The sequence below is a fragment of the Listeria tempestatis genome (genome assembly GCF_963575625.1).
GTDB lineage: Bacteria > Bacillota > Bacilli > Lactobacillales > Listeriaceae > Listeria > Listeria tempestatis.
This window is the reverse complement of the sequence record NZ_CAUYTK010000004.1, coordinates 115,343-304,230: the sequence shown is the minus strand read 5'-3', so window position 1 is coordinate 304,230 and position 188,888 is coordinate 115,343. Positions and strand designations below refer to the sequence as shown.

General features: G+C 38.3%; 202 protein-coding genes, 1 other RNA gene, 1 pseudogene and 2 riboswitches (1 of these 206 cut by a window edge). Of the genes and pseudogenes, 134 read left to right on the top strand and 70 right to left on the bottom strand.

Annotated elements, in window-relative coordinates:
- Positions 1-186 precede the first annotated feature (186 nt).
- From uvrC to R8923_RS08210, 3 genes are read left to right on the top strand one after another with little or no spacing between them, the layout of a single operon-like run.
- Positions 187-1,269, top strand: a complete 1,083-nt coding sequence (gene uvrC / locus R8923_RS08220; RefSeq protein WP_485872284.1) for an excinuclease ABC subunit UvrC — start codon at positions 187-189, stop codon at positions 1,267-1,269.
- 44 nt (positions 1,270-1,313) lie between these two features.
- Positions 1,314-1,763 (top strand): DMT family transporter, encoded by a 450-nt coding sequence (locus R8923_RS08215; RefSeq protein WP_485872283.1) that lies wholly within the window; start codon positions 1,314-1,316, stop codon positions 1,761-1,763.
- Positions 1,764-1,812: 49 nt separating this feature from the next.
- Entirely contained in the window at positions 1,813-2,244 is a 432-nt protein-coding gene (locus R8923_RS08210; protein ID WP_485872300.1) for a DMT family transporter, read from the top strand.
- A gap of 98 nt (positions 2,245-2,342) precedes the next feature.
- On the opposite strand, the gene R8923_RS08205 is transcribed toward R8923_RS08210, so the two are convergent.
- A complete protein-coding gene (locus R8923_RS08205; RefSeq protein WP_485872282.1) occupies positions 2,343-3,017 on the bottom strand; it encodes a cyclic nucleotide-binding domain-containing protein in 675 nt (224 codons plus the stop codon).
- 334 nt (positions 3,018-3,351) lie between these two features.
- Here R8923_RS08205 and R8923_RS08200 point away from each other — a divergent pair, with 334 nt between their 5' ends.
- From R8923_RS08200 to R8923_RS08155, 10 genes are all read left to right on the top strand, one after another.
- On the top strand, positions 3,352-3,705 hold the full coding sequence (locus tag R8923_RS08200; RefSeq protein WP_485872281.1) for an iron chaperone: 354 nt from the start codon (positions 3,352-3,354) through the stop codon (positions 3,703-3,705).
- A 65-nt stretch (positions 3,706-3,770) separates the two neighbouring features.
- On the top strand, positions 3,771-4,202 hold the full coding sequence (locus tag R8923_RS08195; RefSeq protein WP_485872280.1) for a universal stress protein: 432 nt from the start codon (positions 3,771-3,773) through the stop codon (positions 4,200-4,202).
- A gap of 131 nt (positions 4,203-4,333) precedes the next feature.
- Entirely contained in the window at positions 4,334-4,750 is a 417-nt protein-coding gene (locus R8923_RS08190) for a DUF4064 domain-containing protein (protein WP_485872279.1), read from the top strand.
- Positions 4,741-5,139, top strand: a complete 399-nt coding sequence (locus tag R8923_RS08185) for a peptidase (RefSeq protein ID WP_485872278.1) — start codon at positions 4,741-4,743, stop codon at positions 5,137-5,139. Before R8923_RS08190 ends, R8923_RS08185 begins: the two co-directional genes overlap by 10 nt.
- Before the next feature lie 75 nt (positions 5,140-5,214).
- Positions 5,215-6,219, top strand: coding sequence for an anion permease (locus R8923_RS08180; protein WP_485872277.1), 1,005 nt, complete (start codon positions 5,215-5,217; stop codon positions 6,217-6,219).
- A 45-nt stretch (positions 6,220-6,264) separates the two neighbouring features.
- Positions 6,265-7,464, top strand: coding sequence for a multidrug effflux MFS transporter (locus R8923_RS08175; protein ID WP_485872276.1), 1,200 nt, complete (start codon positions 6,265-6,267; stop codon positions 7,462-7,464).
- A complete protein-coding gene (locus R8923_RS08170) occupies positions 7,454-7,834 on the top strand; it encodes a VOC family protein (protein WP_485872275.1) in 381 nt (126 codons plus the stop codon). The genes R8923_RS08175 and R8923_RS08170 overlap by 11 nt, the downstream gene beginning before the upstream one ends.
- A 17-nt stretch (positions 7,835-7,851) precedes the next feature.
- Positions 7,852-8,235 (top strand): DUF1149 family protein, encoded by a 384-nt coding sequence (locus R8923_RS08165; protein ID WP_485872274.1) that lies wholly within the window; start codon positions 7,852-7,854, stop codon positions 8,233-8,235.
- A gap of 94 nt (positions 8,236-8,329) precedes the next feature.
- Positions 8,330-8,557 (top strand): hypothetical protein, encoded by a 228-nt coding sequence (locus R8923_RS08160; RefSeq protein WP_485872273.1) that lies wholly within the window; start codon positions 8,330-8,332, stop codon positions 8,555-8,557.
- A 69-nt stretch (positions 8,558-8,626) separates the two neighbouring features.
- Entirely contained in the window at positions 8,627-9,436 is an 810-nt protein-coding gene (locus tag R8923_RS08155; RefSeq protein ID WP_485872272.1) for a ZIP family metal transporter, read from the top strand.
- 145 nt (positions 9,437-9,581) lie between these two features.
- Here the strand turns inward: R8923_RS08155 and R8923_RS08150 are convergent, their stop codons facing one another.
- Positions 9,582-10,832: a condensation domain-containing protein gene (locus R8923_RS08150; protein WP_485872271.1), complete on the bottom strand. Its 1,251-nt coding sequence runs from the start codon at positions 10,830-10,832 to the stop codon at positions 9,582-9,584.
- Positions 10,833-10,962: 130 nt separating this feature from the next.
- Between R8923_RS08150 and R8923_RS08145 the strand changes: the two genes are divergently transcribed.
- The 4 genes from R8923_RS08145 (at position 10,963) to R8923_RS08130 (ending at position 13,182) form a co-directional block, all read left to right on the top strand.
- Positions 10,963-11,325 (top strand): PadR family transcriptional regulator, encoded by a 363-nt coding sequence (locus R8923_RS08145; RefSeq protein WP_485872270.1) that lies wholly within the window; start codon positions 10,963-10,965, stop codon positions 11,323-11,325.
- Positions 11,322-11,732: a permease prefix domain 1-containing protein gene (locus tag R8923_RS08140; protein WP_485872269.1), complete on the top strand. Its 411-nt coding sequence runs from the start codon at positions 11,322-11,324 to the stop codon at positions 11,730-11,732. Before R8923_RS08145 ends, R8923_RS08140 begins: the two co-directional genes overlap by 4 nt.
- Entirely contained in the window at positions 11,732-12,520 is a 789-nt protein-coding gene (locus R8923_RS08135; protein ID WP_485872268.1) for a hypothetical protein, read from the top strand. The genes R8923_RS08140 and R8923_RS08135 overlap by 1 nt, the downstream gene beginning before the upstream one ends.
- Before the next feature lie 137 nt (positions 12,521-12,657).
- The gene (locus R8923_RS08130; protein WP_485872267.1) at positions 12,658-13,182 is read left to right on the top strand and encodes a VanZ family protein; all 525 of its coding nucleotides are present in this window, start codon (positions 12,658-12,660) and stop codon (positions 13,180-13,182) included.
- 12 nt (positions 13,183-13,194) lie between these two features.
- On the opposite strand, the gene pbp4 is transcribed toward R8923_RS08130, so the two are convergent.
- Positions 13,195-15,207: a penicillin-binding protein PBP4(5) gene (gene pbp4 / locus R8923_RS08125; protein ID WP_485872266.1), complete on the bottom strand. Its 2,013-nt coding sequence runs from the start codon at positions 15,205-15,207 to the stop codon at positions 13,195-13,197.
- 104 nt (positions 15,208-15,311) lie between these two features.
- Here pbp4 and R8923_RS08120 point away from each other — a divergent pair, with 104 nt between their 5' ends.
- From R8923_RS08120 to R8923_RS08110, 3 genes are all read left to right on the top strand, one after another.
- Entirely contained in the window at positions 15,312-15,635 is a 324-nt protein-coding gene (locus R8923_RS08120; RefSeq protein ID WP_485872265.1) for a hypothetical protein, read from the top strand.
- A 149-nt stretch (positions 15,636-15,784) separates the two neighbouring features.
- Positions 15,785-16,711: an LCP family protein gene (locus R8923_RS08115; protein WP_485872264.1), complete on the top strand. Its 927-nt coding sequence runs from the start codon at positions 15,785-15,787 to the stop codon at positions 16,709-16,711.
- Positions 16,712-16,721: 10 nt separating this feature from the next.
- Entirely contained in the window at positions 16,722-17,204 is a 483-nt protein-coding gene (locus R8923_RS08110) for an SRPBCC family protein (protein ID WP_485872263.1), read from the top strand.
- Positions 17,205-17,220: 16 nt separating this feature from the next.
- Here R8923_RS08110 and R8923_RS08105 read toward each other — a convergent pair whose 3' ends face one another.
- Genes R8923_RS08105 through R8923_RS08095 form a run of 3 tightly spaced genes read right to left on the bottom strand, consistent with a single transcriptional unit; the run spans position 17,221 to position 18,673 of the window.
- Entirely contained in the window at positions 17,221-17,700 is a 480-nt protein-coding gene (locus R8923_RS08105; RefSeq protein WP_485872262.1) for a hypothetical protein, read from the bottom strand.
- Complete coding sequence (locus R8923_RS08100) at positions 17,697-18,134, bottom strand: anti-sigma factor family protein (protein WP_485872261.1); 438 nt, start codon at positions 18,132-18,134, stop codon at positions 17,697-17,699. The genes R8923_RS08105 and R8923_RS08100 overlap by 4 nt, the downstream gene beginning before the upstream one ends.
- Entirely contained in the window at positions 18,131-18,673 is a 543-nt protein-coding gene (locus R8923_RS08095) for an RNA polymerase sigma factor (RefSeq protein ID WP_485872260.1), read from the bottom strand. The genes R8923_RS08100 and R8923_RS08095 overlap by 4 nt, the downstream gene beginning before the upstream one ends.
- Before the next feature lie 113 nt (positions 18,674-18,786).
- Between R8923_RS08095 and R8923_RS08090 the strand changes: the two genes are divergently transcribed.
- From R8923_RS08090 to mscL, 4 genes are all read left to right on the top strand, one after another.
- On the top strand, positions 18,787-19,500 hold the full coding sequence (locus R8923_RS08090) for a DUF2238 domain-containing protein (protein WP_485872259.1): 714 nt from the start codon (positions 18,787-18,789) through the stop codon (positions 19,498-19,500).
- A gap of 175 nt (positions 19,501-19,675) precedes the next feature.
- Positions 19,676-20,671, top strand: coding sequence for an NADP-dependent oxidoreductase (locus R8923_RS08085; RefSeq protein ID WP_485872258.1), 996 nt, complete (start codon positions 19,676-19,678; stop codon positions 20,669-20,671).
- A 20-nt stretch (positions 20,672-20,691) separates the two neighbouring features.
- Positions 20,692-21,303, top strand: a complete 612-nt coding sequence (locus tag R8923_RS08080) for a cyclase family protein (RefSeq protein WP_485872257.1) — start codon at positions 20,692-20,694, stop codon at positions 21,301-21,303.
- 128 nt (positions 21,304-21,431) lie between these two features.
- Positions 21,432-21,827 carry a large-conductance mechanosensitive channel protein MscL gene (gene mscL, locus R8923_RS08075; protein ID WP_485872256.1) on the top strand — a complete coding sequence of 132 codons (396 nt, stop codon included), beginning with the start codon at positions 21,432-21,434 and terminating at the stop codon, positions 21,825-21,827.
- 533 nt (positions 21,828-22,360) lie between these two features.
- Here mscL and R8923_RS08070 read toward each other — a convergent pair.
- From R8923_RS08070 to R8923_RS08060, 3 genes are read right to left on the bottom strand one after another with little or no spacing between them, the layout of a single operon-like run.
- Positions 22,361-24,514, bottom strand: coding sequence for a DUF4129 domain-containing transglutaminase family protein (locus R8923_RS08070; RefSeq protein ID WP_485872255.1), 2,154 nt, complete (start codon positions 24,512-24,514; stop codon positions 22,361-22,363).
- Positions 24,514-25,641: a DUF58 domain-containing protein gene (locus R8923_RS08065; RefSeq protein ID WP_485872254.1), complete on the bottom strand. Its 1,128-nt coding sequence runs from the start codon at positions 25,639-25,641 to the stop codon at positions 24,514-24,516. Before R8923_RS08065 ends, R8923_RS08070 begins: the two co-directional genes overlap by 1 nt.
- The gene (locus R8923_RS08060; RefSeq protein WP_485872253.1) at positions 25,634-26,590 is read right to left on the bottom strand and encodes an AAA family ATPase; all 957 of its coding nucleotides are present in this window, start codon (positions 26,588-26,590) and stop codon (positions 25,634-25,636) included. The genes R8923_RS08065 and R8923_RS08060 overlap by 8 nt, the downstream gene beginning before the upstream one ends.
- A 169-nt stretch (positions 26,591-26,759) precedes the next feature.
- On the opposite strand from R8923_RS08060, the gene rlmN reads away from it, so the two are divergent.
- From rlmN to R8923_RS08030, 6 genes are all read left to right on the top strand, one after another.
- Positions 26,760-27,866, top strand: coding sequence for a dual-specificity RNA methyltransferase RlmN (gene rlmN / locus R8923_RS08055; RefSeq protein ID WP_485872252.1), 1,107 nt, complete (start codon positions 26,760-26,762; stop codon positions 27,864-27,866).
- Positions 27,867-28,056: 190 nt separating this feature from the next.
- Positions 28,057-28,365 (top strand): TIGR04197 family type VII secretion effector, encoded by a 309-nt coding sequence (locus tag R8923_RS08050; protein ID WP_485872251.1) that lies wholly within the window; start codon positions 28,057-28,059, stop codon positions 28,363-28,365.
- The gene (locus R8923_RS08045; protein WP_485872250.1) at positions 28,343-28,693 is read left to right on the top strand and encodes a DUF3958 family protein; all 351 of its coding nucleotides are present in this window, start codon (positions 28,343-28,345) and stop codon (positions 28,691-28,693) included. Before R8923_RS08050 ends, R8923_RS08045 begins: the two co-directional genes overlap by 23 nt.
- 1 nt (position 28,694) lies before the next feature.
- The gene (locus tag R8923_RS08040; protein WP_485872249.1) at positions 28,695-29,903 is read left to right on the top strand and encodes a T7SS effector LXG polymorphic toxin; all 1,209 of its coding nucleotides are present in this window, start codon (positions 28,695-28,697) and stop codon (positions 29,901-29,903) included.
- Positions 29,904-29,936: 33 nt separating this feature from the next.
- Positions 29,937-30,566 carry a hypothetical protein gene (locus R8923_RS08035; protein ID WP_485872248.1) on the top strand — a complete coding sequence of 210 codons (630 nt, stop codon included), beginning with the start codon at positions 29,937-29,939 and terminating at the stop codon, positions 30,564-30,566.
- A gap of 5 nt (positions 30,567-30,571) precedes the next feature.
- A complete protein-coding gene (locus tag R8923_RS08030; RefSeq protein ID WP_485872247.1) occupies positions 30,572-30,874 on the top strand; it encodes a DUF4176 domain-containing protein in 303 nt (100 codons plus the stop codon).
- A gap of 141 nt (positions 30,875-31,015) precedes the next feature.
- On the opposite strand, the gene R8923_RS08025 is transcribed toward R8923_RS08030, so the two are convergent.
- The 4 genes from R8923_RS08025 to R8923_RS08010 all read right to left on the bottom strand — a co-directional run bounded on the left by R8923_RS08025 (position 31,016) and on the right by R8923_RS08010 (position 38,567).
- Entirely contained in the window at positions 31,016-32,167 is a 1,152-nt protein-coding gene (locus R8923_RS08025) for a glycerate kinase family protein (protein ID WP_485872246.1), read from the bottom strand.
- Positions 32,167-33,846 carry an alpha-amylase family glycosyl hydrolase gene (locus R8923_RS08020; RefSeq protein ID WP_485872245.1) on the bottom strand — a complete coding sequence of 560 codons (1,680 nt, stop codon included), beginning with the start codon at positions 33,844-33,846 and terminating at the stop codon, positions 32,167-32,169. The genes R8923_RS08025 and R8923_RS08020 overlap by 1 nt, the downstream gene beginning before the upstream one ends.
- A gap of 1 nt (position 33,847) precedes the next feature.
- Entirely contained in the window at positions 33,848-36,502 is a 2,655-nt protein-coding gene (locus R8923_RS08015; protein ID WP_485872299.1) for a glycoside hydrolase family 38 N-terminal domain-containing protein, read from the bottom strand.
- 109 nt (positions 36,503-36,611) lie between these two features.
- Entirely contained in the window at positions 36,612-38,567 is a 1,956-nt protein-coding gene (locus tag R8923_RS08010) for a fructose-specific PTS transporter subunit EIIC (protein WP_485872244.1), read from the bottom strand.
- Positions 38,568-38,734: 167 nt separating this feature from the next.
- Here R8923_RS08010 and R8923_RS08005 point away from each other — a divergent pair, with 167 nt between their 5' ends.
- From R8923_RS08005 to ssrA, 13 genes are all read left to right on the top strand, one after another.
- Positions 38,735-39,478 (top strand): MurR/RpiR family transcriptional regulator, encoded by a 744-nt coding sequence (locus R8923_RS08005; RefSeq protein WP_485872243.1) that lies wholly within the window; start codon positions 38,735-38,737, stop codon positions 39,476-39,478.
- Positions 39,479-39,549: 71 nt separating this feature from the next.
- Entirely contained in the window at positions 39,550-39,969 is a 420-nt protein-coding gene (imm48, locus tag R8923_RS08000) for an Imm48 family immunity protein (RefSeq protein ID WP_485872242.1), read from the top strand.
- A gap of 41 nt (positions 39,970-40,010) precedes the next feature.
- Positions 40,011-40,367 (top strand): DUF488 domain-containing protein, encoded by a 357-nt coding sequence (locus tag R8923_RS07995; protein WP_485872241.1) that lies wholly within the window; start codon positions 40,011-40,013, stop codon positions 40,365-40,367.
- 66 nt (positions 40,368-40,433) lie between these two features.
- The gene (isdG, locus tag R8923_RS07990) at positions 40,434-40,799 is read left to right on the top strand and encodes a heme oxygenase IsdG (protein ID WP_485872240.1); all 366 of its coding nucleotides are present in this window, start codon (positions 40,434-40,436) and stop codon (positions 40,797-40,799) included.
- A gap of 11 nt (positions 40,800-40,810) precedes the next feature.
- Positions 40,811-41,365 carry a nitroreductase family protein gene (locus R8923_RS07985; RefSeq protein ID WP_485872239.1) on the top strand — a complete coding sequence of 185 codons (555 nt, stop codon included), beginning with the start codon at positions 40,811-40,813 and terminating at the stop codon, positions 41,363-41,365.
- 17 nt (positions 41,366-41,382) lie between these two features.
- Positions 41,383-41,547 (top strand): 50S ribosomal protein L32, encoded by a 165-nt coding sequence (rpmF, locus tag R8923_RS07980; RefSeq protein ID WP_485872238.1) that lies wholly within the window; start codon positions 41,383-41,385, stop codon positions 41,545-41,547.
- A gap of 127 nt (positions 41,548-41,674) precedes the next feature.
- Positions 41,675-42,394: an NUDIX domain-containing protein gene (locus R8923_RS07975; protein WP_485872237.1), complete on the top strand. Its 720-nt coding sequence runs from the start codon at positions 41,675-41,677 to the stop codon at positions 42,392-42,394.
- Between the two features lie 11 nt (positions 42,395-42,405).
- Entirely contained in the window at positions 42,406-43,185 is a 780-nt protein-coding gene (gene aroD, locus R8923_RS07970; RefSeq protein ID WP_485872236.1) for a type I 3-dehydroquinate dehydratase, read from the top strand.
- A 91-nt stretch (positions 43,186-43,276) separates the two neighbouring features.
- Positions 43,277-43,510: a preprotein translocase subunit SecG gene (secG, locus tag R8923_RS07965; RefSeq protein WP_485872235.1), complete on the top strand. Its 234-nt coding sequence runs from the start codon at positions 43,277-43,279 to the stop codon at positions 43,508-43,510.
- A 383-nt stretch (positions 43,511-43,893) separates the two neighbouring features.
- On the top strand, positions 43,894-44,640 hold the full coding sequence (locus R8923_RS07960) for an alpha/beta hydrolase (RefSeq protein ID WP_485872234.1): 747 nt from the start codon (positions 43,894-43,896) through the stop codon (positions 44,638-44,640).
- A gap of 20 nt (positions 44,641-44,660) precedes the next feature.
- The gene (rnr, locus tag R8923_RS07955; RefSeq protein WP_485872298.1) at positions 44,661-47,030 is read left to right on the top strand and encodes a ribonuclease R; all 2,370 of its coding nucleotides are present in this window, start codon (positions 44,661-44,663) and stop codon (positions 47,028-47,030) included.
- A gap of 15 nt (positions 47,031-47,045) precedes the next feature.
- Positions 47,046-47,510 (top strand): SsrA-binding protein SmpB, encoded by a 465-nt coding sequence (gene smpB, locus R8923_RS07950; RefSeq protein ID WP_485872233.1) that lies wholly within the window; start codon positions 47,046-47,048, stop codon positions 47,508-47,510.
- A 131-nt stretch (positions 47,511-47,641) separates the two neighbouring features.
- Positions 47,642-48,006: a transfer-messenger RNA gene (gene ssrA / locus R8923_RS07945) on the top strand.
- Between the two features lie 125 nt (positions 48,007-48,131).
- On the opposite strand, the gene R8923_RS07940 is transcribed toward ssrA, so the two are convergent.
- The 4 genes from R8923_RS07940 to R8923_RS07925 all read right to left on the bottom strand — a co-directional run bounded on the left by R8923_RS07940 (position 48,132) and on the right by R8923_RS07925 (position 49,634).
- Positions 48,132-48,689, bottom strand: a complete 558-nt coding sequence (locus R8923_RS07940) for a site-specific integrase (RefSeq protein WP_485872297.1) — start codon at positions 48,687-48,689, stop codon at positions 48,132-48,134.
- A 28-nt stretch (positions 48,690-48,717) separates the two neighbouring features.
- Positions 48,718-48,918 carry a hypothetical protein gene (locus R8923_RS07935; protein WP_485872232.1) on the bottom strand — a complete coding sequence of 67 codons (201 nt, stop codon included), beginning with the start codon at positions 48,916-48,918 and terminating at the stop codon, positions 48,718-48,720.
- 98 nt (positions 48,919-49,016) lie between these two features.
- On the bottom strand, positions 49,017-49,250 hold the full coding sequence (locus tag R8923_RS07930) for a hypothetical protein (RefSeq protein ID WP_485872231.1): 234 nt from the start codon (positions 49,248-49,250) through the stop codon (positions 49,017-49,019).
- A 114-nt stretch (positions 49,251-49,364) separates the two neighbouring features.
- The gene (locus R8923_RS07925) at positions 49,365-49,634 is read right to left on the bottom strand and encodes a hypothetical protein (RefSeq protein WP_485872230.1); all 270 of its coding nucleotides are present in this window, start codon (positions 49,632-49,634) and stop codon (positions 49,365-49,367) included.
- Between the two features lie 446 nt (positions 49,635-50,080).
- Between R8923_RS07925 and R8923_RS07920 the strand changes: the two genes are divergently transcribed.
- Positions 50,081-50,506 carry a hypothetical protein gene (locus R8923_RS07920; protein WP_485872229.1) on the top strand — a complete coding sequence of 142 codons (426 nt, stop codon included), beginning with the start codon at positions 50,081-50,083 and terminating at the stop codon, positions 50,504-50,506.
- Positions 50,507-50,717: 211 nt separating this feature from the next.
- Here R8923_RS07920 and R8923_RS07915 read toward each other — a convergent pair whose 3' ends face one another.
- From R8923_RS07915 to R8923_RS07890, 6 genes are all read right to left on the bottom strand, one after another.
- The gene (locus R8923_RS07915) at positions 50,718-51,467 is read right to left on the bottom strand and encodes a hypothetical protein (RefSeq protein WP_485872228.1); all 750 of its coding nucleotides are present in this window, start codon (positions 51,465-51,467) and stop codon (positions 50,718-50,720) included.
- A gap of 111 nt (positions 51,468-51,578) precedes the next feature.
- On the bottom strand, positions 51,579-51,773 hold the full coding sequence (locus tag R8923_RS07910; RefSeq protein WP_485872227.1) for a hypothetical protein: 195 nt from the start codon (positions 51,771-51,773) through the stop codon (positions 51,579-51,581).
- 253 nt (positions 51,774-52,026) lie between these two features.
- A complete protein-coding gene (locus tag R8923_RS07905) occupies positions 52,027-53,352 on the bottom strand; it encodes an APC family permease (RefSeq protein ID WP_485872226.1) in 1,326 nt (441 codons plus the stop codon).
- 86 nt (positions 53,353-53,438) lie between these two features.
- Positions 53,439-54,404, bottom strand: coding sequence for an L-threonine 3-dehydrogenase (locus R8923_RS07900; RefSeq protein ID WP_485872225.1), 966 nt, complete (start codon positions 54,402-54,404; stop codon positions 53,439-53,441).
- A 143-nt stretch (positions 54,405-54,547) separates the two neighbouring features.
- Positions 54,548-55,738 carry a glycine C-acetyltransferase gene (locus R8923_RS07895; protein WP_485872224.1) on the bottom strand — a complete coding sequence of 397 codons (1,191 nt, stop codon included), beginning with the start codon at positions 55,736-55,738 and terminating at the stop codon, positions 54,548-54,550.
- 85 nt (positions 55,739-55,823) lie between these two features.
- Positions 55,824-57,932, bottom strand: coding sequence for a BglG family transcription antiterminator (locus R8923_RS07890; protein WP_485872223.1), 2,109 nt, complete (start codon positions 57,930-57,932; stop codon positions 55,824-55,826).
- 423 nt (positions 57,933-58,355) lie between these two features.
- Here R8923_RS07890 and ald point away from each other — a divergent pair, with 423 nt between their 5' ends.
- Together ald and tdcB are read left to right on the top strand one after the other, a co-directional pair.
- Positions 58,356-59,465 (top strand): alanine dehydrogenase, encoded by a 1,110-nt coding sequence (ald, locus tag R8923_RS07885; protein WP_485872222.1) that lies wholly within the window; start codon positions 58,356-58,358, stop codon positions 59,463-59,465.
- Positions 59,466-60,464 (top strand): bifunctional threonine ammonia-lyase/L-serine ammonia-lyase TdcB, encoded by a 999-nt coding sequence (gene tdcB, locus R8923_RS07880; protein WP_485872221.1) that lies wholly within the window; start codon positions 59,466-59,468, stop codon positions 60,462-60,464.
- Between the two features lie 39 nt (positions 60,465-60,503).
- On the opposite strand, the gene R8923_RS07875 is transcribed toward tdcB, so the two are convergent.
- Together R8923_RS07875 and R8923_RS07870 are read right to left on the bottom strand one after the other, a co-directional pair.
- Positions 60,504-60,905 carry a VOC family protein gene (locus R8923_RS07875; protein WP_485872220.1) on the bottom strand — a complete coding sequence of 134 codons (402 nt, stop codon included), beginning with the start codon at positions 60,903-60,905 and terminating at the stop codon, positions 60,504-60,506.
- A gap of 57 nt (positions 60,906-60,962) precedes the next feature.
- On the bottom strand, positions 60,963-61,130 hold the full coding sequence (locus R8923_RS07870) for a hypothetical protein (protein ID WP_485872219.1): 168 nt from the start codon (positions 61,128-61,130) through the stop codon (positions 60,963-60,965).
- A gap of 298 nt (positions 61,131-61,428) precedes the next feature.
- Between R8923_RS07870 and licT the strand changes: the two genes are divergently transcribed.
- The 10 genes from licT to R8923_RS07820 all read left to right on the top strand — a co-directional run bounded on the left by licT (position 61,429) and on the right by R8923_RS07820 (position 70,509).
- Positions 61,429-62,271 carry a BglG family transcription antiterminator LicT gene (licT, locus tag R8923_RS07865; RefSeq protein WP_485872218.1) on the top strand — a complete coding sequence of 281 codons (843 nt, stop codon included), beginning with the start codon at positions 61,429-61,431 and terminating at the stop codon, positions 62,269-62,271.
- A 906-nt stretch (positions 62,272-63,177) separates the two neighbouring features.
- Positions 63,178-63,900, top strand: coding sequence for a Crp/Fnr family transcriptional regulator (locus R8923_RS07860; protein WP_485872217.1), 723 nt, complete (start codon positions 63,178-63,180; stop codon positions 63,898-63,900).
- 200 nt (positions 63,901-64,100) lie between these two features.
- Positions 64,101-64,598 carry a DUF4352 domain-containing protein gene (locus tag R8923_RS07855; protein WP_485872216.1) on the top strand — a complete coding sequence of 166 codons (498 nt, stop codon included), beginning with the start codon at positions 64,101-64,103 and terminating at the stop codon, positions 64,596-64,598.
- A gap of 26 nt (positions 64,599-64,624) precedes the next feature.
- Positions 64,625-65,911, top strand: a complete 1,287-nt coding sequence (locus R8923_RS07850; RefSeq protein WP_485872215.1) for a nucleotide sugar dehydrogenase — start codon at positions 64,625-64,627, stop codon at positions 65,909-65,911.
- 15 nt (positions 65,912-65,926) lie between these two features.
- Positions 65,927-66,655, top strand: a complete 729-nt coding sequence (locus R8923_RS07845; RefSeq protein ID WP_485872214.1) for a YveK family protein — start codon at positions 65,927-65,929, stop codon at positions 66,653-66,655.
- A gap of 6 nt (positions 66,656-66,661) precedes the next feature.
- Positions 66,662-67,339 (top strand): CpsD/CapB family tyrosine-protein kinase, encoded by a 678-nt coding sequence (locus R8923_RS07840; protein ID WP_485872213.1) that lies wholly within the window; start codon positions 66,662-66,664, stop codon positions 67,337-67,339.
- Between the two features lie 14 nt (positions 67,340-67,353).
- Entirely contained in the window at positions 67,354-68,007 is a 654-nt protein-coding gene (locus R8923_RS07835) for a sugar transferase (RefSeq protein ID WP_485872212.1), read from the top strand.
- Positions 68,008-68,030: 23 nt separating this feature from the next.
- Positions 68,031-68,765 carry a WecB/TagA/CpsF family glycosyltransferase gene (locus tag R8923_RS07830; RefSeq protein WP_485872211.1) on the top strand — a complete coding sequence of 245 codons (735 nt, stop codon included), beginning with the start codon at positions 68,031-68,033 and terminating at the stop codon, positions 68,763-68,765.
- Positions 68,765-69,274 (top strand): acyltransferase, encoded by a 510-nt coding sequence (locus R8923_RS07825; RefSeq protein WP_485872210.1) that lies wholly within the window; start codon positions 68,765-68,767, stop codon positions 69,272-69,274. The genes R8923_RS07830 and R8923_RS07825 overlap by 1 nt, the downstream gene beginning before the upstream one ends.
- Before the next feature lie 158 nt (positions 69,275-69,432).
- Positions 69,433-70,509 carry a glycosyltransferase family 4 protein gene (locus tag R8923_RS07820; RefSeq protein WP_485872209.1) on the top strand — a complete coding sequence of 359 codons (1,077 nt, stop codon included), beginning with the start codon at positions 69,433-69,435 and terminating at the stop codon, positions 70,507-70,509.
- A 43-nt stretch (positions 70,510-70,552) separates the two neighbouring features.
- Here the strand turns inward: R8923_RS07820 and R8923_RS07815 are convergent, their stop codons facing one another.
- The 3 genes from R8923_RS07815 to R8923_RS07805 all read right to left on the bottom strand — a co-directional run bounded on the left by R8923_RS07815 (position 70,553) and on the right by R8923_RS07805 (position 71,641).
- Positions 70,553-70,771 (bottom strand): helix-turn-helix domain-containing protein, encoded by a 219-nt coding sequence (locus tag R8923_RS07815; protein WP_485872208.1) that lies wholly within the window; start codon positions 70,769-70,771, stop codon positions 70,553-70,555.
- Positions 70,772-70,780: 9 nt separating this feature from the next.
- Positions 70,781-71,260, bottom strand: coding sequence for a DUF2975 domain-containing protein (locus tag R8923_RS07810; RefSeq protein ID WP_485872207.1), 480 nt, complete (start codon positions 71,258-71,260; stop codon positions 70,781-70,783).
- 69 nt (positions 71,261-71,329) lie between these two features.
- Positions 71,330-71,641: an SdpI family protein gene (locus tag R8923_RS07805; RefSeq protein WP_485872206.1), complete on the bottom strand. Its 312-nt coding sequence runs from the start codon at positions 71,639-71,641 to the stop codon at positions 71,330-71,332.
- A 101-nt stretch (positions 71,642-71,742) separates the two neighbouring features.
- Here R8923_RS07805 and R8923_RS07800 point away from each other — a divergent pair, with 101 nt between their 5' ends.
- The 21 genes from R8923_RS07800 (at position 71,743) to R8923_RS07700 (ending at position 89,326) form a co-directional block, all read left to right on the top strand.
- Entirely contained in the window at positions 71,743-72,711 is a 969-nt protein-coding gene (locus R8923_RS07800; RefSeq protein ID WP_485872205.1) for an ABC transporter substrate-binding protein, read from the top strand.
- A complete protein-coding gene (locus R8923_RS07795; protein ID WP_485872204.1) occupies positions 72,708-73,712 on the top strand; it encodes a FecCD family ABC transporter permease in 1,005 nt (334 codons plus the stop codon). The genes R8923_RS07800 and R8923_RS07795 overlap by 4 nt, the downstream gene beginning before the upstream one ends.
- Positions 73,709-74,497, top strand: coding sequence for an ABC transporter ATP-binding protein (locus tag R8923_RS07790; protein WP_485872203.1), 789 nt, complete (start codon positions 73,709-73,711; stop codon positions 74,495-74,497). Before R8923_RS07795 ends, R8923_RS07790 begins: the two co-directional genes overlap by 4 nt.
- A gap of 163 nt (positions 74,498-74,660) precedes the next feature.
- Positions 74,661-75,833 (top strand): rod shape-determining protein RodA, encoded by a 1,173-nt coding sequence (gene rodA, locus R8923_RS07785; protein WP_485872202.1) that lies wholly within the window; start codon positions 74,661-74,663, stop codon positions 75,831-75,833.
- 264 nt (positions 75,834-76,097) lie between these two features.
- Positions 76,098-76,454, top strand: a complete 357-nt coding sequence (locus R8923_RS07780) for an arsenate reductase family protein (RefSeq protein ID WP_485872296.1) — start codon at positions 76,098-76,100, stop codon at positions 76,452-76,454.
- Between the two features lie 36 nt (positions 76,455-76,490).
- The gene (gene gcvH / locus R8923_RS07775; RefSeq protein WP_485872201.1) at positions 76,491-76,871 is read left to right on the top strand and encodes a glycine cleavage system protein GcvH; all 381 of its coding nucleotides are present in this window, start codon (positions 76,491-76,493) and stop codon (positions 76,869-76,871) included.
- Positions 76,872-76,918: 47 nt separating this feature from the next.
- Positions 76,919-77,227 (top strand): thioredoxin family protein, encoded by a 309-nt coding sequence (locus R8923_RS07770; protein ID WP_485872200.1) that lies wholly within the window; start codon positions 76,919-76,921, stop codon positions 77,225-77,227.
- Positions 77,228-77,347: 120 nt separating this feature from the next.
- Positions 77,348-78,226 carry a cation diffusion facilitator family transporter gene (locus R8923_RS07765; RefSeq protein WP_485872199.1) on the top strand — a complete coding sequence of 293 codons (879 nt, stop codon included), beginning with the start codon at positions 77,348-77,350 and terminating at the stop codon, positions 78,224-78,226.
- 88 nt (positions 78,227-78,314) lie between these two features.
- Entirely contained in the window at positions 78,315-79,007 is a 693-nt protein-coding gene (locus tag R8923_RS07760; RefSeq protein WP_485872198.1) for a response regulator transcription factor, read from the top strand.
- The gene (locus R8923_RS07755) at positions 78,991-80,133 is read left to right on the top strand and encodes a sensor histidine kinase (protein ID WP_485872295.1); all 1,143 of its coding nucleotides are present in this window, start codon (positions 78,991-78,993) and stop codon (positions 80,131-80,133) included. The genes R8923_RS07760 and R8923_RS07755 overlap by 17 nt, the downstream gene beginning before the upstream one ends.
- Positions 80,134-80,209: 76 nt before the next feature.
- Positions 80,210-80,344 carry a hypothetical protein gene (locus R8923_RS07750; protein ID WP_485872197.1) on the top strand — a complete coding sequence of 45 codons (135 nt, stop codon included), beginning with the start codon at positions 80,210-80,212 and terminating at the stop codon, positions 80,342-80,344.
- A 51-nt stretch (positions 80,345-80,395) separates the two neighbouring features.
- Positions 80,396-80,502, top strand: a riboswitch (SAM riboswitch).
- Between the two features lie 79 nt (positions 80,503-80,581).
- On the top strand, positions 80,582-81,604 hold the full coding sequence (locus R8923_RS07745) for a methionine ABC transporter ATP-binding protein (protein ID WP_485872196.1): 1,023 nt from the start codon (positions 80,582-80,584) through the stop codon (positions 81,602-81,604).
- Positions 81,601-82,266: a methionine ABC transporter permease gene (locus R8923_RS07740; protein ID WP_485872195.1), complete on the top strand. Its 666-nt coding sequence runs from the start codon at positions 81,601-81,603 to the stop codon at positions 82,264-82,266. The genes R8923_RS07745 and R8923_RS07740 overlap by 4 nt, the downstream gene beginning before the upstream one ends.
- Before the next feature lie 17 nt (positions 82,267-82,283).
- The gene (locus R8923_RS07735) at positions 82,284-83,117 is read left to right on the top strand and encodes a MetQ/NlpA family ABC transporter substrate-binding protein (RefSeq protein WP_485872194.1); all 834 of its coding nucleotides are present in this window, start codon (positions 82,284-82,286) and stop codon (positions 83,115-83,117) included.
- A gap of 207 nt (positions 83,118-83,324) precedes the next feature.
- Positions 83,325-84,035 carry an N-acetylmannosamine-6-phosphate 2-epimerase gene (locus R8923_RS07730; protein ID WP_485872193.1) on the top strand — a complete coding sequence of 237 codons (711 nt, stop codon included), beginning with the start codon at positions 83,325-83,327 and terminating at the stop codon, positions 84,033-84,035.
- A 1-nt stretch (position 84,036) separates the two neighbouring features.
- Positions 84,037-85,038: a Gfo/Idh/MocA family protein gene (locus tag R8923_RS07725; RefSeq protein WP_485872192.1), complete on the top strand. Its 1,002-nt coding sequence runs from the start codon at positions 84,037-84,039 to the stop codon at positions 85,036-85,038.
- 29 nt (positions 85,039-85,067) lie between these two features.
- Entirely contained in the window at positions 85,068-86,474 is a 1,407-nt protein-coding gene (locus R8923_RS07720; protein ID WP_485872191.1) for a PTS mannitol transporter subunit IIBC, read from the top strand.
- A 60-nt stretch (positions 86,475-86,534) separates the two neighbouring features.
- A complete protein-coding gene (locus tag R8923_RS07715; protein ID WP_485872190.1) occupies positions 86,535-87,203 on the top strand; it encodes an HAD family hydrolase in 669 nt (222 codons plus the stop codon).
- Positions 87,190-87,633 (top strand): PTS sugar transporter subunit IIA, encoded by a 444-nt coding sequence (locus R8923_RS07710; protein WP_485872189.1) that lies wholly within the window; start codon positions 87,190-87,192, stop codon positions 87,631-87,633. Before R8923_RS07715 ends, R8923_RS07710 begins: the two co-directional genes overlap by 14 nt.
- Positions 87,634-87,638: 5 nt before the next feature.
- Positions 87,639-88,520: an ROK family protein gene (locus tag R8923_RS07705; RefSeq protein ID WP_485872188.1), complete on the top strand. Its 882-nt coding sequence runs from the start codon at positions 87,639-87,641 to the stop codon at positions 88,518-88,520.
- Positions 88,520-89,326, top strand: coding sequence for a MurR/RpiR family transcriptional regulator (locus R8923_RS07700; RefSeq protein ID WP_485872294.1), 807 nt, complete (start codon positions 88,520-88,522; stop codon positions 89,324-89,326). Before R8923_RS07705 ends, R8923_RS07700 begins: the two co-directional genes overlap by 1 nt.
- Before the next feature lie 398 nt (positions 89,327-89,724).
- Here the strand turns inward: R8923_RS07700 and R8923_RS07695 are convergent, their stop codons facing one another.
- The 3 genes from R8923_RS07695 to R8923_RS07685 all read right to left on the bottom strand — a co-directional run bounded on the left by R8923_RS07695 (position 89,725) and on the right by R8923_RS07685 (position 92,910).
- Positions 89,725-90,549, bottom strand: coding sequence for a carbohydrate ABC transporter permease (locus tag R8923_RS07695; protein WP_485872187.1), 825 nt, complete (start codon positions 90,547-90,549; stop codon positions 89,725-89,727).
- The gene (locus tag R8923_RS07690) at positions 90,546-91,469 is read right to left on the bottom strand and encodes a carbohydrate ABC transporter permease (protein WP_485872186.1); all 924 of its coding nucleotides are present in this window, start codon (positions 91,467-91,469) and stop codon (positions 90,546-90,548) included. The genes R8923_RS07695 and R8923_RS07690 overlap by 4 nt, the downstream gene beginning before the upstream one ends.
- 163 nt (positions 91,470-91,632) lie before the next feature.
- Positions 91,633-92,910, bottom strand: coding sequence for an ABC transporter substrate-binding protein (locus tag R8923_RS07685; RefSeq protein WP_485872185.1), 1,278 nt, complete (start codon positions 92,908-92,910; stop codon positions 91,633-91,635).
- Positions 92,911-93,087: 177 nt separating this feature from the next.
- Between R8923_RS07685 and R8923_RS07680 the strand changes: the two genes are divergently transcribed.
- Positions 93,088-94,104, top strand: coding sequence for a LacI family DNA-binding transcriptional regulator (locus R8923_RS07680; RefSeq protein WP_485872184.1), 1,017 nt, complete (start codon positions 93,088-93,090; stop codon positions 94,102-94,104).
- 216 nt (positions 94,105-94,320) lie between these two features.
- Here the strand turns inward: R8923_RS07680 and R8923_RS07675 are convergent, their stop codons facing one another.
- Complete coding sequence (locus R8923_RS07675) at positions 94,321-95,079, bottom strand: DUF1189 family protein (protein ID WP_485872183.1); 759 nt, start codon at positions 95,077-95,079, stop codon at positions 94,321-94,323.
- 176 nt (positions 95,080-95,255) lie between these two features.
- On the opposite strand from R8923_RS07675, the gene R8923_RS07670 reads away from it, so the two are divergent.
- Positions 95,256-97,586: a glycoside hydrolase family 65 protein gene (locus R8923_RS07670; RefSeq protein ID WP_485872182.1), complete on the top strand. Its 2,331-nt coding sequence runs from the start codon at positions 95,256-95,258 to the stop codon at positions 97,584-97,586.
- Between the two features lie 788 nt (positions 97,587-98,374).
- Here the strand turns inward: R8923_RS07670 and R8923_RS07665 are convergent.
- On the bottom strand, positions 98,375-99,829 hold the full coding sequence (locus R8923_RS07665) for a MucBP domain-containing protein (RefSeq protein ID WP_485872181.1): 1,455 nt from the start codon (positions 99,827-99,829) through the stop codon (positions 98,375-98,377).
- A 474-nt stretch (positions 99,830-100,303) separates the two neighbouring features.
- Positions 100,304-101,362 carry an Lmo2079 family surface lipoprotein gene (locus R8923_RS07660; RefSeq protein WP_485872180.1) on the bottom strand — a complete coding sequence of 353 codons (1,059 nt, stop codon included), beginning with the start codon at positions 101,360-101,362 and terminating at the stop codon, positions 100,304-100,306.
- Positions 101,363-101,731: 369 nt separating this feature from the next.
- Here R8923_RS07660 and sufC point away from each other — a divergent pair, with 369 nt between their 5' ends.
- From sufC to R8923_RS07600, 12 genes are all read left to right on the top strand, one after another.
- Positions 101,732-102,517 carry a Fe-S cluster assembly ATPase SufC gene (gene sufC, locus R8923_RS07655; RefSeq protein WP_485872179.1) on the top strand — a complete coding sequence of 262 codons (786 nt, stop codon included), beginning with the start codon at positions 101,732-101,734 and terminating at the stop codon, positions 102,515-102,517.
- Between the two features lie 19 nt (positions 102,518-102,536).
- Positions 102,537-103,838 (top strand): Fe-S cluster assembly protein SufD, encoded by a 1,302-nt coding sequence (sufD, locus tag R8923_RS07650; protein ID WP_485872178.1) that lies wholly within the window; start codon positions 102,537-102,539, stop codon positions 103,836-103,838.
- Positions 103,839-105,065, top strand: a complete 1,227-nt coding sequence (locus R8923_RS07645; protein WP_485872177.1) for a cysteine desulfurase — start codon at positions 103,839-103,841, stop codon at positions 105,063-105,065.
- Complete coding sequence (gene sufU / locus R8923_RS07640; protein WP_485872176.1) at positions 105,062-105,502, top strand: Fe-S cluster assembly sulfur transfer protein SufU; 441 nt, start codon at positions 105,062-105,064, stop codon at positions 105,500-105,502. The genes R8923_RS07645 and sufU overlap by 4 nt, the downstream gene beginning before the upstream one ends.
- A 14-nt stretch (positions 105,503-105,516) precedes the next feature.
- Positions 105,517-106,911 (top strand): Fe-S cluster assembly protein SufB, encoded by a 1,395-nt coding sequence (gene sufB / locus R8923_RS07635; protein WP_485872175.1) that lies wholly within the window; start codon positions 105,517-105,519, stop codon positions 106,909-106,911.
- A 203-nt stretch (positions 106,912-107,114) separates the two neighbouring features.
- Complete coding sequence (locus R8923_RS07630; protein ID WP_485872174.1) at positions 107,115-108,713, top strand: type I restriction-modification system subunit M; 1,599 nt, start codon at positions 107,115-107,117, stop codon at positions 108,711-108,713.
- The gene (locus R8923_RS07625) at positions 108,703-109,875 is read left to right on the top strand and encodes a restriction endonuclease subunit S (RefSeq protein ID WP_485872173.1); all 1,173 of its coding nucleotides are present in this window, start codon (positions 108,703-108,705) and stop codon (positions 109,873-109,875) included. The genes R8923_RS07630 and R8923_RS07625 overlap by 11 nt, the downstream gene beginning before the upstream one ends.
- Before the next feature lie 11 nt (positions 109,876-109,886).
- Positions 109,887-113,039: a type I restriction endonuclease subunit R, EcoR124 family gene (locus R8923_RS07620; RefSeq protein ID WP_485872172.1), complete on the top strand. Its 3,153-nt coding sequence runs from the start codon at positions 109,887-109,889 to the stop codon at positions 113,037-113,039.
- A gap of 41 nt (positions 113,040-113,080) precedes the next feature.
- Complete coding sequence (locus R8923_RS07615; protein WP_485872171.1) at positions 113,081-115,192, top strand: DUF262 domain-containing protein; 2,112 nt, start codon at positions 113,081-113,083, stop codon at positions 115,190-115,192.
- Positions 115,193-115,300: 108 nt separating this feature from the next.
- The gene (locus R8923_RS07610) at positions 115,301-116,059 is read left to right on the top strand and encodes a polysaccharide deacetylase family protein (protein WP_485872170.1); all 759 of its coding nucleotides are present in this window, start codon (positions 115,301-115,303) and stop codon (positions 116,057-116,059) included.
- Positions 116,056-117,009 (top strand): ABC transporter substrate-binding protein, encoded by a 954-nt coding sequence (locus R8923_RS07605; RefSeq protein WP_485872169.1) that lies wholly within the window; start codon positions 116,056-116,058, stop codon positions 117,007-117,009. The genes R8923_RS07610 and R8923_RS07605 overlap by 4 nt, the downstream gene beginning before the upstream one ends.
- Positions 117,010-117,078: 69 nt before the next feature.
- The gene (locus tag R8923_RS07600; RefSeq protein ID WP_485872168.1) at positions 117,079-117,897 is read left to right on the top strand and encodes an HAD family hydrolase; all 819 of its coding nucleotides are present in this window, start codon (positions 117,079-117,081) and stop codon (positions 117,895-117,897) included.
- 99 nt (positions 117,898-117,996) lie between these two features.
- Here R8923_RS07600 and R8923_RS07595 read toward each other — a convergent pair whose 3' ends face one another.
- Together R8923_RS07595 and R8923_RS07590 are read right to left on the bottom strand one after the other, a co-directional pair.
- Positions 117,997-118,722 carry an ABC transporter permease gene (locus R8923_RS07595; protein WP_485872167.1) on the bottom strand — a complete coding sequence of 242 codons (726 nt, stop codon included), beginning with the start codon at positions 118,720-118,722 and terminating at the stop codon, positions 117,997-117,999.
- Complete coding sequence (locus R8923_RS07590; protein ID WP_485872166.1) at positions 118,719-119,459, bottom strand: ABC transporter ATP-binding protein; 741 nt, start codon at positions 119,457-119,459, stop codon at positions 118,719-118,721. The genes R8923_RS07595 and R8923_RS07590 overlap by 4 nt, the downstream gene beginning before the upstream one ends.
- A 195-nt stretch (positions 119,460-119,654) precedes the next feature.
- On the opposite strand from R8923_RS07590, the gene R8923_RS07585 reads away from it, so the two are divergent.
- Positions 119,655-120,206, top strand: a complete 552-nt coding sequence (locus R8923_RS07585) for a bifunctional transcriptional activator/DNA repair enzyme AdaA (RefSeq protein ID WP_485872165.1) — start codon at positions 119,655-119,657, stop codon at positions 120,204-120,206.
- Entirely contained in the window at positions 120,203-120,682 is a 480-nt protein-coding gene (locus R8923_RS07580) for a methylated-DNA--[protein]-cysteine S-methyltransferase (RefSeq protein ID WP_485872164.1), read from the top strand. The genes R8923_RS07585 and R8923_RS07580 overlap by 4 nt, the downstream gene beginning before the upstream one ends.
- 103 nt (positions 120,683-120,785) lie before the next feature.
- On the opposite strand, the gene R8923_RS07575 is transcribed toward R8923_RS07580, so the two are convergent.
- Positions 120,786-123,776 (bottom strand): Ig-like domain-containing protein, encoded by a 2,991-nt coding sequence (locus tag R8923_RS07575; protein ID WP_485872163.1) that lies wholly within the window; start codon positions 123,774-123,776, stop codon positions 120,786-120,788.
- 220 nt (positions 123,777-123,996) lie between these two features.
- On the opposite strand from R8923_RS07575, the gene R8923_RS07570 reads away from it, so the two are divergent.
- Positions 123,997-124,377 (top strand): VOC family protein, encoded by a 381-nt coding sequence (locus R8923_RS07570; protein WP_485872162.1) that lies wholly within the window; start codon positions 123,997-123,999, stop codon positions 124,375-124,377.
- A gap of 79 nt (positions 124,378-124,456) precedes the next feature.
- Here R8923_RS07570 and R8923_RS07565 read toward each other — a convergent pair whose 3' ends face one another.
- On the bottom strand, positions 124,457-124,816 hold the full coding sequence (locus R8923_RS07565) for a Lin0512 family protein (RefSeq protein WP_485872161.1): 360 nt from the start codon (positions 124,814-124,816) through the stop codon (positions 124,457-124,459).
- 10 nt (positions 124,817-124,826) lie between these two features.
- The gene (locus tag R8923_RS07560) at positions 124,827-125,279 is read right to left on the bottom strand and encodes a MarR family winged helix-turn-helix transcriptional regulator (protein ID WP_485872160.1); all 453 of its coding nucleotides are present in this window, start codon (positions 125,277-125,279) and stop codon (positions 124,827-124,829) included.
- Positions 125,280-125,428: 149 nt separating this feature from the next.
- On the opposite strand from R8923_RS07560, the gene R8923_RS07555 reads away from it, so the two are divergent.
- Together R8923_RS07555 and pgmB are read left to right on the top strand one after the other, a co-directional pair.
- Positions 125,429-125,860: a universal stress protein gene (locus R8923_RS07555; protein WP_485872159.1), complete on the top strand. Its 432-nt coding sequence runs from the start codon at positions 125,429-125,431 to the stop codon at positions 125,858-125,860.
- 129 nt (positions 125,861-125,989) lie between these two features.
- Positions 125,990-126,631 carry a beta-phosphoglucomutase gene (gene pgmB / locus R8923_RS07550; RefSeq protein WP_485872158.1) on the top strand — a complete coding sequence of 214 codons (642 nt, stop codon included), beginning with the start codon at positions 125,990-125,992 and terminating at the stop codon, positions 126,629-126,631.
- An 82-nt stretch (positions 126,632-126,713) separates the two neighbouring features.
- Here pgmB and R8923_RS07545 read toward each other — a convergent pair whose 3' ends face one another.
- The gene (locus R8923_RS07545) at positions 126,714-128,030 is read right to left on the bottom strand and encodes a 6-phospho-beta-glucosidase (RefSeq protein WP_485872157.1); all 1,317 of its coding nucleotides are present in this window, start codon (positions 128,028-128,030) and stop codon (positions 126,714-126,716) included.
- Positions 128,031-128,221: 191 nt separating this feature from the next.
- Between R8923_RS07545 and R8923_RS07540 the strand changes: the two genes are divergently transcribed.
- From R8923_RS07540 to R8923_RS07505, 8 genes are all read left to right on the top strand, one after another.
- On the top strand, positions 128,222-128,980 hold the full coding sequence (locus tag R8923_RS07540) for a MurR/RpiR family transcriptional regulator (protein WP_485872156.1): 759 nt from the start codon (positions 128,222-128,224) through the stop codon (positions 128,978-128,980).
- A 166-nt stretch (positions 128,981-129,146) separates the two neighbouring features.
- Complete coding sequence (locus R8923_RS07535) at positions 129,147-129,542, top strand: chorismate synthase (RefSeq protein WP_485872155.1); 396 nt, start codon at positions 129,147-129,149, stop codon at positions 129,540-129,542.
- Positions 129,535-129,834 (top strand): WXG100 family type VII secretion target, encoded by a 300-nt coding sequence (locus R8923_RS07530; protein WP_485872154.1) that lies wholly within the window; start codon positions 129,535-129,537, stop codon positions 129,832-129,834. Before R8923_RS07535 ends, R8923_RS07530 begins: the two co-directional genes overlap by 8 nt.
- Complete coding sequence (locus R8923_RS07525) at positions 129,831-130,523, top strand: DUF5081 family protein (protein ID WP_485872153.1); 693 nt, start codon at positions 129,831-129,833, stop codon at positions 130,521-130,523. Before R8923_RS07530 ends, R8923_RS07525 begins: the two co-directional genes overlap by 4 nt.
- Positions 130,524-130,871 (top strand): hypothetical protein, encoded by a 348-nt coding sequence (locus R8923_RS07520; protein WP_485872152.1) that lies wholly within the window; start codon positions 130,524-130,526, stop codon positions 130,869-130,871.
- Positions 130,868-132,685 carry a TNT domain-containing protein gene (locus R8923_RS07515; protein ID WP_485872151.1) on the top strand — a complete coding sequence of 606 codons (1,818 nt, stop codon included), beginning with the start codon at positions 130,868-130,870 and terminating at the stop codon, positions 132,683-132,685. The genes R8923_RS07520 and R8923_RS07515 overlap by 4 nt, the downstream gene beginning before the upstream one ends.
- A 1-nt stretch (position 132,686) precedes the next feature.
- Entirely contained in the window at positions 132,687-133,022 is a 336-nt protein-coding gene (locus R8923_RS07510; RefSeq protein ID WP_485872150.1) for an Imm59 family immunity protein, read from the top strand.
- A gap of 67 nt (positions 133,023-133,089) precedes the next feature.
- Positions 133,090-133,479: a hypothetical protein gene (locus tag R8923_RS07505; RefSeq protein WP_485872149.1), complete on the top strand. Its 390-nt coding sequence runs from the start codon at positions 133,090-133,092 to the stop codon at positions 133,477-133,479.
- Here R8923_RS07505 and R8923_RS07500 read toward each other — a convergent pair.
- A pseudogene (locus R8923_RS07500) lies at positions 133,477-133,707 on the bottom strand (transposase); the annotation flags it as partial. The gene R8923_RS07505 and the pseudogene R8923_RS07500 overlap by 3 nt on opposite strands.
- 117 nt (positions 133,708-133,824) lie before the next feature.
- On the opposite strand from R8923_RS07500, the gene R8923_RS07495 reads away from it, so the two are divergent.
- The 7 genes from R8923_RS07495 (at position 133,825) to R8923_RS07465 (ending at position 141,934) form a co-directional block, all read left to right on the top strand.
- On the top strand, positions 133,825-134,055 hold the full coding sequence (locus R8923_RS07495; protein ID WP_485872148.1) for a hypothetical protein: 231 nt from the start codon (positions 133,825-133,827) through the stop codon (positions 134,053-134,055).
- A 5-nt stretch (positions 134,056-134,060) separates the two neighbouring features.
- On the top strand, positions 134,061-134,417 hold the full coding sequence (locus tag R8923_RS07490; RefSeq protein ID WP_485872147.1) for a hypothetical protein: 357 nt from the start codon (positions 134,061-134,063) through the stop codon (positions 134,415-134,417).
- A 325-nt stretch (positions 134,418-134,742) separates the two neighbouring features.
- On the top strand, positions 134,743-136,254 hold the full coding sequence (gene wsfD, locus R8923_RS07485) for a glycan biosynthesis hexose transferase WsfD (protein WP_485872146.1): 1,512 nt from the start codon (positions 134,743-134,745) through the stop codon (positions 136,252-136,254).
- Positions 136,247-137,746, top strand: coding sequence for a DUF2334 domain-containing protein (locus R8923_RS07480; protein ID WP_485872145.1), 1,500 nt, complete (start codon positions 136,247-136,249; stop codon positions 137,744-137,746). Before wsfD ends, R8923_RS07480 begins: the two co-directional genes overlap by 8 nt.
- Before the next feature lie 10 nt (positions 137,747-137,756).
- Positions 137,757-139,007 (top strand): glycosyltransferase family 2 protein, encoded by a 1,251-nt coding sequence (locus tag R8923_RS07475; RefSeq protein WP_485872144.1) that lies wholly within the window; start codon positions 137,757-137,759, stop codon positions 139,005-139,007.
- Between the two features lie 10 nt (positions 139,008-139,017).
- Positions 139,018-141,069 (top strand): cellulose biosynthesis cyclic di-GMP-binding regulatory protein BcsB, encoded by a 2,052-nt coding sequence (locus R8923_RS07470; protein ID WP_485872143.1) that lies wholly within the window; start codon positions 139,018-139,020, stop codon positions 141,067-141,069.
- Positions 141,070-141,079: 10 nt separating this feature from the next.
- Positions 141,080-141,934, top strand: coding sequence for a diguanylate cyclase domain-containing protein (locus tag R8923_RS07465; protein ID WP_485872142.1), 855 nt, complete (start codon positions 141,080-141,082; stop codon positions 141,932-141,934).
- Positions 141,935-141,981: 47 nt separating this feature from the next.
- Here the strand turns inward: R8923_RS07465 and fosX are convergent, their stop codons facing one another.
- Together fosX and R8923_RS07455 are read right to left on the bottom strand one after the other, a co-directional pair.
- Positions 141,982-142,389, bottom strand: a complete 408-nt coding sequence (fosX, locus tag R8923_RS07460) for a FosX/FosE/FosI family fosfomycin resistance hydrolase (RefSeq protein ID WP_485872141.1) — start codon at positions 142,387-142,389, stop codon at positions 141,982-141,984.
- Between the two features lie 10 nt (positions 142,390-142,399).
- Positions 142,400-143,368, bottom strand: a complete 969-nt coding sequence (locus tag R8923_RS07455; RefSeq protein ID WP_485872140.1) for a LacI family DNA-binding transcriptional regulator — start codon at positions 143,366-143,368, stop codon at positions 142,400-142,402.
- A 146-nt stretch (positions 143,369-143,514) separates the two neighbouring features.
- Here R8923_RS07455 and R8923_RS07450 point away from each other — a divergent pair, with 146 nt between their 5' ends.
- The 3 genes from R8923_RS07450 (at position 143,515) to R8923_RS07440 (ending at position 146,916) form a co-directional block, all read left to right on the top strand.
- On the top strand, positions 143,515-144,855 hold the full coding sequence (locus R8923_RS07450) for a 6-phospho-beta-glucosidase (protein ID WP_485872139.1): 1,341 nt from the start codon (positions 143,515-143,517) through the stop codon (positions 144,853-144,855).
- Between the two features lie 109 nt (positions 144,856-144,964).
- Positions 144,965-145,663: a CPBP family intramembrane glutamic endopeptidase gene (locus R8923_RS07445; RefSeq protein WP_485872138.1), complete on the top strand. Its 699-nt coding sequence runs from the start codon at positions 144,965-144,967 to the stop codon at positions 145,661-145,663.
- Between the two features lie 32 nt (positions 145,664-145,695).
- Positions 145,696-146,916, top strand: coding sequence for a chloride channel protein (locus R8923_RS07440; protein ID WP_485872137.1), 1,221 nt, complete (start codon positions 145,696-145,698; stop codon positions 146,914-146,916).
- A gap of 41 nt (positions 146,917-146,957) precedes the next feature.
- On the opposite strand, the gene R8923_RS07435 is transcribed toward R8923_RS07440, so the two are convergent.
- Positions 146,958-147,971 carry a tagatose 1,6-diphosphate aldolase gene (locus R8923_RS07435; RefSeq protein WP_485872136.1) on the bottom strand — a complete coding sequence of 338 codons (1,014 nt, stop codon included), beginning with the start codon at positions 147,969-147,971 and terminating at the stop codon, positions 146,958-146,960.
- Positions 147,972-148,139: 168 nt separating this feature from the next.
- Between R8923_RS07435 and R8923_RS07430 the strand changes: the two genes are divergently transcribed.
- A complete protein-coding gene (locus tag R8923_RS07430) occupies positions 148,140-149,297 on the top strand; it encodes a serine hydrolase domain-containing protein (RefSeq protein ID WP_485872293.1) in 1,158 nt (385 codons plus the stop codon).
- A 239-nt stretch (positions 149,298-149,536) separates the two neighbouring features.
- Here the strand turns inward: R8923_RS07430 and cbpA are convergent, their stop codons facing one another.
- The gene (gene cbpA / locus R8923_RS07425) at positions 149,537-150,172 is read right to left on the bottom strand and encodes a cyclic di-AMP binding protein CbpA (RefSeq protein ID WP_485872135.1); all 636 of its coding nucleotides are present in this window, start codon (positions 150,170-150,172) and stop codon (positions 149,537-149,539) included.
- Between the two features lie 290 nt (positions 150,173-150,462).
- On the opposite strand from cbpA, the gene helD reads away from it, so the two are divergent.
- From helD to R8923_RS07360, 13 genes are all read left to right on the top strand, one after another.
- Positions 150,463-152,781, top strand: a complete 2,319-nt coding sequence (helD, locus tag R8923_RS07420; RefSeq protein WP_485872134.1) for an RNA polymerase recycling motor HelD — start codon at positions 150,463-150,465, stop codon at positions 152,779-152,781.
- 264 nt (positions 152,782-153,045) lie between these two features.
- Positions 153,046-154,236 (top strand): iron-containing alcohol dehydrogenase, encoded by a 1,191-nt coding sequence (locus tag R8923_RS07415; RefSeq protein WP_485872133.1) that lies wholly within the window; start codon positions 153,046-153,048, stop codon positions 154,234-154,236.
- Between the two features lie 44 nt (positions 154,237-154,280).
- Positions 154,281-155,759: a peptide MFS transporter gene (locus R8923_RS07410; RefSeq protein WP_485872132.1), complete on the top strand. Its 1,479-nt coding sequence runs from the start codon at positions 154,281-154,283 to the stop codon at positions 155,757-155,759.
- Between the two features lie 116 nt (positions 155,760-155,875).
- Positions 155,876-156,169, top strand: coding sequence for a DUF3130 family protein (locus R8923_RS07405; protein WP_485872131.1), 294 nt, complete (start codon positions 155,876-155,878; stop codon positions 156,167-156,169).
- Positions 156,169-156,537: a DNA double-strand break repair Rad50 ATPase gene (locus tag R8923_RS07400; RefSeq protein ID WP_485872130.1), complete on the top strand. Its 369-nt coding sequence runs from the start codon at positions 156,169-156,171 to the stop codon at positions 156,535-156,537. Before R8923_RS07405 ends, R8923_RS07400 begins: the two co-directional genes overlap by 1 nt.
- Positions 156,534-157,958 carry a T7SS effector LXG polymorphic toxin gene (locus tag R8923_RS07395; RefSeq protein ID WP_485872129.1) on the top strand — a complete coding sequence of 475 codons (1,425 nt, stop codon included), beginning with the start codon at positions 156,534-156,536 and terminating at the stop codon, positions 157,956-157,958. The genes R8923_RS07400 and R8923_RS07395 overlap by 4 nt, the downstream gene beginning before the upstream one ends.
- Before the next feature lie 21 nt (positions 157,959-157,979).
- The gene (locus tag R8923_RS07390; protein ID WP_485872128.1) at positions 157,980-158,315 is read left to right on the top strand and encodes a hypothetical protein; all 336 of its coding nucleotides are present in this window, start codon (positions 157,980-157,982) and stop codon (positions 158,313-158,315) included.
- Between the two features lie 117 nt (positions 158,316-158,432).
- The gene (locus R8923_RS07385) at positions 158,433-158,570 is read left to right on the top strand and encodes a hypothetical protein (protein ID WP_485872127.1); all 138 of its coding nucleotides are present in this window, start codon (positions 158,433-158,435) and stop codon (positions 158,568-158,570) included.
- Positions 158,571-158,798: 228 nt separating this feature from the next.
- Complete coding sequence (locus R8923_RS07380; RefSeq protein WP_485872126.1) at positions 158,799-159,263, top strand: HNH/ENDO VII family nuclease; 465 nt, start codon at positions 158,799-158,801, stop codon at positions 159,261-159,263.
- 14 nt (positions 159,264-159,277) lie between these two features.
- On the top strand, positions 159,278-159,748 hold the full coding sequence (locus tag R8923_RS07375) for an SMI1/KNR4 family protein (RefSeq protein ID WP_485872125.1): 471 nt from the start codon (positions 159,278-159,280) through the stop codon (positions 159,746-159,748).
- Positions 159,749-160,115: 367 nt separating this feature from the next.
- Positions 160,116-160,475, top strand: a complete 360-nt coding sequence (locus R8923_RS07370; RefSeq protein WP_485872124.1) for a hypothetical protein — start codon at positions 160,116-160,118, stop codon at positions 160,473-160,475.
- Positions 160,476-160,490: 15 nt separating this feature from the next.
- Entirely contained in the window at positions 160,491-161,003 is a 513-nt protein-coding gene (locus R8923_RS07365; protein WP_485872123.1) for a hypothetical protein, read from the top strand.
- Positions 161,004-161,129: 126 nt separating this feature from the next.
- Positions 161,130-161,801 carry a histidine phosphatase family protein gene (locus R8923_RS07360; RefSeq protein WP_485872292.1) on the top strand — a complete coding sequence of 224 codons (672 nt, stop codon included), beginning with the start codon at positions 161,130-161,132 and terminating at the stop codon, positions 161,799-161,801.
- 58 nt (positions 161,802-161,859) lie between these two features.
- Here the strand turns inward: R8923_RS07360 and R8923_RS07355 are convergent, their stop codons facing one another.
- The 13 genes from R8923_RS07355 to R8923_RS07295 all read right to left on the bottom strand — a co-directional run bounded on the left by R8923_RS07355 (position 161,860) and on the right by R8923_RS07295 (position 173,656).
- Positions 161,860-162,900 (bottom strand): lactonase family protein, encoded by a 1,041-nt coding sequence (locus tag R8923_RS07355; RefSeq protein ID WP_485872122.1) that lies wholly within the window; start codon positions 162,898-162,900, stop codon positions 161,860-161,862.
- A 129-nt stretch (positions 162,901-163,029) separates the two neighbouring features.
- The gene (locus R8923_RS07350; RefSeq protein WP_485872121.1) at positions 163,030-164,301 is read right to left on the bottom strand and encodes a PTS galactitol transporter subunit IIC; all 1,272 of its coding nucleotides are present in this window, start codon (positions 164,299-164,301) and stop codon (positions 163,030-163,032) included.
- Positions 164,302-164,315: 14 nt separating this feature from the next.
- Positions 164,316-164,609, bottom strand: coding sequence for a PTS sugar transporter subunit IIB (locus tag R8923_RS07345; protein ID WP_485872120.1), 294 nt, complete (start codon positions 164,607-164,609; stop codon positions 164,316-164,318).
- 13 nt (positions 164,610-164,622) lie between these two features.
- Positions 164,623-165,672, bottom strand: coding sequence for a galactitol-1-phosphate 5-dehydrogenase (locus tag R8923_RS07340; protein WP_485872291.1), 1,050 nt, complete (start codon positions 165,670-165,672; stop codon positions 164,623-164,625).
- Positions 165,672-166,331, bottom strand: coding sequence for a ribulose-phosphate 3-epimerase (gene rpe, locus R8923_RS07335; protein ID WP_485872119.1), 660 nt, complete (start codon positions 166,329-166,331; stop codon positions 165,672-165,674). Before rpe ends, R8923_RS07340 begins: the two co-directional genes overlap by 1 nt.
- 11 nt (positions 166,332-166,342) lie before the next feature.
- Positions 166,343-166,738: a hypothetical protein gene (locus R8923_RS07330; protein ID WP_485872118.1), complete on the bottom strand. Its 396-nt coding sequence runs from the start codon at positions 166,736-166,738 to the stop codon at positions 166,343-166,345.
- Complete coding sequence (locus R8923_RS07325) at positions 166,738-167,214, bottom strand: PTS sugar transporter subunit IIA (RefSeq protein ID WP_485872290.1); 477 nt, start codon at positions 167,212-167,214, stop codon at positions 166,738-166,740. Before R8923_RS07325 ends, R8923_RS07330 begins: the two co-directional genes overlap by 1 nt.
- Positions 167,215-167,243: 29 nt before the next feature.
- Positions 167,244-167,846, bottom strand: a complete 603-nt coding sequence (locus R8923_RS07320; RefSeq protein ID WP_485872289.1) for an SIS domain-containing protein — start codon at positions 167,844-167,846, stop codon at positions 167,244-167,246.
- Positions 167,847-167,852: 6 nt separating this feature from the next.
- Positions 167,853-169,901 carry a BglG family transcription antiterminator gene (locus R8923_RS07315; protein WP_485872117.1) on the bottom strand — a complete coding sequence of 683 codons (2,049 nt, stop codon included), beginning with the start codon at positions 169,899-169,901 and terminating at the stop codon, positions 167,853-167,855.
- A 78-nt stretch (positions 169,902-169,979) separates the two neighbouring features.
- A complete protein-coding gene (locus tag R8923_RS07310; protein ID WP_485872116.1) occupies positions 169,980-170,678 on the bottom strand; it encodes a ribulose-phosphate 3-epimerase in 699 nt (232 codons plus the stop codon).
- Positions 170,679-170,693: 15 nt separating this feature from the next.
- Entirely contained in the window at positions 170,694-171,116 is a 423-nt protein-coding gene (gene rpiB / locus R8923_RS07305) for a ribose 5-phosphate isomerase B (protein ID WP_485872115.1), read from the bottom strand.
- Positions 171,117-171,272: 156 nt separating this feature from the next.
- On the bottom strand, positions 171,273-172,649 hold the full coding sequence (gene gdhA / locus R8923_RS07300; protein ID WP_485872114.1) for an NADP-specific glutamate dehydrogenase: 1,377 nt from the start codon (positions 172,647-172,649) through the stop codon (positions 171,273-171,275).
- 407 nt (positions 172,650-173,056) lie between these two features.
- Positions 173,057-173,656, bottom strand: coding sequence for a flavin reductase family protein (locus R8923_RS07295; RefSeq protein WP_485872113.1), 600 nt, complete (start codon positions 173,654-173,656; stop codon positions 173,057-173,059).
- A gap of 75 nt (positions 173,657-173,731) precedes the next feature.
- Between R8923_RS07295 and R8923_RS07290 the strand changes: the two genes are divergently transcribed.
- Entirely contained in the window at positions 173,732-174,409 is a 678-nt protein-coding gene (locus tag R8923_RS07290) for an ArsR/SmtB family transcription factor (protein ID WP_485872112.1), read from the top strand.
- A 61-nt stretch (positions 174,410-174,470) separates the two neighbouring features.
- On the opposite strand, the gene R8923_RS07285 is transcribed toward R8923_RS07290, so the two are convergent.
- The 10 genes from R8923_RS07285 to hisZ form a co-directional block, all read right to left on the bottom strand.
- Positions 174,471-174,887, bottom strand: a complete 417-nt coding sequence (locus R8923_RS07285) for a hypothetical protein (protein ID WP_485872111.1) — start codon at positions 174,885-174,887, stop codon at positions 174,471-174,473.
- Between the two features lie 293 nt (positions 174,888-175,180).
- Positions 175,181-175,492: a phosphoribosyl-ATP diphosphatase gene (hisE, locus tag R8923_RS07280; RefSeq protein ID WP_485872110.1), complete on the bottom strand. Its 312-nt coding sequence runs from the start codon at positions 175,490-175,492 to the stop codon at positions 175,181-175,183.
- Positions 175,486-175,806, bottom strand: a complete 321-nt coding sequence (gene hisI / locus R8923_RS07275; protein ID WP_485872109.1) for a phosphoribosyl-AMP cyclohydrolase — start codon at positions 175,804-175,806, stop codon at positions 175,486-175,488. The genes hisE and hisI overlap by 7 nt, the downstream gene beginning before the upstream one ends.
- The gene (gene hisF / locus R8923_RS07270; RefSeq protein ID WP_485872108.1) at positions 175,803-176,558 is read right to left on the bottom strand and encodes an imidazole glycerol phosphate synthase subunit HisF; all 756 of its coding nucleotides are present in this window, start codon (positions 176,556-176,558) and stop codon (positions 175,803-175,805) included. The genes hisI and hisF overlap by 4 nt, the downstream gene beginning before the upstream one ends.
- A complete protein-coding gene (hisA, locus tag R8923_RS07265; protein WP_485872107.1) occupies positions 176,558-177,271 on the bottom strand; it encodes a 1-(5-phosphoribosyl)-5-[(5-phosphoribosylamino)methylideneamino]imidazole-4-carboxamide isomerase in 714 nt (237 codons plus the stop codon). The genes hisF and hisA overlap by 1 nt, the downstream gene beginning before the upstream one ends.
- A complete protein-coding gene (gene hisH, locus R8923_RS07260) occupies positions 177,244-177,873 on the bottom strand; it encodes an imidazole glycerol phosphate synthase subunit HisH (RefSeq protein WP_485872106.1) in 630 nt (209 codons plus the stop codon). Before hisH ends, hisA begins: the two co-directional genes overlap by 28 nt.
- Positions 177,874-178,458: an imidazoleglycerol-phosphate dehydratase HisB gene (hisB, locus tag R8923_RS07255; protein ID WP_485872105.1), complete on the bottom strand. Its 585-nt coding sequence runs from the start codon at positions 178,456-178,458 to the stop codon at positions 177,874-177,876. It abuts the gene before it with no gap.
- A complete protein-coding gene (gene hisD / locus R8923_RS07250; protein ID WP_485872104.1) occupies positions 178,445-179,728 on the bottom strand; it encodes a histidinol dehydrogenase in 1,284 nt (427 codons plus the stop codon). The genes hisB and hisD overlap by 14 nt, the downstream gene beginning before the upstream one ends.
- Entirely contained in the window at positions 179,709-180,362 is a 654-nt protein-coding gene (hisG, locus tag R8923_RS07245) for an ATP phosphoribosyltransferase (RefSeq protein WP_485872103.1), read from the bottom strand. The genes hisD and hisG overlap by 20 nt, the downstream gene beginning before the upstream one ends.
- Positions 180,359-181,543, bottom strand: coding sequence for an ATP phosphoribosyltransferase regulatory subunit (gene hisZ, locus R8923_RS07240; protein ID WP_485872102.1), 1,185 nt, complete (start codon positions 181,541-181,543; stop codon positions 180,359-180,361). The genes hisG and hisZ overlap by 4 nt, the downstream gene beginning before the upstream one ends.
- A gap of 106 nt (positions 181,544-181,649) precedes the next feature.
- On the opposite strand from hisZ, the gene hisJ reads away from it, so the two are divergent.
- Positions 181,650-182,471 (top strand): histidinol-phosphatase HisJ, encoded by an 822-nt coding sequence (gene hisJ, locus R8923_RS07235; protein ID WP_485872101.1) that lies wholly within the window; start codon positions 181,650-181,652, stop codon positions 182,469-182,471.
- Here hisJ and R8923_RS07230 read toward each other — a convergent pair.
- Positions 182,441-183,430, bottom strand: coding sequence for a winged helix DNA-binding domain-containing protein (locus tag R8923_RS07230; protein ID WP_485872100.1), 990 nt, complete (start codon positions 183,428-183,430; stop codon positions 182,441-182,443). The two genes, hisJ and R8923_RS07230, sit on opposite strands and share 31 nt — an antisense overlap.
- Positions 183,431-183,498: 68 nt before the next feature.
- Here R8923_RS07230 and R8923_RS07225 point away from each other — a divergent pair, with 68 nt between their 5' ends.
- On the top strand, positions 183,499-183,684 hold the full coding sequence (locus tag R8923_RS07225) for a hypothetical protein (protein WP_485872099.1): 186 nt from the start codon (positions 183,499-183,501) through the stop codon (positions 183,682-183,684).
- Positions 183,685-183,725: 41 nt separating this feature from the next.
- On the opposite strand, the gene R8923_RS07220 is transcribed toward R8923_RS07225, so the two are convergent.
- Positions 183,726-185,021: an NCS2 family permease gene (locus R8923_RS07220; protein WP_485872098.1), complete on the bottom strand. Its 1,296-nt coding sequence runs from the start codon at positions 185,019-185,021 to the stop codon at positions 183,726-183,728.
- A gap of 67 nt (positions 185,022-185,088) precedes the next feature.
- Positions 185,089-185,190, bottom strand: a riboswitch (purine riboswitch).
- Positions 185,191-185,589: 399 nt separating this feature from the next.
- Here R8923_RS07220 and R8923_RS07215 point away from each other — a divergent pair.
- From R8923_RS07215 to R8923_RS07205, 3 genes are all read left to right on the top strand, one after another.
- Positions 185,590-185,898 (top strand): hypothetical protein, encoded by a 309-nt coding sequence (locus tag R8923_RS07215; RefSeq protein WP_485872097.1) that lies wholly within the window; start codon positions 185,590-185,592, stop codon positions 185,896-185,898.
- A 1,302-nt stretch (positions 185,899-187,200) separates the two neighbouring features.
- Entirely contained in the window at positions 187,201-188,592 is a 1,392-nt protein-coding gene (locus R8923_RS07210) for a glycoside hydrolase family 1 protein (RefSeq protein ID WP_485872288.1), read from the top strand.
- 51 nt (positions 188,593-188,643) lie between these two features.
- Positions 188,644-188,888, top strand: the start of a protein-coding gene (locus R8923_RS07205; RefSeq protein WP_485872096.1) for a GntR family transcriptional regulator. Its footprint extends 484 nt past the window's final position; only the first 245 of its 729 coding nucleotides appear in the window; it begins with the start codon at positions 188,644-188,646; its stop codon lies off the right edge, out of view.

Here is a 188,888-nt window from a genome sequence, read left to right as displayed (position 1 = left end):
AATCTAAAATTGTATATACTGATTCTATTTCACGACACCTATACATATTGACTTTATCACCAAACAAGAAACGGAGAAGCTTATCATTATAATACCATCATTCCATATAAATATGTCTCCATCTTTACAAAATTATCTGAAAGGGCTAAAATAGAAGCGCGAACGTACGTTTTTGGAGGTCGTCGGATGAATAGCGAGTTGCAGCAAAAACTTAAAACATTGCCAGAGTCACCAGGTTGCTATATGTATCGTGACAAAAAAGGTGAGATTTTATATATTGGAAAATCAAAAAACTTAAAAAAACGTGTTAAATCCTATTTTACAAAAACACAAATTGGGAAAACCAAACGTTTAGTTCACCACATTCATGATTTTGAGCTCATTCTAACAGACACCGAACAAGAGGCGCTTCTTCTCGAAATGACGCTCATCATGAAGTATCAGCCACCTTATAACGTGATGCTAAAAGAAGAAATTCGCTACCTCTACATTAAAATCACAAACGAAAAAAATCCGCATCTGGTGCTTACGAAAGATATTGAAAAAGATGGCGCCTATTATTTTGGACCATACGCGAGCCGTTATATGGCAACCGAAACCCTAGAACTACTCCAAAAACTCTACCCCCTCTGTCATTGTTCAGGAAAACGTGGGCGACCATGCTTTTACTATCATTTAGGCATGTGTATGGGCCCTTGTGCAAGAAATGTGAGTCAAGAAGAGTATACGAGGCAAATCAAAAAGATTAGGCACTTTTTAAACGGCGGAGATATAGAGGTCAAACGGGAAATGAAAAAGCGAATGACGGAGCAAATGGAGGCACTCGAATTTGAACGGGCCAAAGAAACAAATGAACTTTTAAACGTGTTAGAACGCCTTACCGAAAAACAAAAAGTTATCAGCCGCGATTTTGGTCATCGTGATGTCGCCCATTTTGTCGCCGGAGAAGCGGCTTGCGCTGTCCAAATTTTCTTTGTTCGAAATGGCGCCATTGTTGGCCGAACAGCAAAAGTGTTTGAATATACAACAGATCTTGAAGAAATGGTCGAAAGCTACCTAGTCACGTTTTATTCCCATAAAAACCATTTAAAACCAAAAGAATTGCTCGTCCCAGAACAATTAAACGCAAAATTATTGACAGAGACACTTGAAATTAAAGTTCGCATACCAAAAAAAGGCGAAAAAAAGGCCCTTTTAAATCTTGTCTATGAGAATGCCAAAAGTGCGTTAGATGCGCATTATAAAATGCTCGAATATGACGAACAGTAAGACACATAAATAAAGTCAGTAAACTAGAAGGGGAGAAGAAAAAATTGATTGCTTTTTATTTATTAGCTGGTATTTTAGCAGGGATGATGCTGCCAGTTCAAACATCTGTGAATTCGCGACTAAAAGGGTATACAAAATCACCATTCATCGCGTCTTTCGTTTCATTTGCAGTCGGCAGCACGGTTTTACTAATTATTTCATTACTTACGTTTCATGATTATAGTGTTTTTGGCGAAGCGATTGCCACAAGTCCGTGGTGGATTTGGTTTGGCGGTGGTGTTCTAGGCATTATTTTCTTAACAAATAACATTTTACTTTTACCAAAATTAGGCGCGGCATTAACTGTTATGGTCACCGTGTGTGGCCAAATGATTATGGCCATCTTAATTGACCAATTCGGCTGGTTCAATTTACCAGTTCATGAGCTAAATCCAGAAAGACTCATTGGGGTTTTACTCATGTTTTTTGGCGTCTTTTTGATGCAAAGGTTTTAGGGAGGGAATTCATTTGGTTAAACAAGCTCCAAAAACAATATTTTTATTCATGATGATGGGCTTTTTCGCTGGGATGATGTCGCCCGTTCAAACGTCCATCAACGGCAAACTTCGTGAGGCTGTCGGATCGCCATTTGTGGCTTCGCTAATCTCCTTTTCTGTCGGAACCGTCCTACTTTTTGTTATCTGTCTTATTGTCGAAAAAAGAGTAACGTTCAAGCTTCGCGGCGTGGGGAAAGTACCGTGGTGGATTTTTACAGGCGGCATAATGGGTGTTTTCTTCGTCACGTCTAATATTCTGCTTTTGCCAGTCCTCGGTTCGGCGATGGTTGTCGTGCTCGCCATTTGTGGACAAATGCTCATTGCGCTACTGATTGACCATTTCGGCTGGTTTGGTGTTATCCGCCACCCAATTAATCGTTATCGTGTTATCGGGGTCATCCTTATGCTTGTTGGCGTTATCCTTATTCAAAAATTTTAAACTCGCCTTAAATGCTTTCAGACTGGTGATAAACAGCAATCTTCATTGTTTATCACCAGTCTGATTTTGTATGGTATATTTTATTTTTCGTAACCTTCTTAATAAGATGGAATGGTTGAAGGATACAGTTCACGTATTTTGTCTATGTCCACAACAATATTTGATCCATCTTTAAAAATAACTTCTTCATTGTAAAGTAAATCAAGATGTTTATAAAAACCGCCCTGTGAAAGGGTAGAATATTCCATAAGCCGAGTATGCGTATACTCTTTTGGGAATCTAACATAATTTACTTTTTCCAAATTTGGATATAACAAGTAGCAAAGATTGAAAATACTTTGAATTAAAATATTTTCTTTGCTCCGAATGCTCAGTAAAGATTTGATGTAGTAGTGGGTGCTGAAACGTTTCATGATGTAATAAATAAAAGGTGAATTTTCTGGGAAAGAAAGAAGATATTCCAAATCTACCTTCTTTATTGCATAAACTCGTGTTGCTGTCAGAGTTTCAAAAACCATACCTTTAAAATCATCAAAAATTTGCCCAAAACCAACAATGTCACCTTCTGTGAAAAACGAGTATATTTGGTCGCTCTTTGTTTCCATTGTTCTTTTAATGTATCCTTCAACAGTTCCAGAGATAATAATATAGCAAACATCGAGTTCATCAAAAGAAATCATCGTTCTTGCCTGGATTTCAACTTCTTTAACGGCATTTGGGATTTCTTTTTTTACTGCTCGTACAAATTCATTTGCATTAAAAAGATTATTCATAAAGTTCACACCTTTCGCATACAAAGATAATAACACTTGTGTGTTTTTTTTTGTACACCAGTTTGATGATTATCGCGAAAAAAATATGTCCATTTTGTGAATCATTTTACAGTTTAATACTAAAATAGGAAGAATACGTAAATAAAATTAATATTATCTCATAACTTAGCTGTCTAGGCGGCAAGTTGGATACAACAGTATGGAATACTTCTACAAAAGGGTAGTACAAAATGAAATAGTTATCTTGCGAAATTAGGAATTGTTAGCATGACTTTGCTTTTCTTTTGTTTAGTCACATGGTATTCTAAACTAAAAGTATAGAAGAGGTGTGGAGATGGAACCTTATCAAAATATTGACGAGTATATTACGCAATTTCCGGATGAAATTAAAGAACGACTAGAAATTATCCGAGCGCTAGTCCATAAAATTGCACCGGAAGCAACAGAGCGAATCAGTTACGGGATTCCAACTTTCTACTTGAATGGAAATTTGGTCCACTTTGCAGGATACAAAACGCATATAGGCTTTTATCCAGGAGCAAAAGGGGTGGCTACTTTTTTAGATGATGTTGAAGGGAAATACAAGTATTCGAAAGGCACCATTCAATTTTCGTTAAAAGAAGAATTGCCTATCGATTTAATTGAAAAAATAGTTAAATTTCGAACAGAGGAAAATCGTGAAAAGTAAGGTTTGAAAAATCTATTTTTAGGTATAGAAGAATAAAGGCCAAGTTTGAAAATGGAGGAATGAACATGACAAATTATAAACGTATTTTAGTTGCTGTTGACGGGTCGGAGCAATCGGAAAAAGCGTTTTATGAAGCTGTTCACTTAGCCAAATCCCTAAACGCAGCACTTGCCCTGGCAAGTGTGATTGACATGAGGTCGTTTCCAACTTTTACAGCGGAAGGCGGAACTTGGGAAGCAGAACTAAGAGCCGATGTGGAAGAAATTCTTGCCAAGTTTGTTCAAATCGCTGAAAAAGAGGGACTTACATCAGTCGGGACTTTTTTAGAAGTCGGTAACCCTAAAAAACTTCTTACAGAAGAAATCCCTGATTTGTTCGGCGCTGACCTAATTGTTTGCGGAGCAACAGGACTAAATCGCCTTGAAAAAGTGCTAATGGGAAGTATCTCATCTTATATCGTCAAACATGCAAAATGCAATGTTTTAGTCGCAAGGTGATGTAGGAAAAAAGGAAATTGGCATGTAAAAATAGGCTAATTTTCTTTTTTTGTATTTTTTTTATAGAAATTAAAGCAATTTCTAATGAAGCATGCTAAACTAAAGAGAGCAGTTAAATAACGGGAGGCATTATGAATCGACAAGCAGAATATATTTTAATCATCATTGGTGCGGTTTTTAGCATTTTATCAGCCATTTTTTACACGATTTATGCAATATTTTTAGGGTCCGGCATAGAGATTATTATATCGGCATCCCAAAATAGTGATGGCTTTTTATTTAAGAGTAGTATTATTATTATTTTTAGTGTGATTTTTTTAATTTTAGTTGCAATAGCGGTATTTGGTTTTATTGCCGCATCTAAAATAAAAAAAGATGCATCAAATGTAAACACTTATGCCGTTATTTTAATTGTAATGGGTGGTTTGCAAATTGTAAGTATTCAAGGAATTTTATTTTTAACAGCAGGTATTTTACTTGTAACTAAAAAAACACCACAGGTTCCTTTAACAAAAAACGAGAGCGAGGATAAGACAAAATGGGAATGATGTTAATTATTGTTGGATTATTGGTTGTAAGTCTATTATCAATTGCAGCAAGGGCGATTATAGCGGTTTGGATTTACAAAGATGCGGAAAGGCGTGGGATGAATTCATTGCTTTGGTGTTTACTTATCGTATTCACGAGCGTGATTATCGTCTTACTGGTTTACTTATTTGTGAAGAAACCTAGCTTTGAACCAAAAAAAGGTTTGGGTCTTTTGATTTCAGGGTGTGTTATGACAGGAATTAGCTTTGTGCTTGGTATTTTTGTCATGATTGGATTTTTCGGTGTCGTGATTAATGAGCTGGATAACGGCTATTATTATGATAACTATGACATGCATGACGATATGCATGACGATATGTATGATTATGACGATGAATATGATTTTTAAAAAATGCCTTCACCAAAGACTCCTACTAGATTGTAGGGGTTTTTGTTTTTATTAAGTGCTGTTAGGAGAGATGATATGGACACGGTCATCATCATTACCATTTTAATTGTTTTTGTGGGGTTGGCTTTTGATTTTATCAATGGCTTCCATGATATAGCGAATGCTGTAGCAACTTGTATTTCAACGCGTGCATTAAAACCGCGTGTCGCTATTTCGATGGCTGCGGTTATGAACTTCCTTGGGGCAATTTCATTTACTGGTGTGGCAGAAAACTTGACGAAAAGTATTGTAGATCCATTTTCACTGCAGCACGGCGAGTTTGTCGTGTTATGCGGGTTAGTTGCGGCTGTCATTTGGAATTTGCTTACTTGGGTGATTGGCATGCCAAGCAGTTCCTCACATGCCCTAATTGGTGCAATTGCAGGAGCTTCAATTGCATCAGCGGGTTTTAGTGTAATTAATTTTGGCGGCTTTACAACTATTATTCTGGCACTCATTATTTCACCGATTATTGGATTTTCTGTTGGGTATTTGATTTATTCGGCGTTTAAATGGATTTTTAGGAACCGAAAACGTGCGAAAACCAATCAGCATTTTAAAGTTGCACAAATTTTCACTGCGGCTATCCAAGCGTACGCCCACGGAACAAATGATGCGCAAAAAACGATGGGCGTCATAACGCTCGCTTTAATTGCGGGTGGACTTCTAAAAGAAACGGCGGGAGTTCCGTTTTGGGTTCAACTATCCTGTGCGCTAGCGATGGCAATCGGCTCGTCAGTTGGTGGCTTTCGGATTATCAAAACCGTCGGCACGAAAATCATGCGTATCGAGCCTGTAACAGGCGTGGCAGCTGATGTGAGCTCGCTTTCTGTCATCATGACTGCAACACTCACGCATCTTCCCGTTAGTACGACACAAGTTATTGATAGCTCGATTATGGGCGTTGGCACCGCGAATCATAAAAAAGAAGTGAACTGGCGAACAGGCAAAAATATGCTCGTCACATGGGTTATTACACTTCCAATTGCAGCCGTACTTGCAGCGCTCGTTTACTGGGTGGCCGCCTTTCTTTTCTTATAAAAGGGAGTGCCCGCAATATTTTTTGATGGACTTAAAGGAGAATTTATGCAGAGAAAAGATAAAATTGTGATTTCGTTGGTAATTATTTTAGGTTTGCTTTCCGCATTTGGTCCGCTATCGCTAGATATGTATCTCCCAGCGCTACCGGAGCTTGCAACTGATATGAATGTGGCTGCATCTATGGCGCAGCTTAGCTTAACCGCCTGCATGATTGGACTGGCAACTGGGCAACTCGTGATTGGCGCACTTAGTGACGCTTTTGGCCGCCGAAAGCCACTACTTATTGGTGTATTTACATACTTTATCATTTCCTTTATTTGTATTTTTACTAGTAACATCATTTTATTTATCCTCCTCCGTTTTATCCAAGGATTTGCTGGTGGAGCAGGAAGCGTGTTATCCCGGGCAATTGCGCGCGATTATTACGAAGGAAAAAATTTAACAAGATTTTTCAGCTTTTTAATGCTTATTAATGGGCTTGGCCCGATTTTAGCTCCGATTATTGGGAGTGGAATGCTTCTTGTGACAGATTGGCATGGGATTTTTATCTTATTAACCGCCACCGGGCTTATTCTTTTTATCTTATCGTTTTTTATGATCAAAGAATCCCTTCCGCAAGCAGAACGTGAAACGGGTGGATTAAAAGGAACGCTCGTGATATTTGGCAAATTAATTCGTAGTGCAGATTTCATGCAGTTTGCCTTACCGCAAGGACTTTTAACGGGTATGATGTTTGCTTATATTGCGGCCTCGCCATTTGTTTTGCAAAACATTTATGGTTTATCACCGCAGCTGTTTAGTCTCTGCTTTGCTTTGAACGGATTTGGTTTAGTTATTGCTTCACAATTAGCGGGATTCTTTAGCATGCGGTATACTGAAGTTAGTGTTTATAAATTCGGTATCTCACTCGCTGTTTTAGCTAGTCTAACCTTACTGTTCTTACTTCTTTTTTTAGCCCCAGTAATGGTTGTAATTGTCGTGTTATTCCTTGCCATCTCTAGTGTGGGGATTATTAACACCGTTGGAACCTCGCTCGCCATGCAAAGTCAAACAAAAAATGCAGGCAGTGCATCTGCGCTAATCGGGCTGATGGGTTTTCTTTTTGGTGGAGTTGTTTCACCACTTGTTGGGCTCGGTAGTGGGAAAACGGGCCTTCCAATGGGACTTGTTATGTTAGGATCCGCGCTCGCAGCCGTTTTAGTTTTCCTATATTATGAGAAGGGACGAATGAAAAATGAGAATTGAACATATCGCAATTTGGGTAAAAGATTTAGAGAGCATGCGCCAATTTTACGAAAAATATTTTGATGCCGCTTCATCTGAAAAATATGTTAACGAAAAGAAGGGCTTCGCTTCTTATTTTTTAACCATGGCATCTGATTGCCGAATTGAATTAATGACGCGCTCTGATATTAGCTTAGAAAAAGAAACAGAACAATTTGGTTACGCGCATTTAGCAATCTCACTAGGCGCGGAGGAAAAGGTTGATGAATATACGGAAATTTTCCGAAACAACGGGTTTAAAATTGCTGGCGAAGCACGAACAACTGGAGATGGCTACTATGAAAGTGTTATTTTAGATCCAGAAGGCAATACGATTGAACTAACCATATAAATGTGGAGGTAGAAAAAATGGAAATTAAAACAAATCCAATTGTTGTCGAAAAATATAATTTTGAAACGAAAGCAACTAATCTTGCAGCGGGAGAAAACAAAGTTAATGTGCAATTAAACGAAGTCGAACCAGCCGGTGATGACAAATCCATTTTAGAAACAGGGAAAATGTTCAAAATTGATGTTCCTTTTGTATTGACGCTTGAGCGTTTCAAAATTGATGGACATATTAGTCGGGTTATTCAAATTGTTGATTTTTTTGGTGCAGCAGAGGAGCTTGAAAAGAATTTAATAGCGGAACTTTCAGCGCCATTAGTTGATTATATTAAACGTCTGACTTACGAAGTTACCGAGATTGCATTTGATGAACCTGGTTTCGAGCTTAATTTTGAATCGAACTGACCCCCTCTTTTAGGTCCGTCTTTTTTTGAAATGGTACTTGAATATTAAACGTATTTTCGCTATGATGAAGGAAAGACACGAACGGAGGAATAGTATGGCAGAGAATGAAGAACAAAAATTATTCGATAAAGAAAAAGTCAAAGAAATTTCTGAAAAAGTTGGCGAAACAGCAACAGATGCTGCAGGAAAAGCTGGCGAAGTTCTTGGAGATGCCGCTAAAATTGCGGTTTACGGGTCGCTTGAAGCGGCAAAAGTAATCGGCAAAACGAGTGGTTCCTTTTTAAAAGGCGTGAAACGTGGTTTTCAAAAAGGAAACGAATAAACAAGTACACATGAGGTTTGGGACTTAAGATTCCTAAACCTCATCAATTTTATTTAGGGAGTTTTTTGTGTGATAGCTTATTTTTCAAATTTAAATCCAGTGTTGCTAGCTCTTCTAGCAGGCTTATTTACATGGGGATGTACAGCGCTCGGTGCCGCGCTAGTTTTTTTCTTCAAGGATCTGAATCAGAAAATGACAAATGTCATGCTCGGTTTTGCTGCTGGAGTCATGCTCGCCGCTAGTTTTTGGTCTCTTCTAAGCCCTGCGATTGAACAGAGTGCTAGTATGGGTAGATTCTCATTTGTCCCAGCCCTTGTCGGTTTCGTTTTAGGTGGCGTATTTTTGCGATTAGTCGACCGTATCATTCCGCATCTTCATTTAGGCTTTCCTGAAACAAGTAAAGAAGGACCGAAAACAAAATTGCATAAGAGCATTTTGCTCGTTTTATCTATAACGATACACAATATCCCAGAAGGGGCAGCAGTTGGAGTTGCTTTTGGTGCCGTTTTAGTCGGTGACACGGAAACTTTTGTGACGGCAGCGGTGTTAGCTTTAGGGATAGGGATTCAAAATTTCCCAGAAGGAGCAGCAGTTTCTATTCCGCTACGCGGCGAAGGTTTGAGCCGTGCTAAAAGTTTCTGGTATGGACAACTTTCTGCTATTGTGGAGCCGATTTTTGCTGTTATCGGCGCACTCTTAGTCGTTTTTGTCACACCTGTTTTGCCGTACGCATTAGCTTTCGCTGCTGGAGCGATGATTTTTGTTGTGGTGGAAGAATTAATTCCTGAGTCGCAAGTAGAAGGTTCAACGGATTTAGCGACTGCGGCTACAATGGCAGGTTTTGCAGTCATGATGGTTTTAGACGTTGCATTAGGCTAAAATAGCATATTGTGATACATTTTCAGGAAAATATGATATACTTATCAATAGTGAACTAGTTCACAAACTATACTGATAGTTCTTTGGAGACTTTGCTTTCCAATAGCTATAAAAACACGAAAAAGCTCCCACTTTTCGTGTTTTTTTATTTATGTGGCAAAATAGCAACTATCTCCTCTAAAAGAGCCAGTTGAAACTCAAAATCTTTTTCAGTACCATGCAAGTTTGTCGAAAGCGTTAGCTCGCCGCGAAAAGTTGTAGCCGCAACTTGAAAATAAGGTGCAAATTTGAGTGAACCCGATATAAAAACGTCTAAAACAGTATGTCCCGCAAAATCAAGTAACGCATCATCAATAACCCCCATATTTGTCAGGCTCGTTCGAGGAATATTATACCGCTTCAGCACTTGTTTTTTATACATTTGGTAAGGAAAAAACTTATAAATAAGTTCGAGTAAATAAAATTTATGGAGCGGCTGCAAATCGTTTTTTTTCGCTTTGAAAACTTCTTTTTTTTGAAGTAATGTAGCTTCCAAATTGTCAAAATCGCTACCGCTAAATGAAAAAGTTAAGTTGGCGGTTAAATTTGTAATATCGGGTGTTTCTTTAATAAATTTGCGCAAATCAATTGGGCAGTCAATCTCTAATTCAGACACATGTAATTTGTTGTGTAGGGCGATGCTAAGCGCGGTAATGAGACAATCGTTTATTGTAGCCTCACGGGTTTTGGCGTAGGCTTTTAAATATGAAAATTGTGCGCTTGAAATTTTAACACGTAAAATATAGGGGCGGGAATCATCGCCTTTTAACGGGTAATTGGGATTTTTGGTTGGGCTTGAAACGGTTTTATCGGTTAAAAAAAGCCATTTTTGAGTGAGTGAAAAGTGTTTAAAAAGTTGATTTAAGCCTCTAGAGGGATTTTCTTTTTTTACCGTGAAATTGGGATTTTGGCTGAGTTTCGTATAAAATTCGGCAAGTAAATATAATAGCTGTTTAAAACCGGCACCATCAGCCAGCATATGATTTAAAATGACCACGATGTCATCTTTTTTTGAAGAACGAATGACCGATAGACGAATTTGTGGGCCAGTCCAAATATTTAATTTTTTAGTAAGTGATTGCTGAATGACGGAACTTGGGTTTTCTGTTTCAACTAGGGAGATAAAATCTTCAGTGATAAAATCTATCTCAATCCATTTCGCGTCAGTTTTTGTCTGTTGAAATTTACAAAATAAGTGTGGCAATTTATGCCCAATTAAACGAGTGGCTTTTTCTAAAAGAGAAAAATCTAAGTGATCCTCAAGTTCTAGATGTGCATGCAAATGATGGTCATTTTTATGATTTTCACTTGAAATTAGATGTTTAATATCAGAACTTTCTGCTTTGTAATAGGTCATAAAAGTTTCCTCCTTGTTTGCCAGTGTTCCCATTATATCGGGTCTTTAAACGTTTTTAAATAATTACTTTGACACGTAGAGTAATTCGTGTTAAACTAAGTTTATCAAATTAACTCTATGTGATAGAGTAATGCGTGGTAGAGTAATTTTGGAGGTGTTCAAAATACGAAGCGACATTTTGCGAGGCCACGTGGATTCGATTATTTTACGTATATTAATGGATGGTGATTCTTACGGTTATGAAATTTCAAAAGAAATTAGTGACCGAACGCGTGAAAAATTTCAAATAAAAGAAGCCACCTTGTATGCAGTTTTTCAAAGACTGGAGAAAAAGGGGTTCATCAAAAGTTACTACGGCGATCGAAGTCACGGTGGGAAAAGAAAGTACTACACAATTACAGCTCGTGGAAAAATGTATTTAGACGAAATGGTAGTAGAATGGCAAGAAATTAAAGAAATTATGGCGGTATTTTTGGAGGAGAGTGTAAATTGAGAAGAATTTATGAGTTTGTAGAGAAGATTTTTGATGATGTACCAAACAGCGACCGAGCTTCACAAGTAAAAGAAGAAATTTTACTAGATATGGAAGAAAAAGTCTATGATTTAATGGATCAAGGAAAGTCACAAGAAGATGCAATTAACAAAGTATTAGTAGATTTTGGAGATATTGATGAAATCAAAGCAGAACTTAAAATTGGCGGTAGTAAAAAACTTGCTTATGCAAAATTAAATTTAGATTTTGCTATTTGGGGAAGTATTTTATTCATCGCATTATTCATCTTTATCAATTTTTATTATACGCCAAATACAATTTGGTTCGTATACCCAACATTTGGCATTTTATGGTGGCCACTATCTATGTTCTATTACTGGCACCGTAAAAAGGAGGAAGTAAAATAATGGATAAAAGTACAAGAGGCTTCTTATTTATAAGTTGCTGCTTTATCATCGGTTTTCTGATTTTACTAAATTTTCTGGTTTTCCCAGGTGAAAACTGGTCAATTTATACAGCAGTTTTACTCGTTTCACCAGCATACTTCTTTTTATTCAATGGAAGCAAACATTTAAAAAGCTACACGCTCATCACGAGCCTGCTTATTATCGCAGTTTTAGCACTTACAAACTACTTTGAGTCACCCGAATATGCTTGGATTTTATTCGCGATTCCAGCTGTTCTTGCATGGCCAATCGTTATTTTTGGAGGAAAATATAGCGCCAAATCTGGTTACTCCTTCCTAATTTCGACGTTGCTCGTTTTATGCTACATTGGTCTAAACATTTATTTCGAGCCGCGGTTCCCGTTTAGTATTTTCACAACCTTTGCTATTTACTGGTGGCCGCTATCCGTCACATTTGCCAAGTTTCCACGAACCTTCTCAGTTGTTGGGACAATTTGGTTAACGCTATTTTTTGTTGTGACAAACTTTGTGACAACAGAAGTGGTTTGGTGGATTTATCCTGTTTTTGCAGTGCTATTTTGGCCACTATCGTTGTTTTTTGCGCGTCATGTTTTTACCTTTTCAGTTTTATGCACGATGCTAGTTAGCGCGTTCTTTATTACTGTTAATTGGATCACTACGCCAGATGTGATTTGGGCAATCTATCCCATTTTTGCAGTGATTTGGTGGCCATTATCCATGTACTTCTTTGTATATCGTCGCCGAAATGTAAAACAAAAGTTTTCATAAAAAAGATAAAAACCGTCCTTTTGGATGGTTTTTGCTTTGAAAATGTTACGATAAATAGAAGAATTCTTTTTTTCATTTTTTTCTAATCTTTGGGTGGTATAATCAAATAGCAACTATCTTGAGAAAGTGAGAAAATTATGTTTAAACAGAAAAAAATTTGGATTGGGTTTAGTTTTTTATGTGCGTTGATAATTATGGCTGTTTTATTTAAATCGTCATCAGAAACCTACGAACAACAAACGCTTATTCCTTTGCTAGATAAGCTTCTAGCAAGTCAACCTTTTGAAAATATTTTATCGCATATTTCATTTACGTATGCGGGATCAGAAGTAAGTATTGCGGCGAAAGGCTATAGTGGATTCATTGAGTTTTTCCTCCGAAAAGGCGCTCACTTCTTTACTTATTTTATTATGGGAGGAGCTTTATTTATTGGCGTTCGTGGCGTGACGAAGCAAAATAAATGGGCTTTCCCGGCCGGAATTCTTATTCCGCTTATTTTTGCTTCAACAGATGAATACCACCAATATTTAACAGGCGGGCGAACGCCACTTGTTCAAGATGTTATGCTTGATGTTGTAGGAGCAACAGTGGGTGTTTTGATTGCTTCTCTTGTATTAAACCAAGTCAATAGAAGACGGAATCTAAAAAAAGAGGCCAACTAGCTGGCCTCTTTTTTAGTACATTGACTCGATGACAGGTTTTAATTTATCGATGACTAAGCTACTGCCACCGCGCCCTTTGACGTCTTCAATCATGCCTAATATTAAATAGTTTGGATTATCTGCATCAAAGGCATATAAAAAGCCGTTTTCAAGGCCATCTTCACCTTGCTTTTGTTTTAATTCGGCTGTGCCCGTCTTAGCAGCAATTTTATGATTGGAATTTAATTTATGTGCTGTACCATTTGGATCTGATACCGTTTTGATTAATGCTTCTTTTACACGATTTGCGAACGATGCTTTTATCGCTTGTTTAGAAGCAGTTTGTTTTTCTCCGTCAGCTAATTTTGGATAGACCATTTTGCCACCGTTTGCAATGGCCGTGTAGGCAACAGCTTGTTGAACAGGACTCATTAGCAACTCGCCTTGTCCGTATGATGTGTCAGCTAATAAAATATCTGTGTTCAGTCCATCATTTGAAATTTGTGCTGGTTCCATCGAAAATGGCAAATTAAATTCTTGATCAAAATCAAACTTTTTAAGTCCGGCTGTTAAGCGTTCCTTACCAATTTCAAGACCTTCTTGTGCAAAATAAATGTTATCTGAATAAACAAGCGCATCTGTCATATTAACTGATGGTTTCTCGTGTACACGTGTGACAAAATAGTTGCCCCATGAAGTGTCTTTTTGCCATTTTAGGCCATCAATTTGGCGTGTTTTATCTGGTGTTGTGACTCCTAAGTCTAAGCCGATTCCCGCCGTAATCGTTTTAAATGTAGAACCAGGGGCGTAACGGGTTGCGTAGCGGGCTAGAAACGGCGTGCGCTTATCTTCGCTGTATTGTTTGTAGTCGCTAGCAGAAATGCCAGCCGCCATTTTATTCGCATCAAAGGATGGGGTGCTAACGAGTGCTAGCAAATCGCCGTTTTGCGGGTTAATCATCGTAACTGAACCAGCTTCATTTCCAAGGCTATCAAACGCTTTTTTCTGAACGTCAGCGTTGATTGTAAGTTGAATGGTTTCGCCGTCTTTACGTGCCACTTTTTGTAGTGTGGAAGCTTGCTTGGTGCGGTCGTTAATAATTTTTATTTCCCCACCGTTTTGACCGCGGAGTTTTTTATCAAAATAACGTTCAAGACCAGTTTTGCCAATAACATCACCAACATTTAACTTTGAATTTTTCTGAATATCCTCGGCGCTCACTTCGCCGACATAACCAATTAGGTGGGCAGTGGCTTGGTTTAGTGGATATGTTCGCAATTCTTTTTGGGCGTAGGTAAGTCCAGTTGATTCAGGGAGATTCCCGCTCAAAATGGTTTTCACGGGAACAAAACTATCAGCTTGAACCCACTTTTGTTCCAAAGCGTGGTTAATATCTTCTGCAGGAATGTTAAGTTTTTGACTAATGGCCATGATGTTTTGCGTCTTCTCATCGCCTTCCCCGAGTTTTTCAGGAACGATACCAGCTTCATTAAAATTGCCAATGGTCGCTAATTTTTTTTGGTTACGATCAACAATATCCCCGCGTTTTGCTTCATCTGTCACGAGTCTAACTTTATCATCTTTAACCATGTCAGGAAAAACAAGAGCTGGAATCCAGTCGACTTTCCATTCATCATTTTCCTTAGAAATGGTTGATTTATAGCTTTGGGTTTTAAGTTTTCCAAGACTTGTTTGCATGTTTAAATCATAGGTTAAGTCATAAGTACGACTGTTTTCGCCTGGTGTAACGTGCAAGTTATCCACTTGAACATTTTTGATACCTAGACCTCCAAAAACCGTCGTGTACTTTGCTTCTAAATCTTTTTTTGTGAAGTCTACAGCTTTCAGTGATTTGGAGGTAACGTATGTACTAAGCTTGGCATACTTTTCCTGCGCAATTTGATTGGTAAAGGCTACTGCCGCATCTTCCGCTTTTTTATCTGCCGATTTATTTAGTACGACAAAAAATGTAATTGCTCCAGCAATAAGTAAGATAGCAAGGGCAGAAATGCCAATTATCCACCATTTCTTTTTGTTATTATTCATTTTTATCACCTCTATAAAATCATTTTACAGTTTTTTCTTAAACATGTCATATTTTTTTCTTATTTTACTGTTAACTTAAGACTATAAGAAAGGATGATGACTTTATGGAAGAACAAAACCAAATTACATTTTCTTCAAAAACACCACAAAATAAGTGGAAGATAGCGACTATTATTGTGAGTGTATGTTCCATTATTGTAATCGCTACTTTAAGTTATATGCTCATTTCAACAAATATAAATAGTAATGATACGAACGGGATGAGTTGGCAACAAAATAGCGGTCCGGGTAACTTTGGACAAGGGCAACAAGGCGGGACGAGCCAAGAAGGAGTGACGCCGCCTGATGCAAATTCTGGTGCGACGCAAAACGGCGGGAGTTCAGACTCTGGAAATTCAAGTGATAGTAGTGACTCATCTACATTTTAATAATTTTAATATAGCAGAATTGTGCATGAAATTGTGGTTTTTTCCTAATCTTTAACAATTCTTATATGTTTTCAGTCTCTTTTTTTGAGAATTTATTGTAAGATAAGGGTATCAATGGATACTTGGAGTTAAAATTAGAGGTGAAAAATATGGCAAGACATGCAAAGCATAAGAAAGTTAGGAAGGGCCGAGTTTTTGGTACAATTCTGCTTTTGCTCGTTATCATACTACTTGTTTTTGGCGTTGTAGGCTTTTTCCAATATAAATCTAGCCTAAAAGAAGCAGAAGCGGACAATCAATTAAAAGAATTTACATTTAATGGTGAAAAACCTTCTGGCAATAGTGTAAATATTCTTTTCATTGGAAGCGACTCGCGTGGTGAGGACCAAGGACGTTCGGATTCACTCATGATTGCGCATTATGATAAGAAGAAAAAAGAGCCGAAAATTGTTTCACTCATGCGCGATACCTATGTAGATATTCCAGGGTATGGTAAAAATAAAATTAATGCAGCCTATTCATACGGTGGTCCGGAACTCGTGCGTCAAACGGTTAAGGAAAACTTTGGTATTGATTGCAATTATTATGTTGTTACAAGTTTTGAAAGTTTCCCGAAAGTCATTGATACACTGGCACCAGATGGGATTGAAATTGATGCGGAAAAAGATATGTCACAAAATATTGATGCCAATATAAAAGCCGGCAAGCAAAAAATGGACGGGCAGACGCTCCTTCAATACGCTCGCTTTAGAAAAGATGAAGAGGGTGATTTTGGTCGGGTTAGGCGCCAACAACAAGTGCTTGCTGCTGTGAAAGATCAGGCGATTACTGCATCAAGCGTGTTTAAATTACCAAGCGTGCTTGGTACAGTGCAGGGATACACGACAACCGATTTACCAACTTCTCTCGTGCTTAAAACGGGGCTCGACTTCGCACTTGGCAGAACATCTGATTTGGAGACACTCACAGTTCCTGTGAAGGGCACTTGGGAGAACCAACGCATTTCGGGTGCCGGTGCGGTGTTACGAATTGATATTCAAAAAAATGCAGCAGCAATTCAAGATTTCATTAAATAGGAGGGAAATCATGAAACCTGAAATTATCAAACAAGATGGCAAATTGATTTTTCGTGCGGTGCAAACAATTGATGCGGCAGTAACTTCTTGTTTTAAACTTGTATCGACAACGGAAGGTTTAAAAAAATGGTTTGCCGAACTTGAAATTGGGCGGCTTTCTGCAGATGGCTATTTGTTGTTTAACATGACGGATACTGAGAAAATTGAAATGCCCATTTTGGAATTTAAGGAAAATGTGGCGCTTGGTTTTTCTTGGGATAACGATGCTGTCTACTTTCGTTTTGTTCCTTTAAGTGAAAATGAAACGCAGCTTATTTTTACTGAAGAAATTAACCAAGTAACAGATCACACGCCGCGCGATTTGGCAGGCTGGACGATTTGTTTGGATGCCTTTAAAAAGGCTTTAGAGGGCGAAGAATTTATATTTGATAAAGCTTATTCAGATGTTTTATATGAAGAATATCGGAAAAAAATAATGGATGCGGCTAATTAAAGCCGCTCCGTTTTTTTTATTCCCAATTGGTAGGCTTTTTGTCTTTTCGAATGAGTAAGATGCCAATAATCAGCATCAAAATAACAGTAAGACCTTTTGGAAAGTTGAAGTACATAAAGTCACTGATAGGGGTAGGGAGAAGATACATGAGTTGGTCCAGTAGCGTGTTCAAGAGAATTATTCCAGAAATGATAAGGAGCCCAGTGCCGATAATTCGTTTATGCTGGAATAGTTTGTACCATTCAATAAACGGCTTGTCTTCTTTAAAACCGGTATCTAAAATCCAGTGGTACTGCTTTATGGCATCAAAAAATCCGTAAAAATAAATGACAGGTAGAAAAATAATAAATATTTCGTTATTAAGTTGAACTGTCATAAAAATTGTTCCATAAAAGAGGAGCATAAACTGTAATCCACGATTCATATATTGTAAATACAAGTGTCCTAGCCCTGGGAAAAGGCTCCAAAAGTAAACCCATTTTTTTGGTTGTCTCATTGATTTTTACCTCCATTTTCTTTTCTTTTTTCGCGTAAATAATTAGTTACACTGCCTTTTTCACTTTTAATAAATTGCTCTGCTTTATTCGTGTAGTTTACGGCATTCAGTGTGAAATTAATTAAATTTGTCGCAACATTAAACTGTAAAAATAAGATTGCAGCAACTAAAGCACAGGCGAATTGTAAATAGATTTTTTGTTTTTTTCTATGTGGTACTTTACGCGGGCAAGTTTTCTTCATGATGTTGCTTGCTAAATGAGCTTTCGGAAAAACGGAAGGGGAGACCCACTCAGCCTGCAAGCTTTCAAAAAAACGCGCACGTTCTGCGCAAGCAGGGCAAGCATTTAGATGAGCCTCAATTTTTTTATTTGTCGCGTCATCAAATTCAAAGTTGTGATACGCAATTAAAATATTGTCAGATAAACAAATCATTCTATTTCACCTCTCCTCATTTTTTTCATCATTTTTTTTGCCCGGTAGAGCCTAGACTCCACGGTTTTAATAGAAATATTAAGTAAACATGCAATTTCTTGGTAGCTCTTTCCTTCAAAATAAAATAGTTCTAAAACAAATTTATATTTTGGCGAAAGTTTTGCGACATACTCGTTTGTTAGTTGACGTTCTTCTCGTTCTAAAATGAGTTTTTCAGGTGTCGCTGTCATAGCAGTATTTTGGATGGCAACATCATTTGTTACTTCATGAATTCGATTTTGCTTCCGTATGTAATCGAGTGCTTTATTTACAGAAAGCCGGTACAACCAAGTCGAAAACTTCGCCTGGTTATCAAACTGATCAAGTGAGCGGAAGACTTGAAGAAGTATCTCTTGCGCAATATCTTCTGCTTCTCTGTGCTTTTTGCAAATTTTATAGGCTACAGCATAAATATTTGCTTCATAGCGCGTTAAAAGTATTTCAAAGTAATCTGTTTCCCCGTGCCTTATTCGCGCAATTAATTCTTCATCGCTTTCCACCACTTCACCACCTTTCTATTACATTAGACGTTCTTATTTAAAAAAACCCTGCAAAAAAAATTTAAAAAAGTATTTAAGTTCATGTATAATGGGTAAAGACAACTTGAAAGGGAGTGGAAAATTTGAAAAAATGGAACTGGACTAAAATTTTAGCCATTTTCGTACTTGTCACTTTATTAGTGTCAATTGTGTATGCTACGGTCAATTTAATTTTGACACCGGCTGATGCATATCTTGGCGAGGGGGAGAAAACACGCGGAGATTACACACTAATGATTTTACAATGTATTTTAGGTGTTGTCGTGCTCTTTTTACCATCCATGTTAAGTAAGAGAATGAAGTTCGAAATACCTGATGCTATGTATATCGTCTTTATTATTTTTCTTTATTGTGCAATTTATTTAGGTGAGGTACAAAGTTTCTATTACTTAATTCCAAATTGGGACACGATTTTACACACATTTAGTGGGGCGATGCTCGGAGGACTTGGTTTTTCGATTGTCAATTTACTAAACAACAATGAAAATGTTTCCTTAAATATGAGTCCGTTTTTTGTAGCGCTTTTTGCACTAAGCTTTGCAGTATTCCTTGGCGTTCTATGGGAATTCTATGAGTTTGGAGCTGATTCTTTAGGGATGAACATGCAAAAAACCATGCTTGAAGACGGGACACCGCTTGAAGGTCATGCAGCTGTCGCCGATACGATGGGTGATCTTTTTGTAGACTTTTTAGGCGCTTTTGTTATTGCGATAATTGGCTATATTTCGATACGTAAGAAAAAGGGCTGGATGTCGAAATTTGAATTTAAAAAAGTAGTTAAAAAATAATATTTAAAAAAATGGCAAATAGCGCACTTCAAATTTTTGGAGTAAACTGTTTGCTGTTTTTTTTCTTATAAATATTCCCAAAAAATGGGCGCTTTTTTATCGGCTTTGCGAAGGATTTTGTTTAGAAATCTTGTTCACGTGGTAGTGATGCAAATAACGAGGGAAGGTGACCAAAATGAAACAAATTGTGTTAAAAGATAGACCTACTGGTAAAGTAAGCTTGGATTTATTTGAAACAAAAGAAGTTCGTTTAACGGGTCTTCATGAAGGGGAGTTACACCTGCAACTTGTTTATCTTTCGGTTGATCCATATTTGCGCGGCAGAATGAATGCGGACTCAACAAGTATGCCGCCGTTTAAAATTGGGCAGCCTTTGAGAAGTAGCGGTGTTTTACGCGTGGTACGCTCTGCTAGTCGCGATTTTGCAGAAGGTGATTTTGTGGTCGGGCAAGTTCCGTGGCAAGAGGAAGTCATTCTTTCTGAGCGGAAAGTGCGCAAAATTGATACGAGTGTAATTTCGGCGAAAGCGTATTTGGGCGTAATCGGAATGACTGGATTAACGGCCTATTTTGGCTTACTAGATATTGGACGCCCTGAGAAAGATGAAACGGTTGTTGTGAGCGCGGCGGCGGGGGCTGTTGGGTCAACGGTCGGTCAAATCGCACAAATTAGAGGCGCTCGTGTAATTGGTATTACTGGTACGGATGATAAAGCGCGCTATTTAGTCAAAGAGATTGGTTTTAATGCGGCGGTGAATTATCGTGATTCGAATTTTGCTGAAAACTTGAAGCGTGCTTGCCCGAACGGAATTGATGTTTATTTTGAGAATGTTGGCGGTGAAATTAGTGATGCCGTCTGGCCACTTCTTAATAATTTTGCGCGCATTCCAGTGTGCGGAACGATTTCCAATTACAATTTGCCGGTGGAAGATGATGTTGGTCCTCGCATTCAGCGCTATTTGATTCAAGCGAATGCGCGTATGCAAGGTTTTTCTGTGACGAACTATAAGGCGGATTATAAAGAGGCGACAAAACAGCTTGTAAAATGGCTTGAAGAAGGGAAACTAACGCATAAGGAAACCGTTTTAAATGGCTTTGACCAAATTGTTCCAGCTTTTCTTTCATTATTTGAAGGACGAAATATCGGAAAGATTATTGTGGAAATGGACTAGTGCTTTTTAAGGAGGAAATGATGACTTACGTAGATTTATCGCAGACAATTGGGGGGAGCTCGCCTGTTTATCCGGGTGACTGCGCGACAAACATTGCGCAAACTCGTTTTTTTGAAAAAGATGGTTATGTGATACATGAAGTGGAAACGAATTTACATGTCGGGACGCATGTTGATATGCCGATGCACCTTGTGCGGGATTCGCGTTTTGCTTCGGCTTTTCCGGTGGACGCTTTTACTGGGAGAGCCGTCTTATTTGATGTGCGTGGGCTTTCAGAAATTGACTGGCAGACGCAATTTGAACGAGTGGCACCTAGCGACATTGTTTTGTTTTACACAGGCTTTGACGCTTACTACGGGGAAGAAAAATATTACACTTGTCATCCGGTTTTAACTGAAAATTTGGCAAAGATGCTTGTGAGAAAGCAAGTTAAGATGGTTGGAATTGATACCCCATCGCCTGATTTTGCTCCGTTTTCTGTACATCAAACGTTGCTTACAGCAGGCATTTTCATCTTGGAGAACTTAACGAATTTACACGCCTTACTCCTAGCTCCCGAAGTTGAATTGCATGCGGTTCCGCTCAAAATTGAGGCTGAAGCAAGCATTGTTCGCGCGTATGCAAAAATCTAGTTTTCTTCCCAAAATATGTAGAAAATAGTTTAGCCTGTAGATGCATACAAATTGCTAGATTGAGAGTGAAGATTGCTGTTTTCTAGTAGTCTATGGTAGTATGGTCTTTATGAAAGGAGGATGTCAACATGAAGAAATTTGCACAGGAATTCAAGGAATTTGCGCTAAAAGGAAATGTGCTCGATTTGGCAATTGGTGTTGTAATTGGGGCTGCTTTTGGTAAAATTGTGGCTTCGCTTGTTGATAATATTATCATGCCACTTGTCGGAATGATTTTAGGCGGTGTAAGTTTTGCAGATTTACATGTTGTCGTAGGCTCTGCGGACTTAAAATATGGGTTATTTATTCAATCTATTGTTGATTTTGTCATCATTGCCCTTTCACTATTTATTTTTATCAAAGTCCTTATTGGCTTGTCAAAGCGGCGAAACGAAGAAGAGGAAGAAGCACCAGTAGAAATTACCAAATCGGAAGAATATTTAAAAGAAATTCGCGATTTGTTGCAGAATAAGAAAGAGGTTTGATATACATAAAACCTAGTAGGATGAGTAAATTTCAACTTAGTAGAAAACGCAAAGTTTATGCAAAAAATACAGTAATCAAAACCAAGTGAATCTTGTTTTTAGAAAATGGTAAGATTTGCTTGGTTTTTTTGTATGAATCGATAGTCTAAGCGCCTTTTATAGTCAGCCTAGCAATTTTGAAGGCTTTCATTGTATTCTTTGGGCTGTTTCAATATATAATATGTATTTCCAAAAAGTTGGGGGTTCATTTTATGTTTGTTTAGGATTGGTGTTAAAAATTTCATTTTCAATGGCTTTAACATCGGCTTCAATTTCTGTGACATTTTTTAATTTGTATTTAAACTCTTCTTTTTTGTAATTTTCGTCTATAAAGAACATACATAATCATTTTAAGGCATTCCGATATCACGTTACTAGCTACTAACTGGGAATTAATCAGACCGAATATATAGGATAATTGATATAAGGGGTAAAAAAACCGGGTAGAAAATCTTTTTTGATTTTTCTACCTGGTTTTTACCTCATGCTAAGATTTATATCCTAGTCTCTTTTTGGTTAGTTTGAATGAAATGAATCACGCGTTCAAAATCCTGTTTAGCTAGCGAGGTGTTTTGGTCGCCGTAAAGCCAATTCTGATAGATTGTAGTGAGCTCTAGGAAGCCATCAATTTCTGTGCGCTGGGCGAAGGCGAACAGTGTTTCGCTTGGATAACGGATGTAACCATAGTTTTTAAGCAAGCGTAACAGTTTGAGGTAGCTCGTTTCAAAGTTCCATTTTTCTTTTTGAATGGCACGTTTGAACCAGAAAAGCTGTATGTGTTTACGGAAGATGAAAATCATGAGGGCAGAAAGAATGATGACGCCAAAAATACTCCAAAGAATCAGACGCGGGTTGATTGCTGTTTCTTCAGCGGAAGTCGCTTCTTTTTTTGTTTGAGTTTTCCCAGTATCTGTTCCTTGTTCGGCATTACTGCGCTGTTTAGCTGTTTCTTCTTGCGCGGGTTTTTTTATGTCTTCTGAGCTACTTGGCGCATCGCTAGTCACTTCTCGTTCTGCGCTTGAATCAATGAATTCTTCTGGGTTTTGGAAAGTGGCGGTTGGTTCAAATGGAACCCAACCTGTTCCTGGGAAATAAACTTCAGGCCAGGAATGCGCGTTATTATTTTTGACGGAATAGAGCGTTTTATCATTTTCACTTCGAATTTTATCGCCTGAAGTAAATCCTTTTGAAAAACGCGCAGGAATACCGAGTGTCCGCAACATAACGACCATTGATGAGGAAAAATTATCACAATAGCCAACTTTTGTTTCAAATAAAAATTGATCGACATAATCTTCATCTTGTGGTGTTGTTTTGGCATCTTCCGTACTATACTTAAATCCGCCCGTAAAACTTAAATAGTTTTCAATTGCTTTAACTTGATCATAGGTTGTTTCTGCGTTTTTTGTTAGCTTTTCCGCTAAATCGCCCACGCGTTTTGGTAAGTTACTTGGGAGCTGTGTATAGGTTGCTAGGAATCGGTCAGAAATATCGTGAAACTCTGCTACTTTCATTTGCTTTATGTCATAAACGGGCTCAGCTTCGCTTATCGAATAGTTCCTAATTTTCGCAACAGGTGTCACTTTTTCCGTACTATTAGAAAGGGCAAAATTCACTTCTTTATCATTAGAAAAAGACTCTGTTCCATATGTGTAGACAAGGTAATCATTCGCGTTATCAAATTGGATATCGAGAGTACTTTTCTTTGGTGCATAATTATCAGCGAGCGACAACGGAAATGCTTCTTTGTTTTTGAAATTTTCTACATCCGTACGATTCGATGTTGCCCAGCCACGTCCAGTGTAAGTACGTTTTGTTTCCACACGGTAATAATGTTCCTTTTCGGACCAAACTTGGAAAACTTGCGAATGATCAGGCTTTAACGCGCCACCAAGTTCTGAGTCATCTTCGCTATAGCCAACTGTCCGTGTTGTGCTCATGCCAAGCGATTCACGAATGTAAGGAACGGGATCATTAAAAACAGGTTTTTGTTGTGGAAATAGCAAGGCGCTTCCTAAAAATACACCTAAAAGCAAAACAAGCGTCGCATGATAAAGTAACGGACGCTTTTTATCCGTCAGACCGCTAAGTCGGTTAGGAGTCTCAAGTCGTTTGGAAAGCGCAAAATGAAGTAGCAAGAAGCCTATAATGACGGTTCGCACTAAAGCCATTTGACCGGCGTATTCAGTAAATGTATTAACAACGGCGATGTAGGACACGGTTAACGCAAGCACGCTCATAATCCGCTGTTTTCTCAAAAGTGTAAAGCTTGTAATGTAGTTAAGAAGCCAAATTGCGACGAAAAAAATAAGTGTGATAAATGCCATGCTAATATCATAGGCGTTGAAAGTGAGTAAGTTATGCGAGCCAGCCCGAATGATTTGTACAAATTCGCTTAGAAAGCGGGGGTCAAAAGGATGTCCGCCGTTGTAGTAAACGCCCATCAACAAGTAAATAAGGAGTAGATGAAGCGGCAACGTCACATAAAACCGCCAGCCGAGGAAAAACATGCCAAGAGAAAGCGCAACGTAAATAATCATATACAGCGGGTTAGTTAAATCGGTAAGAAAAATAAACGGGTAGACCCATTCTGAAATCAAAAAAACAGACAACAAATAAAGAACAAATGTTAAAAGTCGCGCACGCATCACACACCACCTCCGGATTCAAGCGAATCTTTCCGCAAGTAAATGGCATTTTTAGAGAGCTCTTGTTTGTCTAAAATGGAGATAAGCGTCATTCGCCAATTGGACTTACTTGCCACCTGAAGAAGCGCATTTGAAATGACTGGCGCAAAAATAAACGTGTCCTTCTGCCATTTTAGTAGCGCCTGCAATTCTTGCATCAAAACCGCTTCATCAAGCGGCGCTAGTTCCGCAAAAATACGTGAGATCTCAGTAATGCGATTCTTATCGCGACTAAAATCAAAGACATGGCCATTTTCACCTAAGATAGTCATTCGTACTAGAGCGCCATCTTCAAGCATCTTGCGCGAAAAAGAGTACGCTGCGCGCAGTGCATATTCAAAATTTTTATGTGCGCTACCGAAAAAAACAATGTGCATTCTACGTGCGCTACTGTTTTCAAATTCGCGTGTCATCATGGTATTTGTTTTGGCAGTGCTCTTCCAGTCAATCCAAGTCATTCTATCCCCTGGAATGAATTCGCGCAAACTATGAAGCGAGTCGTTCTTATGCAAAGTCCAGTGTGGTGCATTTGCATCTCGGTCGGGATTTGCCGCACCAAGTTGTAATAAAATATTTGGAAAGTAGGAAGGATAAACCGTCAAATATTCTTCCTCACCAATTTTCTGGCTCCGTTCAATTAATCCGAAAGCATCACTTGTTTCCGCTGTTATAGAGGGGAAAGTATGGCGGCCACGTGTTGTGCGAAAAGGCTTAATAGCGACCTCAACATTCTTTTTAAAAAAAGGATAAATTGTTTGTTGCCGCGCGAAATGAGCACCAAAAGAAGTTGGGATTTCTTGTTCAATGAGCAAATAGCCAACTGGAAAGCGACTTTTACGACTAAAATGAAGCTTCATTTGCACAAAATCTCCATCAAAATATTCCTTTTTCGAAAAAACACGCTGAACGCGCCAGTTTTTAAGACGATAAACCGCCGAAAAAACTAAAAACAGCAAAATAATGGAAAAAAAGTATGTTAAAAACCAGCTTGCTGTATCACCTTGAAATAATGTATAGATAATAAGCGCCGCATAGAGGAGGAACAGCGTGAACCACCTAGAAAAAAGCAGCAGCCTAGTTTTAAGCATGGAAAGACCCCTTTTCAACGGGAACAGGAACAGCGTTTAAGACATCGGAAATGACATCGGCCTGCTTTACAGCTTGGTAGGTTGCCTCAGGCGTAAGAAGTAAACGATGCTCAAAAACATATGGCGCCAAATATTGAATATCATCAGGCATAACAAATTCGCGCCCCTTTATAAAGGCATAACTTTTAGCTGCCATCATCATCGCAATCGTTCCACGCGGGCTAACGCCAAGTGAAACCGCAAAGTGGGTACGAGTCGCATGGACCAAATCCACAATATACTGCTTCAACTCCGCACTAATTTGTGTCGCTTGACTTGCTTTTTTTAAATTTAAAAGATCGGTTAAATGAATCACTGCTTCCGCTTCCAGTAGCGTATCCTCGCTTTGTTTCTCAGCAAGAAGGGCAAGTTCTTCCGCAGCGCTTGGATAGCCCATTTCAATTTTTAAAAGAAAACGGTCGAGCTGCGCCTCTGGTAGTGTATACGTTCCTTCATATTCAATGGGATTTTGTGTAGCCATAACAAAAAATGGGTCAGCAAGCGGTCTTGTAACCCCGTCAACCGTAACGCTTTTTTCAGCCATTCCTTCAAGTAGAGCGGCTTGTGTTCTAGGTGCGGTACGGTTGATTTCATCAGCTAAAATGATGTTCCCTGTAATTGGTCCCGGACGAAATTCAAATTCGCGTGTCTCAGGATTAAAAACAGAAATGCCCGTTACATCAGAAGGCAATAAGTCAGGTGTAAACTGAATACGTTTGAAATTCACATCTACTGATTTCGCAAGCGAGCGTACGAGCATTGTCTTCCCGACACCTGGAACATCTTCAATTAAAACGTGTCCACTAGCAAAAAGTGCTGTCAAACTTAATTCAATAACGTGGCGTTTTCCCACGATAACTTTTTCAACTTCGGAAATAATTTGTTCGATTTGATTAAATGGTGAAGTCATTAAAAAGGCCCCCATTTCATTTTTTATAGATAAAATAAGTATATGCTACTATGATATTGATGTAAAAGAATTTTAATTTAATTTTTTCTAAAGATTTAATAGGTGTTGCTTGTCAGCTTAAAAACCTTTAAAATAGGATAGAAGAAAACGAATGAGAAGAGGCTGAGTAATGACGAAGAAATCCATTTACGGATTAACGTTTAATGATTTAACGGAATGGTTTTTAGATAAAGGACAAAAGAAATTTAGAGCGACACAAGTTTGGGAATGGCTTTACCGTAAACGCGTTGCCTCTTTTGATGAGATGACAAACGTCCCAAAAGAAAGTATTGAAATTTTAAAAGAAAACTTTGTCCTAAATAACTTAGAAGAACAAATTATACAAAAATCAAGTGATGGTACAATCAAATATTTATTTAAACTTGAAGATGGTAATTTAATTGAAACCGTGCTTATGAGCCACGAATACGGCTTATCTGTTTGTGTTACTACACAAGTAGGCTGCAACATTGGCTGTACGTTTTGCGCAAGTGGACTTTTAAAGAAACAACGCGACTTAGACGCAGGGGAAATCGTATCACAAATTATGAATGTGCAGCGCTATTTAGACGAGCGTGATAATGACGCCCGCGTAAGTCATATTGTCGTGATGGGAATCGGCGAGCCGTTCGATAACTACGACAATGTCATGAGCTTCTTGCGCGTTGTAAATCATGATAAAGGGCTTGCAATTGGTGCACGCCACATCACCGTTTCAACCAGTGGACTTGCTCCGCGCATTAAAGATTTCGCGAACGAGGACTTCCAAGTAAACCTGGCCGTTTCCTTGCATGCACCTAATAACGATATTCGGACGAAAATCATGCGAATTAATCGGACGTTCTCGATTGAAACACTCATGGAAGCAATCGAATATTATATTGAGAAAACCAATCGCCGTGTAACCTATGAGTACATTATGTTGCAAGGTGTCAATGATTCCAAACAAGAAGCGCAAGAACTTGCCAATTTACTCAAAAATCATAAAAAGCTCGCTTATGTCAATTTAATCCCGTACAACCCAGTCGATGAGCATAATCAATACGAGCGGAGTAAAAAAGAAGACGTCCTAGCCTTTTATGACGTCCTGAAAAAGAACGGCATTAACTGTGTTATCCGCCGTGAACACGGCACTGATATTGACGCGGCATGTGGGCAACTTCGAAGTAAACAAATTAAACGCGTCGGCATTCGCGAACGGATGCGCGAGAAAAAGGCGCTTATGAATAAATCATAAAGACGAACTCCCCCTCAAAAGCTGAATTTTGAGAGGGAGTTTTGTTTTGGACAAAGAAGTGACGAACAATCTGAATATTATTGTACACCATTCTTAAAAATTCACAAAAAAGACACATCTAGCATGAGGATATCATGATATACTGACAATATCTTAAAAAAAGGAAAGTTTTTTGAGGGAGATGGAGCAATTGACCACTATTCAGAGTAATTTAACAGAAGCTGAACAAAAATCTGCAGCTTTAAAGACAGCTTCGGACGTACTGAAGCAAGGATATGAAGTCATACAAGATACACAGACTACTATTGTAGGGAACAAAAATGCTCAAGAGGCAATTCAAGCGGCGAAAGATTTAGCAACGCAGATTGCTGAAGCTACTAAGCTAGCTGCTATACAATTGGATAGTGTAGCCGAAAGACTTGAAGCGGCGGACAAAGCTGCAAGTCAACAGTTTCAAGTAACAGGAGGGGAAACTAGTGACAACATGGCAAGAACTTGATGACTTAGAAAAAGAATGGTTGGTGAGAGAAGAGCAAAATCACGATTCTAAACAGCGGATAGCACAAATTCGCAATGCTTATGATGAACACTGTAGTCAGAGTTTGCGCTTTGTTCAAGGTCTTCAGGAACGCTTTCATGGATACGAGAATTCTCATGCATATGGATATGCCATGGACGATATTCTTCGTATCTCCCGGTTAGTTCAAGATGATTTAGAGGAGATAGAAGACGATTTAAAACGAAAAGACTATGTTATTTCAAGGCATTTAGATGAAATAGGAATTGAAAAGCGGATAGCTAACAGTGTTGAAGAAGGGAGCCATTAGGATGAGTATTGAAATGTATTTATCTAATTCAGATAATCAGGCCATAAGTACGAGCAAAATGTGCCAGGAACAGATTCAATGCTATGAAGAACTTCAACAAGCGATACATAATTTTACAGAAAATAGTACATCCTTAACGGGAAAAGCTTATGAGTCAGCAAAAACATATTTTGAGGCAGTAATATATCCATTAGCTCAAGGCGGATTGCTTTTGTCAGAAGCGGTAGAGCGTGCCGTTAAAAAATTTCCTGACGATTATCGTGCTCAAGTGGATAGTGGCGATTTAAAACAAATAGAATTAGAAGAACAAATTCGTCAAGCAAATCAGTTGCTGAATCAAGCAGAAAGTATCCAAACTACTTTATTAACAACAGAAGTACAGGGAATAATGAAAGATTTTCAATTGCATCAGAATCAATTATTGATAGGTGTATATCAAGGTGTAAAGCGAGAATTGGAGAGAAAACTGGAAAAACTTTTAGCTTTCAATGCTAGCTCGCCTCAAATTTTTTCTGAAATTGATACCTTGGAAAATGCGATTAAGCAAGGATTAGCACAGACTAAAACTGCTTGGGACGCGAAAAGTAAAGTATTTGTAATTCCAACTAAAAATGATTTGTTATGGGCAGATATGATACAAAAGAAAGAAAAAAGTAGTATTTTAGAAACATCTAATAACTTAATTAAAGGAGTAGGAGCTGCATCTACAACAAATGTATTAATTGCAGAAGCTAATGCAAGTAAGAAAAAGATTAAGGGTGGTACTTGGCACAAATCAAAAGTAAAGAGTACAAAAACTGGTGAAAAAACATGGAAGCAAGTTAACGGAGATGTGAATAGATTTAAATCTGTAAAAAGTGCGAAAAAAGTTGATGGGGTCTTAAATGGTACTGGAGACTTGAGTAAAGGATTTACAAAAGGAGTGGGTGCTTTAGGAGTTGTAGGTTCACTAGCAGATGGAGTGATTACATATAATGATAGAAAAGACGAATACGGGGAAACCAGTGCGGTGGTTGATGGTGTAGTACACACCGGAACTGCTGTAGGATCTATTTATACTGGAGCGGCAATTGGTACCTTGATACCGATTCCTGTTGTAGGAACCGTAGTAGGAGCCGTAGGCGGATATGTGGTGAATGGAGTTGCTAATACACTATATGATGGATTTGCACACGGTAAGTGGAATTTTGATAATTTTAAGTTATGGTAAGGGGGAATTGACATTCTAAAAAGAATTATTTACATGGGTGAGATAGACGGAAATGCGATTTATTTTGATACTAAACAAAATCAGCCATTAAAAGCAAGAAAGAGCATGCTATTAGATAGTGAGAAAACCAAAAATAATGCCCGTTATATCATTTATATCATTCTTATATTACTTATGATAGGAGGTACAGTGGACTTATTTATGAGTAGTAGCGGTTTCTATGGCGAATATACAATGACCACGTTGTTAAAGTTAAGCCTAATGTGGTTTTTCGAATTTATTTGTTGTGTAGTGTTCGTCCATCGAATTTTATATAGAAATGTTAAACATGCGATACCAGCTTCAAAAAAAGAATTTGGACTAGCTATAAGAAATAATAATATCTGGAATATGTTTTCAAACAAAAAAGTTACCACGTTGAAAAAAATATTTGCTTGGATACTAACAGGAACAATTCTATTTACTAATATAGGATTTATATACATATTAGATCGAGTTAATCAAGATGGGCATTTATTGGGTTATATGATTGGAAATGAAATTTTTATGTTAAGTTTGTTTGGCTTTTTACTGTTTATCTTGTATTATCTAATCTGGGAGAATAACTTGATAAGATGGTTTGGTGTTGTAGATAAATATCAAAAACGAAAGTTGGGTGAATAATAGTTATGGGAGAAAAAGTTTTGCCACTAGGGACAGTTGTTACTTTAAAAGATGGCGATGGTTCGCAACTAATGATTATTGCTAGAGCGAGTGTTGTTGCGGAAGGGCGTAAAGAAGTATACTATGATTATGGTTCGGTTCTAATACCACAAGGGATGCTAGCCCCAGAAGCTGTCTATTTTTTTAATCGAGAAAATGTTAATGAAATTATATTTTATGGCTATGAAAATGAAGAAGAGAAGCAATTTGCTTATCAATATGATTCCATGATTGAAAATTCCCCGTATATCAAAGGAAAAGTAGATTAAACAATAAATAGTCCTAAAAAAGAACCAAAAACCAAGCGAAATTCATTTATTAAAATGCCTCTATCGCCTGATTTTGGTTCTTTTATTTTGAAGCTTCTTTTTCAGTTCGCAATTATGCAGCTAAGCTTAAATATGATTTGGCTATCGTTCATGGATGGAGCTTTCATTAAACGAAATCAGATTGGCAATATTTAGAGCCGTGCTCTCTAAACGATTCGCCGTATTGGCAAAAAGCTTTTCAAGAGTCGTAATTTCTGAAATGATTGGAAAGAGGGCATCGATACCATTCTCTCTTGCAAGAGCATTTGTTAACTTGATACTTCCAGAAATGGCAATCACAAAGGCACCAGCTTTTTTGGCTTCTTGCGCCACACGAACTGGAATTTTCCCCATCATGGATTGTTCATCCAAACGTCCTTCGCCAATAATCACGATATCCGCATCATTCAATTTTTCGCTCAGCTTTGAAAATTTTAGAACAAAATCCGCACCGCTCTGTGCTTCCGCATTTAAAAAGGCCATCAAACTCGCCGAGATGCCGCCAGCTGCGCCGGCTCCTTTTTCGTCAGTAATTTTCTTTTTGGAAAAAAGGTTGATTTTCTGCCCGTAATTGGACATTGCTTGCTCGAGTTTCGGTAGCTGATTGGCTGCCAGCCCTTTTTGCGGGCCAAATACATAGGTGGCGCCGTTTTCGCCTAGTAGCGGATTCGCGACATCACACGCCATTTTGATAGTCACATTTTGAAGACGTGGATCTAAGCGGGAGGCATCGATATGTTCGAGCTCCTCCAAATGAAGTCCCCCTGGTTGTAAAACGGTCTTATTTTTATCCAAAAGAGCAACACCTAGAGCTTGCATGAGCCCGGCACCGCCGTCATTTGTGCCACTACCGCCAAGACCAATAATAATCGTTTCAACATCATGTTCAAGAGCGGCTAAAATCAGCTCACCGACACCAAAGGAAGTCGCGTATTCAGGCTGTCTTTCTGAGATGGGGACTAAATCTAAGCCAATTGCGCTAGCGGACTCAATAATTGCCGTTTTCCCATCTGCCAAAATGCCGTACGTGGCACTTATTTTCTGCCCGTTTAAATTCGTAACCAAAGTTGTATAAATGTGCATATCGCAGACGCTTTTTAAAACATCAAGTAAACCCTCGCCGCCGTCAGAAACAGGAGATAATACGAGCTCATCATTTGGGCGCACTTTTTCCCAGCCTTTTTTGATAGCAGTAGCTACTTCTAAGGCCGTTGCGCTCTCCTTGTAAGCATCTGGTGCAATGACAACTTTCATTACTGCACCTCTTTTAGCCAAATAGTTTCATAAGGTGAAAGCGTCACCGCACCAGACATACATTCCTCTGTCAGTAAATTGACACCGCCGCACGGTAATGTTACGCGCGTCTTTTCGCAAGTTACATTCACGACCCCGTAAATACATTCGCCCTGACAACCCCGTTTTAGTGCAAAAACGTTTTTGCCTAAATCTAGGATTTCCTGCCAAGCGAACGGGGAGAAGGCCGCATGAGCGCGGCGTATTAGAAGTAGCTGCCTAATTGAAGTGAAAATCATGCGGCGATAAGAATCATTTTGAAGCTCGTCTTCCAGTTGATTTATTTCTAATTTCTCCCGGTTAATCCGCCGATTAATTCCTGATTTCTCTAAGCCAACAAGATCATTTTTTGAACCAATGAAGGAGTGATAATAAATGGCTGGTACACCTTGAAGCATGAGTAAGATGGCGTGTGCAGCAACTATTTTTTGTGTTACGAGTGCTTGAGTAGTATCTTCTTCATTGTTTCGTAAAGCCTCGCCGTAATTAATATTAAGTTCATAAACCGATTTTGACCCATCTGGATTATCTTTATAAGAAACTTTTCCGCCATTTTCTTTTGTTTTCGCAATTAGGCGTTCAATTTCAGCTTCAGATAACAAGCCTGTAGCAGGGCGCATCCCGATACCGTCGTGACTCGCCAAAAAGTTAAAGTATGTGGCAGTTTCTGAAATAGGTGTAATCGTCTTCGCCCATTCTGAAAGCTTACTAGAATCATGTGCAGTCATCGTATGGAGTACTAGTGGTGGGAGTGGGAACTGGTAGACCATGTTCGCCTCATTCATGCCATCACCAAAGTAACTAATATTTTCCGCATGTGGCACATTGGTTTCGGTGATTAACTGCAAATTTGGGTGGAACTCATCCATAATATACCGCCAAAGCGAAATAATTTCGTGCGTTTCTGGTAAATGCATACAAGATGTGCCAGATGTCTTCCATAAAAATCCGATGGCATCAAGTCGAATACTTGTAGAGCCTTTTTCTGCGTAGAAAAGTAGAACATCTGTCAAGGCGACAAGGCAGTCGATATCCCGAACATTTAAATCAAGTTGGTCCTCACTAAAAGTTGTCCAAAGAGTCTTCCCGTTTTCATAGGTGTGGAAAAGTGGAGATGTTCTAGGGCGAACAACATTTGTGTAATCAAAATTCGCTTCTTTTTCTATAAAAAAGTGATTGTACGGAGCTTCGTTTTTTTGGTAGCGTTTGAACCAATCGCTCGATTTTGAAATATGATTTGCAACAAAATCGAGCATGATGCGGAAATTTTTGGCTAAGTTTTGAATATCACTCCAGCCACCAAGTGATGGATTAATTGCCTTGTAGTCTGTAACAGAAAAGCCATCATCTGATGTATACGGAAAAGTGGGTAACAAATGAACATCTGTTATTACATCAGCAGCATGTTTATTTAAAAATGCATGAAGTGTTGCAAGCGGTGCTTTTCCTTTTTCATAAAAACTATCGCCATATGTGATGAAATACGTGTTTTTCTCGGAGAGAGGGCGAATTTGTTCGTGTTTTTGTTCCGAATAAGCGCTGATGCATTGGAGCATTTTTTCTAAATAAATTGCTTTGTAATTTTCTTGATAGATGGCTTTTAATTTTGTTTCAATTTCAGCGACAAATGGGGTGTGCATATTATTCCTCCTCAAGTAAGATGGTTACAAATCCTTTTTTTGGAATGGTTACTTGACCATTTGTAATTTGTGCTATTTTTTCTTCTGCAAGTGAGACTAGCCAATTGCTTGTTTGTAACGATGTATCAAGTTTTGCGGTTTCATCTGTATCGGTAGGGTTGAATAAGCGTATAACGACGCCTTCTCCGTCCCAATTGCGTTTACAACTGCTCATAAAGATTGCTGGATTATCAATTGCAAAAAGTGAAACGCGATTTTCTAATTTGGTAACGGGATAATCAATTTCAAAGCGTTCGATGCGTTCTTCAAATGTGTTGAGTGCTTGTAAATGATATGTCTCAGTATGCCCTTCAAAAAGGTTGGCATTTCTAAATAACGCTGCAGGATTTAGTTCCGCTTCATCTGCATAGATGGCATATTCAAACGTCATTTCAGTGAGCATTTGCCCGTCTGGCGTTGGAACCATTTTATTGTTAATACCTGACGCACGACCAGGTCGCCACATCAAATCATCTTTTCCAAGTAAGCCGTTACTTCTAAAAAGGGAAAGGGCTAGTTCATTTGTTTCAGAGAGGACCTCATATTCCTTCATACCGCCAGCAAATAAGGCGAAAGTTTTTTCTCTTTCTGAGACAGCCACAATATTTTCAAGGGGATAAATCGGAACAGGAGCCTCAACAAAGCCCGTTTCGCGCCAATTTTCAAGATAAGGGTTTGTAACACCACGTTTCATTAAACTAAAACCTTGATCCGCATAGGAGTGTTTCGGATTCTTAACATGTGTTTGAATAAGCGCACGAATGCGGTGATCACGCACATGATTATCGATTTGATGACGAATTCTAGCAAACTTTTCATTTTTAATCAGTTCAATTTCTGTATAAAAAGCAAAGTTTTCCGTACAGTTTTTTGTTTTCCGTGCCTCTAAATCACGAGGAATGACAGCAGAATGCTTCACAACCATCTTGCTCATTAAATCATTTTTTTCAACGGAAATCAGTTCGCTATTTTCAAAATAAATGGCGGTGTCACCCTCAAGAGGGGAGAAGTCAAATGAATCGCCCGCATCTGCCACATTTTCAAAGCGAATAAAATCCGGAATACTCGTACCTGTTATTTTATTTAAAAAATGTAGTTTCCCGTCTTCAAATTGAATGGCTAGTTGTTCATTTTCAATTTTCTCGACCGAAACGGCTGTTAAAACATCTAGTTTTTCCTCAGCAGATTCAATTTGTACGGTTAAATACCCAAGCGCTGGTACCATTTGATTTTCTAGGAGAAGTTCCGTCCGGTAATAATTTGGTACAGCGACTTCCTTTTCACCGTTCGCAGTCACAATGATTTTCCGACCACCAAGAAGTTCCTCTTGCTTTAAAATACTAAAGGCAAGTTTTTCGCCATCAGCAGAAAGCCTAAATGACTTTTCTTCCGTAAAGATAACAAGTTTCGCCACTTTATCCTCAGCAGTTGGATTTGTATTAAAAACAAGGGCAATATTCGCTTGACCTAATTGCTCGCTAACAGCATGTGCCATCTGTTTTTTCAACAGATTAATTAAATCATCCGTCATTCTTAGTGCACTCGTCAGTCTTACAACAATATCATGGTTGGCGTCATCCGAATTAGAGGCGCCAATACCGTTATGCGCATGACTATCAAACAATTTTTTCCAAATGATATCAAGCCAAGGCGCTGGATACTCGAGACCAGCATTTTGAGCAATAACAGCAAGTGGTTCAAGAATATTCACAAGCCGGTTCTCCACCAAGTAATTAAGACGTTTAATATCATACCGCTCAGACCGACACGTATTATGAATGCGCGATTTCTGGCAAGCAAGCAACTCACCGCTAATTTCCCCAGAAAAGTCACTTTGCCAAGCATCCTCCATAAACGATTCATAATCAGAAAGAACAAAGGTATAGCCTAAATCCATATCGTTTAATCTGGCGATAATTTCAGGGAAGTTTTGGCGCACTAGCACCTGATCCCCACCAGCTGGCAAAAGAAGTACGTCTGTATGTGTATTCATGGCAGCCAATTTATCTAAAATGGGTAGTAACCTCGTTTTAACATACTCTTTCTCGCTGCTTAAAAACTTGCCTGGTCCGTATCCAAAGAAAATATTGTTCGTCGGAATGGACACATTGTCAGGTGAAACCCAGTTAAAGTTTAAATCATTTTGAACTTGCTCATTATAAACACCACGCTGGAAAATACTATGTTTCATATTAAATGATTTATAAAAAGCCGGTAAATAGGCATGCTGTCCGAAAATATCAGGCGAATAACCGATGCTCATACTATGTCCAAATGCTTCGCCCATCTTATAACCATAAAGTAAATTACGAATAACAGATTCAGTTTTAACTAAAAGAGAATCTGTTTGTGTATACCAAGGGCCAACAAATAGTTTGCGCTCCTCAATTAATTTTTTTATACGCGCCTCGTTTTCCGGACGAATATCCAAATAACGCTCAATAACAGACATCTGCCCATCAAATGAATAGCTTGTAAACGAATCCTTCTTTTCTAAAAGATCGATTAGATAGTCTAAATTTTGAACTAGCAAAATGTTGGAATCTTCAATCGTGAAATACCATTCGTGATCCCAGTGTGAATGTGCTACAACGTGCACCGTTTTGTTTTTCTTCATCATACTCAAACCCTCTCAATTTAAGTGGCAGGCACTTCACCGAGAAGTGCCTGCCAGCTTCTCTAATTCATCAAAACGATATTCTCGCTCTGATTTTGTACAATCATGCTTAGTTGGCTTTCTTCTCTTTTCGTTTTAATAAAGCGTAGCGAACGAAAATATTTCCAAATGCGATAAAGGCAATCCCAACTATGAGACCTATCGCATAAGCCCAAAAGTTTTCAACGAGAGGCCAGCCCCAAATTGCAGGTAGTGGAAGCCACTGAACGGCACCAAGTGATACAGCAGTTACAGCACCAAGAGAAGCCCCAATCATATTAATCGGAATCGTTATAAGTGGATTTTGCAACATAAATGGTATCGCACCTTCACCAATAGCGATAAAACCAAGGAAAATAGAAGTCGTACCAGCAACACGTAAGTTTTCATCAAATACACGACGTTTTACAACATATTTGTCTAAAACGGTTGCCAACCCAATTCCGATAGGAGGAATAACAATCGCTAACACGCGTGCTGTAAGCGGGAAAATTCCGTCAGCAGCGAGCCCAATTGCGATAGCTCCAGCAGCCTTGTTCACAGGACCACCTAAATCGAATGCAGTGAGGCAAGCGATAATGGTTGAAAGAACAACAGCACTTGCATCTTGATTTTGGATAATTAGATTTTGAAGCCATGCATTTAGTCCACCAAACACTGGATCTACAATATAATAGTTGATAAAGAAGAGCACGAGAACCGTAACACCAGGAATGATGAACATCGGTTTCATCGCCTGTAAATTTTTATGCAATTTAATTTTTTCATTCAAGAATTTCGCTACAAATCCGGCTACAGTACCTAGAATTAATACGCCAAAGAAACCAGAAGGAATCCCGCCATCAACACTCCAGAAGGTATAATGTAAGCCAGCCGCAAAAGCTCCGCCAATAAAACCAGGTGCAAGTCCAGGACGGTCAGCGATGGAGTAGGCTAAAAAGGCACCAAAAACAGGATACATGAATTTCATAATCATATTTCCATATAGACCGAGATAATGTAAAATGACAATAAGCTCATTGGAATTCGTTGCATATTCTGGGTTGCCAATTACTTTTTGTAAACCAAATGCTGTTGCGCCAAGTTGTGCAATACCAATCATTAACCCACCGGCTACAATAACCGGAAGCATATAAGAAATACCAGTTAAAATACCTCGATAGATTTGAGAGAAAAAGCCTGTTTTATTACTCTCCGTTTGAATAGAGACACCTTCTTCATTTTTTACATAACCATCTGGCTTAGAAAGAACCGTTTGAATCATTTCTTTTGCATTTCGAAGCGGCTCTGCTACTCTGCGCTGAATAAATGGCATGCCGTCAAAACGATGCTGATCTTTTGCCGAAATATCTGTTGCAAATATGACAGCTTCCGCTCCTTTAAGCGTTTCAGCAGTAATGCGGTTTTCAACGCCATTTGCACCTTGTTTTTCTACGATGACTTCAATTCCTAACTCTTTACCAGCTTTTTCAAGAGCCTCTGCCGCCATATACGTATGGGCAATTCCCGCAGCACAAGCAGTAATAGCTACAATTTTTCTTGAAAATTCTGTAGTTTCAACTGTGTCTTCTTCTGTATCTAACGCCGTTAAAAAGTCAGTCACAGTATTTGAATGCGTAATATTTTGGATAAAATCCGGGTTTAGTAAACGCTTACTTAATTCTGCTAAAAGTTCTAAGTGAGTCGAGCCAGCTTCATTTTCTGGAATGGCAAGTAAGAAAACATATTTGACTTGGTTATTAGGGTCAATACTCTTCCAATCGGCAATCGGGTGATTCAAACGCGCAAAAGCAAATGCAGCTTTTTTTACAGCCTTAGATTTTCCGTGTGGAATTGCAAAGCCTTGTTCAAGACCAGTTTCAGAAATCATTTCACGCTCTAAAACGGCTTTTTTAAATTCTGTCGTACTTGTAATAGCACCTTGCTTATTTAAAGCATCAATCAAGGCATCGAAAACTTCTTCTTTTGTACGCCAATCTTGATTTAAAAATATAAGTTGTTCGGATGTAATCGTGCTTAATTTCAACGTTTTCAGCTCCTTTATTAACAGTCATTTACCTAGGTTACCTTAGTTATACCATAATTGATTTTTAAAAAAAGTACGAAAAGCGTATATTTGTACGGATACAGTATCGAATTTATGTTGTTTCGTGTATACTTAGTTTATCAAATGTATACATTGGAGGTACTTACATGTCTTCAAATTCTCTCTATCACTTATTTGCTCATAAAATTGAGTTCTTAAGTTCTGCTGAAAAACAGGTTTTCTTTTATATTGATAATCATATATCTAATCTTGAAAAACTTACACTTGTTTCACTTGCAGAGGAAACCAATGTTAGTACAACGACTGTCATTCGAATGTGTCATAAATTAAAATTATCTGGTTTTTCGGAATTGAAATTTTTACTCCAATCTACTAAAAAAGAAACGAAGAACCATTCAGAAGATTACACGCTCACTTTTATAGATACTGTTCAATCAGGTATTAAACAACTTCCAGTAAAGGAAATTGAACAGCTTGCTGCGCGGATTTTATATGCATCAAAAATATACATTGCTTGCCTTGGAATGACGAAGACACTTGGCGAATATTTTTCCAAAAACCTTGTTACTTCAAAGAAAAATGTTGTATTCACTTACGATTCATTTATCATCGATATTTTGCCACAAATTGTAGAGCGAGATGATTTAATCATCATCATTTCAGAAAGTGGTAATACGGCAAATACACTGTCACTTGCTGAACATCTTAAGTACAATCTGTCGAATGTGGTCGCAATCGTTAACAATCCTAACGCACTCATTTCACAATATGTAGAAACGGTTATTTATGCGTCAAGTGAAGTTTTTGACGATGATTTGTTCAAACATCACCACGCGCCGCTCATGATTGTGATTGACTTAATTTTAAATGTTTTCGATCACTTAAAATAACTCTTGAAAGCTACTGTTAAAGTGTTATAATAGATGTATTTCAAAAGGAAATATAAAAGGAGTGCCATAAAGTGGAAGTAACTTTTTTTGAAGCCGCAAGAAATTGTGCAACTAAGGTTGCTGAGGTGATTAAGTTTGATAAAAATGATGCATTTGAGGCGAAAGTGGTCACATCATATTTATTTGGAATGTTAACCATGCTTGGTTCGGAAATGGATGCAGATGGAAATGAAATTAAGGCGAGCTTAGTGGCGGCTTTAGTTCATAATTTTCATTTTAGCGAACATGAGGCGGCAAAGTTGTCGAGTCATGCGATTCATTGCACGGAAAAAGCAAAACATCCTACACAGTTTACAGTGATTGGACGCGGTTTAGAAGCTTATGTTGACTATTATAAAACGGGTGAATATAAAGAAATTAGGGAAGATGTTTCAAGCATCTTTGACATCGTGCGAGAATGTCAACGAGAAAATATGCAACAAGCTAGGTGAGGCAATCATCTAGCTTTTTTTAATTAAAAGGAGCGGATTTTATGCTGAAACTAAAACGTATTTATGAGGCGGTGGAAACAAGCGATGGCTACCGCATTTTAGTTGATCGACTCTGGCCGAGAGGAATTTCAAAGGAGACAGCGAAACTAGATGACTGGGCAAAAAATATAGCGCCCTCAAGTGAACTCCGAACCGACTTTCACCACCAGAAGGTTGATTTTCAGACGTTTAAGGCATTTTATTTAGCGGAGCTTGAAGGAAACCAATTCCGGATGGCATTTTTAGACAAAGTGAGAAAAGAACTTAAAGAGGGTAATGTGACGTTTTTATTTGCGGCAAAAAATGAAGATGAGAACCATGCTCACGTCCTTTTGGAGTGGGTTTCTGAAAAACTGTAATTGACAATGAGAATCATTATCAATATAATTGGGATAATGACTTGGCAATGAATAGGAGGGAAATGGATGATTATTGTTACCAATACAATTAGAGTGGAAAAAGGTTACGGTGACCATGTGATTAGACAATTTACTGGGGATGATGGTTCTGGACATCCAACAAAAGATATTGCAGAAGTAGAAGGTTTTTTAGGTTTCGAACTGTGGAAAACGGTTCTATCTGAAAGCGATTTTGAAGAAGTAGTGGTGACAAGTAAATGGGTGAATGAAGCGGCTCAAAAGGCGTGGGTTAAAAGTGACTCTTTCAAAAAAGCGCATGGCCGAACGAAGAGCTCGCGCGAACAAAAACGCGATCGTAAAGGCATTATAGGAAACGAGGTAGTCCAATATGAAGTTGTGCACAGCGAAGAACCTGCATCTACGGGCGAATAGGGGGCTTTGGTATGGGGAAAGTGGCAGAAATCATTCGTGCGCGCCGTTCCATTAAGCATGCCATGCATGAACCAATTTCAAAACAACTTGTGAGTAGCCTAATTGAAACGGCTTCTTTCGCGCCGTTCCATAGTAAACTTGAACCATGGGAAGTTTATATGGTGGAGAGTCAAGCGCAAAAGGAAAAATATGTGAATGCGGTTGTGCGTGCAACTAGCGAAAGCATGGAAGATGAACATAAAATTCGCGAAAGTACGATGAAAAAAGTGGGAACGGCACCTATAACGCTCGTCATTACAGCAAAAGTTTTTAACGATGAGAAGAAGGATTTTGAAGCGATTGCGGCTACGAGTGCATTTATTCAAAATTTACAACTACTCGGTTGGGAAGAAAATATTGGTATGGTTTGGCGAACAAACAAGTACATTTTTAACCCGAAATTTAAAGAGCTGTTAGGGATAAAATTAGACGAAAGAATTATTGGCACGTTACATTTAACTCAATTTTTTGAGGTTCCGCAGGCAAAACAAAGGCGAGAAATAGCGGCCTACATGCATGAATTATAATATAGGAGGTGATGAAAGTGGCGGTACCTGCTAGAAGAACGTCGAAAGCAAAGAAAAATAAACGTCGGACGCATAAAGGCTTGAGCGTGCCGGGCTTAACGAAAAATCCTACAACGGGTGAATATCAAATGTCCCACCGAATTGCGCCAGATGGTACGTACAAAGGCAAACAAATTTTATAACGGAACACCCATTTTTGCGAAAAGAACGTTTTTTTCTTTGTAAAGATGGGTATTTTTTTTATGTATGTCATGCTAAAATGGATTTTATAAGAACGGGATAATTCATGTAGAAATGAGGCAAGTTGGAATGACTGATAATTTTGTGAAACAAGAAGATGCACTGGAATCCTACGATGCAAAAAAATTTCGGACACCAGACGGCTATACGAGCGATATTTTACTTTTTACGGTACAAGATAACAAATTGCATGTGCTTTTAATTGAAAGAAGCCGTTTGAATGCAGAAGGAAACCCCAATATTGAAGGCGGGAAATGGGCATTTCCAGGCGGATTTGTAGATCCAAATGAAGATGCGCATCAAGCAGCTATTCGTGAATTGGAAGAGGAAACTGGATTGACGGATATTCCGCTTACGGCGTTTGGTGTTTATGATAAACCAGGACGCGACCCTAGGGGCTGGATTATTACGCGTGCGCATTACGCTTTTGTTCCGAAAGAAGCGCTTTTAAAACGTGTTGCCGGGGATGATGCGGCAAACGTGGCGCTCGTTTCGGCGGAGGATGCATTCAATTTACCGCTAGCGTTTGATCATTTGGATATTTTGCGCGATGCTACTCACAAAATCAATCAGGAAATGCTTCTTTCTACGAAGGTAAGCGATTTTTTACCTGAATTTTTTACAGCAGAGGAGTTATTTGAAGCTCTTCGTGGGTGTACGTTAAAAGATGCGTTGCCGTCTTTTGAAGAATTTAATCATTATATGGAGCTTTTGCCTTTTATTGAGTTAAATGAAGACGGGAAATATTTCTTTAGTTCGGAAGCAAACGCACATAGTATTTTCTTTTAGGGGGATACAAAATGAAACTTGTAACTATAAATGATGTTGTGATTGGCGACGGAATGCCTAAAATTTGTGTGTCACTTATGGGAAAGACAATTGCAGATTTAAAACGTGAAGTGGCGCTAATCAATGAATTTGATGTGGATATCATTGAATGGCGTGCGGACTACTTTGGCAAGGTACATGATCTTGAAACTGTCAAATGGGCTCTCCGCGAAATTCGACCTTTTATCAAAACAAAACCGCTTCTTTTTACTTTTAGAACAAAAAAAGAGGGTGGTGAACTGGAAATTAAGGACGATTTCTATTTTGAGCTAAATCGTGTGATGGTGCGTACAGGTGAAGTGGACTTGCTCGATGTGGAACTATTTCATGATGAAACCGCTGTAAGAGAATTGGTGAAGCTAGCCCACGAATCAAATGTGAAAGTATTAATGAGTAGCCATGACTTTGAAAAAACGCCCTCAAAATCAGTTCTCCTAGCTCGTTTTGCACGCATGGAAGCATTACAAGCGGACATCACAAAAATTGCTGTCATGCCTGAAAGTGGAGCAGATACACTTGTTTTACTCGATACAATGAACGTGCTGAAAGAAGAAGCCAAAAAGCCTTTTGTTGCCATTTCAATGGGGACGTTAGGTGTCATTTCGCGCTTATCTGGTAGCCTTTTCGGTTCAGCGATTACGTATGGTACTGTTGGAGAAGCTTCTGCGCCTGGTCAAGTACCTGTTCAAAATTTACGGCTAATTTTAGATGCATTAGAAGCGAAAACAGGCGAACCATTCACAGAATTGTAACAAACAAATTTAGCTACATCTATTGTACGCCACGCAGTAATATGGTAAGATTATCTTTAGTCAAAACGGACGGTTTTTAGGAGGAAAAAGAATGAATACATTTTTAACAGTCACGCTAGTTGTCGTGTCGATATTGCTCGTTATTGTGATTATCCTTCAACCAGGTAAAAGTAATGGCCTTTCAGGCGCCATTTCTGGTGGAGCAGAGCAATTATTCGGGAAACAAAAAGCGCGTGGCCTTGAATTATATTTGCACCGCGCAACAATTGTATTAGCTATCATTTTCTTTGCAATACTCATTGCATTAGGCTTTTTCATTAATTAAGCCCTTAATGATAAACCACCTACAACCGTGGGTGGTTTTTGTTTGGGTTCTTAGTGCTTTAGCACTTAGAACCCAAATATAAATACGAGCAAAGCGAGAATTTAATCCATGTCTTAGTGCTTTAGCACTTAGAACCCAAATATAAATACGAGCAAAGCGAGAATTTAATCCTTAATGGGTTCGTACAAAGTGCTAGCAATTGCTTTTTACAACCCGTCTCTTTTTCTTTAGCGACTTTTCTCTTCACTTCGCATAACTACTTCTCCGCGCATAGCCTTTATATACTCAAAACCCCTACCTGTCACAAATTTTTTTAATTGCTTGAAAGCATAATTTCACGTACACTATAGTAGAATCAAAAGTTGCGTGAGGAGCGTTTTAAAATGAAATTTACACCACCAAAACCTTTTTTATTTGAAACAGGAAAAAGAGCGGTTTTGTTACTTCATGGGTTTACGGGAAGTTCGGCGGATGTGCGAATGTTAGGGCGATTTTTGCAAGACCATCAATATACGTGCTATGCGCCGCAATATAAGGGGCACGGTGTATCACCGGATTTGCTACTTCAGACGGAACCAAGTGATTGGTGGCAAGATGTATTAGAGGCTTATGCATATTTAGAGGAGCTAGGCTATAAGGAAATTGCGGTTGCTGGACTGTCACTAGGCGCATTATTTTCTTTAAAACTTGGGTTTACTAAGCCTGTGAAAGGCATTGTCTCGATGAGTGCGCCAACGAAAATGGATAGTTCATCGCCGATTATTTCGGGGTATATGGATTATGTACGGAATTATAAGCGTCTTGAAGGGAAGTCTCCGGAAGAAATTGATTTAGAAATGCTGCATTATGAAGGGGAGTCTATGGGGCAAATTGCAAAATTAAAAGATGAAATTAATGAAGTGGCGAGTGAAGTGGATATGATTTATGCGCCAATTTTCGTTGTGCAAGGGAAACTGGATGATATGGTGGATGTGGACGGTGCTAAATGGATTTATGATACTGTAGAATCTGCGAATAAATCGCTTAAGTGGTATGAAAACTCCGGTCATGTTATTACGATAGATAAGGAACGAAAAGAGTTACAAGACGATATTTTAGACTTTTTAGACCGTTTAGATTGGCAAGAATAAATAGCAAGGAGGGATGAATGATGGAAGAACAGCAAATGGAAACACGCATATTAGATGTTTTGCGCGGACAAAAGGATCAAACTTTTTCATTAGATGATTTAGAAGCTGCAACTGACTTAGCTGATGCGGATGCTTTTAAAGAAATGGTGAAAGCGCTCGTCCGCTTGGAAGATAAAGGAGACATCATTCGGACGAAAAAAAATCGGTATGCGCTACCTGAAAAGATGGATTATATTAAGGGGACTTTTCGAGCGCATGAACGCGGATTTGGTTTCGTTTTACCGGAAGAAAAAGACTTGGATGATATTTTTATCCCGCCGACAGAAGTCAATGACGCAATGAATGGCGACTTAGTGCTTGCGAATATTACGAAACGAAAAGGCGACAACTTAGCCGAAGGTACCATTAGTAAAATTGTTGAGCGAAAAACAACACAATTAGTTGGTACATATATGGAGGACTTAGTTGGCGATGGGATTGTTATTCCAGATGATAAACGTGTATTTGGTGAAGTGCATGTTGACTTGGCGGATGGCTTAAAGCCAGTTGATGGACATAAAGTCATTGTGGAGCTTACAGAATATGCGCATTCGCATAACCGGGCGCGCGGTATTGTAAAAATGATTATTGGGCATAAAAATGATCCAGGTGTTGATATTTTATCAATTATTCATAAACACGGGATTGAAACGACATTTTCAGATGCCGTGATGAAAGAAGCGAATGCGGCAGATGATGTTGTGAACCCTGAGGAAATTGGTTCGCGCCGTGATTTGCGTGATGAAGTTATCATTACGATTGACGGAGCAGATGCCAAGGATTTAGATGACGCGGTCACCGTTTCAAAACTTGAAAATGGGAACTTTAAACTGGGTGTGTACATTGCGGACGTCACGCATTATGTGAAGGAAGGTTCTGAACTCGATAAGGAAGCAGCTCTTAGGGCCACAAGTGTTTACTTGGTAGACCGTGTGATTCCAATGTTGCCCCACCGCTTATCAAACGGGATTTGTTCTTTAAACCCGAAAGTGGACCGATTCACGATGAGCTGTGAAATGGAAATTGATGAAACGGGTCATGTGGTCAGCCACGAGATTTTTGAAAGTATCATTAAAACGACGGAGCGAATGACATATACGGACGTGAATGCGATTTTAGTGGACAAAGATACTAGGCTACGCGAAAAATATGCGCCTATTGTGCCAATGCTTGAAGACATGTTTACACTCTCGAAACATCTAAAGGAAAAGCGAGAAGCACGAGGAGCAATCGATTTTGATGCGAAAGAAGCGCGGGTTTTTGTGGACGAAAAGGGGCACCCAGAGAAGGTTGTCTTGCGAGAGAGGTCGGCAGGTGAACGCCTGATTGAAGAATTTATGCTAGCGGCAAACGAAACGGTCGCAGAACATTTCCACTGGATGGACGTGCCGTTCATTTATCGTATCCATGAAGATCCAAAAGAGGATAAGCTTGCGCGTTTCTTCGAGTTTATTACGAATTTTGGCTTAGTCGTAAAGGGTACCTCTAACCAAGTGCATCCAGCAGCACTACAACAAGTTTTGGATGAAGTGAAAGGCAAGCCAGAAGAAATGGTCATTTCAACGGTGATGTTACGCTCCATGCAGCAAGCAAAATATGATACCGTTTCAGCAGGTCACTTTGGTCTGGCTACTGATTTTTATACACACTTTACCTCCCCCATTCGCCGTTATCCGGACTTAATGGTCCACCGCCTGATTCGCGAGTACTTCATAAATGGGGATGTGTCCGCCAAAACACTTGAAAAACGTGCGGAAGAACTGCCTGAAATTGCGGAGCATTCTTCTAAAATGGAGCGCCGCGCAGTTGAAGCCGAACGTGAAACGGACGAGCTAAAGAAAACGGAATTTATGGTTGATAAAGTAGGCGAGAAATTTACTGGTATTATTAGTTCGGTCACGAATTTTGGTTTATTTGTTGAACTGGAAAATACAATTGAAGGTTTAGTTCATGTGAGCGCAATGAAAGGCGATTACTACCAGTTCCATCAAAATATTTTAGCCATGATTGGCGAACGTACAGGTCGGGTTTACCGAATTGGTGACGAGGTCGAAGTCGAAGTAACGAAAGTAGATGTAGATGCACGTGAAATTGACTTCACTTTAATTAGTGAGGGCAAAGAGGGTGGCAGAGCAAAATTCCAAAAACAAAAGCCGATAAATAAAACGCGCGCTTTTAAAGAAAAAGGAAACCGCAATCAGAAGCGTCGTAAGCCTCATTCAAATAAAGAGGAGAAGCAATCTGATGGCGATTGGTATACAAAACCAAAGAAGAAAAAGAAAAAAGCATTTTATGAAAGTGTAGCCAAAAAAGGGCAGCCTAAAAATAGCAAGAAGAAAAAACGCCGTTAGAAAGGAGGATAAAAAATGCCAAAAGGTGAAGGTAAGCTTATCGCGCAAAACAAAAAGGCGCGTCACGATTTTGCAATCGAAGAAACTTTTGAAGCGGGTATTGTCCTCCAAGGTACGGAAATTAAATCTGTGCGAGGTGCTCGTGTGAACTTGAAGGACGCGTATGCGCGCGTGGATAAAGGCGAAGTTTTTTTACACAATATGCATATTAGTCCTTATGAGCAAGGAAATCGTTATAACCACGATCCGCTTAGAACGCGAAAGCTTTTGTTGCATAAAAAACAAATTAGTCGTTTGATTGGGGAAACTAAGGAAGCCGGCTACTCCATTGTCCCACTTAAAATGTATTTGAAAGACGGTTACGCGAAGGTTCTAATTGGTGTCGCGAAGGGGAAGAAGAAGTACGATAAACGCGAAGACTTAAAACGAAAAGAAGCCAAACGAGATATTGAACGCGCATTTAAGGAGCGCCAGCATTAGGAGAATTTCAATCTGCTGAGCGGATTGGAATTCTGTCTCGTTTTTTAATCGATTTAGTCAGTAGAAAGTCGCTCTAAGCTTGTGTCTGCGCTGTTTTTTTAGTATAATGAAAAAGCTAGAGTTTTTCATTCGGGGCTGTTACGGATTCGACAGGGATAGTTCGAGCTCGGATTGCGCGTCGAGGGTCGTCCTCGTTAACAACGCAAAAGCCAATAATAACTGGCAAAGAAAAACAAAACCTAGCTTTCGCTGCGTAATAGTAGCTTAAGCTGATCCTCCGTGCATCGCCCATGTGCTACGGTCAGGGTCTTACTCTAAGTGGGATACGTTTAAAGGCTTCCGTTTGTAGTCTTTAAAAAGAGATTAATCAAACTAGCTGAAAGGAAGCCAGTTTCGAGGCCGAGATTCAAGCGAAATTCTAATATCGAGACTACACGCGTAGAAGTTCGAGTGCCGATATTTCTGGACGCGGGTTCGACTCCCGCCAGCTCCATTTTTGGTGAAAATATGTGAATGAAAAAACCTTTAAAAATGTTTATTATCAACGTTTTAAAGGTTTTTTATTTGTGAGAAAATGAAAGTGAAGGATTGGAATGCAAAATATTTTGCACTGATTTTGCATTATCCTTTGCTTCTCATTAAATTCATAATATCATTTACATGGGTTGATTCCCTTTGCTCCAATTCATCAATTATATGTGAATAGGTTTGTAGAGTAATTATAATATCTGTATGACCAAGTCGTCTTGATAAATATTTTATGTTAACTCCTTGATATAACAATATTGATGCGTGGGTATGTCGTAATGAATAGCATGTGATGGGCGTAATGTTTAATTTTTTGCAAGAAGCTCGTAAATATTTATTTACTGCGTTGTTCGAAATTATTTCTAAACGGTGATTTACAAATACATTTGGGATTTTCTCGTATTCATTAATCAAACCTGCTTTGAAAAAGAACGCTTTTTGATCTTTGTGTAGCTGTCTCAACATCGATAAAGTATTGTCATCTATTGTTATTGTGCGTTTCGATGCGTAGTTTTTAGTATTTGAAAAGTTGTGAGTATATTTATAATCCCACGTCTTGTCTATCCAAATAGTTTTATTTTCAAAATCAATCGCATCCCAAGTGAGACCAATAATTTCAGAAAAGCGGCAACCAGTTGCAAGTCCAAAGATAACAATTCATAACGCTAACGTTATATTATCAAGGGTTTTTTAAAAGTTTTTTTCGCTCTTCAATTATACCCACTAATTCGTCTAATTCTGCCAACGTAGCATGATTCCTGATGAAATATACACTAGCCCTTTTGGACGATTGTATACTTGCTTTTTGCTTATTTTTTTCTCTCCAACGTTTAGAAGCTTCGCGTTGTGCCTGTGTTGTTTTATATTTTTTTTCCGTCATAATATATACCTTCTTTCAAAAAAATGATATAATGAAAGTAATCATCATTTCGATGGTTACTTTCTATATTGGGCGCGGGAGTGATTACCCGCGCTTTTTTATTTATATAATACTTTAAATAACTGAGGAGCTGGCAAGCGTTCAAGATGCACATTTTCGTCAATCTCGTCATTTTTTATCTCATTTTCTTCAACAATAAAGTCATAATTGACATAAACCTTTTGCTCACCTATAACTTTATAGAAGCCCCAAAGTTCCTCATCTCTCCCAAATTCCTCAATATCCTTCTCCAACTCTGCAATTAATTCATCAGACTCATAACTAATTTTCATTTTTTCTCTTTCCTTTTTTATTTGATAATTTTTAGAACGGTCGCAATCTGTTCAACATTTTCATTTGTGACTAAATCAGTTTGCATTTTGTTCCAAAAATGAATACCCGTTTCATTACTTAACTCTTCTAATAATTTTTCGTTTTTTTTTAGACCTTTTATTCTTAATTGTCTTGTAAAGTACTTCTTTTGTCAATTTAACCAGTCTATCTAAACTATTAGTACTTTGCTCTTTATTTTTGCAATTTAAGAGGCAATTAATTAATTTACTAGCATCTTTCGTGCTCAATTCCATTCCTGATTTAAAGGCTTGAACTAAACTGTCGCTTGGGGCATATTTTTTTGTTAATAGGCTCTCAATAAAATTTTCTTGCGTGATTGTCATGTCTCATCATTCCTTTTCGTCAATTTGATTACTTTCTATATTTATATTACCAAGAGGTTTTATAAATATTTTTATGATATTAGATAGAATTTTGCGATTATTTATTTTTTGGATTCAGTGGAATATCCTATATTTTTGAAAACTACGCTTATATTTGTTATTTAGGACTAAAAATAGACTTTTCAGGGTGTTTTTCGTTTCGCTATTTACTTATGTGCTATATTTGGTTTAGGAGGTGATTAAATGTTTACCAAAAACAGAATACTTTATACAATTTGTTTTTTATTTGTAGTGCTTATTCTTAATTATGTACTGAATATATCCACTGGAGTAAATATTTTATTATTTGCGTTATTTGTGATTGGTATTTTTATTTTTGATGTAAAAAAAATAAATAGTAACACAAAAAAGTAGACAGAAGCAACATAAAAAAGGAGACGAGTGAGATGAAAGCAAAAAAAATAATAATTAAAATTTTGGTTGCAATAATGATAATTACGCCTGTGTCATTGACTATTTCAACAATGCAGGTGGAAGCTGCAGCGCCAGCGAAAAAGTATAGATCTGACTACACAAAATATAGGGCTAATGTAGTTTTTAGCAAAAGTTACATAAATAAAGTAATCTCGAATGAAAAAAAATGGAACAACAAAAGTAGTTTATTGTTTAAATACTTAGCTGGTTTTGCTCATTTTGGGGTTGGTTATGCAATTCTAGCAATGGATGCTGGATATGCAAATATAATAGGTAAATTTAAAACAGCGAAGAAAAAAGGAAAGCGTTTAAAAATGAGTTACGATATATATGTTCCTAAATTTTCAGGGACGAGCGGGACATGTACTGGACCAGTTACTTGGTCTTATGTTAAATAAAAAAACATAGCGAATTAAAAAAGCCATCTAATTCAGATGGCTTTTTTAATTCGTCATGTTGTCTTCTACCATTAAACGTTTACCATGAACTAAAATACTCCTAACGCCACTTAATTTCTGCATCCTCTTTGTTAATTATACCCCTATCTATAACAGCATCAACTCATATTTATCAATGCTAAATATGAGTTGAAATTGTTCGTATCAATGATTAATCTTCCCAACCACAAAGCGAATATCCGCTTGCGATTGCTTCACTTTTGCCCATAGATTTCACAGAATTAGCGTGATTTAATCCACGGCATGTTGATGAGTAATGATATTTTTTTCCTGATTGAGGTGCAACAAAAACTGTAGAAACGGTTTCGCTTGCTTTTGGAGTCGGCTCTGCTTGTTTTGGCTGTGCTCCAGAGTTTGGAGTTTGTTTCGTAGGTGGAGATTCAGCTACCTTCTGGTCGTCATCTGGGACTTCACTTTCAGCTGCCTTCTTTTTAGCTTCAGCCGCTTGTTCAGCCTTTTTCTTTAGATCTGCTTCTTTTTTGTCAATTTTCTCTTGGATAGAGTCAATCTGATCTGAGAATAGAGCTGTTGTTAGAAATTCATTTTGTTCAATATAATCCTTTGCCTTATCAAAATCAGCAGTATTTAATGTTTTCTCTGCAGAATCGAGCAATTTTGTTGCTTCTTTTTTTGCGATTTCTGTTTCTTTTTCCTCGTAAACATCGAGTTTGCTCTGAATAGAATCTTTTTCATCTCTCAGCCTATCTAAACTGTTTTCAGAGTCACTCAGTTCCCCTTTTAATTCAGAGATTTCTTTGTTTTTTAATTTAATTTTTGCTTCAAGCTTTTGATACTCCTCTTTTTCAACCATATCACTATTGGAACAGCTGCCAATTAGACCAAGTCCAACAACGACAATGATGACCCAAAACCACCATCTTTTATGAATCGGCTTTTTCAATAAGATTCTCCCCTTTAGTTTATTGTTCTCTCTATTTAAAAAGTAAAAAACTTTCAACTCCAAATAAAATATACAATTTTACATCGCAGTATAAATCATAAGTGCCAAAATTTAACGGCTATACTTTCCGCGCTTAATTCGCCCATACTTACTTTTAGCAGGTTTCATTTTTCGAGACTTTACTCTTCTGTTACGTCTGCCAAAGGTAATTTTATTAAATAACCAGTCAAAAAATTCTGTTATCGCTTCTCGGATAATATCGAAAAACAGCCAAACTAAAAAATCAATAAGCCATTCAAAAATCATTAGTGTACTCTCCTTAAGTTGTCTTTCTCTTTCATTATAAATGGAATAGCAAAATAAGCCAACATGAATATACAAAAAATGAGGTGTTATTAAAAAACGACTAGGTAAAGGAGCCTAGTCGTTTTTTTGTGATAGCGAATGTCATTATTTCTTATTTTTTCGTTCATCAAGCTCAGAAATGACTATAACGATAATAATAAGGGCACTGAGGGTTACCCAAATAATCATAGACATTTTTACTCACTCCTAAAACTCAATCTTCACTCATGTGGCCCTTGCTTTTTTTGTAGAAGTAGATAGGTAGTCCAATTGCTGTTAGGAGTAGCCCAACACCCGCATTCACAGGTTGTGTGAATAAAGTATTGAGTACGATGAATAGTCCGCCGACTATCGCGATAATCGGGATGACAGGATAAAATGGTACTTTATAAGGACGTACCATGTCCGGTTCTCGTTTCCGCAAAATAAAGACAGCGACAAAAACAAGCGTATAGAAAATCCAAATAACAAAAATTAACATATCTGTTAATTGATTGAACTGTCCTGAGAAAATCATAATGATGGAAATGATTAAAACAACGATTCCGCTGTTATAAGGAACAGCAGTTTTACCTAATCTAGCAAACCAACCGCTGAATGGAAGTTGATTGCGGATAGCCATTGCGTAAGGGATACGAATACCAGTCATCGTATAGCCATTAATTGTGCCAAAAACGGAAATTAAAATCCCAATTGTAATCAGTTTTCCACCGATTGATCCGAAAATGATATTAGCTACGTCAGCCGCCGGAGTTGCAGTTGATGCTAAAGCTGCTGCTGGCATAACCATCAAGTAAGCAATGTTAATCAACAAGTATACAGCCATAACTACTGTTAAGCCTATAACAATTGCTTTTGGTAAATCTTTTTTTGGATTTTTCATTTCGCCAGCTATATTACCAACGTGAATCCAACCATCATAGGCAAACATTGTAGCGACTAAGCCAGAACCTAAACTTGTTAGGAAAGGATGGTCTTCAATACTCATTGGAAATAGTCTAAAAGCAACGTCACCTTGATGGAATAAACCAAAAATAATAATAAGTGCTAAAGGTAAGAGTTTACATACCGTTGTAATCGCTTGAAGTGAACCAGCTGCTTTAGCACCTAAAAAGTTCATAAACATAACAAACACAGCGGCAGCAATGGCAACAGGAATAATAATCGCGTCACTTGTGCCAAATAGGTTGGCTACTTGTGTTCCGAAAATAATAGAAAGAGCTGCAATATTTGCTGGGAAATAAATGACAGTTTGCGCCCAGCCGAGCATATAGGAGGCAAGTTTTCCATACGTTTTTCTTAGGTAAACAATCATACCTCCTGTTTCAGGAATTGCTGCGGACAATTCAGCGGCAGTTAAACCACCGCAAATGGTAATAACCCCGCCAAGAACCCAGGCAAGTAATCCTAGACCAGCTGTTCCTGTAGCAGAGAATACGGCTTCTGGTTTGAAAAATACACCAGAACCTATAACCGTACCGATAACGACAGTAAGAGCTGTGAAAAAGCCAATTTCTTTTTTTAATTTCTGATTCTCCATTTTTTTCTCCCTACTATTTGTGAGGTCATTTTTCGACCTCACAAATATTTTTTGTTATTCTAAAAAGTTGACTAGGACGGAATATCTCACTTTGTTACACTATCATTTTCTAGTTTTTCTGCAAGCTTTCTAAGCATATCATTTGTCATACGGTCTAAATCGAACACCGGATTAAAATCCCATTCATTTTTTGCACAACTCGCATCTAGCGAATCAGGCCAAGAATCAGCAATCTTTTGGCGGACAGGATCCACATCATAGTCCATTTTAAATTCAGGAATTACTTTGCGAATTGACGCAGCAATTTGCTCAGGTTCAAAGCTCATTGCGGTAATATTAAAAGCGTTACGATGAACAAGACGAGACGGATCAGCTTCAAGTAATTTTACAATCGCGTCAATCGCATCAGGCATGTACATCATATCCATATACGTACCTTGTTTAATAAACGAGGTATAGCTTTTTTTCTTAAGCGCTTCGTAATAAATATCGACCGCATAATCCGTGGTTCCACCACCTGGGAGGGTAGTATAGGAAATTAATCCAGGGAAACGAACGCCGCGAGTGTCGACACCGAACTTGGAGAAGTAGTAGTCGCAAAGTAATTCGCCGGCTACTTTTGTTACGCCGTACATGGTAGTCGGGCGTTGTAATGTGTCTTGTGGTGTATTCACAGCAGGCGTCCCAGGACCAAATGAGCCGATAGAGCTAGGTGTGAAGAATTTTAAATTTAATTCACGTGCCACTTCTAGCGCATTGACAAGGCCGCCCATGTTTAAATCCCAAGCAAGTTGCGGTTTTGCTTCTGCTACAGCAGATAAAAGCGCCGCCAAATGAATGAGCGTATCCACATTATGTTTTTTTGCAAGGGTAAGCATATTTTCTTGATTTGTAACATCTAAAATTTCAAAGATGCCTTCATTACAAACAGGACTATCAATGCGACGGATGTCCGTTGCAATAACATTTTCCTCGCCGTAGTCACGACGCAAACGCATTGTAAGTTCAGAACCAATTTGACCTAAGCAACCTGTAATTAGAATTTTTTTCATTATAAAAAACCTCCAGACAATATATTTTGAAAGCTAAATCCTTTTGATGGTATAATAAACAAGTTAATAATTTTTTATGGGCGGGACTAAGCGCATTTTGGACGATGTATTGCTTAGCCTCGCTCTTTTTATTTTAAGAAAAATTATGAAATGACGTTTAATTCCTTGCCAACTTTTTCATAAACTTTTAATACTTCATCTAGCATTTCTTTTGTGTGTGCGGCTGTCGGCATATTGCGAACGCGACCAGTACCTTTTGGAACGGTAGGGAAGACTATGGATTTTGCATAAACGCCTTCTTCCAGTAAACGACGAGAAAATTTCTGCGTTAAGTTTTCATCTCCGATAATGCAGGGCGTAATGGGCGTTTCAGAATGCCCGATGTCAAAGCCTAGGTCTTTTAAGCCAGCTTTTAAATATTTACCATTATCCCAAAGTTTTTCAATGGTTTCAGGCTCATTTTCCATAATGTTGATGGCTTCAATGCAGGCGGCAGCCGATGAAGGGGTAAGAGACGTCGAAAACAAGAATGGTCTTGCACGAACTTTGAGCCAGTCAATTAGTTTCTGCGAACCTGCAACGTATCCGCCTACAACCCCAATCGCTTTGGACAGTGTCCCGATTTGGAAATCAATTTTATCCGAAAGACCGAAATGTTTTACAGTTCCTGCACCGTTTCCCATCACACCAGAACCGTGAGCATCATCCACATAAGTGATTAAGCCGAATTCTTCAGCAATTTCAACGATTTCAGGAAGTTTTGCCACATCGCCGTCCATTGAGAATACTCCGTCGCAAATGTACATCACTTTCTCGTATTGACCACTTTCGGTTGCTTCTTTGGCAAGTTTGCGAAGGTGATCCATATCTTGATGGCGCGCGCGAATTACTTTAGCACCGGATAGACGGCAACCATCGATGATTGACGCATGATTGAGTTCATCTGAAATGATGGCATCTTTTTTGGTCATAACCGCAGAAATAGCCCCCATATTACAGTTGAAACCAGATTGAAAAGCAATAGCCGCTTCGGTATGTTTGAACTCTGCGATGCGCTTTTCAAGTTCGTCGTGAATCGTCATTGTACCGTTAATTGTACGGACAGCGCCAGCACCGACACCATATTCTTTTGTGGCTTCGATTGCTTTTTCCTTTAAGCGCGCATCATTTGAAAAGCCTAGATAGTTATTGGAAGATAAATTAATTAATTCCTTATCATGGATTTTCACTTTCGCGCCATTTGGTCCTTGAATGGAATCAATTTCATTGTATAAACCTTGTTCACGTAACGCAGCAAGCTGTGGTGTTAGAAAATCATTTAAAACTTTGGACATTTTCATGATTCCTCCTCAATGTTTTTTATATTAACATGCCTATTTGCCGAATAAATTGACACGTATAAACATGATAATGACAATTTTATAATGGAAAACCTAAATTTTCCGTTCGGTACGTATTTTTATGTTCTAAAAATTCTTCTAAATACGTTATGAATAAAGATGTGATTTTTTCCTCATCACCTGATTCCGCAAGCAAAATGGCGGCATCATCTTCTGTCAAAACAGTTAGCAAGTAAGTAGTAATTTCAAGTAGTTCAGCATTAAGTTCGTAAGGCAACATAAAAATCATCACAGTAGATATGGCAGACTTTAAGCCGTCCTCAATTTGAAAATCAAGCGAATGTTTTAGCGTGAAAACATGTGTTGATGCTGTTTTCACGTTATCATTTACAAGAAAGTAGGCAGAATTTGTACCACTTGAAATAATTTTTTGCTTCGCTTCAAGGGCACTCAATTTCTTAAAGATTTTTTCGGGTGAAAGGTCAGGTTCTTTGTCTGCAATAGACTGACTAAACAAGCGCAAGTTATCCTCTTTATTTCGCGTCATGTCACTACCTTGCTCGATATAGAGAGATTCCAAGAAGGAAATAATTAATCCATAAAACTGGTGCATATTTTTTAAGCTCATAAGTGTTTCTCTGAGCTTTTTTGAGTTATCCTGAAAATGAGGAAAGCCAATATAATCCCCTTTTATACTTACAATTTTTTCAAGTTTATGCTTGATTTCTTTTATTTCAGCATCTGAGATAAATATACTAATTAGTTCGTAATCAATATTAAAATCGGTTAAATCTGTTGTGGAAAGAATAATATCATATTTATGTAAATCCGTTTCCTTCACGAGTTCAAGCGGCGTGACAAACTTGATTTTTTGTAGTTTTGGAAGCCGCTTGCGAAATCTGGCACGTAGCCACGTACTTACACCGTTACTTCTGGAAGTGACGAATAAAGCACTGTAAGGTCGTAGGTTCTCAGATTGGATGATGGCCGCTTCAAAATGTAGTACGATGAAACCTGTTTCTTCTTCAGGTAGCTTTTTGAACGGGTAAAGTTCAGATGCAATTTGCTGTACGATATGAAATAAGTCACCAAACTCACTTTTAATCAAAGGTAAAAGCGGATTACTTAGCGGCATTTTTTTCTTTAAGCGGATGATCGAATATTGAATGTGTTCGGTTAAGCCTTTTAGAAGTGACATTTGTGAAAGAGGTAGCTCGGTCTCCTTGATTACACGGGAAATAAGTTTTTTTGCGATTCGGATGGCTTGCACTTTTTCATTGCGATAAAAAACATCTTCCCCGTGGCGAATTTCCACTTCAAGGATTTGCATGGTAAACTCTGTAATCTCCGCTTCTGGAATGGTTTCCTCAGGCAAGCAATCTTTTAAAATGCGCTCTGCGATATCATATTCCGGATAGTCATGCAAAAATATCGGATTATCACTTTTTTTCGAAATGATATTTCCTTTTGAAATTTGTTTCACTGTAATTAGAAGGTAGATGAGTAGTTCAACAAGTGAATCATTATCCACTTCATAAGAAAGCTTTTTCATCCAGCGTGTTAAGGTTCTGTCGGTTAGTTCAAGCAAGTTTAAGTCGATAAAGTGGCTCAAAAAATCATCATTATTTTGAGTGGGCACACCGTCTAATAAATCCACAAAATATTGATACAGTTTGAGTTTCGGGATGCTCATTAGCAAGAGTTCACGTAATAGTTCACGCTTTTCAATGACGGAAGCATCTAAACGAACGCCAATACCACGCCTGCGCTCGATACGAATTTTACCGTCCCATTCCTCTTCAATTTTTGTAAGATCACTACCAACTGTTGCCACAGTGACTGAAAGTTCATTGGCAAGCGCGATAAGTTTGACAGGCTCATTCGTCGTTAAAAGCACGCGCAAAATAAACTGCTGTCTTTCAAGCGGCGTGAATTCATTTCCGATTAAATCGAGCAAAGTAGATTGAATATGTTCGCGGTCACGAAACGAGCCGCCAACGGATAATTTACTACCTTTCCGAATAAGCGAAAGCCCGAAATTTTCAAGAGTTTGCTTGACTTCATCTAAATCACGACGCACCGTTCGCTCACTCACATCAAGATCGTTTGCAAGTTGCGAAATAGTAACATCACTTTTTTCAGGAAGTATTTTTTCTAAAATAATGCGAGATCTAGCAGACAGGTACATAAATTTTCTTCCTTTCGCAGAACTTCATTCGCAGTTTCTTTCAAAGGGTAAATAAATGTAACCCTATAAAGCGCTTTTGATTAAAGCAGAAATTTTATTTGCGCTTCTGGAGTAATTTACCTTACACCTTAATCCTATGACTCCGCTTACAGATAAGCAATATAAACAAATCTCTAATTTGTCCAGTTTTTTTCGCCTAAGCTTGGACAAAGTTTTATCAAACGTGAAAAATGAAGTTCAAAAAAATTTGAAACCCGTTCCAAGAGAATTGATTTCCGGATTGTTCATGTTTAAAAGTTTGTGATTTTATTATCAAAGTTGAATTGACAGCTTTTAAAACGGGGTGTTATTCTGTAGTCGCAAATGACGAAAACAAGTAATAGGCCTACGGTGTTTTCAAACTATCACAAAGGACGTGTCAAAATGATTATTTCAGTTGTAAAAGAAGTCAAAAAAGGTGAAGCCCGTGTTGGAATGACACCTGAAAATGCCAAAAAACTAGTTGAAAATGGTCAAATTGTTTTAGTAGAAAAAGACGCTGGTCTAGGTTCTGGTTTTTCTAACGAAGAGTATTCAAATGCCGGCGCCAAACTTGTAACAAAAGAAGAAGCATGGGCTGCGGAGCTTGTTGTGAAAGTGAAAGAGCCACAACCAGAAGAATATGCTTTCTTCAAAAAGAATCAAATTATTTGGGGTTTTCTTCATCTTGCGGCCTCAAAATCGTGTGTTGAAGCTATGATGCAAGCTGGCACAACAGCAATTGCTGGTGAAACCATTTTAGAAGATGGCATTTTGACGCTTCTCAAACCGATGAGTGCGATTGCCGGACGTCGTGCTATCTTCATGGGTGCCTACTATTTAGAAAAACAGCACGGCGGAGAGGGCATCTTGCTACCTGGTATCGACGGCATTAAAGCAGGCGAAGTGGTCATCTTAGGTGGCGGTAATGCAGCAGAAAATTCGGCAGACCTCGCAGTTGGCATGGGATGTAACGTGACCATTCTCGAACTAAACCCTGAGCGTATTCGCTATCTAGAAACACGTTACGACGGAAAATCAGTTCAAGTTTTCCCTTCCACAACAGAGAATTTAGAGATGACAATCAAAAAGGCCGATATATTTATCTCAACCATTTTAATTCCCGGGGCGAAACCGCCTAAAATTGTGAAAGAATACATGGTGAAAACAATGAAGCCTGGAAGTGTCATTGTTGATATTGCAATTGACCAAGGTGGCACAGTTGAAACGATTAATCAGTATACGACGCACGATAATCCAGTCTTTTTGAAACATAATGTCTTGCATTACGCAGTTCCAAATATGCCAGGTGCAACTCCTCGGACAGCGACGATGGCACTTGCAAAAGGAAACATTACCTATTTACTTGATATTGCGACAAAAGGTATCAAACTGGCAATGTCAGAAAGCGACTCACTTGTAACAGGAATTAACCTCTATCAAGGTGAAATTACTTTTGAAAGTTTAGGCGAAACACTTGATTTACCATTTAAAAGTGTAGAGAAGGTGCTTTAAATGAACATAAATCAGCATGTAAGCATTCAGGATATTCAAAAAGCAAAAGATACCCTACACAATAATGCCCGAGTAACACCGCTTGTAAAATCTTTCTATTTAACTAGCATAACAGGTGCGGACGCATATTTAAAGCTTGAAAACATGCAACTCACAGGTTCGTTCAAATTTCGCGGAGCGTTCAATAAAATCAACACGTTAACGAAAGAAGAACGCGAGCGGGGTGTAATCGCTTGCTCAGCCGGAAATCATGCGCAGGGAGTTGCACTCTCATCGAGACTCCAAAAGATTAAAAGCACAATCGTTATGCCAGAAACAGCTCCGCAAGCAAAAATTGATGCGACACGCGGTTACGGATCCGAAGTCATTTTATTTGGTGATACGTTCGATGATGCAAAAGCAAAATGCGAAGAGATTGTGAAGACAACCGGCCAAACTTTCCTTCATCCATACGATGATCCAGCCGTAATTGCAGGCCAAGGAACCATTGGACTTGAGATTTTAGATAATATGTGGAACGTTGATACGGTCATCGCACCAATTGGTGGAGGTGGACTTATTTCGGGTCTTGCGGTTGCACTAAAATCATTTAACCAAAATATCCGCATCATCGGTGTTCAAGCAGAAAATGTTCATGGTATGAAAGCTTCCTTTGACGCAGGAAAAATAACTTCCCATTATATGGCGCAAACGATGGCAGATGGCTGCGCCGTTAAAGTACCAGGAGAAATTACATTTGAAATTGTCCGCTCGCTTGTAGATGATATTGTGACAATTACAGAAGATGAACTTGAAAGTGCAATGAAAGATCTACTTCAACGAGGTAAAGCTGTTGTAGAAGGTGCTGGAGCGCTAAGTACGGCCGCACTCGTATCTGAAAAGACTAAACGCTATGTAGAAGGGAAAAAAGTGGTTTCATTAATTTCTGGTGGGAATGTGGACTTAAAAAGAATTTCTCAAATTTGTGAGCACTTTTATTCTGAAGAATATATACTTTGAAATTAAAAAGCATTCGAGTTAGCTCGAATGCTTTTTTAATTAGCCATTCATATTCATGTGAAAAAGTTCGAAAATATGACCATTTATATCATAAAAGCTTCGCGAATACATGCCATTTTCATCCATGATATATCCTTTTTTTGCCCCAGCATTAACAGCTTTCTCGTAAAGATCATCCACTTCAGCACGAGTTTCAAACGAAAGTGCATTGATGACAGCCGTTGTTTTTTTGTAGTCAGGGAGTTCTGAAGAAGGTAGGAACTGTTTGAAAAATGGCTCCACAAGTAACATAACAAAAGTAGTTTCATTGATAATCATGCAAGTTGCGTTTTCATCGGTAAAATCTGGGTTGAATTCAAACCCTAGCTCGGTGTAAAAAGCAATCGATTCATTTAAATCCTTTACAGGTAAATTAATAAAAGTCATTTTTACATTTGGCATCTTTTTTCCTCCTAAAAAAGCACTTAGCATACTGCTGAGCGCTCTAATTTTACCTACTCAATCTAGAATTCTCCGGTGGAATTGTTGTTTTTGTTCCGTGACTGGCTTATTATTCACATGAGTCTTTTCAGCAAACTGATAGTGGGAATTTTCTTTTGGCAAAGCATCACTCATTTTGGGTGCTTTCTTCGTTGTACGAACTGAATTTGTTTTAATATCTGCCATGTTAGAAATCCTCCTTTTTAAATGCTTTCTATGTTCATTTTCCCGATTTGCCTGTTTCAAAACGTTACTTTTTAAAGTATAATGGATTACAATGACAACAAAAATTAAAAAGACTTCATATAATGTTGACAAATTGAAAATAGGTATTGCAAACGTTTTCTTTATATACTATAATAAAACAAGAATTGTAGGATTGTTACTGTTTGGCAGGCAAAACCTAAATTAATTCGAAGACTATTGTTTTTTGTAGTTTTGGAATTAGTTTGGGTTTTTTCTTTTGAAAGGATGGTTAAGACAAATGGAGATCATAAAAATCTTAAACAATAATGTTGTCGTTGCCGAAGACGGAGAGGCCAGGGAAATTGTTGTTATGGGACGTGGATTAGCTTTTCAAAAGAAGGTCGGAGACAAAGTCGACGAAACAAAAATTGAAAAGACCTTTGTAATGGAATCACATGAGCTTTCCGAAAAGCTCTCTGAATTATTAAGCGAAATATCCGCCAAACATTTACGTGTTGCTGATGACATCGTGCAATATGCCAAGGAAAAACTAAGCGCCGAGCTTAGTGCGAACATTTATTTGACACTTACAGATCATATTAATTTTGCGCTTTCTCGCTACAAACAAGGGATTAACCTGAAAAATGCATTACTTTGGGAAATCAAACGTTTCTATCAACCTGAATACCAAGTTGGTTTAAAAGCACTTGGCATTATTCAAGAAGAGTTCGGTTATTTGCTTGATGAAGATGAAGCAGGCTTCATCGCACTGCATATTGTGAACGCACGCCAAGATGGCCAACAAATGACCACCACAGTTACAATGACGCAAATTGTTCAAGATATTTTAAACATCGTGACCTATCATTATGGAATGGTCTTAGATGAAACCTCGCTCAATTACACACGTTTTGTGACACATCTTCAATATTTTGCGCAAAGAATGCTGATGGATGAAGTTGTAGATTCTGGTGATGATTTTCTATTTGAACAAGTCCAAATTAAATATCCAGAAGCATTTAAATGTACTCAAAAAATCGACGCCTATTTAAAAAATACCCACCATGCTTCATTAACACGTGATGAACAAGTGTATTTAACCATTCATATTTACCGTGTTACAGAACGAAATTTACTTTAATTCATATGTAATGCATTACATATGAAGAACGAATATTTAAACACCATACTGCATTTAAATATTAGGGAAAAAAACAGATTAGTTTGTGTTCTAACGAAATAATCCATATGTTATCAAAAATTTTTTAGTTTGAAGATGCCTTTTTGAATTAGCTTTAATAACAGAAAAACTCCACCACAAAAGTATATACTGTACTGACCCCAAAAAGAGTGGGGTTTTTATTTTGTTTTTTTTCATAAAACGAATTGCAAAAAGTTACAAAATTAATTATTTTTTTGATTGCAATCTAATATCATATTAAGTGAGAGTAGCCTTCCTTCTTGTTTTTATACAATTATATGATTAAGAAACTAGACGATAGGATTATGGATATTTGTAACTAATTTATGAAATGAGAAATCTAGGGTGGTTTGAGATTGATTTAAAGCTAGGTAGGTTAACAAGAATCTCATTGTAAAATATAAATTTATTAATAATTTTATAAAAATACGTTTAAAATATAAACTTTTAAAAGATGAGAGGAAAATTATTAGGCATGGTTTTTAATTGTAAAATACATGCGTAAACGTTATTTTAAGCAACACTTTATAAATAAAAGAGGAGAAAATTGTAACAGAAAATACACAAAAAACAAGGATTAAACGACAAAAATAGCTTTTTTTCTAATTTCAAACTGATATGATATTAATGAATTAAGGATTGCTAAATATACTACTCAATTTTATTAAAGTATCAGTTAATTTTGAGTATATTTATTCAGGAAGGATTTGAGTTGTATTATTTTCAGTTGGTAGCTTTGTTTAGATAATAACATATAAATTAGAACACCTTCACTAATAAAAAATAGCATTGTTACTGAAAAAATACGAAAATTCTGAAAAGCGTTCTGGTTAGGAGGGTGAAAAAATGCTTACTGAGATTAAAGAACTGTACTCCAAAGATGCTGTAGAATCAAATTTTAATCAACAAAATTTGATGAAATTGCTCATTCAATCTCCACAAGTAAAACATGAATATCGAAAAATGAAGAAAAACCACGTAATTAATCCTATAAAGAGCAATGAAATCTACTTCTTAACTTCAGGGATTATAGTTTCTCAACATCAGGATTTCCCCATCAGTTTACAACAAACAAATGAGTTTATTGGGCTAGATACTATCATCTTGCAAGGGGATTACGTCGATAATTATCGGCCAATTATAGACTGTGAGGTAATTGTTTTTCAAAAGTCTGAAGTGCTACTCGAATTGTTAAGTCATCAAGAAGGTTGGCTTTTTCTGGCATTAGAGATGCAAAAGCAAAATAATGTTTTAACGAATCGATATTTGTTAATGAATGAAAATAGTTTCTCAAGGCTTTTGGCTACTTTTTTTGAACTTGCTTCAAAATTTGGCGTTAAACAAGATGATACTTATATTCTTCCAAAATACTTTAGCAAAAAATTCATTTCTGAATATGCAGGTTTAAGTCCGAGTTCTTTAAAGAAAATGGAAAGCCTGTTAAGAGAAGAAGGGATAGTAGATTTTGTAGATAAGATTTATATTGTCTACCTGGAAAAATATGCTAACTCTGAAAAAGCCATTTATAATCCAAAGGTTTTACAAAAGTGGCTAGAAAAAGGAGAATAAAATGCAATTTGGTAAGTCGATTTTTTTATTTAGTCATATGTTTTAATTAAGCTGTACAAGTTGGCTAATTGCAAAAAGATTGCCGGTTAAAAAATTCTATCAAAACTTTTGATGGACTCTACCAAGCATATAAATATTCAAGGAGAAAGTTTTATCTTCTATTAGAAAAGAAATTAGAATCGAAGGAGTTAATTGAAAACATGAAAAAAGTTTTACTAGCAGTTGTATCTAGCCTATGTGCTTTATCTTTAGTAGCTTGCAGTTCACCCACAAAAGAAGAAGGTGAGGCAACTAAAACACAAGAATCGGTTGGAAAGAATACTTCTGTAACCTATCCTGTGAAGACAGTTGATAATGTAGAAATGAAAATTGAAAGTATCGAGACAACAGAGAATGGCAAAGGCGATAAAAATGTTGTTCAAGTAAATATGAATTTTAAAAATGAAAATACGACGTCATGGGGTGTTGGCGGTAGTGAATTTATTATAAAAGATGGTGATAAAACTTATACGGTTATTCCAGAGGCAAATAATATTGGAACAGATATTGAAGCAAACAAACAGGTCAGTGGTGCATTGAATTTTGAACTGCCAAAAGATGTGAAATCAGGCGATTTATCCTATAAACCAGTTACTTTTGGCAAAGAAAAACCTAAAGTACTTGCAACTTGGGAAATTTCCATTCCAGACAACAAATGAGATTAAATCTATGAGGAGATGATCGTTTGAAAATCGCAGTAATCGGTCTTGGCTACATTGGTTTGCCTACAGCTATTATGTTTGCTAATCACGGACAAGTTGTGGTTGGAGTGGATGTGAAAAAAGAAACTGTTGATATGTTAAATGAAGGTCGTATTCATGTTGAAGAACCAGGACTTCAGAAAGAACTAGATGAGGCACTTTTATCTAAACGTTTTAAGGCTCAGTTAGATTTAGAGGCAGCAGACGCTTTCATTATTTCGGTGCCAACTCCGAACAAGGGTGATGAATATCTTTCTTGTGATTTAACCCATGTGAAAGATGCAGTAAATAGCATCTTGCCCCTTCTAGAAAAGGGGAATGTGGTTATTTTAGAATCCACAATTGCACCGCGTACAACTGAAGACGTTGTGAAGCCTATGATAGAAGGAGCTGGATTTGTAGTTGGAGAAGATGTATTTTTAGTTCACTGCCCAGAACGTGTGCTACCTGGAAAAATTATTCATGAGTTAGTATTTAACAATCGAATCATTGGTGGGCTTACGCCTGCTTGTGTTAAAGCGGGGAAAGAAGTTTACAATGTATTTGTTAAAGGCGAACTAATTGAAGCTACAGCAGGTGCCGCAGAGCTTTCAAAACTTATGGAAAATACGTATCGTGATGTAAATATTGCACTCGCTAATGAGCTTGCAAAAATTGGAGATGCACTTCAAATAGATGCTCTTGAAGTTATTCAAATGGCGAATAAACATCCGCGTGTTAATCTTCATTATCCGGGACCGGGCGTTGGAGGACACTGTTTGGCGGTAGATCCATATTTTATTGTAGCAGCAACACCTGAAAATACATCACTTATTCAAATGGCACGTGGAATTAATAATCAGATGCCACATTTTATTTTAGAAAAAGTTAAAGCGTTTATGAACTCAATTGGTGGTAGAAAAATAGCTGTTTGCGGTGTCACTTATAAAGGCAATGTGGATGACATTCGTGAAAGTCCAGCAATTGAGATTGTTAATTTATTAAAAAATAAAACCAATTTTGAAATGACTATTTTTGATCCACATGTACAGAAGCCTTGGGTTGAAACAAACTTTGAAAAAGCTGTTTTTGATGCCGATTTAATACTTGTTTTAGCTGATCATAATGAATTTAAAGAGATTACGGCAGAACAGCTTGGTGGAATGAAGCAAAAAAATATTTTTGATACAAAAAATATTATTTCAAGAATGGCTGAGGTAAAAATTTACAACATGGGAAGCTTATATGAGATGAAAAGGGATAATAAAAAGTTAGTTTCAATTGTTGAATAAAGTCAGGAGGAAACAATGGAAGACACTTTGAGCCTAAAACAACTATGGGATCTTTTGAAAAAAAACAAGTGGCAGATTTTTATTAGTACTTGCATATGTACACTTTTGATGACAGGCTACCTTTACTTTTTAGCTATCCCAGTTTATAAGAGCGAAACAGAAATATTAATCAATCAGGCAGTTCCAGAAAACTCGCTTGTAGAATCTAAAGACGTCCAAGCGAACCTACAACTTGTCAATACGTATGCTTCAATTATAACGAGTCCGCGCATTTTATCAGAGGTTTCTAAAAAAATGGACGGAGAATATTCGGAAAAAGAATTAGAAAAAATGATTACAGTTAATAGCACCGCAGAGTCACAGGTGATTCAAATTAACGTTGAGGGAGAAGATGCAAAAGATAACGTTAAAATTGCAAATGCAACAGTTAAAATTGTTAATAAAGAAATTCCAGAAATAATGAATATTGACAATACCTATATTTTGTCACCCGCTGTTTATGATTCAGATGCGCCTCCTATAAAACCCCATAAGAGCCTATTAATTGCTATTTCAGCAGCTGTTGGAATGATTATCGGCGTCATTATTATGTTTATCCGCAATCTCTTTGATCGTTCAATTAAATCAACTGAAGATGTAGAGGAAATTTTAGGGATTTCAGTTTTAACTGTTATTACTGAAATGAAGGATGAAGATTTACGAGGACGAAATAATACTAGAAGAAAACGCAATAGGAAAGGATGATGTCTAATGAGCAATAATCAAACAAACAGAAGAAAGTTGATTGTTGAAACAAATCCTAACTCACCAATTACAGAACAATTTAAAACGCTACGTACAGGTATTCATTTTTCTTCAGTGGACAAAGAATATAAATCGATTTTAGTGACCTCTCCGGAACCAGAAAGTGGAAAATCCACCATATCTGCAAACCTTGCCATTTGCTACGCGAAGCAAGGAAGTAAGACACTTTTAATCGATGCAGATATGCGGAAACCAACAGGACACAAAACGTTTAGAATTAGATTTAACATTGGTTTGTCAGATCTGCTTACAGATAACGCAATCCAGCCAGAAAATGTTTTTCATGAAACAGGAATCGAAAATTTAATGATCTTAACGAGCGGGACTATACCTGTGAATCCGAATGAATTATTGTCTTCTAAAAAAATGGGGCGACTATTAGCGAAATTAGCTAAGGAGTTTGATCAAATTATTATTGATACGCCACCACTTTTGGCTTCGTCTGACGCACTCGTTCTAACCCCCCATGTGGACGGTGCAATCATTGTTCTTCGTAGCGATAAGACAAATAAAGAACATGCAAAAATGGCAGTGCAACAGCTAAAAAATACGAAAGTTTCAATTATTGGATCGGTTTTAAATTATGTAAAGCACAACAAGAATACCTACTATTATTATAGTTAATGAAAGGAATCGAGATGGAGTCAATTAAAACAGTGGCAAAGCCCACTACAAAAACCACTATAAGATTTTATCCTATTATCAAGCGAGTTATTGATTTTCTTGGTGCGAGTTGCGGTCTGTTTCTGTTAACGCCACTCTTTATTTTATTATTTATTCTCATTAGACTAAGTGATTTAAAAGCACCAGTAATTTTTAAACAGGAACGTATTGGTAAAGATGGCAAACGATTTATGATGTATAAGTTTCGTACGATGATTCCAAATGCGGAAGAAAAATTGGCAGATTTACTTGAACAAAACGAAGTTGAAGGCGCAATGTTCAAAATAAAATATGATCCGCGAATTACTAAATTGGGAAAGTTTTTACGGAAAACGAGCATTGATGAATTACCACAATTAGCTAATGTGTTGAAAGGGGACATGTCTTTAGTTGGACCTCGTCCGCCACTTGAGCGAGAAGTTTTGAAGTATTCAAAAAAGGATTTGGGGCGTTTAGCAATTACACCGGGCTGTACGGGATTATGGCAGGTTAGTGGGCGAAGTGATGTTAGCTTTTCTGAAATGGTAAATTTGGATTTGCACTATATTCAGCATGTTAGCTTTTCGATGGACATGAAGATTTTACTGAAAACGGTATGCGTTATTTTTGTACCAAATAGTGCTTATTAATTTAAGAGGAGAAACAAAAACTTATGACTCGTATGTTTTTATTAGGCAGCTATGTGGATGCCCTAACAATGCAAGAAACTTTGATTAAAATTGAAGAAATAATTCGTGCGAAAAAACCAGTTCAGCATGTTGCAATTAACGCTAGCAAAATTAATTTAATGGCTAAAAATGAGGAACTTAGAAAGATTGTAAATGATTCGCCTCTTATTAATGCAGATGGGCAGTCAATTGTTTGGGCAGCAAACTTTTTAGATAAGCAAATACCTGAACGTGTGACAGGTATCGATTTATTTGAAAAATTAGTTGAGAAAAGTGCAGAAAAAGGATATCGAATTTTTTATTTTGGTGCTGCTGAAGAAGTCGTACAAAAAGTTGTGCGTATTCATAAAGAGAAGTTTCCAAGATTACAAATAGCGGGTTGTCGAAATGGTTACTTTGATAACTGTGAGTCAGAACAAATTGCGCTTGATATTCAAATGGCACAAGCAGATATTGTATTTGTTGCTTTTTCCAGTCCAAAAAAAGAATTTTGGATTCGAGAGCATTTGAACACTATGAATGCTTCTTTTGTGATGGGGGTAGGAGGAAGTTTTGATGTTATTTCAGGTTTAACAAAACGTTCACCTAAATGGATGCAGGAAATAGGGTTAGAATGGTTTTATCGATTTCTTCAGGAACCACGCCGCATGTTTAAACGTTATTTTGTAGGAAATCTAAGTTTTATGAAGAAAGTGCTAAAAGAAAGGCGGCGTAAGTAATGCTTGCAATTTTATTTTCATTGCTCAACAATCTTCCGATGCCTAATCGCTTTTTAACTGGACGTTTACTACGTAAATTAAAGAATCGAGTTGCAAAATCTCTTTTTGGAAGTTGCGCGGACAACAGTAACTTGCGACCCAATTTAAAACTACGTTATATGAAAAACATTCATATTGGGACGCGTTCATCAATTGGTGATTATTCGCGGATTATTGCTGCAGCACCAGTTCATATCGGTGATGATGTTTTAATGGCGCCAGAAGTAGTTATTTTGACGGAGACACATTGTATTGATGGGACAACAAAAATTTTAGACAGTGGAACAGAAAAAAAACCAGTTTTTATTGGCAATGATGTTTGGATTGGAACGCGTGTTACGATTTTAGCGGGTGCAGAAATTTCAGACGGGTGTGTTGTAGCAGCGGGTGCTGTTGTTCCAGCAAAAAAATATCCGCCGTATAGTATTATTGGCGGAGTCCCAGCAAAAGTAATTCGTGAAGTGAGATAAGAGGAGATAAACTATATTGAAAATAATTTGGAAAATGGGTGTGTCTAATTGTAGTATGCTGTTTTCTAAAATTTTAAATAAAAAAGGATAGGCAGGTTTTATGTAGACCTTGAGTTTATCAAGTTGTGGCAAAAAATATTTTGAAAAGGAATTTTGACATGAAAATACTTGTTATTGCCAACATGTTTCCATCTAAAGAATACCCGTCATATGGTATTTTTGTGAAAAATCATGTATGCATACTTGAAAAAGCATCAAGCAAAGTTGATACGGTTACCATGTGTAAAGCACTAAATAAGCGAAAAAAGTTATGGAATTATATTGTTTTTTATTTTCGTATATTCTTTACTTTACTATTTAAACAATATGATGTTGTTTATTTGCACTATGCATCCCATGGTGCGATTCCCATTTTATGTGCGAAAGTCTTAAATCGCAAAATTAATCTCACTGTCAATGTGCATGGTAGTGACGTGTTCCCTGAAACACGTATTCAAGAAAGGCTACAATTATGGGTGGCAAGGGTATTACGACAGGCAAATCATATTGTTGTGCCGTCTAGTTATTTTAAACAAGTCGTTATAAAACGCTATCAAATTGCATCTAGTGATATTTTAATATCGCCATCTGGTGGAGTAGATCGGATGCTTTTTACACCTCAAGAAACAGATAAAGATTTAGGTGTTTGTTGTGTTGGCTACGTGGGACGAATTGATATTGATAAAGGTTGGGATGATGCTCTTCACGGGTTTGCTCAATTTAAGCGCATGTCAAATCGGCCTGTTCGGCTTATTATGGTGGGGAATGGTAAGGAAAATGAGCAAAAAGAGGCGCTTATTCAAAAGCTTGGGATTCAAGAAGATGTGCGTTGCTACAATTTATTGCCGCAAAAGGAATTGGCCGCACTTTATAACGAAATGGATGTTTTTGTTTTTCCTAGCCGAAGAAAAGGAGAGAGCTTGGGTCTTGTCGGTATCGAAGCAATGGCATGTGGGGTTCCAGTGATTGGTAGTCGCATTGCGGGAATTCAAGGCTATTTGATTGAGGGAGAAAACGGCTATTTTACAGAAGTGGGCAACGCTAGCTCGATTGCTGAAAAATTGTTTCAATTTAGTTCAAGTAGTGAGGCTGAAAAGCAGCTGTTAAAGCGTAATGCCTTTCATTCGGCGATAGCATATGACCAGCAACTAGTTCAAGATGAAATGGTAAAATTATTACCAATCCTAGCGAATTAACACTCAGCCAGATTTTACGTATAAGTAGACACCCTAGCACATGCTAGGGTGTTTTGTCGTCTTTTTGATATTCTAAAATATCGCCAGGTTGGCAATCGAGTGCTTTGCAAATACCTTCTAGTGTTGAAAAGCGGACGGCTTTTGCTTTACCGTTTTTTAGAATGGATAAGTTTGCCATTGTAATGCCGACTTTTTCGGATAGTTCCGTAACGGACATTTTTCGTTTGGCGAGCATAACATCTACATTTATAATAATGGCCATATCATCACCTCATATCGTTAAGTCATTTTCAGATTTGATGGAAATTGCGTTTTGTAGAAGCTTCTCAAGAACAGCTGAAAAGATAGCAATAATAAATGCGGCGAAAATAATGATGCCTCCGATAAAAATAATTCCAGGCGCATCTGAAATATCAGCTGACAAATAAAAAAGCGGTAACGCGAGTAAATAAAGGCCACTAATTAGGAAGGCAGAAAATTTTATTTTGGTTAAATTTTTAACTGCAACGTGTGAAAAAGCCTTATTTTTGTCAATTAAAAGTAATAGTTTGAACGCTTGTACGACGGCAATAAAAAATGGAATGGCGCTCAAATAAATGCTAGCAAACGCGATATATACAAAGGCTTGCTGATTTGGAAAAATTTCAAGAGCTGCGATAAACAAGGGGGGAAGAGCGATAAATGCAAGCGCCACTACGGGAATGCAAAGCACAATAATGACGATTTTTAAAAATAAAGTTTCTTTTTTCATACTAAACACCTCACTACTTTTAGGAATAGTATTAGTATAAAATAAAGTTTATTGTTTTTCAATAATAAATTATTGTTTTATTTTATGTTCGGTTAATAAAATGGATAGGAAGAATAAAATTAAAAGGATGACAAAAAACAGACTACTGCGTATGAAAAATGGGATGGGAACAAAACTTAGTGCAACGTACAGGATAAATGTGGCGATACCGATTATGAGCCAAAGTTTACCTAAATAGCGATGTGCGAATTGAAAAGTCTCAGGTGATTTTAAACTCGCTTTTGTTCGGTAGCTAAGGGTTTGATTTTGGTTTGTTGGCGTGAAAAAATAAAAATAGGTGCCTAAACCGATGAGCAAGAAAGGGACTAAAAAGTCTAGCATATGATCGCTCCGTTCGTAATGAAAATGATTCTCAATCAACCTTTGAATTAAAAGGGTTTTTCTAGTACAATAAATATACCAGAAAATACGGGGAGGAAACTATGAAAAAGGCATATTTTGGACTGGTTTTTATCGCGATTTTATTTCTTGCTGCTTGTTCAGGGGCACCTGAGTCGGTAGAAAAAGAAGCTTCTAGCGGAGAGAAAGCGGAAAAAGCAGTTTTAACGATACATGATATGGCGGGGCGCACGGTCACGTTTGATAAATTACCGAAGCGGATTATTACGCTTACAAATTCAGATATGAACATTGTTTATGCACTCGGTGGAAAAGTAGTTGGACGGCAAACGCAAGATGCGAGCGGCGTAAAGCCAGAGGAAGCGAAAAGCGCTACGGAAGTTGGTAATACGCATGATTTGAATTTGGAAAAAATTGCGGCACTTGCGCCAGATGTGATTGTGGCGAGTTCGGAGCAAAATTTGAAGGATGTACCAGCGCTTGAGGCAATTGGGGCGAAGGTGGTTTTGACGGGCGCAAATTCGGTGGATGATATTAAGACGCAAACGGAAGTGCTGGGGAAATTACTTGGTGCGGAGGCGAAAGCGAAGGAACTAAATCAAACGCTAACCGAGCGGGAAGAGGCTATTCAAACGGCGCAAGCAGGTAAGCATGTCCGGGCGCTAATGATTTTAGGGGCTCCGGGAAGCAATTATGCGGCTTTACCTACATCGCTTAGTGGGGATACTTTGCGAATTGCTGGCGGAATGAATGTTGCTGAGAATTTAAAAGGTGTGGAAAACTTTCCGCAATATGCGGCGTTAAATATTGAAAAAATTGTTGCAGAAGATCCTGAAGTGATTTTTTTAATGATTCACGGCGGCGATGAAAAAGAAACGGAAGAGGCTTTTCGGAAAGAAATGGAACAAAATGATGCTTGGAATTCGACTACGGCGGTAAAAAATGGCGATGTCATGGTGCTTCCAGCCGATTTATTTGGAACAAATCCAGGTGTTAGAATTGAAGAGGCACTTGATTATATGACGCAGAAATTAAATCAGGTGGCGAAATGAATAAGGCGCATGATCCAAGACGTCGTCGCCGTTTAATTTCGCTTGCTGTCGTTTTAGTTTTACTTGTTATTGTATTTTTTTACGGCTTGACAACTGGTTCGGTGGGACTTTCTTATTCGCAAGTCTGGCACGTGCTAACTGGGGATGGCGACACACTTTCAAACCAACTTGTATGGAATTTGCGCTTGCCGCGAATGCTAATTGCCTTTTTAGTTGGGGCGGCGCTCGCAATTTCAGGTTGCCTACTTCAAGGCGTTATGCGAAATCCGCTCGCAGACCCAGGCGTTATTGGTGTATCGGCGGGCGGCGGCCTTGTTGCCATCATTTTAACAATTGTTTTCCCTACCTTATCGGGTTTCGTCCCGCTTGGCGCATTTTTAGGCGCATTTGGAACAGCCCTTTTAATTTATATCGTGGCTTGGGATAAAGGCGTTTCACCGCTGCGCGTCATTTTATCAGGTGTAGCGATTAATGCCTTTATTACGGCGATGACTTCTGGCATTATGGTGCTTTACTCGAATCGTGTACAGAGCGTGATTTCGTGGATGACGGGCACACTTTCGGGGAAAAGTTGGTATCACTTGGAGATGATTTTCCCGTACATGGTGGTTGGATTTTTCCTTAGCATTTTTGCCATCCGCTCCTCTAATGTATTAATGCTCGGGGACGATGCGGCGAAACTATTAGGATATGCGGTTGAGAAACATAGATTCTTTATTATTATGCTAGCGGCATTTTTAAGCGGTGTCGCGGTCAGTGTGGCGGGGCTAATTGGCTTTGTTGGACTTGTTGTCCCGCATATTTTTAGACTCATTATCGGGAATGATTATAAATATTTGCTACCCATGTCGGCGCTAGGCGGTGCAGTTTTGGTAGGCTTTGCGGATACGGCAGCACGAAGTTGGTTTGGTTCTATTGAACTGCCAGTTGGGATTTTGCTTGCGATGATTGGCGCACCGTTCTTCCTCATTTTATTACAGAGAGGGCGTGTTACTTCATGAAAATAAACATTGAAAACCTTTCTTTTTCGAGAAAAAAGGATTTTGCGATTCACGATTTATCACTCAAAATTGAAGAAGGAAAAATAACAACGCTTGTGGGGCCAAATGGTTCGGGAAAATCAACAATCCTCCGGCTAATGATGCGCCTTCTTGAACCAAAAGACGGCATTATTATGCTTGATGGAACTGATTTAGCGGAGATTAGTGCGAAAAAGTTGGCGAAGGAAATGACGATGTTATCACAGGCACCAGACGGACTTTTAGATGTGGTGGTGCACGATTTAATTGCTTACGGAAGAATGCCGTATAAAGCGTGGCTTAGTAGTGGGCTTACGACAGAAGATGAAACGGTAATTCGTTGGGCGCTTGATGTTTGCAATTTGGAGCATCTCGCTTATCGACCGCTACATACATTATCAGGCGGCGAGCGGCAGCGAGCGTGGCTTGGTATGGCTTTGGCGCAAAAAACGCCGATTTTATTATTAGATGAACCGACGACATATCTCGATATTGCGCATCAATTGGAGCTTTTAGACTTGCTAACTAAATTAAATCGCGAATACGGGATGACGATTGTCCTTGTTTTACATGATTTGAATCAAGCTGCACTTTATAGTGATTATATTTTTGCTTGCGCTGATGGTGCGATTGCGAAAACGGGTACGCCGCATGAGGTGTTTACGACGACACTTTTGGAAGAAGTTTTTCATATAAAAGCTGAGGTTTCAGAAGTTGGCGATAAGTTATCGATTCGGCCGGTTGCGTCTACGCGTTTCTCATCATAATTTTAGATTAGAATTTCGTGAAAAAGCTTCCCATCCAGTAAAAACTTGATATAATGGAGAGAGAATTTTTATGTTATAATGTATAGATTGGGTTTTACGGGAGTGTTTGGGGGGCAAAAGAATGAAATTTTATTTGTTAACCAACGAGTTAGGAGCGTAAAGAATGAATCAGCAAAATAAAATGGCGGGGCGAATTGATTACGGTATTGTTTTAACTTTAATGCTGCTCTGCTTAATTAGTTTAATATCGATTTATAGTGCCCAAATTACAAATGAGCAGTATGATACGAACTTTGTGATGAAACAAATCGTTTGGTATATGGTGACGACATTTGCGATTATTGTCATGATGCAGCTTGATTACGACAGGCTGACAAAATGGGCGTACTATTATTATGCGCTTGGAATCTTCTTGCTTGTTTTTGTACTTGTTTTTGGTAAAGAAGTAAAAGGCGCTAAAAGTTGGATTGTTATTCCGTTTTTAGGAAACTTACAACCGTCTGAAGTTGTTAAAGTCATCATTATAATTGTTTTAGCGAAGGTCATTATGGACCATAACAACAAGTATAAAATACATACGATTAAGTATGATTTTTGGTTGATTGTGAAAATTGGGCTTTTTGCTGCAGTGCCACTTGTACTTATTATGATGCAGCCTGATTTAGGGACAACACTTGTGTTCATAGCAATTATTGCGGGAATGATTCTTGTATCTGGGATTACATGGAAGATTATTGTGCCCTTATACGGCGGAATTATTGCACTTGGCACGGCGGCGATTTGGATGGTTATAAATCATCAAAGTTGGCTCATTAAAATTGGTTTTAAACCGTATCAGTTTGATCGTATTACAACATGGATTAATCCAGAAACAGATCCTCAAGGCGGAGGATATCAAGTTTTACGCGCGATGACAGCAATTGGGTCAGGTCAGATTACCGGAAACGGTGCTGGATATGATGCGATTGCAATTCCAGAAAATCACAATGACTTTATTTTTACGATTATTGGTGGCGATTATGGTTTTGTAGGAGCTAGTATTTTACTTGCACTGTATTTCCTTCTTATTTACCAAATTATTCGTGTGGCGCTTGATATTAATATTCCATATTATTCATATATTTGTACGGGTGTTGTCATGATGATCATGTTCCACGTTCTTGAAAATGTTGGAATGAACATTGGATTACTACCTATTACGGGGATTCCGTTACCATTTATCAGTTACGGTGGTAGTGCCTTGCTTGGAAATATGATGGCAATAGGTCTCATTTTATCTATTCGCTTTAATTATCAAAAATCGATGTTTGAAATGGAGAGTAAAATGGTCAATTAAAGCTGAATCTAAATGATTCAGCTTTTTTATTGGATTAAAACTTGTACGTGAAATTTGTGTGCTACTTACTCAATTTTTTGTTTTAGTAGTGACACGAAAAAGTGGAGGAAAGAAGAAATACTAAAAAATTAATGGCAATTATGTATGCGCTTTCTTATCTTGTGCTTCTTTTAGTCAAAAGTTGGGTTTTGCTTGCTTTTTTATTTGTACTTTTTGGGGAAATGGACTATGATAGAAGTAGATTTAGGTGGGAAGGGAGTAGCGATGGTGATAGATTTTTATTGGTACCCGAAATGTTCAACATGCAGAAAAGCAAAAGCTTGGATTGAGGAAAACGAGGTGGAGGTTAACCAAATTGATTTAATCGAAAATCCGCCAACTAAAAGCGAACTAAAGGCACTGTTTGAGAAAAGTGGCTTGCCGCTTCGCCGTTTCTTTAATACAAGTGGGATTAAATATCGCGAGCTTGGTTTAAAAGACAAGCTAGATGAGATGCCTATAGAGGAAGCTTTCGAATTGCTTGCTTCTGATGGGAAATTAATTAAGCGTCCGCTTACAACGGATGGAAATAAGGTAACACTCGGCTTTAAAGAAGAAGAATTTGAAGCTGCTTGGAAATAAAATTGCGCTGTTTTATTAAAAGGAGGAGTTTTTAAAATGAGTTTGCCAAAAGATTTATTGTATACGGAAGAACATGAATGGGTAAAAAAAGATGGTGATACTTATATCATCGGCATTACAGACTTCGCACAAGATCAATTGGGGGATATTGTTTTTGTTGAATTGCCAGAAGTTGGCGATAACATTCAGCAAGGTGACTCAATTGGAAGTATTGAATCTGTTAAAACGGTTTCTGATTTCTACGCGCCAGTAACTGGGGAAGTAGTAGAAATTAACGAAGGTTTAGAAGATGAACCGGAACTTTTAAACAGCGATACATATGAAAAAGGTTGGATTTTAAAAGTAAAAAATGTGTCTGCTGAACAAATTGATGCCCTATTATCAAGTGAAGATTATGAAAAAGTAATTGAAGATTAATTTCTGAGCCAGCCTTTGTAAGGTTGGCTCTTTTAAAGGAGGAAAGTATGATTCAATTTGAAAAACAAGATTTGGTGCGCTTTTTGAAAGAGGGGAAAAGTGGCTTTTTTTATTTTTATACGCCGTTATGTGGCTCTTGCATGCTTTCTCGGCAAATGATTGAGCTGGCAGAAAAAAGTTCGGGTATTGAGGCGTATGCGCTAGATTTAAATTTCTCCAAGGAATTTGCCCCGCTATTTGAAATTGAGGCAGTTCCTGTTTTAGTACGGATCGAACATGGTGAATTTGTGAATAAAACGTATACTTTGCATAGTGTAGTACCAATTTTTAACTTTCTAGAAAGTTTACCAGAGTAAAAAAAGTTTCGCTTCCGATATAGAACTGGCTTATGTTAAAAAGGTTGCTGTAGACCCATTTGACTTTGATATGATACACTTATTCAGGTGTTTGATAAGTGCGATTTGGGGGCAAATAAGATGAGTCATAGTAATTTAACAATTTTATCCGTAATCAGTAATTTTATAATTGTTGTTTTAAAATTAATTGTTGGTTTTTTGACGGGTTCAGTAGCGGTTATTTCCGAGGCAGTGCATTCCTCGATGGATCTTTTCGCTTCTGTTATTACTTTTTTTTCGATTCGGATTGCAGGGCGGCCTGCTGATGATGATCATCCGTACGGCCACGGTAAGGCGGAAAATATTGCGGGTACAATTGAAACGTTGCTCATTTTTGTTGCGGGCATTTGGATTATTGTGGAGTCGATTAATAAGTTTACGAACCCACATGAAATTCGCCTCCCAGCACTTGGTATTTTTGTCATGCTCTTTGGGGCAGCTGTCAATATCATTATTTCTCGGGTGATTAAACGCGCGGCTGATAAGGCAAACTCGGTCGCCATGAAATCAAACGCGCTACATCTTTATACGGATGTTTTCACTTCACTTGGTATTGCGGGAAGTTTGTTACTAGTGTATTTGACGGGGTGGACTTGGCTTGATCCGGTGATTGCAATTTTAACGGCAATTTACATTATGTTTGAGGCTTGGAAACTTTTGAAAGAATCATTTCCGCCACTTATGGATCAACGTTTGAATAAAAAAGAGGAAGAGGAAATCAAACGAATTATTTTAGCCCATAAAGAAGATTTTATTGAGTTTCATGATTTTCGTTCGCGAAGAGCGGGGACGGAGGAATATATTGATTTTCATCTTGTTGTGTCGAGTGAGATGACGGTTACAGAGGCGCATTCACTTTGTGATACGATTGAGCGGGAGATTGGTGAGTTCTATTCGAAGGCGCAGGTGTTGATTCATTTAGAGCCTGAGGAGGAACGCGTCTATTCACAAAATGTTTAATATTTATTAAAGAAATCTAAACGGATTTCTTTTTTTTTCGTTGTGATGGTACAATGAGGGTAATAAAAATGAGAAGAGGTAAGGAACAATGACATCCATTTTAATAGCAGATGATGATAAGGAAATTGTCGATTTGGTCAAGCTTTACCTTCAAAATGAAGGGTATGACATCCATCAAGCTTATGACGGGGCTGAAGTATGGAAGCTCGTAAATAAAATTGATTTTTCACTAATTATTTTAGATATTATGATGCCAGAAATGGACGGCTTAGAAGTTTGTCGCATGATGCGCAGTGAAGGGATTTTAACCCCCATTTTAATGTTGAGCGCAAAAGCGGAAGATAACGATAAAATTATGGGGCTATTAACTGGGGCGGACGATTATATGATTAAACCTTTTAATCCGCTAGAGCTTTCTGTTCGTGTTAAGGCCATTTTAAGACGCATTCAAAATATGCAGTCGGTTGTGGCTAGTGAGACGAATGATTTAATTATTGGTCCGATTGAAATTAACCGGGATCAACACATTGTGACGGTTAACCAGAAAGAGCTTCATTTAACAACGTCCGAGTTTGATATTTTACATCTACTTGCGAGTGAACCAGGCCGAGTTTTTAGTTCAGAATATATTTTTGAAAAAATTTGGCAGGAGCAGGCATTTGGCGCGAGTAAAACAGTGATGGTGCATATTAGTAATTTACGTGATAAATTACGGGAAGCGCTAGATGGTGAGAATGTGATTAAAACAATTTGGGGAGTAGGGTATAAAATTGAAATTTAAACGAATGATTGAGCGACTCGCGCATGTGATGAGTCCTTGGCAAGTTGCTTTTTTTGCGATAATTTCGTGGTTACTCGCAGGTATTGCACTCCAGACCATTTTTCTATGGGTGCAGTCGATTCGTGATGAATCCGTAGTACTTCGTGGTTTAAGCGATTCATTTATGGATTTGTTTGGACGTGGAAAATATAACAACGTAGTAGAGTCGCCAGTGGTACTTCTTGCAAAATATATTATTACACTCCTCATTGCGCTACTTATTTTCTATATTTTTTACCGACTGATGCGCCAGAGGAAACTAAAAAAGCAACTGCGCACGATTAACTACGCGCTAGGTCTTGACCGCCCAGTCGACACGATGAGTCTTGTTCCAGAAATTCGCGAACTAGAAATGAATATTGAGAAGATGCGTTCACGCCAAGAAAATTTAATGAAGCAGGAACAAGAAGCGCAACAGGCGAAAAATGATTTAATCACAAATGTATCACATGATTTAAGAACGCCGCTCACTTCCATTTTAGGCTATTTGAGTTACATTCATGATGATCGTTACCGAGATGAAGTCGAACTCAAATATTACACCGAGCTTGTTTATGACAAGGCAAAGCATTTGCATAAGCTCATTGATGATTTATTTTCTTATACAAGATTAGAAAGTGCAGAATATACGCTGGAAAATGATCGGTTAGATATGGTCGAGCTGCTCCGCCAACTTGTCGCAGAATTTGATGGACTTGCACGTGATAAGGGCATGGAAATCATTGAAACTTATGAGGCGGACAATTTGGTAGTAAGTGGTGATGGCAATCAAATTATGCGTCTTTTTGAAAACCTATTTTCAAATGCACTGAGATATGGCGAGGGAAATCAACATATCGATTTAATTGCCCGAAAAGAAGAAGACTTTGCGGTAATTGATGTTATTAATTATGGTGAGGAAATTCCTGCGCTTGATTTGCCGCACTTATTCGATCGTTTTTACAAAGTAGATAAAAATCGTACAACGACAGGAACGGGTCTAGGTCTTGCGATTGCAAAATCAATTGTGGAGCGCCACGGCGGTCTTGTGATGGCAACAAGTAAGCATCATAAAACAACATTTACTGTGAAACTGCCACTCATCTAATCTTTAGCTTTTCTTTCTTTTTTCTTTCTCGTGTTTTTAGCTTGGCGAAGTAAAATTTAAGCTAGGAGGGGAAGAAATGACAAAGAAAAGCTTTTTTATTATGTCGATTGCAATTTTAACTGTCATCGCTGTCTTTTATTTTACATACCAAACGAACTCCGTACTATCATCCATAAATCCAAAATTTACTGTTGACAAAAGAGCATTCTAAATGTAATATGAAAAAACAGGACGCGTTTCATACGCGCCACTAAAAATTTAATTCTTATCAAGAGTGGCGGAGGGATATGCCCGACGAAGCCCAGCAACCTAAGTACACACTTAAGGTGCTAATTCATACAGGACAAAATTGGTTCTGAAAGATGAGAAGAAAGTCGTACAACGTTAAATTCGTGCCTTTCTGCTCATGCAGAAAGGCTTTTTATATTGAGAGAAAAAGGTGAAGCGAATGATAACACTCCAAAATGTAGTAAAAGACTACACGACAAGAAGGAATAAGGTACGAGCCGTTGATGATGTTAGTTTGGAAATCGCAGAAGGTGAAATTTTCGGTGTCATTGGTTATTCTGGCGCAGGGAAAAGTAGTCTAATCAGGCTGTTCAACGGTTTGGAACTTCCGACAGCGGGACAAGTTGATGTAAACGGTAAGGTAGTAAGTCAAATTCGCGGGCGAGAACTTCGGAAGGCTCGGCAAAAAATTGGGATGATTTTTCAACATTTTAATTTGTTGTGGTCGCGAACGGTTTTTGATAATATCGCGTTCCCACTAGAAATTGCAGGTGTACGCGGACAAAAACGCAAAGAACGTGTAAACGAACTCATCCGCTTAGTCGGACTTGAAGGGAAAGAAAAAGCATACCCCTCGGAACTTAGTGGCGGTCAAAAACAGCGTGTTGGTATTGCACGGGCGCTCGCAAATGATCCAACCGTTCTACTTTGCGATGAAGCTACAAGTGCGCTCGATCCGCAAACAACGGATGAAGTTTTAGAACTGCTATTAGATATTAACAAGCGTTTAAATTTGACGATTATCGTCATTACGCATGAAATGCATGTTATCCGTAAAATTTGTAACCGCGTTGCCGTTATGGAAGCTGGGAAGGTCGTTGAGCTAGGGGACGTGTTAGAAGTTTTCAAACATCCGAAACAAGCTGTCACGAAACGATTTATTGAACAAGTCACAGAATCAGATGAAACGGAAGAATTAATTCGCCTCCTGCTTGAAAATTACTCGGAGGGCAAACTCGTTAAACTTCTTTTCATGAGTGAAAATGCGACAAGACCAGTCATTTCGGAAGTAGCGAAACAACATGATGTATCACTAAACGTGCTTCACGGCAGTTTAACACAAACACAAAATGGTGCTTACGGGACGCTTTATGTGCAAATTGAAGGTAGCGATATTGAAATTGAAAATACCATTCAACATTTACGTGATTTGAAGATTGAAACAGAGGTGATTGAAGGATGAAGGAACTCTTCCCAGATGTTGACTGGCAACTTATGTGGGGCTACACGCAAGAAACGCTCTACATGACCATTTATTCTTTAGTCGCTGTTTTCATACTTGGCATTTTACTCGGCTTACTACTCTTTTTAACAAACAGAAATGAGGGAGTGCCAGCTAAAATTTTATATTGGATTACTGCGATACTTGTAAATGTATTTCGCTCGATTCCTTTTATTATTTTAATCGTTTTACTTCTACCCATGACCAAAACGCTCGTTGGAACGATTATTGGACCAAAAGCCGCACTACCCGCTTTAATTATTTCCGCAGCGCCATTTTATGCCCGCATGGTAGAAATTGCTTTTAGAGAAGTTGATAAAGGCGTCATTGAGGCAGCTAAAGCGATGGGCGCAAATCTTTTTACCATCATCGGTAAAGTTTTAATTCCGGAAGCTTTGCCAGCTATCGTTTCAGGTATTACCGTCACAGCAATTTCGCTTGTTGGTTTTACGGCGATGGCAGGTGTAATCGGAGCAGGCGGACTTGGAAACGCCGCCTACTTAGAAGGTTTCCAGCGAAATCAACCTGATGTCACAATCGTTGCGACAATCATAATTTTAATTATTGTCTTCATCTTCCAAATCATCGGCGATTTACTCACAAAGGCAGTCGATAAAAGATAAAAAAAGGAGAGTTTAACATGAAAAAAATTTTTGGTGCAATTTTAGTTTTTAGCTTAGTATTAGTTTTAGCCGCGTGCGGCAGTGGTTCTTCGGACAAAAAGTCATCCAGTTCTAGCGACAAGGAGTTAATTGTTGGTGCTTCCAACACGCCTCACGCGCAAATTTTAGAACAGGCAAAACCGATTTTGAAGAAAGAAGGTATTAACCTTAAAATCGTCAAGTATACCGACTATGTAATGCCAAATAAAGCACTAGATGAAGGCGAATTAGATGCCAATTATTTCCAACATAAGCCGTATTTAGAACTTGAAGAAAAAGAAAAAGGCTATAAATTTGCTGATGTAGGTGCAATTCACATTGAACCAATGGGAATTTATTCCAAAAAAGTGAAAGACTTAAAAGATTTAAAAGATGGTGCGCAAATTTTACTTTCAAATAGTCAATCTGACTGGCCACGTGTTATTGGTATTTTCGTTGATGAAGGTTTGCTAACTTTAAAAGATGGTGTGAAAGCGGAGGACGCTACGTTTGATGACATTCAAGATAATCCGAAGAATTTGAAGTTCAAATATGATTTAGATCCAGCTTACTTGATGACTGCATACAATAATGAAGAGGGCGATGCAGTTGCCATCAACTCCAATTTTGTAGTAGACCAAGGCTTGAATCCAACAAAAGATGCCATTGCGATTGAAAGTAAAGATTCGCCTTATGCGAATATCGTCGTTACAAAAGAAGAAGATAAAGATAATAAAGACGTGAAGAAACTTGTTGAAGTGTTACACTCAAAAGAAATCCAAGATTGGATTACAAAAGAATGGGACGGCGCTGTAGTTCCAGTTGATAAATAAAATCTAAAAAAAGCATTGTCCAGTGGACAGTGCTTTTTTATAAAAAATAAATTTTTTTCAGCCTAAGATGGGCCTTTCTTTTTGAAGTGAAATGAAAATTATTTTCGTTTTGTTGTATTGATAAAATTATTTTTCTATAGTATATTTTATTTGAAAGCGCATACTTTATATAAAAAGAAGCAGAAGTACGAGAAGGAGGAGAAAACCATGATGAAAGATTTTTTACAACAAGTTAAAGGAGGATTGATTGTTTCCTGCCAGGCTTTAAAAGGAGAGCCACTTTATAGCTCGTTTATTATGGCGAAAATGGCGCAAGCCGCTTTTGAAGGCGGAGCGGTGGGGATTCGAGCGAATACAGTATCAGATATTAAAGCCATTCAGGCGGAAGTAGATTTACCAATTATCGGTATTTTTAAACAGGATTATCCAAATTCTGAAGTTTTTATTACACCAACTTTAAAAGAAGCCCGCGCAATTTGCGAACTCGGCGTGGAAGTCCTTGCGCTTGATGCAACAACGCGTAAACGTCCGCAAGATGAGAACCTTGAAAACATTATTCGGGTGATTAAAAGGGAGTTTAAAGAGGTGCTTATTATGGGCGATACCGCAAGCTTACAAGATGTTGCATTTGCCGAACAAGCTGGCGTAGACATCATTGGGACTACATTACATGGTTACACGAAGGAAACAGAAGGCTGTAACATTAGCCATAATGAATTTGCCTATTTAAAAAGTGTGCTTTCGAGTACACAATTGCCAGTTATCGCAGAAGGAAAAATTGATACACCAGAAAAAGCAAAAAAAGTGCTCGAACTCGGCGTGAAATCTGTCGTTGTTGGCGGAGCCATCACACGACCAAAAGAAATCACAGAACGATTTATTGCATCAATTAAAGAAGTAAAAGGAGAGGAAACTTAAAATGGAGAAAAAAGTAAAAGTTGCTGTAATCGGAATTGGTCAAATGGGAAGTTATCACGCAGAAATTTATCAGAAGTTGCCACAAGTTGAATTGGTTGCCATATGCGAGTACAACGATGAGAAACGGGCAGAAGCTGAAAAGAAATTCAACTGTAAAGGTTATAAGGAATATCGAGATTTGCTTGAAAACCCGGAAATTGATGCGGTAAGTATCGTACTACCAGATAATATGCACCGGGAATGTGTGGAATTAGCGGTTAAAAACAACAAACATATTTTACTTGAGAAGCCAATTGCAAAAGAATTGGAAGACGGGGAAGCCATTTATGAAATCACGAAAGATTACGATAAAGTATTTACAGTCGGCTTCCTATTAAGGTTTGATCCGCGCTTTAATATGGTCAAGCAGCGTCTTGATAGTGGTGAATTAGGCGATATTATCCATCTATATTGTCGTCGTAATAGTCCGGTGACTGGACCTAAACGTTATGTAGGTGCATCTGACCTTAGTATGCACGTTATGATTCATGATATCGACTATATCAATTGGTATATGAATGCGAATCCGGTCAAAGTTTTTGCCAAAAGTCGCAGTGTGATTTTAAAAGAAAATGGCATGAATGATGTGATTTATGCGATTGTCACATACGAAAATGGCGCGATTGCATGCCTAGAAGCTTGTTGGGTGCTACCGGAAAACTCACCGACAATTATTGATGACAAACTAGAGCTAGTGGGAACAAAAGGAGTTGCCTATATTGATTCTTGTGACCAAGGTGTGAAATTTGTAAGCGGAGAAGGTGTAACTTATCCTGATTCAAGACACTGGTACTATGTGAACGGAGAAGTTAGTGGTGATTTAGCAGAGGAAGTCATGGCTTTTGTAAATAATGTTGTTAGCGGAACAAAGTCAATTATCACGCCAAAAGAAGCGCTTGATTCTTTGCGCGTTGTAGATGCAATTGAAAGGTCCATTAAAGAAGGAAAAGAAGTAGAACTTTAAGGAAGGCACGTTTAGAAAGGGGGATTTAAATGTCCATTCATATGAAGGTTCAAAAATTTGGTAGTAAACTTAGCGGCATGGTAATTCCAAATCTCGGAGCATTTATGGCTTGGGGGATTTTAACTGCTATCGGAGTTGCAACTGGAAGCGAGATGCTAAAAAGCTTCATTGCACCCATGCTTAATTTCTTATTACCGCTGCTTATTGCTTTTGCCGGTGGTCGCGCCGTTCATGGCTACCGTGGTGGGGTTATCGCAACTGTTGCCACGATGGGTGCGATCATTAGTTCAGATATTACAATGTTCATTGGCGCCATGATTATGGGACCACTTTCTGCTTGGATTCTCAAAAAATTTGATGAAAAAATCGATGGGAAAATACCAACAGGTTTTGAATTACTAATTAATAATTTTTCAATTGGAATAATTGGAGCTATTCTAGCATTATTTGCTTATGTGGCTGTCGCACCTGCTGTAGCAAGCGTGACAACAGTTTTAGCAGAAGGTGTTGACTATCTCATTAATTATCATCTCTTGCCACTGACAGCACTCATTATTGAGCCAGCTAAAATACTGTTCCTAAACAATGCCATTGGTCAAGGAATATTAAGCCCGCTTGCCACGTTACAATTAGCAGAAACAGGGAAATCTGTCTTATATCTACTAGAATCAAATCCAGGTCCTGGTTTAGGAATTCTACTTGGCTATATGTTTTTTGGAAAAGGGAGTTCGAAAGCATCGTCTTACGGGGCGAGTGTCATCCACTTCTTCGGCGGGATTCACGAAATTTATTTCCCATTCGTCCTAATGAATCCCGTTCTTATTTTGCCACTTATTTTAGGTGGCATGACAGGGACTTTCATTTTAACGATGACAAACGCTGGTCTTGTCGGTGTCGCTTCACCAGGAAGTATCATCACCATCATGATGATGGCAGCGCCTGGCGACCACATTAAAATCATTATTGCGGTTCTAGCGGCTGCGCTCGTAACATTCTTAACCGCTATTCCGTTCATCAAACGCGCGAAAAACAGCGAAGAAGCTTTACAAGAAGCAGCTGTACAAATGGAAAGTTTAAAAGGTAAGAAAAGTAGCATTTCATCCGTTTTTGCTGAAAAAGAACCAGCAAGTTTTGACTTCAGTTCAGTCAAAAGAATTGCCTATGCTTGTGATGCAGGTCTCGGCTCTAGCGCGATGGGTGCCTCTGTTCTACAGAAAAAAGTGAAGAATGCGGGATTAGAAGATATTAAAGTATTCCATATCGCGGTAAATGAGCTACCAACAGAATGCGATATTATCGTAACGCATAAATCACTAATGGAGCGAGTGCGCGAAAAACAACCAGGAGTTCACTATGTGGAAATAGTAGATTACTTAAATGCTCCAGAATATGCGGAACTTATTCAAAACTTAGTGGATAGTCGCAAAGAAAAATAATAGATTTGGGAGGAAAGTATGTTTTCCTTCCAAATTTTATCTGTTTCTAGGAGGGAAATTATGCTAAAAGCAATTATAATGGATTTTGACGGCGTAATCGTTGATACAGAAGTTATTTGGTACGAAATTTTTCAAGAATGGTTTGAAAAAGAGCTCAGTTATCATGTGAGCGTTGAGGAATTCCTAACGTGTGTAGGCGCAAATGATCAAGCATTCTTTCAAAAATTAGCGAGTGAAAAAAACATTACGGTAAACCAAGAAGCATTTTCTAAAGAAACAAGTGAGCACTTTATCGAAAGAAGCAAAGACTTGCCGCCTAAAGAAGGGGTAGTTTCCTTTATTGAAGCGGTGAAGCAAGCGGGATTAAAACTAGCATTAGCTACGTCGTCCAAACGGGCAAAACCAGTTGCGCATTTAACTCGATTAGGTCTGATAGACTATTTTGATGTCATTGTTACGGCGGAGGATGTGGAGCAAATTAAGCCGGCGCCAGATTTGTTTTTAGAGGCGGCTAGGCAGCTGTTAGTTAAACCACATGAGGCGGTTATCATTGAGGATTCAAAAAATGGACTTGTTGCGGGGAACAAGGCGGGTATACCTGTCATTGTTGTCCCAAATGAGGTTACTAAATACAGTGATTTAACACCAAATTATCAAATAGTTGATTCTTTAGCAGAATTAAATGTAGGTCAATTGAAAAAAGAGGTGGATGAAATTGTTAATGGATAATGTAAAGCTTGAGGATATTGAAATTGGTGTTTCAGCAGAAAACTTTGAAGAGGCTATTCGAAAATCTGCTAAGAAACTTTTAGATAGGGGCGCGATTGAAGCAACGTATGTTGACGCCATGATTCGCTCTCTGCACGAAAATGGACCATATATTGTTATCGCAAAAAATATTGCACTCGCGCATGCTCGGCCAGAGTTTGGGGTGAATGAAGCAGGACTCACTTTTTCAACAATGAAAGAAGGGGTTCTGTTTGGTAGTGAGCTTTTTGATCCAGTAAAACTTGTGATTACACTTGCGGCAACGAGTGCGGACGACCATTTGGAGTTGCTCGGGGAACTTGCGGAGGTGCTCATGGAGGAGGAGCGAGTTAGGCAATTAATTGATGCGAAAACGGAAGAGGCCTTTTATGAGGTGCTCACAAAGGGGTGAGGATTGTGGCGGAATATTTATGTATCGATATTGGCGGCACAACGATAAAGTTTGCTAAGTTTAACGAGTCTTACGAACGTCTTACGCCGGTCCAGGCGGTGCAAACGAAACTAACGAAAACGAAAAATTTTATTATGGAAGATGTGCTACGCATTGTAGGGGAAAATAAGGACGGGATTTCAGGCGTTGCGGTTTCATCTGCTGGGGTTGTAAATACGGAGCGTGGTGAAATTAGTTATGCGGGATACACGATTCCAGGTTACACGGGGACGAAAATAAAGCAACGAATTGAAGAGGCGTACCAGTTGCCGTGCCAAGTCGAAAATGATGTTAATTGTGCAGCGCTTGGAGAGTTTTATTTGGGTAGCGCTAAAAATTACAACTCTGTTTTGTGTTTGACGGTTGGAACGGGTATTGGGGGCGCCTTTTTAACTGGCGGAAAATTGCTTCACGGTGCCACAAATCGCGCTCTTGAAATTGGCTATATGAGCATTAATGGTAAGCATTTTCAGGAGCTTGCAGCAACGAGTGAACTTGTTCATCAAGTGAGTCTTGAAACGGGTGAGGCAAATTTGACGGGAAAATCAATTATGGAGCGCGCACTGAAGGACGATAATGAAATTCAGAAGGTTCTAGATGTTTGGATTTGCAATCTAGCAGCAGGTCTTGTAAATTTAATTTATGTTTTAAATCCTGAAGTGATCATCCTAGGCGGTGGCATTATGGAACAAAAAACATATTTTAAACCTCGAATTGAGAAAGCCGTTTTAGACCAACTCGTGTCTCAGTCGTTTAATACGGCAAAAATTGAGTTTGCAACGCTTGGGAATGAAGCAGGCATGGTCGGGGCGCTGTACCATTTTTTAAGTAAAGAAGGTCATAAATGATGAACATCCTACAAAAAATCCAACAAATGTATAATGTCTTACCTTTGAAAGAGCGAAAAATTGCTAAATATATTTTAGAGGAAAGTAACGCCATTAAAAATATTACGATTACGAACTTGTCGAAAAAAACGGGAGCATCGAGCGCAACGATTACACGTTTTTGTAAGCGGCTAGGTTGTGACAGTTTTGTTGATTTGAAAATGAAAATTAACACGGCGACAACGGATTTGCCGAAAGCAGGTTATGAAGATATTTTTGAAGATGTATATTCGTTCTATCATAAAGTAATTGATAATACCGTGAAAATGATTGATAAAGCAGAGATTCGTAAAGTAGTCAACTTAATTCGTGGAGCTGGGCGCGTCTATATTTGCGGCTTGGGAAGTTCTGGTTTGACGGCCATCGAAATGTCGCAGCGCTTTATTCGCATGGGGTTAAATGCGACAGGTCTAAACGAGTCACATATGATGATCATTACAGGTGCGATTACGAAACCTTCTGATATTGTGATAGGAATTTCAAACTCTGGCAATACAATTGAACTCATTAGCACACTAAAAAAAGCAAAGGAAAACGGCAGCCAAATCATTACGTTCACAAGTTTTGAAAAAAATGAAATGGTCGAACTTAGCGACATTAATATTCCAGTCTACAATAGTCTTTTTGTAAGCAATCAATATTTTGTCAATAGTCAGTTCTCGCTCATGTATGTGATGGACATCATTTCCCTCATGCTACTTGAAGACCATAAAATGCATGAAAATATGGAAAAAACGATTCATACAGTGAATAAAGATTTCTATTAAAAACGGGCTTTTGGTATAGTAAGAGAAATAATTGATTTGCAGTCGTCGATTCGTTTAATAAGTAAGTTGTCAACGGGGGCCAAAATATGCTTATTTTGGCTCTTTTTTCATTGATTATGAAAATTAATGAAGTGTCTCCGTATTACAAATTTTTTTAAGGAGACCTCTCCAATGGATTAGATAATTAATGAAAGATATAACAATCATTTAATGGCTTATTTAAAAGTTAAGCAAATATTTACTTGGGTTTGATGAAGCTTGGAATTTTTTTAAAAAAAGACGGGTGGATAATGTTTAAACGCTAAAAGACGAGACCAATTTTAACTAGGTCACGTCTCTTTATCATATCTTGGTGGATTTAAATTATCTATAAAAATTGCTAGAAGTTCTTTCCAATTCTATTTATCCCCACCAATACGTACTCCTTTCATAAAGTATTTATTTAGAAGAATGTATAATATCAATATGGGAATGATTGAAACAACTGAGGCCGCCATAATATAATTCCATTGCGTTGCATTTTGTGTTTGGAATGATTGTAAACCAAGAGTTAGGGTATATTTCTCTGGGGATGTAATATAAAGTAATGGTTTCATAAATTCGTTCCATAAACCTAAAAATACGAATACTCCTTGTGTCGCAATGCTTGCCTGTGCCATCGGAAATACAATTCTAAAAAAAGTTTGAGTTTTACTAAGTCCATCCATTTGTGCGGCCTCTTCCACTTCTTTAGGAAAATTCACAAAAAATTGCCTCATCATGAAAATATATGCGAAGTTAATAGCACCAGGCAAGATTAATGCATTATATGTGTCTAAAATTCCAATCGATTTCATAATTAAATAGTTTGGGATTAACAGAATTTGAGCAGGCACCATAATAACAACCAAAATAATTAAGAAAAGTGATTTTCTGCCTGGAAAATGCAAGCGTGCAAGTGCATAACCTGCCATGCTATTAAAAATAATGTTTAGAATAGTTCCTGAAATCGCTACAATAAATGAATTCAAAATCCATCTTGGAAATAGTGGATCGCGTGTGAAGATATAACTATAATTTTCTATAGTTGGATTTTTAGGTAATAAACTTAATCCGCCACCAATAATTTCGCTGTAGGGCTTGAAAGATGCCATTACTGCCCATAAGAAAGGGTATAATGTCACTAACCCATAACTGATTAATAATGTATAGGTGGCGATTTTCCAAAAGCTTTTTATTTTCATGACATTTCCTCTCTTTCTTCGTTGACATCTTCTTTATTTAATTTTCTAGTCAGCATAGATACAAGGAAAATAATGAGTGTCAAAAGAATTGCGATGGCCGAAGCATACCCCATTGTATCGAAGGATTTGAATGCATATTGATAAATAATCAAAGATAAAGTGAGGGTGGCGTTATTAGGGCCGCCACTCCCACCTGAAATAATATAGGCTTGGTCAAACAATTGAAAGCATCCTATAATTCCCATCAAGAGAACATAGTTGGTGATGGGTGCGATTTGAGGAATTGTAATCCTTGTCAACCGTTTCCATGCATTGGCTCCATCAACTTGAGCGGCTTCATACATAGTTTTGGGTATATCTTGTAGCCCTGCTAAGTATATTGTCATAAAAAATGGAACAGTAGACCAAATATTCATCACCATAATTGTTCCTAGTGCAAACCTTGTTTCGTTAATAAAATTAATTGGTTCTGCAATAATGCCGAAGTCAACTAATATATTATTGATGGGACCAGTTAAACTAAATAAAAACATAAAAATCATAGTTAATGCTGAACTAGATGTGAGTGTTGGCAGGAAAAAAATAGTTCTGAAAGTATTTTGAAATTTTATTCCTGAATTTAACAAAGATGCCATTAGTAGTGCTAATATGGTCTGACACGGAACAACAATAATAACGTATTGAATAGTGTTTTTAAGAGCAATCCAAACTCGTTCATCTTGAAAAGCATTTGCATAATTTTTCAACCCAACAAATTGATAGCTGGTCTCTCCAATCAAACTAACTTTGTTTAAAGAAAGAAAAAAGGCATAAATAATAGGCAAAAGCGTAAATACCGTCATGAGAATGATGGTTGGAAGCATAAAAGAAATCCCTTGTGTAGCCTCTTTTGTTTTGTGTTTAGATTTGTATGAATTCATTATCTCACCCTTTTCAGATATATTACTGTATGGGGCATATCGTAGATAGTACAGAAGAAATTAATGATATAAGACTATCAATTCACTACACAGTAATTATTAAATTTAGCAATCCCTATAAAAGTTACTGATATATAATTTTTATAGGGACTACATTTATCATTTAGTTTTTCAGTTGTACTTTAATATCTTTATTTGCTGTTTCAGTTGCTTTAGTCATTGCTTTATTCAATGTTAGTTCGCCTTTTAAAGCAGAGGGTATCATGTTTTTATATTGATCTGATACGATAGATAATGTTGTGCCATCCTGCCAAGGGGTTGCGTAGTTAGCCCCATTGACAAAGGGTTTTAAAATAGCATCTGACTCAATATCCATCTCTTTAGCAACAGACACTCGAGAGGGAAGTACCGATGCTCCTTCCGCCCATGTTTTCATCCCCTGTTTTCCCGTTAAGTAATCAATTAATTGCCAGGAGGCTTCTTTATCTTTTGAAGCGCTGTTCATTGCATAACTTACGGTAAATACCATAGTCCCTTTTTTACCATCTATTGTTGGAATCTCTTTTGTTCCGAATTCGACATCAGGGAAATTTTGTTTCAGATGTGCTATAGCCCAATTTCCTTCTACCATCATTGCTACCTTCGATGCTCCAAATGAATCGCCAGACCAATCTTGACCTAAATCTGCTGGACGCTTAATCAATCCGTTTTGATACCAATCAACTAGTGGTTGAAGAGCATCAATTGTTTTTTGATTATCTAAGTTGGAATAGCCATTTTTATCTATAATAGGTTCTCCAGAAGATTGCGCTATGTACATTTGTCGTGATAATTCTGCTGTAAATGCGCTAGGAACAACACCTTTTGGTAATTTAGTTTTTAATAGCTCTAAAAAATCCCCCATTTTATCAGCAGTAGTTGGAATCATATTTGGATCGATTCCCGCATCTGCAAACATTTTTTTGTTATAGAAAATACTTAGGGTCGAATAGTCTTTTGGTACACCATACTGTATTTTATCTTTACCAGTAAATGCATGATATACTGGACTATAAAAATCATTTGCATTAAAATTATCTGTTTTGTCAATAAAGTTATCAAGTGGCTCCAGAACTTTCTTATCAATTAAATTTGGGGCAAGGTAGGCATCTACATAAAAAACATCAGGTGCAGTTCCACCAAGTAAATCAGTTTGAAGTTGAGTTTCATAATCATTGTATATCTTCTCTTTCACTTGAATCCCTGTAGATTTTTCGAAATTTGCAATCAGTTTTTTTCGTGTCTTATTTTCGGCCTCAGTTCCTTTCCAAACTCCGAGTGTTAAAGTTTTATTGTTATTCTCATTCTTTTTTGTAGATTCAGTCCCATTCCCACAAGCAGAAGTAACTAGCAGAATGATAATAGTCAGTATCATTCCTGTCCATCGGATTATTTTTTTCATAGATAATTCTCCTTCCGTTTATTAAAGAAAGCGTATTCATTAATAAGTATTTTAAACCAAAACGTTTCGGAAATCAAGAGGATATTTAAAAAGGGAATAAAAATTAATAGTTGTAACTTTGATTAATATCAAATAAAATATATATATATAGTAAATTAGAAGTGGAGGTATAACGTTTTGGTAACAATTAAAGATATAGCAAAAGATACAGGATTTTCAGTAACAACAGTTTCCCGCGCCCTTAATGGCTATCATGACGTAAATGAGAACACGAGAGCGATAATCCATGCTTCTGCTCAAAAATTGCAGTACATCCCAAATATGTTTGCCCAAAGTTTAGTAACAAAAAAGTCAAAAACTATAGGTCTTTTAATTACAGATTTAAAAAGAGAAAGTGTAAAAGATAACTTTGTGTTTGAAGTGCTTTGTGGTGTGAATGAATATGTTTCTCAAATGGATTATGAAATGGTTCTGATTAGCACAACTACAGCCAGACAACGAAATAAGACATTTACGCAAGTTGTGGGGGAGCGTAATCTAGATGGCGTCATCATTCAAGGATTAAAAAAAGATGACCCGTATTTAACAGAAGCAGTTACTAGCGAGTTACCAACAGTTTTAATTGATATTCCAATTGAAAATAGCTCGACTGGTTATGTGACTTCTAATCAAGAAGAAAGTGTCAAAACAGCGATAAAATATTTATTTAGATTGGGCCATGAAAAAATTGGCTTTATGAACGGGCATAAACATGCTTATGTCAGCGAAACTCGCTTTAAGGCCTATCGTGATACACTTTCGGAATTAAATCTAGAATTTGATGAAAACCTTGTTTGTTATGGCGATTTTGAAGAAGAAAAAGCATATCAAGCGGCGCTTAATTTTTTACTAACCACATCCAATGTGTCTGCATTTTTTTGCGTCAGTGATATCATGGCTCTAGGTGTGTTAAAAGCAGCCCGAGAACTTCAGATTGAAGTACCAGAAGAACTTTCAATTGTCGGTTTTGATAATATTTTACTTTCGCGATATGTTAGCCCGCCGCTCACTACTATTGCTCAGAATCCGTTTGAACTTGGTGGAGCTGCGGCGAATTTGGTTCTAGATATTATTAACAATACAAGTTCAAAACATTATTTTGTTCTGTCAAATGAATTAATAGTTCGGCATTCGAGTGGCCCAAAACAGAAATAAAAGCTCTATCTAAGAGTTTTCAGACGGCTGACAAACGGTATTCTTCGTCGTTAAAGTCTCTGTTCCGATGCGCTCCGCATAACTTCTCACATGGTCAAGCAAACTACGCCTTTCCTGTTTTCGGTCATCTTATACTCGACTTTGCCTAGAATCTCACCATTTGTCAGTAGTCTGGTTTTTCGTATATTTTGAGTTTTTCTACAAGCTGAGCTCTATCTAAGAGCTTTTTTTTATTTCAATAATAGTTAAGAAAACAAAAATAATGGCAGAAAACCAATAAATAAATGTGAAGTAGGGAATGAAGAAACCAATAGCTTTTAAAACTGTCATCACTGCTAATGGTAATGTTAAACTGTATGCCGCAAACATCCAAAGGCTTTGGAATTTGGTCTCTGTATTTCGAGCAAATGGTATCGAAATGAGTGCTATAAGACTTACCATAAATATAGTAATAATAACTTGGAGAAGTGCTTTTACGTATTGATAAACAAAACCCAACTGTTTCCACGTGGAATTATTTTTTTTAAGAATCAAAAGTACATCTTTATTAGTGTAGCTGTTTTTTTCTCCCCAAATTGGAATATTGGCGTATGGCGTTAGGTTCTCAGATATAGCACCGTTCTTGCTAAATATAAAACCTTTCTTTTTTAACAATAGAACATATTTTGTTTCCACATACTGTTTTTTTTCGCTGATTAGTAAGGTTGTATCAAAAATTGGGACTGGTATAAGGAGAGGTTCTCCGTTGTAATCTAGACCATTTTTGGTGAGCGTAAATATATCCATTTCTTTTAACAGCGATTCATAATTTAAATGGGTAGTTTTTGAAAAACTAGACAGGCTGACAATAGATGACGAGAGAAATAATAGACAAAGTAAATAAAATAATGATCTCCAAATACTTTGAGGCTGCCATTTTGCTACTAATTTCCATTTGAAAAATAAACTTTGTTGAAACTGCTCTACTATTCGCATTTTTTATCACTTCCAAAACGTTATTTGTGTTCATTGATTATATTAAAATATTATATATTTTAAATCAATTTATATTTAACATTTGACTTACCAAAACGTTTTGGATAAAATGTAAAACATAAAGAAAGCGCTCACTATTCATTAAAATTGTTTTGAAGAAAGGATATTACAAAGTTATGCATGGACAGGAAAACAAATTATCTTTAGACTACGGAAAAGGTTCTGGAGATACAAAAAGTTGGCTTATCACAGAAATGTATTTTAATGATGAAGTATTAGGAAAAGCAGAAAGTATTTTTAGCCTCGGAAATGGATATATGGGGGTTCGATCTGCTACAGAAGAAAGATACTCAAAAGAAACACGTGGTCATTTTATTGCTGGGACATTTAATAAATTTTCAGGTGATAAAGAAGTGACAGAACTTCCAAATGCTGCTGATATGATTGAAATGGAACTTTTGCTGAACAACCAACACTTCCAACTTACACAAGGGGATATTATTTTTTATCAACGAACACTTAATCTAAAAGATGCGGAACTTGTTCGAGAGATTATTTGGCGCTCTCAATCTGGTGAAAAATATAAAATTATTTTTACCCGATTTGTGTCACTAGAAAATTTGCATATTGTAGGTCAAAAAATTTCTATAACACCATTATCTGGGAATTTGGAATTAAAGTTAGATTCCGGCATCGATGGACAGATGACAAATACGGGAACGCAACATTTTAAAGAAGGGACAATGCGCTTATATAACTCAAATATAATGAAATTTGAGGCGGAAACAACTGACTCTGATGTAAAATTTGCACATTTTTCACGTCATAGATTTATGCTAGAAAATGAAGTGCTCGAACCAAAAAGTACTATTTTTATGGAACGTAGGAAAATCTTTGCCACATATGAAATACCTTCTATCCAGAAGAATCAAACTCTAACAATTGAAAAAATATCCGGTGTGTATACAAGTCGCGATAAAAATTGGAAGTCTTCTGGCAGTGCGCTTGCCGATTTTTCTGAAACTGGAGATTACAATACTCTTTTTACTGCTCATAAGTTAGCTTGGGAAAATAATGTCTGGAAAAAATACCCTATACAAATCGAAGGGGATGACTTTGATCAGTTAGCAGTTCGGTTTGCGCTATATCATTTGACTATTATGACACCTGCGCACGATAATCGAATGAATATTGGAGCGAAAGGGCTTTCTGGAGAGGGCTACAAAGGGCATACGTTCTGGGACACAGAAATTTTTATATTACCCTTTTTTATTGCATCAAATCCAAAGGTTGCTAGACAACTTTTGGAATATCGTTCACTTTCATTGCCAGGAGCAATTCAAAAAGCAAAAGAAAATAAGTACGAAGGTGCTATGTTCCCGTGGGAATCAGCATGGTTAGAAGATGGTGAAGTGACGCCTGTTTGGGGCGCTGCAGATATCATCACTGGAGAGTCAACTAAAATATGGTCAGGCTTTATTGAACAGCATATTACGGCTGATATTGCATTCGCAGTTTGGCAGTATTACCAATTCACGGATGATGAAAAATTTATGAAAGAACATGGATATGAGTTGATTTTTACTACTGCTATTTTCTGGCAATCGCGACTTGAAAAAAAAGATGAGTATTATGAAATTACCGATGTTGTAGGCCCAGATGAATATAAGGAGCATGTGAATAACAATGCCTTTACGAACTATATGGCACACTGGAATTTGAAAAAAGCGATATATTATTATGAAAAACTGAAACAAGAAAATGCGGAACTCTATAAAATGCTTGATGATAAATGGAATATAGATTACTATTACCCGTTTTGGAAAGAAAAAGCTAAGACTCTTTTACTTCCAAAACCGAATAAAAAGTTAATTATTCCGCAAGATGATTCTTATCTATCAAAAAAAAATATTGACCTAAGTCGATATAAAGAGGAAGAACAGGTAGGCTCCCTTTTTCTGGACTATAGTCTGGAACAAGTGAATGAGATGCAAGTTACTAAACAAGCAGATGTAATGATTTTATTATATTTACTAGAAAATGAATTTTCGCCTGAAGTAAAACAAGCTAACTGGGATTATTATGAACCAAAGACATTACACGATTCATCGCTAAGTTATGCGATACACAGTATTTTGGCATCAGATTTAAATATGCCTCGCCTGGCTTATAAAATGTTCGAAAGAGCAAGTCGAATTGATCTTGGGCAAAATATGAAATCTAGTAACGCAGGAATTCATGCAGCTTCAATGGGTGGCATTTGGCAAGCGGTGATAAATGGATTTGGGGGCGTTCGCATGCTAGACGGTAGACTTTATCTAAATCCGCATCTTCCAGAGAAATGGACTAAACTAGAATTTCCTATTTTTTGGAAGTCTGTACAATTGATTATTAGTATTACTCAAACGGTTGTTAAAATTACAAATAAATCTAATCAGGATGTTCATCTAGTATTTGACGGAGATAACATTATCATTCCTGGTAATACAATATTTCATAGCAAATGATACTATAATTGCGAGATTTTAAATTAATATAAATGAAGTGGTTTTAAGGATACGTGCTATTTGAACCACCCATGCTGATAAAGTTTATGGGTGGTTTTTTGATTAAAACATTAATGTAGTGGATAAAAGCATAAGTATTAACTTCTTGAAAACATAAATATAGGGATAACTCGTTTGAAAAAGAGTGAGAAAGTATGATGAAAAATTAAGTTACAGGAGCATCTGTCATTGTGGTGGCTTTTGTCGTAGAAAATCCCTTGAAAATTAGGAACAACGTGTCGCTACTGAAATGGATATCAAAAACTTAAAAGGGATGTTTAAATAGGGGGGGAATATTGTTCATTTTAATTTCACAAAATAAAAATACGGATCAATGAAGCGTTTAAAATTCAGATAAAGTCTTTTTAACGAAAGCGTCTCTTATTGGGATACCTATGTTTTATATTCATTTAAGGATAAAGGCTTTTAAAATAGCTACAGAAGATTTTCTGATATTGTCCGGAAGAGTCAACATTCTTTCGAAGAGTTTACAAGAGAAATATCGTGTGTTAATAGGCAACACGAAAAGTTAATAGAGTCTACGTATTGATTTTTGTTTAATTTAGGGCGTATTATGATTTGTGAGTAAAGGATTAAGATTTTTTTAGTATATTAAAAGTGGTGGGAGCAACATAAGGAAATGGTAATATGGAGTGAACTTTCCTTCCTCATATTAATCAAAAGAATAGAGACCGTGAACTAAAAAGTGTTCACGGTCTCGTATTTTCCTAGACTTTACCATAAAAGGCTCAATCATGCCGTTTAAAGAACAGTGTTCCCGTTGCTAATGCTACGAGAAAGCTACCGATTGCAAAAAGAACATGATTATTGGTGTCACCTGTGCTTGGAAGTGTGTGATTACTTTCTTTTACTGAAGTAGAGACGACCTTTTGCGTGTCTGTTGCATGACTTGTTTGTCCGCCATGCTTATTTGAATTCGTTCCATCATTACTTATTTTTTCATATATATAAGTAACGGTTTCTGGGTCAGTTGTATATACTCCAGATTCGTGACCGTCTACTTTTTTTAGTGTATAGCCAGGAATATCTTTACTTTCCGTTTGATAAGTTGTTCCAACTACTCCAGTTAAGATAGTGTCTTTTGCGAGTGAAGTGCCAAATTCATCCTGATACTTCACAATTACAGTCCCATTTTGAACAGGTGTTTTTTCATAAATATAATTAATCGTTTGAGTTGTATTAGTAAATTGACCAGTAGGGTTTCCGCTAGTTTCTTTTAATGTATATCCGTCTATTATTTTTGGAGTGGATGAATAACTCTCTCCAATACTTCCATCGATTCTGGTAGAAGTAGCAAGCTCTAGTCCAGACGAATCTTTATAATTTACAATAATTGGTTTAGTATATTCAAAAAAAATGATGGGTATACCAGAAGGGCCGTACTCAGAAATATCGTAATAAGAATCATAACGATTTGTTCCAGTATATAGCGAGAAAGTTGATGATGATGGTTCGGCAGAAAAGATTAAAGCATTCTTTGTGGAATCATAACTAATACCGCTGGATAAATCAGTAACTGTTAAGTTATCCATAGTTAATTGTGATGAGGCATCATTGAAATGAATGTAGTTGTCTAGTGGAAGTATATTATCACTTCGGACGACTAGATTACCTAAAACAGTTTGAGCCGCAAAAGCCATGTAGTCTAGCTGAATATTAGGGTTTTGTATGGTTATATCTGTAATATAGTTATTTTCAAATGCCTGTTCATCGATATTTGCTATGTTTGTAGGAAGGTTAACACTCTTTAATTTATTTGCAAAAAAAGCAAACCTAGGGATATTAGTTAGAGAAGTGGAAAAAGTAATTTGTTCCAGTTGGTTGACGCTGAAAGAATTTATCCCAATTGATTGTACCGAATTAGGTAATACAAGTTGTTTCAATTTATTTTTTGTAAATGCTCCGTTAGAGATAGTGGTCACAGAATTTGGAATAGTAACAGAAGTTAGTCCCTTAGAGCTAAATGCTCCGTTGCCGATAGAGGTAACAGCATATTCATTGTTATTACCAATGTTCGCAGGAATAGCGACATCGGTTTTTGTTCCTGTATAATCTATAATTGTAGCTTCATTTCCACTTACAGTATATTCGAAATCTCCTGAAGTTTCAGCTAAGCTCACAACTGGAAACAAAAACAAAAGGAGTCCAAAAGAAAGAAAAACAAAGAAAAATTTTTTAAACATATTATTCCCTCCATCTTATGATTACTATCTATCTTGCTCATAAGTGTTTATTATAATATGTCAAATAATAACTAGGCTGTTTTTTTGCAAGATATATAATTATTATATACGAATGAGGAGTGATATATCTAGTAATACACACACAGCAAGAAACTTCAGAATGAAAAATGCAGTAGCTGCAACAGTTAACATTTGGAAATTTTCTGTTTAACTAGAGATGAAGAAATTAAGATAGGATAATCTAGCAATAGAATGATAAAAATATCAAGCTAAATCATAACGCTAACCTGGAGAAAAAATGTTACAAGAAGCAAAGCGACCATTTTTTGATATGTACCAATAATGTATAACTATTTTGAAGAAAATAAATCTGCGCAAAAAATGAAGGAAACAGTATTTTAGCATAGAAAAACACCTCAAATGTTAGAAAGTCGACCTAACTTTTGAGGCGAGTATAAGAACGTGTTTTTAATGTTATCTACTGTTTTCAATTTGCAAATATGATTTTAGTCCATCCGAAATGACTTTGTCGAACTCTTTTTTTGTCACAATCTCGCCTTTTGAAGGGATGGTAGGTACTTTTTCGTACGGTAACCAATTTAATTCAGTGGTGATATTGAAATGGTCATGATTTGCCTTGTCTTCATAATCAGTATCTAATGTTAGCTTACCAATTCCATAAGTTGAGTCGGGTATAAGTTTCATATGAATATCTAATTTGCGATTTTTGTCTTTTTGTAACTTTTTAAAATACGTGCGTATGTTATTTTGGTAGTTTTGCCATTCTTTTTTTGCATTCGTAGTCGACTCGTTTTTTTGTTCTAAAAGAAAGTTTGTAATGGCATCGTTTTTATCCCAGGCGGTAAGAAGTTTGTCTGCTAAAACAACAAGGTCTTCTTTATGAATAGCAATTTCAACTGTACCGTCTTTATTTGTTTTAAAACGATTATCATCTAGTTGGTTCATAAATTCATATAGAACAATACTCGTTTCTTTTTCTAGCTCATTTATTTGTTTAGCTTGCTTTTGCACTGTTTTTTTATCAATTGGTTGGTCAGAAATGTTTTGAAGCGCAGAATAAAAATCAAAATATTTTCCTTTTAAATCTTCATTTTCAGATAAAACAGTCTGATAAACTTGTTTAGAAGTTTCACTAAGAGCATCCGCTATATTTGGATCGAGGGTATAAAACAGATTAACTGGAACATAAATAAGCCCGTCTTGATTATTTTGAAGCGACTGAACATGTAAGGAATATTTATTCCAATGAATTTTTGCGTCCATGGTAGATGTTTGAATCATTGTGTCAGCAGAAATTTTAAAATCTGCTTCAGCCGTATTTAGGTTGTTAATCCCAAGCAATTCTTCATATTTAGAAGATGCATCATTAACTTTAATTTTGCTATCTATCGTAAATTGTTTCTTTGTACTTAGTTTTCTCATTGCATTTGTAAAGTCTGATTTGGGAGAGCTGCAACCTTGTAGTGAGAGAAAGAGCAATAGTAGGCTGATACCTATTATTACTTTTTTCATATAAAATCTCCTCCGATGAGTTAAAATACTTAAATTTGAGTAATGTTACAGAAAGCGATAATTGTTTCAATAGCATTACGCAGCATTAACAATAACATATCACGTAGTATTAAACAACCACATTTTTCTATTAAATGCTGAACTTTGTTTAAGCCGAATAAATTTTTTGCTTAAAATTAAGATATAAATTCTCAAATAAGAAGTAAAAGATGATAATTTAAACAGGAGTGGAAAAATTGTCTTATTCATAGTAAAATGAGGGACAGAAGATAAATCGTGCAGTTTTTTATAGTTGTAATCAAATTAGAATTATACTAAACTAGGACTATGCGAGCTTGCACGCAAAACAAACTAGGGAGGGTATTTTGAATGTCAACACTTAAGATTGAAGATTTACACGTTGAGATAGAAGGAAAAGAAATTTTAAAAGGTGTAAACCTTGAAATTTCAACTGGAGAAATTCATGCCATAATGGGACCAAACGGCACAGGGAAATCGACACTTTCGGCAGCCATTATGGGGCATCCTAAATATGAAGTAACAAAAGGACGTATTACGCTTGACGGAGAAGATGTGCTTGAAATGGAAGTTGATGAGCGCGCAAGAGCAGGTCTATTTTTAGCGATGCAATATCCAAGTGAAATTAGTGGTGTTACAAACGCTGAATTCATTCGTGCGGCGATTAATAGTAGACGTGAAGAAGGAAAAGAAATTCCACTCATGCAATTTATTCGTAAATTAGATGAGAAAATGGAACTTTTAGATATGGACGAAGAAATGGCTGAACGCTATTTAAATGAAGGATTTTCTGGCGGGGAAAAGAAACGCAATGAAATCTTGCAGCTGTTAATGATTGAGCCAGCAATTGCTATTTTAGATGAGATTGACTCGGGGCTTGATATTGACGCGCTTAAAGTCGTCTCAAAAGGTGTTAATGCGATGCGTGGTGAAGGTTTTGGTTGCCTCATTATTACGCATTATCAGCGCTTACTAAACTATATCGAGCCTGATTTTGTACACGTGATGATGCAAGGAAAAGTCGTTAAAGAAGGCGGCGCAGAACTGGCTAAACGTTTAGAAGCGGAAGGATATGATTGGATCAAGCAAGAGCTTGGCATTGAATTTGAAGAGGAAGAAGACGTAGTCGAAAAATAAGGAAAGTGGGGTTAAAATCATGACAGAAAATGTAATTGTAAAGGATGATTTTATCCGCGCTTTTTCTGAACATGCCAGCGAACCAGCTTTTTTAACCGAAAGTCGCTTGGCAGCTTGGAAATTAGCAAGTGAACTTGACTTGCCGTTTGTGGATAAAACGAAGATTGATCGCTGGAATTTCACGGGATTTGATACGTATGAAGGCATTAGTATGGGGATTTCAAATGAAGCTTTAGCCGACAAGGTCACCAATCTAGTGGATTTAAATAAAGCGGATGCGAACTATTATGTGCAAGTCGACACGCGTCCGGCAAGATTACAACTGAGTGAGGAGCTGCAAGAACAAGGCGTGATTTTAACGGACATTGTGACGGCGGCAAAAAATCACCCAGATCTTTTTAAACAATATTTTATGAAAGATGCGGTACAGGTAGACGAACATAAGTTGACTGCGTTTCATGCGGCACTTGTAAATGGCGGCGTATTTTTATATGTACCGAAGAACGTGGAAATCAGTGAGCCGATTCAAACGGTTTTTGTACAGCAAGATGCGAAAAAACCACTTGTGAATCACGTGTTAGTTGTGGCTGACGACAATAGTTCTGTGACCTACGTGGAAAACTATGTGTCGCTTGACGAAGAGGGCACTGGTATCGCGAATATTGTGGAAGAAGTTATTGCGAACCGGAATGCGCGGATTACATTTGGCGCGGTAGACAACTTGTCAAAAGGCGTTACAACCTATGTTAATCGTAGAGGCCATATTGGCGCTGATTCTACAATTGAGTGGGCGCTTGGTCTAATGAATGACGGTGACACCATCAATGAAAACATCACGAATTTGATGGGTGACGGCTCAACTGGTGATGTGAAGACGGTGACTGTTGGGCGTTTCAAGCAGATACAAAACGTGACGACAAGAGTGACTCATTACGGAAAAGCCTCCACTGGGACTATTTTATCCCACGGTGTGATGAAAGATAAAGCAACAACGATATTTAACGGTATTGGGCATATTAAGCACGGGGCATCGAAGTCTGATGCGCAGCAGGAATCGCGTGTGTTAATGCTTAGTAAAGGTGCGCGTGGTGATGCGAATCCGATTCTATTAATTGATGAAAATGACGTTGTCGCAGGGCATGCTGCTTCTGTTGGACGTGTTGACCCAGTTCAACTCTTTTATTTGATGAGTCGAGGGATTTCAAAACAGGAGGCGGAGCGTCTAGTCATTCACGGGTTCCTTGATCCTGTCGTGAAACAGCTACCAATTGAAGGCGTGAAAGTGATGTTAAAGGAAGTTATCGAAGGGAAAGTGCGCTAAATGAAAGATTTCGCCAAAATTCGTTCTGACTTTAAAATTCTTGAGCAAGAAGTAAACGGAAAACCGCTTGTTTATTTAGATAATGCAGCGACTGCGCAAAAGCCGAAACAGGTGATTGACGTATTGACTCATTATTATGAAACGGATAATGCAAATGTTCATCGCGGTGTACACACGCTTTCCGGGCGCGCAACGGATGCTTATGAAGGTGCGCGTGAGAAGATGCGGGCATTCATTGGGGCGAAATTCGTGCAGGAAATTATTTTTACACGTGGTACGACGACGGCACTCAATTTGGTAGCGGATAGCTACGGAGCGGCGAACATTACGAGCGGGGACGAGATTGTCATCTCGCACCTTGAACATCACAGCAACTTCATTCCGTGGCAGCAGCTCGCAAAACGCACGGGCGCAACGCTTAAGTTTATCGAACTCGAACAAGATGGGACGATTTCTGTTCGTAAAGCGGCTTCCGTTATTAGCGCTAAAACGAAAATTGTGGCATTGGCGCATGTTTCAAATGTGCTCGGGACGGTGACACCAATTGCTGAAATCGCAGAAATCGCGCATCAAAATGGTGCTGTCATCGTGGTTGACGGGGCGCAAGCTGTTCCGCATATGGCCGTTGATGTAACTAAGCTTGACGTCGATTTTTATGCGTTCTCAGGCCATAAAATGCTTGGACCAACTGGAACGGGCGTTTTATACGGAAAAAAAGCACTTTTAGAAAAAATGGAACCGACCGAATTTGGTGGCGAAATGATTGATTTCGTTGATTTATACGACTCAACGTGGAAGGAACTCCCGTGGAAATTTGAAGCGGGGACACCAATTATTGGGGAACAAATTGCGCTTGGCGCGGCGGTAGACTATTTAACGGAAATTGGCATGGAAGCCGTTCATACGTATGAGCAGGAGCTCGTTCACTATGCCCTTTCTGAAATGCAAAAAATATCTGGCATTACAATTTATGGTCCGCTAGATGCGAGTAAACGCGCTGGTCTTGTGACATTTAATTTAGAGGGCGTTCATCCGCACGATCTTGCCACTGTTCTTGACGAAGAAGGAATCGCCATTCGGGCCGGGCACCACTGTGCTCAACCACTCATGAAATGGCTTGGCGAAAATTCAACGGCTCGCGCAAGTTTCTATATTTATAACACAAAAGAAGAAGTTGATAAATTCATCAAAGGATTAAAGTTAACGAAGGAGTATTTTGGCCTATGACAAGTCGTAAATTAGACGCACTTTACAGGCAAGTGATTATGGATCATTACAAGAATCCTCGGAATAAAGGGGAGCTCGCGGACTCTAACGTCACAATTGACTTAAACAACCCGACTTGTGGTGATGAAATTCATTTGCACTTGAAAATAGAGGACAATAAAATTACTGCTGCAAGCTTTACGGGAAGTGGATGTTCCATTTCGATGGCAAGCGCTTCTATGATGACAGAAAGCGTTATTGGTCATACGGAAGATGAGGCGCTCGAAATGTCCCACCAGTTTTCCGAAATGGTGCAAGGGCACGATCATGATACTATTGACGAATACGGGGATGTGGAAGCTTTAGCTGGCGTCGCAAAATTCCCAGCACGAATTAAATGTGCGACGCTTGCATGGAAAGCAATGGAGCGTGCCATTCGCGAAGAAAAAATGCGTTAAAGGAGGAATAAAATATGACTGAAATTCCAGATATTGGCGAATACCAATACGGATTCCATGATAAAGATACTTCTGTTTTTCGTACAGAACGTGGGTTAACGGAAGATGTTGTACGTGAAATTTCGAAAATTAAAGAAGAGCCTGAATGGATGCTCGACTTCCGTTTGAAATCGCTCAAACAGTTTTATAAAATGCCTATGCCAACTTGGGGCGGTGACCTTTCAGAACTAGATTTTGAGGATATCACATATTACGTAAAACCTTCTGAGCAGACCGTTCAATCTTGGGACGAGGTTCCGGAAGAAATTAAACGTACATTCGATAAACTTGGAATTCCAGAAGCCGAACAAAAATATTTAGCAGGTGCATCTGCTCAGTATGAGTCCGAAGTGGTCTATCATAACATGAAAAAAGATTTGGAAGAACTTGGCATCGTCTTTAAAGATACCGATACCGCACTAAAAGAAAACGAGGACATCTTTAAGGAACATTTTGCGAAAGTCATTCCACCATCTGACAATAAATTTGCTGCATTAAACTCCGCTGTTTGGTCGGGAGGCTCGTTCATCTATGTACCTCCTGGCGTTAAAATCGACACGCCACTACAAGCCTACTTCCGAATTAATTCTCCGAACATGGGGCAATTCGAGCGGACGCTTATTATCGTCGATGAAAACGCGAGTGTCAATTATGTGGAAGGCTGTACAGCCCCCGTTTATACGACAAACTCGCTTCACTCAGCCGTCGTTGAAATCGTCGTAAAACCTGGCGCTTACTGCCGTTACACAACGATTCAAAACTGGGCGAATAATGTTTATAATCTCGTAACGAAACGAACATTTGTTGAAGAAAATGGTACGATGGAATGGATTGATGGCAACATCGGTTCTAAATTAACGATGAAATACCCATCTTGCTACCTTAGAGGAGAAGGCGCGCGTGGCATGACCCTTTCAATCGCCATCGCAGGGCGCGGACAACGCCAAGATGCTGGTGCGAAAATGATGCACATGGCACCAAACACATCAAGCACCATCGTTTCTAAATCCATCTCCAAGCACGGTGGTAACGTCACGTATCGCGGCATCGTCCATTTCGGTCGTAATGCAGACGGCGCTCGTTCCAATATCGAATGTGACACGCTTATTATGGATAACGCATCAACATCCGATACAATCCCTTACAATGAAATTTTAAACAATAATATTTCCCTTGAACACGAAGCAAAAGTATCTAAAGTGTCCGAGGAACAACTTTTCTATCTTATGAGCCGCGGTGTTTCAGAAGTCGAAGCCACTGAAATGATCGTCATGGGCTTCATCGAACCGTTCACGAAAGAATTGCCAATGGAATACGCCGTTGAAATGAATCGGTTGATTAAATTTGAGATGGAAGGGTCGATTGGATAAGCATCATTTAAAAACTTGTATAATGCCAACTATATCTGGCGTTATACGAGTTTTTTGTTGTATAATTGAATGTGGAACGTGTTTTTCGCAACCAATTGGGGGAACTTGTATGGGCTGGTTGCGCGGGAGCGCTTAGGTGACAAGACTTAACTTTCTGAACACGGCTATACTTAAATTTTAAAAAAGAAAAGTGAGGTATTAACATGGGGGATGGATTAAATCAGCGTCTTTTTAGTGCAGCGGATAGCCTCCGTAGCAAAATGGATGCATCCGAATATAAGAACTATTTATTAGGGCTTATTTTCTACAAATATTTATCTGATAAACTGCTTCAAAAAGTAGTGGAACTAGGGGCAGAATCACTTGAGGAATATGATACGGTAGAAAAACAAACGGAATATTATATTAAACAATTAGAAGATGAATCGATAAAGCAGGATGTGATTGATGCTCTTCTTGACACGATTCGTTACGCGATAGAACCTGATCATCTTTTTAATGTTTTAGCTAAAAAAGCCCACAACAATACATTCCAATTAAATGATTTGAAAAAAGGATTTCTAGAAATTTCGGCTAATTTTAGTCAGTTTAAAGGTTTATTTGATGATGTTGATTTGGAATCAAACAAGCTAGGCCTAGATGCCCAACAGCGCAATCTGACCATCACAGAAGTCCTTAAAAAGCTTAGTGATATTGATATTCTTGGGTACGGTGGGGATATTATTGGTGATGCGTATGAATATTTAATTGGTCAGTTTGCTTCTGATGCTGGAAAAAAAGCGGGTGAATTTTATACTCCGCATATGGTATCTGACATGATGGCACGCATCGTAACACTTGGTCAAGAAGAGAAAAGTTTATTTAGTGTGTATGACCCAACGATGGGGTCAGGGTCGTTAATGCTGAATGTAAGAAATTATTTAAAATATCCAGATAAAGTGAAATATCACGGACAAGAACTCAATACGACAACGTTTAACCTAGCGAAAATGAACTTAATTTTGCACGGTGTTGAAGCCGAAGCGCTCAACAACTTAAAAAATGCGGATACGCTTAACAAAGACTGGCCACGGGAGGAGCCGTATACATTTGATTCCGTCATTATGAACCCGCCTTACTCAGCTCACTGGTCTTCAGATGAGAAGTTTTTAAAGGAGTCTCGTTTTGATCGTTACGGCAAACTAGCACCAAAATCAAAAGCCGATTTTGCTTTTCTGCTTCACGGACTTTATCATTTAAAAGAAACAGGGACGATGGCAATCGTTCTCCCGCATGGTGTTCTTTTCCGCGGTGCTGCTGAAGGGGTCATTCGCAAAAACTTGCTCGAAAATGGCGAGATTGACACTGTAATTGGCATGCCCGCAAACTTGTTTTATGGCACCCCTATCCCGACTACCGTGATTGTTCTTCGCAAAAACCGCACAAAACAAGATGTTTTATTCATCGATGCAAGTAAGGGCTTTATTAAAGGCAAAAATCAAAACATGCTTTCGGAGGAAAATATCGATAAAGTGATTGCCGCCTACAAAAACCGAAAAGACGTGGAAAAATTCGCTCACCTTGCGAGTTTTGAAGAAATCAAAGAGAATGATTATAATTTGAATATCCCACGTTACGTGGATACGTTTGAAGAAGAGCCGCCTGTTGATATGGCAAAAATCGGTAAAGAAATGAAGGTGATTCGCGCTGAGAAAGCGGAGTTAGACAAAAGTCTATACGAAGCGATTTCAAGTTTGCAGTACAACCCCGAGGACGAAGAGTGGATTAAAGGGGCATTAGAGGTGTTTGACGATGGCAAGTAAACGAGTACCTGAGATTCGATTTGAAGGGTTTAGTGAGGATTGGGAAGAGCGGAAGTTGGGGAGTTTGGTTGAACAAGTGATTAGAGAAGTTCCTAAACCAAGTGAACCCTATTTTAGAATGTCAGTAAGATCTCATGCAAAAGGTACATTTAGGCAGTTTGTAGATAATCCTGAAAAAGTAGCAATGGATAAACTTTTTGTTGTAAGAAAAAATGATTTAGTTATCAATATTACTTTTGCTTGGGAACATGCAATAGCTGTTGTTCCTGATAGAGATGATGGATTACTTGTTTCTCATAGATTTCCAACATACAGAGCTGATGGGAAGTCTGATATAGAATTCTTGCACTATATGGTTTCAAAAGAAGAGTTTAGACAACAGCTAGAGCTAATATCACCAGGTGGAGCAGGTCGTAACAGAGTATTAAACAAGAATGATTTTTTAAAACTAAAAGTTATTGTCCCAAATTTAAATGAAGAACAAGAACAAATTGGGAACTTTTTTAAACAGCTAGACTACACTATATCTCTTCACCAACGCAACCTTGAAAATCTCAAGACAAAGAAAAAAGGGCTACTACAAAAAATGTTCCCGAAAGAAGGCGAGAAAGTTCCTGAACTTCGGTTTCCTGGATATAATGATAATTGGAATGGCACGGCTTTAAGCAACATAGTTAATAAATATGATAATTTACGTGTTCCAATTACAGCGGCAAAAAGAATCAAAGGAGAAGTTCCATATTATGGGGCAAATGGCATTCAAGACTATGTCAGTGGTTATACCCATGATGGGGAATATGTATTAATTGCTGAAGACGGGGCGAATGATCTAGAGGATTATCCTGTTCACCATGTTAAGGGGAAAATTTGGGTCAATAATCATGCGCATGTTTTACAAGCAAAAATAGATAAGGCTGATAATAAATTTGTTAAAAATGCCATTAAGAATACGAATATTAGACCATTATTAGTTGGTGGAGGAAGAGCAAAATTGAATGCTGAAGTAATGATGAAATTGGAAATTGACGTACCCACTTTAGAAGAACAACAAAAAATCGGTCAATTTTTCAAACAACTCGACGACAAAATTGCGCTTGAAGAACGAGAATTAAAATTACTACAAGAAACTAAGAAAGCTTTCTTACAAAAAATGTTTGTTTAGGAGGTACATGAATGAAACAACTAACTCACTTTGATGAGGCTACGATTGAAAAACAACTAATTCAACTACTCGGAGAAGGTCATAACCAGTGGACTTATCGCCCAGATTTGAAATCAGAAGAAGATTTATGGCAAAATCTAAAGCAAAAAATCATCCAAAATAACACGGCGGAAATCGGTGAACATCCGTTAACCGACGAAGAATTTGAGGGAATTAAAACGGAATTTTTATTAAAAACCCAAACCCCCGTTGATGCTGCAAAATGGCTCAGGGGGGAAAACGGGGTGGCGCGAATTAAAATTGACCGTGAAGACGCTGCGCTCGGTTCCATGTCGCTTGTTCTTTACCGCGGGCTCGATGTGAATGGTGGTCAGTCTTCCTATGAAGTCGTCAACCAAATTGCTAAAAAAAGAGAGCACATAGAGGCGCGAGATCGCCGTTTTGATGTTACCTTGCTCATGAACGGCTTACCCATCATACAAATTGAACTGAAAACGGTTACTGCTAAAGATGGCGTTTTTCAGGCATTTGAACAAATTAAAAAATATGCTGAAGAAGGATTATTCCACAATAATATTTTTGCAACACTTCAATTGTTTGTTATTTCAAATGAAAAAACAACGCGTTATTTTGCGAATGCATTGCCTGAGCATATGCAACGTAAGTACATCTTTAGTTGGCGAACAACAGATAATAAAAAGATAGATAGCCTAAATGAGTTTAGTAGACAGGTGTTAAGCATCCCAGCTGCACACCGCATGATTACAGATTATACCGTTATTAGTGAAGTTCAAGACACTAGACATTTACTCGTCTTACATTCTTACCAAATCCATGCCATAGAAGCCATACATGCAGCGGCAATAAAAAGACAATCTGGCTATATTTGGCATGCAACAGGTTCAGGAAAAACATTAACGAGCTTTGTGGTTACGAAATTACTAACACGAGCAACGAATGTAGGCCGAACTATCATGCTTGTTGACCGAACAGATTTAGATAACCAAACAAACGATGAATTCACTAAATTTGCTTCTGAATATAATACAGGAATCTCCTCAGGCAAAGGAAAAGCTAATACGCTTATTGTGGGTACTGGAAATTCAACAGAATTAAGTCGGGTGCTCCTTTCTGAAGCGAATTCAAGCGTGATTATTATCACAACACGTCAGAAATTAGAAGCCGCGCTGAAAAAAGCAGAAAAGCTAGAGAAGGAAAAAGGGACAAATCGCTTTGAAAAATTAATGAATGAGCACATTGTTTTTATCGTGGATGAATGTCACCGTGCAGTAAGTGCAGAAAATATGAAACGAATTAAAGAAGTTTTTCCAAAATCAACGTGGTTCGGCTTTACGGGCACCCCTATTTTTGAGGTTAATAAAAAACAGGCAAAAGGGGAATTAGCGCGTACAACAGAGGATCAGTACGGAGAAGAGCTACATACGTACACGATTAAAAATGCGTTAGATGACGGGGCAGTTTTAGCATTTCAACTTGAACATGAAAATACTCTAAATACCACTACTTTAGACAACAAAATCTTAAATGACCTTAGGCAAAATGAAAAGTACGCGAATAAGTCTGTAGATAATTTAAATAAAATGATTGATCAGATGGATGGCATCACAAAAGAGACGTATCTTGATGCCGCAATATACGAAAATGATGAGCATATTCAAACGGTAATCCGTAAAATTTTCAAACCGGATAATGCCTATACAAAATTTGATTTCGCAGGTGGAAGACCAACCAAATCGGCTATTTTAACCACAAGTTCGATTGCAATGGCAAAACGCTATTATAAAGCCATCAAGGAAATGACAAAAGACCCAAATTGGATGGAAAAAGAGTTTGCGGGAAACACCGTTCGGGCAGGCCGGGCAATTAGTGACCCCGATTTTCCGCGTATTGCTATCACATATTCGCTTGACGAAAAAAAGGGCGAGGCCACAAAAAAAGAAGATGAAATGAATGAAATCATCGCCGATTATAACAATTACTACGGTACAAAATGGTCGGTTAACCAGTTAAACGCCTACAACAGTAATATTAATGAGCGCCTTGTGCGTGATAAGGCGGAGTTTAAACAATTTGGTGAGCAAGTCGACCTCGTTATTGTCGTGGACCGGCTTCTGACGGGCTTTAATGCGCCCACAATCCAAACGTTATTTGTTGACCGCCATTTAGAATATGCAGGCCTAATCCAAGCTTTCTCCAGAACAAACCGTACTTTTCCGAATAAAACGAAAGGTCTAATCGTCACGTTTAGAAAGCCGTACACGATGAAGAAGAATGTAGACGATGCGACAGAACTCTATTCCAAAAAACAAGAAAATCTTGGCTTAATTTATCCGACTTACGAGGAGTCAAGAGAACGTTTTAAAAAGGCGTATGAAAAAATGGAAGAATTTTCGTATGATATTGATGAACATACGAATCTTGAGGTGCGGATTGATTATGTAAAAGCTTTCCAAGAGTTGAATAATTCTTTTGAAGCGCTTGTAACATACGACGATTATAACGATGAAATAGATGAATCTGTTATACTTCAAAATCAAGTTTCCTGGATAGAGGAGCAAGTAGGGCGATATGAAACGGTAAAAGGTTCCTTAGTTGAAATTGAGGAAACTTTAGCAGACACATCGAATGATTTTACCGAGATTGAATTTTACGAGGAAAATAGTGTGATGCGTTATGATATTGACTCTGCCTATATCGACCATCTTCTAGGTAACTACTCGGTAAACAACACGGATATTCGTGCTGATATTGAGAGGACCTTACAGAAATTAAATAAATCAAATCTCATAAAAAACGTTTATCGTGCCATTTTAGATGCGATAGATAGCGGGGAAATTAGTGAGGATGCTGATATTTTTGAAGTGAAGCGCCAATTCTTTACGGATAAAATCAACACAACCATCCGTGAGTTCGCCGCAAAATGGATGGTGAGTGAAGAGGAACTTGACTTTTCTTCAAGGGAATACTCACTTAGTTCAAAGGAACTTCCTAATATGAATGCGATTATTAAAAGCAGGGACTTTAAAAAATATAAAAGCATCCACCCAGAAGCTAATGCCTTCGCGGCAAGAAGTGAATTAAGTAAGGAATGGAAAGAAGTTTTGGATGAAATTATTGTACCGCTTAAGAATGAGTTAAGGTAGTGTGACTATAAAATCAACTAATTGGGGGAGAGATATAAATCATGGAAGGAAATGTAAGGCATCTGACGGAGTATCTACGTGGGGCTACAAAGTTAATTATCCCAGTTTATCAGCGTAACTATGATTGGAAGATTGAGAACTGTAAACGATTAATGGAAGATTTAATCATGTTAGAAAAGGAAAATAAAGAAACACATTTTTTTGGAAGTATGGTTGTGAAACCAGGAAATCTTTCGCAGGAAATTATTGTAATTGACGGGCAACAAAGGCTGACTACAATATCGTTATTGCTATTAGCATTAAAAAATTGGATGAAGAATCATAATATATCAGGGGAAAGAATTAACCCGAAGAATATTGAAGATACATTTTTAATGGATACTTTTAGGTCTGAAGTGGATAAATATATATTAATACCGAACCCCAGAGATTTTGAAACATATAAAAAATTATTTAGCGATGAAAAATTTTTTGTCAGAGATTCAAATTTAACATTAAATTATGAGTATTTTTATCATGCACTAGATAAAGAGACTATTTCATTAGACAGTTTGATGAATTCAATAGAAAAATTACAGGTTATGATTGTCAACTTGAATTCTCCAAATGATGATCCACAGCTTATTTTTGAAAGTTTAAATTCAACGGGTGTCGACTTGACAGATGCTGATAAAATTAGGAATTATCTGCTGATGAATGAGGTGCCAGATGCACAAGTTGCTTATTTTAAAAATTACTGGGAACCGATTGAAGAGAGGACAAATTTTGATTTAAGTTCTTTTTTTCGGGACTATTTAACAGTTAAAAATTATAAGTATCCGAATATCTCGAAAGTCTACGAAACATTTATAGAATTTTATAGTCTTAAATATAATGATAAAATGTCCTTTTTTGATGAGGCTTCTGATTACTCGCTAGCTTACCAGCAAATTTTGACTGCCGAGACAAATAATAAAGAAATAAATTCAATTTTAATGCGTTTTAATGAACTACAGTCAACTGTTGTAAGACCATTTTTAATGGCAGTTTTATATGACTATAATCGAAATGAATTAAAGAGCTTTGAGGTTACAGAGCTGTTTAATATTTTAGAGAACTATATTGCAAGACGAATGATTGCCAAAATACCATCTAATGCATTAAATAAGGTAATCGCAACACTTTATCGTGATTTGAAACGTTTGAGGGAGGATTCAAATGATGAGATAGCTATAAAAGATTTGTTTAGCTATCAGATTTTAACCAAAACGAGTACGGCAAAAATGCCTGACGATTTTACAATAATTGACCATTTACGTACAAATGATTTTTATAATATGAATCCTTATTTTAGAACATATTTTTTTGAGCGACTCGAAAATTATGGGCATACAGAAGATTTGCAAATTTATCAGGGAGTTCGAGAAAGGAAGTATTCGATTGAACATATTATGCCAAGGAGATTAACTCTAGCATGGCAACAAGAATTAGGAATGAATTATAAAAAAGTCCATCAAAAATATTTAAATCAGTTGGGCAATTTAACGCTTACGGGGTACAACTCCAAGTACAGCAACAAGACATTCATTGAAAAGCAAAACATGGAGAAGGGTTTTAAGGAAAGTCATTTTGTTAATTTAAATAAGATACCAGCTCAAGCTGATTCATGGAGTGAAAGAGAAATTTTAAAACGAAGTGATGAATTAATTGAAATGGCACTTAACATTTGGGAATACCCGCAAACTGAATTTGTCCCCCGTTCGCATGAAGATGAACTTATTATTTTTGACGGAGAGCAAACATTTACTGGTTATAAAATAAGAGGATACTGCTTTCAAAATGATGAGTATCAAATTGTAGCTACGTGGAAAGAATTTTTTGTTCAATTTATGAGAGGATTAACTGAAATTTCTAGTATGCCAATCATTGAATTAATGAAAGGTGAGGGGTCAAATGGTTTAGAAGGGTTATTTAGTGGGGAGCCCTCGACAACAAATAGTGAAGTGATATCAGGAGTATACGTTAATATTGATCTTTCTAATGTGCGGAAAATGGGTTATATCAGACGATTAATGGAACTTTTTAATTTAGATTTCTCGAGTTTGAAGGTTGATGCAATTAAATATGGAAATAAGGAAGAGAATTTCGAAAAAGATATTGAATTTGTTGATTAATGATTTTATTCGGCATGAGTTTTTCCTCCCCCCATTTACAAACCCCTTTCATTCGGCTAAAATGAAAGGGGTTTATTGTGACTGTTTTCACGAAAAGGAGAGTTGAAAATGAGTTTTCATGTTTTGATGTATCATGAGTTGCGTGAGCGGGGGACAATTGGGGAGAGCGGGACTTCGGCGGTTGAAGTGGCGACAAATTGTGATGCCGCGCTTCCAAAGGCACTTTTTGCGTACACGGATGACTTCGAAAAGCAAATGGATATGTTGCAAAACGGGGGATTTAATATCATTTCGATGCAAGATGTTCGGGATTTTTACGAAAAAGGGAAAACTTTGCCTGAAAATGCCGTACTAATTACATTTGATGATGCCTTCCAATCTGTTTTGCGGTACGCTTACCCGGTGTTGAAAAAACGTGGTTTACAAGCAACTTTATTTGTTGTGCGTGGCTGGCTAGCTAAAACCGCCAAGCGTTTTAATCCTGAAAAATCAGTGGTCATGAGCGAGCGCGAGGTGAATGAAATGCGTGATGTGTTCACGTTTGCGAACCATACAACGGATTTACATAATCTAGAAGGGGAGAAAAGTACGTTTCAAACGGCAACGACAGAGGAACTTTTGGCGGATTTAAAGGAGTGCGCGGAATTTGTCGATGAACCAGATGTTTTTGCCTATCCGTTTGGGCTTTATGATGAAAAATATGCAGTACGCTTAGAGCAAGCGGGAATGAAGCTGGCTTTTACGACTAAACCAGGGCGGAATGAGCGCGAAACGGCGCCGCTTGAACTATGTCGCCAAGTTGTCGCACTCGGCATGACAGCGGAAGCTTTGCAACAAATTTTATTAAAGGATGGGAAAAAGAAGTGAAAAAATGGATTGGAATTTTACTAGTCGTTTTAATTGGGGTAGTCGCTACGGGGTGTTCAAATTCAGAGGCAAATCAGGCGGCGGAGTCAAAAACGGACACAACGAATGAGGTGCTGCGTGTTGGCACGCTACCAGCCGAATCTGCTATTCCGATTATTTTAGCAAAAGAAAAGGGCTTTTTTGAGGATGAAAAAGTGAATGTGGAGATTATCCCGTTTAATGCGCCTAACGACCGTAACGTCGCGGCACAAGCTGGGAAAATCGACGGTATGATTGGCGACGTGATGACGGCACTTTCCATGCGTGATGGGGGAATGGATTTTACGATTACGTCCGATATTAACGAAGATTTCAAATTGCTTTCCTCACCTGATTCAGGAATTACGGATATTAAACAGCTTGACGGTAAGGAAGTTTCGCTTGTTCCAAAATTTTTGCTTGAATACATTATGGACGAAATGGCAGCAAAAAATGATATCAGCTATAAAATCGTACAAATCCCGTCGATTTCTGCACGTTATGAAGCACTTTTAAATAATCAAGTGGATTCTGTTATTTTTACAGAACCGCAAGCCACTTTGCTTGAGAAAAATGGCGCCCATGTTCTCGGAAGCTCACGAGAATACGGGATTAAAGGTGGCACAATTAGTTTTGCAAGCGATATTGTAAAATCGAGAGAAGCAGACATTGCCGCGTTTTACAAAGCATACAATAAAGGTGTTCAGTATATGAATGAACACGATGCTAGTGATTATGCCGCTATTTTAAAAGCATACAAATTCCCAGATGCGATGACCGATTACTTAGAAAATAAGGAAATGAATTATACGAAGGCTCAAAAAGTAAGTGAAAAACAATTTGATAGCATTGAAAAATGGACGAAAGAAAAGGGCATGATTCAAAAAGATTATTCGTATGAGGAAATGACCGATTTTTCAATGTTGGATTGATGGGTACGCTTGCGGTTTTTAAGGACTTCGCTATAATTAGAAGAAAAGGGTTTGGAGAGGGAGAACGTTTTGGAGAAATATTTAATTTGTACCGATTTAGATGGTACTTTGCTCGCGGATAATCATAAGGTACCGAGGAAAACACGGCGACTTCTCCGAAAATTGATAGCCGAGGGGCATTATTTTTCGGTAGCGACTGGTCGAATGTTTCACGCCGCTAATGAATTTGCTAAAAATATTCACGAAGAAGCGTTTGTCATTGCTTCAAATGGATCAATTGCGGCTAGCAAAGAGGGGATTTTCCACCATGTGAAAACGGATAATGATGCGCTTTTAAAAATTTATGAGATTTGCCATGCTAAAAAGGTAAGGGCGTTCTTTTTTTCAACGGATACGGTATTCTATATTGGTGAAGTCCCGTCCCATTTTAAACAAGAAGATGATAAAGAGCGTGTTCAGGCGGTGAAGCATGTTTCGGTGAACGAGCGTGCGACGTTTCTGGAATTTGTTGATGAGATGGTGAACGGTTTGATTGTGGAGGAGCAGGATTTATCGAGAATTGAAAAATTGCGTGTGGAGCTTGAAGCGCTTCCGAATGTGCATTTTTTGTCTTCTCATATGAATAATATCGAGATTTTGCCCGAGCGAATTGATAAGGCGGTGGCGGTGCGGAATTTGGCTGAACGTCTTTCTGTGAAGCAGGAAAATGTGATTGCTTTTGGCGACGGTGAAAATGACATTGGTATGATTGAATACGCTGGAATTGGCGTTGCAATGGGAAATGCGAATGATGAGCTGAAAGAAAAAGCTGATTTTGTGACGGAAACGAATACAAAAGAAGGCATTTATAAGTTTTTAAAGCAATTGCGTAAAAGTAAAGCGTTATAATGTAGCTTTTGACGATAGATAAAGTTGCCAAAACTCGTTTGGAGAACTTTATCTATCGTTTTTTATGGGCGAAAAAATTTGGATAAATGATAGCCTCTTTTATTGTATAAAGCGTTTAGCCAATAAATCGGTTAATTTAAATAAGAAAAATCCAAGTAATGACAATGCAAGGATACCGCAAAACATGTCAGGGTAGTCAATAACCGACCAGGCATTCATAATGTAATAACCAAGCCCGTACGTAGTTGCGTAATTTTCCGCAAAAAAGAGTGAAGCAAGCGAAATACCGATAGCGATGCGAAGCCCGTTAATAATATGCGGTGAGATCGCTGGCAAGAGCAAATGCTTAAACCTCATAAAAGGCGTAGCATGGAAGGAAAACATGATTTTCTCCCAGTTTGGATCAATTTGCTTTACGCCATCACGCGCAGATAAAACAATTTGAAAAACGATAATCCAAATAACGAGCATGATTTTTGATAGATCAGAGAGCCCATACAAAAGCATGAATACGGGTAAAAAGGCAACCTTTGGAATCGGATAAATGTAGTAAAGTATCGGTGAGAGCCATTTGTCGGCCAACTGGTTTGCGCCAATAAAAATGCCAAGCGGGATACCAATAAGAAGTGAAACAAGAATCGCCACAACAATTCGATACAAGCTCATGAGTGCATGTGGAATTAGTTCGGGAATTTTCTCGAAAAATAAAATGCTCGTTGCAAGCGGCGCTGGAATGACTGGGCTACTTACAAGAAGGTAAAGCAACTCCCAAATGAGTAGCAAGCCTAAAATGCCAATAAGGCTATTTGCAATTTTGCCTTTCACTTCGCCACCTCATTCTCGAGCGCGGAACGAATTGTTCGGCACATATCATAGAATTCTTTGCGCATGCGGAGCTCGCTTTGTCCGAAAAAAGGGTTTGTGATTTCTTGTTTGATTTTGCCAGCTTGCATAATGATGATTTTTCGACCGAGAAAAACGGCCTCTTCGATGGAATGAGTGACTTGAACCATTGTGGTGGCGCGTTTTTGCTGGATTTCAAGTAGCCTGTTTTGCAAACTTTCCTTCGTCATCGCGTCAAGCGCGCTTGTCGCCTCATCAAGCAATAAGATTTTCGGATTGAGCGCGAGGCTCCTGCCAATTGCGGTGCGCTGTTTTTGTCCGCCACTCAGTTCGCGCGGATATTTATTTTGAAGCGCTTCGAGGTCAAGCTCTGCTAGAAGCGTTTGCGTGCGGTCATAAATGTCAGTCTTAGATTGTTTTTTGATTTTTAAGCCTAAAGCGATGTTTTCAAAAACGGTTTTCCAAGGGAATAAGGCGTAATCTTGTAAGATAATGCCAGTTTCATCAGGGAAACGGTTTTTTTGCTCTCCGAAAAAATGAATTTCACCATCTACAGGTGTGATAAAACCCGCCATTGCATGAAGAAGTGTGGTTTTCCCGCAACCAGATGGCCCAATAATAGCACATGTTGACTTTTCAGGCACATCGAGTGATACATCATCTAGAGCAACAGTTTCTTGATATTTACATGTTACGTTTTTCACTTGTATGGCGTTCATTCGTCTACTCCTCCGTTTTTACTTCTCCCTCATTATAAACGAAGCTAGGGCACAAGAAAAGAGCAGGAAAATTTATCGCTCTCAAAAAAAGGATAAAAGAAGAATGGACGTATGGCTTTTCAATTCTTGCTTTTTTATTCTTGAAATCGTTATTTTATGCCCGTTTGCGTTATAATAAGAGTGGAGGTGAGCAAGGTGCAAAAGCCAACGAAAAAAGAATGGGTTGCCATTACGACTTGTGATGCCCATTTTGATGATATATTTTACTATGCCGTTCAAACGACAGGAATTTTTTGCAGACCATCGTGCAAGTCGAAAATGCCAAATTATGAGAATGTCGTCATTTTTAAATCAAGAGATGCCGCAATAAAAGCGGGTTTTAGACCGTGTAAAAGATGTAAGTCAGGCGGAGAACGTGTTCCAGATGACGAGTGGGTTTTGGATATTAAACGTTATGTAGAAAAAAATTTAGGTGAGACGCTTTCGCTTGAACAAATTGCAACAGCCTGCCATGGTAGCGAAAGTCATTTGCACCGCACGTTTAAAAAGGTGACAGGAGAAACGATTCATCACTACGTCATTTCCAAAAAGCTGATTTTGGCGCAGGAATTATTGCGAAATGAAGACTTGGAAATCAAACAAATTGCGGGCGCTGTTGGTTTTCATAATGCCGCACAATTTGCCACGCTTTTTAAGAAACAAATGGGTATGCCGCCATCAAAATATCGAAATGAGGTGCAAAAATGATTTATGATTTTATTGAAAGTGTCGGGCTCTATATCGCTAAAACAAAACGCGGTGTCTGTTTTATTGGCGCAAGTTACGAGGAACTAGTCGCTTTTTACGAAAAGAAATATAAAAATGAGGAATTTAGGCGTTCTAAAGAGTTTCAAAGGGAGGCAGAAGACTTAAAAGCTTATTTTAGTGGCGAAAAAAGAGCTTTTGACTGGTCTTTAGATTTTTCTGCTAGCGATTTTACGCAGCAAGTATGGACTGCTTTGCGTGAAATCCCGTATGGTGCGACTTCTTCCTACTCAGAAATTGCTCGAAAAATTGGGAATCCGAAAGCAGTAAGAGCTGTCGGGCGAGCGATTGGCCAAAACCCAATACTCATTGTAATCCCGTGCCACCGCGTGATTGGAAAGTCTGGGAAATTAACGGGTTACCGCGGCGGGCTAGCGTTTAAGGAAGAACTACTAGGAATTGAAGCGGCCAGGAGATAATTAAAAGAACCAAAAATCGAGCAACGTGACCATTTTTCAATGGCGTTCACTCGATTTTTAGTTCTATTTGTTTTTATTCAGATGGCTAAACGCGTCACATTCCTTATCTCTGAGGTGCAATGAATGTTTCAATCGGATTGTCGTAGTAACTATAAGAGCTTAGTTTTTTATTTTGACTTAAATCAAGTGTTCGAAGAGCATTATTCGATACATTAAGCGTAGTTAGTGAGATCAGTGAAGATAAGTCTAGTGAACTTATTTGATTTGAATTAAGATAGAGCGAAGTCAAATTACTTAGCCCATTCAAGTCAATGGCATTCAAATTGTTCTGCGATAAAACAAGACGTGTTAATTTACTCAAGCCAGTTAGATTTACGCTACTGATTGAATTGTTCGATAAATATAAGTCATCTAAATTAGGGTTTGTCGAAAAATTCATATGCCCTGTTAGTTTATTTTGGTATGCGATGAGCGAGACTAGTTTAGGATTTTGACTTACATTTAGTGTTGTAAGTAAGTTGTTTGAGATATTTAAATCTGTCAGTTCTACATTTTGACTTACATTTATAGAGCTAATCTGGTTAGAAGAGGCATAAAGTCTTGCTAGTTTCAAATTTTTGCTAATATCAAGTGAACTCAATTTATTACCATATACATCAAGTCTTGTGATATTTGGTAAGTTTGTAACATCAATAGCGCTAATTTGATTGTTAGAAATATTTAGGAAAGTTAGCAAAGTCAGTTTTGATACATCAAGAAAAGTGAGTTGATTGTTTGAAAGCATCGCACTTGTCAGAGCAGTATTGTTAGTTAAATCTAAGCTTGTAAGTTTATTATTTGTTAAACTAAGTTGTTCTAATTTTGTGTTTTCCCTAACATCAATTGTACTTAAATTATTGTAAGTTGCGTATAAATGTTTTAGTTCTTTATTCTGGCTTAAATTTAGAGATTGAAGTTGATTGTTATCGATAAGCAACCTAGTCAGCTCTTTATTTTGGCTAATATCAAGCGAAGTAAGAGCATTATATCTCAAAATCAACTCTTTTAACTTCGTATTTTGCTTTAAATCAATCGTTGAAATTTGATTGAATGTCAAGTATAAATAAGCTAACTCCTTATTTTGACTAACATCAATTTCTGATAACTTATTACTTCCGCTTAAAGTGCCAGTTAAACTTAAATAATAGAGATTTGGCAAATGCTGAATCCCAGTCGCGTCAGTTACCTCATTTAAGTCAATACGTGTGATTTTTAAAGAGTCGTCATGAGTCATTGGACTAGTAACCAACTTATTTAGCTGCTTAGCAATGTCAGCGGCTAAAATTGGATCAGGGAAGATTTCTTCAATTGTACTCACTTTAACAGGACTTACCGTTATGAGACAGCTCGCTGTTTTTGCACCATCTATACTTGTCGCTGTGATTGAAGCTGTTCCTGCCTTTAATGCAGTTACGTTTCCGTTTGAGTCTACAGTGGCTACAGTCTCGTTGCTGCTTTTCCAAGTCACTCGTTTATTACTCGCATTTTCTGGCAATACAGAAGCGGTTAGGGTAATATTTTCCCCTTCCGTCAGTGATTTTGAGGTAGGGGATAGACTGATGGAATTAACCGAATAAAGATTTTTTGTATAAACATTTGTATAAAACTTGTATGCAGTGTTATTTCCCCAATTGCTCGGTGACGAAGCTTCTCTCCAAGACATGCTAGATGGATTTGTCGATGTTGAATAAAAGCTTGTACCTAATTTCACAGAATCACGCGGATAATTGACTTCTTCATGCTTAGACAATGGAATTGGCATTTCAGAAACACCGTTTGGCATAAAGAATTTAATAACTATAGCGTACTTATCTTTACTTGTAATAGGTACAGCTTCATTTAATTTTATCGTTTCATATCCAGCGTCTGCTTTTACACCCTTTGCAACGAGCTTTAAATCGGTAAATGATTTATCAGAACTATCTGGGTTAATATAAATCTCATAAGGCGTATCATATTGTGTTGTATTAATAGCAACAGCTTCAATGGCTTCATTTGAATTTTTTGGCGCATCAAAGATATTAGCGATGTACGTATTTGCTTTTGAATTATACGTAGATAAAGAAGCAAATGGTGCCATGGCATACATATTATCGTAATTTTGAATTGACTCCATTTGTTTAGCACCATACATAGCCGAAGTTAGAATATAAGCATCTTCATAAGATACATAATAATATCCCTTATCTCCCCACGTATTTCCCCAACTGTTCCTAATTATGAAAGCGCCATCATTTAGAGGGCGATGCTCGATACGGAAATTTTCTTTGCTATAAGTGTCGTCATAGCCAACGATAAGAGAAGAATGGGAAATAGTTGTATAGTTTTCTTTAGGTACATACATAGCGTTTGTTGCGGAATTCATATAGGTGTTTCTATACGCAGAGCTTGCAGTCCATTGGTATGTAAGACCGCCATTTTTTATAAGATGCTCTTTTATTTTTTTTACTTTTTGTGTCTGTTCAATTTCGCTTGCTGTAACGGGTAGCTTTACAATCGTATTCATTCCTTGCAGGTGAACACTAGGTTTTTTGGATAGAACGTTTAAAGAAGTCAGGTATGTGGCATTTTGGTCAAAAGGCATTTCGCCTTCAAGGACAGGTAGTTCCCAATTCATGCCTTCATAAAATACAGTATACTCCTGTGCGCCCGTATTTAAGAAACGGTTATAGGCTTTTGGATTATTCCCATCTATCCCGTCCGCATTTCGAGCAGAATAATAATCTGCATAGAGTTCGGAAAAATCATATTCCGTTCCAGTTTGCTTTAATAGGGCAGTCTCAATTGATGCGTTGGCTGTAAAAGACCAACAAATATTTCTTGATTGTTGATTTTTAACTGGCGTGTCTAACCCAACTATGCGAGGATCATATTTCGCCGGTAATGGGGTTGAACGAAGCAGCTGTTTTGATTGTGGCTGTTCATAAATTGGTGTAGCATCTGGTATTGCTCCCGTTGGATATTCTTTTGCTAAGGTTTGGTTCTCAGGCAGTATTAAGAAGAAACTTGCTAAAATAAAACTAATTCCCGCTAATAAACATAACAATTTTTTCATTCTAAACATCCTCCTTTTTAGTGAAAAATATGCTGTTTGATCCCTTTCTTTTTTATTCTATTTAAAAGATAAAAATCATCTAAATAGTCCCTGTTCTATTATACTATATATAATAAAATTCTGAAAGTTCATTTATAAAAAGTATTCAAATAAGCTACAAAATTTGATGGAAGTCATGCTATCAGGTAAAATAAAGGCAAAACCTGAAAGGGGAAAAACGATGATAAAAAAATTAGGTCAAGTAATGGTCTATATTGAAAATCAAGAAGAGGTAGCTCGCTTTTGGACGGAACAAATAGGTTTTATAATTCGTGATCGCAATAAAGAAACCGATGCTGAGAAATGGATTGAAATTGCGCCAGATGAAGAAACAGCTACAACAATTGTGCTACAGGACAAAATTGCGGTAGCAAAAATGAGCCCAGAAATGAATTTGGGCACACCTTCACTCCTTTTTTATACAGATGAATTAGATGCAACCTATGCGGAATTTAAAGAGCGGGGAGTGCCCGTTGGCGAATTGGTTGACACCCCGCTTGGACGCGTCTTTAATTTTCATGACCCAGAACAAAATTATTTTGCGATTTTAGAAGATAAGTAAGACGAAAAAGTTTCAAATAACATCAAAAAAGAACCAAAAATCAAGTTTTACTTCTACTTGATTTTTGGTTCTTTTTTAGTCAATATCCAGTTTCAACCGATGCATTCACGATATACATAAAATCATTTTTATCTGCCTTATCCTCCAAGAAAATACCGCTAGTCGTCATCATGCCACCGTCCATCACCGTGACATGAACCGTGCCGTAAGGAATTAAAGCTTTAATCGCAGCAAAATCAACTTTTTCCTTGTCAATCGGAACAGCAAGCTTCACGTGTACGACCATATTATGTAAATCTTCATCAGGCAAGAGTGCTTGAATACCCGGCATTGAATTATGATAAATAGCATGTCGCACAGCTCTTACAGCCGCTTTTGTTACATCTTGACCATGCACATCTACCCCAAAACCTGTTTGGATAAAAAGTAGTTTTTCCACATTCTCACTCCTAAAAATATTGAATAAAATCGGCACCAGCGCGATGTTTGGCAAATTCTTTTAAAACAGCCGTAAAAACCTTTCCTTCAGGATCCCCGGCTGCCTTAAAGGCTTCTGCGAGTTGCTTGCGCTGAATTTTATCTAGCTCATGTGTGAGTCTAATGCCATTTGATGTTAAAAATAGCGCTCGTTTGCGCTTGTCATGCTCCCCAATTCCAACATGAATCAGTCCTTTTTCACGCAATTCAGCGATAGGCTTTTGCAAGGCTTGTTTGGAAATTTCTAAAATGGTAATCATTTCGCCAGTTGTGACACCAGGCATGCGGGCAATGAAAAATAAAATCCGATGGTGTAAACGTGTTAAATCATGATTGTCGATAAGATCGTCAGCAGAATTCGTAAACGATTTATACGCAAAGTAAAATAGTGCAATTTGTTGGTTTAATCTTGTTTCAATATCCATGTTTTTACCCCTTTTTTCGTTATCCCTGTTATCATTATACCCTTTTTTAGAAAAACAAGAAATTTATTTTTTATAAAAAGAGGTGTTTAGTTTTTCCGTTACGGGTAAAGTGAAGTAGATAATGCTTCTTAAAGAAGGAGAGGAAAGCGATGGAACACTATAAACGAATACTAGTTGGAGTTGACGGTTCTGACCAAGCCGACCATGCCTTTAAAAAAGCGCTTGAACTTGCTAGAAAATACGATGCCACACTCGGAATTGCGAGCATTGTGGACTTACGGTCATTTTCTCCTAATATTTCTTATGACGGCTCACTTGAAGAAAGAGCCATGCAGGCCGCAAAAGCCCGAATTGCTGGCTACCGCGAAGAAGCTGAGAAAGCAGGTTTACATGAGATTGCAACTTATATTGAAAGTGGCAATCCAAAAACGATTCTCGCAAAAGAACTACCTGAAGAGTTTGATGCTGACCTTATTGTTGTTGGTGCAACAGGATTAAACCGCGTTGAAAAAATTGTATTAGGAAGCATTTCCAGCTACATTTTAGGGCATGCAAAAGTAGATACTTTAATAGCTCGTTAGAAACTAAGAAGGGTAACAAAATGTTATCCTTTTAGTTTTTGTTAGCGATAACAAAAAGTAATGCTTGAAATGAAAGCGTTACACAGTTATTATCATAATGAGACTTAAAATACCGAGAGGAGTTTTTTCATGATAAAAGGCGTTATTTTCGATTTAGATGGCGTGATTACCGACACAGCTGAGTACCATTATAAAGCTTGGAAAGCGCTTGGTGACAAAATTGGCATCAAAATCGACCGTACATTCAACGAACAACTAAAAGGCGTTAGCAGACAAGATTCACTTGAGCGGATTTTAATATTTGGTGGAAAAGAAGCGGCGTTTAGCGCAGCCGAAAAAGAAGATTTAATGGCATGGAAAAATGATTTTTATGTCAACTTAATCCAAAATATCACACCAGATGATGTTTTACCCGGTGTTCTGCCATTTTTGGAAAAATTAAATGACAACGGCATCAAAAAAGCGATAGCTTCCGCATCAAAAAATGCGACAGCCATTTTAACTTCCTTACATATTTTAGAAGAGTTTGATTATGTTGTTGACGCTAGCCTAATTGTGCGCTCAAAACCAGATCCAGAGGTGTTTCTTGAAGCGTTAAAAGGGTTGAATTTAACAGCAGAAGAATGCATTGGTATTGAGGATGCAGAAGCAGGTGTTTCAGCCATCCAAAGTGCAGGTATGAAAGCTGTTTCGATTGGAACGGATCAAAGTCTGCAAAAAGCAGAAATCAATTTACAATCGACAAAAGAATTAAGCGATTTACAGTTATAAACTAAGACACAAAATGAGAAATTTATTTTGTCAAACCGAAGAAAAACGCACTTTTCAAAAAGAAGAAAAGTGCGTTTTTTTGTTACTTATTGAAATTTGGTAAATATTCTTTGTGCGCCTCTAAAAGTTCATCAAGTAAAAGGCGAGCCTCGCTATCACTTGGTGTGAGAGGATTGATTGTCATGGCAAGAAGTGCTTTGTCATAATCCCCAGTTACTGCCGCTTCAGCAGTTAGACGCTCAAAAGTTTTAATTTCTTGAATAATTCCGTTGATTGCAACTGGTAAATGACCACTTGCTAAAGGAATTGGACCTTGGCGAGTAATGACACAGTTTGTTTCCACTGCAGAATCTGGGTCGATATCTAAAATGGCACCATTGTTACGTGTATTTACAATTTGAATATCACGTTTATCGTTGTAAATGGAGTTGATTAAATTACATGCTGCTTCGCTGTAATAAGCACCCCCACGTTGTTCAAGTTGTTTTGGCTTTTCAGCAAGTTCTTCTTGTTTATAAAGCTCAAATAATTCGGCTTCCACTTTTTTCACGACTTCTGCACGTGTACCATGTTCCGCATAAGCTTTTGCTTGATCTTCTAATTGTTGCTTTGTTTGCCAGTAATAACGCAAGTAATCAATTGGAATCATATTTAATGTGCGAAGGAAAGTTTTATCCCATCCAGTTGCATTAATATTTTTAAGTTTAGAGCCTTGGTCTTCCTCTGTCATTTTGAAAACAACATCGCGAGTGACATCTTTACCATTATGATAAACGGTTTTCGCAAAGACCATATGATTTAAACCAACAAATTCTACATAGATTTCAGAAGGATCTACGCCAAGTGTTTCCGCAATATTTCGTTCAATTCCAATTGGTCCATTACACAAGCCCACTACTTTTTTCTGATTGCTATAACGAAGGACAGCCTCCGTTACCATTCCAGCTGGGTTCGCAAAATTAATTAGCCAAGCATCTGGGCATAAACGTTCCATATCACGACAAATATCTAAAATAATTGGAATGGTACGAAGACCTTTAAACATCCCACCAGGACCATTTGTTTCTTGACCAACAACGCCGTGCGAATTTGGAATGCGTTCATCTTTAATACGTGCATCAAGTAAACCAACACGCAATTGAGTCGTCACAAAATCAGCATCCTTTAATGCTTCCTCACGGTCGAGTGTTAAATGTATTTCAATGTTAGCGCCAGCTTTTTTTACCATGCGTTTTGCAAGATTTCCAACGATTTCTAATTTTTCACGACCTGCTTCAACATCTACAAGCCAAATCTCACGTACAGGAAGTTCATCTTGACGCTTAATAAAACCTTCAATTAATTCAGGAGTATAGCTTGATCCGCCGCCAATTGTTGCAATTTTAATACCATTTGCCATTTTTTATTCCTCCAATATTATAAGAATCTGTGAACGCTTTCTTATTTACACTTACAGTATAGAAAGATTAGCAGTAAATTACCAGCTTTTTGCAATAATTGGGTAGCCATTATCCAAAAAGGAACTTGTCACATTTGAGTAACGAGGTGTTACATGGTAAAATTAAAGAAAAATCATGTTGGAGGCTTAAAATGCTTTTTTTAGACCAATCTATTGAGCTTAATGATACCGAGCTGGATATTTATAACTATATTACCGCACACCTTGATAAGGTCGTTTATATGCGCATTCGTGATTTAGCAGATGCTACACACGTCAGCACCACCACAATTTTGCGCTTTTGCCGCCGCTTCAAATGTAACGGCTTTTCTGAATTTCGCGTTAAACTACAACTATACGCCGAAGAACAAAAACGCACACGTATTGACATGTCAGACGAAACGACCTACATTGATTTTTTACAACGAACAGCTTCTCTAGAGTTTAAAGGTCATGTTGCACGTGCGGCGTCGGTCCTGCGCGATTCGGAGCTCGTCCTTTTTGCTGGCATCGGTTCATCGGGCATTATCGCCGAATACGGCGCACTTTATTTCTCGTCACTTTTCACGCTCGCCTTGCACATTGAAGACCCGCTCAATCACCCTTTCTATCACCTTTCAAGCAAACTTTCCGATAAAATTTGCTTAGTTGCCATTTCGGTAGAAGGAGAAAATGAAGATATTATTCGTTACATTCACGAACTAAAATTACAAAAGTGTAAAATTGTCTCCATCACAAATAGCGCCAAGTCAACCATTGCCAGACTTTCTGATGCCAACATTTCCTACTATATCAACAAAGAAATGTATCAAGACGCCAATATCACATCACAACTTCCAGCGCTTTACACTATCGAGTGTGTTGCCCGTGAAATTAGAACACAATTGGATAAAGAAGAAAACCAAGTTTAGCTAAATAAGCTTGGTTTTTTAAGTGTAATGAATCGAAATGTCCATAAAAATGTCACAATTGGATTAGCGAATTATGGTATACTAAATAGAGTGATGAACAAATATATTAGTGTCAAAATACAAATGGCTACTTAAAATTTTTTCTTTTAAAAATGAGGTGAAATAAATGGGATTATTCGGTATTGGGCGAACTGAAACCGAGAAAAAACGTGATGACTACGATAAATTACATGATTTATTAAAGGATGCAATTAAAGAGCATGATCAGCGGATGGATGAGGCAGAAAGCATTTTTCAAAGCTATAAAGGAAGCGTACCAAATTTATCAAACAGTAAAATCCCGTCAAATGATTTTGATACAAAACGGGAAAAATTGACAAATAAACTAGTTAATTTATTAGAAAAGGAACAAGTGAAACGAGCAAGTTTGGTTCGTGCAAAAGAGCACGCATATGATAAATATGTGTCTTATAAGGCGCAGGCAATCCGTGAAGATGCGGCCGAAAAAGAGAAGAAAGAGAAAGAGCGAAAAGAACGGGAGGCTCGACTAAAAAATGGCTAATGTGAAAATAGACGCAGGTAAGGTAGCGGAAGCAAAAGCACAGGCGAAAATCGTGGAAACGTCACTTAGTGCAGTACATAAGCAGTGTCAGTCACTCATTTCATATGTAAATGGCGCGAAATGGGACGGGAAAACACGGGATGCTTTTTTGACGTACATAGAATTAATTGAGAAGTATCATGCGGAAGTAAAGAAGCAGTATAAAAAACAGCGGAAAGCGTTAAATGAGTTACAAGATTATGAGGCTGATTATGAGGAACAATTCATCGTTCGTGAGGTGAAACGTTTATGAGCACTGATACATTTCAAACCGAAGAACTGTTTTTGTTAATCTCGGCTTTTGGAGGCGACACAATTTTTGGTTTGCCAGACCGAGATGTGTTTGAACTTCGCGGCAAAGAAGGATTCGAACGTGCATATGAAAGTTTAATAGACAAGAAAATTTTAGATGAAACGGGCGCGATGACAAATAACGGCGCCATTATCGTGGATGCGCTTTCGCGTTATCAGGCCTGCCAGTCATTTGTGCGGCTGAATCAGTTTATGTTCGGTTTCACCACCACTGACACGAATAACGCCTATTTGTTAATTGAAATAGTGGCGGGGGAAAGCTATCGTTTTGAGGTGCTTGATAAGGTCCTCATTCTCCAACTTTTAACCAATCATTTTCCGCTCTTAAAACGTGACACGCCAGATGTGGAGAAGACATTCCTCACTCGGCATCTTACTTTAGACGAAAGAAAAAGGGTATCAGAATGTGAGCCAAACGAATATTTTATGAGCATGGAATATTTCCATGTCGATCAACAACCGATGGAAGAAGAAAATCCAGCGTTTTACCAGCAATTTTTTGTGGTGTGCTGGCAAGATAAGCTTGTCGCGGTTGATGTTGTACGCGATGACTACAAACAAGTGAGCGGCTACTGGCTTTGGAATGAGCTTTACCGCGAATTACAGTTCCCTGTGAAGGAGGCGTTATAGATGGCCCAGCAAACGATGGGTGGAACGGGTGCGTCGAGTACGATTGAAATCAATCCGGATGAAATGACACATATCGCAAAAGAGCTACTGGCGATGGCCAATGAATTCGAGACGACCATTCAACCAGCAATAACAAAATTAAAGAGCACGAAATATGTGACAGCAGGCGAAGCAAAAAAAGCGATGGCGAAAGTCGACGAAGCAAATGAACGCGTGATGGAATTAAAAGATCACTACGAGCGTTCTGCCTCACTTGTATTTGATATTTTAAATACAATGGTGCAGACTGACCGAGAAGTGGCGGAGAAAGTTATTGCAGGGCTTCAAATAGGAGGAAGTGATGCATGAAAGACATCCACTACATAGAAAATGATTTCGAACGCGCCCACAAAAGCATCGGCAATCTCATCGGAAAAGGTGCCTGGGGAAAGGGCACCATCGACCAACTAAAAAAAGCATCTAAAAATTTAGAACAAGCCGAAGAGGACATTGCGCGCTACGATTCAGACGGCGCCATCTCCTTCCAACATACGGACCAAAAATCCCAGTACCAAGAGCTTTTCGAAGATTTCGACGTCCTTTACCGCTTTTCCGACCAAATCGGCGAAATCGTCAAAAATACGATCGACCAACCTTTTTATGAAAAACTGGATGATTTTGTGGAAGGTATGCGCAACCTAGACGCCACCACTTTCACAACGGAAAACCGCATCGGCGCAACAAGAACAAGCATGGAATTTGTCAACAGTTCCACACAAAAACAAGTCGAAGTCCCGAAAAGCAAAGTAAGCCTCGACGATTTATTCAGCGGAAGCACGTTTTACGCAGACCAAATGAAAGCACAGTTTGACGCATGGAAAAAGACCCATCAAGAGAAAGACGTGAGCCGCCAAGATTTCCAAGCTGCCATGTTAAATTCCCGCGCCTTCAGCTATACGTCCATCAAAGACGAACAACAGAAGAAAGAATTTTGGGTGAACATCGCCACCACAGTGGTCATTATCGGGGTTGCCGTCTTCTGCCCCCCAGCTGGACTTGCATTAGGTTTGGCTTATGGTGGTTTAGAAATGAGTGCGGCACTGAGTGGGAAAGATTGGTTAACAGGTCGCGAACTGGATACATCAGAAAGAGCGATGCGCGGAGCCTTTTCACTGTTGGATATTGTACCGGGTATGAAAGCTTTCTCAGGCGGAACGCAAGCCATTCGGTCAGGCACCAAGCTTGCCAGTTTAAGCGATAATCTTTTGCACGGTGTGAAAAGTGTTCCATCTAAAGCGGATGACTTGATTAAACTAGGGAAAAGCAAATCCTTAACGAGGATTAATAGTTTAAAAACAACGGTAAAAGAAGCGGTACATACGGGGATTGAAAAGAATATCAAAGGGCTCGATGAAGTTGGGAAAGTGGCAGACAACTTCAAGAACAACTTGAATTTGAACTCAAGACGACAACTTGCAACGGATGGATTTGGCGCACTTCCACTGGGGAGCCCATCTCGAGTAAGCAATGCCACAGAGAAAATGAAAGAGGTTTTACAAAAGTATGACCTGAATTTGAATGGCGGAGGACGTCAAACAGATGACATAATTAAAGAAACAAGTAAGGTGTTTGAATCTGAAAAAGTGACATTAAAAAACGGCGAGACAGCTTATAAATCTGCATGTGGCGAATTTGTTCGCTCTCCCGATTATTTGGATGAAGCTGGGGAAATAAAATGGCCACCAGATGGAACAGATGGCTTTGTTTGTGATAGTGTTGGAAATCCAATAAAGACTGATGCCAATTTAAAAGCAGGGCAAGTTATTGATAGGTATGGTAATTCATTTGGTAAATTCACAAGTCCTGTTGAAGACGGGAAAATATTAGAGTATGATACTAGGGGACTTCCTTATCCAGAAAGTGTGAAACCTTATCATCAATATGAGGTCACAAAAGATATAAACTTAGATAGTGTTAAAGAAGCTTATGCTAATATGTCCGCTATAGAAAGACAAAAACTAGAGAAGAGCATGAGAAGGTTTGAATTTACTCTTGAAGATATAGCTAATCCTCAGAAAGGGGAAATAGCAGAAGTATTTGGAGCCGGTGGAGGAACTCAAATTCAGCTTGGAACAGTTGTAGATTGGTATGAAAAATTAGGACTTTTAAAGGAGATAAAATAGTATGGATTCTAAAATTGAGGAATATAAAGAAATGATTCAGCGTGATATTGACTTATTAGGATATTCGGCATTAAGATATTCACTTTTTGCAGGTCGAGAAAATAACCGAACAGAATACCAAGTAAGGATTGAATATGTTGACAATCAATTTGAAGTTTATATGACTGGTGAGCGTGCGTCGGTTTCAGGAAAAAGTAAATTCGAAGATTTTTGGCAAGCATACAAAGAATTTATGTATAAATTACAGCTTACGGTTTTAAGTAATCGTGAGCATATTCAAAACAATGAACTTCCTGAATACCCGTGTGTATTATGGGGTAACGAAAAAGCAGATTAAGGAAGAAAAAACGTGAAATTCAAATGGATCTGCAACTAAAAACCTAGATGATGTGAAGATTCCGTCTGTGCGAAATGGTGAGTTTAATAATTGGTTTAATGATTTGACGCCAGAACAGTTTGATCAGCTTTGGGATAATAAAAAACTTAGAGAAAAAATTGAAGATAGGATTAGAAGACCTGGTGGCTATCATGAGTGGCATCTTGTATCAAGAACGCCAACCTTTAAGCGTTGGGGAATTAGTAAGGATGACATTAAAGAGATGAGAACATTAACGAAAGATGTGAAATTTGTTAACCCTGTTGGTAAGCATGGTGGAAGAGGCTCGACAAAAGCTCATAATGAAATTTTAAAAATAATTGACTCGTCTAAGGACTATGAAAGTTTCGTTAAGCGTTTAAATGAATGGGCACAGAAAAGAATGGAAAATGGGATTATGGATTTGCCTAGCTCCTAACTCTGTATTGCGCTTACGCAAAGCATACAGTTCTTTTTGTTCCATAGTAAGATTATCTTTTTCTTGAAAAGAACCTGTGGTTCGACTCTGACGTATCCATTTGTCTAATGCAGAAGGCGTTAAATCATACTGTTCAATGAGGCTCTTGCGCGTCTTGCCAGATTCATATAAGGCCACCATCTGCTTTTTAAATTCGGGGGTAAATGTACGCCTTGACCGTTTTGTCATTTTTAATTCCTCCAGTGTGCTTTTCTTTTAGTGTACACACCTTATTTTTTCTGTCCAGCTTAGTGTAACCCATCCAAAATTACTTATAAGTGGAATGATGGTCAATTTAAGTATGAAGTGAGATGGCATACAAAAACTCCAGGAGCACCTGTAGAACAGGGGAATGCATGGGTTGTTCAAAGAACAATACCTGGAAATGGAGGAAATAAGCCACAAACATTCTTTAAAATTGGTGATAATGAGTGGGTAGAAGGATATAAATGGTATGATGCTATAAACGCAAGAAAAGCAGGAAATGCTACTCCAGAACAAATAAGAATTTTAGATAAAGGTCATTGGAAGGAATGAATTAAATGATTGATAGTAGATTTTATGAAGGTTTTGAAGGAGAAGCAGAGCTTTCCCTTGTTACTGATGGTAATAAACTTGTAATTTGGAACGGTTATTTTGAGACTATTTTAGATAGCTTATTAGATTGCAATGTAGAAAAAGAGGGGGTTGTGAAAGAATATTTTAATCATGAGGGATGGTATGATGATTCACCATGGTTGATAGAAGATAACTCTCTGGTCATTAGTCAATTAGAATGTTTTGATATTAACAAAATCAATCAGAATTCAATGAAAAATGATTTAGAGGAAGTCGTTAAAACAATTATTTCATTTTTGCAAAATAATCGTTTGAGTAAAATCTATATTGAATATGAATAATAAAAAGGCACTTTATCACGAGACTGGTAATCAAGTGATAAAGCCTTGAATAGTAATCCTACACTCACTAATCAAGGTGTCACTAGCTAACAAAAAGCTAGTTTTATTTAGTTTCAGATTATATGAGAGCGGTACGAAGAGGAATCTGGTAATTTACCAAGTTTCTCTTTTTTTTACATCTAGAAACGCAAAAAAAGGATTCTGGCTAGTAATTTTCTATATTTTTGATATAATTATGTTGTAAATGTGTCGAAATTGTGTCTAAAAGTACTAGGTAAATAGTAGTGAGAAAAAAATCCAATTTGCGTAAGGAGGAGGGGATTGCATGGATTTGGAGCGTGTGAGGCGAGTTAGCTATTCTAAATGGATGGCTTTTATTCATTGGATTGCGCAAACCATTAGTCCTGCTTATTTTGCTGCAATTGGCGTTTTGATTGTTGGGATTATTGTTCTTTTTGTGCCGCCTTATATCGGTATTGCCGACAATGGGGATTTTTTTCGGGTGTTTTCTAGTAATAATATGTATGTTGACCAGATTCAGCATTCGGCGACACAATTTGGGTATTTCGTAAAGGAATATCCGATTTATGAGTATTTTAACGAACAACACACTGTCTTTTTTTCCTCCCAAAGTCTATTTATTCAAACGGCTTTGTTTTTTAATAATTTCTTTTTAGATGGCGTTTTCGATATTCGCTTTTTGGCGATGATTTATTTACTTTTGCTCGTTTTGGCGATTTATTTGCTCGTAGAAGGTATTACAGTGAAAATGCAGGGCTTACGTGGTTATGTCGTGGCGATTTTTGCGATTCTAATATTTGGCGACACGGCTTATTTGGCTTATTTTAATTCGTTTTTTGGTGAAGGTTTAATGCTGATTTCGATGCTTTATATCGCTGCAAGCTTGCTACTCATGTATCAAAATCGGTATAACGATTACTGGCTGCTTTTGCTCTTTTTTGTTTCAAGCATTGTTCTTATCACCACGAAACAGCAAAACGCGCCGGTCGCGATTGTTATCGGTGTGCTCGGACTTTTACTTCTCTTTATTAAAAAAAATAAGGTGTTTAAGGTTTGGGTTGCTTCCGCACTTAGTGCTATCGTTCTAACTGGTGTGCTGATGTATGCCTTTATTCCTGAAACATTTGTGACGATTAACCAGTATCAAACAATGACGCGCGGAGTCATTTTAGATAGCGAAAACCCAGAAAAAGATTTAAAGGAAATGGGGATAAATGGGCAGTTTGCGCTCTTGAAAGGCACAACTTATTTCCAAAAATACAAAATGGTGGAAACGGATAGTGCTTTTATGGAGGACAATTTTTACAGTCATTTTGGTTTTGTGCCTGTGCTTAAATTTTATGTGAGTCATCCTGATGCGCTAATTGGAATGTTAAATTTATCGGCTGAGCACGCCTTTACGATTCGGCCACTTGAAATGGGGAATTATGAAAAGGCAGCAGGGAAGCCATTTGGTGCTAAAACGAGCTTTTTCACGCTGTATAGTACAGCGAAGCATCATGCGGCACCGTCTAATTTTGGCATGATTATTTTATGGGCGATAGCTGTTATTAGTGGCTACAGCCGCGGGATTATCCAGAAATGGCAATTGGGTGATTTCCGTGGTATGCTTCGACTCGATTTAGTTGTCATTTTAGTTGGCATAAGCTTTTCAGTGCTACTTACGACAATTGTTGGTGACGGGGAAGCGGATTTAGCGAAACATGAATTTTTGTTTAATGTTTGTTTTGATATTGTATTGTTAATGGTTTTAGCTTCGCTCGCGGAATTTGTCGGCAAACAAATTGCAAAAAGGAGGACCAAAAAACATGCTTAAAAAATGTCTTTTCGTGCTCCTTTTACTAAGTGGCATTTGTTTATCACCGCTGACAGGCGAGGCGGCTAGTAAGGCTAGTACAACGCTTGTTTTATACGACAGTTTGGCGAAACAAAGCGTGACGGAGGGAAATGTTGATTTGCTTTTAAGGATGCTTGCATCTTACGGGCAAACTGTGCGGCTGCAAGATGTGCATGGAAAATTTAAGGCGGACGCGGACCATATCATTGTCGTGCAAAATAAAACGGATCCTTTAGACAGTGAAATTAGTGAAAAACTGCGGCAGTCGGGTAAAAAAATCTTATTCGTTGGGCAAACGCCGCCTGATTGGGCGCGGGAGAAATTGGGAAACTTAGAAGTGCAGGCGAATGATTTGGCTGTATCGGTAAAGGTGCGGGAGGCATTGCAGTCTGAGCCGCTTCTTTTAGGGAAGTTACATCTCATTAAAGTAGCAAAAGGGCATAAAATCGGCGAGGTGACAACAGAAGCGGGAACTAAATTTCCTTTTGCTGTTCGAAATGGAAATGTTAGTTATGCGAGCTTTTTAGTGGATAGCTCACTTAGTGAATTAGCCCTTTTTGAAGTGTTAAATGATTTTTACGGGGTGAATCAAGAGGGGAAGCCATATGTTGTCATTCGTGATGTGAATCCATTTGTAAATTTTGAAATGGTGCAAAAAACTGCCGATGCTTTTTACGACGCGGGTATTCCGTTCATCGTAAGTGCTGGACCTGTTTTTAAAAATATGCAATTAAATGCCGCTAAAAAATATGCTGAGCTGTTGCAGTATGTCGAAACGCGCGGCGGGAGTATTATTTTAAATGCGCCAATCGTTACTTTTGGGGAAAGCAAGCCGGGAGAATTAATCGATGTGATGACGACTTCCATCCATTTCTTTGCGCAAAACGAAATTGCACCGCTTGGGATAAGTTCAGAGGCTTATTGGCAAACGGATAAAGTATATCGTGATGAAGGTTTAGCCCCGTTTTCCTCCGCCATTTTATTCCCAAACAAAAATATTATTTATACGGATGAGACGAACCAAACGAATGCGTTTCAAAATGCGTTGTTTTATATAGACGGCAAGCGTTATGCAAAATGGGCTGATTTTTCTAATGAAACGCGGTTTACAGTGAATACGGCACTGGGTTTTTCCTTGTTTGATAATGAAGCGGAGTTAAAGGAAACGGTTGAGTGGCTTCAAAAAATGCCCATTCAAGATTATGCGAATGTGTCTCATGTTGTTCAGACGAAAAAGGACAAAATTACAGCCGAAAATGGCTTTTTATACGTGAATGGTCAGGAGATAAGTCCACAAGATCATTTTGAGACTATGAAAAAGGCAGGAACTAAGAAGGAAGAAGCCTCGTTAAACGAATTTTTTTCTACCCAGTCAAAGGTTTTGACAGTTATTATCGGGGTGACTCTATTTGTTTTTGTGATTTTATTTTTGATTGGCTACCGTGTTTACCGAAAAAAATATGTGAAATGAGGTGAGGGATTTGACGGTTGCAGATTATTTGTCGCTGTTTGCGGTGATTTGTATTTGGGGGCTTTTGCTCATTAATATTGTGCTTATTATTGCGGGATATATTTATTATTTGCGAAATGAACGACGTCAGGTGCCTGAAATTGTCGGCGAGGAGCCTTTTGTTTCGATTATGGTTCCGGCTCATAATGAGGGAAAAGTGATTGTGAAAACGGTGGAATCTCTCCTCGCCTTTAATTACCCGCATAACCGTTATGAAGTCATTGTGATTAACGATAATTCTTCTGACAACAGTGCGGAGCTTTTGCGGGATGTCGAGCTACGGTACCCAGACCGCGCCCTTACCATCATTAACACGGATAGCAAAACAGGCGGAAAGGGAAAATCAAATGCGTTAAACATTGGTTTTGAAAAAAGCAAGGGGGACTTTATCGCGATTTATGATGCGGATAATACCCCAGAAAAAAATGCGCTTCGGTACTTAATTGGGGAAATCACAAACGATAAGAGCCTCGGGGCAGTCATTGGGAAGTTTCGAACGAGGAACCGGAATGCAAGTTGGCTGACGCGTTTTATTAATATTGAAACACTTAGCTTTCAGTGGATGGCGCAAGCTGGACGGTGGTCACTGTTTAAACTGTGCACGATTCCAGGGACGAACTTTGTCGTGAGACGTTCAATTTTAACGGAAATTGGGGGCTGGGATGTGAAGGCGGTCGCGGAAGATACTGAAATTAGTTTCCGTATTTATATGATGGGCTACCGAATTAAGTTCCAAGCTAAAGCTGTGACTTGGGAACAAGAACCGCAGACGCTTTCTGTTTGGTTTAAGCAACGTTCTAGGTGGGCAAAGGGAAATATTTACGTCATTTTAAAAAATGTGCCGCTTTTATTCCAAAAAAAGGGTCGTCCTGTTCGGTTTGATATTTTATATTTTTTATCGATTTATTTTTTACTTTTAAGTTCGCTTCTTCTTAGTGATGCTTTGCTTATTTTTAACTTTCTAGGTTATGTGCATACGACGCTTGCGAGCTTTAGTACGACGCTCTGGCTGCTTGCTATTATTTTGTTTATTACCGGAACGTTTATTACGCTTTCAACGGAAAAGGACGAGATTACGCTCTCGAATTTCTTTTTTATTATGTTGATGTATGTGACGTATTGTCAGCTGTGGATGATTGTTGCGGCGTATGGCTTTTATATTTTCTTGAAGGATACGATTTTAAAGCGGGAAACAAAATGGTACAAGACAGAGCGATATTAGGAGGGGCATTATGAAAAAATTAGGCTTACTAGCTGTTTTGTTCGGCATTTTCTTTTTTGCTTTCACAGAGCTACATGCGGAAGCGGCGACTTATCAGACCGTTCTCGGGGTAGACAAGGAAGCGCGCGGAAAATATACGACAACAAAACAAAATTTTACAATTGAAAATTATTGGAACGTAAAAACGGTGAAGGCGAAGCTTGTTTACCGGGTGACGCAACTTTCGGAACAAGAGGTTTCAACCATAACATTCTCGGTGAATGATGTGCCGTTTTACTCCTTCCGTCCGGCTAAAGGTGAGACGGGCGTGCAAGAAATAACGGTAGATGTGCCAGTTGATAAGTTGAAAAAGGGAAGTAATGTATTTGCGGTCGAGGGGTTTATTTATACGACGCTGCCTGATAATCAATGTACAATCGATGATACGCCAGCCAATTGGTTGCACATTGATAAGTCGAGCAACGTTTTGGTGGATTATAATGCCGCGGCGTTCAAAAATACAATTGCCGATTTTAACGAGCGATTTACGGGCGTTGATACAGTGAAAAATGCGCAAAGTGGTGTGTTTGTGTCGAATCAGGCGGCAAATATAGAAATGACAGCAGGTCTCCAGGCGGTGACGGCGTTTGCGCATGAAAATCAATTGGATGATAAGCAAATTGCATTTGGAAAGTATAATGATGCGGACAAGCGCTCTAATAAGGCGTATCAACTTGTTATCGCCGAGTTTGCCAATTTGCCTTTAGAACTAAAAACGGGTATTGATTCTAAAAAACTGGACGACCAAGCCGTCATGAAACTTATGCGCGTATCTGGCAAGGAAATTTTGGTTGTCACCTCAAAAGACGCTAAGGCGCTAAAAGTGGCAGCGAAGCTTATTGGCAATCAGGCACTCATGCCCCAGCTTGCTTTAAACGAAAAATGGGTGAAAAAGGATGAAAAAGTGGAGACGCTAAAATCCAAAGTTGATAAAGAAATTAAGCTGACTGCTGATGGGGATAAAGTGAAGGGTATTGGTCATGTGGAGCAAGATTATTTCATTAAAGTACCAACAAATCGAAGCATTTCCGCAGGGACTAAAGTGAACTTGAAATATCGCTACTCAAGTAACCTTGATTTCGAGCATTCACTTGTCACCGTTTTAATTAATGGCAAACCAATTGGAAGCCAAAAGCTAACGGCAAAAAAAGCAAATGATGATTCCTTTACCATTAATGTACCAAAAGATATGAATATTGTCGGCAATTTCAATGTTACTGTCGCATTCGACTTAGTTTTAACCGATAATTATTGTGGTTTTATAAACGATTCTGAAATTCCGTGGGGCTTTGTTACAAACGAATCAACGTTTAACTTACAAACTGAAGAGCAAAAGGACTTTCTATTTAACAATTATCCATACCCCATGATTGAAGACGGCCAGTTTAATAAAGCGGTTGTGGTGTTACCAGATAACCCAGAAAAAGACACCATGGATGCGCTTCAAAATGTCTTTAACTTATTCGGTCAGTTTATCGATGGAAATAGTGGTAGCCTAGAAGCCGTCAAGAGCTCTGATTTTAAATCGACCAATGAAGCAAATAACATCATTGCTGTTGGCGGTTTAAATGACAACACGGTCATCAAGCAGGCAAATGACCAATTGTATTTCAAATACAATAAAGCGGGGACCTATTTCCTCTCAAACGAGAAACTGAAAATTGATCCGTCCTACGGGAAACGCATCGGAAGCGCCCAACTTATCCCCTCTATTTTTAACAAAGAAAATGCTATTTTAGCTATTACTGGTCCAACGAGTAGCACAACAAAGCTTGGCTCAACGCTACTAGGTTCCGCTGAAATGTTAAGTAAAACCTACGGAGATGGCGCGATTATCGACACTGACGATACGATTCATGCGTATCGTTTCAAAAAAGTTGCAGATGCTGGAGGGAAAACATCTTTTGCGTCTAATTTGACGGATAATCAGGCGACACTAGCCTTTGTTGGCGTGACAATTATGGCGCTCATTATTCTAATTGTGGCAGCGGTCTTATTGCTACGCAAATATCGAAAGAAATGAGGGAGGATAAATGAAACAAAATCGTAGTGACTTTATAACGGATATTGGTTTTTTGCTATTCATCCTTCTTTGTTTTATCAGCGTGGCTTTTATAGCAGACAACCCAACTGATTATTTAGCGAATATCATCTTTCTTAACATTGCTTTTTTACTTGTTATCATAACGTACTTTACAAACTTAACCTTAGGCTTGATTTTAAATATTGTGTTCATTTTTGGCTATGCAACATATATTTTGTATGAAACTGTTACAAAAGGTACGGAATATACGCTAGGTTCTTATTTTTGGTTGATTATGACACCACTTTTCACGGTGGCTGCATTTTTATTCACGCGAAATACGACAAAGTTGCAACTGGAAAACGCGGTTATCAAGTCACAAAATGAATATTTAGGTACAATTGATCAAGATACGCTATTAAAAAATATTGTTTCTTTCCAAAATGATGAAGCGATTTTTGCGAGTATTTCAAAGCGTTATGATATGCCACTTGCGTTACTTGTTGTTAAAGTTCGTCACTGGAAAGAGCTAAAAAGATTTCAAAGCAGTGAAGAAATGCGTGTCGCCCTGCAAGATATTTCGGCACTACTTGAGTCTTGTATTCGGACAAGCGATGTGCTTTATTTACTGGATAAAGAAGAGGCCACATGGGGACTTCTTCTTATAACCGATGATCCGGGAACGAAACTCGTGTCTGAACGCATTAAAAAACGGATTAGCGAAGCCAATAATACCGAATTTGCTACAAAATACCGCGTGCGTATTGAGCTCCGTGTTGGTGCTAAACTCTACGATCCAGAAACAATAAAAACACCACTCGATTTTATCGAAGCGGCTGAAAAAGAATTGGAATATGATGTTTAAAAAAATCTCAAGGGCGAAAATTCCCTTGAGATTTTTTATTAAAATGGTCAGTCCTTTTTATGATACGCACTAAGGCGTTCTTTTAAAGTACCTGTATGAAGTTCAAATAAATGGTTGTCAAAATCATAAAAGTAAATGGATTCCCCTTCGCCAGATATGCGCGTACGAGCTTCTTTGATTTCAAGATTAAGTGATTGAATGCGCGCATAATAGCTTTTGAAATCACGTGCATCAATTTTAAAGGCAATGTGGTTATAAGTTTTTTCAAGATGTGAATCACCTTTCATTATAGCAATCCACATATCTTGGATTAAAAAGAATTTTTCCTCCGTCAGTGAAAATGTTTGGTTGCCGCTTGCATAAACTTCTTTCGCATCAAAAATTTTTTCAAAGAATAGTGTCGCCTTGTCCAAATCGGCGACTATAAAGGTCATATGACTAAGTCCTCTAATCAAAATCTTCACCTCACGTCGTTTTTCGAGTCACTAGACGGAACTCGAGTTCTTGAAGGGGCTCATTTGCACCATCCAGTTCATTGTGGATAATCGTGAAAGCATTTTCCGCCTGCTTATCAATTGGATAGTGGATTGTCGTTATATCAAGCAAATGCGAAAGCTCCAGATCATCAAAACCACACACCGCGAAATCACCCGGGATGCTAAGATTTTTCCGCCGCGCTTCGGAAACAATTCCAGCAGCAAGATAATCATTTGGTGTAAAGAAAGCATCGGGTTTATTTTTCGTTTGTTGGAACCAGTGGACGATTTCTTCACCTTGTTTGCGTGTTCCCATCCCGTAAAAATGCCGGACAGCGTGAGGATCAATTCCTTTAGCGTTGCAAAAATCTAGGTAGGCCTGCATGCGGCTTTGCGTATTTAGTCCCGAGGTAACGCCGTAAATGTTTGTGATACGGCGGTAGCCTTTTTCGTAAAGATGCGTAAGACCGAGCATGTAGCCATCATATTGGTTCATAAAAACAGAAGGGATTTTTTCGTTTAGAACGCGCTGCCAAGTAACGATGGGGCCATACTTTGTGTACTGTTCAATTGTTTCCCAGTCATTTTGGCGGATAACGAGAACGAGTGCATCAATTTGTTTGCGACGAAGCATTTCGAGTGCCTCAAGTTCCTTATCGCGATTGATTTTCGTCATAAAAAGCGTCACGTTATAACCATGTTCCTGCGCTGCAATTGTGAAGCTACGAATAAATATATTTAAAGAATCCAAAAAAGTTGGGGCGACGATGCCGATTAATTTGGTAGCGCCTTTTTTTAAAGATACGGCATTTAAGTTTGGGACATAGTCTAATTCATCAATGACCGCTTGGACACGTGCGCGCGTTTTTTCGCTGACATAGCTTTGTTTATTAATGACTCTTGAAACGGTTGCGTTTGATACACCTGCGCGTTTTGCAATTTCATTTATATTCGCCAAAACATACACCTCACTTTGTTCTTTCCATTAAAGTATAGCACAAATAAAAAAAATTTTGGAAAAAGCTTGACCTGTAATGCATTACATAATTTATGATAAAAATGTAAAAAAGAAAACGCTTAAAATTCACTTAGGAGGTTTATTTGATGAAAAACGGAGTAAAAATTGTCACAATTGGTGGCGGGTCTAGCTACACACCAGAACTCGTGGAAGGATTTATTAAACGTTATCACGAACTACCAATTAAGGAATTATGGTTGGTTGATATTGAAGCAGGTAAGGAAAAACTTGAAATTGTCGGCAATATGGCAAAACGAATGGTGAAAGCTGCTGGCATTGATTGTGAAGTACATCTAACTTTAGATAGAAGAGAAGCACTTAAAGATGCCGATTTTGTGACGACACAATTTCGTGTAGGTTTACTTGATGCGCGTATTAAAGATGAGAGAATTCCGCTTAGTCATGGGATTATTGGACAGGAGACAAACGGAGCAGGCGGTATGTTTAAGGCATTCCGTACAATTCCGGTAATTTTAGGCATTGTAGAAGATATGCGCGAACTTTGTCCGAATGCTTGGTTGATTAATTTTACAAACCCAGCTGGTATGGTGACGGAAGCTGTTCTTCGTTACGGAAAATGGGATAAAGTGATTGGCCTATGTAATGTTCCAATTGGCGCAGTGAAAAGCGCAAGTGATGTACTTAAAAAGCCAGAAGAAGAACTGTTCTTCAAGTTTGCTGGTATTAACCATCTTCACTGGCACCGCGTGTTTGATAAAGATGGCACTGAGCTAACTGAACAGGTGATTGACGGCTTGTATGCGCCAGATGCGAATCCTGAAAAAGTGGTAGAAAATATTAAAAACATGCGTTTCTTATATGAGCAAGTGAAGAATTTGAAGATGCTTCCATGTCCGTATCACCGTTATTATTATATGACAGATGATATGCTTAAAGAGGAGCTTGAGTCGTTTAAAACTGAAGGGACTCGCGGCGAGGTTGTGAAACGTTTAGAGGAAAGTTTGTTTGAGCTCTATAAAGATCCAAACTTGGACCACAAACCAGAGGAGCTTTCTAAACGCGGCGGGGCACATTATAGTGATGCGGCTTGCGAAATTATTAACTCCATTTATAACAATAAAGGAACGACAATGGTTGTTTCTACGCGAAATAATGGTGCAATTGATGATGTACCTTATGATAGTGCCATTGAAATTACAAGTGTAATTAAGGCGCACGGAGCTGAGCCGATTAATTTTGGTAAATTCCCGTCCGCACAACGTGGTCTCTTACAAGTTATGAAAGCGATGGAGGAGCTCACAATTGAGGCGGCAGTAACTGGGGACTATGCAACGGCACTTCAGGCGTTTACACTGAATCCGCTCGTTCCAAGTGGCGATATTGCACAAGAATTACTGGATGAAATGCTAGAAGCTCATAAGGAACACTTACCGCAATTTTCACCGAGAAAAGAGCTTGTAAAATAAATTTTTTCGACCCGCTGATAAGGCGGGTCTTAGTTTGTAGAAAAACGACATGGAAAAAGTAGGGTCATTTACTTTTTGATTTGTTCATGCTAGGCTAGAGGGGAAAGGTGTGAACTGTTTTATGCCAATTGAAACCTATGAAAAGCAACCAAAAGCTTGGCTTGGAATTATTTGGGTTTTGCTCTATTTTGTTTTAGATTTTATTGGGCAATTCATTGGGATGTTGCCGCAATTCTTTACTGGAGCAACAGATGCGACGCTAGATAATTTTTACATGCCATGGTATATGAACCTCGCGCAAGCATTTGCGCTAGGCATTGTCATTCTTTTAGCCTACGAGACGAATATGCGCCTATTTAGCTTTAAACCATTTTCGAAAAAAACTACGATTAACGCGCTTATTATTGGTGCTGTGACGCTTCTTGTTTCAAATGTAGTGGAAATTACCATTAGTCTATTAAATCCAGACTTTAATACGGCGAATCAGACAGGACTAGAAGACGTCTTTACCAATTCTTCTGTTTTTACAATGTTTATTGCGATTGTTATTTTGGCTCCGATTGCGGAAGAAACGATATTTCGTGGTCTGATTATGGGTGTTATTTTGCGAAAATATCCTAAAATTGCAGTTATCGTAAGTTCGGTACTTTTCACGCTTATGCATGTGCCAACGGATATTTTAAGCTTTCTTATTTACTTTATAATGGCATTTGGGCTTGCTTTTATGTATTATAAAACAAGACGATTAGAAGCATGTATTTTGCTTCATTTTGTTAATAATCTTGTGGCTTTTTTCTTTATGATTTAAAAGCCCACCTTCTGTAGGAGTTGAAGTTGCCTGTGAAAAAGTTATCATTTATTTATATTTGCTATACAGTGCTAATAGGTGCGTTTGTAGGTCTTGTTGGCGCACTTTTTATTGCCCTTATCCAGTTTTCCATACATATCATTTGGCAAGAAATTCCAACACTTCTGCCTGATTTTGCTTTCTATCCAGTTCTAATTGGCTTAATAGGTGGTTTATTAGTCGGGCTTATTCAATCAAAAATTGGTCCGTTTCCATATACATTGCATGAAAATATGGCAGAAGTGAAAAAAACGGGACGAGTGGAATATAAAAATCGTTTGTTGTACACGATTTTGGCCGCCTGGGTCGTGCTCACATTTGGCGCAAGTTTAGGCCCAGAAGCTGCTCTTGTCGGGATTATTGGTGGTCTTGTGACGTGGCTTGTTGACCACATTAAGATGGATATACACCGAAAAGAAAATTTAATTAATCTTGGTATTCTTGGTATGCTTTCTGTCGTATTTCTCGCGCCGTTTAATGGGGTTGCAGAAGATTTGGATCAGGACTATCAAAATCAAAAATTGCCGCGCTGGTCTAAACTTTGTTTATCGTTTCTCGTGTCTATTAGTGGGATTGCCACATATGTTATTGTAAAAGGCCTTTTACCGCTAGAAAAAAGTGTTTTCGCTATCCGGCTACCGGAAATTTCATGGTCTTGGCTAAACCTCGCGTACTTCATCCCAATTGTTATCCTTGGTAGCCTGTTTGGTATTTACTTCTTATTTTTACAAAAAGCAGTACAAAAAGTCTTGAAATTGGTTAAAAATAAAATTTTGCTCGCTTTAATTGGTGGCGTAAGCATTGGGCTTCTTGGCATGGTTTCGCCGTATTTCCTTTTTTCAGGAGAGCATCAATTAATTGAAATTACAGCTGAAATTGGGCAATATTCTTTCTGGTTACTTCTTGCACTTGGTTTATTTAAGCCGCTACTTACTGCGATTTGTTTAGGCGCTGGCTGGAAGGGCGGAATGATTTTCCCTGCCATTTTCGCAAGTGGTGTCATGGGTTATGTTGCGACTTGGCCGCTTGACATACATGTTGGCTTTTTAATAACGGTTTTTGCTACGGCAAGCTGTACAAAAGTAGTGGGTCGTCCGTTTTTGACAAGTTCAATCCTATTATTTGTTTTCCCATTGCAATTTTTCCCATTCATCCTCACTACGGCTTTCTTAGTAAGTTTAGATTGGAAGAAAATGATTTTAAGACAAGCATAAAAAATCAGCTGTTCCTTTGGAACAGCTGATTTTTGTATTCTTTATTTCTCAACTACGTTAACATCTTCAAGTGTTCCGTATTTCGTCCACCACGGAACAGCACCTTCATTTAACAATGTATTCAAGGAAGTAATGTTTTCCTTTCCTTGCGTACGAAGCCATTCGCGAAGCGCATCATCGCCTTGTTTACCATAAACTTCGATGCCGTCTTTCCATGTTGCACGTCCACATAAAACGCCACTATATTGAACGTTATGTTTGTTTGCAAATTCAATTGTTTTATGGAACATTTCCGCAGTGACACCAGCGCTCAAGTAAATGAATGGTAGCGGAGAAAGATCGGAGCATTCTTCAAAATGACGTGCCGCATCACTCCGAGAATAGGCAGTTTCTCCGTCTGTAAAGCCTTCCACATAGTTAAAATTAACGGGTACTTCAAGTTTTAAAACATCTACACCATAACGAGGTTTGGAAAATTCTTTTATAGATGCTTTCACCTTAGCCGGTTTCAATTTCGCGTACTCAAGCGAACTAGAGTCCGTCACTTTAGAATCATACGTAATCGGTTCGAGGAAGAATGGAATATCAACCTCACGGCATTCGGCACCGATTCTTTCTAAGAAAGCGAATTTGATTTCGTTAATTTCAGCAGGCTCATCTGGATCATAGTAAACTAAAATTTTAACAGCATCGCCGCCGTTTTCCTTAATGCGAAGTGCCGAGAGATCTTCAATTAGGTCAGGCAGTTTACCAGGAATGGTTGTATCGTAACCCGTTTTTTCATAAGAAGTAAGTAAACCACAGCCTTCGTGACGCGCTTTAATGGCTGGTTTACCGAATTCATCATCTAACAAAATCGCAGAAGCATATGGTGTTAGTTCTTCTGATACGAGACGTTTGAAATCTTCCACATCTTTTTTATCTTCGGTTCCTTTAGCTGCTTGAATCATTTTTTTAAGAGAACCGCGCTGATCAATTGCAAGAGCAGCGATTACGCCTTTTTCATTTGAAAGTCTTTGCAAGCCATCAAACTTACCTTTTGTTATTGTTACCATAATTTATCTATCTCCTTTTCAAACGGTTTTTGACCCTTCTATTTTACCCCTTACCGTGTGCTTTAAACAAATGATTGCATTTCGCTCGTGTTTGTTCTACTATTCAATTATGGAGTTGTAAAAGTTGTTTTTTCTGAGGCAGCGAAAGGCTGTAGGAGTGAAGAAATGTTGGAAAAAACACGGAAAAGTAAACACGCATTAAAGAAAAAATATCGTAGAAGACGTATTGCGGCGCTTTCTAGCATTCTTGTTATTTTTTTGTTAGCTGTAATTGTGGGGATTAGTTGGCTAACGCCCAAAAAAACAAGTGAAAATGTACCAAAAGCAAAAGTCAGCCAAAAAAAAGAAACTAAAAAGCCTAAACAAGAAACAAAAACAGCGGAAGTGGTTGAAAATAAGGAAGTAGATAGCTACTTAAAGCAGATTGGTTTTAGTGGCACAGCCGTTGTTGTTCGCGAAGGACGTACGGTTTTGAACAAAGGTTATTTGTATGCGAATCGGGAAACCAAAACGGCGAACACGCCTGATACGCTCTATTACATTGGTTCGGCACAGAAGGCATTCATTGCTACGGCAATTTTGCAACTGGAAGAGAAAGGTCGGTTAAATACCGAAGATACGGTAGGAAAGTACTTGCCAGGCTTTCCAAATGGTGGACAAATTAAACTGGCAGATTTACTTCATCATACGAGTGGCTTAGTAGGGCACACGGAATCAAACGAGGCTATAACGCCAGAAGCACTTGTAAAAGACATTGCGGCGCAGGGGATTAAGCGCGGCCCGGGAAAATGGGATTACCTTGACTCGAATTATACGGTACTCGCCTACCTCGTTCAAAAACTAAGCGGTCAAAGCCTCTCTGATTACCTCACGGAACATGTTTTTCAGCCAGCGGGCATGAAAAAGGCTGGTTTTTACCAAACGTTTAAAAAAGAAAAAAATGCTTCGATCGGCTACTATGTGAAAAAAGATGGCAGCTATTTTCGGCCGTCGCTTCCAGATTTATCGCAGCTTTTCGGTGTGGGAAATATGTACATGTCCGCATTCGATATGTATTTGTTCGACCACGCCCTAAGTTCGCGGCAACTTTTATCTGAAAAAAGCTTTCAAAAGATGTTCACAAAAGGAAGCCCCTCTTTTTATGGTATGGGCTTTTACGTTGATCCTGGTAGTTATAATAGCCACGGTGTATTAAACGGCTGGAACGTGTCAAACAGTATGAGTCACAGCGGAAAAACATATGTTGTACTCTTTTCAAACATTCAAAACAACATTCGCTCTTTTGGAAAAGTAAACAACCATATTTACGAAATTTTAAATAAGTAGGGGAGTCATTGGGTTTTCTGCGACAGAAGGTAAGCGTCCGGAAACGCTCCAGCTTGTAGAAAACTCGGAGTACGCAAAACAGCCCTTTCTTTTTATGAAAAAGTGGACTAATTTAGGAAAGTGCTTGGGGCATAATTACATTTTGTTTTATAAAAAAGCAAATAAGCAAAAATCCAGTAAATATGCCATTTTTTTAAAATGGATTTTACTGGATTTTTTATTTATGTTCCAAATTCTTTTTAGCGCTCGACTTTTTCGATTTCTACGACGCGGAAACCTTTACGGTCTAAGTGAGCGATGATATCGTCTTTTAGTTTTTCGTCAACAGTGTTTGGTAAGGAAACGAGAACGCGGCGAATTAAATCTTCCGACTGATTATCAAGTGTGATGACGTTTGAGATGTTTGTATATTTATCGACAATCTTCGTAATCTTAGTTAAAGAACCGGATACTTCGCCTGTTGCGATGGTTAGAACATAACCCGTTGTATCAACATTCCATGCGTCTTGGAGTAAACCGAGCATTTTTCCATGTGTTAAAATTCCGTAGAAATCACCATTTGTTTTTAAAACAGCGATGTAGGGAAGCTCTTTGATTGTAAAAAACACTTGGAAGAATGAAGAATTTACACTAATATGTTTCGTTGCATTTTTTAGTAGGGAAGTCACAGGGTCTGTTAAACTTCCGCCACTCGCGGCATGCCTGTAGATGTGCATTTTATAAATATTTCCTAGGAATTTTTCCCCTGTCACATCAAGAACAGGAACACAACGATAGCCAGATTCTTCAAGCAAATGGATGGCTTCTTGTAAAGTTGCTGTCTCGGGAACGGTTGTTAATTTTGCTTTTGGGATGCAAAGGTTTTTGATTAACATATCGGTCACTCCATTCTATTTTCTCACTATTTCTATTTTAGCTTAAAGCGGATGGTTAGTACAGCATAAACAGTAAAGCTAACAAAATAATCGTTCAAAAAAAGAATGCGCAAACAGGCATTCTTTTAAGCAAAATAAAAAACCTTTATAAGGTTAGTTGTTGTTTCCGTGAAATTGTGTTATACTAAAAAACGCTATTATAAATAGTGTTAAAAAATCGCACAATTAGTCTACTTTAATACTATACACTTTATTTTTGATTTTGTCAACGAATTTGGGAGGCTTTTTTTATGAATAAAGAAGAACAAAACGAGCAAAGCCGCATTGATTATACGATTCAGGCGATTAAAAAGGAACAAAAAAGAATTCAAGAATCATTAAAATCAGTGAAACAAGAAGCACGCGATATTCGGTCGAATTTTTGGGAAGACGTGCGTGTGAACTTAGCGGAACCAGATGATGTTTCTGAAACAAACATTAGTATTCGTCAGCAAGAACATTTTCTAAGAGAGCGCGAGCGAAATTATGAACACGGGGAAAAACAACTTGCGGTTTTTGAAAAAATGAAAAGTTCGCCTTATTTTGCCCGAATTGATATTGAAGACGAGGAAACACCACGTGAGGAAATCTATATTGGAATTGGTTCCGCGCTTGATGAGTCCGATCAGTTTTTAGTGTATGACTGGCGTGCACCGATTTCAAGTGTATACTACGACGGGCAAATTGGTAAGTCTACGTATGAAACGCCAGAAGGAAACTTGACGGTTGATGTATTATTGAAGCGTCAATTTAAAATAAAAAACGGGCAACTTGAATCCATGTTTGATACAAGTGATGCGATTGGCGATGAAATGCTTCAAGATGTGCTTGGCGGCGAATCGAGTTTACAAATGAAAAATATTGTGGCGACCATTCAGCAGGAACAAAATCGCATTATTCGTGATACAAAAAGCGACTTATTATTCGTTCAAGGTGCGGCAGGAAGCGGCAAGACGTCTGCAGTTTTGCAGCGCATTGCCTACTTGCTTTATCGTTTCCGAAATGGGCTTGATGAAAAGCAAATGATGATTTTTTCGCCAAACCGCTTATTCAATCACTACATCGCAAACGTCCTGCCAGAACTTGGTGAGAAGAACATGATTCAAACGACATTTCAAGATTTTACAGCGAAACGGTTGGGAAAACTAGATGTGGAAAGCCTTTTTGAACAGTTTGAGAATGAAACAAACGATGCGCGCAAGGAAATGATGCTTTTAAAAGAATCAACATTGCTCATGCAACTAATTGAAAAATATGTGTCGCTTCTCCAACATGGTGGTTTACGATTTAAAGATATTAAATTTCGCGGGGAAACATTACTTTCCAAGGAAGACATCAAAGCGGTTTTTTACGCGACACCGCGCTATAAAATGCCCGCAAGGCTTTTAGAGACGAAAAAAATTCTCCGGGAAAAGTTGTATGAGTTAGCCAATTTGGAAGCCAAAAAAGAATGGGTAAATTATGAGATGGAGCTACTTAGCGAGGAGCAGTACCGCGCGCTTGTCCCGACAAAACTAGAGTTCGAGAATTTTAATGATGAAAAAGATTATTTGGCAAAAAAAATTGTCCGTTTGAAGTTCAAAAAATTGCATCAAAATATCGAAAAAAACCAGTTTCTGCATATCAAACAACAATTTGGGCACTTTATGCAATATGCCCCGCGATTGTTTGATTTACAGGATTTTGGGCTTTCAGAATCCGATTGGAGTGCGGAAGTTCATCGTGTTGTGAAAAGTTTAAATAAAAATAAACTGGCGCTTGAAGATGCCGTTTTGTTCCTCGAATTAAACGATGCAATTGTCGGCAAAAAAATTAATCGTATCATGCGTTTTGTTTTTATTGACGAGATTCAAGATTATTCGAAAGCTCAAATTGCGTATTTAAAATCGATTTTTCCAAGTAGCCAGTTTACACTTTTGGGTGATTTAAACCAAGCAATTTTTAAGAAAAATGAGAAGTCGCTACTAGAAGAAATTGCACCACTTTTTGATTCCTCGCGAACTTCTGTGGTTGAGCTTACGAAAAGCTACCGCTCCACGGAACAAATTACAAATTTTACGAAGGAAATCATGGCAGAATCCGACCGAATTATTCCGTTTTCAAGGCAAGGTAAGCTTCCAAAAGTGATGCAAACGGAAAGTTTTGTGACGATGATGGAAGCAGTGCAAGAAGAAGCATTAAAATTAAAAGAAACGTCTAATATGGTAGCAATTATTGGACGAAATCAAGAAATTTGCGAACAAGCTTATTTATCGCTATACAAAAAAATGGACGTTAAACTCGTTCACATGGGAAATCAAAAGTTATCTGAAGGTATCATGCTTATCCCGTCTTATTTGGCAAAAGGACTTGAATTTGATAGCGTGATTGTTCTTGATGCTTCGGAAAAGTCCTATCCGACTAGCGCAGACAAAACCTTGCTTTATACAATGTGTTCGCGAGCGATGCATGATTTAATCGCCATTTCAAACGGCGAAGTGACACCGCTTTTTAAAGAAATTCCAAGCGACCTATATGAATTTGAAAAACGGGAAACACAAGTCGAAGTTCAGGATGAATTTAAAAAATAAAATAAAGAATCTGGATTAGACTGCTGACAAATGGTAATTTTAACCACCTGTAACTACATTCCGATGTTCACATACTCAAGTACGCTTAGAATCGCACTAGTTGTCAGCAGTTTGATTTTGTGTGTAGATTTTAAGTTTTTCTGCAACTAACGTCAGCAAGATGCTGGCGTTTTTTTCGTAAAATATTTTACAGCGCGGTATAATGTTTAGAGGGGATTGAAAAGGTGTATTAATACTTAAGATAGGAAAGTGAGGAGCGGAATGATGAATAAACAGATTGGCAATTTTGATTACTATAATCCCACGCATATTGTTTTTGGGAAAAATCGGTTTTCTGAACTTTCGGATTTAATTGCGGAGGATAAGAAGGTTTTGATTTTGTACGGCGGCGGGAGCGTTGAAAAATTTGGAACGCTTTTGAAGGTTCGTGAGGCTCTTCACGGGCATTCGATAGGTGAATTTGGTGGTATCGAGGCAAATCCGACATTCGAAACGCTTATTCAAGCGGTAGATTTAGTCAAAAAAGAAGGGTATGATTTCTTGCTTGCTGTTGGTGGTGGTTCTGTGATTGACGGGACGAAATTTGTTGCGGCTGCAGCGCGTTTTGACGGTGATCCGCTTGATATTTTTGGGAACGGTGTTGGGGCTGGTAGACCAGTAAAAGAGGCGCTTCCGTTTGGGACGGTATTGACGCTTCCAGCAACGGGATCTGAGATGAATAGTGGGGCGGTTGTGACGATTAAAGCGAAAAAGGCGAAGGTGAGTTTTGGAAGCCCGGTAACATTCCCTGTCTTTTCGTTACTTGATCCCGAGCTTACATATACGCTTCCTGAAAGGCAACTTGCTAATGGTGTGATTGACTCATTTGTGCATGTTATGGAGCAATATTTGACGTATCCGGTCGGGGCGATGGTGCAGGATCGCTATGCGGAAGGGTTGCTTCAAACGCTTATTGAGATTGGGCCGAGTGTCATTGATGAAAAGAATCATGATTACAATTTGCGAGCGAATTTCATGTGGACGGCAACAAATGCGTTAAACGGGACGCTTAATAAAGGGGTTCCAGGGGACTGGGCGAGTCATTCACTTGGACACGAGATTACAGCGCTTTACGGGATTGATCATGCGCGGACGCTTGCGATTGTTTTACCAGCGCTTCTAACGGTTCGTAAAAAGGAGAAATTCGATAAACTTGTGCAATATGCGGAACGCGTGTGGCATATTACGGAAGGTAGTAATGAAGCAAAAGTTGAACAGGCGATTTGGAATACCGGGCAATTTTTTGAATCACTTGGTGCCCCGATTTATTTCAGTGAGTATAATTTAGGGGAGGAAGTTGTGGAGGAGCTTGTGGCACAGCTTGCGCGCCACGAATTGACGGCAATTTCAGAGCGCGGCGATCAAACGCTTGAAGTAAGTCGGGCAATTTATAAGAAGGCATTAAAAGCAGAGTAAGGCCAATAATGCTCTTTTTTATCAAAATAAAGGGGTGAAGTAGGGTGGAAACGGAACAAAGGGAAAAAACTTTTTTTGGACATCCTAGAGGCTTAGCAACATTGTTTTTCACCGAATTTTGGGAGCGTTTTTCGTATTACGGAATGCGTGCGTTGTTACTTTATTATATGTATACACAAGTGTCCGACGGGGGGCTTGGCTTTAGTCAAGGAACATCGACAGCAATTATGTCGATTTATGGTTCATTAGTTTATATGTCTGGGGTAATCGGCGGCTGGGCGGCTGACCGTTTGCTCGGCTCAAGACGTACGATTTTCTGGGGCGGCGTTCTGATTATGGCTGGGCATATTGTTCTTGCGCTTCCTATGGGGGCGTCGGCGCTGTTCTTTTCGATGATTCTCATCATTTTAGGAACAGGGTTTTTAAAACCGAATGTGTCGAACGTCGTTGGTGACTTATACGCAAAAGGCGATAATCGCCGCGATGCAGGTTTTAGTGTTTTTTATATGGGGATAAATTTAGGCGCGTTTATTGCACCGTTCATTGTTTCAGGTGTTTGGGGCGCCACAGATAGTTTTCACGCTGGGTTTAGCGTAGCTGCTTTCGGGATGGCAATCGGTTTAATTGTATATGTCATCACTGGAAAACTTTATTTAAAAGAGGCTGGCAAACAAGTGCCAAATCCAATGACGAGTTCTGAAAAAGGGAAATTTATTTGGTTTGCACTCGCTATAGCAGCTGCAATCTGCGCTTTAATTGCTGCAATTGCATTTGTTACAGGTAGCTTCACGATTAACACAATCATCCTTGCTGTGACCATTCTAGGCGTAGGCATTCCAGTCGCCTATTTTGTTGTCATGATTAGTAGTAAAAAAACAACGACTGACGAACGTTCAAGGTTGTATGCTTATATTCCGCTATTTTTAATTGCCGTTTTGTTTTGGATGATTGAAGAACAGGGCTCGACTACGCTTGCGATTTTTGCGGCTGAACGAACGCAACTAGACATTTTTGGTTTCACCTTAAATCCTGCCAATTTTCAGTCATTAAACCCAGTTTTCATCATCATCCTATCTCCTGTGTTTGCTTGGCTTTGGGTGAAATTAGGGGATAGACAGCCGTCAACGCCGAAGAAATTTGCTATTGGTTTGTTTTTTGCGGGGTTGTCTTTTGTGATTATGATGTTCCCAGGTCTTATAAATGGTAATACGACAACGCTTGTTAGTCCATTGTGGCTTGTTGCCAGTTTCTTTATTTGTATTGTTGGCGAGATGTTCATTTCGCCAGTTGGGCTTTCTGTTACGACAAAACTTGCTCCAGCAGCATTTGCCTCACAAACGATGAGCTTATGGCTTTTAGCGGACAGTATGGGGCAGGCATTTAATGCACAGGCAACACAATTTTTCAGCGCGGACACAGAAGTAGCATACTTCGGAATCACCGGTTTCATCGCCATCGGATTCGCCATTTTACTTTTCTTAATATCACCAATGTTAAAAAAATATATGCGCGGTATAGATTAACCAATTTAGGAGCCTGAAAACGGCTCCTTTTTATAGCAGAAAATACAAGTATACAATTTATTATCATATCTTTATATGCTATACTAAAAATGGATTAACAAGTCAACAAAGAGGTGATGCAGATGATTAAAATTCAAATTAGCGAAAGCGAATTGCGCGCCTATGCAAGGGAGCTACGGGAGGCAAGCGGAGGGGCACCTTATCATCCGTGGGGTTCAGGGAATATGAGCTATTCCTATGCGAGCTCCATCAATGATTTCCGCACGGCCATCATGGAATCAATTGAGATGATGCACCAGTTTTCCGAGCTCGCGGACAAAGATGCGGCACGTTTAGAGAAAATGGGCGAAGCGTTCGTAAAACAAGATCGAGCGGCAGGACAAGCCATCGAAGGAATGGGGCTGCGCTGATGGATGCGAAAAGTGAGCAAAACACACAAGCCCTACTGGATTTACGAAAGCAAGAAAGCGACATGGAAAATGTTTTACATACCCTTCAAAATCAACAAAACCAATTGGAATGGCTGGAAGAAGACCATGTACGCGTCAAACAGGAACAAGAGGAACTGCGTGAACTTCTGCGTGAGGCTTGGCAAGGAGAGCGCGCTACGGGTTTCCATTTGTATACCGAAGAGATGCAGTACGAGGAACAACGGGACTGGCGGCAAGGTATTGAGAGAGAAACCACGGATGTTACGAACCAAGTAACGGCTTCTAAACAGACTTTACGAGAGCTAGAAGCGGCGCAGGTCAAACTTCGAAAGGAGTTGTCCTCATGAGCCGAATAGATATTGCCGAAGTACGTGCCTTTCAACAAGCTTTACAACAAGCCAATACGACCATGCGTGCCCGTATACAAGCGGTACAAGCAAGCGCCTTGCGGTATTCAGGCGACTACTTTTTAGACGGACAAGCCATTCAAGCTTCCCAGCAGTATTTTCGCGAAACCTACCAGACGGTAGGGGGAAGTTTACTTGACATTTTAGATACGAGTGAAGCCCTTTTGGAACGCTATTTGAATGACTTTAGTGCCCAAGTAGATGACTCTAGAAACGCCAGAGTCGATGCAGAGTTACTAGGCATAGCTGCCGAGAAAGCGCGAAGTATCCGCCGAAAACAAGAAGATTTGAAGCGGTCTCTTACGGCACAAACAGGAGCTTCTCAGGAAGGACGCGTTCAACAGTTACGGCTAGACCTAGTTAACGCGGTGGAAGAAGAAAAAATTCTGGAGAACTATTTACAATTTGAGCAAAGTCATACCCACTTTTTCCAAGAACTTTTAGGTCTTGTAATGACCACACAAAGAACGATGAAACAACTCTTGCAGGACGTCCAATTTAACGCCCAAACAGGAAGCTATACATATCCAAAAGGCTATACCCAGTCGATAGAAGGGTTGAAAAAGCGACTTGATGCCATTCGCGGCGTAGACCCAAAACTAGAAAAAGCGCTAAAAGCGTATCAAGTTTTGGCAGTGGTGTATTACGATGCTCACGGAAAACCGCAAGTGATGTGGCTGCTTGAACAAAACGGAGTTGGCGTGAGTGACCCGAAACTAAAAAAATACTTAGAGAAAACCGGAAAATACTTAGATTCAAGCGACTACCAAATTATCACAAATGAGGATTTAAACCAAAAAATCAACCAAGCGTGGAAAAAAGGCACGTATTATATGGACGGCACGAAATACTCCGGGATGGTTGGTGGCACGCTCCGCGCATCAGCGTATGTGGAGTCTGTGAAAGGCACGTTGGATGAAAGCGGACTTACAGATGTAGTGATGGGGTTAGGTTTAAGCACGGCAGCGATTCGAGGGAGTATGACGTATGGGAAGGTTGGTGGAGCTAACACTTTAAATCCAGAACTTCAAAAATTACATGGGAAATTGGATAATTTAACGGAGAAACATTTATTACCACAATTCAGTAAAATAGACCCTAATCTTGAGGCTGGATATATTGGATCATTTAAAACAGGTACAGTTGGTAACCCAAATAAAAGTACTTTTGGTCAACCGATAGATTTAAATAATTATGATATAGATTTCTATATAAAAAGTGATGTATTATATGAAATGTATGGAAATAGTATCAAAGCAAATCCGCAATTCCGAGAAATATTGTCACAAACGCCAGGATTTGAAGGTTTGAAACCAAATAAACAAGGATTTTCAATTAAATTTTTACCATCAAGTAATTAGAGAGTAGGAGAGGAATTAATTATGAACGAGAATAAGTATGGGATGAAAGCAACGGTAAGAATAATATTTCAAGGTGACTTAGAACAGTTATCTATTTTGTTACAAGAAAAGTTAAATATACCAGAGTTTTGGTTTGATACAGATGGACAGCCACCTCATGGTGAAATTGGATTTTGTGAGGTGTTTGGTTTGGAACTGGAGATTAAAAATTTTGAAGGTGATTCGGCAGATTACATTTTAGATGTTATCACAACAGATTCTTTTACGGAAATAGCTGCTGGTAGGATGTATGACATCTCTCAATGGCTTGCAGATTATATTGCCTTCTCGTGCAAACTGACAACATTTGCTGATTAAATATTTCATATTATAAAAAGAAAGACTTTGTGTGCAAGAATATCCGAGATGTGTATAAAAATGATGAGAAAATAAAAAGGCACTCTACCACTCAATGGGAATCGAGGAGATAGAGCCTTGACTAGCAAGAGTGAACTCACTAATCAAGTTGCGAATAGCCAACAAAAAGCTAACTGTATTTATTGGACTGGAAAAGCAGGGACTGTTCTAGTTTCTGGGTTTATTTTCCGTACTCTAAAAGCTGGGAATATGTAGTTATTGAAACGGTATTAGTGAAAGAAGCTGATACCGTTTTTTCATGTATCAAAAAACAGATTTTGGAGGATAAAAGTAATGAATACAAGAAAAAATAAGCAACCGATAAAAGAAATCAGCCATCAAGATATTTATCATGGAAAATCGGTACATATATTATAGGGACGGCATGAAATGCACCAGAATGGTTGGAGGCACGCTTCACACTTCGGCATATGTGAAATCGCGATGAGAGCCACGCTTGATGAAAGCAGCCTTATAGATGTAGTGATGGGTTTAGGCTTGAGTACCGCAGCCATTCGGGGGAGTATGATGTATGCGGGGGGTAGAAGTAGTAAAGATTATAGCCAAACAAGAATTTATTGGACTAAGGTAGAAGAGTTTAATAACATCAAAGTATATCAAAGAGATGACCTGATTGATGCTAATTTTTTAGATTCAACGAACAGGACAAATGCACAAAGAATGAAACAAGGGTTGGCACCGCTTGGACCAGATGGAAAACCAATTAATCTTCACCATACTACACAACGAAATACAAGCTCCATTACTGAAGTGACCCAATCTTTTCATCAAAGCAATAAAAGAAGTATTCATATAAACTCAAACAATATACCTTCTGGTATAGATAGGCAACAGTTTGGGGTATGGAAAAAAGCTTACTGGAAGGACAGAATCTCAAATTTAGAATAAATGGAGGGAATTTAATGAGCATTCAAAAATATAACGAGGCAAAAAAAATATTATCTAAAAATAGCGATATGATTTTTAGTATAGGTGGAGCTGATGAACAAACCATTAGTAAGGCAGAAGATATTTTATCTTTAAAATTTCCCGAAGATTATAGAGCTTTTCTTAAAGACTATGGTATTTTAAGCATTGGAGCAGAGGAAATATATGGAATTGTTAAAGATGATTTTTTCAATTCTAGTGTTCCTGATGCTATTTGGTATACTTTAATTGAGAGAAAAGAAGTTAGTATGCCTCCTTATTTAGTTGTTATTTATGATACAACAATTGGAGAATTGTTTTGCTTAAACTATGATAAGATAAATGATAATAATGAACCTAAAGTAACATCGTATATGGCTGGGATTGACGAGGAAAGTCAAACTTATGAAGTAATTGCGAATAGTTTTGGAGAGTTTCTTTTAGAAAGAGTTAGTAATGAAATTTAATTATATCAGTGAGATTAACTTTATAAATTTAAAAAGTATATTTCAAAAAACTTGCTTTATTTTCTAAGATTAAAGGTTAGTTTTTCTCACCATGCTTTTCTTTTTTAATAGAAAAAGTATGAAAAATACAAAGAAGCAGGAGTATATAATCAACCAATAAGTTATGTGAAACCAAATTCTTTATGACTAGCTGAATTGTGAACGATAAAAACGGCATGAGTGAAAAAAGCCACTGATGCCGTTTTTCAATGAACTTAGGCATGTGTTGGGTTTCCTCCGAACACTAGCCTACGGAAAGCGGTGGAAATGATCTCACGGACTTAGTGTGCTGGGGTTAGGTTGGAGTACCGCAGCCATTCGGGGGAGTATGACGTATGGAAAGATAGCTGTACCTAAATATGAAATTATATGGAATAGGAATGTTAATCGGACTCAGGATCTAATACCCAATACAAACATACCAAAGTCATTTACTTTAAAAGGAGTCCATGTAAAGGGAAAAGAGATTTGGGTTCATGGCAATGCGAGTAAACATATGGGAGAATTTATTAATTCTGCAAAAGGTTCAATCATAACTGAAAATGAATTAATGCTTAGCTTTCAAAATTCATTGACCTCCATCTTATCTAAAGTAAACCCAGGAAGAAATTTTTTTAACATAAATGGCTGGGAAATTGGTATAAATGGTGATACAGGGGGAATATATCATGATTTATATAAGCCATAAATTTAGGAGGATATTATGTTATTAAAAAAAATAGGTAGTAAAAATAGTAATGTTGAAAGTGAAATTCATATGGAAAAAGTAGTAGATGATTTACTTATGATTTCAGTGAAGATAGATTCAAAAAAGCATAAAAATTATTATGATTATTGGCGTTTAATTAAAACGCTTGGAGTCCCACCTTTAGAAATAGGTATTGATAGAACGGATGGGAGTATACAAACTATAGTTTTTTATATTGCTTCGGAATTTTTTAGAAAAATAAACTTTGCTTTACCGAAAAAAACTGAAGGAGTGATTATGGTAGACTCTTCAATTTTCAAAAAAGAAAATGATTATATAGATATTGATTCTAGTTATTTTGTATTTTTAAATGGTCATAATCTTATTTGCTATTTTGATGAGGAATTTGAGCCTGATACAAGTTATGATATAGATAGAGTAAGTGTTTTTTTGAAGCTAAATGAAGTAATTGGCTTTTCAATAAAGGGATTATCAGATATTGAAATGAAACAGTTGGAGTTGCTTTAAAGGAAAGTCGTGCTAATTCTAAGATATAAATTTAGGAGCCTGAAAACGGTTCCTTTTTTGTTGGCATTTTGCTAAGATAAAAGGGAGGGGAGCGATATAAAATTGGATTCGAAAATAACTTTTTATATGACAAGGCACGGAAAGACGTTACTTAATACACTTGAAAAAGTACAAGGGTGGTCAGATTCGCCGCTTACAAATGAAGGTCGGGAAGTGGCTGAATACTTAGGTCGCGGTTTGGACATTTCGTTTGATGCAGTTTATACGAGTGACCGTGGACGGACGATTGAAACGGCGGATATTATTTTAGCGGAAAGTAAGCAGACGCATTTAGAAAAAAATATTCTAAAGGATTTGCGAGAATTTTGTTTTGGAAAATTTGAAGGCTCGCCGAATGAAGAAATGTTTAGCACGGTGATGGCACATCTTGGCTTTACTTCGCACGAGGAAGGAATGAGGAGCTTAGGTTTGCAGGGTGTTCAATTAGTACTTGGGGCTGTGAGTGAGCTTGACGAAACCGGTCTTTCAGAAAGCTGGGCAGACATGGAGACGCGCCTCATGCGCGCTTTAGACAGGATGATTGAACAAGAACTAGGTGAGGGTGAAAAGCATGTTTTAGTGGTGGCGCACGGGATGACGATTAATGCGTATTTGACCCTTTTGGCGCCAGAATTTGTTAACCCAATGCTCGAGAATGCGAGCATCACAAAAATGGTTTATGAAAACGGTCAAATTCGCGTAGAGTCGGTAAATGATACGAGCTATATTTTAGCTGGGCAAACGGCGAAGGAAAGCTAAAAAAGCATCGTTAGGATTGAGGCGGAAACCGGTCATAACGATGCTTTTTATATTCATTTTAACGCATGAACTTCACACAAACGGGCTCTGGAACTTTAATTTCTTTTTGTAGTAAAGTTAGTTTGCCAGTTTCTTTATTGACGCCAAAAATCGTAACGTTGTTGGAGTTTTCATTTGTTGCAACGAGAATTTCTCCTGTCTTGTCTAAATCAAAATCGCGCGGTCCGACACCTAAAACGGGTACCGTTTCCAGCAAACTCAATTTTCCGGTTTCATCAATTTGGAAAGAAACAATCGCATCTTGTCCGCGGTTAGAAACATAGAGGAAGCGGCCATCATTTGAGATGTGAATGGCACTACCTTTATTTTCAGCTGTAAAGTCAGCCGGAAGCGATGGAATCGTTTGAACGACTGTTAGCTCGCCACTTTCATTATGATACTCTGCCACAACAACTTCAGAGGTGAGCTCAGTCATAATATACACATATTTCTCATTTGGGTGGAAAACTAAGTTTCGTGGCCCGCTCCCAGGTGTGAGAAGCAAATCAGCCACTTTTTCAAGTTTACCATTCGTAGCGCTATACGTCGTCACATAATCCGTCCCGAGGTCGCACGTTACGACAAATTTTTGATCGGGCGAGAACCCAGCAAAGTGCGCATGTGGTTTTTCTTGACGCGCGTGTACGCTTTTTCCAGTGTGCTCAATTTCTGAAATCGGTGTGCCGAGTGTGCCGTTTTCAGTTGGATAGCTTAAAATAGTACCTAAGTGATAATTCGCCGAAACAACAATGGAATTGTCAGCAGATGCATCAACATAACACGGAGGGTTCCCAGCTTTTACTTGTTGATTTAAAAGCGTAAGAGAGCCATCCTCGTTAATTTTAAATGCAGCAAGACCGCCTTTATCGTTGTCTTTTGCAACAGAATAAAGGTATTTCTCATCATCAGAAATTTTTAAATAAGTTGGGTTGTCCATTGTGCCAGCATGTTTGTTCTCTAAAACTTCGCCTGTTTCACGGTCAATCACAAGGCGATAGATGCCTTTGCTTTCCACTTTCGTATATGTACCAATGTATGCGGTTGCGGTTTTATTTGACATAAATTCGATTCCTCCTGTAAAAAAAGTCGTTTTCATGATTTATTATAGCATATTCCTTAAAAAGGATAGCCGAATTTGCAACAAAAAATCCGCCTCGCAGATGGAGACGGATTTTTTGTCTTGCCATTTTTAGAACAAACCACCAAACCAGTGAAGTATATTATAAACGACCCACGTATACCACTGCGTACCGACAGCAAGTGAAGTAACTTCTGTAGCCTCTTTTGGAATATTATAGCCAATTTGTCCAGCTAATTCAGTCATGAGAGGTGCTGCTGCCCCGGCTAAATAAAGCGTGATAGTCGTAATGATAACCCCAGTGAAAATCCCTCTAAATAAGTTCCCTTTCGAAGGAACGATGGCAAAAATCATGTAAAAAGGTAGAGCCGTTAAATCTGCTAGCGGAAGAACTTTATTTCCTGGAAGAATGAACGCAAGTAAAAGTGTGATTGGAATCATAATTAAACCAAGCGATAAAACAAATGGGTGCCCAATTCCGACCGCAGAGTCGAGCCCGATAAAGAGCTCACGTCCAGGAAAGCGTTTCTCCATAAATTCATGCGCTGCCTCAGAAATTACCGTCAGCCCGTCCATTAAAAGACTAACCATACGTGGGATTAAAACGAGGCAGGCGGCAATCGTAACGCCCGTTTGAAGCACAGTCGAAAAAGGCATTTTCGCAACTAAAGCAAGGAGCCCCCCAATGATGAGCCCCATCAGCATAGGCTCGCCAAAAATACCTAGACGGGACTGCACTTTTTCCGTTGACCAATTGATTTTTTTAATTCCTGGAATACGGTCAAATAACCAATTAATGGGATAACCGACAACCGCCCAGCCGCTCGTCTGAATTTGTGGAAGAGAAATCCCTTCAAGACCAAGTACTTCCTCAACATCTTTTTGCGTCCAGTCAGCGATTTTGAAAATAATCGCCATGTTAATAACCGCACTAAGAACGGCGATAATCATACTGCCAGTTGTTAAATAAAGTGCACTCGCAATGAAAAGCGGTTGCCAGTAATTCCAAATATCGACATCCATTGTTTTTGTCCATTTTAATGCAATCATAATAATGTTTGTCGCAATGATAGCAATGAAGACGAAAGGTACAACTTCTGTTCCCCATGCAAGCGAAGAACCAACACCCCAGCCAATATCAGTAGCCGTTAACTTGAAATTGTAATTTTCAACAAGTGCTTTTGTTACAGGAGCAATGGTGGAGAGCATAAGACCAGTAACTACACCGAGTCCAACAAAACCAACGCCAACCGTTAAGCCTGCCTTAAATGCAGTAGAAAATTTCTTTCTAAATACGACGCCTAAAATCGTGATGATAATAGGCATCATAACTGTCACGCCTAGCCCAATAATATATTTAAAAAAATCTAAAATATAATCCATTTATTTCCCCTCCCTTAGCCGCGTAAAACAGCTAGTATCTCATCTATCGTTTCTTGTTTTTTCAAGCCAGTTAAAAATGAGCGACCAATAACAACGGGAACATCACCTACATCTCCAGTAACTGTTGTAGAGCTAACAATTAAATCTGGTTTAGAAGTACTTACTTTAGAAGCAACTTCTTGAACTGTCCATTGACTAATTTCATAAGGAATCTTCTCCTCATCAAGAACTGCACGAACTTTTTTGGAGATGACCGTAGATGTGGCGATACCAGTACCACAGCAGACATAAATTTTTTTTGCTTTCATTTTAACTCCCCCTTTAAGCTTCTGGAAAGAACATTACTTTTCCGAAAAATTCTTTTTTATGATAAATATCGTTAAAAATTTGTGGACCGTCTTGAAGTGATAGACGATGCGAAATCATTGGTTTAACGCGAATTTTTCCGTTTGCTAGAAAATGAACGGTCGTTTGCCATTCTTTCCCAGGAAATGGTGCCGAAATTGCATTCCAAGAACCCCAAACCGTTAGCTCACTGCGAACTATTTTCTCAAAGTAAAAACGTTCAATTGAAATATCTGCATATGGAATCCCTAAAAAGACAACGCCACCACCTTTTTTTGCGTATGCGAAAACTTGTGCCGATGTGATAGGGGAACCCGCAGCTTCAACTACTAAATCGGCGCCTAGTCCATCTGTATAAGTAGGAATACACTCAAGTGGATCTTCGTTCAAGCTGTTTATCGTGAAATCTGCACCAAGGTTTTTGGCTTCCTCTAGTTTAGTGTCATCAATATCGATAACGATAACACGTCTAGCGCCGAAGACTTTTGCCCACTGGATGGAGAGCAGACCAATGTTTCCGGCACCGACAACTACAACATCATCGCCAGCCTGTAGATTTGTATGATAATAGCCGTGGACAACAACGGCAGAAGGCTCAACAAAAGCGGCTGCCTCATAATCGAGCTCGTCTGGTATTTTTACTACATTTTCAGCAGGAAGTTTGATATACTCAGCATAGGCACCGGGATGTCTGGCTCCAATTACTGTTAGTTTCTGACAGCGAGCAAATTCGCTCTTTTTACAGTACTCGCACTCTCCGCAATAGAGTGCAGGGCACCCAGCAATCCGGTCGCCTTTTTTTACGTTTATGACATCCGCCCCAGTTTCAATAACTTCTCCAGAAAACTCATGTCCCCACACCATACCAGGGACGTAAGGGCCAAGTTTACTATACCGAGAAATATCTGATCCACAAATTCCAACCGCTTTTACTTTTAAAAGGACTTCGTCTGATTTTTCAATTATCGGCATCTCTGCCTCTTCATAACGGAGGTCTCTTTTTCCATATAATTTAAGTGCCTTCATCATACGTTACCTTCTTTCTGAACTACTTCTTGCAACTTATTTAACTTTTCTTTTGTGTCACCTTCAAACAAGTAAGAACCTACAACGATAAGACTTGCTCCTGCTTCAATACATTTGGCTGCGATTTCGTCATTAATGCCACCATCGACTTCGATTTCAATTGGGCGTTCGCCGATATATTTTTTTGTCTGTCTAATTTTTTGCAGGCTCGAATCAAAGAACGTTTGCCCCCCAAGCCCCGGATTTACCGTCATTAGTAAAATGACATCAATATCGTCTATAACGCAGTCTAAAACTTGGATAGGAGTTCCTGGATTTAGAACTACACCAGCACGGACGCCATAACTTTTTATAAGTTGAATGGAGCGATGTAAATGAGGACCGGCTTCTGCATGTACTGTAATCATATGCGCTCCAGCCTCTACAAGCCTCGGGATATAGCGATCGGGGTCATAGACCATCATATGCACATCAAATTGTAAGTCTGTGGTCATTTTCATCATTTTAATTTGATCAGGACCAAAAGCGATATTAGGAACAAAAGAACCATCCATCATATCCACATGCAACATTTTAATACCATTTTCTTCTAAAATTTGTAGGGATTCACCAATTCGCGCGATATGCGCTCCAAATACAGAAGGAACTAATTCTGCCAATTTAAAACACCTCATTCTACATTTAATAGTCGATTAAGTTGGTCTCGTTCATCTACACACTTGTTTTTTTGGAAAAAAAGTAGTTTGGTCTGGCTTGGTGCATGTTTTGCTTGTTTAATCCAAAGTTCATGCTTGCTCGGCACGACAATATACCAAGGCAGTGTCTTCTTATAAATCATCCATTTTTGAAATAAGTTTTCATTTGAGTCAAACGTTTCTGCTGCGATAAACACGCGCATTTTTTTTGGTAAATAATAAAGAAATATCCATTTGGAGTAGAGAAGTAGGCTGGCATAAATAAAAGCGATAGTCAAAAAGAGAATTTGATAATCTAAAATTAACTGTAAAATGAAACGTCCAGGTCGCCCAATAAACCACATGACAAATGATTCAAAAAATGTGCCCATTATTTATCGTCTCCTTTCCCTAGTAAAGAAAATGAATGAATTGCGTCTAAAATTTCACTGGATTTGTTCGATACAGCAATGCTTTGCATCACCTCCTCGTTTTGTATCATTTGAATGAGTAATTGGAGCATATCTAGTTGGTCCTCTGGGTTTTGTAAGGCGAGCATGAAAACTAATTGAACTGGCACTAGTTCATCATTAACAGCCATTTCATGGAAAGTGATGGACTCTTTTAATTTTGCGATGCACACAATTGGGGACAAGACATGTTTGCTATCTGCATGTGGCAAGGCAACCCCGCCAAATTCGGTCAGAAGGCCAGTTGGAAATATTTTTTCTCGTTCTAATATTGCTTGTTTATAACTTTCTTTCACATAGCCTTTCTCGATAAGTAGTTCAGCCATTTCAATTAAGACAGCAGAACGACTCGTTTGTTCTGAAAAATGTATGGTTTCTATTTGGAAATAATCATTCACCTTCAATGGGCATCCCTCCAATTAAACATTTATTTCTGTAGTAATTTCTCACCAACAGCACCTCCTGGATGGATGATGCCAAATTGTTCTTTCGTATAATTTGTTTCACTCATCAGTGTAATGATAATCGCATCAAATGTTGCAATAACGGCGAGTGTGCTAGCTGTAGCCAACATATTGAATGGGTCAGGTTCTTTTGCCACACGAACTTGGAGGCATAAATCAGCGGCCTTTCCAATAGCAGAATCAGGGTTTTCAGTTACGCCAATGAGGAAGCTCCCTTTGCTTTGGCAAGCAGGAATGAGATTTAAAAGCTCTCCAGTATTACCCCCTTTTGAAATAAGAATTAAAATATCTTCTGCTTGGAGTACACCTAAACGTCCATGTACAGCATCACTCGGGGCTAAATAAACAGCTGGTTTTTCAATGCAACAAAGGGAGTGAACAATTTTGGTAGCAGCAACTCCTGATGTGCCGCAACCTGATACGACAATTTTTCCTTTGCAGTTTGCAATTTGATTAACAATGGTTGTCAGTGCTATGGAATCTAAAAGGTTGGGTAAGGCTTGGATGGCTGTAGCCTCTTCTTGTAATACCGCATGACAATGCTGCTCGACTTCTTTTTGCTTCATTTCCATTCATTCCTCCTTCAAATTTTGAATGACTTCTAATAAGGTATTTGTTGAAAAATTTTGAATCAATGTTTGCATCAATTTTTCATCTTCAGCTAAATGCACGATTTGATAGAGGGCATCGATATGCTGCTTCGTATCAATTGGCGCAATAACGATAATAAAATGGACTTTTTCATGTTTCGAAACCCACACTCCTTTTTTTATAAAAAGAAAAGAAATTGAAAGACGGTTCACCCCAGTGCTAGGTGAGGCGTGAGGAATCGATAAGTATTTTCCAAGTGTCGTGTAGGGGTTTTCAAAATCATGATTTGCAATCATCGCCCTTACATAATTTGCTGTAATGGCGCCATTCAGTAGAAGTGGTTGGCTAGCTAAGCGAATCGCTTCTTTATAGTTGCGAAGTGAATCGCAAATAATTATATTCTCTGCTGGCAGCAAATCGGTCAAGTAGTATTTCTTTTTTGAATTTTCTTTAATTTTAGTTGGCGTTGCGGCGAGTATGTCGATGATGCCATTTTTGATTGCTTTATAATCGTGAATATCAGCATACTTCTCGAGATGATGCATAATTTTTTCGACCGCATTTAGCTCGGTATCTAGCCCAAACAGCCTTTTTAAAACGTTTTGTCGTAAGAGAGATTGCTGCAAGTCATTCATATACGGTTCGACAACAAATACGTTTTTCGTTCCATGTAATGGAATAGAAGAAAAGACAATATCAACACTGCCTTTAAAAAATTGGTATTCTCGAACGGATATGGCTGGATGGAAATACAACTCTGGAAAAAGTTTAATCAACTGATTTTCCATAATTTTGGACGTCATCACACCGCTTGGACAAAGAATGATAGCTTGCTTCGGTTTAAACAGGCCATCTTGATTTTGCGGGATTGCACCATTGCCTAAAAAAAGTGATATAAAGAAAATTTCACTTTCAGGTAGCTCTTCGCCAATAAATTCGCCTAATGGCAGGAACGCATCGGCGACAATAAAATGAAGTGCTTCAAATTTTTGATTAAAAGGATTGGTCCATTGTTCTTCTAGATTAAGATGATATTTAATTCGGTAGTAGGCTGGTTTTAGATGAAGCATAATTTTTTGAACGAGCTGTGCTTTATTTTTTAACGAAACAAGCGCTTTTTTCTCGAAACGGTCTAAACATATAAGTGTAACGGCTTTCAAGTCTGCCGTTAATTTTTCCGTCAATATATCGCCTGAAAATATGTGTGTTGTTAAAAGTTGTAAAGTAATAAATAATCTTTCATTTTCAGGGACTTTGCCAATTTTATCTAAGAGGATTTGGGTCATATGATATTCTTTCGTATCTGCTAAAGAATCCCCAGCAATTTGAAAAGACTCTTCGATAATGTGGTTTGATTTGATGCGTTTAAAAATAGTTGCAAGAAAGAAGGGTAATAATTCAATTTGATCATACGTAAATTTAATTTGCATGAAGCCTTCAATTTCTTCTAGAACATTTTTAATATCAAGTACTTTTTGGAACGAAACGGAACTATAAGAAAAGAAATAATGTGCTCCGTGAAACATGCTCTTTACATCTATTACGACTTGAATAAGAAGTTTTCGAATATGCCATTCTTGACCTATTAATACGTAGCCATTTTGTCTTGAATATACAATATCAAGCTCGGCAGGTAATTCTTTTTGTGCTTGTTTTAAATCACGGAGAATCGTATTTTTACTCACCTTAATTTTTGTTGTAAAATGGGCTAAGGATAAGATATCGTCATGCGTTAAAAGCATTAGTAAAATTAAATTCACACGCTCCTTTTCGGTAGGAATATATTCGGTTGCTGCCTTTTTTTGGTCCGAAAAAGCTTCTGCAAGTTCTGAATCTAAAATAAATTTGCCATTTTTTGAACGCATGACAGGAGGGAGATTTTTCCCTGCAAGCCAAGTATTAATTTTTTGAAAGCTATAGCTAATTTGATAGCGACTTAAATCGTATTTGGCTTCGAGTTGCCGATTTGTAACATTTGGGTTTTGTACAACTTCTAAAAAGAGTGATTCACTACGTTTATCCAAATACATAAATACGCCCCCTTTAAAAAAATTATAGCATAGCGTTCTTATGTTTTGAATGCGCTTTCATATCCATTTTTATTGAATTCATTCCACAAGGTGAGACGGTAGGGTGGTATCTTCTCCAATTTGTATACGTAATGGGATAAGTTTATCCAAATAAGACATCGGATTTTGATTGAATAGTGCAGCTGTTCCAACAACATAAATGTCAGCCCCGCCATGAGCGGCAATTTGATTGATTGTTTCTTTCTGAATGTTTCCATCCACTTCAATGAGAGGCTTATGCGTTCGGTTGCTTAATTTTTCGTGTAGTTTTGCAAGTTTAGTGAGAACATGATGATGGAATTTTTGTCCAGCGAAACCAGGTTTTACAGTCATTAAAAGAATCATATCGATGTCATCTAAGTAGGGGTAGATAGCTTCAATCCGTGTGTCTGGATGAACAGCGATAGAGGGACGTATACCAAGTGAACGAATATGGTGAATTGTTTTAGCAGGATCTGGTGATGTTTCAATATGAAAGGAGATAAATGTTGGCTTAGCTGCTTGAAACAAATCAATATATCTATCTGGGTGAATCGTCGCCAAATGGATGTCTAGCTGCATAGAAGTATGAGCTTGAACCGCTTCAAGCACGTATAGCCCCATCGCGTCGTTTTGAACAAAAATGCCGTCCATCACGTCGCAGTGTAGAAGTTTAACACCTGCTTGCTCAAGTTCATCTAGCTCATTACCAAGTCTAAGTGGATTTGCGCACATAATGGATGGAGCGATTGTTTTCATTGGAAATTCCTCCTATTATTCAATTTTTCGCAAGCGCTTTTCATGGCGCCCGCCTTCAAAGTCAGTTGATAACCATAAGTCGAGCAACAATAAAGCTAAGTCTTTGCCAAGTGTTCGTTCACCTAGACAAATGATATTGCTATTGTTGTGTTTGCGCGTCATGATTGCAGAAAATGGATCAGAAACAACACTAGCTCGCACGCCGTGAACTTTATTTGCTGCGATACTCATGCCGATACCCGTCCCGCAACATAAAATTCCAATTGCTTGTTTTTGGCTTACTTCATTTGCAACAAGTTGGGCATATTCGGGGAAATCAACAGAATCCATGTTGTAACAACCAAAATCTTTAAAGGAATAACCTTTCTCGGTTAAAAAAGTGAGGATTGCTTGTTTTAATTGAAATCCCCCGTGATCAGATGCAATGGCAATTTTCATTTTGACAACTCCTTTCTCTGTGATTGTAGCACGGCAAAACCAGTACGCCCACACTTCTTTGGCACCAAAATACTCGACTAAAATCCCCAAGATTGCGCCCAAAAAAAGACTAGCAACGGGGCTAGCCTTCAAGTAAAACGTATTGAAATAATGGTATTAGACAATCCCTTGTGCAATCATTGTGTCAGCCACTTTTAGGAAGCCGGCAATATTTGCTCCAATAACTAAATCGCCATCATAGCCATATTCTTTAGCAACAAAACTAGAATTTTTATAAATATTTTTCATGATGTTTTTAAGATGGTCATCGACTTCTGCAAAACTCCAGCTCATGCGACTGCTATTTTGTGCCATTTCGAGAGCAGATACGCCAACACCGCCAGCATTGGCTGCTTTTGCAGGCCCAAAGAGAATTTTATTTTCATGGAAAATAGAAACAGCTTCTAGTGTAGAGGGCATATTTGCACCTTCAGCAACAGCAATAACACCATTTTGAACGAGTGTCTCCGCTTGCTGTTCATTAATTTCATTTTGTGTCGCGCACGGTAAGGCAACATCACATGGCACAGACCAAATATCGCCTGCTTCATAAAATTCAGCAGTTTTGTGCTGTTCAAGATATGTGTGAATGCGGCGGCGTTCCACTTCTTTAATTTGTTTTAATGTTTTAAGGTTAATTCCTTCTGGGTCATAAATATAGCCACTAGAATCGCTACAAGCCACTACTTTTGCGCCTAGTTCTGTAGCTTTTTCAATCGCATAGATGGCAACATTACCAGAACCAGAAACGACAACAGTTTTATTTTTTAAAGATTGGTTTGTTGCGGCGAGCATCTCTTTTGTGAAGTAAACTAGACCATAGCCAGTTGCTTCTGTTCGAGTCAAGCTACCACCGTATGTGAGACCTTTACCAGTAATGGTTCCCGCATCAAAATGACCCGTCATTTTTTTATACTGCCCGAATAAATAGCCGATTTCACGACCAGATACACCAATATCACCAGCAGGAACATCGGTATCAGGACCAATATGCATGGCAAGTTCGGACATGAAACTTTGGCAAAAGCGCATAATTTCTGCATCGGATTTTCCTTTTGGATCAAAATCGGAGCCGCCTTTACCACCGCCGATTGGCAAACCAGTTAGGGCATTTTTGAAAATTTGTTCAAAGCCTAAAAATTTCACTATACTCCCATTTACCGAAGGGTGGAAGCGAAGTCCGCCTTTATAAGGACCGATTGCGCTATTGAATTGTACACGGAAACCACGGTTTACTTGTACTTTTCCGTTGTCATCTACCCAGGGAACACGGAATGTAATAAGGCGTTCAGGTTCAGTTAGACGCTCTAAAATACCATTTTTTTGGTAGTTAGGGTCTTTTTCAAGCGCAGGAATAATCGCATTTAAAAATTCCTTTACTGCTTGATGAAATTCAGCCTCTTCAGGATTACGTCTTTTGATTGTTTCAAAAATCTCCGCCACATATTGTTCCGCAGCTTGCCGATTTTCTGAAACCATTGTTGTTTGCCCCATATTAACACTCCTCTGAAAATGATTAGCTCACGCGGGATGTTAACTATTCCGCTTAAAAGCTTTGATATGTAAAATTATATTACTCTTGCTGTTAAGTTTACCATGTTAAAAATAGGCCTGGCAAGTATAAAAACAAATTTTCCGAAAAATTTAAATTTATAGGAAAAATAAAAAACAAAGATAGAGCTGTTATTTTTATATACTTACCACTAAACTATTTCTAGTAGCTTTCGCGATTTCTACAGTCATTTTTAGCTTTGCTAAATCTATTGTGCGTTAACTGTATTTACATTGTATAATTAAAGATAGAAATTATTATAGGGTTTATGAATACGAAACAGTATCTAACCTTAAAAGAAAAATAAAAAAGAACAAAAACGGGGGATTTCTGTACTTTTTTACACAATTTAATTTTTAAATTCTTGAAATCGAAAGTTTGTACCTAAAGATTGATTTGCTGATGTATATTCTCTAAATTTATAAATTAAAGGAAACCATTTGTTTACATCTATGTGGGAATCATCGTATAAAATTTGCTCGTCCACAAATATTCCTTTCATTTCACATTCTATGATGGCAAAATCTTTTCTAATCATAATGTGCGTGACGACAGTTTCAATTTGAATGGGGCATTCTTTGATTCTAACAGAAGATACTTTTTGCCCTTTTAGAATTGTAAATCCACCTAAACTGAACTTATCTGCACAATATTTATAGCCTGCCTTTTTCTTATAGTCTGGGACATCGATATTTCCAGTCGTTCTTGCGATGTTTTCAATTTTTTTCCAAGTAGTTGCATCCGCTATATTAAATGTTGCGCCCGTTCCTACAGCTAAATTTAAAAAGCCTTTATTGTTCAAACCTACACCAGCAACGATAGTTCTACCTAATGTCCATGTAGAACTAATAACCGTTAAATTATCTTCCTCATTTTTACTATTTTTTGTGGTCATAAGTGCTACAGGGAATCCATAGTAAAAGCTCTCTTTTTCTATTTCTTTAAACATATTCTTCACCTCCAAATGTAGTATACTTTATATAAACCTCGATACTTATCGATATATACGAAAAGGGGGAAAAATATGAATGGTTTTCCAGATTTACCACGAATAACTAAAATTTTGGCTGATCAATCTCGACTAGCGATTCTAACAGCCCTGATGGACGGTAAATTCCATACTGTAAACGAATTAGCAAAAAAAGCAAAGATAAAAAGTCATACGGCTAGTTATCATTTAAAACAATTATGCCAATTAAATTGGGTTTCTTCTTATAAGCAGGGTAGGAACATTTATTATTGTTTATGTTCTAGCGACGTTGCTGATTTATTAGAGAGTCTTATGAATCTAAGTCCTCTAAAAAGAGTGCAATCATTTAATGAAAACAGTGAATACCAAAAACTAAAAGAAGGTCGTTCTTGCTATAGGCATTTAGCAGGTAATCTTGGTGTTTCTTTTTTTAATTATTTAGTTCGAAATCAATTTATAGAGTGGGAAAATGATAATCTTATGCTAACAAATAAAGGCAATCGCTATTTTGTGTCTATTGGTGTTGATATTTCTCAGATAAAGAAACAGCCAGGAATTTTTATGAAACCTTGTTTGGACTGGACAGAGAGAACATTTCATTTAGGGGGGAATTTGGGCAAGGCATTTTTTCATTTATGTGAGGAAAAAAGCTTGATTGTTCTAAATGCAGAAAATAGGAGTGTTTGTTTAACCACCGCTGGAAAACGATTTTTCTCATCGTTTAACTCTTAAAATATATGCTATTTTGAAAAGAAAAGTGGTGGCGGGATCTTTTATAAAAATTTATTTCGTTTTAAAAATATTGGTCATCCAAATATGCTTGATAAACAAGAGCTCCTTCTTCCTCGTTATCCTCCAGTAAATACATAAAATAGGTCTCTATAATATCAATCCATGCGAATAAATATTTTGTTTGTTCTTCGGATAAAAGCTTATTTCTTTCTAGCGTACCATCTTTGTCTGACCAGCAACGAGCCATGTGGATAATATTTATAATATCTGAAACGATTTCTCGGTCAATCGCTGGCGCTTGGATTTCATCTTTCAATACGTTTAAACATTGCATTATCTCAGTAAAGTTTTCTTCGTGCAATTGACCTTGAAAAGGGCGGAGACAGCCTAAAAAACCATTTTGCCATTTTGGATTTTCAATATCACTATTCCTCGATGAATGAAAAGATAATAATTCTTTTGCGCGCGTTGAATTCATAATTTCCCCTCCAATATCATTTTAAGTATACTTATAACCTATTTTAACAAAAAAAATTCCCGTGCGGGGGGATGCACGGGAAAACAGGGAGTTAATTGGAGTTGTGATTTCTGAGACAAAATCAAGGGATAATTGGGAAACTTAATGAATAGACATAAAGTCGTTTGTCTCAGGAGAAACACAAGTTATTCTTTGGGTAAAGTAACTTTCTCCGATAAAATAAGTATAGAAGAATCATGAAAATTAATCCTGTTCACTAGCTTACAATTTGAGAGCTTAACATTACAATTTTGTCACAAATCTTGGATTTTCTTACGGTCGCTCGTTTTGCTGAGGCGCCCTTCGCGCTGTAGGAGTTCTTGTTCGATTTCAGGCAGGCTCACGCCAGACTCGACGAGGAGAACGAGAAGATGATAGGTCAAATCGGCGGTTTCGCTAATTAATTCGGTTTTTTCATTTTTGGCGGCGATAATCACTTCTGCCGCTTCTTCGCCAACTTTTTTTAAAATTTTATCTAAGCCGCGTTCGAACAAATAGGTCGTGTAGGAACCTTCTTTTGGTGTGTTTTTTCGGCTTGCAATTTCAGCGTATAGCTTTTCTAACATGGCGACACATCCTTTATTTCATTTGTGAAGCAAGAGCGCGAACCTAAGTGGCAGGCTGGTCCGGTTTGGTGGACGCGAATAAGCAAGGTATCAAAATCGCAGTCGGCCGTTATTTGTGCGACCCGTTGCACATGCCCGCTTGTCGCTCCTTTATTCCAAAGAGCTTGTCTTGTTCTTGAAAAAAACCACGTATAGCCAGTTTCAAGTGTTTTTAGGTAGCTTTCTTCGTTCATGTAGGCGAGCATAAGAACTTCGCCGTCTGTTGCATCTACGATAATTGCAGGAACAAGGCCTTTTGAGAAATCGATTGTCATAAGCGCACCTCCACTGCGTTTTTTTTGAGTGTTTGTTTTACGTCCAAAATACTGAGCTCGCCGTAGTGAAAAATGCTCGCTGCTAGTGCGGCGCTTGCTTCTGTTTTTGTAAAAACATCGACCATGTGAGCGGCGCTTCCGCAACCACCAGAGGCGATGACAGGGATTTTGACAGCCTCTGAAATCGTTTTTGTGAGGGCAATATCATAGCCGTTTTTTGTCCCGTCGCCGTCCATGCTTGTGAGTAAAATTTCGCCTGCCCCAAGTTTTTCTGCTTGTTTGGCCCATGATACGGCGTCAAGACCTGTATCGTATCTACCGCCATGAGTGAAAACGTGCCATGAATCTTGGACACGCTTAGCATCAATGGCTACGACAATACACTGGGTGCCAAACTTATTCGCCCCTTCAGAAATAAGCGCTGGACGTTTAATTGCCGCTGAATTTAACGAAATTTTATCTGCACCAGCGTTTAAAAGAGCTTGCATTTCCTCAGTCGTTTGGATGCCGCCGCCGACTGTTAGGGGAATGAAAACTTGTTCAGCTGTTTTTTTCACGACATCGATCATAGTTTTGCGCCCTTCATTTGTGGCTGTAATGTCGAGGAAAATAATTTCGTCGGCGAGGGCTTTATTGTATGCTTTCGCGATTTCAACAGGGTCACCAACATCTTGTAAGGCAACAAAATTGATGCCTTTAACAACTCGACCATTTGTAACGTCAAGGCAAGGAATAATGCGTTTAGTCAGCATCAGTTTTCCACCTCCAAAATCTCTTCCATCGTGAGGTGCCCGCTATAAAGTGCTTTTCCAGCAATGGCGCCCGCAAGGTTTTGCTTTTTAAGCGCGATTAAATCAGCTTGATCTTTTACGCCCCCAGAAGCAATAATGGCGCAGGAAACAGTGTTTTGTAGCTTCTTAAGTTGATCGAAATTTGGGCCAGTAAGCGTTCCATCGCGTCCAATATCTGTGAAAATGAGTGTCTTAACACCTAGTTTTTCCATTTGAACGGCAAAATCAGTAAAACGAATATTGCTTGTGCTTAACCAGCCATCAGTAGCCACAAAGCCGTTTTTAGCATCAATTCCGACCGCGATTCGTTCCCCGTATTGGGCTACCGCCTTGCGCACAAAATCAGGCGAAGAGACTGCGCTTGAGCCAATAATCACGCGAGCAATCCCGCTTTCGAGATAGGCTGTAACTTGCTCCATCGAACGAATCCCGCCACCAACTTGTACGGGCAAACCTGTTTGTTTACTCATTTCTTGAATGAAAGCAAGGTTTGCGGGCGTACCGTTTCGCGCACCGTCTAAATCCACAATGTGCAAATAAGATGCGCCAGATTTTTGAAACGCCAGAGCTTGAGCCACTGGGTCTATATTTACAATCGTTTCTTTGGCAAAATCGCCTTGATAAAGCCGCACACATTTCCCGTTTTTTATATCAATTGCTGGGTAGACTTGCATTGCACAACCTCCTTAAACCCTTGTAAAATTTTCAAACCAACTTCATCACTTTTTTCTGGGTGAAACTGCGCCCCGTATACATTTTCCCGTTGAATGAGCGCCGGCACAGCTCGACTATGTTTTGTCACTGCAGAAATATAAGCTGAATCCGTTTCCGCAAAGTAAGAATGAACAAAATAGACATAACGTCCGTTTAAGTTTTTCGTAAGAAGATTTTCTTTTTGCACTTCAATTTGATTCCACCCCATGTGCGGTACTTTGAAGCCAGGCTTTTCGGGGATTTTTTTGACCGTTCCAGGAATTAGACCGAGCCCTTTTGTAAACGAATGCTCCTCACTTGAATCGAGTAGTAATTGCATGCCAAGACAAATTCCAAGTAGAGGTGTGCCTTTATTTACGGCCGTTAAAATGGGAGAAATTAGTTCTCGTTCTTCAAGCTTTGCCATTGCATCAGGGAAGGCACCCACGCCGGGAAGGATAATGCCATTTGCAGTCTGTATTTTTGCCGGATCCGCCGTAATTTGGCTTTGAAGACCAACAAAATCAAGTGCTTTTTTTAAACTGCGTATATTCCCAGTGTCATAATCAATAATCGCAATCATTTAGAGGACTCCTTTCGTGGAGTTTACGCCTTCGATTTGTGGGTTTATCGTAACGGCTTCTTGAAGTGCGCGTCCGAAAGCTTTAAATAGCGACTCGATTTTATGGTGCGTATTTTGTCCGTAAAGAACGCGTAGGTGTAGCGTCATTTTGGCATTTGTCGCAACGGCTTGGAAAAATTCCTGCACGAGTTCCGTGTCAAAATCCCCGACCTTATCACGTTCAAACGGGGCATCAAAAACGAGAAAACTCCGACCAGAAAGGTCAAGCGAACAATGACCAAGACTTTCATCCATAGGAACAAACGCATTGCCGTAACGATTAATTTGTGCCTTATCACCGAGCGCCTCATTTAAACATTGTCCAAGAACAATCCCAATATCTTCTGTTATATGATGAAAATCGACTTCCAAATCGCCCTTCGCAAGACAAACCAGACTGATGCGCGCGTGTTTAGCGAACAGTGTCAACATATGATCCAAAAAGCCAACCCCTGTTTGAATCTTAGAAGCATTTTGTTTGTCAAGCTGAAGTTCGAATGTAATTTGTGTTTCGCCAGTTTCGCGGTTTATTTTAGCAGTTCTCATCGTCATTTTCCTCCAATCGAATTTGAATGGCACGGGCGTGTGCAGTTAAGCCTTCTGATTCAGCGAGCGTTGTCACATCAGTAGCTGCCCTTTGGAGTGCCTCTTTTGAATATAAAATAAAACTCGAACGCTTTGTAAAATCATCCACGCCAAGCGGTGAAGAAAATTTTGCCGTGCCTGCTGTCGGAATGACGTGGTTTGGTCCAGCAATATAATCGCCAAGCGGTTCAGTCGTATGTGTGCCAAGGAAAATTGAGCCTGCGTTTTTAATTTGCGGCAAATAAATGAGCGGATTTTCCATTTGAATTTCCAAATGTTCAGGCGCTATTTCATTTGCAATCGCAAACATATCTGCTACGCTCTCCGCTAAAATGAAATGCCCATTTCGGAGTGCCACCTCACAAATGGCTTGCCGCGGAAGTGTTTGAACTTGCCGCATTAATTCGCGCTCTGTCGCATCAATAAGCGCGTTTGATGTTGTCACTAACGTCACACGCGCGAGTTCATCGTGCTCTGCCTGTGATAATAAATCAGCTGCAAGATAAGACGGGTTTGCCTTTTCGTCTGCTAAAATGAGAATTTCCGAAGGTCCAGCAATCATATCGATACCAACTTGACCGAAAACTTCTCGCTTGGCAGTAGCAACGAAAATATTTCCCGGTCCAACAATTTTTGCAACGCGAGGAATGGAGGGTGTTCCGTATGCCAGCGCTGCAATCGCCTGAGCACCGCCAATTGTGTATACTTCATCAACGCCAGCAATTTTTGCAGCAGCAAGAACGGCGGGATTTAAGTCCGCACAGGGCGGCGTCACCATCACAATTTTTTCAACCCCTGCGACTTTTGCCGGGATGGCATTCATTAAAACCGATGAAGGATAACTCGCTGTACCGCCGGGCACATAGATGCCGACTGAATCAAGGGGTGTCACACGCATGCCGCAAATAACCCCATCTTCTTCACTGTCTAAAAAACCACTGCGTTTTTGTTTTTCATGATAATGCGAAATATTCTTACGTGCAGTTTCAAGTGCCTGAATAAGAGGGGCGGGCACCGCTTGATAGGCCGCATCAATTTCAGCAGGACTTACACGAAATGTCGTCAAATCCGCACAATCAAACGCTTTTGTCAGGCGAACTAAAGCCGCGTCTCCGTCTTCTTTCACAGCACGAATAATTTGTTTCACCGAATCAAGCACATCTTTAAAATCTGTTTCGCTAACTTCCAATTGTTTTAAAATAGTTGTAACATCACCCGTAAGTCGTTTCATTTGCCGTCCGCTCCTTTAAAACAAGTTGTAACTTGTCAATTAATGAAAAAATTTGCGTCTTATTTTGCTTCAGTGAAGCCTTATTCACAATTAGTCGTGCCGAAATTGGATGTAGAGTCTCCACAACCACAAGGCCATTGTCACGCAGTGTCGCGCCGGTTTCCACAATGTCAACGATAGCGTCCGCCAAACCAAGTAGCGGCGCAATCTCAACCGAACCTTCGATTTTAATAATTTCGACGTCCTCACCGCGCGCTCGGAAAAATTCTTCTGTTACGTTCGGATATTTTGTGGCAATCACTTTCCGCTTGTAGTCAGCCTGATTAAACGTAGGCGGAGCCGCCAAGCAAAACTGGCATTTGCCAATATCTAAATCAAGCACCTCATAATAACTACTCGCCGTCTCAAGCAAAATATCTCGCCCAACAATTCCAACATCCGCCGCACCGTGCTTCACATACGTCAACACATCGACCGCTTTCACTAGAAAAAAATCAATCTCATCCGTGGCACTTTGAAAAATCAGTTTTCGCTTTTTATCCGCTAAAACGCGACAATCAACACCTGCCTCCGTAAGTAAGCGCACAGCCTCATCTTCAAGGCGCCCCTTCGTAAGCGCAATCTTCAACCTCACACCCGCTCACCCCTTTCAAAAATCACTTTCATACCTTCTTTTTGGAAAGAAACGACAGTCCCGATTTTCCATTTTCTGGCGAAAGCAATCGATTCGTTTTCCGAATCTAATAAGCTAAGCGTACTATCTGGATGTGCCTGATAATACCGTTCAGCAGCATCTAGTTCAGTTAAATCATAATGAATAAGTACTTTTTTCTGAACCAACTTTTCGGTGATGCCATGACGCTCTTTAAGCGCCAAAATAGTATCTAAATGAAGGGCAAGCCCAACAGCAGGTACTTTTTCCATTCCAAAGTGCTGAGATAAACGGTCATATCTACCGCCACTTAAAAAATAATCCGCCGCAAAGTTTGCAAAACCGCGAAAAATGAGTCCCGTATAGTAGCGCAGTTCCTGAACTAATCCAATATCAACCGTAAGTTTTGCATGAGGTTCAGCCTGTTTAATGGTTGAGGCAATTTCTAAAATTTCATCAAGTGGGGCATAAAGTTCAGTATCAGGTAACAATTCTTTCGCCTCTTTAATTGTCGTTTCAACTTGTCCAAATAATCTCGGTAGGGCGCATAAAAAGCGAGTCCACTTTGGCTCAAATTGGGCTGCGAATATTTCCATTTCAGACAGGCTCTTATCTTGTAAAAGTTTACGGAATTTCGTTTCCAAAGCCGCATTTAAATGCAATTTTTGGAGAAGAAGCTCATAAAAACCAGCATGTCCAAGCTCCATTTGAAAATCTGGAATTTGCAGTTTCCGCATAAGCCGAATGCCAGACAATAAACATTCTATTTCTGCTTTTTTTGAACCATAACCAATCAGTTCAATGCCAGCTTGCATTTCTTCATTTTGATCGCCGCCGTGACTTGCATTCGCACGAAAAATCTTCCCACTGTAAGAAAGCTTTACCGGCAGCAAAACGCCCGTTGTATGTACAACACGGCCTATCGGTAGTGTCATATCTGGACGAAGGGCTAATAATCTCCCTTTTTCATCAAAAAAACGATAGTGGGTCTCTTTTGTTTCGGACGAAAAAACATCTTCAAATTCGATAATTGGTGTTTCAATACGCATAAAACCACGCTTTTTGAAAAAATCTTGGACGGTGTGTTCCAATTTGTAAGCCGCTTCTGCTTCCCGAAAAAGCTTGTCGCGTGTTCCTGTTGGTAAATTTAAATTCCAGTTCATCTGCAAACTCCTTTCGTTCATTTTAACTTATTAGCATATTAGCATGTTAAAGCGTTTTTGTAAATGGTTTTATGTTATAATGATGAAAAATAAGGAGGGGACACGCATGAAATGGGATGGACACACGCATACCGAGTTTTGTCCGCATGGTTCTGGGGAGGAAGTGGAGCGTTTCATTATTCGAGCAATCGAATTAGGGTTTGATAGGTATTCGATCACCGAACATATGCCACTTCCGGCTCATTTTAATCAGCAGACAGCAGGGGAGCGGGAGGCTTATGAGACGGCGAGCATGGCGATGAGTGATTTGCCGTATTATTTGAAGGAAGGGGCGCGGCTGAAGGCAAAGTATCAGCGCGATATTCAAATTAAGGTCGGTTTTGAAGTGGATTATTTGGCGGAATTTGAGGCTTTTACGCGCGATTTTTTGAATGAATACGGGTCGCAATTAGATGATGGCATTTTGAGTGTGCATTTTTTGGAAGGTCAAGGCGGGATACGCGCGGTTGATTTTAGTGCGGCAGATTACAAAGCGGGGATTGTCGAATTTTACGGCAGCTTTCGGGCGGCTCAAGTGGCCTACTTGGAACAAATTAAAGCTTCAATTTTGGCGGATTTAGGGGCATTCAAACCGAAGCGGCTAGGGCATATTTCGCTTTGTCAGAAGTTCAGGCACGCGTTTCATACGGAAACAGATCTTCCAAATGATTTAATGTTAGATGTGTTAGAACTTGTACGAGATAGTGGTTATGCGCTTGATTACAATACGGCGGGTCTCTTTAAGGTGGATTGCCGTGAAACGTATCCGCCGACCAAATACGTGAAACAAGCGAAACGCTTAGGCATTCCGCTTGTATATGGATCAGATTCACATGCTGTTTCTGATGTTGGACGTGCTTACTCGGTTTTTTCTGAAAATTTGTCATAGCTTGCTGTTTGAATTTTTAAGCCAGAGGTATGCATAATTTTGTTCTTCTCTTTTTTCCAAGTGCCTTTCACGACACCGTTTTGAACGACAATTGGCCGAAAGAGACCATTTTTTGTAATAACCTCATGCTTTAAATCTTCTGGCAAGTGCACGGAGCGGTCGCGGTAGCTAATAAGCCATTCATCAAAGCCAGCAAGCAAGAGGGTATGGTCAGTAGCCATTTTTTCCGTCTCGGGATAAAAATAAAAGTCGCCATCTTGTACGAGTTCGCCGCCTAAATTTGCGAGCATTTTTTTAATGGTTGTTTGCGGAAGTCCGCTCCACCAATTGAAATCTTGAATGGTCGCCGGACCGCGGCTTTTAAAATAAATTCGTCCGAGTTCTTGAAGTGCCTCATCAAAGGTAGCGTCTGTTCGGTAGGGCTCTAAAAATTCTGTATTTTGAAAGGTATTAGAATTCGCGTGGAAAACTAAAATATCATCTAAATTTGCTCTTGCAATCAGTTGTGCAAGTGGGATGCCAGAATTTGGTAAGCCAATTCCTTCAATACTCTTTGCTAGTTCTGTGCGCGTTTTTGGTCCATCAGCAAGTTGCTTTTTAAGTTCAGCATTACTTCGCTCAAAATCGCTTTCTGGAATGCCTAATCTTTTCCAATAACCGCGAAAAATTTTTAGAGTCCGCTCTCCGTAAACTTGTTTGAGTAAAAAATAATCAACTGGTCGCATCGCATGAATCGTCCCGCGAAAAGCCCATGCGCGAATAATTTGATTTTCTGAGAGCGCCTGTTCAATTTCCATTCGACTCGGATTTTTTGTTCGACTTGCAATGGCATAAAGCATTTGGTCCCGATTTTGTGCTTGCATCGCTCCGAAATAAGCGACAACCTCATCTGGTTTTTCAAAAGGCGCTAAAATCCGCTGTGCGCCTGTCCGTAAGTGAATTAATTCTGAATTTTTCATTTGCAGCACTCCTTTTTTTAAGAATAGGCAAATCACAAAGAAAAAGCAACTCAAAAGAGGGCATTTTCATGGTGTTTAATCCGTTTGTGTATTTCGATGTTGTCAATTTGGCGAATGGAAACATTGGCGCGAAACTTGGAAGTAGTTCAATAAATATCATTACTGGTGCAGGCGTTTTACTAGCGTATACGGTCGTTTGTCAGCTCTTCATTTTTAAGTTGTCGACAAACGAAAAACTAATTTTAAACAAATAAATAGACTTTGAAAAAATCTCAAAGTCTACTCGCGTTATTTTCTAAACAACAAAGATAAAGTAAAGGATAAAGAGGGCCATCATCACGTACATAATCGGATGAACTTCTTTGTAGCGACCTTTTAGTACCATCGTGATAGGGTAGAAGATAAAGCCAATCGCAATCCCCGTAGCAATTGAAAATGTTAAAATCATCATTAAAATAACGAAAAAGGCTGGAACAGCAACCTCGAATTTTGACCAGTCAATATGTGCCACATTTCCAATCATTAAAATACCTACAATAACAAGCGCTGGCGTTGTGACGGCACTTGTAATCACACCAAGTAGCGGTGAGAAGAAAAGTGATAAGGAGAAACAAATCGCAACCACAATCGCTGTAAGTCCTGTTCTACCGCCGACAGCAACACCAGCCGTTGACTCCACATAACTTGTTGTGGTGGAAGTCCCAAAAATCGCCCCGACAACTGTCGCAACAGAGTCAGAAAAAAGCGAGCGTCCCGCACGAGGTACTTTATTGTCCTTTACAAAGCCTGCCTGATTCGCCACCGCAACGAGCGTACCCGCTGTATCAAAGAAATCAATGAAAAAGAACGTTAAAATGACAATCAACATTTGGGGAGTAAAAATGTCACCAAGATGGATAATCGCCTGCCCGAATGTTGGTGCTACGCTTGGTACTGCGGAAACAATTTGATGCGGCACCTCGATTTGACCGACTAGCATGCCAACAATGGCGGTAGTCGCCATCCCAAAAAAGATAGCGCCCTTCAAATTAAGTGTCATATAAATAACTGTAATAATAATGCCAAAAACTGCTAGTAAAACGGGTGCGGAGTGGAGATTGCCTAGAGCGACGATAGTCGACTCATTCGCTACAATAATACCCGCATTTTTTAATCCTAGAAAAGCAATGAAAAAACCAATTCCGGCACCGACGGCATATTTTAACTCGGCGGGAATAGCGTTAATTACCTTTTCGCGAATGCCTGAGATGGTTAAGCAAATAAAAACGAGTCCAGAAACAAGCACGCCTGAAAGTGCTGTTTGCCAAGGGATTCCCCACTGGGCACATACCGTGAAAGCGAAAAAGGCGTTTAAGCCCATCCCAGGTGCTAGACCAATTGGGTAATTCGCAATTAGACCCATGAGAAGTGAGCCTACAACAGAAGCGAGCACCGTCGCTACGAAAACCGACTTTAAATCCATCCCTGTTGTGTGTAGCATTGTTGGGTTCACGAACAACACATATGCCATGGATAGAAATGTTGTTAGCCCCGCTAAAATTTCTGTTCTTACATTTGTTTTGTTCTCACGAAGTTTAAAAAATTTGTCCATTAAAAAAAGCCTCCCTGTTTTATCTCATTTCGAAAAAGGGCGAGCTAAAAAAATACGGGAAAACTTCCTATGTATTCATTCCGCTCGTAGTCGGGTCATTTACGGTAACCCGGTAGAAACATCCGAACCCTATTTTCGGACATATACGATATCTTTTTATTTTAGAGGAAAAAAGGGGTTTTGTAAATATTAATTTTAAGAAGGCTGAAGAATGTAGTTTTCGTATCTTTTTAACCAAAAGAAATGACGGAGCATAAAAATACAGATAATTCTTTAAAGTGCTCTAAAAATGGAATAAAAATCCGATTTTGGCTATTCACGACAAAAATCCAGCATTTCAGGGTATTTTTGACTTTGTGATAAAGTTTCATGATATTATTATTTTGTAGCATAATTAAATTACAAAAGGGAGAGATAGGAATGTCAATTTTAACTAAGCGACAATATTGGAGGGTTATTACTAGTTCTTTTTCTAATGCCACTTTCTGTTAAAGCAAGTGAGAACACAAATCTACCTCAGACAAAGGAAATATTTTATGAGGTGAATAAAAACTTATCAGAGGAACAAGTGGAAGAGAGATTTAATGGTATTTCCGAAAAGTATAGTGAAAGTGTCCCATTTTCGAATGAAGACGCAGAATTTGTTGTACATTATGGGAATCAAGATACTAAAGTAGTAAATCTAGAACCAAAAGCTAGTAACGGGAGACCATTATTAAAGGGGATTAACTTTTACAAAGGTACAAATAGCAAATCGTTCAATAAATCAAAAACTTCATTAGGTGTTAAAGTTACTTTTTCTGGAACTATTACAAGTCATTTGAACTCTATAAATCCGGGAGATCAATGGTATTCTGGAAGACATCTGCTAAAATAAATAGTGGGAGTTCCAAAGTATTAAAAATAAAGTCTGTGGTTACACAAAACACATATGGTTTGATAGGAAACAGTGGAACATATATAGGCTTAGTTCATAAGTCTTCGTTAACGAGTACAACTAATAAGGCAAAAGCTACATCGAATTATTTAGACCAAAAACGTAAGTACTCCGCACTGCTTGTTACCTACACTTATACAACTACATATGTAGATGTAACTACAAAGTCTGGAACCTTTAATTTATATGGTGTATAAGAGGTGATTATTTGGGAAACTTTAGTATAGTAGGTGCAGTTTTATTATTGGCTATCATAGCAGCAGTTGTCTACATTGTGGTTAAAATAGTTAAAAAGCTAGTTAAAAAGTGACTTTGAGACAAGCTATTATAGTCTATATAGAAAAAATTCAATTAAATAAATAAGCGAAAATCCTGGAATAGGCATTTAAAAAATACCTATTCCAGGATTTTTGCTTATTTCCCATGTTGATTTTGAATCCTGTCCATAGAACAGAGTTCAAATATGGAAATTTTTTTGTTAGTATCCACGACTAGTTTGATTATTCTGTCCACTTGTATAAATAATATAAGAAGAGAAAAGTTTATCTATTTCAAAATGAGGATTATGATAAAGTCGGTGAAATGGGCTGTTAATCAAAAATTTTAACATAGAAGGTCGATAACAGTTGGACAATTAGTGCTATACCGACAAATAATTACTATATATCAAGTTAATGACAAAGTAAATTTGAGTAATAAAAAATCAATTCAAAGATTCAAATGAAATTACGTGAAGAAAAGAACATTGTCGAAGCCTACACAGGAACAACAACGATATTGATAAAATTATTGTTCTCAAGTAACCAAAAATCATCAAAACATATCCTAGAAATAAATTCAATGAAAGTGGTGATTAAAATGAAGAAAAAACCATTTTTAATATCCATATCAGGAATTTTGCTAGTTATTCTCATAATAGTGACCTATCAGTATTTCAGCAATAAAAACAATTTTGTCGCTATGGTCAAAGTTCAGGATACTGTATATGTGGTGACGAATGAGCCAACTAAGAGTTCAGATGCCACTAATCAAGTAGACACTGTTAAGAAAAAAGTTAGCAAAAACCAAGAGCCAGCTAATAATTTCGAATCTAATCAGTTGGAGGAAGGAACTGCTATATTCGCAAGAAAAGAGGGAGAAGAGTTTCCAAAAACGATTTTATATAAACTTTTAAATAAATTAGTTTATACTTTTACGGAAATCATGTATAATAAAAGAAAAAATGAACTGGAGGATTTCAAAATGAAATATACATTTCCTGAAAATTTTTGGTGGGGTAGTGCGGCATCTGGCCCGCAAACTGAAGGTGCGGCAGATGTGGATGGTCGTAAGCCGAGCATTTGGGATTACTGGTATAGTAAAGAACCAGGACGCTTTTTTAACGGCGTAGGCCCAGCTAACACTTCTAACTTTTATTACCAATATAAAGAAGATATCGCACTTATGAAAGAAACGGGACACAATTCATTCCGTACATCGATTCAGTGGTCGCGTCTTATTCCAGATGGTATTGGCGAAGTGAATCCAAAAGCAGTTGATTTTTATAATCGAGTTATCGATGAAATGATTGCACAAGGTGTGACACCATTTATGAACCTATATCACTTCGATATGCCGATGTCAATGCAAGAAAAGGGCGGTTTTGAATCACGTGAAGTTATTGACGCATATGCCACTTTTGCAGAAACTTGCTTTAAGCTTTTTGGCGACCGCGTAAAACATTGGTTCACATTTAACGAGCCAATCGTGCCTGTTGAAGCTGGCTATTTATATGATATGCATTATCCAAACGTTGTGGACTTCAAACGTGCCGTGCAAGTAGGCTTTGGCACAACGCTCGCACATGCAAAAGCCGTCAAAGCTTATCACGGATTAAAGCAGGACGGAAAAATCGGCATTATTTTAAACTTGACGCCGTCTTATCCGCGTAGTCAAAATGAAGCGGATCTTCGTGCAGCTCACTTGGCAGATTTGATTTTTAATCGCAGTTTCCTTGATCCAGTTACACTTGGCGAATTCCCGAAAGACCTAGTCGAGTTACTTCGTGAGAAAGATTTCTTACCAGATTACACAGAAGAAGACTTAACTACCATCAAGGAAAACATTATCGATATTTTAGGCGTCAATTATTACCAACCGCGCAGAGTAAAAGCGAAAGAATATATGCCACATCCTGATGCACCTTTTGTCCCGGAACATCTGTTTGACAATTACGAAATGCCTTACCGCAAAATGAACCCGTACCGCGGCTGGGAAATTTATGAGCAAGCCATTTACGATATTGCCATCAACATTCGTGATAACTACAACAACATTCCTTTCTTTATTTCGGAAAATGGGATGGGTGTTGAAGGCGAAGACCGGTATCGTAACGCTGAAGGCTACATTCAGGATACGTACCGAATTGAATTCATCCAGTCACATTTAAAATGGCTTCATAAAGCGATTTCCGAAGGCTCCAATTGTTTAGGCTATCACCTATGGACATTTATGGACTGCTGGAGCTGGGCAAATGCGTATAAGAACCGTTATGGATTAGTCGAAGTGAATCTAGATGACAATTACAAACGGACAATAAAAGCATCTGGTAAATGGTATAAAACGCTTGCTTCTGAAAACGGATTTGAAGCTTAATTTCATTTCATGGTAAAATGATGAAAAAAGTCTCAAAATGAGGTGTCTGAAATGGCAGGAAACCAAACAAAATATAGCTTTATCGCAGAAGAAATAAGAACCCGCATCAAAAATCAAGAGTACCCGCTTGATAAGCCCATTCCAGATGAAATGACGCTCGCAAAGGAATTTGATTGTAGCCGAATGACAATGAAAAAAGCGCTTGAAGTTTTGGTGCTCGAAGGTCTGCTTTATAGAAAGCGAGGACACGGGACATTTATCATTAAATCTGCACTTGATGCCGAGCGTTTACACAT

Coding starts and splice junctions, on each gene's coding strand:
- R8923_RS07860 (WP_485872217.1), top strand. CDS start 63,178: ATGCTTACTGAGATTAAAGAACTGTACTCCAAAGATGCTGTAGAATCA.
- R8923_RS07225 (WP_485872099.1), top strand. CDS start 183,499: ATGGTGTTTAATCCGTTTGTGTATTTCGATGTTGTCAATTTGGCGAAT.
- R8923_RS07890 (WP_485872223.1), bottom strand. CDS start 57,932: ATGTACCTGTCTGCTAGATCTCGCATTATTTTAGAAAAAATACTTCCT.
- R8923_RS08110 (WP_485872263.1), top strand. CDS start 16,722: ATGAAACCTGAAATTATCAAACAAGATGGCAAATTGATTTTTCGTGCG.
- uvrC (WP_485872284.1), top strand. CDS start 187: ATGAATAGCGAGTTGCAGCAAAAACTTAAAACATTGCCAGAGTCACCA.
- R8923_RS08115 (WP_485872264.1), top strand. CDS start 15,785: ATGGCAAGACATGCAAAGCATAAGAAAGTTAGGAAGGGCCGAGTTTTT.
- R8923_RS08180 (WP_485872277.1), top strand. CDS start 5,215: ATGGACACGGTCATCATCATTACCATTTTAATTGTTTTTGTGGGGTTG.
- R8923_RS07400 (WP_485872130.1), top strand. CDS start 156,169: ATGGATGCGAAAAGTGAGCAAAACACACAAGCCCTACTGGATTTACGA.
- R8923_RS08005 (WP_485872243.1), top strand. CDS start 38,735: ATGTCTTCAAATTCTCTCTATCACTTATTTGCTCATAAAATTGAGTTC.
- R8923_RS07230 (WP_485872100.1), bottom strand. CDS start 183,430: ATGAAAAATTCAGAATTAATTCACTTACGGACAGGCGCACAGCGGATT.
- R8923_RS08035 (WP_485872248.1), top strand. CDS start 29,937: ATGGGTGAGATAGACGGAAATGCGATTTATTTTGATACTAAACAAAAT.
- R8923_RS08165 (WP_485872274.1), top strand. CDS start 7,852: ATGGAAATTAAAACAAATCCAATTGTTGTCGAAAAATATAATTTTGAA.
- R8923_RS08210 (WP_485872300.1), top strand. CDS start 1,813: ATGATGATGGGCTTTTTCGCTGGGATGATGTCGCCCGTTCAAACGTCC.
- mscL (WP_485872256.1), top strand. CDS start 21,432: ATGAAGAAATTTGCACAGGAATTCAAGGAATTTGCGCTAAAAGGAAAT.
- hisJ (WP_485872101.1), top strand. CDS start 181,650: ATGAAATGGGATGGACACACGCATACCGAGTTTTGTCCGCATGGTTCT.
- R8923_RS07820 (WP_485872209.1), top strand. CDS start 69,433: ATGAAAATACTTGTTATTGCCAACATGTTTCCATCTAAAGAATACCCG.
- R8923_RS07780 (WP_485872296.1), top strand. CDS start 76,098: ATGGTGATAGATTTTTATTGGTACCCGAAATGTTCAACATGCAGAAAA.
- R8923_RS07960 (WP_485872234.1), top strand. CDS start 43,894: ATGAAATTTACACCACCAAAACCTTTTTTATTTGAAACAGGAAAAAGA.
- R8923_RS07375 (WP_485872125.1), top strand. CDS start 159,278: ATGAGCATTCAAAAATATAACGAGGCAAAAAAAATATTATCTAAAAAT.
- R8923_RS07900 (WP_485872225.1), bottom strand. CDS start 54,404: ATGAAAAAAATTCTAATTACAGGTTGCTTAGGTCAAATTGGTTCTGAA.
- licT (WP_485872218.1), top strand. CDS start 61,429: ATGGAGATCATAAAAATCTTAAACAATAATGTTGTCGTTGCCGAAGAC.
- helD (WP_485872134.1), top strand. CDS start 150,463: ATGAATAAAGAAGAACAAAACGAGCAAAGCCGCATTGATTATACGATT.
- R8923_RS07520 (WP_485872152.1), top strand. CDS start 130,524: ATGGCCCAGCAAACGATGGGTGGAACGGGTGCGTCGAGTACGATTGAA.
- hisA (WP_485872107.1), bottom strand. CDS start 177,271: ATGCAAGTCTACCCAGCAATTGATATAAAAAACGGGAAATGTGTGCGG.
- ald (WP_485872222.1), top strand. CDS start 58,356: ATGATTATTTCAGTTGTAAAAGAAGTCAAAAAAGGTGAAGCCCGTGTT.
- R8923_RS07310 (WP_485872116.1), bottom strand. CDS start 170,678: ATGAAAACAATCGCTCCATCCATTATGTGCGCAAATCCACTTAGACTT.
- hisE (WP_485872110.1), bottom strand. CDS start 175,492: ATGTTAGAAAAGCTATACGCTGAAATTGCAAGCCGAAAAAACACACCA.
- R8923_RS08040 (WP_485872249.1), top strand. CDS start 28,695: ATGAGTATTGAAATGTATTTATCTAATTCAGATAATCAGGCCATAAGT.
- sufB (WP_485872175.1), top strand. CDS start 105,517: ATGACTGAAATTCCAGATATTGGCGAATACCAATACGGATTCCATGAT.
- sufD (WP_485872178.1), top strand. CDS start 102,537: ATGACAGAAAATGTAATTGTAAAGGATGATTTTATCCGCGCTTTTTCT.
- R8923_RS08135 (WP_485872268.1), top strand. CDS start 11,732: ATGGATAAAAGTACAAGAGGCTTCTTATTTATAAGTTGCTGCTTTATC.
- R8923_RS07535 (WP_485872155.1), top strand. CDS start 129,147: ATGGGATTATTCGGTATTGGGCGAACTGAAACCGAGAAAAAACGTGAT.
- R8923_RS07725 (WP_485872192.1), top strand. CDS start 84,037: ATGGAGAAAAAAGTAAAAGTTGCTGTAATCGGAATTGGTCAAATGGGA.
- R8923_RS07365 (WP_485872123.1), top strand. CDS start 160,491: ATGTTATTAAAAAAAATAGGTAGTAAAAATAGTAATGTTGAAAGTGAA.
- R8923_RS07855 (WP_485872216.1), top strand. CDS start 64,101: ATGAAAAAAGTTTTACTAGCAGTTGTATCTAGCCTATGTGCTTTATCT.
- R8923_RS07925 (WP_485872230.1), bottom strand. CDS start 49,634: ATGACAATCACGCAAGAAAATTTTATTGAGAGCCTATTAACAAAAAAA.
- R8923_RS08145 (WP_485872270.1), top strand. CDS start 10,963: ATGCGTGGTAGAGTAATTTTGGAGGTGTTCAAAATACGAAGCGACATT.
- R8923_RS07715 (WP_485872190.1), top strand. CDS start 86,535: ATGCTAAAAGCAATTATAATGGATTTTGACGGCGTAATCGTTGATACA.
- R8923_RS08190 (WP_485872279.1), top strand. CDS start 4,334: ATGAATCGACAAGCAGAATATATTTTAATCATCATTGGTGCGGTTTTT.
- R8923_RS07985 (WP_485872239.1), top strand. CDS start 40,811: ATGGGGAAAGTGGCAGAAATCATTCGTGCGCGCCGTTCCATTAAGCAT.
- R8923_RS07380 (WP_485872126.1), top strand. CDS start 158,799: ATGAGAGCCACGCTTGATGAAAGCAGCCTTATAGATGTAGTGATGGGT.
- cbpA (WP_485872135.1), bottom strand. CDS start 150,172: ATGTTAATCAAAAACCTTTGCATCCCAAAAGCAAAATTAACAACCGTT.
- hisZ (WP_485872102.1), bottom strand. CDS start 181,543: ATGAACTGGAATTTAAATTTACCAACAGGAACACGCGACAAGCTTTTT.
- R8923_RS07395 (WP_485872129.1), top strand. CDS start 156,534: ATGAGCCGAATAGATATTGCCGAAGTACGTGCCTTTCAACAAGCTTTA.
- hisD (WP_485872104.1), bottom strand. CDS start 179,728: ATGAAACGACTTACGGGTGATGTTACAACTATTTTAAAACAATTGGAA.
- rlmN (WP_485872252.1), top strand. CDS start 26,760: ATGACGAAGAAATCCATTTACGGATTAACGTTTAATGATTTAACGGAA.
- R8923_RS07340 (WP_485872291.1), bottom strand. CDS start 165,672: ATGAAGGCACTTAAATTATATGGAAAAAGAGACCTCCGTTATGAAGAG.
- R8923_RS07825 (WP_485872210.1), top strand. CDS start 68,765: ATGCTTGCAATTTTATTTTCATTGCTCAACAATCTTCCGATGCCTAAT.
- sufU (WP_485872176.1), top strand. CDS start 105,062: ATGACAAGTCGTAAATTAGACGCACTTTACAGGCAAGTGATTATGGAT.
- pgmB (WP_485872158.1), top strand. CDS start 125,990: ATGATAAAAGGCGTTATTTTCGATTTAGATGGCGTGATTACCGACACA.
- R8923_RS07735 (WP_485872194.1), top strand. CDS start 82,284: ATGAAAAAAATTTTTGGTGCAATTTTAGTTTTTAGCTTAGTATTAGTT.
- aroD (WP_485872236.1), top strand. CDS start 42,406: ATGAAACTTGTAACTATAAATGATGTTGTGATTGGCGACGGAATGCCT.
- pbp4 (WP_485872266.1), bottom strand. CDS start 15,207: ATGAATAATAACAAAAAGAAATGGTGGATAATTGGCATTTCTGCCCTT.
- R8923_RS07615 (WP_485872171.1), top strand. CDS start 113,081: ATGGAAGGAAATGTAAGGCATCTGACGGAGTATCTACGTGGGGCTACA.
- R8923_RS07810 (WP_485872207.1), bottom strand. CDS start 71,260: ATGAAAAAAGAAACTTTATTTTTAAAAATCGTCATTATTGTGCTTTGC.
- smpB (WP_485872233.1), top strand. CDS start 47,046: ATGCCAAAAGGTGAAGGTAAGCTTATCGCGCAAAACAAAAAGGCGCGT.
- R8923_RS07740 (WP_485872195.1), top strand. CDS start 81,601: ATGAAGGAACTCTTCCCAGATGTTGACTGGCAACTTATGTGGGGCTAC.
- gdhA (WP_485872114.1), bottom strand. CDS start 172,649: ATGGGGCAAACAACAATGGTTTCAGAAAATCGGCAAGCTGCGGAACAA.
- wsfD (WP_485872146.1), top strand. CDS start 134,743: ATGGATTTGGAGCGTGTGAGGCGAGTTAGCTATTCTAAATGGATGGCT.
- R8923_RS08120 (WP_485872265.1), top strand. CDS start 15,312: ATGGAAGAACAAAACCAAATTACATTTTCTTCAAAAACACCACAAAAT.
- R8923_RS07610 (WP_485872170.1), top strand. CDS start 115,301: ATGAGTTTTCATGTTTTGATGTATCATGAGTTGCGTGAGCGGGGGACA.
- tdcB (WP_485872221.1), top strand. CDS start 59,466: ATGAACATAAATCAGCATGTAAGCATTCAGGATATTCAAAAAGCAAAA.
- R8923_RS07790 (WP_485872203.1), top strand. CDS start 73,709: ATGAAAATAAACATTGAAAACCTTTCTTTTTCGAGAAAAAAGGATTTT.
- R8923_RS07525 (WP_485872153.1), top strand. CDS start 129,831: ATGAGCACTGATACATTTCAAACCGAAGAACTGTTTTTGTTAATCTCG.
- R8923_RS07360 (WP_485872292.1), top strand. CDS start 161,130: ATGACAAGGCACGGAAAGACGTTACTTAATACACTTGAAAAAGTACAA.
- hisH (WP_485872106.1), bottom strand. CDS start 177,873: ATGATTGCGATTATTGATTATGACACTGGGAATATACGCAGTTTAAAA.
- R8923_RS07345 (WP_485872120.1), bottom strand. CDS start 164,609: ATGAAAGCAAAAAAAATTTATGTCTGCTGTGGTACTGGTATCGCCACA.
- R8923_RS07745 (WP_485872196.1), top strand. CDS start 80,582: ATGATAACACTCCAAAATGTAGTAAAAGACTACACGACAAGAAGGAAT.
- R8923_RS07750 (WP_485872197.1), top strand. CDS start 80,210: ATGACAAAGAAAAGCTTTTTTATTATGTCGATTGCAATTTTAACTGTC.
- R8923_RS07320 (WP_485872289.1), bottom strand. CDS start 167,846: ATGAAGCAAAAAGAAGTCGAGCAGCATTGTCATGCGGTATTACAAGAA.
- R8923_RS08130 (WP_485872267.1), top strand. CDS start 12,658: ATGTTTAAACAGAAAAAAATTTGGATTGGGTTTAGTTTTTTATGTGCG.
- R8923_RS08065 (WP_485872254.1), bottom strand. CDS start 25,641: ATGCTTAAAACTAGGCTGCTGCTTTTTTCTAGGTGGTTCACGCTGTTC.
- R8923_RS07210 (WP_485872288.1), top strand. CDS start 187,201: ATGAAATATACATTTCCTGAAAATTTTTGGTGGGGTAGTGCGGCATCT.
- rpiB (WP_485872115.1), bottom strand. CDS start 171,116: ATGAAAATTGCCATTGCATCTGATCACGGGGGATTTCAATTAAAACAA.
- R8923_RS07480 (WP_485872145.1), top strand. CDS start 136,247: ATGCTTAAAAAATGTCTTTTCGTGCTCCTTTTACTAAGTGGCATTTGT.
- R8923_RS07875 (WP_485872220.1), bottom strand. CDS start 60,905: ATGCCAAATGTAAAAATGACTTTTATTAATTTACCTGTAAAGGATTTA.
- R8923_RS08185 (WP_485872278.1), top strand. CDS start 4,741: ATGGGAATGATGTTAATTATTGTTGGATTATTGGTTGTAAGTCTATTA.
- R8923_RS07350 (WP_485872121.1), bottom strand. CDS start 164,301: ATGGATTATATTTTAGATTTTTTTAAATATATTATTGGGCTAGGCGTG.
- R8923_RS07665 (WP_485872181.1), bottom strand. CDS start 99,829: ATGTTTAAAAAATTTTTCTTTGTTTTTCTTTCTTTTGGACTCCTTTTG.
- R8923_RS07315 (WP_485872117.1), bottom strand. CDS start 169,901: ATGTATTTGGATAAACGTAGTGAATCACTCTTTTTAGAAGTTGTACAA.
- R8923_RS07620 (WP_485872172.1), top strand. CDS start 109,887: ATGAAACAACTAACTCACTTTGATGAGGCTACGATTGAAAAACAACTA.
- R8923_RS07920 (WP_485872229.1), top strand. CDS start 50,081: ATGAAAGCAAAAAAAATAATAATTAAAATTTTGGTTGCAATAATGATA.
- R8923_RS07685 (WP_485872185.1), bottom strand. CDS start 92,910: ATGAAAAAAATAATCCGATGGACAGGAATGATACTGACTATTATCATT.
- R8923_RS07895 (WP_485872224.1), bottom strand. CDS start 55,738: ATGTCCAAAGTTTTAAATGATTTTCTAACACCACAGCTTGCTGCGTTA.
- R8923_RS07625 (WP_485872173.1), top strand. CDS start 108,703: ATGGCAAGTAAACGAGTACCTGAGATTCGATTTGAAGGGTTTAGTGAG.
- R8923_RS07835 (WP_485872212.1), top strand. CDS start 67,354: ATGGAGTCAATTAAAACAGTGGCAAAGCCCACTACAAAAACCACTATA.
- R8923_RS07645 (WP_485872177.1), top strand. CDS start 103,839: ATGAAAGATTTCGCCAAAATTCGTTCTGACTTTAAAATTCTTGAGCAA.
- R8923_RS07720 (WP_485872191.1), top strand. CDS start 85,068: ATGTCCATTCATATGAAGGTTCAAAAATTTGGTAGTAAACTTAGCGGC.
- hisI (WP_485872109.1), bottom strand. CDS start 175,806: ATGACAATCGATTTCTCAAAAGGCCTTGTTCCTGCAATTATCGTAGAT.
- sufC (WP_485872179.1), top strand. CDS start 101,732: ATGTCAACACTTAAGATTGAAGATTTACACGTTGAGATAGAAGGAAAA.
- hisB (WP_485872105.1), bottom strand. CDS start 178,458: ATGAGAACTGCTAAAATAAACCGCGAAACTGGCGAAACACAAATTACA.
- R8923_RS07330 (WP_485872118.1), bottom strand. CDS start 166,738: ATGGGCACATTTTTTGAATCATTTGTCATGTGGTTTATTGGGCGACCT.
- R8923_RS08060 (WP_485872253.1), bottom strand. CDS start 26,590: ATGACTTCACCATTTAATCAAATCGAACAAATTATTTCCGAAGTTGAA.
- R8923_RS07690 (WP_485872186.1), bottom strand. CDS start 91,469: ATGAATTCATACAAATCTAAACACAAAACAAAAGAGGCTACACAAGGG.
- R8923_RS08015 (WP_485872299.1), bottom strand. CDS start 36,502: ATGAAGAAAAACAAAACGGTGCACGTTGTAGCACATTCACACTGGGAT.
- R8923_RS07770 (WP_485872200.1), top strand. CDS start 76,919: ATGATTCAATTTGAAAAACAAGATTTGGTGCGCTTTTTGAAAGAGGGG.
- R8923_RS07830 (WP_485872211.1), top strand. CDS start 68,031: ATGACTCGTATGTTTTTATTAGGCAGCTATGTGGATGCCCTAACAATG.
- R8923_RS07700 (WP_485872294.1), top strand. CDS start 88,520: ATGAACATCCTACAAAAAATCCAACAAATGTATAATGTCTTACCTTTG.
- R8923_RS08205 (WP_485872282.1), bottom strand. CDS start 3,017: ATGAATAATCTTTTTAATGCAAATGAATTTGTACGAGCAGTAAAAAAA.
- R8923_RS07930 (WP_485872231.1), bottom strand. CDS start 49,250: ATGAAAATTAGTTATGAGTCTGATGAATTAATTGCAGAGTTGGAGAAG.
- isdG (WP_485872240.1), top strand. CDS start 40,434: ATGATTATTGTTACCAATACAATTAGAGTGGAAAAAGGTTACGGTGAC.
- R8923_RS07805 (WP_485872206.1), bottom strand. CDS start 71,641: ATGCTAGACTTTTTAGTCCCTTTCTTGCTCATCGGTTTAGGCACCTAT.
- R8923_RS08175 (WP_485872276.1), top strand. CDS start 6,265: ATGCAGAGAAAAGATAAAATTGTGATTTCGTTGGTAATTATTTTAGGT.
- R8923_RS07935 (WP_485872232.1), bottom strand. CDS start 48,918: ATGACGGAAAAAAAATATAAAACAACACAGGCACAACGCGAAGCTTCT.
- R8923_RS07995 (WP_485872241.1), top strand. CDS start 40,011: ATGCTGAAACTAAAACGTATTTATGAGGCGGTGGAAACAAGCGATGGC.
- R8923_RS07530 (WP_485872154.1), top strand. CDS start 129,535: ATGGCTAATGTGAAAATAGACGCAGGTAAGGTAGCGGAAGCAAAAGCA.
- R8923_RS07575 (WP_485872163.1), bottom strand. CDS start 123,776: ATGAAAAAATTGTTATGTTTATTAGCGGGAATTAGTTTTATTTTAGCA.
- R8923_RS07515 (WP_485872151.1), top strand. CDS start 130,868: ATGAAAGACATCCACTACATAGAAAATGATTTCGAACGCGCCCACAAA.
- R8923_RS08170 (WP_485872275.1), top strand. CDS start 7,454: ATGAGAATTGAACATATCGCAATTTGGGTAAAAGATTTAGAGAGCATG.
- R8923_RS07405 (WP_485872131.1), top strand. CDS start 155,876: ATGCAGATGATTAAAATTCAAATTAGCGAAAGCGAATTGCGCGCCTAT.
- R8923_RS07285 (WP_485872111.1), bottom strand. CDS start 174,887: ATGAATTCAACGCGCGCAAAAGAATTATTATCTTTTCATTCATCGAGG.
- R8923_RS08105 (WP_485872262.1), bottom strand. CDS start 17,700: ATGAGACAACCAAAAAAATGGGTTTACTTTTGGAGCCTTTTCCCAGGG.
- R8923_RS07295 (WP_485872113.1), bottom strand. CDS start 173,656: ATGTTTAAAGAAATAGAAAAAGAGAGCTTTTACTATGGATTCCCTGTA.
- R8923_RS07840 (WP_485872213.1), top strand. CDS start 66,662: ATGAGCAATAATCAAACAAACAGAAGAAAGTTGATTGTTGAAACAAAT.
- R8923_RS08025 (WP_485872246.1), bottom strand. CDS start 32,167: ATGAAAGTTGTCATTGCACCAGATGCTTACAAGGAGAGCGCAACGGCC.
- R8923_RS07675 (WP_485872183.1), bottom strand. CDS start 95,079: ATGCGAATAGTAGAGCAGTTTCAACAAAGTTTATTTTTCAAATGGAAA.
- R8923_RS07870 (WP_485872219.1), bottom strand. CDS start 61,130: ATGGCAGATATTAAAACAAATTCAGTTCGTACAACGAAGAAAGCACCC.
- R8923_RS07815 (WP_485872208.1), bottom strand. CDS start 70,771: ATGGCCATTATTATAAATGTAGATGTTATGCTCGCCAAACGAAAAATG.
- R8923_RS07370 (WP_485872124.1), top strand. CDS start 160,116: ATGACGTATGGAAAGATAGCTGTACCTAAATATGAAATTATATGGAAT.
- R8923_RS08085 (WP_485872258.1), top strand. CDS start 19,676: ATGAAACAAATTGTGTTAAAAGATAGACCTACTGGTAAAGTAAGCTTG.
- R8923_RS07695 (WP_485872187.1), bottom strand. CDS start 90,549: ATGAAAATAAAAAGCTTTTGGAAAATCGCCACCTATACATTATTAATC.
- R8923_RS07510 (WP_485872150.1), top strand. CDS start 132,687: ATGGATTCTAAAATTGAGGAATATAAAGAAATGATTCAGCGTGATATT.
- R8923_RS07845 (WP_485872214.1), top strand. CDS start 65,927: ATGGAAGACACTTTGAGCCTAAAACAACTATGGGATCTTTTGAAAAAA.
- R8923_RS08070 (WP_485872255.1), bottom strand. CDS start 24,514: ATGCGTGCGCGACTTTTAACATTTGTTCTTTATTTGTTGTCTGTTTTT.
- R8923_RS08080 (WP_485872257.1), top strand. CDS start 20,692: ATGACTTACGTAGATTTATCGCAGACAATTGGGGGGAGCTCGCCTGTT.
- R8923_RS07435 (WP_485872136.1), bottom strand. CDS start 147,971: ATGGTAACAATAACAAAAGGTAAGTTTGATGGCTTGCAAAGACTTTCA.
- R8923_RS07660 (WP_485872180.1), bottom strand. CDS start 101,362: ATGAAAAAAGTAATAATAGGTATCAGCCTACTATTGCTCTTTCTCTCA.
- R8923_RS07760 (WP_485872198.1), top strand. CDS start 78,315: ATGACATCCATTTTAATAGCAGATGATGATAAGGAAATTGTCGATTTG.
- R8923_RS07490 (WP_485872147.1), top strand. CDS start 134,061: ATGATTGATAGTAGATTTTATGAAGGTTTTGAAGGAGAAGCAGAGCTT.
- R8923_RS07415 (WP_485872133.1), top strand. CDS start 153,046: ATGAATAAACAGATTGGCAATTTTGATTACTATAATCCCACGCATATT.
- R8923_RS07390 (WP_485872128.1), top strand. CDS start 157,980: ATGAACGAGAATAAGTATGGGATGAAAGCAACGGTAAGAATAATATTT.
- rodA (WP_485872202.1), top strand. CDS start 74,661: ATGAATCAGCAAAATAAAATGGCGGGGCGAATTGATTACGGTATTGTT.
- R8923_RS07465 (WP_485872142.1), top strand. CDS start 141,080: ATGAAACAAAATCGTAGTGACTTTATAACGGATATTGGTTTTTTGCTA.
- R8923_RS07910 (WP_485872227.1), bottom strand. CDS start 51,773: ATGATTTTTGAATGGCTTATTGATTTTTTAGTTTGGCTGTTTTTCGAT.
- R8923_RS07540 (WP_485872156.1), top strand. CDS start 128,222: ATGCTTTTTTTAGACCAATCTATTGAGCTTAATGATACCGAGCTGGAT.
- R8923_RS07730 (WP_485872193.1), top strand. CDS start 83,325: ATGATGAAAGATTTTTTACAACAAGTTAAAGGAGGATTGATTGTTTCC.
- R8923_RS07570 (WP_485872162.1), top strand. CDS start 123,997: ATGATAAAAAAATTAGGTCAAGTAATGGTCTATATTGAAAATCAAGAA.
- R8923_RS07555 (WP_485872159.1), top strand. CDS start 125,429: ATGGAACACTATAAACGAATACTAGTTGGAGTTGACGGTTCTGACCAA.
- R8923_RS08100 (WP_485872261.1), bottom strand. CDS start 18,134: ATGATTTGTTTATCTGACAATATTTTAATTGCGTATCACAACTTTGAA.
- gcvH (WP_485872201.1), top strand. CDS start 76,491: ATGAGTTTGCCAAAAGATTTATTGTATACGGAAGAACATGAATGGGTA.
- R8923_RS07795 (WP_485872204.1), top strand. CDS start 72,708: ATGAATAAGGCGCATGATCCAAGACGTCGTCGCCGTTTAATTTCGCTT.
- R8923_RS08160 (WP_485872273.1), top strand. CDS start 8,330: ATGGCAGAGAATGAAGAACAAAAATTATTCGATAAAGAAAAAGTCAAA.
- R8923_RS07630 (WP_485872174.1), top strand. CDS start 107,115: ATGGGGGATGGATTAAATCAGCGTCTTTTTAGTGCAGCGGATAGCCTC.
- R8923_RS07800 (WP_485872205.1), top strand. CDS start 71,743: ATGAAAAAGGCATATTTTGGACTGGTTTTTATCGCGATTTTATTTCTT.
- R8923_RS07670 (WP_485872182.1), top strand. CDS start 95,256: ATGCATGGACAGGAAAACAAATTATCTTTAGACTACGGAAAAGGTTCT.
- R8923_RS07765 (WP_485872199.1), top strand. CDS start 77,348: ATGAGTCATAGTAATTTAACAATTTTATCCGTAATCAGTAATTTTATA.
- R8923_RS07470 (WP_485872143.1), top strand. CDS start 139,018: ATGAAAAAATTAGGCTTACTAGCTGTTTTGTTCGGCATTTTCTTTTTT.
- R8923_RS08020 (WP_485872245.1), bottom strand. CDS start 33,846: ATGCACACCCCATTTGTCGCTGAAATTGAAACAAAATTAAAAGCCATC.
- R8923_RS08030 (WP_485872247.1), top strand. CDS start 30,572: ATGGGAGAAAAAGTTTTGCCACTAGGGACAGTTGTTACTTTAAAAGAT.
- rnr (WP_485872298.1), top strand. CDS start 44,661: ATGGAAGAACAGCAAATGGAAACACGCATATTAGATGTTTTGCGCGGA.
- R8923_RS08200 (WP_485872281.1), top strand. CDS start 3,352: ATGGAACCTTATCAAAATATTGACGAGTATATTACGCAATTTCCGGAT.
- R8923_RS07975 (WP_485872237.1), top strand. CDS start 41,675: ATGACTGATAATTTTGTGAAACAAGAAGATGCACTGGAATCCTACGAT.
- R8923_RS07355 (WP_485872122.1), bottom strand. CDS start 162,900: ATGTCAAATAAAACCGCAACCGCATACATTGGTACATATACGAAAGTG.
- R8923_RS07545 (WP_485872157.1), bottom strand. CDS start 128,030: ATGGCAAATGGTATTAAAATTGCAACAATTGGCGGCGGATCAAGCTAT.
- hisF (WP_485872108.1), bottom strand. CDS start 176,558: ATGCTGACTAAACGCATTATTCCTTGCCTTGACGTTACAAATGGTCGA.
- R8923_RS07580 (WP_485872164.1), top strand. CDS start 120,203: ATGATTTATGATTTTATTGAAAGTGTCGGGCTCTATATCGCTAAAACA.
- R8923_RS07450 (WP_485872139.1), top strand. CDS start 143,515: ATGAAAAACGGAGTAAAAATTGTCACAATTGGTGGCGGGTCTAGCTAC.
- R8923_RS07590 (WP_485872166.1), bottom strand. CDS start 119,459: ATGAACGCCATACAAGTGAAAAACGTAACATGTAAATATCAAGAAACT.
- R8923_RS08195 (WP_485872280.1), top strand. CDS start 3,771: ATGACAAATTATAAACGTATTTTAGTTGCTGTTGACGGGTCGGAGCAA.
- R8923_RS07220 (WP_485872098.1), bottom strand. CDS start 185,021: ATGGACAAATTTTTTAAACTTCGTGAGAACAAAACAAATGTAAGAACA.
- R8923_RS08150 (WP_485872271.1), bottom strand. CDS start 10,832: ATGACCTATTACAAAGCAGAAAGTTCTGATATTAAACATCTAATTTCA.
- R8923_RS07905 (WP_485872226.1), bottom strand. CDS start 53,352: ATGGAGAATCAGAAATTAAAAAAAGAAATTGGCTTTTTCACAGCTCTT.
- R8923_RS07560 (WP_485872160.1), bottom strand. CDS start 125,279: ATGGATATTGAAACAAGATTAAACCAACAAATTGCACTATTTTACTTT.
- R8923_RS07290 (WP_485872112.1), top strand. CDS start 173,732: ATGAATGGTTTTCCAGATTTACCACGAATAACTAAAATTTTGGCTGAT.
- secG (WP_485872235.1), top strand. CDS start 43,277: ATGAATACATTTTTAACAGTCACGCTAGTTGTCGTGTCGATATTGCTC.